Origin of the sequence: Stenotrophomonas sp. NPDC077461 (genome assembly GCF_049545475.1) — a bacterium.
Lineage (GTDB): Bacteria > Pseudomonadota > Gammaproteobacteria > Xanthomonadales > Xanthomonadaceae > Stenotrophomonas > Stenotrophomonas nematodicola.
In genome coordinates, this window is the sequence record NZ_JBMWDO010000007.1 from 1 (window position 1) to 227,834 (window position 227,834).

At 67.3% G+C, this 227,834-nt stretch carries 196 protein-coding genes, 2 pseudogenes and 1 riboswitch (1 of these 199 running past the window's edge); of the genes and pseudogenes, 89 read left to right on the top strand and 109 right to left on the bottom strand.

Annotation, left to right across the window (positions count from 1 at the left end; genetic code table 11):
- Nucleotides 1-682 precede the first annotated feature (682 nt).
- From icmH to tssJ, 3 genes are all read right to left on the bottom strand, one after another.
- Nucleotides 683-1,474: a type IVB secretion system protein IcmH/DotU gene (gene icmH / locus ACPEH8_RS13065; RefSeq protein WP_037591511.1), complete on the bottom strand. Its 792-nt coding sequence runs from the start codon at nt 1,472-1,474 to the stop codon at nt 683-685.
- Nucleotides 1,474-2,808, bottom strand: coding sequence for a type VI secretion system baseplate subunit TssK (gene tssK, locus ACPEH8_RS13070; RefSeq protein ID WP_017356832.1), 1,335 nt, complete (start codon nt 2,806-2,808; stop codon nt 1,474-1,476). The genes icmH and tssK overlap by 1 nt, the downstream gene beginning before the upstream one ends.
- Nucleotides 2,809-2,996: 188 nt before the next feature.
- Nucleotides 2,997-3,623, bottom strand: coding sequence for a type VI secretion system lipoprotein TssJ (gene tssJ / locus ACPEH8_RS13075; protein WP_026070891.1), 627 nt, complete (start codon nt 3,621-3,623; stop codon nt 2,997-2,999).
- Nucleotides 3,624-3,859: 236 nt separating this feature from the next.
- Between tssJ and ACPEH8_RS13080 the strand changes: the two genes are divergently transcribed.
- The 11 genes from ACPEH8_RS13080 to ACPEH8_RS13130 all read left to right on the top strand — a co-directional run bounded on the left by ACPEH8_RS13080 (nt 3,860) and on the right by ACPEH8_RS13130 (nt 19,899).
- Complete coding sequence (locus ACPEH8_RS13080) at nt 3,860-4,489, top strand: tetratricopeptide repeat protein (RefSeq protein ID WP_017356834.1); 630 nt, start codon at nt 3,860-3,862, stop codon at nt 4,487-4,489.
- 36 nt (nt 4,490-4,525) lie between these two features.
- On the top strand, nt 4,526-5,026 hold the full coding sequence (gene tssB / locus ACPEH8_RS13085) for a type VI secretion system contractile sheath small subunit (RefSeq protein ID WP_017356835.1): 501 nt from the start codon (nt 4,526-4,528) through the stop codon (nt 5,024-5,026).
- Nucleotides 5,027-5,029: 3 nt separating this feature from the next.
- Entirely contained in the window at nt 5,030-6,523 is a 1,494-nt protein-coding gene (gene tssC / locus ACPEH8_RS13090) for a type VI secretion system contractile sheath large subunit (protein ID WP_017356836.1), read from the top strand.
- Between the two features lie 140 nt (nt 6,524-6,663).
- Nucleotides 6,664-7,161, top strand: a complete 498-nt coding sequence (locus ACPEH8_RS13095; protein WP_017356837.1) for an Hcp family type VI secretion system effector — start codon at nt 6,664-6,666, stop codon at nt 7,159-7,161.
- A 140-nt stretch (nt 7,162-7,301) separates the two neighbouring features.
- Nucleotides 7,302-7,793, top strand: a complete 492-nt coding sequence (gene tssE, locus ACPEH8_RS13100; RefSeq protein WP_017356838.1) for a type VI secretion system baseplate subunit TssE — start codon at nt 7,302-7,304, stop codon at nt 7,791-7,793.
- Between the two features lies 1 nt (nt 7,794).
- Nucleotides 7,795-9,630, top strand: a complete 1,836-nt coding sequence (gene tssF / locus ACPEH8_RS13105; RefSeq protein WP_166473081.1) for a type VI secretion system baseplate subunit TssF — start codon at nt 7,795-7,797, stop codon at nt 9,628-9,630.
- On the top strand, nt 9,594-10,685 hold the full coding sequence (gene tssG / locus ACPEH8_RS13110; RefSeq protein ID WP_017356840.1) for a type VI secretion system baseplate subunit TssG: 1,092 nt from the start codon (nt 9,594-9,596) through the stop codon (nt 10,683-10,685). Before tssF ends, tssG begins: the two co-directional genes overlap by 37 nt.
- 25 nt (nt 10,686-10,710) lie before the next feature.
- Nucleotides 10,711-13,440 (top strand): type VI secretion system ATPase TssH, encoded by a 2,730-nt coding sequence (tssH, locus tag ACPEH8_RS13115; RefSeq protein ID WP_136007196.1) that lies wholly within the window; start codon nt 10,711-10,713, stop codon nt 13,438-13,440.
- Between the two features lie 24 nt (nt 13,441-13,464).
- Entirely contained in the window at nt 13,465-13,818 is a 354-nt protein-coding gene (locus ACPEH8_RS13120) for a hypothetical protein (RefSeq protein ID WP_136007194.1), read from the top strand.
- A 221-nt stretch (nt 13,819-14,039) separates the two neighbouring features.
- Complete coding sequence (locus ACPEH8_RS13125) at nt 14,040-16,931, top strand: type VI secretion system Vgr family protein (protein ID WP_423667027.1); 2,892 nt, start codon at nt 14,040-14,042, stop codon at nt 16,929-16,931.
- Nucleotides 16,932-16,974: 43 nt separating this feature from the next.
- The gene (locus tag ACPEH8_RS13130; protein ID WP_229296396.1) at nt 16,975-19,899 is read left to right on the top strand and encodes a DNA repair protein; all 2,925 of its coding nucleotides are present in this window, start codon (nt 16,975-16,977) and stop codon (nt 19,897-19,899) included.
- Nucleotides 19,900-19,945: 46 nt separating this feature from the next.
- Here the strand turns inward: ACPEH8_RS13130 and ACPEH8_RS13135 are convergent, their stop codons facing one another.
- From ACPEH8_RS13135 to ACPEH8_RS13145, 3 genes are all read right to left on the bottom strand, one after another.
- Complete coding sequence (locus ACPEH8_RS13135) at nt 19,946-20,914, bottom strand: formylglycine-generating enzyme family protein (protein ID WP_423667030.1); 969 nt, start codon at nt 20,912-20,914, stop codon at nt 19,946-19,948.
- A gap of 97 nt (nt 20,915-21,011) precedes the next feature.
- A complete protein-coding gene (locus tag ACPEH8_RS13140; protein ID WP_017357020.1) occupies nt 21,012-21,515 on the bottom strand; it encodes a DUF3592 domain-containing protein in 504 nt (167 codons plus the stop codon).
- Between the two features lie 17 nt (nt 21,516-21,532).
- Nucleotides 21,533-22,156, bottom strand: coding sequence for a hypothetical protein (locus ACPEH8_RS13145; RefSeq protein ID WP_423667033.1), 624 nt, complete (start codon nt 22,154-22,156; stop codon nt 21,533-21,535).
- Between the two features lie 289 nt (nt 22,157-22,445).
- On the opposite strand from ACPEH8_RS13145, the gene ACPEH8_RS13150 reads away from it, so the two are divergent.
- From ACPEH8_RS13150 to ACPEH8_RS13175, 6 genes are all read left to right on the top strand, one after another.
- Nucleotides 22,446-23,357 (top strand): M15 family metallopeptidase, encoded by a 912-nt coding sequence (locus ACPEH8_RS13150; protein ID WP_229296397.1) that lies wholly within the window; start codon nt 22,446-22,448, stop codon nt 23,355-23,357.
- Nucleotides 23,358-23,462: 105 nt separating this feature from the next.
- Nucleotides 23,463-23,723: a PAAR domain-containing protein gene (locus ACPEH8_RS13155; protein ID WP_026070970.1), complete on the top strand. Its 261-nt coding sequence runs from the start codon at nt 23,463-23,465 to the stop codon at nt 23,721-23,723.
- Between the two features lie 59 nt (nt 23,724-23,782).
- On the top strand, nt 23,783-25,207 hold the full coding sequence (locus ACPEH8_RS13160) for a hypothetical protein (protein WP_153164011.1): 1,425 nt from the start codon (nt 23,783-23,785) through the stop codon (nt 25,205-25,207).
- A 14-nt stretch (nt 25,208-25,221) separates the two neighbouring features.
- Nucleotides 25,222-28,941, top strand: coding sequence for a type VI secretion system membrane subunit TssM (gene tssM / locus ACPEH8_RS13165; RefSeq protein ID WP_287251404.1), 3,720 nt, complete (start codon nt 25,222-25,224; stop codon nt 28,939-28,941).
- A complete protein-coding gene (tagF, locus tag ACPEH8_RS13170; protein ID WP_017357293.1) occupies nt 28,938-29,921 on the top strand; it encodes a type VI secretion system-associated protein TagF in 984 nt (327 codons plus the stop codon). Before tssM ends, tagF begins: the two co-directional genes overlap by 4 nt.
- A 2-nt stretch (nt 29,922-29,923) precedes the next feature.
- Nucleotides 29,924-30,709, top strand: coding sequence for an OmpA family protein (locus tag ACPEH8_RS13175; RefSeq protein ID WP_313160457.1), 786 nt, complete (start codon nt 29,924-29,926; stop codon nt 30,707-30,709).
- Nucleotides 30,710-30,729: 20 nt separating this feature from the next.
- Here the strand turns inward: ACPEH8_RS13175 and tssA are convergent, their stop codons facing one another.
- Complete coding sequence (gene tssA / locus ACPEH8_RS13180) at nt 30,730-31,791, bottom strand: type VI secretion system protein TssA (RefSeq protein WP_017357295.1); 1,062 nt, start codon at nt 31,789-31,791, stop codon at nt 30,730-30,732.
- Between the two features lie 179 nt (nt 31,792-31,970).
- Here tssA and ACPEH8_RS13185 point away from each other — a divergent pair, with 179 nt between their 5' ends.
- From ACPEH8_RS13185 to ACPEH8_RS13205, 5 genes are all read left to right on the top strand, one after another.
- Nucleotides 31,971-32,603, top strand: a complete 633-nt coding sequence (locus ACPEH8_RS13185) for a decarboxylase (RefSeq protein ID WP_229296399.1) — start codon at nt 31,971-31,973, stop codon at nt 32,601-32,603.
- 136 nt (nt 32,604-32,739) lie between these two features.
- The gene (locus tag ACPEH8_RS13190; protein ID WP_423667036.1) at nt 32,740-35,547 is read left to right on the top strand and encodes a type VI secretion system Vgr family protein; all 2,808 of its coding nucleotides are present in this window, start codon (nt 32,740-32,742) and stop codon (nt 35,545-35,547) included.
- Nucleotides 35,548-35,550: 3 nt separating this feature from the next.
- Nucleotides 35,551-36,408: a DUF4123 domain-containing protein gene (locus ACPEH8_RS13195; protein ID WP_423667039.1), complete on the top strand. Its 858-nt coding sequence runs from the start codon at nt 35,551-35,553 to the stop codon at nt 36,406-36,408.
- A gap of 70 nt (nt 36,409-36,478) precedes the next feature.
- On the top strand, nt 36,479-36,994 hold the full coding sequence (locus ACPEH8_RS13200) for a DUF3304 domain-containing protein (protein ID WP_037591195.1): 516 nt from the start codon (nt 36,479-36,481) through the stop codon (nt 36,992-36,994).
- Nucleotides 36,991-38,688, top strand: coding sequence for a T6SS phospholipase effector Tle1-like catalytic domain-containing protein (locus ACPEH8_RS13205; RefSeq protein WP_017355993.1), 1,698 nt, complete (start codon nt 36,991-36,993; stop codon nt 38,686-38,688). Before ACPEH8_RS13200 ends, ACPEH8_RS13205 begins: the two co-directional genes overlap by 4 nt.
- Before the next feature lie 28 nt (nt 38,689-38,716).
- Here ACPEH8_RS13205 and ACPEH8_RS13210 read toward each other — a convergent pair whose 3' ends face one another.
- The gene (locus tag ACPEH8_RS13210; protein WP_313273527.1) at nt 38,717-39,097 is read right to left on the bottom strand and encodes a VOC family protein; all 381 of its coding nucleotides are present in this window, start codon (nt 39,095-39,097) and stop codon (nt 38,717-38,719) included.
- 222 nt (nt 39,098-39,319) lie between these two features.
- Between ACPEH8_RS13210 and ACPEH8_RS13215 the strand changes: the two genes are divergently transcribed.
- On the top strand, nt 39,320-40,234 hold the full coding sequence (locus ACPEH8_RS13215) for a hypothetical protein (RefSeq protein ID WP_423667042.1): 915 nt from the start codon (nt 39,320-39,322) through the stop codon (nt 40,232-40,234).
- 95 nt (nt 40,235-40,329) lie between these two features.
- Nucleotides 40,330-41,097 (top strand): SapC family protein, encoded by a 768-nt coding sequence (locus tag ACPEH8_RS13220; RefSeq protein WP_017355996.1) that lies wholly within the window; start codon nt 40,330-40,332, stop codon nt 41,095-41,097.
- Nucleotides 41,098-41,160: 63 nt separating this feature from the next.
- Here the strand turns inward: ACPEH8_RS13220 and ACPEH8_RS13225 are convergent, their stop codons facing one another.
- Both ACPEH8_RS13225 and ACPEH8_RS13230 read right to left on the bottom strand, forming a co-directional pair.
- Complete coding sequence (locus ACPEH8_RS13225) at nt 41,161-41,877, bottom strand: MgtC/SapB family protein (RefSeq protein ID WP_423667045.1); 717 nt, start codon at nt 41,875-41,877, stop codon at nt 41,161-41,163.
- Between the two features lie 4 nt (nt 41,878-41,881).
- Complete coding sequence (locus tag ACPEH8_RS13230) at nt 41,882-42,202, bottom strand: putative quinol monooxygenase (RefSeq protein WP_166473072.1); 321 nt, start codon at nt 42,200-42,202, stop codon at nt 41,882-41,884.
- Between the two features lie 197 nt (nt 42,203-42,399).
- On the opposite strand from ACPEH8_RS13230, the gene ACPEH8_RS13235 reads away from it, so the two are divergent.
- Both ACPEH8_RS13235 and ACPEH8_RS13240 read left to right on the top strand, forming a co-directional pair.
- On the top strand, nt 42,400-45,129 hold the full coding sequence (locus tag ACPEH8_RS13235; protein ID WP_423667047.1) for a TonB-dependent receptor: 2,730 nt from the start codon (nt 42,400-42,402) through the stop codon (nt 45,127-45,129).
- Between the two features lie 168 nt (nt 45,130-45,297).
- Entirely contained in the window at nt 45,298-45,735 is a 438-nt protein-coding gene (locus tag ACPEH8_RS13240; RefSeq protein WP_423667050.1) for a hypothetical protein, read from the top strand.
- A gap of 32 nt (nt 45,736-45,767) precedes the next feature.
- On the opposite strand, the gene ACPEH8_RS13245 is transcribed toward ACPEH8_RS13240, so the two are convergent.
- The 17 genes from ACPEH8_RS13245 to ACPEH8_RS13325 form a co-directional block, all read right to left on the bottom strand.
- Nucleotides 45,768-46,706 (bottom strand): hypothetical protein, encoded by a 939-nt coding sequence (locus ACPEH8_RS13245; RefSeq protein WP_423667053.1) that lies wholly within the window; start codon nt 46,704-46,706, stop codon nt 45,768-45,770.
- Nucleotides 46,707-46,805: 99 nt separating this feature from the next.
- Entirely contained in the window at nt 46,806-47,447 is a 642-nt protein-coding gene (locus tag ACPEH8_RS13250; RefSeq protein ID WP_153164019.1) for a hydrolase, read from the bottom strand.
- A gap of 90 nt (nt 47,448-47,537) precedes the next feature.
- A complete protein-coding gene (locus ACPEH8_RS13255) occupies nt 47,538-48,413 on the bottom strand; it encodes a pirin family protein (RefSeq protein WP_153164020.1) in 876 nt (291 codons plus the stop codon).
- A 266-nt stretch (nt 48,414-48,679) separates the two neighbouring features.
- Entirely contained in the window at nt 48,680-49,993 is a 1,314-nt protein-coding gene (locus tag ACPEH8_RS13260) for a serine hydrolase domain-containing protein (RefSeq protein WP_229296400.1), read from the bottom strand.
- Between the two features lie 109 nt (nt 49,994-50,102).
- The gene (locus tag ACPEH8_RS13265) at nt 50,103-50,822 is read right to left on the bottom strand and encodes a DUF2968 domain-containing protein (RefSeq protein ID WP_026071028.1); all 720 of its coding nucleotides are present in this window, start codon (nt 50,820-50,822) and stop codon (nt 50,103-50,105) included.
- Nucleotides 50,823-50,929: 107 nt separating this feature from the next.
- A complete protein-coding gene (locus ACPEH8_RS13270; protein ID WP_136005001.1) occupies nt 50,930-53,059 on the bottom strand; it encodes a TadG family pilus assembly protein in 2,130 nt (709 codons plus the stop codon).
- Between the two features lie 58 nt (nt 53,060-53,117).
- Nucleotides 53,118-53,558: a DUF3613 domain-containing protein gene (locus tag ACPEH8_RS13275; RefSeq protein ID WP_313160289.1), complete on the bottom strand. Its 441-nt coding sequence runs from the start codon at nt 53,556-53,558 to the stop codon at nt 53,118-53,120.
- An 11-nt stretch (nt 53,559-53,569) separates the two neighbouring features.
- On the bottom strand, nt 53,570-54,433 hold the full coding sequence (locus tag ACPEH8_RS13280) for a Flp pilus assembly protein TadD (protein WP_153164022.1): 864 nt from the start codon (nt 54,431-54,433) through the stop codon (nt 53,570-53,572).
- Between the two features lie 17 nt (nt 54,434-54,450).
- Nucleotides 54,451-55,398 carry a type II secretion system F family protein gene (locus ACPEH8_RS13285; RefSeq protein WP_166473067.1) on the bottom strand — a complete coding sequence of 316 codons (948 nt, stop codon included), beginning with the start codon at nt 55,396-55,398 and terminating at the stop codon, nt 54,451-54,453.
- Nucleotides 55,399-55,411: 13 nt separating this feature from the next.
- Entirely contained in the window at nt 55,412-56,344 is a 933-nt protein-coding gene (locus ACPEH8_RS13290; protein ID WP_136004905.1) for a type II secretion system F family protein, read from the bottom strand.
- A 2-nt stretch (nt 56,345-56,346) separates the two neighbouring features.
- Nucleotides 56,347-57,699 (bottom strand): CpaF family protein, encoded by a 1,353-nt coding sequence (locus ACPEH8_RS13295; RefSeq protein WP_136004903.1) that lies wholly within the window; start codon nt 57,697-57,699, stop codon nt 56,347-56,349.
- Nucleotides 57,684-58,958: an AAA family ATPase gene (locus ACPEH8_RS13300; RefSeq protein ID WP_243746250.1), complete on the bottom strand. Its 1,275-nt coding sequence runs from the start codon at nt 58,956-58,958 to the stop codon at nt 57,684-57,686. Before ACPEH8_RS13300 ends, ACPEH8_RS13295 begins: the two co-directional genes overlap by 16 nt.
- Before the next feature lie 23 nt (nt 58,959-58,981).
- Nucleotides 58,982-60,337 (bottom strand): type II and III secretion system protein family protein, encoded by a 1,356-nt coding sequence (locus ACPEH8_RS13305; RefSeq protein ID WP_136004901.1) that lies wholly within the window; start codon nt 60,335-60,337, stop codon nt 58,982-58,984.
- A gap of 20 nt (nt 60,338-60,357) precedes the next feature.
- Nucleotides 60,358-61,386, bottom strand: coding sequence for a Flp pilus assembly protein CpaB (gene cpaB, locus ACPEH8_RS13310; RefSeq protein ID WP_262071486.1), 1,029 nt, complete (start codon nt 61,384-61,386; stop codon nt 60,358-60,360).
- 22 nt (nt 61,387-61,408) lie between these two features.
- The gene (locus ACPEH8_RS13315) at nt 61,409-61,825 is read right to left on the bottom strand and encodes a hypothetical protein (RefSeq protein ID WP_051008608.1); all 417 of its coding nucleotides are present in this window, start codon (nt 61,823-61,825) and stop codon (nt 61,409-61,411) included.
- Between the two features lie 68 nt (nt 61,826-61,893).
- A complete protein-coding gene (locus tag ACPEH8_RS13320; protein WP_262071485.1) occupies nt 61,894-62,439 on the bottom strand; it encodes an A24 family peptidase in 546 nt (181 codons plus the stop codon).
- A gap of 104 nt (nt 62,440-62,543) precedes the next feature.
- Nucleotides 62,544-62,723 (bottom strand): Flp family type IVb pilin, encoded by a 180-nt coding sequence (locus tag ACPEH8_RS13325; protein WP_017356197.1) that lies wholly within the window; start codon nt 62,721-62,723, stop codon nt 62,544-62,546.
- 659 nt (nt 62,724-63,382) lie between these two features.
- On the opposite strand from ACPEH8_RS13325, the gene ACPEH8_RS13330 reads away from it, so the two are divergent.
- The 3 genes from ACPEH8_RS13330 to ACPEH8_RS13340 all read left to right on the top strand — a co-directional run bounded on the left by ACPEH8_RS13330 (nt 63,383) and on the right by ACPEH8_RS13340 (nt 70,105).
- Nucleotides 63,383-64,369: an AraC family transcriptional regulator gene (locus ACPEH8_RS13330; protein WP_017356198.1), complete on the top strand. Its 987-nt coding sequence runs from the start codon at nt 63,383-63,385 to the stop codon at nt 64,367-64,369.
- Nucleotides 64,370-64,619: 250 nt separating this feature from the next.
- The gene (locus tag ACPEH8_RS13335) at nt 64,620-69,182 is read left to right on the top strand and encodes a YadA-like family protein (RefSeq protein WP_423667055.1); all 4,563 of its coding nucleotides are present in this window, start codon (nt 64,620-64,622) and stop codon (nt 69,180-69,182) included.
- An 89-nt stretch (nt 69,183-69,271) separates the two neighbouring features.
- The gene (locus tag ACPEH8_RS13340) at nt 69,272-70,105 is read left to right on the top strand and encodes an OmpA family protein (RefSeq protein WP_423667058.1); all 834 of its coding nucleotides are present in this window, start codon (nt 69,272-69,274) and stop codon (nt 70,103-70,105) included.
- Between the two features lie 176 nt (nt 70,106-70,281).
- Here the strand turns inward: ACPEH8_RS13340 and ACPEH8_RS13345 are convergent, their stop codons facing one another.
- Together ACPEH8_RS13345 and ACPEH8_RS13350 are read right to left on the bottom strand one after the other, a co-directional pair.
- A complete protein-coding gene (locus ACPEH8_RS13345; RefSeq protein WP_026070789.1) occupies nt 70,282-70,674 on the bottom strand; it encodes an OsmC family protein in 393 nt (130 codons plus the stop codon).
- Nucleotides 70,675-70,921: 247 nt separating this feature from the next.
- Nucleotides 70,922-72,706, bottom strand: a complete 1,785-nt coding sequence (locus tag ACPEH8_RS13350; RefSeq protein ID WP_423667061.1) for an FAD-binding protein — start codon at nt 72,704-72,706, stop codon at nt 70,922-70,924.
- Between the two features lie 189 nt (nt 72,707-72,895).
- Here ACPEH8_RS13350 and ACPEH8_RS13355 point away from each other — a divergent pair, with 189 nt between their 5' ends.
- From ACPEH8_RS13355 to ACPEH8_RS13365, 3 genes are read left to right on the top strand one after another with little or no spacing between them, the layout of a single operon-like run.
- Complete coding sequence (locus ACPEH8_RS13355) at nt 72,896-75,418, top strand: heavy metal translocating P-type ATPase (protein ID WP_423667064.1); 2,523 nt, start codon at nt 72,896-72,898, stop codon at nt 75,416-75,418.
- Nucleotides 75,419-75,441: 23 nt separating this feature from the next.
- The gene (gene cueR, locus ACPEH8_RS13360; protein ID WP_153164032.1) at nt 75,442-75,936 is read left to right on the top strand and encodes a Cu(I)-responsive transcriptional regulator; all 495 of its coding nucleotides are present in this window, start codon (nt 75,442-75,444) and stop codon (nt 75,934-75,936) included.
- Between the two features lie 59 nt (nt 75,937-75,995).
- Entirely contained in the window at nt 75,996-76,211 is a 216-nt protein-coding gene (locus tag ACPEH8_RS13365; protein ID WP_017356205.1) for a heavy-metal-associated domain-containing protein, read from the top strand.
- A 120-nt stretch (nt 76,212-76,331) separates the two neighbouring features.
- Here ACPEH8_RS13365 and pnuC read toward each other — a convergent pair whose 3' ends face one another.
- From pnuC to ACPEH8_RS13385, 4 genes are all read right to left on the bottom strand, one after another.
- Nucleotides 76,332-76,922 (bottom strand): nicotinamide riboside transporter PnuC, encoded by a 591-nt coding sequence (pnuC, locus tag ACPEH8_RS13370; RefSeq protein ID WP_017356206.1) that lies wholly within the window; start codon nt 76,920-76,922, stop codon nt 76,332-76,334.
- Nucleotides 76,919-79,090 carry a TonB-dependent siderophore receptor gene (locus ACPEH8_RS13375; RefSeq protein ID WP_017356207.1) on the bottom strand — a complete coding sequence of 724 codons (2,172 nt, stop codon included), beginning with the start codon at nt 79,088-79,090 and terminating at the stop codon, nt 76,919-76,921. Before ACPEH8_RS13375 ends, pnuC begins: the two co-directional genes overlap by 4 nt.
- Nucleotides 79,091-79,160: 70 nt before the next feature.
- Nucleotides 79,161-79,257, bottom strand: a riboswitch (TPP riboswitch).
- 39 nt (nt 79,258-79,296) lie between these two features.
- Nucleotides 79,297-80,430: a phosphotransferase enzyme family protein gene (locus ACPEH8_RS13380; RefSeq protein WP_423667066.1), complete on the bottom strand. Its 1,134-nt coding sequence runs from the start codon at nt 80,428-80,430 to the stop codon at nt 79,297-79,299.
- A 91-nt stretch (nt 80,431-80,521) separates the two neighbouring features.
- Nucleotides 80,522-81,904 (bottom strand): PLP-dependent aminotransferase family protein, encoded by a 1,383-nt coding sequence (locus tag ACPEH8_RS13385; protein WP_423667069.1) that lies wholly within the window; start codon nt 81,902-81,904, stop codon nt 80,522-80,524.
- Between the two features lie 191 nt (nt 81,905-82,095).
- Here ACPEH8_RS13385 and cyoA point away from each other — a divergent pair, with 191 nt between their 5' ends.
- From cyoA to ACPEH8_RS13420, 7 genes are read left to right on the top strand one after another with little or no spacing between them, the layout of a single operon-like run.
- Nucleotides 82,096-83,070, top strand: a complete 975-nt coding sequence (cyoA, locus tag ACPEH8_RS13390) for a ubiquinol oxidase subunit II (protein WP_153164037.1) — start codon at nt 82,096-82,098, stop codon at nt 83,068-83,070.
- Nucleotides 83,071-83,072: 2 nt separating this feature from the next.
- The gene (gene cyoB, locus ACPEH8_RS13395) at nt 83,073-85,052 is read left to right on the top strand and encodes a cytochrome o ubiquinol oxidase subunit I (protein ID WP_423667072.1); all 1,980 of its coding nucleotides are present in this window, start codon (nt 83,073-83,075) and stop codon (nt 85,050-85,052) included.
- The gene (gene cyoC / locus ACPEH8_RS13400) at nt 85,049-85,687 is read left to right on the top strand and encodes a cytochrome o ubiquinol oxidase subunit III (RefSeq protein WP_017356212.1); all 639 of its coding nucleotides are present in this window, start codon (nt 85,049-85,051) and stop codon (nt 85,685-85,687) included. The genes cyoB and cyoC overlap by 4 nt, the downstream gene beginning before the upstream one ends.
- Nucleotides 85,684-86,022, top strand: coding sequence for a cytochrome o ubiquinol oxidase subunit IV (cyoD, locus tag ACPEH8_RS13405; RefSeq protein ID WP_017356213.1), 339 nt, complete (start codon nt 85,684-85,686; stop codon nt 86,020-86,022). The genes cyoC and cyoD overlap by 4 nt, the downstream gene beginning before the upstream one ends.
- Complete coding sequence (locus ACPEH8_RS13410) at nt 86,019-86,501, top strand: copper chaperone PCu(A)C (RefSeq protein ID WP_423667075.1); 483 nt, start codon at nt 86,019-86,021, stop codon at nt 86,499-86,501. Before cyoD ends, ACPEH8_RS13410 begins: the two co-directional genes overlap by 4 nt.
- The gene (locus ACPEH8_RS13415) at nt 86,498-87,067 is read left to right on the top strand and encodes an SCO family protein (protein ID WP_229296405.1); all 570 of its coding nucleotides are present in this window, start codon (nt 86,498-86,500) and stop codon (nt 87,065-87,067) included. Before ACPEH8_RS13410 ends, ACPEH8_RS13415 begins: the two co-directional genes overlap by 4 nt.
- On the top strand, nt 87,064-88,590 hold the full coding sequence (locus ACPEH8_RS13420; RefSeq protein ID WP_423667078.1) for an MFS transporter: 1,527 nt from the start codon (nt 87,064-87,066) through the stop codon (nt 88,588-88,590). Before ACPEH8_RS13415 ends, ACPEH8_RS13420 begins: the two co-directional genes overlap by 4 nt.
- Here the strand turns inward: ACPEH8_RS13420 and ACPEH8_RS13425 are convergent.
- On the bottom strand, nt 88,550-89,383 hold the full coding sequence (locus ACPEH8_RS13425; RefSeq protein WP_423667081.1) for a class I SAM-dependent methyltransferase: 834 nt from the start codon (nt 89,381-89,383) through the stop codon (nt 88,550-88,552). The two genes, ACPEH8_RS13420 and ACPEH8_RS13425, sit on opposite strands and share 41 nt — an antisense overlap.
- 76 nt (nt 89,384-89,459) lie before the next feature.
- On the opposite strand from ACPEH8_RS13425, the gene ACPEH8_RS13430 reads away from it, so the two are divergent.
- Complete coding sequence (locus ACPEH8_RS13430; protein ID WP_017356448.1) at nt 89,460-89,855, top strand: MerR family transcriptional regulator; 396 nt, start codon at nt 89,460-89,462, stop codon at nt 89,853-89,855.
- 81 nt (nt 89,856-89,936) lie between these two features.
- On the opposite strand, the gene ACPEH8_RS13435 is transcribed toward ACPEH8_RS13430, so the two are convergent.
- Nucleotides 89,937-91,286 (bottom strand): Nramp family divalent metal transporter, encoded by a 1,350-nt coding sequence (locus ACPEH8_RS13435; protein ID WP_423667084.1) that lies wholly within the window; start codon nt 91,284-91,286, stop codon nt 89,937-89,939.
- A gap of 162 nt (nt 91,287-91,448) precedes the next feature.
- On the opposite strand from ACPEH8_RS13435, the gene ACPEH8_RS13440 reads away from it, so the two are divergent.
- The 3 genes from ACPEH8_RS13440 (at nt 91,449) to ACPEH8_RS13450 (ending at nt 94,369) form a co-directional block, all read left to right on the top strand.
- The gene (locus ACPEH8_RS13440) at nt 91,449-92,222 is read left to right on the top strand and encodes a hypothetical protein (RefSeq protein WP_423667087.1); all 774 of its coding nucleotides are present in this window, start codon (nt 91,449-91,451) and stop codon (nt 92,220-92,222) included.
- 108 nt (nt 92,223-92,330) lie between these two features.
- On the top strand, nt 92,331-93,308 hold the full coding sequence (locus ACPEH8_RS13445; protein WP_017356451.1) for a zinc-binding dehydrogenase: 978 nt from the start codon (nt 92,331-92,333) through the stop codon (nt 93,306-93,308).
- Nucleotides 93,309-93,451: 143 nt separating this feature from the next.
- A complete protein-coding gene (locus tag ACPEH8_RS13450; protein ID WP_136004860.1) occupies nt 93,452-94,369 on the top strand; it encodes a M14 family metallopeptidase in 918 nt (305 codons plus the stop codon).
- Nucleotides 94,370-94,419: 50 nt separating this feature from the next.
- Here the strand turns inward: ACPEH8_RS13450 and ACPEH8_RS13455 are convergent, their stop codons facing one another.
- Nucleotides 94,420-95,286 carry a LysR family transcriptional regulator gene (locus ACPEH8_RS13455; RefSeq protein WP_136004991.1) on the bottom strand — a complete coding sequence of 289 codons (867 nt, stop codon included), beginning with the start codon at nt 95,284-95,286 and terminating at the stop codon, nt 94,420-94,422.
- A 171-nt stretch (nt 95,287-95,457) separates the two neighbouring features.
- Between ACPEH8_RS13455 and ACPEH8_RS13460 the strand changes: the two genes are divergently transcribed.
- On the top strand, nt 95,458-95,829 hold the full coding sequence (locus ACPEH8_RS13460; protein WP_423667090.1) for a DMT family transporter: 372 nt from the start codon (nt 95,458-95,460) through the stop codon (nt 95,827-95,829).
- On the top strand, nt 95,826-96,146 hold the full coding sequence (locus ACPEH8_RS13465) for a DMT family transporter (RefSeq protein ID WP_017356455.1): 321 nt from the start codon (nt 95,826-95,828) through the stop codon (nt 96,144-96,146). Before ACPEH8_RS13460 ends, ACPEH8_RS13465 begins: the two co-directional genes overlap by 4 nt.
- Before the next feature lie 6 nt (nt 96,147-96,152).
- Here ACPEH8_RS13465 and ACPEH8_RS13470 read toward each other — a convergent pair whose 3' ends face one another.
- The gene (locus ACPEH8_RS13470) at nt 96,153-96,977 is read right to left on the bottom strand and encodes an isocitrate lyase/PEP mutase family protein (protein ID WP_153164044.1); all 825 of its coding nucleotides are present in this window, start codon (nt 96,975-96,977) and stop codon (nt 96,153-96,155) included.
- A 136-nt stretch (nt 96,978-97,113) separates the two neighbouring features.
- Nucleotides 97,114-98,040 carry a LysR family transcriptional regulator gene (locus ACPEH8_RS13475; RefSeq protein WP_423667093.1) on the bottom strand — a complete coding sequence of 309 codons (927 nt, stop codon included), beginning with the start codon at nt 98,038-98,040 and terminating at the stop codon, nt 97,114-97,116.
- Nucleotides 98,041-98,139: 99 nt separating this feature from the next.
- Between ACPEH8_RS13475 and ACPEH8_RS13480 the strand changes: the two genes are divergently transcribed.
- Both ACPEH8_RS13480 and ACPEH8_RS13485 read left to right on the top strand, forming a co-directional pair.
- Nucleotides 98,140-98,901 carry an SDR family NAD(P)-dependent oxidoreductase gene (locus ACPEH8_RS13480; RefSeq protein WP_423667096.1) on the top strand — a complete coding sequence of 254 codons (762 nt, stop codon included), beginning with the start codon at nt 98,140-98,142 and terminating at the stop codon, nt 98,899-98,901.
- A 121-nt stretch (nt 98,902-99,022) separates the two neighbouring features.
- Complete coding sequence (locus ACPEH8_RS13485) at nt 99,023-99,334, top strand: DUF3817 domain-containing protein (RefSeq protein ID WP_026070831.1); 312 nt, start codon at nt 99,023-99,025, stop codon at nt 99,332-99,334.
- A 38-nt stretch (nt 99,335-99,372) separates the two neighbouring features.
- Here the strand turns inward: ACPEH8_RS13485 and ACPEH8_RS13490 are convergent, their stop codons facing one another.
- The 5 genes from ACPEH8_RS13490 to atpC all read right to left on the bottom strand — a co-directional run bounded on the left by ACPEH8_RS13490 (nt 99,373) and on the right by atpC (nt 104,461).
- Complete coding sequence (locus ACPEH8_RS13490; protein WP_017356460.1) at nt 99,373-99,708, bottom strand: thioredoxin family protein; 336 nt, start codon at nt 99,706-99,708, stop codon at nt 99,373-99,375.
- Nucleotides 99,677-100,159, bottom strand: a complete 483-nt coding sequence (locus ACPEH8_RS13495; protein WP_017356461.1) for a flavodoxin — start codon at nt 100,157-100,159, stop codon at nt 99,677-99,679. Before ACPEH8_RS13495 ends, ACPEH8_RS13490 begins: the two co-directional genes overlap by 32 nt.
- A 9-nt stretch (nt 100,160-100,168) precedes the next feature.
- The gene (locus ACPEH8_RS13500; RefSeq protein ID WP_017356462.1) at nt 100,169-101,209 is read right to left on the bottom strand and encodes a ribonucleotide-diphosphate reductase subunit beta; all 1,041 of its coding nucleotides are present in this window, start codon (nt 101,207-101,209) and stop codon (nt 100,169-100,171) included.
- A 94-nt stretch (nt 101,210-101,303) separates the two neighbouring features.
- Nucleotides 101,304-103,682, bottom strand: coding sequence for a ribonucleoside-diphosphate reductase subunit alpha (locus ACPEH8_RS13505; RefSeq protein ID WP_423667099.1), 2,379 nt, complete (start codon nt 103,680-103,682; stop codon nt 101,304-101,306).
- 317 nt (nt 103,683-103,999) lie between these two features.
- On the bottom strand, nt 104,000-104,461 hold the full coding sequence (gene atpC / locus ACPEH8_RS13510) for an ATP synthase F1 subunit epsilon (protein ID WP_017356464.1): 462 nt from the start codon (nt 104,459-104,461) through the stop codon (nt 104,000-104,002).
- 214 nt (nt 104,462-104,675) lie between these two features.
- On the opposite strand from atpC, the gene ACPEH8_RS13515 reads away from it, so the two are divergent.
- The 8 genes and pseudogenes from ACPEH8_RS13515 to ACPEH8_RS13550 all read left to right on the top strand — a co-directional run bounded on the left by ACPEH8_RS13515 (nt 104,676) and on the right by ACPEH8_RS13550 (nt 115,415).
- Nucleotides 104,676-105,875 carry an MFS transporter gene (locus ACPEH8_RS13515; protein WP_136004849.1) on the top strand — a complete coding sequence of 400 codons (1,200 nt, stop codon included), beginning with the start codon at nt 104,676-104,678 and terminating at the stop codon, nt 105,873-105,875.
- On the top strand, nt 105,872-107,047 hold the full coding sequence (locus tag ACPEH8_RS13520; protein ID WP_423667102.1) for an isochorismate synthase: 1,176 nt from the start codon (nt 105,872-105,874) through the stop codon (nt 107,045-107,047). Before ACPEH8_RS13515 ends, ACPEH8_RS13520 begins: the two co-directional genes overlap by 4 nt.
- A gap of 17 nt (nt 107,048-107,064) precedes the next feature.
- Nucleotides 107,065-108,717 carry a (2,3-dihydroxybenzoyl)adenylate synthase gene (locus tag ACPEH8_RS13525; protein WP_136004845.1) on the top strand — a complete coding sequence of 551 codons (1,653 nt, stop codon included), beginning with the start codon at nt 107,065-107,067 and terminating at the stop codon, nt 108,715-108,717.
- Nucleotides 108,717-109,352 (top strand): isochorismatase family protein, encoded by a 636-nt coding sequence (locus ACPEH8_RS13530; protein WP_026070973.1) that lies wholly within the window; start codon nt 108,717-108,719, stop codon nt 109,350-109,352. Before ACPEH8_RS13525 ends, ACPEH8_RS13530 begins: the two co-directional genes overlap by 1 nt.
- Nucleotides 109,349-109,603 carry a phosphopantetheine-binding protein gene (locus ACPEH8_RS13535; protein ID WP_017357301.1) on the top strand — a complete coding sequence of 85 codons (255 nt, stop codon included), beginning with the start codon at nt 109,349-109,351 and terminating at the stop codon, nt 109,601-109,603. The genes ACPEH8_RS13530 and ACPEH8_RS13535 overlap by 4 nt, the downstream gene beginning before the upstream one ends.
- Nucleotides 109,600-113,509: pseudogene (locus ACPEH8_RS13540) on the top strand (amino acid adenylation domain-containing protein). The gene ACPEH8_RS13535 and the pseudogene ACPEH8_RS13540 overlap by 4 nt, the downstream one beginning before the upstream one ends.
- Complete coding sequence (locus ACPEH8_RS13545; protein WP_423667105.1) at nt 113,506-114,270, top strand: 2,3-dihydro-2,3-dihydroxybenzoate dehydrogenase; 765 nt, start codon at nt 113,506-113,508, stop codon at nt 114,268-114,270. The pseudogene ACPEH8_RS13540 and the gene ACPEH8_RS13545 overlap by 4 nt, the downstream one beginning before the upstream one ends.
- A 191-nt stretch (nt 114,271-114,461) precedes the next feature.
- Nucleotides 114,462-115,415: a DUF2971 domain-containing protein gene (locus tag ACPEH8_RS13550; RefSeq protein WP_423667107.1), complete on the top strand. Its 954-nt coding sequence runs from the start codon at nt 114,462-114,464 to the stop codon at nt 115,413-115,415.
- Between the two features lie 57 nt (nt 115,416-115,472).
- Here the strand turns inward: ACPEH8_RS13550 and ACPEH8_RS13555 are convergent, their stop codons facing one another.
- The 4 genes from ACPEH8_RS13555 to ACPEH8_RS13570 are packed head-to-tail and all read right to left on the bottom strand — an operon-like array spanning nt 115,473 to nt 119,892.
- Nucleotides 115,473-116,126, bottom strand: a complete 654-nt coding sequence (locus ACPEH8_RS13555) for a DUF2894 domain-containing protein (protein WP_136004840.1) — start codon at nt 116,124-116,126, stop codon at nt 115,473-115,475.
- Nucleotides 116,116-116,757 (bottom strand): OmpA family protein, encoded by a 642-nt coding sequence (locus tag ACPEH8_RS13560; protein WP_153164053.1) that lies wholly within the window; start codon nt 116,755-116,757, stop codon nt 116,116-116,118. Before ACPEH8_RS13560 ends, ACPEH8_RS13555 begins: the two co-directional genes overlap by 11 nt.
- On the bottom strand, nt 116,754-119,189 hold the full coding sequence (locus ACPEH8_RS13565; RefSeq protein ID WP_423667110.1) for a DUF802 domain-containing protein: 2,436 nt from the start codon (nt 119,187-119,189) through the stop codon (nt 116,754-116,756). Before ACPEH8_RS13565 ends, ACPEH8_RS13560 begins: the two co-directional genes overlap by 4 nt.
- A gap of 10 nt (nt 119,190-119,199) precedes the next feature.
- The gene (locus tag ACPEH8_RS13570) at nt 119,200-119,892 is read right to left on the bottom strand and encodes a DUF3348 domain-containing protein (RefSeq protein WP_136004835.1); all 693 of its coding nucleotides are present in this window, start codon (nt 119,890-119,892) and stop codon (nt 119,200-119,202) included.
- Between the two features lie 164 nt (nt 119,893-120,056).
- On the opposite strand from ACPEH8_RS13570, the gene ACPEH8_RS13575 reads away from it, so the two are divergent.
- Nucleotides 120,057-120,803, top strand: coding sequence for a helix-turn-helix domain-containing protein (locus tag ACPEH8_RS13575; RefSeq protein WP_017356491.1), 747 nt, complete (start codon nt 120,057-120,059; stop codon nt 120,801-120,803).
- A 19-nt stretch (nt 120,804-120,822) separates the two neighbouring features.
- Here ACPEH8_RS13575 and ACPEH8_RS13580 read toward each other — a convergent pair whose 3' ends face one another.
- Both ACPEH8_RS13580 and ACPEH8_RS13585 read right to left on the bottom strand, forming a co-directional pair.
- On the bottom strand, nt 120,823-122,352 hold the full coding sequence (locus ACPEH8_RS13580) for a flavodoxin domain-containing protein (RefSeq protein ID WP_423667113.1): 1,530 nt from the start codon (nt 122,350-122,352) through the stop codon (nt 120,823-120,825).
- A gap of 5 nt (nt 122,353-122,357) precedes the next feature.
- Nucleotides 122,358-122,786 carry a PAS domain-containing protein gene (locus ACPEH8_RS13585; protein ID WP_136004830.1) on the bottom strand — a complete coding sequence of 143 codons (429 nt, stop codon included), beginning with the start codon at nt 122,784-122,786 and terminating at the stop codon, nt 122,358-122,360.
- Between the two features lie 281 nt (nt 122,787-123,067).
- Here ACPEH8_RS13585 and ACPEH8_RS13590 point away from each other — a divergent pair, with 281 nt between their 5' ends.
- The gene (locus ACPEH8_RS13590) at nt 123,068-124,534 is read left to right on the top strand and encodes a helix-turn-helix domain-containing protein (RefSeq protein WP_423667116.1); all 1,467 of its coding nucleotides are present in this window, start codon (nt 123,068-123,070) and stop codon (nt 124,532-124,534) included.
- Nucleotides 124,535-124,541: 7 nt separating this feature from the next.
- On the opposite strand, the gene ACPEH8_RS13595 is transcribed toward ACPEH8_RS13590, so the two are convergent.
- The 10 genes from ACPEH8_RS13595 to ACPEH8_RS13640 all read right to left on the bottom strand — a co-directional run bounded on the left by ACPEH8_RS13595 (nt 124,542) and on the right by ACPEH8_RS13640 (nt 130,325).
- Complete coding sequence (locus ACPEH8_RS13595; RefSeq protein ID WP_017356495.1) at nt 124,542-126,299, bottom strand: hypothetical protein; 1,758 nt, start codon at nt 126,297-126,299, stop codon at nt 124,542-124,544.
- On the bottom strand, nt 126,296-126,838 hold the full coding sequence (locus ACPEH8_RS13600) for a hypothetical protein (protein WP_136004825.1): 543 nt from the start codon (nt 126,836-126,838) through the stop codon (nt 126,296-126,298). Before ACPEH8_RS13600 ends, ACPEH8_RS13595 begins: the two co-directional genes overlap by 4 nt.
- Nucleotides 126,835-127,887: a hypothetical protein gene (locus ACPEH8_RS13605; protein WP_153164058.1), complete on the bottom strand. Its 1,053-nt coding sequence runs from the start codon at nt 127,885-127,887 to the stop codon at nt 126,835-126,837. The genes ACPEH8_RS13600 and ACPEH8_RS13605 overlap by 4 nt, the downstream gene beginning before the upstream one ends.
- A gap of 17 nt (nt 127,888-127,904) precedes the next feature.
- Complete coding sequence (locus tag ACPEH8_RS13610) at nt 127,905-128,252, bottom strand: hypothetical protein (protein WP_136004821.1); 348 nt, start codon at nt 128,250-128,252, stop codon at nt 127,905-127,907.
- A gap of 18 nt (nt 128,253-128,270) precedes the next feature.
- Nucleotides 128,271-128,807 carry a RebB family R body protein gene (locus ACPEH8_RS13615; protein WP_166473040.1) on the bottom strand — a complete coding sequence of 179 codons (537 nt, stop codon included), beginning with the start codon at nt 128,805-128,807 and terminating at the stop codon, nt 128,271-128,273.
- Nucleotides 128,804-129,040, bottom strand: a complete 237-nt coding sequence (locus ACPEH8_RS13620) for a RebB family R body protein (RefSeq protein WP_017357379.1) — start codon at nt 129,038-129,040, stop codon at nt 128,804-128,806. The genes ACPEH8_RS13615 and ACPEH8_RS13620 overlap by 4 nt, the downstream gene beginning before the upstream one ends.
- Before the next feature lie 65 nt (nt 129,041-129,105).
- Nucleotides 129,106-129,378, bottom strand: a complete 273-nt coding sequence (locus ACPEH8_RS13625) for a RebB family R body protein (RefSeq protein WP_017357378.1) — start codon at nt 129,376-129,378, stop codon at nt 129,106-129,108.
- Between the two features lie 56 nt (nt 129,379-129,434).
- A complete protein-coding gene (locus ACPEH8_RS13630) occupies nt 129,435-129,701 on the bottom strand; it encodes a RebB family R body protein (protein WP_017357377.1) in 267 nt (88 codons plus the stop codon).
- A gap of 28 nt (nt 129,702-129,729) precedes the next feature.
- Nucleotides 129,730-129,999: a RebB family R body protein gene (locus ACPEH8_RS13635; protein ID WP_017357376.1), complete on the bottom strand. Its 270-nt coding sequence runs from the start codon at nt 129,997-129,999 to the stop codon at nt 129,730-129,732.
- Nucleotides 130,000-130,037: 38 nt separating this feature from the next.
- Entirely contained in the window at nt 130,038-130,325 is a 288-nt protein-coding gene (locus ACPEH8_RS13640) for a RebB family R body protein (protein WP_026070992.1), read from the bottom strand.
- Between the two features lie 332 nt (nt 130,326-130,657).
- Between ACPEH8_RS13640 and ACPEH8_RS13645 the strand changes: the two genes are divergently transcribed.
- From ACPEH8_RS13645 to ACPEH8_RS13690, 10 genes are all read left to right on the top strand, one after another.
- Complete coding sequence (locus ACPEH8_RS13645; protein ID WP_423667119.1) at nt 130,658-131,758, top strand: hypothetical protein; 1,101 nt, start codon at nt 130,658-130,660, stop codon at nt 131,756-131,758.
- Nucleotides 131,759-131,791: 33 nt separating this feature from the next.
- The gene (locus tag ACPEH8_RS13650; RefSeq protein WP_423667122.1) at nt 131,792-132,913 is read left to right on the top strand and encodes an alpha/beta hydrolase fold domain-containing protein; all 1,122 of its coding nucleotides are present in this window, start codon (nt 131,792-131,794) and stop codon (nt 132,911-132,913) included.
- A 123-nt stretch (nt 132,914-133,036) separates the two neighbouring features.
- A complete protein-coding gene (locus tag ACPEH8_RS13655) occupies nt 133,037-133,450 on the top strand; it encodes a host attachment family protein (protein ID WP_017357372.1) in 414 nt (137 codons plus the stop codon).
- 6 nt (nt 133,451-133,456) lie between these two features.
- Nucleotides 133,457-133,783 carry a thioredoxin family protein gene (locus ACPEH8_RS13660; RefSeq protein WP_423667125.1) on the top strand — a complete coding sequence of 109 codons (327 nt, stop codon included), beginning with the start codon at nt 133,457-133,459 and terminating at the stop codon, nt 133,781-133,783.
- Between the two features lie 69 nt (nt 133,784-133,852).
- Nucleotides 133,853-134,194 carry a type II toxin-antitoxin system prevent-host-death family antitoxin gene (locus tag ACPEH8_RS13665; protein WP_017357370.1) on the top strand — a complete coding sequence of 114 codons (342 nt, stop codon included), beginning with the start codon at nt 133,853-133,855 and terminating at the stop codon, nt 134,192-134,194.
- A 3-nt stretch (nt 134,195-134,197) separates the two neighbouring features.
- Complete coding sequence (locus ACPEH8_RS13670; RefSeq protein ID WP_136004814.1) at nt 134,198-134,827, top strand: hypothetical protein; 630 nt, start codon at nt 134,198-134,200, stop codon at nt 134,825-134,827.
- A 220-nt stretch (nt 134,828-135,047) separates the two neighbouring features.
- Nucleotides 135,048-137,402: a GH92 family glycosyl hydrolase gene (locus ACPEH8_RS13675; RefSeq protein WP_153164063.1), complete on the top strand. Its 2,355-nt coding sequence runs from the start codon at nt 135,048-135,050 to the stop codon at nt 137,400-137,402.
- Between the two features lie 69 nt (nt 137,403-137,471).
- On the top strand, nt 137,472-139,781 hold the full coding sequence (locus ACPEH8_RS13680; RefSeq protein ID WP_229296408.1) for a CocE/NonD family hydrolase: 2,310 nt from the start codon (nt 137,472-137,474) through the stop codon (nt 139,779-139,781).
- Between the two features lie 63 nt (nt 139,782-139,844).
- Nucleotides 139,845-141,209, top strand: coding sequence for an XAC2610-related protein (locus ACPEH8_RS13685; protein ID WP_153164065.1), 1,365 nt, complete (start codon nt 139,845-139,847; stop codon nt 141,207-141,209).
- A 68-nt stretch (nt 141,210-141,277) separates the two neighbouring features.
- Nucleotides 141,278-141,814 carry a hypothetical protein gene (locus ACPEH8_RS13690; protein ID WP_153164066.1) on the top strand — a complete coding sequence of 179 codons (537 nt, stop codon included), beginning with the start codon at nt 141,278-141,280 and terminating at the stop codon, nt 141,812-141,814.
- On the opposite strand, the gene pip is transcribed toward ACPEH8_RS13690, so the two are convergent.
- On the bottom strand, nt 141,798-142,775 hold the full coding sequence (gene pip / locus ACPEH8_RS13695; RefSeq protein ID WP_423667128.1) for a prolyl aminopeptidase: 978 nt from the start codon (nt 142,773-142,775) through the stop codon (nt 141,798-141,800). The genes ACPEH8_RS13690 and pip overlap by 17 nt on opposite strands.
- Nucleotides 142,776-143,024: 249 nt before the next feature.
- The gene (locus ACPEH8_RS13700; protein WP_136004809.1) at nt 143,025-143,636 is read right to left on the bottom strand and encodes a TetR/AcrR family transcriptional regulator; all 612 of its coding nucleotides are present in this window, start codon (nt 143,634-143,636) and stop codon (nt 143,025-143,027) included.
- A gap of 133 nt (nt 143,637-143,769) precedes the next feature.
- On the opposite strand from ACPEH8_RS13700, the gene ACPEH8_RS13705 reads away from it, so the two are divergent.
- From ACPEH8_RS13705 to ACPEH8_RS13725, 5 genes are all read left to right on the top strand, one after another.
- Nucleotides 143,770-144,975 (top strand): MFS transporter, encoded by a 1,206-nt coding sequence (locus tag ACPEH8_RS13705; RefSeq protein WP_423667130.1) that lies wholly within the window; start codon nt 143,770-143,772, stop codon nt 144,973-144,975.
- 37 nt (nt 144,976-145,012) lie between these two features.
- Nucleotides 145,013-146,209: an MFS transporter gene (locus ACPEH8_RS13710; RefSeq protein ID WP_153164068.1), complete on the top strand. Its 1,197-nt coding sequence runs from the start codon at nt 145,013-145,015 to the stop codon at nt 146,207-146,209.
- A 182-nt stretch (nt 146,210-146,391) separates the two neighbouring features.
- The gene (locus ACPEH8_RS13715; RefSeq protein ID WP_423667133.1) at nt 146,392-147,711 is read left to right on the top strand and encodes a hypothetical protein; all 1,320 of its coding nucleotides are present in this window, start codon (nt 146,392-146,394) and stop codon (nt 147,709-147,711) included.
- Nucleotides 147,712-147,773: 62 nt separating this feature from the next.
- On the top strand, nt 147,774-149,693 hold the full coding sequence (locus tag ACPEH8_RS13720; RefSeq protein WP_423667136.1) for a hypothetical protein: 1,920 nt from the start codon (nt 147,774-147,776) through the stop codon (nt 149,691-149,693).
- On the top strand, nt 149,690-152,332 hold the full coding sequence (locus ACPEH8_RS13725) for a helicase-related protein (protein WP_423667139.1): 2,643 nt from the start codon (nt 149,690-149,692) through the stop codon (nt 152,330-152,332). The genes ACPEH8_RS13720 and ACPEH8_RS13725 overlap by 4 nt, the downstream gene beginning before the upstream one ends.
- Before the next feature lie 18 nt (nt 152,333-152,350).
- On the opposite strand, the gene ACPEH8_RS13730 is transcribed toward ACPEH8_RS13725, so the two are convergent.
- From ACPEH8_RS13730 to ACPEH8_RS13745, 4 genes are all read right to left on the bottom strand, one after another.
- Nucleotides 152,351-152,599, bottom strand: a complete 249-nt coding sequence (locus tag ACPEH8_RS13730; RefSeq protein ID WP_017356252.1) for a hypothetical protein — start codon at nt 152,597-152,599, stop codon at nt 152,351-152,353.
- Nucleotides 152,596-153,942, bottom strand: a complete 1,347-nt coding sequence (locus ACPEH8_RS13735) for a TFIIB-type zinc ribbon-containing protein (RefSeq protein ID WP_166473030.1) — start codon at nt 153,940-153,942, stop codon at nt 152,596-152,598. The genes ACPEH8_RS13730 and ACPEH8_RS13735 overlap by 4 nt, the downstream gene beginning before the upstream one ends.
- A gap of 21 nt (nt 153,943-153,963) precedes the next feature.
- The gene (locus ACPEH8_RS13740) at nt 153,964-155,103 is read right to left on the bottom strand and encodes an SPFH domain-containing protein (protein WP_136004799.1); all 1,140 of its coding nucleotides are present in this window, start codon (nt 155,101-155,103) and stop codon (nt 153,964-153,966) included.
- A 153-nt stretch (nt 155,104-155,256) separates the two neighbouring features.
- A complete protein-coding gene (locus ACPEH8_RS13745; protein WP_208019993.1) occupies nt 155,257-157,317 on the bottom strand; it encodes a TonB-dependent receptor domain-containing protein in 2,061 nt (686 codons plus the stop codon).
- A 247-nt stretch (nt 157,318-157,564) separates the two neighbouring features.
- On the opposite strand from ACPEH8_RS13745, the gene ACPEH8_RS13750 reads away from it, so the two are divergent.
- Both ACPEH8_RS13750 and ACPEH8_RS13755 read left to right on the top strand, forming a co-directional pair.
- Nucleotides 157,565-158,125, top strand: coding sequence for a M48 family metalloprotease (locus ACPEH8_RS13750; RefSeq protein ID WP_026070795.1), 561 nt, complete (start codon nt 157,565-157,567; stop codon nt 158,123-158,125).
- A 134-nt stretch (nt 158,126-158,259) separates the two neighbouring features.
- Entirely contained in the window at nt 158,260-158,706 is a 447-nt protein-coding gene (locus ACPEH8_RS13755) for a DUF6713 family protein (protein WP_262071451.1), read from the top strand.
- Here ACPEH8_RS13755 and ACPEH8_RS13760 read toward each other — a convergent pair.
- On the bottom strand, nt 158,652-160,208 hold the full coding sequence (locus tag ACPEH8_RS13760; protein WP_166473028.1) for an EAL domain-containing protein: 1,557 nt from the start codon (nt 160,206-160,208) through the stop codon (nt 158,652-158,654). The genes ACPEH8_RS13755 and ACPEH8_RS13760 overlap by 55 nt on opposite strands.
- Before the next feature lie 320 nt (nt 160,209-160,528).
- On the opposite strand from ACPEH8_RS13760, the gene ACPEH8_RS13765 reads away from it, so the two are divergent.
- From ACPEH8_RS13765 to ACPEH8_RS13775, 3 genes are all read left to right on the top strand, one after another.
- Nucleotides 160,529-162,859: a TonB-dependent receptor gene (locus ACPEH8_RS13765; RefSeq protein ID WP_423667142.1), complete on the top strand. Its 2,331-nt coding sequence runs from the start codon at nt 160,529-160,531 to the stop codon at nt 162,857-162,859.
- A gap of 92 nt (nt 162,860-162,951) precedes the next feature.
- A complete protein-coding gene (locus ACPEH8_RS13770; protein WP_423667144.1) occupies nt 162,952-164,607 on the top strand; it encodes an acetolactate synthase large subunit in 1,656 nt (551 codons plus the stop codon).
- A gap of 30 nt (nt 164,608-164,637) precedes the next feature.
- The gene (locus ACPEH8_RS13775) at nt 164,638-166,020 is read left to right on the top strand and encodes an aldehyde dehydrogenase family protein (protein ID WP_136004793.1); all 1,383 of its coding nucleotides are present in this window, start codon (nt 164,638-164,640) and stop codon (nt 166,018-166,020) included.
- 74 nt (nt 166,021-166,094) lie between these two features.
- Here ACPEH8_RS13775 and ACPEH8_RS13780 read toward each other — a convergent pair whose 3' ends face one another.
- Nucleotides 166,095-167,735 carry a fatty acid--CoA ligase gene (locus ACPEH8_RS13780; protein ID WP_423667147.1) on the bottom strand — a complete coding sequence of 547 codons (1,641 nt, stop codon included), beginning with the start codon at nt 167,733-167,735 and terminating at the stop codon, nt 166,095-166,097.
- A 24-nt stretch (nt 167,736-167,759) separates the two neighbouring features.
- Nucleotides 167,760-169,604: a 3-hydroxybutyrate oligomer hydrolase family protein gene (locus ACPEH8_RS13785; RefSeq protein ID WP_423667149.1), complete on the bottom strand. Its 1,845-nt coding sequence runs from the start codon at nt 169,602-169,604 to the stop codon at nt 167,760-167,762.
- Between the two features lie 88 nt (nt 169,605-169,692).
- Here ACPEH8_RS13785 and ACPEH8_RS13790 point away from each other — a divergent pair, with 88 nt between their 5' ends.
- Nucleotides 169,693-170,367 (top strand): response regulator, encoded by a 675-nt coding sequence (locus tag ACPEH8_RS13790; RefSeq protein WP_423667152.1) that lies wholly within the window; start codon nt 169,693-169,695, stop codon nt 170,365-170,367.
- Between the two features lie 24 nt (nt 170,368-170,391).
- On the opposite strand, the gene ACPEH8_RS13795 is transcribed toward ACPEH8_RS13790, so the two are convergent.
- The 4 genes from ACPEH8_RS13795 to ACPEH8_RS13810 all read right to left on the bottom strand — a co-directional run bounded on the left by ACPEH8_RS13795 (nt 170,392) and on the right by ACPEH8_RS13810 (nt 177,370).
- A complete protein-coding gene (locus ACPEH8_RS13795; protein WP_287251185.1) occupies nt 170,392-173,727 on the bottom strand; it encodes a hybrid sensor histidine kinase/response regulator in 3,336 nt (1,111 codons plus the stop codon).
- Nucleotides 173,728-173,799: 72 nt separating this feature from the next.
- Nucleotides 173,800-174,285: a MaoC family dehydratase gene (locus ACPEH8_RS13800; RefSeq protein ID WP_423667154.1), complete on the bottom strand. Its 486-nt coding sequence runs from the start codon at nt 174,283-174,285 to the stop codon at nt 173,800-173,802.
- Entirely contained in the window at nt 174,282-175,160 is an 879-nt protein-coding gene (locus ACPEH8_RS13805; RefSeq protein WP_423667157.1) for an alpha/beta fold hydrolase, read from the bottom strand. The genes ACPEH8_RS13800 and ACPEH8_RS13805 overlap by 4 nt, the downstream gene beginning before the upstream one ends.
- A gap of 11 nt (nt 175,161-175,171) precedes the next feature.
- The gene (locus ACPEH8_RS13810) at nt 175,172-177,370 is read right to left on the bottom strand and encodes a TonB-dependent receptor (protein WP_423667160.1); all 2,199 of its coding nucleotides are present in this window, start codon (nt 177,368-177,370) and stop codon (nt 175,172-175,174) included.
- Between the two features lie 157 nt (nt 177,371-177,527).
- On the opposite strand from ACPEH8_RS13810, the gene ACPEH8_RS13815 reads away from it, so the two are divergent.
- Both ACPEH8_RS13815 and ACPEH8_RS13820 read left to right on the top strand, forming a co-directional pair.
- Nucleotides 177,528-178,931 carry a GntP family permease gene (locus ACPEH8_RS13815; protein WP_026070478.1) on the top strand — a complete coding sequence of 468 codons (1,404 nt, stop codon included), beginning with the start codon at nt 177,528-177,530 and terminating at the stop codon, nt 178,929-178,931.
- A gap of 87 nt (nt 178,932-179,018) precedes the next feature.
- Complete coding sequence (locus ACPEH8_RS13820; protein WP_423667163.1) at nt 179,019-180,023, top strand: alpha/beta hydrolase family esterase; 1,005 nt, start codon at nt 179,019-179,021, stop codon at nt 180,021-180,023.
- Nucleotides 180,024-180,261: 238 nt separating this feature from the next.
- Here ACPEH8_RS13820 and ACPEH8_RS13825 read toward each other — a convergent pair whose 3' ends face one another.
- Nucleotides 180,262-180,540: a hypothetical protein gene (locus ACPEH8_RS13825; protein ID WP_423667165.1), complete on the bottom strand. Its 279-nt coding sequence runs from the start codon at nt 180,538-180,540 to the stop codon at nt 180,262-180,264.
- A 515-nt stretch (nt 180,541-181,055) separates the two neighbouring features.
- On the opposite strand from ACPEH8_RS13825, the gene ACPEH8_RS13830 reads away from it, so the two are divergent.
- Complete coding sequence (locus ACPEH8_RS13830) at nt 181,056-181,349, top strand: hypothetical protein (protein ID WP_017354334.1); 294 nt, start codon at nt 181,056-181,058, stop codon at nt 181,347-181,349.
- Nucleotides 181,350-181,543: 194 nt separating this feature from the next.
- Here the strand turns inward: ACPEH8_RS13830 and ACPEH8_RS13835 are convergent, their stop codons facing one another.
- From ACPEH8_RS13835 to ACPEH8_RS13855, 5 genes are read right to left on the bottom strand one after another with little or no spacing between them, the layout of a single operon-like run.
- Entirely contained in the window at nt 181,544-182,305 is a 762-nt protein-coding gene (locus tag ACPEH8_RS13835; protein ID WP_423667203.1) for a sulfite exporter TauE/SafE family protein, read from the bottom strand.
- 27 nt (nt 182,306-182,332) lie between these two features.
- Nucleotides 182,333-182,770 (bottom strand): TIGR01244 family sulfur transferase, encoded by a 438-nt coding sequence (locus tag ACPEH8_RS13840; RefSeq protein WP_153164079.1) that lies wholly within the window; start codon nt 182,768-182,770, stop codon nt 182,333-182,335.
- Entirely contained in the window at nt 182,767-183,198 is a 432-nt protein-coding gene (locus ACPEH8_RS13845) for a YeeE/YedE family protein (RefSeq protein ID WP_153164080.1), read from the bottom strand. The genes ACPEH8_RS13840 and ACPEH8_RS13845 overlap by 4 nt, the downstream gene beginning before the upstream one ends.
- Complete coding sequence (locus tag ACPEH8_RS13850) at nt 183,195-183,635, bottom strand: YeeE/YedE family protein (RefSeq protein ID WP_287251179.1); 441 nt, start codon at nt 183,633-183,635, stop codon at nt 183,195-183,197. Before ACPEH8_RS13850 ends, ACPEH8_RS13845 begins: the two co-directional genes overlap by 4 nt.
- Nucleotides 183,632-184,543, bottom strand: a complete 912-nt coding sequence (locus tag ACPEH8_RS13855; protein WP_423667206.1) for an MBL fold metallo-hydrolase — start codon at nt 184,541-184,543, stop codon at nt 183,632-183,634. Before ACPEH8_RS13855 ends, ACPEH8_RS13850 begins: the two co-directional genes overlap by 4 nt.
- Before the next feature lie 208 nt (nt 184,544-184,751).
- Between ACPEH8_RS13855 and ACPEH8_RS13860 the strand changes: the two genes are divergently transcribed.
- Nucleotides 184,752-185,051, top strand: a complete 300-nt coding sequence (locus tag ACPEH8_RS13860) for an ArsR/SmtB family transcription factor (RefSeq protein ID WP_026070483.1) — start codon at nt 184,752-184,754, stop codon at nt 185,049-185,051.
- On the opposite strand, the gene ACPEH8_RS13865 is transcribed toward ACPEH8_RS13860, so the two are convergent.
- The 10 genes from ACPEH8_RS13865 to ACPEH8_RS13910 all read right to left on the bottom strand — a co-directional run bounded on the left by ACPEH8_RS13865 (nt 185,030) and on the right by ACPEH8_RS13910 (nt 193,392).
- A complete protein-coding gene (locus tag ACPEH8_RS13865; protein WP_423667168.1) occupies nt 185,030-185,740 on the bottom strand; it encodes a DUF2238 domain-containing protein in 711 nt (236 codons plus the stop codon). The genes ACPEH8_RS13860 and ACPEH8_RS13865 overlap by 22 nt on opposite strands.
- Entirely contained in the window at nt 185,730-186,566 is an 837-nt protein-coding gene (locus ACPEH8_RS13870) for a universal stress protein (RefSeq protein ID WP_423667171.1), read from the bottom strand. Before ACPEH8_RS13870 ends, ACPEH8_RS13865 begins: the two co-directional genes overlap by 11 nt.
- Nucleotides 186,560-186,859, bottom strand: a complete 300-nt coding sequence (locus ACPEH8_RS13875) for a response regulator (RefSeq protein ID WP_037590666.1) — start codon at nt 186,857-186,859, stop codon at nt 186,560-186,562. Before ACPEH8_RS13875 ends, ACPEH8_RS13870 begins: the two co-directional genes overlap by 7 nt.
- A 104-nt stretch (nt 186,860-186,963) precedes the next feature.
- Nucleotides 186,964-188,355 (bottom strand): ATP-binding protein, encoded by a 1,392-nt coding sequence (locus ACPEH8_RS13880; protein WP_051008546.1) that lies wholly within the window; start codon nt 188,353-188,355, stop codon nt 186,964-186,966.
- A 17-nt stretch (nt 188,356-188,372) separates the two neighbouring features.
- The gene (locus ACPEH8_RS13885) at nt 188,373-189,047 is read right to left on the bottom strand and encodes a response regulator transcription factor (RefSeq protein ID WP_017354345.1); all 675 of its coding nucleotides are present in this window, start codon (nt 189,045-189,047) and stop codon (nt 188,373-188,375) included.
- A 24-nt stretch (nt 189,048-189,071) separates the two neighbouring features.
- Nucleotides 189,072-189,740 carry a hypothetical protein gene (locus tag ACPEH8_RS13890; protein ID WP_423667174.1) on the bottom strand — a complete coding sequence of 223 codons (669 nt, stop codon included), beginning with the start codon at nt 189,738-189,740 and terminating at the stop codon, nt 189,072-189,074.
- Nucleotides 189,721-190,557 (bottom strand): SDR family oxidoreductase, encoded by an 837-nt coding sequence (locus ACPEH8_RS13895; protein WP_262071500.1) that lies wholly within the window; start codon nt 190,555-190,557, stop codon nt 189,721-189,723. Before ACPEH8_RS13895 ends, ACPEH8_RS13890 begins: the two co-directional genes overlap by 20 nt.
- The gene (locus ACPEH8_RS13900) at nt 190,557-191,231 is read right to left on the bottom strand and encodes a TenA family transcriptional regulator (protein WP_423667177.1); all 675 of its coding nucleotides are present in this window, start codon (nt 191,229-191,231) and stop codon (nt 190,557-190,559) included. Before ACPEH8_RS13900 ends, ACPEH8_RS13895 begins: the two co-directional genes overlap by 1 nt.
- A complete protein-coding gene (locus ACPEH8_RS13905; protein ID WP_423667179.1) occupies nt 191,228-192,724 on the bottom strand; it encodes an AMP-binding protein in 1,497 nt (498 codons plus the stop codon). Before ACPEH8_RS13905 ends, ACPEH8_RS13900 begins: the two co-directional genes overlap by 4 nt.
- A complete protein-coding gene (locus tag ACPEH8_RS13910; protein WP_423667182.1) occupies nt 192,721-193,392 on the bottom strand; it encodes a thermostable hemolysin in 672 nt (223 codons plus the stop codon). Before ACPEH8_RS13910 ends, ACPEH8_RS13905 begins: the two co-directional genes overlap by 4 nt.
- A 381-nt stretch (nt 193,393-193,773) precedes the next feature.
- Between ACPEH8_RS13910 and ACPEH8_RS13915 the strand changes: the two genes are divergently transcribed.
- The 3 genes from ACPEH8_RS13915 (at nt 193,774) to ACPEH8_RS13925 (ending at nt 198,680) form a co-directional block, all read left to right on the top strand.
- Nucleotides 193,774-195,822, top strand: coding sequence for a TonB-dependent receptor (locus ACPEH8_RS13915; RefSeq protein ID WP_423667185.1), 2,049 nt, complete (start codon nt 193,774-193,776; stop codon nt 195,820-195,822).
- A gap of 288 nt (nt 195,823-196,110) precedes the next feature.
- Complete coding sequence (locus tag ACPEH8_RS13920) at nt 196,111-197,967, top strand: amidohydrolase (protein WP_423667188.1); 1,857 nt, start codon at nt 196,111-196,113, stop codon at nt 197,965-197,967.
- A 554-nt stretch (nt 197,968-198,521) separates the two neighbouring features.
- On the top strand, nt 198,522-198,680 hold the full coding sequence (locus ACPEH8_RS13925; RefSeq protein ID WP_423667191.1) for a hypothetical protein: 159 nt from the start codon (nt 198,522-198,524) through the stop codon (nt 198,678-198,680).
- Nucleotides 198,681-199,233: 553 nt separating this feature from the next.
- Here the strand turns inward: ACPEH8_RS13925 and ACPEH8_RS13930 are convergent.
- From ACPEH8_RS13930 to ACPEH8_RS13960, 7 genes and pseudogenes are all read right to left on the bottom strand, one after another.
- Entirely contained in the window at nt 199,234-201,210 is a 1,977-nt protein-coding gene (locus ACPEH8_RS13930; protein WP_423667194.1) for a DUF3732 domain-containing protein, read from the bottom strand.
- Nucleotides 201,207-201,695, bottom strand: coding sequence for a three component ABC system middle component (locus ACPEH8_RS13935; RefSeq protein WP_111108450.1), 489 nt, complete (start codon nt 201,693-201,695; stop codon nt 201,207-201,209). Before ACPEH8_RS13935 ends, ACPEH8_RS13930 begins: the two co-directional genes overlap by 4 nt.
- Nucleotides 201,692-202,885 carry an ABC-three component system protein gene (locus ACPEH8_RS13940; protein ID WP_423667197.1) on the bottom strand — a complete coding sequence of 398 codons (1,194 nt, stop codon included), beginning with the start codon at nt 202,883-202,885 and terminating at the stop codon, nt 201,692-201,694. The genes ACPEH8_RS13935 and ACPEH8_RS13940 overlap by 4 nt, the downstream gene beginning before the upstream one ends.
- A gap of 421 nt (nt 202,886-203,306) precedes the next feature.
- On the bottom strand, nt 203,307-203,483 hold the full coding sequence (locus tag ACPEH8_RS13945; RefSeq protein WP_423667209.1) for a hypothetical protein: 177 nt from the start codon (nt 203,481-203,483) through the stop codon (nt 203,307-203,309).
- A 12-nt stretch (nt 203,484-203,495) separates the two neighbouring features.
- Nucleotides 203,496-203,891, bottom strand: coding sequence for a hypothetical protein (locus ACPEH8_RS13950; RefSeq protein ID WP_423667200.1), 396 nt, complete (start codon nt 203,889-203,891; stop codon nt 203,496-203,498).
- 39 nt (nt 203,892-203,930) lie between these two features.
- Nucleotides 203,931-204,572, bottom strand: a pseudogene (locus tag ACPEH8_RS13955) (IS3 family transposase); the annotation flags it as partial.
- A gap of 928 nt (nt 204,573-205,500) precedes the next feature.
- Nucleotides 205,501-205,926, bottom strand: coding sequence for a MerR family transcriptional regulator (locus ACPEH8_RS13960; protein WP_017355167.1), 426 nt, complete (start codon nt 205,924-205,926; stop codon nt 205,501-205,503).
- A 41-nt stretch (nt 205,927-205,967) separates the two neighbouring features.
- On the opposite strand from ACPEH8_RS13960, the gene ACPEH8_RS13965 reads away from it, so the two are divergent.
- The 4 genes from ACPEH8_RS13965 (at nt 205,968) to ACPEH8_RS13980 (ending at nt 208,119) form a co-directional block, all read left to right on the top strand.
- Nucleotides 205,968-206,324, top strand: a complete 357-nt coding sequence (locus tag ACPEH8_RS13965; RefSeq protein ID WP_017355168.1) for a mercuric transporter MerT family protein — start codon at nt 205,968-205,970, stop codon at nt 206,322-206,324.
- 8 nt (nt 206,325-206,332) lie between these two features.
- Nucleotides 206,333-206,620: a heavy-metal-associated domain-containing protein gene (locus ACPEH8_RS13970; protein ID WP_017355169.1), complete on the top strand. Its 288-nt coding sequence runs from the start codon at nt 206,333-206,335 to the stop codon at nt 206,618-206,620.
- On the top strand, nt 206,613-206,825 hold the full coding sequence (locus tag ACPEH8_RS13975) for a GDCCVxC domain-containing (seleno)protein (RefSeq protein WP_080354540.1): 213 nt from the start codon (nt 206,613-206,615) through the stop codon (nt 206,823-206,825). Before ACPEH8_RS13970 ends, ACPEH8_RS13975 begins: the two co-directional genes overlap by 8 nt.
- A 94-nt stretch (nt 206,826-206,919) precedes the next feature.
- Nucleotides 206,920-208,119: a hypothetical protein gene (locus ACPEH8_RS13980; RefSeq protein ID WP_017355170.1), complete on the top strand. Its 1,200-nt coding sequence runs from the start codon at nt 206,920-206,922 to the stop codon at nt 208,117-208,119.
- A gap of 36 nt (nt 208,120-208,155) precedes the next feature.
- Here the strand turns inward: ACPEH8_RS13980 and ACPEH8_RS13985 are convergent, their stop codons facing one another.
- The 14 genes from ACPEH8_RS13985 to ACPEH8_RS14050 form a co-directional block, all read right to left on the bottom strand.
- Nucleotides 208,156-209,259: an acetate/propionate family kinase gene (locus tag ACPEH8_RS13985; RefSeq protein ID WP_036196077.1), complete on the bottom strand. Its 1,104-nt coding sequence runs from the start codon at nt 209,257-209,259 to the stop codon at nt 208,156-208,158.
- 19 nt (nt 209,260-209,278) lie between these two features.
- Complete coding sequence (locus tag ACPEH8_RS13990) at nt 209,279-211,354, bottom strand: heavy metal translocating P-type ATPase (protein ID WP_082316348.1); 2,076 nt, start codon at nt 211,352-211,354, stop codon at nt 209,279-209,281.
- Between the two features lie 63 nt (nt 211,355-211,417).
- Nucleotides 211,418-213,010: an ABC1 kinase family protein gene (locus ACPEH8_RS13995; RefSeq protein WP_017355174.1), complete on the bottom strand. Its 1,593-nt coding sequence runs from the start codon at nt 213,008-213,010 to the stop codon at nt 211,418-211,420.
- A 25-nt stretch (nt 213,011-213,035) separates the two neighbouring features.
- Nucleotides 213,036-215,501: a hypothetical protein gene (locus ACPEH8_RS14000; protein ID WP_017355175.1), complete on the bottom strand. Its 2,466-nt coding sequence runs from the start codon at nt 215,499-215,501 to the stop codon at nt 213,036-213,038.
- Nucleotides 215,498-216,412, bottom strand: a complete 915-nt coding sequence (locus tag ACPEH8_RS14005; protein WP_017355176.1) for a ribose-phosphate diphosphokinase — start codon at nt 216,410-216,412, stop codon at nt 215,498-215,500. Before ACPEH8_RS14005 ends, ACPEH8_RS14000 begins: the two co-directional genes overlap by 4 nt.
- Nucleotides 216,409-217,926: a thymidine phosphorylase family protein gene (locus ACPEH8_RS14010; RefSeq protein ID WP_049404647.1), complete on the bottom strand. Its 1,518-nt coding sequence runs from the start codon at nt 217,924-217,926 to the stop codon at nt 216,409-216,411. Before ACPEH8_RS14010 ends, ACPEH8_RS14005 begins: the two co-directional genes overlap by 4 nt.
- A complete protein-coding gene (locus tag ACPEH8_RS14015; RefSeq protein WP_017357192.1) occupies nt 217,923-219,308 on the bottom strand; it encodes an MBL fold metallo-hydrolase RNA specificity domain-containing protein in 1,386 nt (461 codons plus the stop codon). The genes ACPEH8_RS14010 and ACPEH8_RS14015 overlap by 4 nt, the downstream gene beginning before the upstream one ends.
- Nucleotides 219,309-219,390: 82 nt before the next feature.
- The gene (locus ACPEH8_RS14020; protein WP_049436410.1) at nt 219,391-219,798 is read right to left on the bottom strand and encodes a hypothetical protein; all 408 of its coding nucleotides are present in this window, start codon (nt 219,796-219,798) and stop codon (nt 219,391-219,393) included.
- A complete protein-coding gene (locus ACPEH8_RS14025; RefSeq protein WP_049404642.1) occupies nt 219,795-222,182 on the bottom strand; it encodes a heavy metal translocating P-type ATPase in 2,388 nt (795 codons plus the stop codon). The genes ACPEH8_RS14020 and ACPEH8_RS14025 overlap by 4 nt, the downstream gene beginning before the upstream one ends.
- A complete protein-coding gene (locus ACPEH8_RS14030) occupies nt 222,179-222,844 on the bottom strand; it encodes a methyltransferase family protein (RefSeq protein WP_017357195.1) in 666 nt (221 codons plus the stop codon). The genes ACPEH8_RS14025 and ACPEH8_RS14030 overlap by 4 nt, the downstream gene beginning before the upstream one ends.
- 1 nt (nt 222,845) lies before the next feature.
- Nucleotides 222,846-223,160 (bottom strand): DUF2933 domain-containing protein, encoded by a 315-nt coding sequence (locus ACPEH8_RS14035; protein WP_088434186.1) that lies wholly within the window; start codon nt 223,158-223,160, stop codon nt 222,846-222,848.
- On the bottom strand, nt 223,157-223,669 hold the full coding sequence (locus ACPEH8_RS14040) for a MerR family transcriptional regulator (protein ID WP_017357196.1): 513 nt from the start codon (nt 223,667-223,669) through the stop codon (nt 223,157-223,159). The genes ACPEH8_RS14035 and ACPEH8_RS14040 overlap by 4 nt, the downstream gene beginning before the upstream one ends.
- Before the next feature lie 172 nt (nt 223,670-223,841).
- Entirely contained in the window at nt 223,842-226,991 is a 3,150-nt protein-coding gene (locus ACPEH8_RS14045) for an efflux RND transporter permease subunit (RefSeq protein WP_049404640.1), read from the bottom strand.
- 1 nt (nt 226,992) lies between these two features.
- A protein-coding gene (locus ACPEH8_RS14050) for an efflux RND transporter periplasmic adaptor subunit (RefSeq protein ID WP_017357198.1) crosses the window boundary here: on the bottom strand, nt 226,993-227,834 show its 3' portion. It continues 571 nt past the right edge of the window; 842 of the gene's 1,413 nt are visible here — the last part of the coding sequence; the start codon falls outside the window, past its right edge; its stop codon occupies nt 226,993-226,995.

The following is a 227,834-nucleotide window of genomic DNA, read 5'->3' on the forward strand; positions in this document are numbered from 1 at the left end:
GTGGACAGGCAGTCAATCTCGAACCGGGTGCTGCCGCAGACCGCCTCCTGGCCCTCGAAGCGCTCCACCACCAGGCCGGAGGCCGGGCCGAGCAGTTGGATCAGTCGCGCCTGCTGGGAGGGAGCGCCAAGGGTGGCCAACAACGAGGAGCGAGAGACATCCATATCGACAGGCTCTTGTCAGGGAGTGTGATGATGCGTGTGCCAGGCTGCGGCCGCGTGACGCCCGCAGAGCCTGTTTCACGTCCATGTACCCGGCAACAGTAACAAATCCCATTGACGGGCTCTTTCACCGACCGGCTTCGCACGCCCCCTGACGTGTGCCTGCAACGCAGACGGGAAGTGGATCGATTTTGTCGCATTCAGCGCGACACGGGGCCGCTGCGTCAAATTATAGACAGGAAACTGTGATGAATCGCACGATATTGAGTCGGTGTCGGAGGCAAGTTACTGGCGCGACCTGCCAAGGGGCCGGGTAGGGACATCGCATCGAAGGTACGCCGCACACCGATTGGGGAGCAGCAGCGCCGTTTCCACAACGTGTAACGTGGCCGGGTGGAATTCGAGTGCACTGTGCTCAGGTCGACACGCGCCTGAAGCAGTGGCGGGCATGCGCGCGATCCGGCGCGACATCCGCATGACGCCGGTGGTGCGGCGTCATGCGGAAGGGTCGATCACCCGTCTCAGGGCAGGGTGATCGTAATGTGCGCGGTGCGCTGCGGCATCTGGACAACGTCGTTGTAGGCCGCCATGCGCTGCTGGGTTTCGTGACCCAGATAGAAGCGCAGACCGAAAAAGCCGATCACGCCAAAGCCTGCCACCAGTGCGGCGGGCAGCCACAGCGGAACAACGCGACGCAGGCTGTGACGGATGTGGTCCGGCGGCAGCGCATGCGGTGCGAACCCGTGGCGCTTTCCCTTGAGGTAGACGATCTCATCGCCCAGCCGCGCGGTGAGGTAGCCGAGCTTTTCGGTACCTTCCAGGCGGTACTTGCCTTCGAAGCCCATCAGCAGGCAGAAGTGGTACACCTCCAGCGACGGCAGGCGCGGTGCGCCCTGGCGGCGCAGTTCCTCAAGCCGGTCGAAGAAGTGCTCGCCGGCCAGATGCTCGCCGAACAGGCGCAGCTGCAGCGGATTGCGCTCCCAGATCTCATGCAGCGCGGAGGGCTGGGACAGAATCGCTTCATCCACCGCCGCGCAGAACGCGTATTTGGCGGCGTAGACATCCTCGGAGGCGATGCCCATGCGATTGGCATTGCGCTCCACACCGTCGAGGAACTTCTGCACGGTCTGCACGAACGCTTCGGCATCCGACGGCAGCTGCCCACGCTTGAGCAGCAACAGCAGGTAGAAGCCGTCGGCCATCAGGTCCTGCAGGCTCTGCGGATTGGCCGCCTGCGGCGACGGCGCGGCCATGCCGCCATGCGAGCTGAGCGAAGGCATCGGGCCCGGGGTAGGGGGCAGGGGCGAATTCATCATGAGGTCACCGCGACAAGTTCCATTTTGAGATCGGCAACGCCGGCCGGCACGTAGATCATCAGCGACTGTGCCTTGAGCATCCGCTCATACAGCGCGCCGCGCGAATCCAGTTCGAAGTAGTGGCTGCCGGGGCGCACCGGGATCGCGGCGGGCACCTGGTTGGCATGCGCCAGCTTTACGCCGGGCAGTGCCGAAAGAACGCACTTCTCCACGTCGTCGGGCGCGCCCACCTTGAATCGGACCGGCACCATCTGCACCAGTTCCTGGGCGGGGATGTCGGCCGATACCGCCAGGTAGAAAGAGGCGTTGTCGTCGATGCGCTGCGAGTCCAGACGTCCAAGGTGGTAGGACGGCTTGATCTCGTTGAGCGCGATCTTGAAGTAGCGCGCCGAGATCACCGTGTCCAGCAGGTTGCGGATGATGTCGAACAGCTGGCGGAACCCCGCCTCCGGCTGCGTGTGCTGATAGCGCGGCAGATCGTTGAGCGCGTAGGCATTGGAAAACGTCAGCATCGCGCCGGCCATGCGCAGCAGCTCCTGGTGCAGGCGCTCGGGATGCAGCTGCGGATGGTGGTACAGATGCGCCAGCGCACTGAACGAGGAGTTGATCGTGTGCAGCAGCCAGAACGAGGCGATGTCGCCCGAACGGAATTCGATGATGTTCTTGGAGGGCTCGCGGTGCAGTCCGTACAGTGCGTCGACCTTGGCCTGCAACGAGTCCAGGATGCCGCGCAGCTCGCGGTGCAGGGTGGGCGAGGCTTCCAGGTGCGCGCACGGCGGGATGAAGTCCTCATCCAGTTCGAAGCCGCCGGTGGAGGTGCGACGGATGCGCGCCAGCGCCACAGTGGCGTAGGAATCGCGCGGGTGCTCGTCGGTGAGCAGCTTGACCGCCTTGCCGAGGAAGCCGAGTTCGGCCTCCACCGCATCGGTGAACAGGTCGTTGGCGGCCCGGTTGACCTGGCGGTAGCGCGCCAACTGCGCGGCGTCGGCGTCGGCACAGTTGTCGCCATCGTCGCGCAGCAGGGGAAGCCCGAGGTGGATCACGGTGGACTGCACGCCGGGCGGCAGGTCCTTCAGCGACAGCGCATCGGGCAGCGCATCGTGGACGGGCGCGTCGTAGCTCTCGCCATCGGGGAACACCGCCGAGATGTCCAGCGGGCGCAGCGTGCCGCCGTTGAGCGCCTGCGGATCAAAACGCACGCGGCGGCAGCCCCATGCGTACGGATGCAGGGTCAGCGAAAGATCCTGCAGCCGTGCCTCGTGATAGGCGTCCTGACGCTGGAAATGCTGGGGCCGCAGAAACAGACCCTCACCCCAAAGAACCTTCGACATCCTGCTTACATACGCCACATTTCAATCCTTGGAAATTTCAGGCAAACCGCACCCGATGAACGCTAGGTTTCCACACACATTCCCAATACAGGAATGTGAAAGTGAGCTGTGCCTCACATTTTTGATGCGAGGCGAGGCTTGGATACTATCGTATGCTGGAATTCTGACGTCAGAATGAAGTCACCCCCTCAGCGAGGAGAGACGCAGCGCACGGATGCCAGACTGCTCGGATCACCGGAAAGCCGCGTGACCAACGCCGGGCTGTCCGTCGTCAGTGCGCACGCATGGATTCCCACGGTAATACCGTCGGCTGGCAGCGCCTTCTGTTTTCCGTCGAATGTCAGCCGCCAGCGGTTGTCGGCCGGCGCGCGGAACAGGGCAACCACGCCCAGTACGGCAGCGCCTTCGCTCAACTGCTCCTTCAGTTCCTGGCGCGCGCCGGGGGTCAACACGATCTCATTGACCGACAGCAGGTCCGCGCCAAGGGCGGCCTGCTCGCCGTTCTGGTCGAGGAAGGCGTTGAACGGGGCCTGTTCGAAGCGCTGGGCGCTGCGCAGGTGGTAGACCTTCACCACCGCGGCGGTGGGGCGCTTGTCATTGCCGGCATTGAGATTGGTGCCGGCATAGAGCCGCAGTGGAATGGTCGGCGGGGCATCCGGCGCCGCTTCCTTGATGCCAACGGCTTGTAACGTCTTGTCCATAGCCTTGCCAAGACCGCCACTGGCGCACCCTGACAAGGACAATGACATCGCCGTGACAACACATAAGAGAGTGTGACGGCCTAAGCAAAAATTTCGGCTCATGAGAGGCTTCATGCATTCTCGGGCGAAAAAGGACAGGGAGAGTGATTCATGCGCGGAAGTCCGTTGCGCATACAGCAGAACGCGGAAGACGGTGTGAAAATCTGCGGCGTTGCATTGAAGCAATCTATGCGCTTCACTATACCCTTGCGTATTTGCAGTTGTACACTTGCGGCGGTAGGGGACGGAATCCCGTGTGTAGTATCGGCGGGGACCGGTCTTACCTTTAGGAGTTTCTACGAGGGATTGGCATGAAAGTGAAGGAAAAGGGGAAGGCCGTCTATCGGCCGATGCTGGCATTGGTTCTGCTGTCGGGTCTGGCGGCATGCGCATCGACGCCGAAGAAGGCGGTGGTGCCGCCCTTCGACACGTCGATGACGACCGCCGAAGCGCAGGTGACCACGGCGGGTGCCGAAGCGGCGATCACGAGTTTTGAAGCTGCCTCTCGTGCCGATCCGACCCGCAAGGAACCGTGGGTGCGCATCGCGCAGCTGCAGTTCGATCAGGGTAATTACGCGCGTGCCATCGTGGCCGCCGAAGAAGTGCTGCAGCGCGATCCGGACGACCTTGTCGCCGATGGCGTGCTGACCGTTGCCGGTTTCCGCATCGCCAACCAGTCGCTGAAGCGCCTGCAGGGACGCGGCGCACTGGCCTCGGACACGGCCCGCAAGGAAGCGCAGACGCTGGCCACCACGCTGCGCACCACGATGGGTGAAGCCATCCTGGAACCGCCGGCAAAGCCGAAGGCCACCCGTGCCGGTCGTCGCACCGCACCGGCTGCCCGTCGTACGACCACGCCCGCGGCACCGGCAGCGCAACCCGCGCGTCCGGCGTCGTCCGGTGCCGGTGCGGACCCGTTCCAGAACGTCGGCGGCAACTGATCCGCATTTCGTACGGCCCCCAGTCAGGAGACACCGATGGCCAAGAAGGACAGCATTCAAAAGCGGTTGCAGAAGATCCGCCCCCCGCGGGTGCAGCTCACCTATGACGTCGAGAAGGGCGACGCGATCGAGCAGAAGGAGCTGCCGTTCGTGGTCGGCGTGCTCGGCGACCTGAGCGGCAATCCGGAGCAGCCGTTGCCGAAGGTCAAGGACCGCAAGTTCGTCAATGTGGACCTGGACAACTTCGATGAAGTGATGGAAGGCGTGGCACCGCGTGCGGTGTACCGCGTTCCGAACAAGATCAGCGACAGTGGCGGCGAGTTCGGCGTGGAACTGAAGTTCAATTCCATCGACGATTTCCGTCCCGAGTCCGTGGTCGACCAGATCGAGCCGCTGCGCAAGCTGCTCGAATCGCGCACCAAGCTCGCCGACCTGCGCAACAAGCTGGCCGGCAACGAAAAGCTCGAGGATCTGTTGACCGATGTCCTGAACAACACCGAGCAGCTCAAGAAGCTTGGCACGGGGAAGGAGGAGTAAGTCATGGCAGCAGAAGCTACCGGTGTTGCCGAACAGGCGTCCGCTGCGGTCGAGGAGATCGGCCTGCTCGACCAGATCGTCGAGAAGAGCAAGGTCGCCAAGTCCGAAACCGAACACCAGCGTGCCAAGGACATCATTTCCGAGCTTGCCAAGGAGGTGCTGGAAGGCACCGTGGTGGTGTCGGACAACCTCAACCTGACCCTCGATGCGCGCATCGCCGAGATTGACCGGATCATCTCCGAGCAGCTCAGCGCGGTGATGCATGCGCCGCAGTTCCAGCAGCTGGAAAGCACCTGGCGCGGCCTGCACTACCTGTGCCAGCAGACGTCCACCGGCCCGAACATGAAGATCAAGGTCTTCAACGCGCCGAAGAAGGATCTGGTCAAGGACTTCAAGTCGGCGATCGATTTCGACCAGAGCGCGCTGTTCAAGAAGGTCTATGAAGAAGAGTTCGGCACCTTCGGTGGCGCGCCCTTCGGTGCTCTGGTGGGTGACTACTTCGTCGGCCGCCAGCCGGAAGACATGTACTTCATCGAGCAGATGTCGCACGTGGCGGCCGCCGCACACGCGCCCTTCATTTCGGCAGCGTCCGAAAGCATGTTCGGCCTGGAGACCTTCACCGACCTGGGAAAGCCGCGCGATCTGGCCAAGGTGTTCGACACCGTCGAATACGCCAAGTGGAAGTCGTTCCGCGAGAGCGAGGACAGCCGCTATGTGGGCCTGACCATGCCGCGCTTCCTGGGCCGCCTGCCGTACAACCCGAAAGACGGGACCACGGTGGAAGGGTTCAACTTCGTTGAAGACGTCGATGCCAGCGACCACAGCAAGTTCCTGTGGTGCAACACTGCCTACGCGATGGCCGCGCGCCTGACCCACGCGTTCGAGGACTTCGGCTGGTGCGCGGCGATCCGCGGCGTGGAAGGCGGTGGCCTGGTCGAAGACCTGCCGACGCACACCTTCCGTACCGATGACGGCGAAGTCGCGCTGAAGTGCCCGACCGAAGTGGCGATCACCGACCGTCGTGAAAAAGAACTCAGTGACCTCGGCTTCATGCCGCTGGTGCATTGCAAGAACACCGACTACGCCGCGTTCTTCGGCGCCCAGTCGGCACAGAAGCCGAAGAAGTACAACACCGATTCGGCCAATGCCAATGCGATCCTGTCTGCCCAGCTGCAGTACATCTTCGCCGTCTCGCGTATCGCCCATTACCTCAAGGCGATGATGCGCGAGAAAATTGGCAGCTTCGCATCGGCGGGCAACGTCGAGGAATTCCTGAACCGTTGGATCTCCCAGTACGTGCTGCTGGACGACAACGCCTCCCAGGAAGCCAAGGCCCAGTACCCGCTGCGCGAAGCCGCTGTGAACGTTTCGGAAGTGCCGGGCAAGCCCGGTGTCTACCGCGCTGTGGCGTTCATCAGGCCACATTTCCAGCTCGATGAGCTGTCTGTTTCGTTGCGACTGGTTGCCGAACTGCCGGCGACTGCAAAGAAGTCGTAACGCTTTGATGTTGCTGTAGCGTCAAGGGACGGATGTCCCGATTTGCAGTGACGTTTTTCTAAGAGGGCTAAACCCCCTGAACCGCCGGGAGCGATCCCGGCACCCAATCTCACGGAAGACCGGAACTTAGGAGACCAGATATGCAGCACGCTTTTCTTTCCATCGACACCATCAAGGGCGAGTCCCACGACGACAAGCACAAGGATTGGATTGAGATCCAGTCCTTCTCGCAGGATCTCCTGCAGCCGCGCTCGGCCACTGCGTCGACCTCGGGTGGCACCACTGCCGCGCGTGTGAACCTGTCGCCGATCGAAGTCACCAAGTCGATCGACCTCGCCTCCACTGCTCTGAACCAGGCGGCTGCCAACGGCACCACCTTCCCGAAGGCCCGCATCGAGTTCATGCGCGCCGACAAGGACGGCAACGCGATCAATTACTACCTGGTCGAGCTGCTGAACGTGCTGGTTCACCGCGTCACCACCACGGTCGATTCCGATGGTATGCCGCAGGAAGTGATCCAGCTGAGCTTTGGTGCGATCAAGTGGACCTACCAGCAGCAGAAGCCGGAAGGCGGCGTTGGTGGCAAGGCCGTGGCGCAGTGGAGTGCAACCAAGAACATTCCGAACTACGCCGTTTGATGTTGTGTCGCTGCGATGGCGCCTAGCGCGCCATCGCAGTCTGAAACGCCACTGGCAGTACATCGGGCGCGGCCAGGATCGGCCGCAACGCGTGTTGCCCCTCTGCACGATGCAGGGACGCAGACAGACCGGAATGACGAATGAAGGGACTCGAACCCAGCTTGCTCGAAAAATTGTTCGACGATGCCCCCAAATCCAACGGGGGAGGGCATGTGTTCAAGTCCGTATCGCTGGAGCAGTACAAGGAGTCGATCGCGCGCGATCTGGAGGGCCTGCTCAATTCCCGGGCCGCTTTCCAGGAAGACGACATGGCGGCGTTTCCCAACTGCAAGCAATCCCTGTTGACCTACGGGCTGGCCGATTTCTCGGCGATGAGCCTGGCCAACGCCTATGACCGTGCCGCCATCTGCCGTTCGCTGGAGCAGGCCGTGGCGCGCCACGAACGCCGCCTCAAGAACGTGGGGGTAAGCCTGGAAGTGGGCTCCCAGTTCGGGGGTGGGCTGCATTTCACCATCCATGCGCTGCTCGATCTCGAGCCGGCGCGGGAGCCGGTGAGTTTCGATGCGATGCTGCAGCCCTCGACCCTGCAGTACCAGGTCAGCCGCATGCGCCGCCAGCAGGCGACGGTCTGACATGCAGGATCTGCTGCCTTACTACGAACGCGAACTGGCCTACCTGCGGCGCTATGGCCGCGAGTTCGCCGACCGCTACCCCAAGATTGCCGGCCGCCTTCAGCTCAATGCCGACGGCAGCCAGGACCCGCACGTCGAGCGCCTCATCGAGGCATTCGCGCTGCTCAGTGCGCGCGTCTCCAAGCGCATCGAGGACGACTATCCCGAGTTCACCGACGCGCTGCTGGATGTGCTGTACCCGCACTATCTGCGGCCATTCCCGTCGTGCTCGATCGCGCATTTCGACATGGACGGCGTGTCCGCCAAACTCAGCGCGCCGATCACCGTGCCGCGCGGCACGGCGCTGCAGAGCCGCCCGGTCCGCGGTGTGTCGTGCCGCTTCCGCACCGCCTACGACGTGGTGCTGGCACCGGTCGTGGTGCAGTCTGCCGTCTATCGCGGTGTCGCCGAGGCACCGATGGCCACCAGCCTGCCGGCCGGCAGCGGTGCGCAGATCTCGTTGAACGTCCGGCTGGTGTCCGACCAGGCCAGTTTCGACACGCTGGGCACCGACGCCCTGCGCCTGTTCCTGGATGGCGAGCCGTCGTTGCGCGCTGCGCTGCGCGATGCGCTGGCGCTCGGCGTGAAGGTCGCCTATGTCGAGGCCGATGGCGGCGGTCGCTGGCGCCGGCTGGAGAGCGTGCCGCTGCGCCAGGTCGGCTTTGCCGACAACGAGGCACTGGTCGATTTTCCGGCGCGTTCGCATCCGGCCTATCGCCTGCTGACCGAACTGTTCGCCTACCCGGAGAAGTTCGGGTTCGTCGATCTGGACCTCAAGCCGGTCACGGCCGGCGCCAGCCGCAGCTTCACCCTGCACCTGATCCTGCACGCCAGCGCGCCCGAGCGCGGCAACCAGCTGGTGCTCGAAGAGCTGAGCGCGAGCAATGTGCGCCTGGGCTGCACGCCGATCGTCAATCTGTTCACCCAGGCCGGTGAGCCGATCCGGGTGACCCATCGCACCGTCAATTACACCGTGTTGCCGGATGCACGACGCGCGTTCGCCTATGAAGTGCATTCGATCGACTCGGTGCACCGCATCCGACAGACCCCGCAGGGCGAGGTGATCCAGGCGTTCCGGCCGTTCTATTCGCTGCATCACGGCGAGGATCCCGACCGGACCGGCCAGTACTGGGTAGCGCGCCGTGACGAGGACATCGCACGCCAGAGCCCCGGCTTCGAGACGGAGATCAGCTTCGTCGACCTGGCGTTCAATCCGACCGTGCCGCAGACCGACACGGTGAGCCTGGAGCTGACCTGCAGCAACCGCGATCTGCCCAGCCAGCTGGCCCACGGCGTGGCCGGCGGCGACCTCAGTCTGGAGGGTGGCACGCCCGCGCGTGCGATCGGCCTGCTGCGCAAGCCGACCCGCCCGATGCGCTTCCGTCAGGGCAAGAACGCGCAGTGGCGACTGATTTCGCACCTGTCGCTGAACCAGTTGTCGCTGACCGGGAGCGGCCTGACCGCGTTGAAGGAAATGCTGCGCCTGTATGACCTGTCCGGCAGCAGCGTATCGGCGCGCCAGATCGACGGGCTGGTGGCGCTCGAGCAGCATCCGGTGACCAGCTGGATGTCCGGCAAACAGTTTGCCTCGGTGGTGCGGGGCCTGGAGATCCGACTCACCGTCAACGAGAACCATTTCGTGGGGGCCGGTATTGCCGCGTTCGCCCAGGTGATGGATCACTTCTTTGCACTGTATGTGCATGCCAACAGTTTCACCCGGCTGGTGCTGGTCTCCAGCGAGTCGGGGGAGGAGATCGTCCGATGTCCGGCGCGAAGCGGCGAATCGATCCTGGCGTAGCGCAGCAGCTGCTCGCTGAGCCGCATCGCTTCCAGTTCTTCCAGGCGGTGCGGTTGTTGGAGCAGGTGTTCCAGCGCCAGGGCGTGAAGTCCGGTCAGGCTGTGCCCATGCGGGTGCGGTTCCGCAACTCCCTGTCCCTGGGCTTCCCGGCCACCGAGCTGAGCGCTGAAGGCGTGGCGTACTCGTTGCAGGGCGACCGGCTCGAGGATGCGGCCGCGATCGACGAAGCGCTGATCGGTGAGACGCTCGCCGAGGTGCATCTCACCCCGCACTTCATGGGCCTGCTGGGCACGGCGGGTGCGCTGCCGCTGCACTACACCGAGACCCTGCAGTTGCGCGAACTGTACGAGCGCGACCGTACCGCCCGGGCGTTCCTGGACATCTTTTCGACCCGCGCGGTGTCGCTGCACTACGCGGCCTGGAAGAAGCATCGCCTTGCCCTGCAGTACGAGATCGACCGTCGCGAGCGCTTCCTGCCGCTGATCATGTCGCTGTTCGGCATGGGCATGAACGAACTGCGCGACCGGCTGGTGGACGGCCACGGCGATGTGTTCGACCAGGCCTTTGCCTACTATGCCGGCGCCATCCGCCAGCGCCCGGTGTCGGCGGCGTTGATGCAGCGCGTGCTCGCGGACTACTTCCAGGTGCCGCTGGTGCTGGAGCAGTTCGTGGGTGCCTGGTACCGCGTCCCGGCGGGGCAGGCCACGCGGCTGGGCCAGGCCAATGCATCGCTGGGCTCCAGCGCGCTGGCAGGCGACCGTGTATGGCAGCGCGATCTGCGCATGCGGCTGAGCATCGGCCCGCTGCGGCGCGAGCAGTTCGACGACTTCCTGCCTGGCGGCAGCGCCGAGCAGGCCTTGGCGAAGTGGTTGTCGCTGCTCACCGGTGGCACGCTGGAATATGAGGTGCGGCTGGTGCTGCGCCAGCAGGACGTTCGTGGTTCGGGACTGGGCGCCGGCAATGGCGCCCGCCTGGGCTGGGACAGCTACATGTGCTCGCGGTCGGCCGAGGGCCCGCGTTCGGACACCACGTACGGCATCCATACACTGCAATGAACCAGCAAGGAGCGCGTTTCCCCGCATGAGCATCAATCTCAAGACCCTGATCAGCAAGCTGGACGACACCTGCCGTCTGGCCGCCGAGCGAGCTGCCAATCTGTGCATGTCGCGTGGCAACTACGAGGTTGATCTGGAACACCTGTTCCTGGCGCTGCTGGAGCAGCCGCAGAGCGATTTCGTGTTGATCGCGCGCCGCTGCGGGATCGCCCCCGAAGCGCTGGAGCGCGACCTGTCCGACGAGATCAGCCAGTTCAAGACCGGCAACAGCCGCACGCCGGTGTTTTCACAGCACATTCCCAAGCTGTTCGAGCATGCCTGGCTGATCGCCTCGCTGGACTCGGAAACCAGCCGCATCCGGAGTGGCCACCTGCTGCTGGCGCTGATGACCGAGCCGGAGCTGTCGCAGCTGGCCTATCGCGGCTCCAAGCTGTTCGTGCGCTTCAAGGTGGATGCGCTGAAACATGACTTCGCCAAGCTCACCGAGGGCTCGCAGGAAGCCGGCCAGACCGTGCGCAACGCCGATGCAGGGGCGGGTGAGGGCGATCTTGGCGGCGAGACCGCAGCGGCGGTGGATGGGCAGAAGGGCGGCCTGTCCAAGACCCCGGCGCTGGACCAGTTCACCACCAACCTCACCGAGCGCGCGCGCGAAGACCGCATCGACCCGGTGATCGGCCGTGACGCCGAGATCCGCCAGGTGATCGACATCCTGATGCGTCGCCGCCAGAACAATCCGATCCTCACCGGCGAGGCAGGCGTGGGCAAGACCGCCGTCGTCGAAGGCCTGGCCCGGCGGATCGCCGGGAAGGACGTCCCCGACGTGCTGCTGGGCGTGGAGCTGCACACCCTGGACATGGGCCTGCTGCAGGCCGGCGCCAGCGTCAAGGGCGAGTTCGAGAACCGCCTGAAGAACGTGATCGACGAAGTCAAGAAGAGTCCGCATCCGATCATTCTGTTCATCGATGAAGCGCACACCATGATCGGTGCCGGCGGCACCGCTGGCCAGAACGATGCGGCCAACCTGCTCAAGCCGGCATTGGCACGCGGCGAACTGCGTACCATCGCGGCCACCACCTGGAGCGAGTACAAGAAGTACTTCGAAAAGGATGCGGCGCTGGCCCGTCGTTTCCAGGTGGTCAAGGTCGAGGAGCCCACCGAGGCGCTGGCGGCGGCGATGCTGCGCGGCATGGTCGGGCTGATGGAGGCGCACTTCAACATCCGGGTGATGGACGAAGCGGTCACTGAAGCTGTGCGGCTGTCACATCGCTATATCAGTGGTCGCCAGTTGCCGGACAAGGCCGTCAGCGTGCTCGACACCGCCTGCGCCAAGGTGGCGCTGGGCCAGAGCGCGACGCCGGCGATCATTGAAGACACCCGCAAGCACCTGGACCGCCTGGCGGCCGAGCTGTCGGCGCTGGAGCGGGAAACCGCCGGCGGCGCCAGCCACCATGCCGAGCGCCTGGGCGAGCTGCGTCAGCTGCAGGCCGACGCGCAGGCCGTGCTGGCCACCAACGAAGCGCGCCTGACCAGCGAGCGCGCCCTGGCCGATCAGATCCGTGCACTGCGCGCGCAGATGGAGGCGACCGGCCCGGAGGCGGCGACCGATGTGCCTGGCGCGGCCGACAAGCCGGCGCGGGGCAGGAAGGCGGCCGCGAGCGCGTCGCCGCAGCAGACCGAACTGGACCGCCTGCTCGGCGAACTGCGTGCACTGCAGGGCGAGACCCCGATGGTGCCCCTGCAGGTCGATGGTGGCGTGGTGGCCGAGATTGTGTCGGCCTGGACCGGCGTGCCGCTCGGCCGCATGGTGAAGGACGAGATCCGCACCGTGCGCAACCTTGGCGGGCTGCTGGTCGAGCGCGTGATCGGCCAGGACCATGCGCTGGAGGCGATCGCCCAGCGCGTGCGCACCGCGACCGCCAAGCTGGAAGACCCGAACAAGCCGCGCGGCGTGTTCATGTTCGTCGGGCCTTCCGGTGTGGGCAAGACTGAAACCGCGCTGGCGCTGGCCGACATCCTGTATGGCGGCGAGCGCAAGCTGATCACCATCAACATGAGCGAGTACCAGGAGGCGCACAGCGTCTCCGGCCTGAAGGGCTCGCCGCCCGGCTACGTGGGTTATGGCGAGGGCGGCGTGCTGACCGAAGCGGTGCGTCGCAATCCATACAGCGTGGTGCTGCTGGACGAAGTGGAGAAGGCCCATCCGGACGTGCTGGAGATGTTCTTCCAGGTGTTCGACAAAGGCCAGATGGATGACGCCGAAGGACGCGAGATCGATTTCCGCAACACGCTGATCATCCTCACGTCCAACATCGGTTCCTCGCAGATCATGCAGGCGTGCCTGAACAAGCCCGCCGAGGAGATGCCGACCGCCGATGCGCTGGGCGACGCCCTTCGCCCGGTGCTGATGAAGAGCTTCAAGCCCGCCTTCCTGGGCCGCATGAAAGTCGTGCCGTACTTCCCGATCAACGACGACGTGCTGGCCCAGATCATCGCGCTCAAGCTCGGTCGCATCCGCGACCGTGTGGCGGGCAACCACAAGGCCACGTTCTTGTGGGACGACAGCCTGGTCGAGGCCGTGCTGTCGCGTTGCACCGAAGTGGATTCCGGTGCGCGCAACGTTGATCACATCCTCAACGGTACGCTGTTGCCAGAGATCGCGGAAAGCGTCCTGGCAGCGATGGCCGAAGGAAACCGGATCAACGCCATCAAGGTGACCGCAGGGAAGAACGGCGCCTTCAAATACAAGTTGTCCTGAGTTGACTTGATAGGAGACACGAACATGGATTTCTACGGATTCGACCGCGCCAAAGCCGTTGCCAACTGCGACAGCCTGAACCTGGGCCTGGCCCGCGACACCGACAGTGTCCGCGCCTGGAACCGGCTGCGCCCGGAACATATCGTCGAGCTGCTGCACGGTGCCGCCGCGGATGCCCGTCAGGATGCGCGCAACCTGGCGGCGCAGATCAGCCGTGGCAGCTGGCGGATCTACATGCAGGCGCCGGCCCAGGGCAAGGCCAACCAGCTGGTCAGCAATGCACGGGAAGTTGCCGTCAGCGCGGGTGGACGCGACTACCGCCTGCAGCTGAATGAGGGCACCAAGCTGCAGCTTGAGCGCATTACCCAGTCGGCGTGACCGATAGACGATAGGGCGCCCGCCGCAGGCAGACTGCGGCGGCGTCCGGTATCGGAAGTGCGGTGTAAATTGTGATTTAAATCACAATTTAATAGCGATCCACGTGAGAACGCCTGCAAGGATTGACGGGTGAAGATCGCGTGGAGAGTCGTGTTCTATGCTGTCGATCAAAATCAAACCAGACGATAGATGTCGCTGGACAAATGAATGCGGGGAGCACCATGGATTCGGTAACCAAGATAATCGCCGCGCTCGCGGCACCGGCGCAGACGCAGCGCCTGCTGCAACTGCAGACATCGTTGGGGAGCGATGTACTGGTCGCCGAAGCGCTGAGTGGCGTCGAGCAGATCGACGGCACCGGTTTCGTGCTGGACGTCACCGCACTGTCAGTGGACGCCCGGATGTCGCCCGACGATCTGCTGGGGCAGCCGGTGCTGCTGCAGATGCAGGCCACCGGCGCGCCGCGCGATTTCCACGGCCATGTCACCGCGGTGGAACGGCTGGGCAGCAATGGCGGCCTGGCCCGCTATCGCCTGCGTCTGCAGCCGTGGCTGGCGTTCCTGGCCCAGCGTGTGGACAGCTACGTGTTCCATGACCGCAGCGTGGTGGAGATCGTCGAGGACATCTTCGCCGACTATTCCGGCCTGGTGCCGGCCTGGCGCTGGGCGCTGGCCGACCGCAGCCAGTACGCCCGGCGCAGCCTGACCACGCAGTACCAGGAGTCGGACCTGGCCTTCCTGCAGCGGCTGCTCGCCGAGGAAGGCATCTACTACTGGTTCGAGCATGCCGGCGACCCCGGCAACGCCCGGCTGGGCGCCCATACGCTGGTGTTGGCGGACAACCATCAAGGCGCCCGCGATCTCGGGGCGGTGCGCTTCCATCGCAGTGATGTCACCGAGCGCACCGACAGCGTGCAGCAGTGGTCCACCGCTCGTCGGTGGTGCACGACCAAGGTCGCGCGCGCAAGCTGGGACTACCGCACGCTCGAACTGCGCCAGGCCAGCGCCGAGGCCGACACCGCGCACGGCGCTGCTGGCGAAGACATCGACACCAGCGGCCCATACGGCTGGCAGGACAACGCCCGCGGCCAGCGCCGCGCACAGCAGCACCTGGATGCATTGCGCGTGCGCGCGCACACCATCGAGGGGCAGGGCAGCTGGCGCCAGCTGGTGCCGGGCGCGCAGTTCCAGTTGGGCCAGCATCCGGGTGTGGACGCCGGCACGAGCTTCCTGTGCCTGTCGGTGCAGCACCAGGCCCGCAACAATCTCGAGGCGGACATCCTCGATGCGCTCGAGCAGCAGCTCGGCCCGGTCGCGCAGGCGCCGCTGGCGCTGCCGATCGCACTGGCCGGGCTGGCCGCCGCCGCACCCGCGCAGGCGGTGACCTCCACCTTCTACGACAACCGCTTCGTGGTGATTCCGGCTGACGTGGTCTATCGCCCGCAGACCGAGGACGGCCACGGCGTGCGCCTGCATCCGCGCCCGTCGATCACCGGCACGCTCAGCGCCATCGTGGTCAGCGACGGCGAGCCGCTGCAGTCCGACCGCGACCATCGCATCAAGGTGCAGTTCCCGTGGCAGCGCGGCGGTGCGTCCAGCACCGGCCAGGCGCACCCGGGCGGCGACGACAATGCTCCGGCCAACGGCGGTGCCTGGACCTGGGTGCGGGTGATGACCCCGTGGGCCGGCGACAACTGGGGCGGGGTGGTGTTGCCGCGGCGTGGCCAGGAGGTACTGGTGGCGTTCCTGGAGGGGGACATCGACCGTCCGGTGGTGGTCGGTGCGGTCTACAACGGCCGCGGCCAGAACGATGCCTCGCACAACCAGGTTGCCAGCGGCGGCGCGCAGGCCACCGGCAACGCGGCCGCGTGGTTCGAGGGCAACGACCACGGCGCGGTGTTCACCGGCTTCAAGAGCCAGGCCCTGGCCGACAGCCAGGGCGGCGCGGGCGGCTACCAGCAGCTGCGCCTGGACGACACGCCCGGGCAGGGCCGCGCGCAGCTGTCCACCACCCAGCATGCGACCACACTGACCCTGGGGCATCTCAAGGGCGGTGAGGACAACGTGCGCGAGGCCGAGCGTGGCTTCGGCGCGGAGCTGTCCAGCCAGGCGTTCGGCGCGCTGCGCGCGGGCAAGGGCCTGCTGCTCAGCACCGAAGGCGGCGAGCCGCAGCTGGCGGCCAACCAGGCGATGGCGCAGCTGCAGGAAAGCACCGAGCTGGTGGCCACGCTCAACGAATCGGCCCACAACCAGCAGGCGATGCTGCCGCAGGAACCGAGCGAGCTGCCGGCGCACCAGGCGCTGCTGCAGTTGCAGGAAAAGCTGGGCGGCATCCAGAGCGGTGGCCCGGCCGGCAGCATCCAGGGCGGTGACGGCGAAGCGCCGGGTTGGGATGCGCCGACGCTGATGGGCAGCGGCGTGGCCGGGGTGATGAGCCTGACGCCGGCCGACCAGGTGTGGGTCAGCGGCACGCAGACCACGCTGGCCTCAGGCGTGGCGCTGAACTGGCTGAGCCAGGGCTCGCTCACCCTGGCGGTGTCCGGCGGGCTGGTGCTCTACACCGCCGGCAACGAGGCCAAGGCGGACAGTCCCAACACCGAGCGCGGCATCGCGCTGCACGCCGCGCAGGGCAAGGTCAGCGCCCGCGCGCACAAGAACGTGGCGCAGCTGGCGGCCAAGACCGCGGTCAAGATCGCCAGCACCGAAGCGGACGTGCTGGTGTCGGCACCGGCCAAGCACGTGCTGGCCACTGCCGCCGGTGCGTACCTGCGCATCGAGGGCGACAACATCGAACTGGGCGCGCCGGGCAAGGTGGAGTTCAAGGCCAGCCAGCGCGAGTGGACGGGGCCGGCATCGGTGCCGGGCTCCGTGGTGCTGGTCAACACGGCAGAGGCCTTCAAGCTCAAGTACGTACTGCGCGACTACACCGGCAAGATGATGGCCAATGCGCCGTACACCCTGTTGATGCCCGATGGCACGATCAAGGAGGGCACCACCAATGCCCAGGGCGAGACCGAGCAGGTGATGACCGCCGGGCCGGAAACCATCCATCTGATCGTTGGCGAGGACGAGCAGCAGCACGAAGGCTACTACCTCGCTCCCGAAGAAGGTTGAGTGGCCATGAAGGCCCCCGCCGGACACCTCCAGGAAGAATGATATGGCGAATGGAAATTTCAGGCTGACCTACGAAGACGGCAACCGCGGCGTTCACCCCGCCGCCAAGGTGCGCTATCGGATCCTCCAGCTGCCGGGGCGCGAACAGGTCGCGACGGGCGCAACCGACGCCAACGGCTACACAGTCAACGTTGACAGCCAGAAGCAGGGCTACTTTCCGCTGACCAGCGTCAGGCCGATCGCACCGGTCATTCCGATGAAGGCGCCCACGCTGCTGCGCTTCACGCTGCAAGTCTGGGACTACGACCTGCAGCAGTGGGCCGAGCCCGACCTGAAACCGGTCAGCAAGCCGGTGCATGGTGGCAGGAACGAGCTGAGCATCGGCACCAACGCGATCACGATGGCGCCGGTGGTCTGCGAGCTGTCGCTGCAGCCTTACCTGCGCGTGCTGTTCCAGATGCAGGCCAACAATACGCCGATCGCCAGTGCGCCGTATGAAGCGGTAATGCGCAACAAGGACGGCGACGAAGTGGCCGGCCTGGATGCCGCGCGCAAGCCGGTCAAGGGCAGTACCGGCAAGGACGGCATGACCCCGCGGATCACCTGCAACCAGCCGCTGAAGTTCAAGTTCACGCTGCCAGGCAGCAAGTCCGGCCGCAACACCGAGCTGCTCGTGCCGCTGATCAAGGGTCAGCAGGTCACCAAGTACGTGCTTGGGCTGAAGAGCCAGATCGCCTCCACCGAACCCAAGGATGGGCGGACTGCCACCATCCAGGGCAAGGTCAGCGCGCCGGCGGTGCTCAATCCGCAGGCCGAGGAAATGCTGCTGCTGGGGCCGAAGGAATGGGAGGAGTTCGAAGCCCTGAGCGGTACCATCGAGAACACGATGGCCGGGCTGCATCGCGCCCGCGACAAGCTCACCCTGGCGCTCCAGGGGCGCAGCCCGGAGGAAGTCAAGGCGGCCGAGAAGGCGCTGGGCATCGCCGAGGACGACGTGGCCAAGATGTTGAACGACAAGTTCGACAAGCTGACCGAGCTGCAGGAGCTGGTGACGTTCGAGACCTATGACAAGGGCCGCACGACGGGCAACGGTGGGGTCAAGGACCGCATGGGCATGCGCCGCCGCTACATCCCCAAGGCCAAGTACGAGGATCTCAAGCGGCGACGCGTCAAGGGCATCCCGATCAAGGTGGACATGGGGGTGGCGGGCAAGGTCAAGGCCGGCAACACGACCGCATCCAACAAGGCCAAGCATGACCCCTACGGCAAGGAGGACTTCGACCGCGCCAAGTTCATGGAGTCGCTGAAGAAGATCACGACGGCGGCAAAGGTCAGCAAGGAGGTCAAGACCGACCCGTACGTGTTCGACTTCATCGAGGTGGCCGGCAACGAGTTCGCCGAGACGGTCAAGAAGAGTGAGAGTTACGAGGTGCAGAGTTCGGCGCAGTGGCTGCGTTTCGTGGCCGGTGCCGGTGCCAGCGCCGAGGCGAACTGGGACCCAAAGAAAAAGACCGCCAGCGTCAAGGCGCAGGGCAGTGCCTCGGCCAAGCTCGTGCTGCTCGAAGCCAAGTGGGTGCACACCTATTCGGTACCGTCGGCCAAAGGCTGGCAGATGCAGTTCCAGAACATCGACCTGGGCGCGATCGTGTTCGTGGTGGCCTGCGAGCTGTATGGCTTCCTCGGCGCGAAGGCATCGGTGGTCGGCTCGGCCGAACTGACCTACGTTGGTGGGAAGCCGACCGCAACGCCCACACCGCGCGACCGCGGCGATTCGATGTCCGAGAATTTCGATACCGCCCACGGGCTGCCGCGCGCCAACCTCGATCCCGCACGGGTGGTGCCGATGGGGCAGAACGAAGGCGCGCCGAAGGGCAGCAAGGCCGGTGTGGAAATCAACGCTGAGGTCTTCGCCGGCGTCGAAGGTGGCATCATTCCGTCCGGCGATCTGCGCTGGCTGCCGCCGGATCGCCGTGAGCCGGTCAGCTTCGCCAAGCTGTCGGTGGACATCGCCGGCAGTGCCGGTGCGGGTGCCAAGGCGCAGCTGGTGATCTATTACGCCAAGGGCAAGTTCCGCATCAAGGCGGCCGCCCGTCTGTGCTGGGGGCTCGGTGCCAAAGGCGCGGTCGATTTCGCGGTCGATGCCGGCGGCATGGTCGAGTTCGTCAAGTGGGTGTATTACCAACTCGCGCATGCCGGTTTCAAGGCGCTCACCTACATCGCCCAGGACGCGTTCCAGGCGTTGTCGCAGATCCTGTTCATGGTCATCGCCGAAGACAGCAGGGTCGGCCAGTACCTGACGGAGTCGTTCGCGACGGTCAACGTCATGTTCGATTCGCTCCAGGCGCGCCTGGAGCGCGCGGAGGCACGCTCCAAGCTGGTGAACAGCATCAACCAGAAGCCGGAATGGCTGGTCTACGCCACGCCGGAAACCCGCGGCATGCTGCTGTATGCGATCACCCGCCACTACGCCGAGACCCATACCCACAACGCACCGACGATGGACGTGGGCTGGACAGACGTGCAGGTGCATGCGTTGCCGGCCCACAAGCAGGCGATCCTCAACGTGATGCTGCCGATCACCACCCGTCCGGAGTGGGAGAACGTGATGCAGCACATGACGGTGGACGGCCGCCGCCGCGCCGATTCGGGCAAGGCCGAGGGCGACGTGGTGCGGTTCCTGGATTACGGCTGGTCGTTGAACAACGACCTGCCGTCGGTGTTCAAGCAGATGAACGTGCTGTCGCGCGACAAGCCCAAGGATGTCGGCAATACCTACCTGCAGAAGTACATGGAAAAGCGCGTCGCGCTGCTGAAGGAATTCCCGCGCGGTTACGAGGTGGCATACCTCAACGCCATCGACGATCCGGTGCAGCTGGCCGCATTGGACGGCACGGAATCCCCGACCTTCGCGATGATGGACCCGGTGGACGTCTGGTTGAACCGCGACGACACCACCATGATGGCCTGACGCCAGTGCCGGCGGGGAGGTTCAGCCTCCCCTGCCGGTCTGCACCTCAGCGGGGCGCGGTCGCGCAGCGGAAGCCGTTGCCGCCGTTCGGGTTGGGATTGCCTTCCAGCACATTGCCTTCGCCATCGGTCATCGGGCCCGGTTCCGGCACGCGGTGATTGCGGGTGAAGGTCATGGACGTGATCGAAAGCTGATCGGCGGCACGGTCCGTACTGCTGCGCTGCACGCGCTCGGTACCCGAGGCCGGGCCGCGCGGATTGCGGGTCTGGCGGGGATCGTACTCGGGGGCGTACCAGTCGGCGACCCACTCATAGCCGTGGTCAACCATGTCATACAGGCCGAGGGGATTGGGGGGGAACGCGCCCAGCGAACTGGTTCGTGAACGCGTGCCATGCATGTCGGCGAAGGCGTCGTACTGGGCGATGCTGGATACGTTGCGGCCGTCCTCCAGCGTGCCGGTGTCGGTCGCGTAGACCCGCATCTTGCCGCCGGCCCGCGCCGCGTATTCCCACTGGGCTTCGGTGGGCAGGGTCATCGGGGTGCCGACCTGCTTGCCGATCCATTCGCAGTACGCGACGGCCTGGGTCCAGCTCACACCGGCCGCGATATCGGGCAGGGTGCGATAGGGCTGGTCCAGTGTGCTCTGCGCGACCCGAGGTTTGCCCACCGCGTCGGTATACACATCGAAGTCGGCATAGCTCACTTTGTGCGACTGCAGCGCGTAATCGTCCAGCGTCACCCTGCGCAGCACATCATCGTCGGTGGTGCCGGAGTAGGGCAGTTTCTCGTCATTGTGCTGCGGGCCGAAATCGCCCATCAGGAACGTTCCGCCCTTGACCTGCACCAGCTGCGCGCGGGTTTTCGCCTTCAGCGCATCGACCGCCTTGGCCGTATCCGCAGTGGCGGGCGTTGGCGGCGTCGCGGCTGCCTTGCCGTCATCGGCGTGGCACGCAGCCGTCCCCAGGATGAGCGTCATCGGCAGCATTGCGGCCATCAGGGTACGGTTGGAAAACATGCCAGGTTCCTTTGACAGTGATGCTTTGAATAGTAACAAGCAGCCTGTTTGGAATGTGAATGCTGGCGCACAGATGCGCACGTGCGCGGTGCCGGGGTCAGCGGGCGCGCCGGCGCGTTCGGCGCATGCTTCTGCGTGGCCAAAGCAGCACGCCGAGGCCGACGCCAAGCACGGTCAGCAGCAGACCGAGGCCGCCCCAGATCAGCGAGAGACCCCACTCGGCGAAGGTGCTGTCCAGACGCGCTTCGTCGGGCGCATCGGCGCGATAGCGCACCTTCACCGCATCTCCGGTGGCATGGTCCGCAGGGAAGCTGCACTGGCCGCTGACAAACTGATACGGCTGGTCATCGTTGGCGATGAAGCTGATTCGCGGGCAGTAGAACTGGCGACGCTGGCCATCGCTGTCGCGGTCGGTCGACCAGACCTCGACCACGCCGACCACCTCGCCGGTGGCACTCAGCGATGCGGCGCGAAAGCGCAGCGCATCGCGCGCGAACCAGGCGGTGAGGGCCAGCATGCACAGCCCGATCGCCAGCGGCGTGGCCCATAGCCAGTGCACGCTGATGTCGTCGGAGCGTCCGTCTGGGCGCAGTGCAGTCATGCCGCGTGACGCGCCACTTACATCGCCGGGCAGGCCGGATCCTTGCCGAGTACCGCGGCGCAGATCTTGCGGCGGCAGTCGATGCCCTTGAGCGTGTTCGCGCCCGGGCAGCGGCGCAGCTGCGACTGGATGTTGGAGCTGGTGGACGCCGTGGACTTCTTGCCGCCGATGCTGTCGAACGCGGTGTTGGCGTCTGCATCCTGCTGGCGCTCGTCGGCCTGGATCTGGGCGATCAACGCATCCATCGTCTCCGGCTTGGCCTGCGTCTTTGCCTTGGGCTTGGACTTGTCTTCTTCCTTGATGATGCCCAGCAGCGTGCCGAGCAGATTCTCGTCGCCTTTGGGCCTGTCACGCGAGGTGCGCGCGATGGTCGCGGGCGCGGCCGCACGTGCAGCGCCCGCGGTGGCACCGGCCGTGGCGGCCGCCGCCGCGCCGGCCACCGGTGTGGCTGGATCTGTCGCATCGGTGCCCGCGCCGGTTGCCGGCGTCGTTGCGGTGGATGCGGCGTCGGCGGGTGCCGGGGCGGCATCGACGATGGTCGCGCCACCGGCATCAGGTGACGGTGCAGCTGTTGCATCGGCGTTGCTTTCCGGGGGCAGCGAGTAGCCGATCGGTTCCTCGGCGCTGCTGCCCGCGCTCATCCGCCAAGCGGCCAACGCGCCCACGACGACGACGGCCAACGCCATAAGCGACAGCCACAGCCAACGACGTGATCGGGCTCCGGTTGCGGGTGCGGCGCGTGCAGCGCCGGCCACCGGCCGTCCTTCCATGTCAGCCAGGATCCGGCCAGAGCTTGCTGCCGGACTCTTCGTCTGCGCTCCCCCTGAGAGCAGACTTGGTCGATTTATTCCGCCATTATTCAAGTGCATCCAGCCCTTGTTTGGGTCGGCGTCTGCCGAAAGCGAACCGCCCCATTCTAGTGACTGGGGCATGGCCGTCAACAGCGTATCTCAGGGAGCAGCAGTGGTCGTCATTGTCATAGGAGCGGTAGTGCTGTTGGTGGTCATGGCAATGGTGTGCTGGGTACTGATGTTTCCCGACGCCTTTGATCGTGTGCAGGCGCAGCTCGGCCGCTGGTTCGGTCGCGTCGGCCAGGCCGCCAGTGGCGCCGGTCGGCGCGTATCGCAGCGCACCGACCGTCTGCAGGGCGGCGTGCGCGAGGAGCTCGGCGCGGCGCAGGGGGCGCTGCGACGGCATTGGCCGGTCCTTGCGGCGGCCGTTCTGCTGTTGTCGATTCCGCCGCTGGTCATTCTGATCACGCGGCAGAACGTGGTGCTCGATGAATTCCAGGGCGACGACCTGTCCGCGTCGGGCTCGATGGTGGCCCAGTTGCTGCGGGGCGAACGGCTGACCCCGCCGCCGCCGCCGCCGCCGGAGGTCTTCACGACCGAAGAGATTCGCCGCACGCGGCCGGAAATTGTGACGGCCGACAGAAAATGGGGGCAGATTGATCCGGACCTGCAGCAGCGCGTGCTGGCGATCTACGAAGTCATGCGCCGACAATACGGGTATGAAATGGTGCTGGTGGAAGGGTACCGCAGCCCCGAGCGGCAGGCCGAGCTGATGAGCGGCGGCAAGGCGACGCGTGCGGGCGCCTGGCAGAGCTGCCATCAGTATGGGCTTGGCGTGGACAGCGCACCGATCCGTGATGGCAAGCTGCAATGGGACATGGGGGATCCCTGGACCAAGCGCGCCTACTTCCTGTACGGCGAACTGGCCGAACAGGCCGGGCTGGAGTGGGGCGGCAACTGGCGCAGCATCAAGGATTATGTGCACGTGGAAATGTCGCAGCGTTGCCGCGCGGCGCGTGCGGCCAAGAAAGCTGAATTGGCGGGAGGGTGATACTTTCGCCGGTCTACTGGTATCGTTGCGGGACGATCCGGATCGCCAGGGGGTACAGGGGGCGATGGAATGACCGGATGCGCACGCAATCAAGGAGCATGATTGATGTCACGACCATTTGTTGTAGTCGGGGATAAGTTGAGCCACGGTGGCACGGTGGTAAGCGGCGCTGCCGAAACCGACATCGGCGGCAAGCCCGTAGCGCGCATCGGCGACAAGGCGGTGTGCGCGGCGCATGGGCCGACCACCATCGTCAGTGGCGACGCCACGGTGATCATCGACGGCAATCCGGTCGCGCGCGATGGAGACCGCACCGGCTGCGGCGCCACGCTGATCGCATCGCAGGCAACGACAGGCATCAACTGACAGGCAGCGTCGGTTCGACGGAACAGGATGGTTCGATGACTCAGGGAGCGGGACGCTAGATGTCCGGGATACTTGGGAAGGCGTTTTCGGTGATCGCGGTGTTCGCGGTGACCTGGGGAAGCGTGATTTTCTATTGGCGGAACAGTGGCACGGTACCGACCGGCATGGAGATGCTGGCGTACCTGGGCCTGTTGCCGGTGGGCGTGAGCAGCGCCGGCTTCATGCTGCGCAATGCCGGCCGTTCGATGCTGGACAAGGCCGTGGCCGCAGCCGACGCGCCGGACGCGGCGGACACGCCGACGGCCTCGACGGCGACGGACGCCGCGTCGCGCCCGTCCTCGGTGGCCGTGCTGGCCACCGACATGCGGCTGGGCCTGGACATGGACGCGGGCGCCTTGCTCGCGGCTGCGGGCGCATTGCCACGACCGGGCCTGGACGGGCGCTTCCATGATCGCGACGGACTGCCGCTGCTGATGTGCGCGGCCGCCGACCTCGACGACGCCCGCGTGCTGAAAGCGCAGATGGGTGCCTTCGATACGCGCGCCGCCGAGCGCCGTGCGATGGCGCTGCTCGAACCGGTGGCCGACAGCCTGCTGGCGCAGGCGCTGCTCGCCTTGCCCGAACTTGAGGTGGCCGAAGAGCGCGTGGTGGCCGGCCTGCGCCGTCGTGACGAGCAGGTGGTGGACTCGGTGCTGGCCATTGAACTGCTGGTGCCGGTCGATTGGTCGGTGTCGGTGCGCGGCTTCTGCGCCGAGTGGCTGCAGGGTCGGGCCGAGGCCAATGGCCTGGACGCCCGGCGGTTCACGGTTGACGTCGGCATCGCGGCCGACGCCGGTGAGGTGTGGTCGCGCGTGCAGCGCATTGCCGATGCGGTCGGGCAGGGGACGCCGCCGTGGTATCTGCTGCTCTCGTGCAGTTCGGCGATCGACCCGGGCGTAGTGGCGGCGTGGCTGGAAGAAAACCGCATCCTGCACCGGCAGAACAAGGAAGGCATGATTCCGGGCGAAGGCGCCGCAGGCGTGCTGTTCGCCACGCCGTCGGTGGTGACGAAGGAAACGCCCGTGGTATGGCGACCGCAGCGGATTGAACTGGCGCCGCAGGCGGGCGCGGCGGAACGCCGCCGGCAGAGCGAGGCGCTCGGGCGTGGCCTTCTGGGCAGCCTGACGCTGCCGCCCGATCGGGTGCAGATGGTGCTGCACGATGCCGACCAGCGCAGTGAACTGGCGGTGGATGCCTCGGCCGCCGCCACGGCGGTCAATCCGGATCTGGACATCGGCCGGCAGACGTTGGCCCTGCCGGTCTGTGCCGGCGAACTCGGGCCGGTACTGCCGCTGGCGCTGTTGACGCTCGCCCATCACCACGCGGTCGCTGCGCAGAGCGCGGCACTGATTCTCGGCGTATCCGCGCCCGACCAGCGCCTGGCGGCGCTGGTGGATTTCCCTTCTTCGCATGACCCGTCGGCCGACAGCGTGTCGCCGGCCTAACCCTGGACGCCTAGATGATGTTGAGTAATTTCAGGTTCTTCCTCAGCGACTATCGCCTGTGGATGGTGATCGGCTTGATCGGCGCGGGGTCGCTGGCGTATTTCGGCGCGGCCGAGGCCCGGCAGATCGGCATCTGGGTGGCGGTGGTGCTGGCGGCGCTGTTGCTGTTGGCGCTGATCGTGTGGGTCATCAAGCGCATCCTGGCCCGGCGGGCGGCCAAGCGTGTGGAAGCCATGGTGCAGACCCAGGCCGACCAGGCGGTCGCATCGGCGCAACCGGCGCAACGCGCCGACACCGAAGCGCTGCGGTCACGCATGATGGAGGCGGTCAAGCAGATCAAGTCGTCGCGGCTGGGGGCGCTCAAGGGCAAGGCAGCGCTGTACGAACTGCCGTGGTATGTGATCATCGGCAATCCGGCGGCGGGCAAGAGCACCGCGATCCTCAACTCCGGGCTGCAGTTCCCGTTCGAGGACAACCGCAGCAATGTGATCCAGGGCATCGGCGGCACCCGCAACTGCGACTGGTACTTCACCACTACCGGGATCGTGCTGGATACCGCCGGCCGATACTCGGTCAGCGTTGAAGACCGCATGGAGTGGCTGACCTTCCTTGGCCTGCTGAAGAAGAACCGTCCGCGCGCGCCGATCAATGGGGTGATCATCGCGGTCAGCATCGCCGAACTGTCCGGCAGCAAGCCCGAGTTCGCCATCGAACTGGCCAAGAACCTGCGCCAGCGCGTGCAGGAGATCACCGAGCGGCTGGAAGTGTTCGCGCCGGTGTACGTGCTGTTCACCAAGGCCGATCTGATCGCCGGGTTCAGCGAGTTCTTCCGCAACCTGGATCCGTCCGAACGCGAAAGCGTGTGGGGTGCGACGCTGCCGTTCGATGTGCAGGCGCAGAGTGATGCGCTGACCGCCTTCGATGCCCATTTCGATGAGCTGGCCGAAGGCATCAAGGAAATGAGCCTGTCGCACATGGCGATGCAGCGCGGTCGCGAGGTGTCGCCGGGGCTGCTGACGCTGCCGTTGGAGTTCGTCGGCATCAAGCCGGCGCTGCGCACCTTCATCGCGACGCTGTTCGAGGACAATCCGTTCCAGTTCAAGCCGGTGTTCCGTGGGTTCTACTTCAGCAGCGCACTGCAGGAAGGGCATTCGGTGCATCACGCGTCCGAGCGCGTGGGCCGCCAGTTCTCGCTGTCCTCGCGCGGCGCCGATACCGATGCCGCGCCTACCGGGCAGACCGCGTTCTTCCTCAAGGACCTGTTCCGCAAGGTGATCTTCTCGGACAAGGAACTGGTGCGTCAGTATTCCAGCCCGCACCAGAACCGCCTGCGCTACGGCGTCTTCCTCGGTGCGGTGGGCGTGCTGGCCCTCGCGCTGGGCCTGTGGACCTGGTCGTACACCACCAACGTGCAGCTGGTGAACAACGCCACCAAGGACCTGGAGCAGGCTGTCCGCGTGCAGAAGGACCGCGTGGACCTGAAGTCGCGCATCGATGCGCTGCTGTTGCTGCAGGACCGCATGGAGCAGCTGGACCGCTACAAGAAGCAGGGTGGCATCACCACCAGTCTGGGGCTGTACCAGGGCGACAACATCCGCGCCAAGCTGATGAAGGAGTACTACCACGGCATGCAGCAGGTGATGCTGGATCCGACCGTGAGCAGCCTGGAGGGCTACCTCGGCCAGGTGGTGGCCGAGCGTGACAAGCTGGGGCAGGGCACGCAGGCGGCAGCGGAGAGCGAGGTGCTGTACCAGAACGCGTCGCCGACCAGCACCAACGATGCGTACAACGCCCTCAAGACCTACCTGATGCTGGGCAACCGCAAGCAGGTGGAAAGCGCGCATCTGTCCCAGCAGCTGACCCTGTTCTGGCGCAACTGGCTGGATGCCAACCGTGGCCAGATGAGTCGCGAGGACATGGTGCGGGCCGCCGAGAAACTGATGAACTTCTATGTGGCCCAGTCGGCAGATCCGGGTTGGCCTCAGATCCAGAACAAGGTGACGCTGGTCAGCGACAGCCGCCAGGCCCTGACCAAGGTGATGAAGGGGCAGCCGGCGATGCAGCGCGTGTTCGCGCAGATCAAGGCGCGTGCCGGTGCCCGCTTCCCGACGGTGACGGTGGATTCGCTGGTTGGCGAAGAGCGCAACGGCCGTCTGATCACCGGCAGTTACGCCATTTCCGGTGCCTTCTCGCGCAAGGCGTGGGAGGACTATGTCAAGGACGCGATCAACGAAGCGGCCAACACCCAGCTCAGCACCACCGACTGGGTGCTTGATACCACCGAGCAGAGCGATCTGTCGCTGGCGGGCAGCCCGGAACACATTTCGCGCGAACTGGTGACCCTGTACAAGCAGGAGTACGCCAAGGAATGGACCAAGTTCATGCAGGGGTTGAGCATCGCCCAGTTCGACACCTTCGAGCAGGCCACCGCGCGCATCAACACGCTGGGCGACGCCACCAACTCGCCGCTGCGCCTGCTGCTGGAGAAGATCAACGAGCAGACCATCTGGGACAACCCGGCCGCCGAAGCGCGTTCGAAGAAGGCCAAGGGCGGGTTCGTGGCATGGTTCCAGAAGACCATCCTGCGCAAGGACCCGGAGGCGGCGGTCCAGCAACAGCCGGTGGGCCCGATCGGCAAGGCGTTCGAAGGCATTGCCAAACTGACCACCAAGCGCGCGGACCAGCCGGCGGTGATCGACGCGTACTTCGAAACGCTGGGCAAGCTGCGTGCGCGCCTGAACAACATCAAGAGCCAGGGCGAACTGGGCGTGGGCACGCGCAAGCTGATGCAGGACACCTTCAGCAATGAGGGCTCCGAGCTGAGCGTGGCACTGGCCCTGGTCGACGAGCAGGTGTTGACCGGCCTGGATGCGGCCCAGCGCGACGCGCTGCGCCCGCTGCTGCTGCGTCCGCTGACCCAGACCTTCATGGCGCTGGTGGAGCCGACCGAGGGTGAGGTCAACCGCAGCTGGGGCGCGCAGGTGTACGAGCCGTTCAAGGCACGCATCGGCCAGCAGTATCCCTTCAATCTCAATTCGGACGTGGATGCCGCGCCGAGCGACATTGCCGCGATCTTCGGTGCCAGCGGCAGCATCGCCGCGTTCAACAAGGACGCCCTGGGTACGCTGGTGATCCAGCGCGGCAACCTGCTGGAAGCGCGCCGCTGGGCGGGCATGGGCATCACCCTGTCCAACGAGCTGGTGGCCAAGTACGGCAACTGGGTCAGCGGGGGAGCAGCGGGGGCCGCCTCGCAGGACACCACCATCTTCGAGCTGCTGCCGTCGCCGGCCACCGGTGCGATCGAGTACACGATCGAGATCGATGGCCAGACCCTGCGCTACCGCAACACGCCGCCGCAGTGGACCACCATGCAGTACCCGAACCTTGGCCAGGTGCCTGGCGCGAAGGTCACCGCGGTGGCCCCGGATGGCCGCACCGTGGAGGTGTTCAACGCCGCCGGCGCCAATGGCTTCAGCCGACTGATGAAGGAAGGCCAGTACGAGCACCTGGACGGTGGCAGCAGCCGCATCACCTGGAGCGCCGATGGCGTGGCGGTGACGGTGGAGATGCGCGTGGTGCGTCGTGCCGGTGCTGCCGCCGATGGCGGTGACTGGCAGCGCGGCCTGCAGCTGCCGCAGACCGTGGCCGGCAGCGGCCCGGTGGCACCCGCGCCGACCGCGCCCGGTGCCGTTGCGCCGACCGCGCCTGCGCAGTCGACCGGAGGTACGCCATGAGCCGCGCCGTGAGTGCCGGGGTGTCCTACTTCGGCAAGGTGCCGTCGCGGGGCGACTTCGTGCGCGCGGCGGACAACCACCAGCTGCTCGGCTGGCTGGACCGCTGGGCCGGAGAGAGCGTGGAACTGCTGGCGCAGAACCCGGACTGGAAGCGCGTCTATGATGCCTCGCCCGAGATCCACTACGCCTTCCTCGGTTCGCGCAGCAAGCTGGTTCTGTGCGGGCACTTCCTGGCCAGTCGCGATGCCTCGCAGCGGCGGTTCCCGCTGCTGTCGGCGGTGCGCCTGGAGGCGGCCGAGCCGCTGCCGTTCATCGGCCGCAGCCCGCTGGCCATGTCCAACGCGTGGTCGGGACTGTCGCGCATGGCGCGCCAGGCCTTCAGTGACGAAGACGCCGGTCCGGCGTTGAACGAGCTGGCCGATGCGCGCTTCAGCATCAGCACCGATCCCAGCGCCTACAACGCCACATTCCGTGACTTCCTCGACGGCCAGACCATCGGCTCGATGGAACGCCTGCTGCGCGATGCGGGCCATCCGGATGTCGTGCTGAAGCAGGCGCTGCCGGCACTCGGCCTGCTGCTGCAGCCGGTGCTCAGCGGCGGCGATGTCAACGTGGACAGGGCCCTGGTGTTTCCGCTGGTGCGCGATCCGTTGTACCGGCCGCTGGTGGCGGCATTCTGGCTGGACATCGTGTCCTGCTTCGTTGCCCGTGGCGATTTCGAGCTGGCCGTCCTGATCCGCAACGATGCCGCGCCGACGATGGTGGTGGGCTTCAACGGTGCCGACCGGCACGCGCTGCGCGCGGTGCTGGACCCGGCCGAGGCCGGCGACTTCCTGATCCGCGTGCAGCAGGCCGAATGGGTAGACGACTACCTGCACAGCGACTACAACCTCAATCGCTTTGCCAGCTATCTGGATCGCGATGACCTGGCATTGAGCACGGCGCGCAGCCTGTTCGGCGAGACTTTCCTGGGAACCTGACCATGCGCCTTCGTTCTGCTTATGTACTTGTCCTGGCCATACTGACGTCGATCGGCTCGGCCGCTGCTGCCGGCCAGGCCGCGCCGGCGGCGGCTGGCACCGAACGGCCGGTCGTGATCGAGGGCGTGGTCCCCGACCAGGCCACCAAGGCCCGTCTGCTGAAGAACCTGCGTGAGGTCTACGGTGCCGAGCGGGTGGTGGACCGTGTGCAGGTCGAGTCCATCGCCACACCGCCGAACTGGGGCGACTACGTGGCCGGCATGATCAACCCCGGGCTGAAGCGGGTGTCGCCGGGCAAGCTGGAGATCAACGGCCAGTCGGTACGGGTCAGTGGCGAGGTCGGCAATGAGGCGCTGCGCCAGCAGGTGGCCAGTGACCTGAGCCTGGCCAGCAACACCTCCTACACGGTGACCAACGCGCTCAAGGTGGGCTCCCAGCAGAAGCTGCTGGACCAGACCCTGGCCAACCGCATCATCGAGTTCCAGAGCGGCAGCGCCAAGCTGACCCCGCTGGGCATGCGCATTCTCGACGAGATGTCCGAAAAGATGGTGCAGATGGGCGATACCAGCTTCGTGGTCATCGGCCATACCGACAATGTCGGCCAACGCGAGAGCAACCTGGCGCTGAGCCATGCGCGCGCCCAGGCGGTGAAGGCGTACCTGGTGCAGAAGGGCATCGCCGCCAACCACCTGGACGTCGTTGGCAAGGGGCCGGACGAGCCGGTGGCCGACAACGCCAGCCTGGACGGTCGCGCACGCAACCGTCGCATTGAATTCAAGATCCAGTAACGGCGTGACGCTCGACGGGCTTATTGCCCGTCGAGATTCTGGTTGATATCCAGCATTTCCTCCATCTGGTCGAGCACGCTGGAATCCTTGATGACCCGCTTGAGCCACACGTGCAGCGGCATCTCGCCCCAGCGCGCGGCCTTCTCGGCCAGATACGCGACCGGGCTGTGCGGTTCGGTGCGGCGGAAGAACTCGGCCACCTGCCGCAGCTGCTGCAGCGCTTCCTTGCGCGTGGTGGGTGCGCCGCCGGGGCTGCGTGCCGACGGTGCGGCGGCGTCGCCGGGGCCAGGCTGGGCGGTGAACGCGTCTTCGGCATCCAGCGCATCGACCACCTCGCCGTCGAGCAGCACGCCGGCATCGCGCGCGAACCGCATCACCGTACGCTGGATGTGCTCGATCTGTTCGCGGACCGCGCTGAAACTGGGGCCATCCAGGCCGAGCCGGTTGTCCACCGCTGCCTGCAGCGTTGCCAGTGCATCGGCGCATTCGGGCAGGGTTTCCAGCAGCTGCCGATAGAACTCATGCTGGGTATCGCGGCGTGCCGCTTCCAGCTGCTCCAGCCCGGGGCGGTCGTCGTGATAGTCGCCGCCGTTGCTGGCGCGGGCGTGTGCGACTTCGAAATCGGTGAGCGTGAAGCGGCCCTGCGGCGCCGAGACGATCGGCACGTTGCGCAGCCACTGCAGGGAGTTGCTGAGCAGCCAGCTCAGGTTGCCGATGCGCTCTTCCTGGTCGTCGTCGGGTGCCTGCGGGTGCACCTCGTCCCAGTACTGGTCGCACAGACCGGCCACGACCCGGTACCCCACCGCCAGCCCGCGGAAGCCCTCGACCTGGGTGGCCGCTTCGGTCAGCCAGCCTGCCAGGCGCAGGTCCTTGGTGCGGGTCTGCAGCAGGTCGGCGCATTCGCGCGCGACGCTGGACCAGTCGGCGTACTTGATGTCGGTCTGCCACTCGCCCTGGTCCAGGGTCGGGTCGTCGGCGCGCCGGCTTTCCTGGATACGGTCGAACTCGGGCGAGAAGGCAAGGTCCTCGCCGGTGGGGGCGTGGTCGGCGATGGGGGCCAGCAGGGCATCCTGATCCAGCATGGCAAATCTCGTGATTGGGAACGTGCCGATTCTAGCCTGCGTTTGCGTGCGGGGTGACGGCGCGCCGGGGTGTTTGCCTGGTGGCCGGCGCCGGTGCATAGTGCACGCACCGTGAGGGGCCGCGCCCGCGATGGGGCGGGCAATCCATGACTGACTGACACCGGGGAAGGGTCGCCGACATGCAGGGAAGGACGATTTCACAGGCGCTGTTGCTGGCGCTGGGGCTGGTGGCCGGCCTGGATGCCGCCGCGCAGGCCACGACCGATGCCAAGGTCTTCGGAGGATGGCGCAACCTCCATTCCGAGAACGGCGCCGAGCCGGCGCTCGAAGACATTCCGTTTGCGATGCTGCCGGCGGAGACCGCCAAAGGCACACGGTTTGCCGTGCTGGATCGCGAGGGCAAGCGCACCGTGTGCTGCATGGTGGTCACCAGCGACCGGTTGGATGCGGCGGCGCTGGAGCAGCGCTACCGGCTGCCCGGGGTATGGATATCGGACGTGCTCAATGAGGGCACCACCGAGAGTCGTCCGTACGAACCGCGCGTCTATGAAATGAAGCGCGACGGGGCGCTGCAGACATATGCGTTCTTCGACGCCGCCGAGGCGTACAGCGATCTTGGCGGATTGCTGCTGCCGCCGTCGGCCACGCTGGATGCGGCGGGCAATGTGAAGGTCGGCGCGGACAGGTACACGCTGCAGTTCCAGTCCACGGCCTTCGCCGATGACGACGGTGCGCTGGATCGCTTCACCCTGCGGCCGGTCGGCAAGCCCGGCAAGCCGGTGATCGTCGAAGTCCCGTACGGGACGTATTGAGACAGCAGGGATTGACGTCGCTTTAACATACCGCGTCATGCTTGCGTGCGTCTGTCATTGGCATCTGCTACCGTCGTGTCCACAGGGGATGGAAGCGTCGCGGGCTGCGCCCGTTGCGTGCACGACTAGGTGAGCCATGGATGCAATACGGAACCTGATGACGCAGGCGGCCCGGTTGTCGGGTGAGCAGCGTCTGTACCAACTTTCGCTGCCGGCCGCGCCGGATGTGGTGGTGGAGCAGTGGCACGGGCAGGAACAGCTGTCGCAGGGATTTCGCCATGAGGTGACGTTCCTGTCGCTGCAGGCCGATCTCCCGCTGGAGTCCTGGTTGGGCGCGCGCGCGAGCCTGCAGACCCGGTTGGCTGATGGTGCCCTGCACAGCCGTACCGGGGTGGTGACCGAAGCGCATCTGCTGGGAGCCGACGGCGGCGTGGCGCGTTACCGCATCGTCTTCTGCGATGCCAGCTGCTGGCTGGCGCAGACGCGCCACAGCCGCGTCTTCCAGGACCAGACGGTGCAGCAGATCGTGGACAGTGTGTTCGCCGCGCACCAGGGCCACGTGGCCTGGCGCTGGAGCGAGGAGGTTGCCGATTTCCTCAAGGGCGCGCGTCAGCGCAGCTACTGCGTGCAGTACCGCGAAAGCGATCTTGATTTCGTGCAGCGGCTGCTGGCCGAGGAAGGCCTGGGCTGGCGCGTGCAGCCCGATGACGGCGATGGCAACGACGGTGGTCATGCGCTGGTGCTGTTCGCCGACAGTGGCGTGCAGCCACAGGACGCGGTGAGTGCGCGCAGCGGCGGCATCCGTTTTCACCGTGCCGATGGCACCGAGCAGAACGATGCCGTGCAGGCACTGGGCCAGCGGCGCCAGCTGGGCGCGCAGGCGCTCTCGCTGCACAGCGACGATTACCGCACCGTGCGCTCGCTGGGTGCCGGCGTGCCGCTGGAAGGCGGCGGGAGCGGCGGGCGTGAGCTCTACGATCCAAGCGGTGCCTACGCATTCGTGGATCGGCACGAAGCGGACCGCTACGCGGGCTTGATGGCACAGGCCAGCGAGGCCCGCTGGAATGACTGGCAGGGGCGCGGCACGGTGCGCAGCGCCACCGCCGGCCAGTGGCTGCAGCTGCGCGATCTGCCCGGCGATGCGCCCGAGGAGCTGCTGCTGGTGTCGCTGCGCCTGGCAGGCATCAACAACCTGCCGGTCGATGTCCGTGACGCGCTGGAGGCGGCCCTCGGGCCGGCCGTGCAGCCCGATGCCGACGCTGTCTTGCTCTGGGAAGACGCGCGCCGGCATGGCTTTGCAGCCACCTTCGCAGCGGTAGCGCGTGACCAGGTGTGGCGTCCGATCCTGCTCGACGAGACTGGCGCGCGGCTGAATCCACGTCCCCTGGCGCCCGGTTACCAGACCGCCGTGGTGGTTGGTGATGCATCCCGTGGCGAGGGACCGCAGGAGGTCCATGCCGACGCCCTGGGCCGGGTCCGGGTCCGCTTCCACTTCCAGGCCGATCGCCGGGACGCAGGCACCGCTCAGGACAGTACGTGGCTGCGTGTGGCGCAGCGCTATGCGGGTCCGGGCGTGGGCAGCCAGTTCCTGCCGCGCGTCGGCCAGGAAGTTCTGGTGGGCTTCCTGGAGGGCGACATTGATCGGCCCGTGGTGGTGGGCAGCCTCTACAACGGACAGGGTGAGGCGGGCGTCGCCCCGACGCCCGCCGGAAAGACCACCGAGAGCGACACCAGCGCCTATGCACAGGCGACCGACCGGATCGCCAGTGCACAGGGCAATCGCAGTGGCGGCCAGGCGCCCGTGTGGCACGCCGCTGCTGCCGGCGACGACGCACACCGTCATCCAGGCGCGCTGTGGGGCGTGCAGTCGCGCGAGTGGGCCGGCGAGGGGCATTCGCGCCTGCTGTTCGACGACAGCGACGGCCAGTTGCGCGTGCAGCTGGCGACCACGCAGGCAAGCAGCGCGCTGACCCTGGGCCACCTGATCCACCAGGCCGACAACTTCCGCGGCAGCCTGCGTGGCGAAGGCTTCGAACTGCGCAGCGATGCCTGGGGCAGCGTACGCAGCCGCGCCGGCCTGTGGCTGAGCGCGTATGCGGCCGGCCCGGCGTCGCCGGCCGGCACCGTGTCCGCGCCGGTTGCGCTGTTGAACCAGTTGAACACGCTGGGCACCACGTTCGCGCAGGCCGCCGGCACGCACCTGACGGTCAAACTGGCCAGCGCCGAGGGCGTGGGGCGCCCGCAGCATTCCAGGCTGGTCGGCGACGCTGCGCCGCTGGAGGCAGTGCTGCGCAGCGCCCGCGCCACGGTACCTGGCGATGCCTTTGCCGACGCACGGGGCGCCGCGGGCGACCGCGACGGGTCGGCCGGGGAGGGCCGGGTGCCGCATACGGGCGACCCCCTGCTGGGCCTGGCCGCGCCGGGCGGCGTGCTGCATCGCGCCGGCCAGTCCATACACTGGAGTCTGGGCGAGACACTGACGCTGGGCAGCGGCCTGGCCAGCGAAGCCATCGTGCTTGGCCAGTCGCGCTGGCACAGCCGCCAGGCGATCGGCATGCTGGCTGCCGCCCGCACCGGCGAGGGCGCGCAGACGCGCACGCTGAGTGTGGTGGCGGGCCTGGGCGAACTGGACGTGCAGGCGCAGAACGACAGCATCCGCGTGCAGTCCAAGGCCGCGCTGCGCGCGGCAAGCGCGCAGGCCGCGGTGGAACTGGCGGCGGGGCGCACCGTGCATGTGGCCACGGCCGGCGGTGCCAGCGTGACCATCGAGGGCGGCAACATCACCTTCACCGCGCCGGGCACCATCACGGTGCACGCCGCGAAGAAGTCGTTCCTGCCCGGCGGCAGCGGCAACTACCCGTTGCCGGTGTTCCCGCAGTCGGTATGCAAGGAATGCCTGCTGCTGGCCGCGCAGCGCGCCGCTCCCCTGACCCCGAAGGGCTGAGCGATGCTGCCGATTCTGTTTCCCAGTACCTCCGTAGTGTCGCTGGACGCCGCGTTCCGGCGCTATCTGCTCCTGGATGGCGCCCAGTGCGAGCGGCCCCAGACAGTCCTGAAGCGGCTGCCCTATGCGGCATCGCGGCTGTTCGACGGTCTGTTGGCCGACGGCAGTGCCGACACCTCGGTTTTTCTGGTGCCGCTGCCGGAGGCGCTGGATCTGCAGGACGCGCTGCTGCGATTGCAGGACGGTGTGCGGTCGCTTGGCGCCTTGACGCTGCTGGAGTCGCCGCTGGAGAGCGGCGAACTGACCCAGCGGCTGGCGCGCCGCCTGGATGCGCGGTATCCGAATGGCAAGGAATTCATCGCGCGCTTCTACGACGGCCGCGTGCTGCCGTGGTGGGTGCAGGCGCTGAACGATGCCCAGCGGCATGACTTCCTGGCGGTGGGCGAGCGCTGGCATTACGTGACGCACGACCACCAGTGGGACACGCTGGCCCTGCACTGCCCGATGCAGGATCCGCATACCGTGCCGTGGACGCTTGACGCGCCGCAGCGGCATGCGTTGATCGACGCGTCGTATCCCTACACGCTGATCGAGCACTTCCAGCTCACCGACCCGGAGCTGCTGGACCGCCTGCCGTCGGCGAACTGGTATGCGTTCATGCGCAACGCGGTGGCCGTGGCGGCGGCGTTCGGCATCGAGGACAGCCGCCGGGTGGTGATGGTCTGCACGTGGGCGCTGCTGGTCGGCGACGACCTGGGTGAGGATCCGGATTGGCAGCTGCGATTGCGCGACTTCGCGGACGGGCGGCGCAATGCAAAGGAGATCGGCGAGGAGGTGTGGCCGATGGAGGAGAGCTGGTGAACGCACCGGGCATCATTCAATCGTCAACCGGGTGCGCGCATCGCGCCGCCCACTGCGTCGTGGAGCCATCATGCTGAGCAACAAACCGCTGCTGTGGATCGTCGTGGCCGTGATCGTCGTGGCCGCTGCCAGTGCAGGCTGCGCCCGCGCGATGGCCAAACCGACGCCGCGCTCACCGTACCTGACCTTGTTTGCCTTCAACTACAGTGACCGCTACCTGCATGACGTGCGCGTGGACGGCAAGTGGATGGGCGGCGTCTCGGCCTATACCAACGGCGGGTCGGTGATGGGACCGCTGGCGCCGAAGCACGACAAACCGTTGTCGATCCGGGTCGAGTGGGAGCTGTCGGACCGCTACGATCTCACCACCAACACCTACCAGACCGCCGGCCCACGCGAGCCACGTTCGGCGGTGGTGACGGTGCGGCAGCCGTATCCGCCGGACCCGCGCACGCTGCTGCTGCATTTCTACCAGGACGGCCATGTGGAGGCCGAACTGATCGACCGCTCGAAGGATTACTGGGATTCCCGCCGCGAGGTGCTGCCCAAGGGCCACATCGCCAACGACGGAGCAGCGCGCCCATGACGGCCCAAGACCCAACCGCCATTCCCGGCCAGGTCGACCTGGAGCCCGGCTCACCCGAGCCGGTGGCCGACGCCGACCCCACCGCACGCACCGCGCGGCTGGCGCGGGGCACCCGCCCGATGACCGACGCCGAGCGACAGCAGCGCCAGGCGGCGCAAAGCTGCTCTCTGCCCGACAAGGAGGAAGCGACCACCGGCTGCAGCCAGGCGCTGCATTTCACCGTTTTCTTCGACGGTACGGGCAACAACCGCGATGCCGAACTGGCCAAGGGCGAATCCGAACGGGCGTTGTCGAACATCGCGCGACTGTACAGCGCGCGGATCGATGGTCGCCCCAATGTGGTGTCGACCTACATTGCCGGCGTGGGCACCCCCTGCCCGGAAGTGGGCGATACCGGCGGCATGCTTGGCCTGGCGATCGGCAAGGGCGGGCGCGAGCGCATCGATTACGCGCTGGAAGAGCTGGACATGAAGATCCAGCAGCAGCCGGCGTCGATGCGTATCGTGATCCTCAACGTGGCGGTGTTCGGCTTCTCCCGCGGGGCGGCGCAGGCGCGCGGTTTCGTCCGCGACCTGGTTGCGCTGTGCAAGCGGCAGCCGGACGGCACCTGGCTGTATCGCGACAGGACACCGATCCGGATCGGCTTCGTCGGCCTGTACGACACCGTGGTGTCGGTATGGCCGTCGCTGGTCCATGCGGCGGTCAATGCGGGCAACGGCCACAACGGTTGGGGCGAGGGCATGCGCATTCCGCCGATGGTCGTGCAGTCGGTGCACATGACCGCCGCACATGAGCTGCGAGGCCAGTTTCCGCTGGATTCCACCCGCGACGATGCGCGCTATCCCGACAACACCCAGGAGATCTGGTACCCGGGCGTGCACTCGGATGTGGGCGGTGGCTACGATCCGCAGCACCAGGGCCGGCAGAACAGCATTGCCCGCTTTGCGCTCAACGAGATGTACGACATCGCGCTGGCTGGCGGGGTGCTGCTCAATCCGCTGACCCGCCTGCCGTCGCCGGTGCGGGCCGAGTTCGACAAGACAGATCCGGAACTGCAGGCGGTCTACAACGCCTACCTGCAGGCGGTGCGGATCAAGCGCGGGCGCATGGAGGACGTGCAGGCCGCGCACATGGAGCTGCTGCACCGCTGGTTGAAGGTGCGCGTGGCGCGTGGCGACAAGCTGCCGTCGATGCAGCGCCTGGCACAGCGGCAGCAGCAGCTTGAGGAGGAGGTCAAGACATTGCGGCGGGAGAAGATGCGGCTGCGCGATCCGTACGGGAACGACTACGCCGCCTCCAGCATGACCAGCGAGGAGATCGCCGAATGGAACCGGGCGTCCGATGCGCTCAGCGCGCGCAGCGACGCGCTGGGCGAGGTCAAAAAGCAGCGCAAGGGCCTGGCCAGCGAGACCGATACGCTGGTCGGCAAGATGGTGGCGCTACGACGCAAGCGCGAGCGCGGCAAGACGTTGACCCTGGCCGAACGCACCATGCTGGACGCCTGGGACAACAAGACCCTGCTGCCGGAGGCGGTGGAGACGTTCTTCGACGGCTACGGCCACGATTCGATCTCGCACTGGTTCATCGGCAACCTGGCGCAGTGGCGGGTGCTGTATTTCGGCGACACCAAGTACAAGCCCGGCGAAGTGGTGGAAGGCGCAACCGCGCCGCAGGAGCAGACCGAGCCGGCGTGACCGCTGCAGGCCGCGCCGGGGGGCGAGGTCAGTCGCTGTGGCCGCGATGCACCGCTTCGACGCGGTGGCCGTCCGGATCGACCAGGAAGGCCGCATAGTAGGTGTCGCCGTAGTCCGGTCGCAGCCCGGGGCCACCGTTGTCGGTGCCGCCGGCCGCCATCCCGGCAGCATGGAAGGCCTGCACCGCCGGCTCCGATGGCGCCGCGAACGCGAGATGGAAGCCATCGCCGGGCGGCGTCGCGTCGGGCGTCAGGTTGAGCAGCAGCAGGTCCTGATCGTCGACCAGACCGTAACCGATCGATTCCGGGCCGTCGAACACGCGGCGATAGCCGAGCGCGCCGAGCGTAGCGTCGTAGAAGCGGCCGGCACGCGGCAGATCGCGCACGCCAAGGGACAGGTGATGCAGCATGCGCTCGGTTCCGGGCAGGGGGGGCTGAGCATACCGCGACCGCTGCCGCGCCACAGGCGGGACGGTCCACGCGTCGCGCGAGGTCGGCAGCCTGGCGCTCGATTCGCCGCTCAGCCGCACATCCACGTCGATTGCCTGCGCGCGGGCATCCTGGCACCCCACTGTCTATCATTGCTGCCGGCGCCGCCGCGTGCACGGACTGACCAGAGCAAGGACCCCGCCATGACCGATACCTCCGCATACCTGCTGCCGGCGCCGCGCGCCCTCTGCGCCGTTTTCCTGTTGGCCGTGCCGTGGGTGGCCCTTGCGGCCGATACCCATGATGCCGCCGGCAACCGGCTCGAGTCGTTGATCGAGCAGCCCGGCACCGCGCCACCGCCGACGCTGGAAGGGGGCGATCCCGACATGGCGCAGGCGGTATCGCCGCTGTACTGCACCGCCGACCGCGCCTGGTGCGCACGCCTGATCGCCAGCCGCAACAATCCCAGACCCTCTCTGCAGGTGCAGGAGTTCGTGCCGGGCGAGCCCGAGCCGCGCGACCGCCATGTGGGCTACACCGGCCCCGAACGCGACGGCCGGTTCCAGGTCTGGCCCTACCTCCTTCGCCTTGCGCCCGGCCTGGGCGCACCCAGCGCACCCACCGATCCGGCGCAGGCCGCGTTCGAGAACGTGGTGGTGGGCGTCATCGTGGAGCGGACGACCGGCTATTCGGGAGGCGGTGCCTCCAGCAGCACGCTGCTGCTGGAGACGATCTATCACACTGACGAAGGGGCGGAGACCAGCAGCGTGCTGTCGCTTCCGGTGGCGGGGCAGGCCAGCATCCGTGCCTGCTACGGCGAGCAGGATGCCGCCCTGCGCAAGGGCGCCTGCCACGACGAATACCGCTTCAGCGCCACCCTGTCGCTGCTGCCGCAGGGCCGTGGCATGCCACTGCTGCGCTATGCCAGCACCGCCACCCGTTTCCCGGCATTCGCCTCGCGCAGCCGCGATTCGCTGGCCAGGGGCGCGCTGAGTGACCGCGACCTGCGCACCGCGCGCGATCCGGACTGCAGTTTCGAGCGGACCCTGCGCTTCGATTCGGGCCGCTACGTGGCCGAACCGGCCCTGCCGGACTGCAGCGAATTCACCGAACTGTAGGCGGAAATCATCGCAAAGCCACGCTATAGTGGCCGATCAATGCGGTGCCCGCTTTCGCGCCCGGGCCGACTGGCGCGTCGTCAATGACTCATTCCATGACTGCTGAAACGAATACCCCGGCCGCTGCGGCCGCGCCGACCGGTCCGCTGTTCTACCGCCAGACCGTGCCGCTGAGCGCTGAAGCGCATGCCAACTGGCGCCTGCGCACCGAATCGGCCAGCTTCGCCGCCGGCACCAACTCGCTGCCGGTGGTGGTGGGCGAGTTCGGCTCGATCGCCCAGTTCTACCCGATCCTGTTCACCGGCAAGGAAGCCGTGCCCCTGGCAGCCGTTGGCCTGGCCAAGGACAACCTGTTCGTGACCGATGGCTACTGGGCCGCCGATCATTACGTGCCGGCCTACGTGCGCCGCTACCCGTTCGTTTTCATCCAGACCGACGACCCGCAGAACTACGTGCTGGGTCTGGATGCCGAAGCCGAGCAGGTCAACCAGGGCGATTCCGACGAGGGCCAGCCGCTGTTCGAGAATGGCGAGCCGACCGAACTGGTCAACGCGGCAATGCGCTTCTGCGGCGACTTCACCCGTGAGCACGAGCTGACCCGTCAGTTCAGCGCGGCGTTGATCGAGCAGGGCCTGCTGGTGGACCGCAGCATCGACGTGACCCTGTCCAACGGTGCGCAGATGTCGATCAACGGCTTCCGCGTGGTGGATGTGGAGAAGTTCTCCAAGCTGCCGGACGCGCTGGTTGTGGCCTGGCACCGCAACGGCTGGCTGGCGCTGGTGCACCACCACCTGAGCTCGCTGGCGCGCTTCAATGCACTGGTGCAGCGCCAGAGCGCAGTGCCGCTGCCCGCCGCTGCCTGATCGGCGTCGCGCAGTACACCGGACGGCGGCCTGCGGGCCGCCGTCCGCGTTTGGGGGGCGGGGTCAGTCGCGGGTGCTGACTTCCCAGGTGGCATGCAGCACCCCCGGTTCGTGCTGCAGTCGGGCGACGACGGCATCGAGCTCATGGGCCGCCACGGCAGTACTGACCAGGATCGCGACGATCTCCACGGGCGCATCGCCGTGTTCGACCACCTGCACATCGCCCACCGGGTACTGCGCCGCTTCCAGCAGCTCCACCAGGCGCTCGCGGACAACCGGCGTGGCGATCGGATCGGCGCTCAGCCGCACCTCATACGTGGCCTCCGAAGCGGCCTCGTTGATCGGGATGCGGTTGATTGAGTTCACGAGCGGGCGCAGCAGGGTATTGCCGGCAATGACCAGGGCGGTCAGCAGCACCCCCTCGGCGAGCATGTCGGCGCCGGTGCAGCAGCCTACCGCCGCCGAACACCACAACGTGGCCGCAGTGTTGAGCCCGCGCACGTTCATGCCTTCCTTCATGATCACGCCCGCGCCGAGGAAGCCGACGCCGGACACCACGTAGGAGATCACCCGGACCGCTTCGGTGGAGCCGGCAATGCGCATGCCCAGGTCGACGAAGGCGGCCGCGCCGACGGCCACCAGCACATTGGTGCGCAGCCCGGCGGTGCGCTGGCGGTACTGGCGTTCGGCGCCGATCAGGGTGCCCAGCACGAACGCCGCCACCAGGCTGACCACCGTGTCCAGGAACGGGTAGAGCGAGAAGGTCTCGATGAAGCGCATGGGCTCAGTGCCAGCTCTGCAGCAGTTCCAGCACCTGCGGCTCGCGAGGGCGTTGCAGCAGCTCGGGGAGCAGCGCGTCGTAGGCGGCGCGGTAGTCGGTCGACTGGTGCGCCAGGAAGTCCTCCACGGAGGGCTCGTTCCAGCGTTCGTACAGGGTGAACAGGGTGGGGTCCTGGGCATCGCGGTGCAGGTCGCAGGACACGAACGCCGGCTCGTCCGCCATGCGGTCCACCAGCGTGTGCAGCGCGTCGAGCCAGTCCTGCACCCGTTCGGGCTTGACCTGGAGCTTGACGTAGAAGACCAGCGGGGTATCGGGGGCGCTCATGGCAGGCTCCAGCAGGCAATGGCGCGCAGTGTAGCCGCTGGCGATGACCGCGCGTTGCGCTTAGTCGGAAACCCGATATGCATATCCCGGTCGGTCATTTCACCCGCAGGCCCCCATTCAGCAGACTGGCGCCCCTCCTGGCCCGCATCCCTTGCATCGCGCGCGCCGGCGCTCCGTTTCCCCACCCTGGAACCTGCATGTCTCTGCTCCACCGTTCGTTGCGTCCGCATCCCCTGGCCCTGTCGTTGTTGCCCCTGCTCGGACTGGCGCCGCTGGCCGCCGCTGCCCAGGACACGGCACCTACCCAGCTCGACGCCGTCAAAGTCACCGGATCGCGCATCCCCCGTGCCAGTGTGGAGGGGCCGTCGCCGGTGACGGTGATCACCCAGGAGCAGATCGAGGCGCAGGGTTACCGCAGCGCGTTCGAGGCCCTGAGCGCGCTGACCGAGAACACCGGCAACGTGCAGGGTGAGGACTTCGGCAACACCTTCACCCCGGCGGCCAACACCATCAACCTGCGCGGACTTGGCCCGAACCGCACGCTGGTCCTGGTCAACGGGCGGCGGCAGTCGGACTACCCGCTGGCCTACGAGGGATCGGTGAACGTGGTCAACCTGGCCAACATTCCCAGCGCCCTGATCGACCGGATCGAAATCCTCGCCGGCGGTGCCTCGGCGGTGTACGGCTCGGATGCGATCGCCGGCGTGGTCAACATCATCCTCAAACGCCACTACGATGGCGTGGGCATCAACGTGCGCGCCGGCACCACCGAGCAGGGCGGCGGCGACAACCAGCGCGTGCAGGCGGTCGGTGGTGGCTCGGGCGACCAGTGGGACGCGATCTTCGGTCTCGAGCTTGGCAACCGCAAGGCGATCTACGGGTCGCAACGCGACTTCATGGATTCGTTGACCGACGATCCGCGCGGCGTTGCACCGCTGCCGACCGCGGTGGCGTATCGCCGCAATGCGGGCAGCGGCAACTACATCGATCCGGGCCTGGATGGCTGCGATGCGACCAGCGGCCTCTACGGTGGCAGCGTGTTCCGCGCGCAGAATCCACGGCAGGGCGCCTACTGCGGCAGCAACGACGCGGCCGCCACGTTCTGGACCGTGCAGACCGAGAAACGCAACATCGACGCCTACAGCGCGCTGACCTGGCGCCTGAACGACCGCCAGGAACTGTTCGCGGACGCCGCCATCGGTACCGCACGCATTTACAACAATACCCGTGCGCCGACCTGGACGTCCTCGCGCAATTACTTCTACAACCAGAACAGCGGTCAGTTGGAAACCTGGTACCGACGCTTCGCGCCGGAAGAAATCGGCGGCGTGCAGAGCAATGCCAACCGCTTCCTGGAACAGTCGTGGTCATTCAACGTGGGCGCGCGCGGCAGCCTTGGCAGCTCGGACTGGGACTATGAAGCGGCCTACAGCCGCTCGCGCTACGAGAACCGCACGCGCCGCCCGGTACTGCTGGCCGGCATCAACGCCTATCTGCTCGGGCCGAAGCTTGGCACGCGCAACGGCGTGGACGTGTACGCACCGGACCCGACGCGCCTGTACCGCCCGCTGTCGCCCACGGAGTACGACGGGCTGTCGGATACCCAGGAAAGCCGCAATGCGGCCTGGCTGCAGACCGCCAGCGTCAGTGTCAACGGCGAACTGTTCGCCCTGCCCGGTGGCCGGGCCGCGCTGGCGGCGGTGGTCGAAGCAGGCAGCCAGGGCTACCGCAACCGTCCCGATCCGCGCCTGGCGACCGGTGAATTCTGGAACACCAGCGCCGGTATTCCCGCTGGCGGTGAGCGCGACCGTTACGCGGCCGGCGTGGAGCTGCAGCTGCCGCTCCTGGAGCGTCTGACCGCCACTGTGGCCGGCCGGTACGACCAGTACCGCGCCGCTGGCGACCACATCGGCAAGGCCACATGGAGCGCCGGTCTGGAATTCCGCCCGGTCGATACGCTGCTGCTGCGCGCCAGTGCGGCCAGCAGCTTCCGTGCGCCCGACATGAACTACGTGTTCGCCACCGAGACGCGCGGCTACAACCCGGGCATGACCGACTACTGGCGGTGCCGTACTGCGGGACAGGCCTACGACGACTGCGACTACAGCGGGCTGGCGATCGACTACACCAGTGGTGCCAACCCGCAGCTGCAGCCGGAAACGGCACGCTCCTACGGGCTGGGCGCGGTGTGGTCGCCGTCGGCCAACCTGGATGTCACCGTCGACTATTACGACATCCGCATCGAGGACGAAGTCACCAACCTGGATTCGACCCGCATCCTCAAGGACGAGGCCGACTGCCGGCTGGGCCAGACCGTCGGCGGCGACGCCCGCGACATCGCCTCGGCGCAATGCCAGGACGCGTTGCGCCGGGTGATCCGCAACCCGGCCGACGCCGCCGTGCAGCCCAACCAGGTGGTGCGCGTGCTGATCAATCCGATCAATGCGGCCGCCGAATCGGTGCGCGGCGTGGACCTGAAGGCCAACCTGCGCTGGGACGCCGGGCGCTACGGGCGCTTCTCCAGCCGCCTTGCGTACTCACTGGTGATCGACCACGACTACCGGCAGTTCGACGGGGATGCCATCCAGGACCAGCGCAATTCGCTGGATTCCTACCAGTGGCGCAGCCGCATCAACGGCAGCGTGACCTGGGCGATCAACGACTGGACCGCGACGCTGTACGGGATGCGCTACGGCTCGTTGCCGAAGACCGACGGCAGTGGCCGCATCGCGCCGTACATGACCTACAACGCCAGTCTGTACCGCCGGCTCAACGACAACGCCACGCTGGGCTTGATCGTCAACAACCTGCGCGACAGCCGCCCGCCGGCGGACCGCAATGGCGGTGGCTGGCCGTTCTATCCGGTGGGCAACTACGACCCGTACGGCCGCCAGTTGTGGCTGGAGTTCGACTACCGCTTCCTGTAATGCAGCACATCGCGTCATCCCTGGAGGCCCGGCACTGCCGGGCCTTTTTGTGCGCGCTGTGACGTAGGGGAACAGCGCGGCGTTGTACGGTTGCGACGCACGTCGGCACCTTATCAAGCCCCCCTCGGCGATGCTGCCGGCACGATGAAACAGGGGAGCGTGGGGCGAATGAACAGGATGATCTGGAGCGTACTTGTGTGGCTGGCCTGCATGCCCGCGCATCCCCAGACGGTGTACAAATGCGTGTCCGCCGGGCAGGCGCGGTATCAGTCGGCGGCGTGCCCGGAGGGCCGCACCGAGCAGACCTGGAGTGCGGTACAGCACCGCCCGGTGCGTTACTACGCCGCCTATGTGGAAGCGCTGCGACGGGAGCTGAAACGTGACGCTGCCGCGCGACGTGGCCGGCAAGCGATGCCTGCCGCCCGCCGTGGTCGCGCCCCGGAAGCGCCGGGGGTGCGCGGCCATCTGATCTCCGTGCATCGCGATCCGCAGGCCTGCGCTGCGGCCCGGCAGCGGCGCGAAGCGGCGTATCGCGCGGCGGGGCTGACGCGCGACCTGGCGCTGTCCCGGCGCCTGGACGATGCGGTGTTCGAGGCGTGCCGGTGAGGCGGGGTGCGGGGTTGCAGCTGCGAGAACGATCAGGCGCGCGCGCGGGCGCGCGGCTGGGGGCGCGGCGTCCTGCGCGCGAGCAGCAGTGGGCGCGCCAGCCAACGTGCGAGCAGGTACTGCACCAGCAGCGACAGCGCGATGACGGCAGCGGCGGTCACCAGATTCAGCCACGGCCGTTCGGCGGTGGCGGCGACCAGAGCGACGAGTCCGGCCAGCGGCGTGAGCAGGGCGAGCGCGGCCGTGCACGCCAGCAGGGCCGCGGCCGCGCTGCGCGCGGGCGGCACCGGGGACACTAGGCCGGCCAGCCCGTCCCACACGCCGCGCGTGCCGACCACGGCGATAGCCACCAGCAGCATCGGCATCGCGATACGGATCGGCAGCGGCACCTGCGCGGGCACATACGAAATCAGCGGAAGATCCATCAGGCTTGCCAGCAGGAATGTCCAGCCGCTCCACATCGCCAGCAGGCAGGAGGGCCCGAACACCGCCACCACGCCGGTGCGGACATCCGCTGGCCGGGTGGTACGGGCCGGGTGGCCGGCCTGTACCGCGGCAAACATGGCAATGGTCAGCAGGCCGGCCCAGCCAAGCAGTTCGGCGCCGTGTACCAGCACCGGGGCTAGCGGACCCAGCGGCTGCAGCAGCCCGGAGAGGGCCAGGCCGGCGGCATGCCCTGCAATCAGCAGGCCGACGAACACCAGGCCGGCACGCCAGCGGTGATGCAGGTCGTGGAGGCCGAGGGCGTGGGTCAGCACCACGCCGATCAGCCAGGTCAGCAGCAGCGGTTCGGCAGCGCGCTCGACAAACGCCAGGGTGCGGCCTGTCCAGAGCGGTGCCGGCAGGGGGGCCGTATCGGCCGACAGCGGCATCCACGGCGGGTACCACTGCCACAGTGAACCCGCCAGCAGGAACGCAAGCGACAGCAGAGTCGCCTGCAGGGGCAGGCGCAGTACGGGCTCCCCGGGCATCGTCGAATCTGTTCCCTGTGTTCGTCGATGCTCAATCGTGCCGCAGGCGCGGAGTCCTGCCAAGTCCGCGCCTGCACATTCACCTGTTGGGGAACCGGCTTACGGGGTGCGGTCGTAAGCGAACTGGATGCCGGCCGTGCCGCCGGTCCGGATGAACAGATCGATGAAGGCCGGTACCGTGTCGCTGCGGTTCCAGTCGCGCTGAAGCTCGCAGAACAGCTGCGTCACACTGATCAGCACACCACCGGCCTGCTCGATGCGGCGCAACGCGGCATCATGCGCGGCCAGCGAGGTGCCGCCGACGGCATCGACGACCACGTAGACCTCGTAGCCTTCGCGCAGCGCATCCAGCGCAGGGAAGGTCAGGCAGGCTTCGGTCCACAGTGCGGTCATGATCAGCTTGCGCCGGCCGGTGGCTTGGACCGCCTGGCGGAACGCCACGTCTTCCCACGAATTGATGGTGGTACGGTCGTAGGTGGGGTAACCCTCGAGTACCTTGCGCAGTTGCGGGATCGGCGGCTTGTTCAGCCCGGTCTGGACATTGACCGTGGAGTGCACGATCGGCAGTCCGTAGGCCACGGCGGCCGTTGCGGTGCCGACAATGTTGTTGACCAGCAACTGGCGGTCCATCGAGGCGATGGAGTTCACCTGGACCGGTTGGTAGTCGATGATGACGAAGGCGGCATTCTGCGGCGTGAGCAGCGTGTCGCTGGCGGGATCGCGGATCGGTTCACTGGCCATGATGGGGCTCCTGGGGGATGACGCGTTGGCAACGCGGGCGGCAGGCCTGCGCTGAGGGGCGCGGCCATGCAGAGCGCACGGCCGCAGGGGTCAGTGCGGGGTGGCGGCCATGCGGCCGAAGCGCCCGCTGTTGAAGTCGCGCATCGCCTGGGCGATCTCGGCGTCGGTGTTCATCACGAACGGCCCGTGCCCAACGATCGGCTCGTTGATCGGTTCGCCACTGAGTAGCAGCACGGTGGCGTCCGTATCGGCCACGATCGAGACACCTCGACCGTCGCGATCGAGGATGACCAGCTGGGCCTCATGTGCGACCTGCTGGTCGTTGACGGTCACGCTGCCCTTGAGGACCACCAGCGCCAGGGTGCGACCGGCAGCGACCTCCAGCAACGTCTGATGACCCTGCTTGAGGCGCAGGTCCCAGACATCCATCGGCGTGAAGGTCCGGGCGGGGCCGGCGTGGCCCTCGAAGCTGCCGGCGATCACCCGCACGGTGCCGGCCCCGTCGGGCAGGGCAATCCGTGGAATGTCGCGGTCGAGCAGAGTCTGGTAGCCCGGCGTCGCCATCTTGTCGGCCGCCGGCAGATTCACCCACAGCTGCACCATGTCCAGCGTGCCGCCGCTGCGTGCGAACGACGAGGCGTGGTACTCCTCGTGCAGGATGCCTGCGCCTGCGGTCATCCACTGCACATCGCCGGCGCCGATATGGCCACCGGCACCGGTGGAATCGTGGTGCTCCAACTCGCCCTCGTAGACGATGGTGACCGTTTCGAAACCGCGGTGCGGATGCTGCCCCACGCCGCGGCGCTGGTCGGTGGGCTCGAACCGGTACGGGCCGGCGTAATCCAGCAACAGGAAGGGGCTCAGGTGCTGGCCGTGCGTGGTGTAGGAAAACAGCGAGCGGGCCGGGAAGCCATCGCCGACCCAGTGCGGGCGGGGGGCGCTGTAGACGCCAAGAACCTTCTTCATGGGGATCTCCATCCCGGGCGTGCCGGGCGATTTCTGTTGGAGATCACAATATTGGTGGAACGATAGGGGCGGTAGTAGTCAGATTATGGCCTGACCGTCCTATGGCGTGAACGATGGCATTCACCCGGCCGCCAGGCCACCGGCGCGTCGGAAATGCAGGCTGCGGTTCCGTCGCGCAGTGCGGCCGGCACCCACATCGGGCAGACGCCGACACTCCGCATCCGTCGCACGTGATGCGAGGTGGGGAGGGGCGACCGAGTGTCCTGTCAGGGCGTGACCATCAGAGCGCGTGCGATGGCGTCGAACGCGGGCAGGGTGATGGGATCGTTGGCGCTGTTGCTGGCGGTGGGATGCGAGGCGAACCGGGCGATCACCACGCGCGCGGTGGGGTCCACGTACAGCGCCTGGCCGTGCACGCCGCGTGCCATGTAAGCGCCGTGCGGGTTGTGGGTGATCCACCACATGCCGCGGTAGCTCCAGCCGGGCAGCTGGGCATACCCGGCGCGGGCGAAGGCCGCTTTGTCGCCACCGGCGCGGATGCGCGCAATGGCCGCCGCCGGAATCACCTGGCGCCCGTCGATGCGTCCGTCGTCAAGCAGCAGTTGCCCGACCCGGGCGAGGTCGAGCAGACCGGCGTTGAAACCGCCCCCGGCGTACGGCGTGCCGCTGGAGTCCACGGTGAAATAGGCGTCCTGGCTGGCACCCAACGGACGCCACACGCGGGACTCGAGCAGTTGGGCCACCGACTGGCCCGAACGACGGGCGATGATCCAGCCCAGCACGTCGGTATTGACCGTGCGATAGCCGAAGGTCTCGCCATGCGCGCCTTGCGGGCGTACGGTTCGCAGATAATCGTAGTAGCTGGTGGGGCCGCGGTAGCCCGGCGGGTGCGGCAGGGTGCTGCCGGCCGCCGCGTACTGCCACACGTCGGCGTCGGGATCGGCATAGTCCTCGCTGTAGCGCAGGCCAGTGGTCATCTCCAGGATCTGCTTGACCGTGGCATCGCCGAAGCCACTGCCGTGCAGCTCGGGCACGATGGCATCCACGCGGGCGTTCTCGTCCAGGGTGCCGTCGGCGACCAGGATCTCACCGAGCAGGCCGGTCATCGATTTGGTGACGGACATGGCGCCGTGCTGCCCCTCGGCATCCAGGCAGCCGCTGTAGCGCTCATAGACGACGACGCCGTCGTGCAGCACCACGATGCCGTCGGTGTAGGTGGCATCCAGCGCGTCTGCCCAGCGCATCGGCGCGGTGGCCCCCAGCGGGGTGAATGTCACGGCGTCCAGCGCGCTGTCGAGGCGGCGCGTCATCGGGCGTGCGGCGCCTTCGCCGCGGCTGACGCCCACGGTGGGCATCAACTGGCGGAAATGGCAGACCGTCCAGCGCAGCTTGGGGAAGGCGAAGTAGTCCTCGTCCGTGTAGCGGATGCGTTTGTCTTCCGGTGGTGGTGCACCCTGCATCCAGCCGAGCGCGACCGGATCGGACTGCGCGGCCGTCAGTGGCGGCGCAGCCACGGCGGTGACGGTGACGAGCAGGGACAGCACCAGGCCCACTACGGGTCGCAGCGGCGGGAAAGGCATCGGCATTCCTTGCGTACGATCGAACAGTGATCGGAGATCAGCATAGCGCACGGTGCGCACTGTTCGAGCAACGCTCCCTGGCAGGCAGGGAGCGCGCGGCCCGCAGGTGTTACGGGGTGCCCGACTGGCCTGACGGGGCAGGTGCCGGAACCGGTGCTGCCTCCGGCGTGGGCAGCGACAGCTCGGGATTGCCCTGCTGGGCCTGCAGCAGCTGGATGCGCTGGTTCAGCGCGTCCAGCTCGCTGTGCGTGCTGCGCAGATCGGTGCTCAGGCTGACCGCCTGCTGCTTGGCTTCCTGCAGCGATGCGCTGACCTGCAGCGACTGCTGGCGTTGCAGCTCGGCTTCCTGCTGCAGGCTCTGCAGGCGCTGGGCGTTGTAGGCCACCAGATTCTCGGTGTAGCGCTTGCCGGCCTGCAGACGCGTGGTGTCGATATACACCTGGGCCAGCTCTTCGGTCTGCTGCACGAACGTGCGGTAGACCTTCTCTGCGTTGTCCACCGAATCGGTCTTGATCACCCGCCAGAACTCTTTTTCGTGGAACAGCGCCACGTAATAGTTCAGCGTGCTGGTGTTGAACAGCAGGCTCGCGCCGTAGCTGCCGTTGTAAGTGGTGCGCAGCTCGGTCAGCTGGCGCGAGTCCACCAGTTGCCGCAGTTCGTCCACGCTGTTGCGCACCGTGGGTACCGGGCGCTGCGCGGGTTCGACAGGCGCTTCGGCGCGCGGCGCCCGCGCGGCCAGCACCTGCGGTGCAGCCGTGATCAGCAGCAACAGCATCCCACCGGCGAGCGTACGCCTGGTGGCGGAATCAACCCCTTTTCTCTCTCGCATATTCAGGCCATCCACGAATGGATTCAACGGTGATGTGAAGTCCCCGCGGCAGTCTAGCATGCAGCGGGGCGGGGTCCGCACGCCCCCTGCGCGCGGGCGGGAGCGGCTCAGTAGACCAGCTGCGCGGGGCTGCAGTTGATCGACTGCAGGTGCACGTCGGTCCGTCCCAGTTCCAGCCCGAGCACCTGCGCCAGGGTCTGGGTGAGCAGGGTACCGACGCCGTTGAGGATCGGCTTGAGCAGGTCCAGCACCGGTTTCAGGCCCAGGCACAGCAGCCCGCTGCACGCCACCGTGTCGGTGGACGGGTCGACCACGCTGCCGCTGCCCTGGAAACTGTCGAGCACGCCTTCCTCGGCGGTCTGCAGGTAGGACGCGAGGTTGCCTTTGACACAGGCGTTGTAGGCCAGCAGACCGGTGAGCAGGCTGTTGCAGCGGTTGATCACCAGGCCCCCGAGCAGCGTGCCGAGCACGCCACCGAGCAGGCCCTGTCCGTTGCCGGTGACCGCGGCCTCATAGCCTTCCCAGACTGTGCCGTCGCGGAAACATGTGATCAGGCCGCAGGGATACGGCACGCCCTTGGGGATGTTCCAGGTGCCGATCGGCTCGATACCGCGTGCAGGCGCACCGTTCTTCAGCAGGTCGATGGTGGCGTGCACGTCGTACTTTTTTCCCGGATCCGGATTGGCGGCCTTGAGGTACTGCTCGGCCAGACGGTTGGCGGTTTCAGCCGTGCCGAGACCTTTCGGTGCGGGATTGAGCACGTTGCCCAGCACGCGCAGCAGTTCGTTGACCAGTGCGGCGACTGTATCGCCGAGCAGGGCGGCGTTGATGCGGGTCGAGGCGGTTTCGCCGGCGGCGAGGGTGACGCTTTCGGCATGGGTGAGTCCGTTGAGGCGGATCTTGTCGTTGACCAGGGTGGCGCCAAGCAGGGTCAGCATCTGTTCGTTCTCCAGCGTGGTTTCGCACACGTTGCGGGTGGAGAACCGGTTGGCCGGGTCAACCCTGCCCACGCAGGCGCGCAGCACGGAGGACTCGACGTTGATGGTGGCCGTGGGGGGCTGGGCACCGCACTGCAGTGCGGTCAACGTGCCCATTGCGTTGGTGACATCGGCGTAGATCGGCAGATGCAGGCGAACGCCGAGGGTGGACAGGATCGGGCCGAGTCCCACCAGATTATTGCTGTCCACATCGACGTTCAAACGCACCTGCGCGTTGTATGCGCGCGTGCCCACGCCGCCGATGGCGATGGACGGCGGTTCGATGATGGCCGCCTTGGCGTTGACCAGGCCGAGCACGCTGAGGTTGTCCACGTCGACCCCGCGCCCGCCGTTGGCGATGCTGATGCCGGTGGTGAGCAGGTCCATCACATTGACGTCGGCACGCAGTGCACTGGAGGCCGGGCCTTCGGGGGCCACGATGCGTGCGAACAGGCCGCTGCCGGCATCGTTGGAGCCAAGCTGCAGGTTGGCCTGGTCGATGTTGATCTGCGTGGCCAGCGCATCTTTGAGTGCGCGCAGGTCGACGTTGGCCACGCCGCTCTGTGCCAGTACCGTCGCGGTGGCATCCAGCAGCTGGCCCAGCGAGATGCGGTTGGCGGCCAGCAGCCGGTTGAACTCGGCGATGCCGATGTCGGCGGCGACCTCGATGCCGAGCGCCTGCAGCAGGCCGCCGGGGGTGATGTGCGCCTGGGCCAGGCCGTCGTAGCCGAGCAGGGTGGTGCGGTCCAGGTCCACGCCCACCAGCCGCAGCACATTGCCGAGCGGGGTGTTGCCGTTGACCCGCAGCAGCTGCGAGCCGACGCTGAACACGGCGGTGGGCTGGGCGCGCATGGCAACGGCCTGGACCTGCAGCGTGGGCAGGGTGGTGTTCTGGCCGAAGAACGGCAGTACCGAACGCTGCGCCTGTACGCGCACTGCATTCAACGGCGCCTGCGGGCCGAGCGTGGTGGTGAAGTGATCGGCGGCGGGGTTGGCCGGATTCCAGTTGCCGCACTGCACCTGCACCGTGCCGGGGAAGCGATTGGCGGTGATCGCGTTGCCGCGCGCCGCGCTGTTGTCGGCCTGGTTGGCCGCGCACAGTTCCAGCCGCTGCGCCCCGGCGAGCGCGGCCAGGTCGGCCACCTTCTGTGCATCTCGCTTGGCCCAGTACAGGAAGCCGATCTCCACCAGGCCCAGCATCATCACCAGGCCCAGCATCACCAGCATCATCGTCACCGACATGCCGCCGCGCTGCTGCATGCGCAGCACACGGGGGGCCGGGCGGGGCGCCCCGGCAGGGCCAGGTACGTTCATGGCATCAGCCTCCGTCGTTGGACCCGGAAACATCCTTGCGCACGTTGGTCTTCATGTACTCGGGAATCTCGTGCTCGAAGCTTTTGAGGTAGCGCGCGTAGCTGGCGGCCGCCTGGTCGCCGAGGATCGGCAGCCGCGTGCCGGCGCTCGTGCCGGCGGCCTGGAGCTGCAGCAGCGCGCGCGTGGTGTCGCCGATCCGGGTCGGTGCCGGCGCCGCAGATGCCGGCGCACGCGGCGGTTGCCAACCCGCGTCGTTGTCCGGAGCCGGCACCCCAGGCGCAGGTGCGCGCGCGGGCGGCGTCGGCGTCGGCAGGGGCGGCTCGGCGAGCATCCTGCCGGTCAACGGGGGCTGCTGGGCACGGGCGTCCACTGCCAGCAGCAGCGCTGCCGCCACCCCAAGGCCGGTCAACGCGCGCAGCGCGGGTGCGAATGCGATCCGGGTCATGACGTGCTCGTTCATGGTGTGGTCCCCGTGGTGGTATCGGTGGCGCTGAAGCGCTCCAGCATGGAAGGCGCCAGGCGGGCATCACCGCTGGCAGACGGGCGGTTGGCGTCGCCGGCCAGGCGGGTGCTGCGCTCGCGCGCTGGCGCGATCGCGGGCGCGACACGGGCCGGCGCAGCCGCGGCCGCAGTGCGTGATGCCGCGCGCTGGCGCAGCTGCTGGGCCAGGCGCTGGATTTCCTCGCGTGCGCCATCGGGCAGGCGGGCGTCGCGGATGATCCGCTCGGCGGTCCCGTGCTGGCCGCTCAGCAGTGCCCAGACCGCCAGGTTGGCATTGGCCTTGACGTTGCCGGGCGCCAGCTCGGCGGCCATCGCCAACGGCGCCTGCGCCTGGTCCCAGTGCCCGGCACGCAGCCGTGCAAATCCGAGGTCGCCGAGGTAATCGGTATTGAGCGGTTGCAGCTGCACCGCACGGGCCAGCGCGGTCTCGGCACGGGCGTCGTCGTCGCTGCGCGCGGCAATCAGGCCGATGCCGTGCCAGGCGGCTGCGGCCTGCGGGCCCGTGGTCAATCCGGTGTAGGCGGCGAGCGCGGCATCGCGCTGCCCGGTTTCGCGGAGGGCGTCAGCATGCAGCCGCCGCAGCGCCGGGTTGTCGCCGTAGCGTTGCCGGTAGGCATCCACATGCGCCAGCGAGGCGTAGAACGCGCCCTGCTTCTGCATTTTGGCGATCAGGTCCAGGTACAGCACGCGATCCTCCTGCGGCGGCACCTCCGGCGAGGCCTGGGCGATCGGGTCCTGGCGGTACGACGCCGGCCGCGTGGAGGCGCAGGCCGCGCACAGTGTGGCCAGCAGTACGACAGTGCCGAGGCGGGGCAACATGGGGCTTGGCATGGTCTTTACCCGATCCTGGTCAAGGCGGTGGCCAGGGCGATGATGGCCGGACCGGCCAGCACCAGCATCAAGGCCGGCAACAACGTCAGCATCATCACCACGGTCATCTTCACCGAGAGCTTGCCGACTTTTTCCTTCAGTGAACTGCGCCGCTGTTCGCGCAGACGCACGCTGAACTGCCGCAGCGGTTCCTGCACCGCGCCGCCGTGTTCATGCACCTGCATGATCAACTGGACCAGGCTGCGCAGGTCTTCGTCGTCGAACGACTCGCTCAACCGGCGCAGCGACTGCTGGCGGGTGCGGCCGTGCATGTAGGCGATGTTGGCCTGGTGGATCTCGCGGCCCAGCACCGGGATCGCGTTGCGCAGCTTGTCGCCGAGGGTCTGCAGGCTCTGGTCCATGCTGAAGCCCACGCCCTGCAGCAGGCGCAGCAGGTCGATCAGCAGCGGCAGTTCGGCCGATACGCGCCTGCGCAGGCGCGTCGCCCAGGCGCGCAGCGCGAACTTGGGCAGCAGGATGCCGAAGGCCAGTGCGGCCAGCATCAGCATCACGCGGTTGAAACCGGTGCTGTCGCTGAAGGTGAGTGCCACGACCAGCGACACCACAGCCAGGACCAGCCGCAGGCCGAGGAAGATCGCAGTGCCGGTGCTGGTGTGCCAGCCGGCCTGGTCCAGCAGCAGGCGATCCTCCGGCGCCAGCAGTGCCTTCTCGATGCGGCTGCCACTGAAGCGCTGGCCGAACGCGGTCAGCCATGCGAGGCCATGCTGGCGTGCACTCGGCGCTGCGGCCGGCGCGCCGGTGGCGGCGGCGCTGTCGCGCGGACGCAGGGCCGACTGCAGGGCCGCTTCGGTAAGCTGCTGGTGCCCGCCGAGGATGAACCAGCGGATGCCGAGCAGGGCCAGCCCCGCCGCCAGCAGCAACAGGGCCGCAATCCAGTAGCCGGTGCTGGTCATGGATGCCCCCGTGTCATATCGATTTGGCCAGCCGGTACAGCAGGAACCCACCCGCGGCCTCCAGTACCAGTGCACCGAGCAGCAGCTTGTGGCCGAGCGGCTCGTGGATGACGGGCTGGAAGAAGTCGGGGCTGGCGATGGCCATCAGCACCGCGCAGATCGGCGGCAGCAGGCCCAGCACCCACGCCGACATGCGGGTTTCGGAGGTGGTGGCCATCAGTTCCTGCTGTGCCTGGTCCAGATCGCGCATGAAATCGGCCATGCGCTGCAGGATCTGGTCGGCGCGCCCGCCAATGCGCACGCTGACGCCCAGCACCACGGCCAGCACGTTGAGCGGCTCGAGCCGGTAGGGCTGTGAGGCCTGGGCAAGCGCGCGGTCCAGGTCGAGCCCGCTGCGGGTATGCGACAACGTGGTATCGAGCAGACCGCGCAGCGGCATGGGTACCTGCGCCGTGGCCGTCTGGAAGGCCATCTGCAGGCTGTTGCCCAGCCCGGCCAGGCGGACCAGATTGTCCAGGAAGTCCGGCAACTGGCGCAGCAGGCGGCGCTGCAGGTTGGCGATGCGCCGGCTCAGCCAGAACCACACCACCAAGGTGCACAGCACCAGCATGATCGGCACCATCCACCACGTGCCCAGACGCGCAGTGGCGATCCATGTCGCCAGCAGGCTCATTCCCACCACCAGCAGCGGTACCCGCCAACCGGTGGGCAGGGCGGCCCGCCGTAACAGCGCATCCCACGGACGCTCGCCGCGGGCCCGTGCACCGCCGGTGGGCGCGGTGCCCGGTTCCGGCAGGGCGCTGCCTGGCCCGCCACGTGCCAGCCGCTGTTCGGCATGCTGCAGCGACACCTGGCGCTGCTCGCGAGCGCTGGCGCCGCTCCACAGCGCCAGGGCTGCGGCGACCAGCACCAGTGCCACACTGGCCAGGAGCAGGGTGAAGACCATCGTCAGTAGCCTCCATCCAGGGCCTCGCGCAACTGCCGGCGGAACGGTTCGAGCTTGTGCGAGTGCGGCTGGAACCCGAGTCCGATCCAGCGATCGTGCTCCTTGCCGTCGGCATCGAACTGCACTTCGTGACGGAACATTTCCTGGGTGGTGATCAGGTTGTCGCTGACGCCGGTGATTTCCGTGATCGACACCAGAACGCGGCGACCGCTGCCGAGGCGGGAGATCTGCACGATGAAGTCGATGGCGCTGGCGATCTGCCGTCGCAGGCTGTCCTCGCTGCCCTGGAAGCCGGCAAAGCCGGCCAGCATCTCGATGCGGTACAGGCAATCGCGCGGCGAGTTGGCGTGGATGGTGGCCATCGAGCCGTCATGGCCTGTATTCATCGCCTGCAGCATTTCCAGCACTTCGGCGCCGCGTACTTCGCCGACCACGATCCGGTCCGGCCGCATGCGCAGGCTGTTGCGGACCAGATCGCGGATGCTCACGGCGCCGTTGCCATCGGCACCACCGATGCGGCTCTCCAGACGGACCACATGGGGATGGTTGAGCGACAGTTCGGCCGTGTCCTCCACGGTGATCACCCGCTCGGTGGGCGGTATGTAATTGGCCAGCGCATTGAGCAGCGAGGTCTTGCCCGAGCTGGTGCCGCCGGAGACGAGGATGTTGCATCGACCCAGTACCATCGCATGCAGCAGCGCCTGCATGGGGCGGTCGAAGGTGCCCATGCGCAGCAGTTCGTCCGGGGTGAACGGATCCTTGCGGAACTTGCGGATCGATACCATCGGACCGTCGACGGCGAGCGGGGAGATGATCGCGTTGAGGCGGCCGCCGTTGGGCAGGCGCGCATCCACCATCGGGTTGGATTCGTCCAGACGCCGGCCGAGCGGGGCGAGGATGCGGCGCAGAATGCGCAGCAGGTGGCTGTCATCGCTGAAGCGCTGCGGTGCGCGCTTGAGCATGCCGCCCTGGGATACATGGATGTCCTTGTAACCGTTGATCAGGATGTCCTCGATCTCCGGGTTGTGCAGCAGGTCGTCGAGCGGGCCGAAACCGGTCAGCTCCTTGACCAGCGCGGCGGCAACGATGTCCTTCTCGATCTCGTTGATCGGGATGCGCCACTCCTGCACGAACGCGGCGGTCTGGGTGTGCACGTAGCGTGCGACCGTGTCCGGCGCCCAGGCGTCGATGTCGATGCGTTCGTCCTCGATCGCATTGAGCAGGTGTTCGTGCGCCGCGATCAGGACCTTCTGGTACTCCTCGGACTGCTCGAACGGCAGCACCGCCGCGCCCGGATCGGCGGGCGGATCGTGGCGCGCGGCGGGTACCGCGAACGGGGTCACTTTGTCTTCCATTGGCTACCACTCAGACGAAGGGCGAGGTGTTCCCGCCAACTGCGTGCCGCAGGGGCAGCGGCGGGATCCAGTCGGGATAGCAGCGGGGCCAGGGCGCGTAGATACGGATCGCGTGGAGCCTCCTGCAGCAGCAGCCGGCCGTGGCTGGCCGCCGAGCGCAGGCGGGCGCGGTCGGGCAGGGTGGCCAGCAGTGGCAGGCCGAAGCGGGTGGCGATCTGTGCCGGGCTGATGCCACTGGCATCGTCGAAGCGGTTGATCACCAGTTGCAGACGCTTGTCGCGTGCACCGACGCGCTCGAGCTGGGTCAGGGCCTGATCGAGGGAGACCAGGGTGCCGATCGCCTGATCGGCAACCAGCCAGATGTCGTCGGCGCTGTTGAGCAGCGACACCGGAATCTGGCGCACGCAGGCGCCGCCGAGGTCGCACAGCAGGGTGTCGAAGATGCCACGCAGCCGCTGCATCAGTACGGCCGGATCGGCCATCGGCGTGCCGTCGGTGCCGGCCGCCTGACCGAGCAGCGCCAGGCCGGCCGGGTGACGCGTCATGGCCGTGCGGGCAAGCGTGGCATCGATGCGGCTGGCATGGCGCAGGGCATCGTCGTAATGGAAGCTGCTGTCCAGGTTGAGGTACAGCGCCAGGTCGCCGGCCGGTTGCGCGAGGTCGAGCAGCAGCAGATGGTTCGCCACGGGCGGCGGATCCTCCTCCTGTGCCAGCAACGGACTGTGAGCCTGCTGGGCGAGCACGCCCAGATGCGCGGCCAACGTGCTGCAACCGACGCCGGCGCGGACGCCCAGCAGCAGGACCATGCGCGCCTTGTGCGCGACTGCCGCAGGGGCGCGAACCGATGCATCCGTGGCGCTGGCGCGGCGCAGCACCGCCTCGATCTCGTGCGGCGGGGCATCCAGGTCGATCAGATCGCGCAGCCCGGCGCGCAGGGCTGCCACCACCCCGGCGAGCTGGTCGCTTGCCGTGGAGCCCACCGCCACCAGGGGCAGCTCCGGTGCCTGTGCCTGCACCTGGCGCACCAGTGCGGCGGAGAAGGCGGCCTGCTCGTGGCGGAAGTCCAGCAGCAGCACACAACCGGTATCACGCAGGGGTTCAAGCGCGGCGGCAGGCGCGCCACTGTCCTGCCACTGCACGTCGGCGGCGGCGGGCAGCAGCGGCGTCAGCCGCGACACCAGGTCACGATCCGGCGCGTACAGCACCAGCTTCATGGCCGACTCCCGGGGGTGAACCAGATGCATGGTGGCGGTGGACATGGCGGGGGGCGTCCTGGCATGGCTCAGCGTGAGAAGCCGGGGAGCTGGTCCGACGACGCCGGCCCCAGAAGCCACGCGCCCCAGACCGGCTGGTTCGGCGCCGCTTCACGCTGGCCGGGCAGGGGCAGCTCGGTGCCCTTGGCCAGTGGCTGGACCAGCCGCGGCGTGACGATGATGACCAGTTCCTTCTCCTCACGTTTGTAATTGAGGTTGCGGAAGAACGACCCGATGATCGGAAGATCGCCGAGCAGAGGCACTTTGTCCACGTTTGAGCTGACCGCATTGCTCACCAGACCGCCGATGACGAACGACTCCCCGTCGCCGAGTTCCACCGTGGTGTCGGCGCGACGGGTGGTGATGGAGGGAATCAGCACGCCGTTATAGGCGATGCCGGTGCTGTAGTTGAGGTCGCTGGCTTCCGGCGCGACCTTCAGCGCGATGCGATCGGCGCTCAGCACGGTTGGCGTGACGGTCAGGCCGATGCCGAACGGTTTGAAGGTGACCGTGGTGGTGCCCAGCCCCTGCGGTTCGAGAATCGGCAGTTCGCCGCCGGCCAGGAAGCTGGCGCTCTGCCCGGACAATGCCACCAGCGTGGGTTCGGCCAGCACGCGCGCCATGCCGTTGCTCTGCAGCAGGTCCAGGTTGGCCAACCAGCCGTGGGTGAGTGAACTGGCGACCAGGTTGAATGCCGACGACAGCGGATTGAGCGTCACCGTGGTCTCGCCGCCGTTGCCGGAGCCGCCGTCGTCAGTGGTGGGCGGAATGCCGCCGGGGCGGGTGAGCCCGTAGGTGAAACCACCATTGCTGTTGTAGAAGCTCACACCGACCTGGCGCAGTGTGGTGCGGTTGAACTCCACGACCTTGACCTCGACCTGCACCACACCGCCGCTGGCGATGGTGGCGACATCGGCGAGCTGTCCTTCCTTGCCGATGGCCATTGCGGCGGCCTTGCGGCTCTGTGCGTGGTCCAGCATCGACGGGCTCACCCCCTGCAGCAGGCCCTGGTCGTCCTGTACGGTCAACCGGGTGCCGGCGCCGTCACCCAGCGCGCCCTGCACGGCGCTGCGCACGTCGATCTGCATGCGCTGCGGCTCGCTGTTGTCGCGTCGCCACAGCAGCAGCGTGGTCGTTCCCGGGGCCTTGCCGACCAGCAGCGCCTGACGCGGGCCGCGCAGCATCACGATATCGGCCACGCCGGGATCGGCGATGGCCACGCGTTCCAGGTCGGTCGGCAGTGTCCACGGCCGCTGCTCGCGGGTCTGCAGCACCAGGTCGGCGTTGGCGTGAGCGGAGGGTGCCAGCATCAGCGCCAGCAGCAGCCACCCGCCCGGGATTCGGGCGTGGAACAGACGGCACGCAGGGGTGGGGCGTTGGGTCATGGGCTGTCTCGGCAGGTGGCTCATGGCAAGCCGCTGGGGGAGGCGGCGTCGCCGCGGATGATCTCCACGCCACGGTCCAGGCGCGGTGCGCTGCGGCGGGGCGCGCTGCCCGTCGATGCCACCGGCACCGGGCGGGCGCTGCTACGGCCGGCCAGCGCGGCGCTGTCGATACCGGCGTAGGCGTCGTTCTCGGGCGACTGCAGTGCGAGCCGCTGCTCGGGGGTCAGCTCGCGGCGTGGGGCGAGCACCCCTGCAGGTTGCGCGAACAGCGCCAGGTCCGGCTGGCCGACGTCCGCCGGATTGCGCAGGGCCAGGAACAGTTTGCCCTGCTGCGCGCCCAGCAGCAGGCGGCTGGCATCCGCCACCGGCACCGCCAGCACCGCGCTGCGCGCCGCCGCGGTGCTTGAGGCGTCGTTGGCACGGCTGCTGGACGGGCGCTGGGTGATGTCCTGCGCGCGGCTGTCGGCAGGCGAGGGTGTGTCGGTGGTAGCAGACGCGGGGGCGGGCGTGCCGAGATCGTCCGCACCATAGCTGAGCACGCGCAGGCGCGAGAGCAGCAGGCGTGCCTGTGCATCGCCGTCGTCGCGGACACCGGGCGTCGAGCGGAGATTGAGGAAGACATCGACAAAGTCGCCTGGCTGGATGCGGTTGCCCGCAGCCACCAGTTCGTCCACTGGTACTGCCAGCGCGCGCTCGCCCGGATTGAGCCGCAGCGCGTAGCCCTGTGCGATGACCAGGCCATCGAGAGCGGTGCCGGCGGCGATGTCGCGGGTCGGCACGGCGCCAACGACGTCGGCCACGGTAGTGAACCCGCCGGCTACCGGCTGCGCGCGGCCGGCCACGCGCAGGTCCTTGGCCGCGATCGGCAGGCCGGCGGGCAGGGCGTTGACGGCCTCCACCACCGGCCAGGTCTGCGCCTCGGCGGCACGTGTCTGCACGGGTGCGGCCGGCGCCTCGCCCGCACGCCGGCTGACGCTGAAGGCGACCACCGCCAGGATTGCCGCCAACGCGATCAGCAACACGGCGGCAATGCGGGTCAACTTGAGCATGCGGCGTCTCCTGGAAGTGACATCAGTTGCTGCCCTGGTCCAGCTGGGCCACGGCGGTACTGGTGATGGGCCGGGATACGACCCAGCCATAGACAGTGCCGGTACCCGGCAGGAACGGATTGGCGCGGTAGTCGTAACTGACCCGTACCTGGATGCATTGCGCGCTGGGCAGGTCGGCGCATGGCGCCGGGGCGGACACGATGATCGGCGGCGCGGCGCTGGTGGCGCAGTCCGGGTTCTGACCGGCGTAGGCCAGCAGCCACTGCATGGAGCGGCGAGCGGCCACACAGGCAGCCAGTCGGCGCTGGTCCGGCGCGGCGTAGCGCAGCGACGCGCGCGCGCCCTCGGCCGATGCCATCGACAGGGTCTGCTGCACGGCCATCAGCATCACTCCGGAGTAGGTGATCAGCAGCAGCGGCAACAGCCCGAACATCAGCATCAGCGCGAACTCGAGCGTGGCGATCCCGCCTTGGCGGCGCCGGCTGCCGGGCGGAATGCGCGCGGTCGTCACGGCGACACCGCATAGGTGTTCCGGACAACCCAGAGCAGGGCGCCCAGCGACAGATAGGCTGCAAACGGGATTCCCACGCGGCCCTGCCGGGCGCGGCGGATCTGGTCGGCGGCGGGGTGATGCTCTAGGTGCTGCAGGGTGGTGTCGCGCAGAAACTGCAGGCGCAGCGGGATCATCGGGCGCACACGGCGAACGGCATAGATGCACAGCGCGTGTCCGCCCGCGCACAGGCTGGCGATGATCCAGACCGGCAGCAGCGCGGTCCAGCCGAGCAGGAGGCCGAGCACCGCGAAGTACTTGACGTCGCCGGCGCCCATCCAGCCGATGGCGTAGAACGGCAACAGCGCGACCAGACCTGCCACAGCGCCCAGTACATGGGCAGCGGGCGCGCCGGTCCGCGTGACGGCCCACTGCACGCACAGCCAGGCCACCGCGGCGGCCGCAGCGAGCAGCAGGGCGCGGTTGGAGACGCGCCGGGCGTACAGGTCGCTGATGGCGACCTGTACGCCGAGCAGCAGCGCCAGTAGGGGAAGAAACGACATGGGCACAATCCCCCTGTGCGGTATCAACATGGACCGCGGGCCAGACGCCACCGTTGCCGCCGGGAAAACGGCAGTCAGGGCAGACCGACGCGCGCTGTTACCGGTCAGGCCGCAGCGGAATCGACCAGTGCGGTCAGGCGGGTGAACAGATTGGTGAAGAAGGCGGTGATCTGGGCGCGGCCGGTAACAACGAGTACGCCGGCGATGACCGCGGCGAGCAGGCCGTATTCCAGTGCGGTGACGCCGTCTTCCTCGACCAGGAACTTGCGGATGGATGCGTTCATGACGGTTATCTCCATTTACCTATCAGGGCCCGGATGGGCAGCAGCTGCCTTGCGATGTAGAAGGTCGTTCCGACTCCGCGGAGGGCCTTCCGCTGGCCTGCGCACGTCCTGGCGCAGGGGAGCGACCCATGCGGGTCGCCGATGCCGGCCGGACTATCCCGGCTGCAACCGTGCCTGGCGGAACGCAAGCGCCTGCAAGGCGCAGCCCGGATGCCGCAGCCGCTGCTGGCTGCCGGCGGAAGCAACGACTACGGTTGCCTGCCTGTCCATGACGTTCCCCCGTGATGCGATGGCGCCGCGTGTGGCGTCATCGAAATTCAACGAAATGCTCGGCGAATGCGAAGGGCTGTGATGCACAAAATCGGCATGGATATTCCGAACTTTAGCCCCGTGTTGCCGGTGACTGAACCGTTCTGCGTTGGCTCCCATTTAATATCCGGAAGGTGAATGAATTGTCGAGATAATGTGATGGCCGGGTGAAACCGACGTAATCTGCGGAATTTCCGGCCATCGATTTTGTCTTCGTGTGTGGGGATTGATGCATACTCATCGAAAATGCGCAGCAGCATTTTGCAGTATGCGAGGAGCGCGGGCAGTTCTTGGAGACGGGAAACCGGTGATGCGCGATGCACACCGGGCCAACGGGGGGCATCACTGTCATGGTCGATGGTGTAGTGGACGACATGGGCGACAACCTCAGGGCGTTCGACCTGGCCACGCTGGGCGGTGTGCTGCGGGTGTGCGACGTCGAGATGGTGCTGCTCGATGGCAATGGTCCCCGCGCCAGCGTCGATGCGGTGGTGCATGACGAGGCACTGTTCTGCACGCTGGCCTGCGGCTTTCACTTTCGTGGGCGTTTCATGTTGCCGCCCGACTGGTGTCTGCTTGGGTATGTCCACGACACCGATGAAGGGGTGAGCTGGTGCCACGGTGTTCCGTTGGCGTCCGGGATGGCGCTGACCGTGTTGCCGGAGGGCATCAGCGAGTTCACGTTCAGTGCCGGCACGCGCCTGACGTTGCTGCTGGCGCCGATGCAGCGGGTGCAGCGAAAACTGACCCAGCTGAGCCTTCTCAGCACGCCACCGGCAGGCCAGGCATTGTCGCTGTTCCATCCAGCCGGCGGGGTCGGTGTGCACCGGCTGGTGCAGCAGTACCGGCACCTGGAGGAATCGCTGGGTGGGCAGGGCGTGGCACTGGCCGATGACGCAGTGGAAACGCTGCTGCACGCGCATGTGCAGGCGTTGCTGGCCGCCGGCCCGGGCGATCGGCCCACCTGCAGCCGGGCGCGGCGCACGCATTATCTGATCGCGCAGCGCGCCGAGCATTTCATGCGTCTCAATCTGCGCCGCTATATCTACATGAATGAAATCTGCGACGCGGCCGGCGTCAGCGAACGCGCACTGCGCTATGCATTTGAAGACCTGTTTGGTACCTCGCCGAACCGGTATCTGTCGATGCTGCGTCTTTGCGCGGCGTGCCGTGGCCTGTCGATGGCCGATTCCAGTCGCAAGTCGGTCAAGGCGATCGCGCTGAGCTGCGGACTGTGGGATCTGTCCCGTTTTGCCGACAATTATCGTCGTGTCTTCGGTGAGCTGCCCCGCGACACCCTGATGCGGGCCCCGGCGCAGATCGGCAGCCCGGCCTGAGTCATCGGCGGGCCGCCGGCCGCCGTCCCCCGCTCACCCACGCAAGCCGCCGCCCTGCAAGGGATTCCGGTGGCTTTCTGCCGTATTTGCGCATTCGCCTGCCGGTTTTCCCCGTTGCTTTGCCGGAACCCGCTGTTGGCGTGCCGGAATGAAGTGCGCGGCGCTCGACGCGGCGACTGTAATGGGTCCCACGTGCCCAGAGGCATGGACGCCGCAGTCCGCATCGATCGTCAAACGGGGGAATACCGTCATGAATCGCATCTTTCGTCTGGTCTGGAACCATCAACTGAAGGCCCTGGTGGTCGTCTCGGAAATCGCCACCTCGCGTGGCAGTCTGGCGGCGGGCCCGGTCCGCGTGCACCTTCGCGTGCCGCTGTCGGCCCTGTCGATCGGCCTGGCGCTTGCGCTGTGCAGCGGCGGCGCATGGGCCGGCGAAAGCCAGACACTCAACGATCTCCAGGCACTGGCCGCCAAGTACGCGCCACTGCCGGTCAAGATCGACGCCGAGGCCGCGCTGGCAGCCGTCACGCATACCCGCGACACCTCGCCTGCGCTCAGCGCCCAGGCCAATGTGAATCTCGCCCTCGGCACCCGCAACGTCACCGCACCGGCTGCTGCCAAGGTGGAGCTGTCCCTGCCCAGGCGCATCGCGCTGCCTGGCAGCGGCGACACGCTGGCCGGGTTGGGCGTGGATGTACGCGTTGACACGCCGGTGGCGAAGGCCACGCTTGGCGTCGCGCCGACGGTCCCGGTGCCGCACCAGGGGCTGGGGGTGCAGGTTGATGCCGCCGCGGGCGTGCAGGCGGCAGGCGTAACGGCGGCTCCCCAGGCGCAGGTCGATGTACAGGCCACGGCCGCCGCAGGCCTGGCACCGCGCGCTGGCGCGGCGGCTGTGACCGCGGCGGTCAACAGCGCTGCCACTGTGAAGGCGTCAACGCCGGTGGCCACTGTCGATGCCGACGTCACGGTGGAGGTGGATGCCCTGGCGCAGGCGGACGCCCCCCCTGCGCATGACACGGTGGCCGCCTCGCTGGCCGCCACCGCCGCGGGCGGCGTCAAGGTGGCTGCACTGGGCCACGGGGTGGATGCGGCCGACCGCAATCCCAAGCTCGTGGACGTCTCGGCCGCCGCGCGACAGACCAGCTCGATGACGCTTGCCCCGACCGGCCTGCTCGGCGGGGTGGGCGATCTGCTCAACGGTGTGGGCACCACCGTCGGCGGCGTCCTCGATGGTGTCGGTGGCACCGTGGGTGACCTGCTGGGCGGCGTGGGTAACACGGTGGGCGGGATTCTCCAGCCGGTGGTGGGCACCGTGCTGCCGGCCCCGACCGCGCTCCCGCCGGGCAGCCCGAAGGGACCGGCGCCCGCCGACCCCAATGCCGGCCTGGTCATCGGTACCGGCGGGCTGGTCGGTTCGCTGTCGCAGCTGGTGGGGCCGACCGCGCAGGGCCTGCTCGGTGGCGATGGCTACGTGCGCAACGGCAACCTGGCGGTCAGCAGCGCCAACGTCATGCAGACGTACTCGGTGACCAACGTGCTGGGCATTCCGACGGTCAATCTGACCCCGGTCGGCACGCTGCTCGACGGACTGGGCAACGCCTCCACCGGCGGTGCCTCGCACCTGACGCTGATCGGCGGTGTCACCTCCGACAGCTACATTTTCAATATCAACAACGGCAAGCCCAACGGTCTGCTCGGACTCCTGCTGCCGGACGGCTCGCCGGCGTGGTCCAACACCTGCGTCAACCTGCTGGTGGCGACCGTGGACTGCTGGGCGGTCAACGCGGCGCAGGACTACCAGGTGCTGGTGGGTGATGGCGCCTACGCCAACGGCTCCAAGGAAGTGGTGATCGGCGCCAACGCGCGACATGAGCTGCCGCGCCAGGACGCCAATATTGCTTTCCCGGGGAACGGGGTGAACGACCCGACCGATCCGACCGGCGTACCCACGGCGGACTACGCCGCCCGCATGGGCCATTCGGTGGTGGTGGGCGACAGTGCCCGCGGCACGGCCAACGGCCAGACCATCCTGGGCGCGGAGGCCACCTCCAGCCAGGCCAACAGTGTGGCGCTGGGCTATCGCTCGGCCGCCAACCGTGGCGCGCAGGCCAGTTACAGCGCCTACGGGCTGACCACTGCCCAGGTCTCGGCCGGTGAAGTATCGGTGGGCTTTGCCGGTGGCGAACGGCAGATCACCAACGTGGCCGCCGGCAGCGCGGCCAACGATGCGGTCAACGTGGCCCAGCTGCAGGGCGCGATCTCGCAGATCGATGCGGTCAGTGCGTTTGCGGTCACCTACGACGACGACGGCGCCGGCAATGCCAACTATCGCCGGATCACGCTGGGCGAGGGTACCGGCACCACCACGCTCGGCAACCTGGCCAATGGTGCGGTGGCGGCGGGCAGCACCGAAGCGGTCACGGGCGACCAGCTGTTCGGCACCAACACGGCGATCGTGGACTACTTCGGCGGCCTCACCGCCTATGATCCGGCGACCGGTGCATGGACGGCGCCGAGTTTCCAGATCAGCACCATTTCCAGCACCGGGGCGGTCGCGCAGGGCGTGTATGACAACGCCACCGACGCATTCTCGGCGGTGGACGGTTCGCTGGTGAATCTCAGTACGCAGATCACCGATATCCGCAACGGCGCAGGCAGCCGCTACCTGAAGGTCAATTCCACCGGCATCGACGCCAGCGCCGCCGGTCTGGACAGCATCGCGGTGGGCACGGGCGCCACGGCAACGGCGGCCAACGCGATCGCAGTGGGCGCAGGGGCGGTGGCCGACCGCAGCGGTACGGTCTCGGTGGGTGCGGTGGGCAGCGAGCGTCAGGTGGTGAATGTCGCGGCCGGCACGCAGGCCACCGATGCGGTGAACCTGGGGCAGCTGCAGGCGTCCGAGCAGGGGGCCCTGCGCTATGACGAGAATCCGGACGGCAGCCTCAACTTCGCCAGCGCCACGCTCGGCAACGGGACCGGGCCGACCACGCTGCGCAACATCGGCGCCGGTGTGGTGGGTGCCCTCAGCACCGAAGCGATCAATGGCGCCCAGCTGTTCGCGGCCAACCAGGCCGTGGCCACCCACCTGGGCGGCGGTGCCGCGGTGGATGCCAGCGGGGTGCTCACCGCGCCGAGCTATACGATCAACCAGGTCGCCACCAACGGGCAGGTCACCCCGGGCACGTACGACAACGTCGGCAGTGCATTCGATGCGGTCAGCCAGTCGCTGGCCAACGTGGCCGACCAGACCGACACCATCGACAAGCTGGCGGTCAAGTACGACGTGGATGCCTCGGGCAATGCCACCAACCAGATCACCCTGACCGGTGACGGCACCGGTGCGGCGGTGGGCCTGGACAACCTCGCCGACGGCAGCGTGCTGGCCGGCAGCCGCGCGGCGGTGACCGGCAACCAGCTGTTCCAGACCAACAACGCGCTGGTCGGCTACTTCGGCGGCACCACGAGCTTTGACGGCAACACGGGCATCTGGACTGCGCCGACCTTCCGCATCTCCACGATTTCCACCGACGGCAGCGTGGTCGGCAACGATTACAGCAACGTCACAACGGCCTTCGCAGCGGTGGATGCGTCGCTGACCACGCTCAACACGCGCATCGACCAGATCCAGCCGGGTGCCGGCAGCCCGTATGTGCAGGTCAACTCGCTCAAGCGGGGCGCCGCCGCCAGCGGCGCCAACAGCGTGGCGATCGGACCGCTGGCCAGCGCCGGCGGTGCGGGCAGCGTGGCCGTGGGCGATGGCGCCAGCGCTTCGGCAGACAACAGCATCGCTCTGGGCAGCGGCTCGGTGGCAAGCGTGGGGGCGCAGAGCGGCTATACCGGCGCCTACGGTGCCGCCGGCGCCAGCAGCTCGGTGGGTGAAGTGGCGGTGGGCAGCAGCGGCGCGGAGCGCAAGGTCACCCACGTGGCCGATGGCTCCGAGCGCTATGACGCGGTCAACGTCGGCCAGCTGCAGAACGGCGTGAACTACGCCATCGACCAGTCCAAGGCCTACACCGACACGCAGATCACCAACATCAACAATGGCACGTCGGGCATGTTCCAGGTCAACAACACCCAAGGGCTGGCACAGCCGTCGGCCACCGGCGCCAATGCCGCCGCCGGCGGTGCTGGGGCCACGGCAGCAGGCAGCAGCGCTACCGCACTGGGCAACGGGGCCAGCGCGCAGGCGGACAACTCGGTGGCGCTGGGCGCAGGCTCGGTGGCCAACCGGGCCAATACCGTGTCGGTGGGCAGCGTGGGTGCGGAACGGCAGATTGCCAACGTCGCCGATGGCAGCCAGGCCACCGACGCGGTCAACGTGCGCCAGCTGCAGGCCTCGCAGCAGGGCACGCTGCGCTACGACACCAACGTCAACGGCACCACCAACCTCAACAGCGTGACCCTGGGCAGCACCGCTACCGGCCCGACCACCGTGCGCAACGTCGCCGCCGGCACTGCCGGTACCGATGCGGTCAATGTGGACCAGCTGCGCTCGGGGCTGAGCCAGACGCTCGACTGGTCCAAGGCGTATACCGATCAGCGCATGGATTCGTTCGACCGCAACCTGCAGAAGACCGACAACCGTGCCTCGGCCGGCGTCGCCTCGGCGATGGCGGTGGCGGCGCTGCCGCAGCCCTACGAGGCCGGTCGCAGCATGGCTTCGCTGGCCGCCGGCAGCTTCAACGGCGAATCCGGGGTGGCCGTGGGCATCTCGGGCGTCTCCGAAGGCGGCCGCTGGATCTACAAGTTCAGCGGGTCGACCAACAGTCGCGGCGACGGCGGTGTCGCCGTGGGCGCCGGCATCCAGTGGTGATCGCCGTGGGCGCCGGCACCCGCCGGCGCTCCAGCGGCTGGCTACCTGCACCTATCCAGGGGGATCGCATGTCCACATCATCCACATCCATGTCACCGCTGCTGCGCTCGCTGTCGCTGGGGCTGGCGGTCCTGCTGTTCAGTGCCTGCGCCAGCCACGGGCGCAAGGCCGACGGTCCGGGCATGCAGGAGGCCGGCAGCGCAGCGCCCGATGCCCCCGCGTTCCCGGACCCGCGAAAGGCCACGTTGAAGGAAGGGCTGTTCGTGGACATCGACAGCCTGCGCCTGTTCGCGCGCGGCATGAGCAAGCGTCAGCTCTACAGCGTGCTCGGCACGCCGCATTTCGGCGAGGGCATGTGGGGGGTGCGCGAATGGAATTACCTGTTCAATTTCCGCAGCACGCCCGGCGGTGACTACTTCACCTGCCAGTTCATGGTCACCTTCGACAACAAGGGCATCGCCCAGGACAGCCACTGGAAACCGGCTGCCTGCGCGACGGTCCTGCAGCCGCCGGCCCCGCCGCCGCCGCCGGCCCCGGTCGTGATGCCCGCCGAGCCACTGCGGTTGTCGGCCGATGCGCTGTTCGCTTTCGACAGCGCGGTGCTCACCGCCGAAGGGCGCCGCAGCATCGAGGGCCTGCTGGCGCAGGTGCGCAGCGCCAGCCAGGTGCAGACCATCCAGGTGCTGGGATACACCGACCGCATCGGCACCGATGCCTACAACCTTGATCTCTCGCAGCGCCGGGCGCAGGCCGTCCGCGATGCACTGGTGCAGGGGGGCGTGCCGGCGGCGGCGATCATCGCCGAAGGCCGTGGCAAGGCCAACCCGCTGGTGCAGTGCGATTCGGCAGGACGCAAGGCCCTGATCGCCTGCCTGGCGCCGAACCGCCGTGTGGAACTGTCGGGGATGGCCACACCGCGCTGATCGCGCTGGCCCAGCGCAGAGACACGTTCCGGTCCCCTTCCTTCCGCGTACCGGCCTGCCTGTGCACGCCGTGCGCACCCCCTTGTCCCGGCCCGCCGCTTTCACAGCGAGATGTCTCCCCCGTCATCGATCTGGGAGCGGCGTGCCGGGCCATTCTTCTCCGCCAAGGCGCGGCGTCAGACGCCGCGTTCGCTGGTGATGGTGGCGCCTTCGCGCATCACTTTCGTGACCGGCGTCTTTTCGACCACCTCCAGCAGCCGCGCCCATTGCGCATCGGTGAGCGGCGCGCTGGCGTGCAGTACCCGGTGCACCACCAGCCGGTCGGCGGCGTCGCGACGCGAGCTCAGTTCGGCACGGAACTCGCCCAGCTCCCAGCCCTTCTTCTCGGCATACATGCGCAGGGTGATCGCGGTGCAGGCCGACAGCGCGGCCAGATACAGGTCGAACGGGGCAAAGCCGGCGCCCTGGCCGCCCAGACTGGCGGGTTCGTCGGCAACCAGTGCATGCGCTCCGCTGTGGATCTGGTGACGGTAGTTGGGGCCGTCTGAAACGATCTGGACTTGGGCCATGATGCGCGACACCTTCCGGTTGGGATGAGGTGCCGAGCATGGCACGTGCCGTTGCGGGGCAGGCCGGCGTATCTGGAATGCACCGGTGCAGGACTGCTCATTGGAGACCGGCAATGCCCACCTTCAGCGCGGCAGCGGCGGCATCGCACAAAACCCGGGGGCACACTGCAGCGGCGGACGGGAGCGTTGCGAACAAGCGGGCGGCCGGGAACGCTGCAGCGAACGGACCCACCGCGTCCCGCACACGCTACCCCTGCGGGATGAAGCCATCCGGGCTCCAGTCCTCGCTGCCCACACCGTGATGGATCACGAACAGGCCTTCCGGGTCGTAGCGGCGCTTGGCGGCCAGCAACCGTGGGTAGTGCGGCCCCCAGAACGCCTGCTGCCACTGCGGCTGGAAGTAGTCGCACTCGGAGACATAGGTGGCCGGGTCGGGCGCCACGTCGCGCAGGGCGGCGTAGGCACGGCCCACCCGCACGGCGCCCGAGCGCGCGCGGTCTTCGTCCACCTGGCCGCCGCAACCGGGATACACCGGCCCGCCCGCATTGCCGATCAGCGCCAGGGCGAAGGCATCCAGAACGCCCGGATGGGTGGCGGTATTGCGCGCGGCGGCCAGCGCCCCGGCGGGCGCGCCGAACAGCCCCTTGTTGCAGTGCAGTTCCACGTCCATGTGCGCGGCAGCGGCACAGATCGCGGTGGCCGCTGCCGTACGCCGGGCGTCTGACAGCAGGTCCGAGGGCAGCCAGACCGAGGCGTAGCCGTGCAGGAACCAGCCTACCTGGCCCTGGTCGCCCTTCCACAGCATGTGCTGTGCCGGCGAGTCGGCGCGGGTGTCCTCTGCGATGAACTGCGGGGCGTGCGCGCGGAAGAACGCCGCGTCCCACATGTGGCGGGCCGGCAGTGACAGCGCCTGCAGGGGCTCGACGATGCGATAGGCCGGACGCGCCTGGAGCCACGCCAGGAACGGCGCCCAGACCGCCTCCGCATCGTCCTTGGCCAGCCCCTGGACCACCATCGAGACGCGCAGCGTGCGTTCGCCGCGGAACGCGATCTGCTCGCCCCAGTGCGGATTGCACAGGGCGTCGCGGTAGAAGCGCAGCATCTCCACGACCAGGTCGTGCCAGGCGCCATCGCTGTCGGCCCGTACCGCCAGCGAAACGCCCCCGAAGGTGTCCGGCAGCGCGTGGGTGCGGAGGGTCAGGCGGGTGACGACGCCGAAGCTCGCGCCGCAGCCCCCCTTCAGTGCCCAGAACAGCTCGGCGTCATTGTCGGCGTTGACCACCCGCACACGGCCGTCGGCGGTCACCACCTCAGCCTCCAGCAGGTGCGAGGCCGCGCTGCCGTACGCCTTGGAGAAACTGCCGAAGCCACCGCCGGTAACCAGACCGGCCACGCCCACCGAGGTGCAGCCACCGCCCTGCACGTAGCGACCGCGCCGGGTGGTGACCGCATCGTAGGCATCGATCCACATCGCGCCGGCGCCCAGGCTCACGGCAGGCTCGGCGGCAGTTCCCGCCCGCGCGTTGTGCGGGATGAACGCGTCGTGCACCTCCACCTGGTTCATCGCCCGGGTCCACACCAGCAGCGAATCGGGGGCGCAGGAGGTACCGTGGTAACTGTGTCCGCCGCCTTTGATCGCCAACCGGAGCCGGTGCCGGCGGGCGAAATTGACCGCTGCGGCAACATCTTCGCTGCTGGTCGCGGCTATCGCCCGGGCACTGGGCACCGAACGCCAGGCGCCGTAGTAGCCGCTGGTCTGGGTCAGTGCCGGCTGGTCGCCGATGTAGAACGGGTTGTGGATCTGGGCCAGGGCCTCGGCGCGCGCGGTTGCGTCCCCAAGGAAGGGCGACTGCGGAAGGGAGAGACGACCGCCGACGGCCCGTGACAGTCGCGCCCACTCGGCATCGCACGGCCAGCCCGCGCTGCCCGGACGCACCCTCGGCAGGCGGGGTGGAAGGGGGGCGGTGGTCTTGGACAACAGGGGGAGCAGCGGCAGTACCAGTCCGGCCTTCAGGCAGTCGCGTCGTTTCATGGCGGTGTGTCCTCGGCCTCCGGGCCATCTGTTCAGGGGCCAGTGTCCGCCCGGCGAGGCCCGCCGTCATTGGGCCGGGGCCGAATGCAGGCCCCTGTGGGACGAGTGGCGGCCGGGCAGGGACGGGCTTGACCTTCCCATGATGGGAATCTTTACCCTTGATCTCCCGAATCCCGTTCCGAGGCCGCCATGTCGCCCAGCGCCACTCCTGCTCCCCCTGTCGACCCGTCTGCGAGCGTGCGCATCAGCGTGCCCGTCGACGGCATGACCTGTGCGTCCTGCGTTGGCCGGGTCGAGCGCGCGCTGGGCGCGGTCGCGGGCGTCCGTCAGGCGTCGGTCAACCTGGCCACCGAACGCGCGGACATCACCTTTGAGGGTGTGCCCGATGCACCGGCGGTTGCGGCGGCGATCGAGCATGCCGGCTACAAGGTGCGCGCCGCCACCACTGAACTGGTGATCCAGGCGATGACCTGCGCGTCGTGCGTGGGTCGCGTCGAGCGTGCGCTGACGGCGGTGCCCGGAGTGCTGGAGGCAAGCGTCAACCTCGCCACCGAGCGTGCGCGGGTGCGCCACCTGGACGGCGCGGTGGCCCTTGCCGACCTGATCGCGGCAGTCGAGCGGGCGGGCTATGTCGCCCAGGCGGTGTCGGCCGGCACCACGCAGTCGGCCGACGAGGACGCCGAACGCCGCGAAGCGGAGGACCGCTCGCTGCGGCGTGCGCTGACAGTGGCAGCGGCATTGACCCTGCCGGTGTTCGTGCTGGAGATGGGCGCCCATCTGATTCCAGCGCTGCACCACTGGGTGCAGCACACCCTGGGCGGACAGACCAACGCGTATGTGCAGTTCGTGCTGACCACGCTGGTGCTGTTCGGGCCGGGTCTGCGCTTCTTCCGCAAGGGCATCCCGGCACTGCTGCGGGGCGCGCCGGACATGAATTCGCTGGTGTCGGTCGGTACGGCGGCCGCGTATGGCTATTCCCTGGTGGCGACATTCGCACCGCAGGTGCTGCCGGCCGGCACCGCGAACATCTATTACGAGGCCGCGGCCGTGATTGTCACGCTGATCCTGCTCGGTCGCGTACTGGAAGCACGCGCGAAAGGGCGTACCTCGCAGGCGATCAAGCGCCTGGTCGGGCTGCAGGCCCGGACCGCACGGGTGGAACGCGATGGCCAGGTGCAGGAGATCGCGCTCGACCAGGTGGTGACCGGCGATGTCGTGCTGGTCCGGCCGGGCGAGAAGGTGCCGGTGGACGGTACGGTGGTCGACGGCAGCTCCTACGTGGATGAGAGCATGATCACCGGCGAACCGGTTCCGGTGGCCAAGCAGGCCGGGGCGAGCGTGGTTGGCGGCACGATCAACACCACCGGTGCGTTCCGCTTCGAGGTCACCCAGGTGGGCGCTGACACCGTGCTGGCGCAGATCATCCGCCTGGTCGAGCAGGCGCAGGGCAGCAAGCTGCCGATCCAGGCGCTGGTGGACAAGGTGACGTTGTGGTTCGTGCCGGCGGTGATGGCCGCCGCCGTGGTGACGTTCGTGGTGTGGCTGCTGTTCGGGCCCGCACCGGCGCTGAGTTTCGCGCTGGTCAACGCGGTGGCGTTGCTGATCATCGCCTGCCCCTGCGCGATGGGGCTGGCCACGCCGACCTCGATCATGGTCGGCACCGGCCGCGCGGCCGAGCTGGGCGTGCTGTTCCGCAAGGGCGAGGCGCTGCAGGCCCTGCGCGATGTGGGCGTGGTCGCGTTGGACAAAACCGGTACGCTGACCAAGGGGCGTCCGGAACTGACCGATCTGGAGATCGCCGACGGCTTCGCCTCCGACGAGGTGCTGGCCCTGGTGGCAGCGGTGGAGACGCAGTCCGAGCATCCGATCGGCGCGGCGATCGTGGCCGCCGCACGGCAGCGCAATCTGGCGCTGGCCGCTGTCGGGAACTTCGATGCGGTGCCGGGCTTTGGTGTCTCGGCCACGGTGGCCGGCCGCAGCGTCGCGGTGGGCGCGGACCGCTACATGACCCGGCTGGGACTGGATGTCACGGCGTTCGTCGCCACCGCCGGGCGCCTGGGCGCGCAGGGCCGCAGTCCGCTGTACGCGGCCATCGACGGCCGCCTCGCGGCGGTGATCGCGGTTGCCGATCCGATCCGTGAGACCACGCCCGAGGCGATCCGCGCGCTGCATGCGATCGGACTCAAGGTCGCGATGATCACCGGTGACAATGCCGCAACCGCTGCCGCCATCGCCGGCCAGCTCGGCATCGACGACGTGGTGGCCGAGGTGCTGCCCGACGGCAAAGTCGCCGCGCTGCAGCAGCTGCGTGCTACCGGCATGCGCGTTGCGTTCGTGGGCGACGGCATCAACGACGCCCCGGCGCTGGCCGCGGCCGATGTCGGGCTGGCGATTGGGTCGGGTACCGACGTGGCGATCGAGGCGGCGGATGTGGTGCTGATCTCCGGCGACCTGCGCGGCGTGGCCAATGCCATCGCGATCAGCAAGGCGACCATCCGCAACATCAAACAGAACCTGTTCTGGGCGTTCGCCTACAACGCGCTGTTGATTCCGGTGGCCGCCGGTGCGCTGTATCCGATCAGTGGCACCTTGCTCTCGCCGATCTTCGCGGCGGCCGCGATGGCGCTGTCCAGCGTGTTCGTGCTGGGCAACGCGTTGCGTCTCAAGCGCTTCCAGGCGCCCCATGTACCGGCGCGAGCCGGTACCCTCTGAACGGTCCACGAGAGGGTGAAGCCATGAACATCGGTGAAGCGGCGCAGTTTTCCGGCGTCTCGGCGAAGATGATCCGCTATTACGAACAGATCGGCCTGATTCCGAAGGCGCTGCGCTCGGAGGCCGGCTATCGCCACTACAGTCCCCAGGACGCGCACAGCCTGCGCTTCATCCGGCGTGCGCGCGACCTCGGCTTCTCGGTGGAACAGATCGCCGACCTGCTGGTGCTGTGGCGCGACCGCACCCGCGCCAGCGCCGATGTAAAGGCGATGGCACTCTCGCATGTGGCCGGATTGAAGGCGCGGATTGACGAACTGCAGGCGATGGTCGGCACTCTCGAACACCTCGCCGAGCACTGCCACGGCAATGACCGGCCCGATTGCCCGATCATCGCCGACCTGGCCGAACCGGCCGTCGACGCGGTGGCGCAGACGCCGCCGGCGGCGCGCAGAGCGCCGTTGTTCGGCGTCGATGCGCCGGTGCCGTCACGCCGCACCGGCACACGGAAAAACCGTTGACATTGCCATGCTGTCAGGCCGGAGAGTGATCGGACACCTTCACTCAACAGGTAGACACGATGTTCCAGTTCCACATTCCCAACATGACCTGCGGCGGCTGCGCCCATTCCGTGACCCGCGCGCTGCTCGATGCCGATCCTCGGGCCCGCATCGAAACCGATCCGTCCGCGCGCTCGGTGGAGGTCCAGTCGGAACGCGATGAAAGCGTCCTGCTGGCCGCCCTGCTCGCGGCAGGGTACCCGCACACCGCGCGGCCCGATGCCGCGCGCAGCTGACCGGGGGACCGCAATGCATGCCCGGCATCACCTCCTGGTGATCCTGCCCTCGCTCGCGGCGGAGGCGTCCCTGTGGGGACGCCTGGCCGGGCCGGCCGGCACGGCGCCGCCGGCCCCTGCTCAGCGGTGTCGGGCTGCCAGGGGCGCCGGCGGAACAGCGGCGGCGGACCAGGCCCGCAGGCCCATCACCGCAAGGCCGACGAAGACCAGGTAGAGCACGGCGGTCACGTGCAGCGACTTGACCAGGTACATGCCCACGTACACGACATCGACCAGGATCCACAGCCACCACGCCGCCACGTGCCGGCGCGCCTGCCACCACTGGGCCACCAGGCTCAGTGCGGCCAGCAGCGCATCCAGCCAGGGCAGGGCGGCATCGGTGAAGGTGTGCATTGCCGCACCCAGCGCGATGCCGGACACCACGCCGATGCCCAGGTCGCGCCACGCATGGCGAGCCGACAGCGGCGCAATGACGATCGCACCGTCTTCCACCGCATGCCGGCGCCAGCTGAGCCAGCCGTAGACCAGGAACGCGCCGAAGGCCACCTGCAGCAGCGTGTCCGAGTACAGGCGGGCCTCGATGAAGACCAGCGCATACAGGGCCACCGACAGCAGGCCGACCGGCCAGGCGATCATCCAGCGGCGCCCCATCATGGCGACGCCCGCCATGCTGACGATCGCCGCCGTCCACTCGAGCACGGCGGCGTTCACAGCCCGAACGTCACCGACAGGCGCGCCTGGCGCGGTGCGCCGGCGAACAGGTAGTAGTCGCCGGCGCTGCTGCCGGTATCGCGCCAATAGAAGCGATCGGTGACGTTGTCGACCGTGAGGTTCCAGGTCACCGGCCGCTCGCGCAGCAGATGGCGATAGCGCACGCCCACGTCGAACACGTGGTAGGCCGGTGCACGCACCGCTCCGTCGACCGTGGCCACGTTCGCGCCTGCATAGCGCCAGCCGCCGGTCACGCCCAGGCCCGGCACGGACGGCACCTGGTAATCGGCATGCACCGTGGCGCGCACCTTGGGCACGTTGACCAGTTGATGGCCCTCGTGGGCCGCAGTGCCGGTATCGTGCGCGCGCGCCTGCAGCACACTGGCACTGGCGTTCAGTTCAAGCCGCTCGGTCAGGTGGCCCTGTGCGGTGAGTTCCAGTCCGGTGTGGACCTGCTGTCCTGCCTGGACGAACGTGAAGCCGGCGTCGCTCTGGTCCGGCATGGCGTACTGGTAGGGCTGGGTAGTGCGGAACAGGGCCGCGCCGAGGGTCAGCGCATCGGCGGAGGCAAATTTGACGCCCACCTCGACCTGGCGCGACAGCATCGGTGCAAGGAAGGTGCCGTCATTGCTGGTCCAGAAGGGGGCCTCCTGGCCCAGCGCGATGCCACGGACGTAGCTGGCGTACGCACTGACCTCGTCGGTAGCCTTCCACACCAGCGCGGTCTGCGGCAGGAAGCGCGACAGCCGGCTGTGGCGTTCGGGGACGCCGGCCTTGCTGTAGGCGCGCTCGTTGAGACGTACGAAGCGGCCACCCGCCAGCCATTCCCAGTCGTCGCCAAGGCGCATCCGGTCCAGCGCGAACACCGCATTCTGCCGGCTGTCCAGGCGGCGCGCCGAGGCGCCCGGCTGCCGGGGCGACGGCGCGAACTGCGGCACCTGCGCGTCGTTGACGTTGGCCGTGCCCACGTATTCGTTGACGTTGCGGCGTTTATCCACCGTGCGCCGGAAGGTCTCCGCGCCGAAGGTCAGTGCGTGTTCGACGCGGCCGGTCCGCAGGGTGCCGCGCAGCTCGGCGCGTGCGGCCTGGTTGCGACGGGTGTCGTCCGGGCTGCGGTAGTCGTAGATGTCGTAGGCGCCATCCGGACCAAAGTAGTTGCCCGGCACGCTGCCATCGGCGCAGGACGCGGCGTAGTAGCAGCCGTAGGCGAAGGCGACGTTGTCGTCGATGACCGTGCGGCTGTGGCTGACCGAGACGCGCGACTGCCAGTCCGGGCTGAAGTCATAGGTGTGCAGCGCGGTGATGTTGGTGCTGTCGATGCCCACCGGCTGCTGCCAGGCCTGGTGGCCCAGCATGCGCGACCGGTCCACGCCGCGCGGCAGCACCGTGGCGCCAAGCAGCTGGTAACCGGAGGCCGAACGCTGCGCGCTGGTCTGGTAGTTGGCGTCCACCTCGAGCTTGCCGCGCTCGCCGATCAGCCAGTCGGCCGCCACCGAATAGAAATTGCGGCGACCGTCGGCATGGTCGATGTAGGAGGCGGTGTCCTCCCAGGCGGCGTTGACCCGCACGCCGAAACGCGGCGTCAGCCACTGGCCCACGTCCACAGCGGCATAGCGCGAGCCTTCGGCATCGGTGCCGAGGGTTGCCGTGCGCACGTCTGCGGCACGCTTGCCGACGTAGTTGATGATGCCGCCGGGCGACATCACGCCGGCGGCGAGGCCGGCTTCGCCCTTGAGTATCTCCACCGTCTGCACGTTCTCCAGCGCCAGCCGCTGCTCGCCGGCAATGGGCAGGCCGTTGAACCGGTACCCGGTGGCGGTATCCAGCGCGAAACCGCGGATGGCGATGTTCTGGTAGTAGCCGACCGGGGCATAGCTGTCGCCCAGCGACGCGTCCTGGGTCGCGATCTCGGACAGGGTGCGCAGGTGGCGGCGTTCGATCTGCGTCCGATCCAGCCGCGTCACCGAGGCCGGGGTGCTCTTCCAGTCGCCGGCGCCGAAACTGGTGGACTGCGCGGTATCGGCGGCCGGCTGGCGGGCCTGCACGCGCACCGCAGCCAGCTCGGTCGGCGAGCGGTCGGCGGAATCCGGGGCAGGTTCGGCCGCGTACAGCGGCAGGGCGGCGCACAATGCGACGGTGAGCAACGCAGGGGAATAGCAGCGGTTCATTCGATTCGTCATCAGCCAGCAAAAGGAGACGAAGCGACGGCGCGCGCGCATCGACCGTCAACGGTCCCTGCGCCCACTGCTCAAAGCTCCCTACGCCGGTGCAAACCGGATCAGGTTCCAAGGGACTCTCTCAGCCTGGTTTTTGCCAGGCACCCCCGCTTCAGCGGCTATTTCACACCAATTGGCGCGCGTTTGCGAGCACGGGTTCAGGCAGCGGCATGCAACCCCGCCAGCAGCGCGGTGCCGCGGGGCGTGCCGAACCACTGCGCATGGCCCAGCAGGAAGGTCCGGTAGGCCACATGTGCGTTGGGCGTGGACCGCGTCACGCCGTGGAAGTACTCCACCTCGGACAGGGCGAAATCCAGGTGCACCAGCGGCAGCAGGTCCGCCAGCAGATGAACGCGTGCCGCCGACAGCGGCAGTACGGCCCGGTACCCGTCGACCAGCGCCAGCGCGATATCGGGCCGGACCGGCATCGTGCCGTCCAGGTCCAGCCAGGCGATCGCATTGCGCTCGATCGCGGTGGCGAGGTCGAACAGGGCGCTGGTCGGCGAGGCCAGGCCGAAGTCGAGCACCGTGCCGACCCGGTCGCCGGTGACGTCCTGGTGCCAGAGCAGGTTGGACACGTGCCAGTCGTTGTGTGCCCACAATCGCGGTTCCTGGTCCAGGCGCACGCCCACGCGCGCATGCCAGGGCAGCAGATCGCGCTGCAGATCGTCCTGCCAGGCGGTGCCGGCCAGGTAGTCGGCGAGGGCGGGGCGCTCGTCCAGCTGCGCGGCGAGCGCCGCGAGCGGGTCGCGGGCACGGATCAGGTCGTCGCGGGCCACCAGCAGATGGGTGCCGCGCTGGGCGGCGGTGTAACCGGCAGCGGCCTGGTGCAGTTCTGCGAGGGCGCGGCCGGCTTCACGGGCGTGGCCCACGTCGGTCAGCGGTGTCCAGGACGGTGCGTCGCGATACAGGTCGACGCCGTGGCCCACACGATGCAGTTCGTACGTCCAGCCGGCATGCTCGACCGCTGTTGCGCCATCCCGGTCACGCAGCAGTGAAGCCACCGGAACGCCCCGTGTGGCGAGGTGGTCGATGAACCCGTGCTCTTCCTGCAGGGTGGCGGCGCTGCGCACGGTGGCGTGGTGCCGCTTGACGAACACCGCATCCGCGCCGTGGCCGACGATGGCCGCCGCGGACAGCGGGCGGGGACTGTGCCACTGCAGCGCTGCATCCCCCTGCAACGCAGGGAAGCGCGTGCGCAGCCAGGCGATCTCGGTCGCATCGATGGCGGGCCAGTCGGGGGCCACCTCGTCGTTGTCGAGGCCCTGGACGCGGTGGTTGGGAAGGGTCATGGCGTGGCGGTCGGAGACGGTGCTGCGGGGACAGGCCGACGGGCCTGCCGTCGCAGCGGGGGTGCACATGCTACTCCGCCCGGCGCGGTGCTCACACCGTCCATGTCGCTTCCTGGCCCGCAGGCAGGTGCATCAGCTGGTCGAGCTGGCGCAGCGCCCGATGCAGCGCCTGGCGGTCGGCGGCTGCCCCCAGCGAGATCCGTACGGCATCGCTGATTGCCACGCCTTCCGGCGTGAAGGCCGACGACGGCGCGATGCCGAGGCCCTGCAGGCGGGCGGCGTGGGTCAGGCTGACATCGGTCCAGTGCGCGGGCAACCGGCACCAGGCGTGCACGCCGGCGCAGGCCTGCAGGAACCGGGGCGACAGCGCGGAGCGCGCCAGGTAGCGTCGCTCGGCGGCCTCGTCCTGAACCAGCCTGAGCATTGCCTGCGCCGAGCCGTCCAGGATCAACTGGGTGACCAGTGCGTTCATCAGGGGCGGTGCCATCAGGTTGACGGCACGCAGCGCATCCAGCACCGCCTGCCGGGCGACGCCGTCGGGCAGGTGCACGAATGCGGTGTGCAGCCCCGGGCTGAGGCATTTGGACAGGGTGGAGATGTAACAGGTGTGCGCGGGCGCGAGCAGCGCGAGCGGGGCAGGCGCATCCTCGGCAAGCAGCCAGTACGGGTCGTCCTCGATCAGATGCAGGTCCTGCGCGCGCAGCACCTCGGCCAACGCGCGCCGACGGGCGTCGGGCAGCGTGTGTGCGGTGGGATTCTGCGCGGTCGGGTTGAGGTAGACCACGCGCGCGCCGGTGGTGCGGGCAAGCCGGCGCAGCGCGTCCGGGCGCATGCCGTGCTCGTCGCTGTCCACCACCTGCAGACGCCGCTGCAGCACCCGTGCGGCGTGCAGCAGGCCGGGGTACACCAGCGGCTCGCACAGCACCGTATCGCCTGCGTCGGTCAGGGCCAGCAGCAACGCCGACAACGCTGCCTGCGCGCCTTCGGTGACCACCAGCCGTGCCGGCTCGCATCGACCCAGGATGGGTTTCAGCCACTGGGCGGCCGCCAACTGGTCGGCCGCGCTGCCGCCGCCGACGTGGTAGGTCATCAGGTTGCCGGCATCGCTGCGGGTCAGTACCGACGACAGCCCGCGCCGCAGCACCTCGGCCACCTGGCTGCCGCCGGGGCTCGGCGGCAGGTTCATGCTCAGGTCGACCAGCTGCGCCAGCTCGACCTGCGGCGGTGCCACGAACGAACCCAACGGCCCGCGCGCGTCGATCAGCCCGCGCTTGCGTGCCTCGTTGAAGGCGCGGGTGATCGTGGTCAGGTCCACGCCAAGCTCGCTGGCCAGGCTGCGCTGCGCCGGCAGGCGTTGGCCGGGGCGCAGCGTGCCGGACCAGACCGCGCGCTCCAGCGCCTGCACGATGCGCAGGCACACCGGCCCGTGGCCGTCGGCGATGAGGCGCTGCCACTCGGCGGTCGTTGCGTTCATTGCCGCATCTTACCCGCCGCCGCACAGGCGCCGGCGACAGTGTGTCGCATCATGTATGGATCATGTCGTTGCCTAACGTACGCGGCTGCGGCGGGCACCCCCCATGCATATCGGTCATGCAGGGGGGCGTCCGCCACTTTCCTGTTACGGGCCGCCCCGGCCCGGGTACCGCGTTGGAAGGGCCGTCACGCATGAACCCAGCTATACACACCGCTCGCCGGACGCCATCGTCCGGCCGCCGCAACGCCGGACGATGGTTCGGCCTCGCCGCCCTGCTGCCGCTGCTTTCAGGGTGCAGCAACCTGGAGCTGTTCAATCCCAAGGGCAGTATCGCCGAGCAGGAGATGCAGCTGATCCTGGTCTGTACCGGACTGATGCTGCTGGTGGTAGTGCCGGTGATCCTGCTCACGCTGTACTTCGCGTGGCGCTACCGCGAATCCAACACCCGGGCGACCTACGCACCGGACTGGTCGCACTCCACCGCGATCGAAGTGGTCGTGTGGACCATTCCGTGCCTGATCGTGGTGGTGCTGGGCGTGCTGATCTGGCGCAGCACGCACGCGCTGGACCCGTACCGGCCGATTGCCTCGGACAAGGCGCCGCTGCGCGTGGAAGTGGTGGCACTCAATTGGAAGTGGCTGTTCATCTACCCCGACCACAACGTGGCCACGGTGAACGAGCTGGTGATGCCGGTCGATACGCCGGTGGCGTTCAAGCTGACCTCCGAGTCGATGATGAACGCCTTCTTCGTGCCGCAGCTTGGCAGCATGGTGTACACAATGGCCGGCATGCAGACCCGCCTGCACCTGATCGGTCACACGCCAGGCACCTACGCCGGCATGTCCTCGGCCTACAGCGGCTCGGGCTTCTCGGACATGAAGTTCGATGCACGCGTGGTCACCGAGGCGGACTTCCAACAGTGGCTGGTGCAGGCCCGCGGTACCGGGGAGCACCTGGGCGCGACGCGCCTGGAGGTCCTGGAAACGCCGACCCACGGCGCACCGATGCAGCGCTTCGCCAGCGTCGATGCCGGCCTGTTCTCCAGCGTGGTGCGTCGCTACGGCGGCATGCCCGACGACGAAATCTGCCTGCCGGGCGAGGAGCCTGGCGCCACATCCCAACTGGTGAGCCTGGCCGCGCCTGCCAGCCGTACCGCGGAGAACTGATTGTGCTTGGAAAGTTGAACCTGGAAGCGATTCCCTACCACGACCCGATCATCATGTCGGCACTGGCGGGCTCGGTGCTGCTGGGCGCGGCGATCATCGCGGCCATCACGTACTACAGGAAGTGGGGCTATCTGTGGACCGAGTGGATCACCTCGGTGGACCACAAGAAGATCGGTGTGATGTACATCATCCTGGCGCTGGTCATGCTGGTGCGAGGCTTTGCAGACGCTCTGATGATGCGCGCCCAGCAGGCGATCGCCGCCAACGATGCGGCCGGTTACCTGCCGCCGGAGCATTACGACCAGATCTTCACCGCGCACGGCGTGATCATGATCTTCTTCGTGGCGACCCCGCTCATCGTGGGCCTGATGAACGTGGTGGTGCCGCTGCAGATCGGCGCGCGCGACGTCGCGTTCCCGTTCGTGAACGCGCTCAGTTTCTGGCTGTCGGCGGTGGGCGCGGTGCTGGTGATGGCGTCGATGTTCGTCGGCGACTTCGCCGCCACCGGCTGGGTGGCCTATCCGCCGCTGTCGGGGATCGAGTACAGCCCCACAGTGGGCGTGGACTACTACATCTGGTCGCTGCAGGTATCGGGTATCGGCACCACGCTGACCGGCCTGAACTTCATCGTGACCATCCTCAAGATGCGTGCGCCGGGCATGGACCTGATGAAGATGCCGGTGTTCACCTGGACCGCGCTGATCACCAACATCCTGATCGTGGCGATCTTCCCGGTGCTGACCGCGACGTTGGCGCTGCTGACGATGGATCGCTACTTCGGCATGCACTTCTTCACCAATGATGCCGGCGGCAACGCCATGATGTACGTCAATCTGATCTGGATCTGGGGCCATCCGGAAGTCTACGTGCTGATCCTGCCGTGCTTCGGCGCGTTCTCCGAGATCATCGCCACCTTCTCCGGCAAGCCGCTGTTCGGCTACCGTTCGATGGTCTACGCGACCTCGTCCATCGGCATCCTGTCGTTCTTTGTGTGGCTGCACCACTTCTTCACGATGGGCTCGGGCGCGAACGTCAATGCGTTCTTCGGCATCATGACCTCGATCATCTCCATTCCTACCGGGGTGAAGCTGTTCAATTGGCTGTTCACCATGTACCGGGGGCGCATCCGCTACCACTCCTCGACGATGTGGACGATCGGCTTCATGGTCACCTTCGCACTGGGTGGCATGACCGGCGTGATGCTCGCCATTCCGGGCGCGGACTTCGTTCTGCACAACAGCCTGTTCCTGATCGCGCACTTCCATAACGTGATCATCGGTGGCGTGGTGTTCGGCTGCCTGGCCGGCATCAGCTTCTGGTTCCCGAAAGCGTTCGGTTTCACCCTCAACGAGCGCTGGGGCAAGATCTCCTTCTGGTGCTGGCTGATCGGCTTCTACCTGGCCTTCATGCCGCTGTACGTGCTTGGCTTCAAGGGCATGACCCGGCGCATGAACCACTACGCGATCGACGGCTACCAGCCGTGGCTGATCGTGGCGGCCATCGGTGCACTGGTGATCGCTGCCGGTATCGCGGCGATGTTCATCCAGTTCTACGTCAGCGTGCGCGACCGCAAGGCCAACCAGGACCTGACCGGCGACCCGTGGAATGCGCGCAGCCTGGAATGGGCGACGTCCTCGCCGCCGCCGTTCTACAACTTCGCCAGGCTGCCGGTGATCACGTCGCTGGAACAGCATTGGGACGACAAGCAGCATGGCCGCGCCTGGCAGCGGCAGGACCACTACGAGGACATCCATATGCCACGCAACACCGCCTCCGGCGTGGTGATCTCGGCGTTCAGTCTGGTGCTGTGCTTCGCGCTGGTCTGGCATATGTGGGTGCTGGCCGGCATCGGTCTGGTCGGTGTGATCGCCACGTTCGTGCTGCGTTCCTATGACCGCGACGTGGACTACTACGTGCCCGCGGCCGAGGTGAAACGCATCGAAGAGGCGCACCTTGCGCAGATGGAAGGAGCCAGGGCATGAGCGGCGATACCCGGAGTGCAGCGCCGCTGCACGAGACACGCGACGTCGGCCGGCACCACGCCGCGCACGAGCACCATGACGACGGCAGCAAGACCGTCGTCGGATTCTGGATGTACCTGATGGGCGACTGCCTGATCTTCGCGGTGCTGTTCGCGACGTTCGGGGTGCTGCTCAACGGGACCGCCGACGGCCCCAGCGGCAAGGAGCTGTTCAAGCTGGGGTTCGTGCTGTCCGAGACGGTGGTGCTGCTGCTCAGCAGCTTCACCTTCGGCCTGGCGATGCTTGGCATGCAGGCCGGGCGACGCAACCAGGTGGTCGGCTGGCTCGCCGTAACGGGTGTGCTGGGTGCAGTGTTCATCGGCATGGAACTGTACGAGTTCGCCGAACTGATCCATGAGGGCGCAACCCCGGATGTGAGCGCCTACCTGTCGGCGTACTTCACCCTGGTGGCCACGCACGGCCTGCACGTCACGTTCGGCCTGCTGTGGCTGGCCATCATGATCCACCAGGTCCTGACGTTCGGCCTGGATGGCATCGTGCGCCGCCGCCTGGCCTGCCTGAGCCTGTTCTGGCACTTCCTGGATCTGATCTGGATCTGTGTGTTCACCTTCGTCTACCTGCGGGAGTTCGTATGAGCCACTCTGCTGCCGATGCCGATCACGGCGGTGGCCACGCCACCCTGAAGGGCTACATCGCCGGTCTGGTGCTGTGCCTGGTGCTGACCGGCGCGTCGTTTGGCGTGGTCATGACCGAACTGGTGCCCCAGCCGCTGCGGCTCACCTCCATCGTGGTGCTGTGCGTGGTGCAGCTGGTGGCCCAGCTGGTGCTGTTCCTGCATATCGGGGCTGGCCGCAGCCAGCGGGAGAACACCGGCATCTTCCTGTGCACGGCGTTCCTGATCGCCATCGTGGTGGCCGGCTCGCTATGGGTGATGCACAACGCCATGCTCAACATGATGCCGATGCAATGACGCACGTGTCTGGCGTCCTGCTCGCGGCCATCCTGACCGGTGCCGGCGCGGTGTGCTCGCCCGGGGATGCGGTTGCCGCACCTGCTGCGGCCCCGGGGATCACCTACGATGCAGCGTGGATCCGGCTGCCGCCGCCGGCGGCGCAGGTCGCGGCGGGCTACATCCAGCTGCACAATGCCGGCGCTGACGACCGCCTGGTGGGCGCAACCTGCAAGGACGTCGCGCAGGTGCAGATCCACGCGATGCGCATGGACGGGGATGTGATGCGCATGCACGCATTGCCGGATGGCCTGCCGTTGGCTGCCCGGGCCTCGGAAGCGCTGCAGCCCGGCGGTTACCACCTCATGTTGATGACCCCCAAGCGGCCATTGCAGGAGGGTCAGGTGGTCCGCGTGCTGCTGCAGTTCGAACGCGCGGGAACGCTGCCGGTGGACTTCGTGGTGCGCAACGCTGACGCGATGTCGGGGGGTGCCCGGTGAGCGCGTTGCGGACAGTGGTGCTGGCGGCGTGCGGGGTGCTGGCGGCCTGCCAGGCGGCCGATGCGCCGGTGATGGGGCAGGCCGCGCTGCAGTCGGTGGCATTGCAGAGCAGCGACGGCCGGCGCCTGTCCATCGCCGGGCTGCGGGGCCAGCCGACGCTGTTGTTCTTCGGCTTCACCCACTGCCCCGAGGTGTGCCCGCTGAGCCTGTACAAGGCGGTGCAGTTCAAGCGCCGGCTGGGTCCACTTGGCGACCGCCTGCAGGTGGTATTCGTGACGGTCGATCCGGCACGCGATACGCCGGCGCACCTGCGCGAGTACCTGGCCGCGTTTGATCCCGGCTTCATCGGCCTGTCCGGCGACGAGGCCGGCACCCGTGCCGTGGCTGAAAGCCTGGGCGTGACGTACCGCCGCGTGGGCGAGGGTGACGCGGCGACCTTCGAACACACCGCGTCCTGGTTCCTGCTGGGTGCCGATGGCGCGCTCCAGGACGTGTACGGCTACGCGCTGGACGACCGCGAAATCGAAGCGAGGCTGCGCGCGCGCCTGGCCGTGCCGGGCGAATGAACCCGGCAGCGCCGGCACGCGTGGGCGGACCGGATGCGGTGCTGCTGCTGGCATCCGCGGGCTGCGCACTGACCGTGCTGGACACCAACGTGGTGGGCGTGGTGCTGCCGACCATCGCAAGGGATCTGTCGGCCAGCTTCGCCGATATCGAGTGGGTGGTGAGCGCCTACGTCCTGTGCTTCGCCTCGCTGCTGCTGCCGGCCGGAACGCTGGCCGACCGGATCGGTCGCCGGCGGCTGTACGTCATCGGGCTCCTGTTGTTTGCGGCGACCTCGGTGGCCTGCGGGGCGGCCGCGAGCGCGCCGGTGCTGTACCTGGCACGGGGCGGGCAGGGCGCGGCGGCGGCATTCATGCTGGCGCCAGCGCTGTCGCTGATCGGCCATGCGCACCAGGGCGCTGCGTCGCGTGCGCGGGCGTGGGCGGTCTGGGGCGCGATCATGGGCCTGACGATGGTGCTGGCACCGCTGATCGGGGGTGTGATCGCAACCTGGCTGGGCTGGCGTTGGGCCTTCCACCTGAACCTGCCGCTGTGCCTGCTGCTGGCCGCGATGAGCGCGCGCCGCATCGCCGACTCCTGCGATCCGCAGCGACGACCGCTCGATGTGCCGGGCGTGCTGCTGTTCGCCGGCGCGATGCTGGCATGGACGTGGGGATTGATCCGAGGCCCTGTGGCGGGTTGGTCGAGCGTGACGGTGCTGCCCTGGCTGTTCGCCGCCGCCGCGCTGGCCGGCGCCTTTGTGGTGGTCGAGCGCCTCCTTGCGCAGCCGATGCTCGACCTGGGCCTGTTCCGGTACCCGGCGGTGGTCGGTGCGGTGGTCGCGATGTTCGCCTATGCCGCAGCGGTGCAGGTAATGGCCTCGCTGCTGCCGCTGTTGCTGCAGAACGTACGCGGCGACAGTGTGCTGGAGGCCGCGCTGCACATGCTGCCGTTTGCGCTGGCCATGCTGTTGATGCCCTTCGCTGGGCGTCGTCTCGGCCGCCGCTGGCCGACCGGCAGGCTGCTGGCGCTCGGCCTTGGTGTGGCGGTGCTTGGCAACCTCGGCATCGCACTGGCGCTGTGGCGGCACAGTGACCTGGGCCTGCTGCTGTCAATGGCGGTGCTGGGCAGCGGGGGCGGGCTGCTCAATGGCGAAACGCAGAAGGCGATCATGAGCGTGATGCCGCCCGAGCGCGCGGGCATGGCCTCCGGGATCAGTACGACCGCGCGGTTCTCGGGCATTCTGCTCGGCTTCGCCACGCTGGGCGCGGTGCTGTCGAGCCAGGTACGCGCCACGGCGGCACAGTCCTTTGCCGAGGCCGGTCACGCCGTGTCGCCGGCCCTGCTGGAGCGCGTGGTGGTGGGCGAGCTGTCGATGGCCGCCGATGGCATGGGGCACCTGGCACGCCAGGCGTATGCAGGCGGCGCGGTGTATGCGTTCCTGACGGCGGCGGGCATCGCACTGGCCGCACTGGCGCTGACCGGGGTATTGATGCGACCACCGGTCAGGGCGCGCGGGCGTGCAGCGCCCAGCAGGCGGCGGTGAAGGCCACTGTGTCGCCATCGATGAAGGGCGCGAACGCCGCGTCCATCGCCGCCAGCACGCGGGTGCGGCGCGCGGCATCGACGTCCGGGTCACGCAGCGCCTGGCCCACCGGACCCAGCAGGGCCACGTAGCGCGTCAGCTCCGCACGCGTGATGCGGCAGACCACGTCCAGCGGTTCAATCCGGATATCGGTCCAGCCGCTCGCTGCCAGCAGGTCCGCGACCGCGTCGCGGTCGGCGAACGCGAACTGCCCCGGGCCGCCCGTGGGGCGCGGCGGCAGCGGGAGCAGCGGTGCCGCCGCGCGTTCGGCGGTGGTCATGAACGGGTTCTCGGCCGCCGCGCGCCAGACGATGGCGTGCAGGGCGCCGCCGGTGCGGGTGGCATCGCGCAGTCCGGCAAAGGCACGCTGCGGATCGTCAAAGAACATCACCCCGAAGCGTGACACCACGCGGTCAAGGCGGGCGGCTGGAAAGGCATGGCGCTGTGCGTCGGCGACCAGGAAGGTTGCCGCCACGGCATCGTCGCGCGCCCTTGCGCGTGCGGTGTCGATCATCGGTGCGGAGATGTCGACGCCCGTACAGTGGCCATCGGTGCCCAGCCGGCCGGCAATTGCCAGGCTCACCGCGCCGGTGCCGCAGCCGACATCGAGCACCTGCCAATCCGCGCCCGGCGGGACCGCATCGGCGAGCACCCGCGCCAGGGGCGCGAACATGGCGTCGAGCAGGCACTGCGCCTGCACCCACGCCTGGCCGGCCGGGCCATTCCACAGCGCGTGTTGGGGGGTGTCGGTCATCGCGGACTCGCTTCGGACTTGCCAGCAGGGGAGGGAGCCCGCACTGTGCCACTTCAAGTGCACATGAGGTCAAGCCATGCAGGAAATGGATATCGCCGAGGTCGCTCGCCGCTCGGGACTGGCGGCCTCGGCACTCCGCCACTACGAGAGCGTGGGACTGATCCGCGCGATCGGGCGGCGCGGGCTGCGCCGGGTGTTCGATGCCGGCGTGCTGGAGCAGTTGGCGTTGATCGCACTGGGGCGCGCGGCGGGCATGACCCTGCAGGACATCGGTGCGCTGCTCGGCACGGCAGGGGCGGGCGGCTTCGACCGCGCGCAGCTGAGCGCCAGGGCTGATGCACTCGACCGCAGCATCCAGACCATGATCCGCGTGCGCGATGGTCTGCGCCACGCGGCCGCGTGCCGCGCATCCAGCCATCTGGCGTGTCCGCGCTTCCGCGCCTTGATGCGGCGCGCGGCGGGACCACGCTGACGCTCTGCTGGCGGATCGGTGTACTCACCGCCCGGATCGACAGCGGCGTGCATTGGCGGCACGGGTACGACCGCACGCTGGTCAGCCTGCCAGCGTATCCACCAGCAGCTTCACGTTGAGCACCACAATCACCGCTGCGATCACCCAGGACAGTGCGATCAGCCAGCGCGGGGCGACCAGCACCCCCATTCGGGTCCTGTCGGATACGAAGCGGACCAGCGGAATCACCGCAAACGGCAGCTGCATGGACAGCAGTACCTGGCTGAGCACCAGCAGCCGCGCGGTGCCCTGGTCGCCGTAGAGGGCGGTCACGACCACCACCGGGACGATGGCGATGCCGCGGGTGATCAAACGGCGCGCCCACGGCGCGATGCGCAGCCGCAGAAAGCCCTCCATCACGATCTGGCCCGCCAGCGTCGCGGTCACCGTGGAGTTGATGCCCGAGGCGAGCAGGGCAACGGCGAACAGCGTAGAAGCCAGTCCCACGCCCAGCATGGGTGCCAGCAGCTCATGGGCCTGCTCGATGTCCTGCACGTCGGTGCGGCCGTGTGCATGGAACACGGCCGCCGCCAGGATCAGGATCGAGGCATTGATGAACAAGGCCAGCATCAGCGCCAGGGTGCTGTCGGCCACCGCCCAGCGCAGCGCACTGCGGCGGCCGGGGTCGGTGCGTGGATACGCGCGGGTCTGCACGATCGAGGAATGCAGATACAGGTTGTGCGGCATCACCGTGGCGCCGATGATGCCGATGGCCAGGTACAGCGCCTGCGGGTTGGTCACCACCTCGGCATGCGGGATGAAGCCGGCCAGCACGGCCTGCAGCGGCGGCGCGGCCAGCACGATCTGGACCGCGAAGCAGCCGAAAATCACCAGCAGCAGCGCGATGACGAACGCTTCCAGTGCGCGGAAACCGCGATGCATCAGCAGCAGCACCAGCACGACGTCCACGGCCGTGATGACCGCGCCGGCAAGGAGCGGAATGCCGAACAGCAGCTTCAGTGCAATGGCGGTACCGATGACTTCGGCCAGGTCACAGGCGATGATCGCCATCTCGCACAGCAGCCACAGGCCCAGGTTCACCGGCCGACTGAAATGGTCGCGGCAGGCTTGGGCGAGGTCGCGGCCGGTGGCGATGCCCAGCCGCGCTGACAGGCCCTGCAACACGATCGCCATCAGGTTGGACAGCAGGATCACCGACAGCAGCAGGTAGCCGAACTGCGCGCCACCGGCGATGTCGGTCGCCCAGTTGCCCGGATCCATGTAGCCCACCGACACCATGTAGCCCGGGCCGAGGAAGGCCAGCAGGCGGAACCACCAATGGCCCCCACTCGGCACGGCCACGCTGGCGTTCATCTCACCCAGGCTCGGGCCGTGTCCGGCCGCCGCCGGCCAGGCGGGGTCTGCAGGAGCGGGGAGGCGAGGGCGGTCCATGCCTCAATATAGCAAAGGCTATATTAGTAAGTAATTGCAATATCAGGCCGTATCGCCTCGTGAACCGGCCACGCCGGAGAGGGGGTGGGCTCTGGCGGGCAATGCCACCGTCTTAACCGCAGACCGCGTATCGTCATCGCTCTTTCGTTGAGCAGGTGATGCATGCGCTGGATTGTGTTGTTGGCCGCAATGGCCATGCCGGTCGTCTCGTGGTTTTCGCAGTCCGGCATGTTCGGTCCGACCAATGGCGCCATCTCCGACCGCTATCCCACCCTGCTGGTGGCGGCCGGTTACGCCTTTGCGATCTGGGGCCTGATCTTCCTGTGGGACGTGGTGTTCGGGCTGTGGCAGATGCGTCGGCGCAAGCCCGATCTCGATGGCGTGCGCGGCTGGGCGGCCGCCGGTTTCGCGCTGACCGCCGCGTGGATGCCGGTGTTCTCCAACCAGTGGTTCCTGCCGGCGCTGGCCATCATCTGGGCTGCCTTGATCTGCCTGCTGGTGGCTGCGTTCCGCGCGTCGCCGCTCAACGCCAGCGGCGCCCAGCGCGCCTGGGCTGCCTACCCCCTGGCGCTGCATGCGGGTTGGTTGAGCATGGCCGCCTTCCTCAACACCGCGCAGGTCATCGTGGCCTACCAGTGGTTGCCCACCCAGAACATGTTCGGCTGGAGCGTGGTGCTGCTGGTGATGGCCACGCTGCTGGCGTGGTGGGCCAACCATCGCCTGCGCGGTCATTTCGCCTATCCGGCCGCCGTGGTCTGGGCGCTGGTGGGCGTACACATCAAGCAGTCCGGCTGGACCCTGCCGGGTGCGGACAGCATCGCCGTGCTTGCGTTGGCAGCCGGTGCGCTGCTGGTCCTGCAGACCCTGCTGCTGCGGGCACGCGCCTGGCGCCATCCGGTGCCGGCGGTCGTCGCAGCGCACCGTCACCGGCGCTGAGCGCAGCGCCGTCTTCCATCCTTTCAGGAGATCCCCCATGACGATCCCGCTCCGTGTTGCACCGTTCCCCACCCCGCGCGACGCCGCCTGCCGCGTCGGGAGCCGCTGATGCGGGCGGCCCTGCATGACCGTTTCGGCGAGCCGGCCGATGTGCTGCGCTGCGACCAGGCCCGCCTGCCCGAGCCGGACACGGGCGAGGTACGCATCCGCACCGTCCTGGCCCCCATCCACAACCACGACCTGTGGACCGTGCGCGGGCGCTACGGCTACAAGCCGCCGCTGCCCGCCATTGGCGGCAGCGAGGCAACCGGCGTCATTGATGCCCTCGGCGCCGGCGTGGAAGGACTGCAGGTTGGGCAGCGGGTCAGCGCGGCTTCGGTGCACGGCACCTGGGCCGAGGCCTTCATCGCTCCGGCACGCATGGTCATTCCGATGCCCGACGCGATCGGGGACGAGGTGGCCGCGCAATTGATCGCCATGCCGCTGAGCGCGCTGATGCTGCTGGAGTTCCTGCAGGTGCGGCCGGGTCAATGGATCCTGCAGAACGCGGCCAACGGCGCGGTGGGCAAGGCGCTGGCGATGCTGGCCAAGGCGCGCGGGGTGCACTGCGTGAACCTGGTGCGTCGCGATGACGGCGTGGCCGACATGGCGGCGCTGGGCATCGAGCACACCGTCTCCACCGCACGCTCGGACTGGATGGCCCAGCTGCAGACACTGGTGGGCGAGCAGTCCATCGCCGCGGCGGTCGACTCGGTCGGCGGCCGGGCCAGCAGCGAGCTGATGACCCTGCTCGGCGACGGCGGCACGCTGGTGTCGTTCGGGTCGATGAGCGGCGAGCCCATGCAGCTCAATTCGGGCGACGTGATCTTCAAGCAGGCCACGGTCAAGGGCTTCTGGGGCAGCAAAGTCAGCCAGGCGATGGCACCGGACGACAAACGGCGTCTGGTCGGCGAGCTGCTGCAGCTGGCGGCCAACGGCGGCCTGAGCCTGCCCGTGGAAGGGGTGTACGGTCTGGAGGACGTGGCCGCCGCGGCGCGTGCCAGCCTCGAAGCGGGTCGCAGCGGCAAGGTGCTGCTGCGGCCCTGAGTCGGGCCGCGGACGGGGGTGAGGAAAGCGTTCGTTACCGCACGCGCGTTGGGGTTCCGTGGCTGGCTCGCCCGCGCCTGTGCCGGCCGCTGCGGTGACGATGATAAAATCGGCGTTTTCCCGCCACCCGACGCGAGCACGCCATGAACGACGCCACCTTCTACCCGATCGGCACCCCCGGCCAGCCGTGGGGGGCCGCGGAGAAGGCGCAGTGGCGTGCGCGCCAGCTGCCGCAGCGGCGCTATGCCGATGACGTGCTGCCGGCGGTGGAGGCCCTGCGCGATACGTTCGATGTCAGCCAGTACGGCACGCTCGAGTACGCGCCGGACCAGTACCCGCTGTTCGCCGTGCGCAGCCGCGACTGGAACCCGTCGTTGCCCACCATGCTGGTCACCGGGGGCATTCATGGGTACGAAACCAGCGGCGTGCAGGGCGCGCTGCAGTTCCTGCAGACGCGTGCTGCCGGGTACGCAGGCCGTGCCAATCTGCTGGTGGTGCCGTGTGTGAGCCCGTGGGGCTATGAGCGCATCCAGCGCTGGAACGCCGATGCGATCGATCCGAACCGCTCCTTCGTGCCCAACAGCCCGGCCGCCGAATCGGCGGCGTTGACCGCTCTGGTCGCGCCGTTGCGCGGCAGTATCGTGATGCACATCGATCTGCACGAGACCACCGACACCGATGAAACCGAGTTCCGCCCGGCGCTGGCCGCGCGCGACGGCAAACCGTTCGAGCCGGGCCTGATCCCGGACGGCTTCTATCTGGTCGATGACACCGAAAACCCGCAGCCGGCCTTCCAGACTGCGGTGAATGCAGCGGTGGAGCAGGTGACCCATATCGCACCGGCCGACGACAAGGGCGAGATCATCGGCTCGCCGGTGGTGGCGCCGGGGGTGATCGAGTACCCCCTGAAGAAGCTGGGCCTGTGCGCCAGCGTGAGCGGCGCCCGCTACACCACCACGACCGAGGTGTACCCGGACAGCCCGCGTGCCACCCCGCAGCAGTGCAACGATGCGCAGGTGGCGGCGATCTGCGCGGCGATCGACTACGCGCTGACGCACTGAAGGCACCGCTGCGTCGCCGTGGGTGCGATCCAGTCGCCTTTGCGACCCGGTCACGCCTCGCGCGTGGCCCGGAACTGGTCCAGCAGCCACAGGGCTGCCGGCCCCAGCGGCGCATCCCTGGACCACACGGCATCGCAGGCGACCAGCCGCGGCCAGCCGGGCAGGGCGAGTTCGCGAAGCTGGCCGCGCCCGTAGCGGGCCACCAGCGCACGCGGCAGTTCGGCCCAGCCGAAGCCGTCTTCGGCCATCTCCAGCACCATCAGATAGTCCGAGGCGGCCCATGTCCGGCCGCGTGGCTGGCCGTTGCGTCGTTCATTGCCGCTCAGGCAGATCTGCCGGTGGCCGGCCAGATCTGCCTCATCGATGGCAGGGCGCTGCGCCAGAGCATGGCCGTGGGCAACGAACACGGCCATCTCGGCGCGCAGCGGCACCGCGCGTACCGCCAGACCGGCGGGATAGGCGGCCTGCTGCGGCAGCAACCCCAGATGGGCGCGGCCGCGCTGCACCGCGTCCAGCACATCCTCGCCCTCGGCATCCAGCCACTCCAGCTCGATGTCCGGAAAGCGCTGCTCGAAGCGCCGCAACAGGTGATGGGCGGGGTCGATCTGGTAAATGTCGGAGAACACCAGGCTCAAGCGCGGCTCCACCACATCGGCGAGGCGGATGCTGAGCTGCTCCAGGCGGTCGGCCGCGGCCAGCACGTCCTGCACATGGCCGAGTACCTTGCAACCGTCGTTGGTCAGTACGGGGTAGCGGCCACTGCGATCGAACAGGGTCAGCCCGAGGTCGGCTTCCAGCGTGGCGATCGCGGTGCTGATGGTGGACTGGGTCTTCTTCAGGCGGCGTGCTGCGGCGGAGAACGAGCCCAGCGCGGCGGCTTCGACGAACGCATGCAGGGATTCCGGGCTGTAGCGCATTGACGTATCGCCTTTTACGATGGAATCCATCTTTGATGTGATGGAATTGACGATGATAATAGGCGCCTCACCCGGGCGCCATCGCCCGTTCCGCGCATCCGCCGTTCCGGCCGATGCCCCGGTACCCCCGCGTCAGCAGGGCGCGCGCCGGCTGACATCAAGGAGCTCTCCATGCACACACAGGTGCATTCCCCGTCCCGTGCCCGTGGCGGCCTGACCGCCTGGTCCTGTCTGGTCGTGGCGATCATCGCCGAAGTGGTCGGCACCTCGTTCATGGCCCATGCCGCCCGTCATGGCGGCTACCTCGGCTATGCCGTGATGGCGGCCGCACTGGCCGTGTCGTACTACTTTCTGGCGCTGTCGGTGCGCGGCATCGCGGTCGGTGTGGCCTATGCAGTGTGGGAGGGCCTTGGCCTGACCCTGCTGACCCTGGTGGGCATCCTGGTGTTCAAGGACAGTCTGTCGCTGCAGCAGGCGCTCGGCCTGGCAATGGCGGCCGTCGGCATCGTCTGCGTCACGCTGGTCGAGGAGCACGGGCCATGAACCTCACCGCATTCCTGTTCGTGCTGTGCTCGGCACTGATCGATATCGCCGCCAACATGATGGTCGCCAAGTCCGATGGCTTCCGCAGGCCGGGATGGGGCATCGGCGCCATCGTGCTGGTCTGGGTCGCGTTTGCGCTGCTCGGCCAGGCGGTCAGAACGCTCGACCTGGCCACGGCCTATGCGATGTGGGGCGCCATCGGCGTGATCGGCACCGCCGTGTGCGGCCGGGTGCTGTTCGGCAATCGCCTGCGCCCGATCGGCTGGGTGGGCATCGCTCTGGTCACCGGTGCCGTCGTGGTGCTGTCCAGCCACTGATCGGGGTCAGCGGAACAGCTGGTTCAATACAGCGCCGGAGGCCGCATCGGCGAACCCGTCGAAGCGGCCTTCGTCCCTCAGCAGCTGCGAGGCCCGCATCATCCCGCCCCACGCGGTCCGTGCCATCGCACCGCCCACGCTGACCCGGCGTACGCCCATGTCGGCGATGTCCTGCAGGGTGTAGGGTACCGCGCTGCCCACCAGCAGGTTGACCGGTCGCGGTGCCACCGCGGCGACCACGGCCTGGATCTGCCCGGCGGTGGTGATGCCGGGGGCATACAGGCAGTCCGCACCGGCGGCCGCGTAGGCGCGCAGGCGGGTGATGGCATCGTCCAGGTCGGGGCGGCCTACGAAGAAGTTCTCCGCGCGGCCGACCAGAATCACGTCTTCACCGGACGCGTCGATCGCATCGCGCGCTGCGCGTACCCGTGCCACCGCCTCATCCAGCGTGCGCAGCGGGTGTGCCGGGTCCGGTCCGGCATCCTCGATGGAAATGCCGGCCACGCCGGTGGCGATGGCGCGCGCCACGTTGTGGCCCACCGCCTCGAGACTGCCGAAGCCGTCGCCGAAGTCCGCGTTCACCGGCAGCGGCGTGGCCGCTGCCAGCGCGTGCAGGTGCTCCAACGTAGCCTCCAGTGACAGCTCGCCGTCCGCGTTGCCCTGGCTCCACGCGACCCCCGAACTGGTGCTGGCCAGCGCCGGGAAGCCGAGGCTGTGCAGGTAGCGCGCGCTTCCCACGTCCCACGGGTTGGGCAGCACGAAGCAGCCGTGGTCGTGCAACGTGCGGAAGGCCGCGCGGCGCGGGCGCGGATCGAAGGAAAGTGCCGTCATCGTGCGCATCCGGTAAGCAGGGGGCCGATGGTAGCGCCAGCGCGGGCCGTTCAGAACGCGAGCGTGCCACCTTTGTTGTCGGAGGAGCGCGTGCAGCCGCCGCGGTCGAGCACATTCTCGACGCCGATCCCCAGCATCAGGTCGTGCCGTCCGGGCCCGACGTCGCAGCCAGCTCGGGCTGCAGCAGCGCTGCCATCCAGTCCATGAACGCCGCCGCCCGACGCGGCAGGTGGCGCCGCTGGGCGTAGAGCAGGCTCACCGGCATGGGTTCGGCCACGCACTGCGGAAGGATCTCCACCAGCGCGCCACTGGCCAGCGCCTGTCGGGCACCCAGACGGGGTACCTGGATGATGCCGAGCCCGGCCAGCGCCGCGGCGGTATAGCTCTCGCCACTGTTGACCGTTACCGCGCCGTGCATCGGCAGGGTCCGGTAGCGCTGCCCGTCGTGGTACTCGAAGCCGGGCGGGCGCTGGCCCAGCGTGCCTACATAGTGGACCAGCGCGTGAGCGGACAGATCGGCCAGCGCATGCGGCACGCCTCTCGCCGCGAGGTAGGCCGGGCTGGCGCAGTTGACGATGTGCATCCAGCGCAGCGGCCGTGCGACCAGGGTGTTGTCGTCGAGCGGTCCGACCCGGACCACGCAGTCGAAGCCTTCGCGGATCAGATCGACGCGGCGGTCGGTGCCGCTCAGTTCGATCTCGATCCCCGGGTGCCGGGCCAGGAAGTCAGGCAGGTGCGGGATCACCAGGTGCCGGGCCAGGCCGCTGGACATGTCCACCCGCAGCCGGCCCGTCAGTTGGCCGGTATCGCGGCGGAACATGCCCTGCAGCTCTTCGATGTCATCGAGCAGGTCGCGGGCGCGCTGCTGGAACCGGGCGCCGTCGGCGGTGAGTTGGACCCGGCGCGTGGTCCGGTGCAGCAGCTGCACACCGACCTCGGCCTCCAGACGCTGGACCGCCAGCGACACCGAGGCCTTGGGCAGGCCGAGCGTATCGGCGGCGCCGGTGAACGAGCCCAGTTCGGCGACACGCAGGAAGCTGCGGAGCTGGTCGAGGCGATCCACGGATTGTTCGCTCTGGTTGGACAGTAAAATCAGGATCGCGCGATTTATCCAGCCCGGCAACACCAATACGCTGCACCTCTACCCACGCAGGAGAGTGAGATGAGCGTTCAGAACCGTATCGTGCTGGTGACTGGCGGGAGCCGTGGCCTCGGGCGCAATGCCGCATTGGCCCTGGCCGCCGACGGCGCCGATGTGATCCTGACCTACCGCAGCCGGGCCGATGCCGCCCACCAGGTGGTGGCGGATGTCCAGGCGCTGGGTCGCCGCGCGGCGGCCCTGCCGCTGGACATGGCCAGCAGCGCCAGCTTCGGCGACTTCGCCGGACGCGTGCGTGACACGCTGCAGGGCTGGGGCGCGTCCCACCTGCAGGGCCTGCTCAACAACGCAGGCGAAGGTCTCTACGCGCCCATCGCCGAGACCACGCCGGACCAGTTCGATCATCTGGTGGCCGTGCATCTGAAAGGGCCGTACTTCCTGACCCAGGCGCTGTTGCCGTTGATTGCCGATGGCGGTCGCATCCTCAATGTCTCCAGTGGCCTGGCCCGCTTCTCGCTGCCAGGCAGCTCAGCCTACGCCATGATGAAGGGCGGGGTGGAGGTGTTCACCCGTTACCTGGCCAAGGAGCTGGGCGAACGTGGCATCAGCGCCAACACGCTGGCACCGGGCGCGATCGAGACCGATTTCGGTGGCGGCCGCGTGCGTGACAACGCGCAGACCAATGCGATGGTCGCCTCGATCACCGCACTTGGCCGCGCCGGGCAGCCCGATGACATCGGGCCTGTCGCGGCAATGCTGTTGTCGCCCGGTACCGGCTGGATCAATGCACAGCGGGTGGAAGCGTCCGGCGGCATGTTCGTGTGAGCGCGGCGGACGTGCGGCCGCCGGTCGCACGTCCGCAAACGGGTCGTATTCTCAGCAAGCCGCTATCATGGTGGGTTCCGATGACTGCGACGCCGAGTGTGACGTGAACGCAAAACCTCCGATGCACCCGATGGGCCGTGTGTTCGCCACCGTCGCCTTCATCGAAGCCCTGACCTGGGCCGGCCTGCTGATCGGCATGTACTTCAAGTACCAGGCCGCCGATCCGAGCCCGGTCGGCGTGCGCCTGTTCGGGCCGCTGCACGGGATCGCCTTCCTGGCGTATGTCGTGGTTACCGTGCTGGCTGCAGTGAAACTGCGCTGGCCGTGGTGGGCCGCGTTGGTGGCGTTGGCCGCCGCCATCCCGCCGCTGGTCACCCTGCCGCTGGAGGGGTGGTTCAAGCGCCGCGGCCTGCTGGCCGCCCGCGCCCGGTAACCAGGTCGGCGCGCCGGGGGAGCGGCTGGAAACCGCCGCTACATCCCGGTGCCGCCCGCCGCCACCGCAGCGCGGATCTGCTGCGGTGTCTGGAAGCCAGGCAGCCGGGACACTTCGTGCCCGTCACGCACCAGTTGCAGCGTCGGGGTCTGGCGCAGCCCAAGGCTGCGGAAGAATGCCTCGCCGAGCGTTTCCAGCTTCACGTTGAGCAGTACCACGCCCTCGGCCTGTGGGGTGGCGGCGAACGCGGCCAGCGACAGCGCCAGCATCCGGCAGCCGGGGCAGTTGTCCTTGTGGAAATCGACCAGCACGGTCGGGTGCGCGCGCAGCGCGGCGTGGTAATCATCCGGCGTGGTGGCGTGCAGGGTCAGCATGGCGCAGGGCCTCGATGGCGGCCGATACGTGATCGGCCCAGTGGTGAATGGTGCGGGTGTCGGCATCGCCGTGCGGCATCTGCTCGATCTCCAGAACCGGGTGCGGGGAACCGAAGAACCGCGCCAGCCGATGCGCCGCACCGCAGTAATACTCCTGGCCCCATTGGGTCTCGCCGGTACCAAACACCGCCACGCGCGCTGCCGGCGGCATTCCGGGGCCGTCGCGCAGCGTGGCGACGAACTGCTTCATCTCGGCCGGCGTGCGGCCGGCATTGTCGGTCCAGCAGCCCAGCAGCAGCGCATCGCGCGGCTGTCCAATGTCCGCTGCGTGCGCGCCGTCCACCTCCACGCACCGCACCACATGCCCGTGCATGCGCAGCCGTGCCGTCACGATGCGCGCGACCTCGCGGGTGTTGCCACTCAGGGAGGCATAGGCGAGCAGTACATGCATCGGCGTGGCCTACAGATCGTCGAAACCGTTGTCCGAACTGGTCTTCTTGTAGCTGGCATTGCGCATCTCGAAGAAGTCCGTCTTGGTCTCGGTGAAATTGTCGGCGTAGGCCTTGATCCACGGCATCACGTTGACAGTGGTATCGCTGTACAGCTTTTCGATGCCGAGCATGCCGGCCATTTTGTTGGCGCGGTACTTCACGTAGCGGATCATCTCGTCCACGTCGATGCCGTCGATACCGTCCAGCACTTCGCCGGTCCAGCGTGTTTCCAGCGCGATGGCGTGCTCGAACGCGTCGTGTACGTAGGCGGTGAGCTGTTCGCCCTGCAGTTGCTGGTTCTCGCCGACGATGGCGCGGATCAGCTCGCTGATGAACTTGGTGTGCGCCAGTTCGTCGCGGTTGATGAAGCTGATGATCTTGCCGGTACCGGTCATGCGGTTCTGCCGCACCAGGTTGTAGAAGAACGCGAACCCGGAATAGAAATTGATGCCCTCCAGGATCGACGACTGGATCAGCGCGCGGATCAGCGTCTCGGCGGTCTTCCCGCGCATGAAGTCGTCGTAGGACTGCATGATCGGCGCGTTGCGCGCCAGGATCGTCGGATGGGTCCGCGCCAGCTCGAACACCCGGTTCTGATCGGCCAACCCGGCAATGGAGGCCAGTACATAGCTGTAGCTCTCGTTGTGGATCACCTCCTGCTGGCCGATGATCGCCGCGTTGGCGTGGGCGGCCGGGTCGGTGATGTACTCGGCCACGTTGTAGATGAAGCGGGTCTGCGGCGAATCCAGCGTGGCCAGCAGACCGATGATCGAGTCGTACGCATTCTTTTCGCGGGCCGACAGCTCGCCGTACTGGCGGGCGTCGCCCTTCATGTCCACTTCGTCGGGAATCCAGAAGTTGGTCGACAGCTCCTTGTACGCCCGGTAGAAGGACGGGTAGGGGATGTCGTTCCAGTTGAGGATGCCACTGGTGCGGCCGTTGATGATCCCGGTGGAGCGGTTGGGATGGCGCGGTTCGAGGATCCTGATGCGTTCGAGCGGCGTTGCCATGAGGTGTCCGGAGTTGATCCCCCTGCGGCAGGGGGGGGGGCCGCGAAGCGGCGGGGTGTGGGTACCGGTGGGGAGGCGGTGCGGAGGCGCCGTGCTAGCTCCCGCACCATTCGCATTCGTCGATATCGATATCGTTCGAGCGCACGTAGTACGTCGTCTTGAGGCCTTCGCGCCACGCGCTCATGTGCAGCGCGAGCAGGGTGCTGGCGCGGATGGTGCTGGGCACATACAGGTTGAAGCTGATCGACTGGTCCACGTGGCGCTGGCGGCGCGCGTTCTGCCGGATGCTGGCGAACTGGTCCAGCCGGTAGGCCCCTTTTTCGTAGTAAGGGTAGGTGTCCAGCGACAGGCCCGGCGCGGCCACCGGGCGCCGGAAGTCCTTCTTTTCCTCGTAGTAGAACGCCCCGTACACCGGGTCGATCGAGGCGCTGGAGCCGGCGATCTGCGCGGTGCTCATATTGGGGGCCACAGCCATCAGCCAGCCGTTGCGCAGCCCGTGCACGCCGACCTGCGCGGCCAGCTCCTGCCAGGCCGGGCTGTCGTAACCACGGGCGCGGAAGTACTCGCCGTTGTGCCAGTCGCTGCCGAGGAAGGCGCTGTAGCGTCCCTTTTCCTCGGCCAGGCGCATGCTGGCCTGGATGGCCAGGTAATTGATGCGCTCGTACAGCGTGTCGGCGTAGTCCTCGGCCTCGCGCGCGTCCCACGCGATGTGCTGCTGGGCCAGCAGATGGTGCCAGCCGAAGGTCCCCAGCCCGATCGCACGGTACTTGCGGTTGGTGATGGTGGCCTGCGGCACCGGCAACTGGTTGAGGTCGATGACGTTGTCGAGCATGCGCACCTGGATCGGTACCAGCCGCTCCAGGACATCGCTGGACAACAGGTCCGGCGCCGCAGTCACCGCGCGGCCGAGGTTGATCGAAGACAGGTTGCACACCACGAAATCGCCGGCCTGGCGCGTGGTGACGATCTGGTCGCCGCTGATCATTTCCTGGATCAGCCGCGTCGGGCTCATATTCTGCAGAATCTCGGTGCACAGGTTGCTGGAGTACACCTTGCCGGCATGCTTGTTGGGGTTCATCCGGTTCACTTCGTCCCGGTAGAACATGAAGGGGTTGCCGGTCTCCAGCTGGCTGACCATGATCCGCTTGAACAGATCGATCGCCTTGATCGTGCGCCGCCCGATGCGCTCGTCGGCCACCACCTCGGCGTAGCGGTCGCGGAAACTGCCTTGGCCGCGCTGTTCGTCGTGGAAGTCCTGCAGGTACCAGCCCTTGATCCGCTTGACCTCGTGCGGATCGAACAGATACCAGTCGCCGCGCCGCTCGACGGCCTCCATGAACAGATCCGGCAGGCATACCGAGGTGAACACATCGTGCGCGCGCAGGCGCTGATCGCCGTTGTTCAGGCGCAGGTCGAGGAAGTTCTCGATATCGCGGTGCCACACATCCAGGTACACCGCGATGGCGCCCTTGCGCTGGCCAAGCTGATCCACGCTGACGGCCGTGTTGTTGAGCTGTTTGATCCACGGCACCACGCCGCCGGAGGAATTGGCGACGCCGCGGATCGATGCGCCGGCCGAGCGCACATAGCCCAGGTACGCGCCCACGCCGCCGCCGTGCTTGGAGACCCGCGCCACGTCGGTATTGGAGTCGTAGATGCCCTGCAGGCTGTCGTCGACAGTATCGATGAAGCACGACGACAACTGGCCAGCCACCTTGCCGGCATTGGCCAGGGTCGGGGTGGCCACTGTCATGTACAGGTGCGACAGTGCCCAGTACGCTTCGCGCACCAGCAGCATGCGCCGGCGCCGGCTGCGGTCGCCACTGCGGTGCTCGTGCTGCATCAGGTACAGCGCGATGGTCAGCCAACGCTCCTGCGGCAGCTCGTACACGGCGCGCGAGTGATCGGTGGCCAGGTAGCGGGTGGCCAGCAGATACAGCCCGTTGTAGGCGAACAGCAGGTCGCGGTCCGGCTCGATCATCCGGCCGGCTTCCTCCAGTTCTTCCTTGGAATATGCCTTGAGGATGTCGATGGAATACACATTGCGGTCGGCCAGGCTCTCCTGGAGACCCACGTAGGAGCCGTATCTGAGAGCCGCATCGTAGAACCGGTTCTTGCTGGCGCGCTTGTACAGTCGGCGCAGGTACAGGCGTGCGGCGAAGTGCTCCCATTCCGGCGCGGTGAGATCCACGCGCGATTCCGCTTCGCGGATCAGCAGGTCCACCATCTCATCGGCGCTCAGCTGCTGCCGGCGCGCGAGCAGGGCCAACACGCCGTCCCGATAGCCGGCCAGGTCCAGCTGCGGGAACTCGGCGTGTACGGTCTGCAGCGTCCGCTCCAGGCGCTGCCGGTCGAACGGCATGCGGCGGTTGCCGCCTTCCTTGGTAATCCACAGGGCCGTATCGGCCGCAGGCAGGGCCGGGTCCGGCAGCGTGCAGCTGTCGGCGGCGGCGGAGGTGTCTTCGTTGCTCATCGGAATTCCATGCAGGACGCGGTTGTCGTGGCGCGATGCGCGCATCGCGGCGGCCGGTCGGGCGTCATGGAGGCGGTGTCCTGCGGGGGCAGGTGGTCGGAACCGGTGCGGACCGGCGACCTCGGGTGTGCTTCCAGACGTCGTTCGCGGGGTCACGCCGTGCGGGGTGCAGGGACGTGACGGAACACCGGGCCTGGCGGAAGCGGGGAGCCGATGAACACAACATAGTGTGGGTCTGCCTCATCGTCAACATCATATGTTGGGCTGTCGCCCAACAAGAGGTGACCAAATGCCGCAGTCCAACGCTGCGGCGGCGCCTACCGCCAGCGGCGCCTTTCCAGGATCACGGTGCGGTCGTGAACCAGTTGGGCGTGCAGCCGTGCGTAGGCCATGTCGGTGAACGCGGCGGCCATCGGCGAGGCCGCCGCATCGCGTGCGGTCTGCGCCCGTGCGGCATCCAGGTTGTCGCTGCGCAGTGCGAGGTCGGCCAGCACGATCACCCGGCCCGGCTGCACCTCCACATAGCCACCCGATACGTAGATGTGCATCGGATGCGCCTCGGCGACCGGATGGATCGTGAGCATGCCTTCGCGCAGCGTGCTGAGCAGGGGCGTGTGCTGTGCCATGACACCGAACTCGCCCTGGCTGCCGGGCAGTCGCACCTCGCGCACGTCGCCGGACCACAGTTCGCCGGTCAGGCTGATCACCTGCAGCGCGACAGGGTGCGTCGTCGTCGCGATGAACGCCGGCAGCGCCGTGGTCGGGCGGGGGGTAGCCATGATGGTGCACCAGGTCGAGGTGCACCGAGCTTAGCCGCGTGCCTGTGTGCGCGAATTGATGACTGAACGTCCGCCATCGTCATCGCCATTTCGCGAATGCGAACTGTTATCATTTGATCCGATAGCCACATTGATCACCGATCAGTGAAGCCGATCAATCAACGCGCGTGGGCGGATCCGCGCGCGCCATCCATTCTGATTGGCAGTGGTCCTCATGCACGCACGCTCCACGGTTTCTGGACTTCCCGCGCTGGTATTCGCCGCGCTCGTCGGCACGATGGCGATGATGTCCTTCGTCGCGGTGATCGGTCCGGTGGTGCGCCTGCTTGGCCTCGCCGAATGGCACGCCGGTCTTTCCGTGACGGCTGCGGGAGTGCTGTGGATGCTGTCGGCACGACGCTGGGGCATGCTCAGCGACCGGATCGGCCGGAAGCGGGTGCTGTTGATCGCGCTGGCCGCCTACGCGGCGATCTACGTGTTGATGGCGGTCTTTGTCGACAACGCGTTGCAGTCCCCGCCCGCGTTGTGGGTGTCGGTGCTTGCGCTGGTCGGCACACGGGCACTGGTGGGCCTGTTCTACGCCGCTGTGCCGCCGACCGCGGCCGCGCTGGTTGCTGACGAGGCCGCGCCCGGCCAGCGGGCGGGGGCGATGGCCAAACTGGGGTCGGCCAATGCACTGGGCATGGTGGTCGGCCCTGCCGTCGCAGGCTGGATCGCATTCCAGCATCTGTCGCTGACGCTGTACATCGCCGCACTGCTGCCGGTGCTCGCGTTTGCGGTGATCGCGTGGCGGTTGCCTGCCCACGGGCCCGCAGCACCCCGCCAGGACGGGCCGCGACCACGCCTGGCCTGGGGCGATGCGCGCCTGCGACTGCCCGTGCTGGCGGTCTTCGCTGCAATGATCTCGGTCACCATCGCGCAGGTCACAGTGGGCTTCTTTGCGATCGACCGGCTGCAGCTGTCGCCGGCCGATGGCGCCCGTGTGGCGGGGTTGGCGCTGACGGCCGTGGGCGTGGGCCTGATCCTCGCGCAGGTGCTGGTGATGAAGCTGTCGCATATTCCGCCGCGACGCTGGATTGCGGTGGGCGCATTGATCGCCGCGATCGGTTTCGCATCGGTCGCGGCGGTGGCAACGTCGTGGCAGCTGCTGCTGGCCTACGCTGTCGCCGCGTTCGGCATGGGCTTCGTGTTCCCCAATTTCCAGGCGCTTGCCGCCGACTCGGTCGAGGCCGGCGAGCAGGGCGCAGCGGCCGGCACAGTGGCCGCCGTGCAGGGCCTGGGCATGGTGATCGGACCGATGGTGGGTACCCTGATGTATCAGTGGTCGCCCAGCGCGCCGTATCTGCTGGTCGGCGTCCTGCTCCTGCTGCTGGCGACGGCGGCAGCCCTGCACGGCCGCGGCGGTGCCGCATGAGCGGGACGCTCGCCGCCGGGGCACTCCGGGATGACGTGGCCGAGGCGGTCGGCCCGGCGCAGGACGCACCACTGTTCCTGCTGCGCGCTCCCCGGCGCAGCCTCGCCGCGCACGGCTGCCGCGCCCGGCTGCCGGCCGGCACCACTGCGACGCTGGCAGAACGCGTCGCCCGGTTCTTCGCCAGCGCCAGGCCTGGCCCTGCGCTGCTGGTGGGTGCGCTGCCGTTCGACCCGGACGGGGACGACGCACTGTTCCAGCCCGACAGCATGACGGACACGCTGCCGCCCGCGCCGCCCGCTGCGCCGGCCACGGTTGCCGACCTGCGGGCCGAGCCCGGCGGGGCCGCGTATGCGCAGGCGGTAGCAGACGCCGTCACGGTACTGCGCAGCCCCGGTGCCATGCTGCAGAAGGTGGTGCTGGCGCGCAGCCTGCGCGTGGCCAGCATCCAGCCGGTCGTGCCGACCGCGCTGGCCGCGCGACTGGGCCGTGACCCGAGCGTGGCGACGTACGTGGTGCCGCTGCCCGATCCCGGGGACGCGCCGGCCTGGCTGGTCGGCGCCACGCCCGAGCTGCTGGTGTCCCGCCGCGGGCCGCTGGTGTACTCGCATCCGCTGGCCGGCTCCGCGCGCCGCTGCGCCGATCCCGACGAGGACGCGCGCGCGGCCGAGGCGCTGCTGGCATCGACCAAGGACCATGACGAGCACCGCCATGTGGTCGAGGCGATCGTGGCCGCGCTGGCGCCGGTGTGCGAACACGTCGAGGCAACCGCGCAGCCATCGTTGCATGCCACGGCCAGCATGTGGCACCTCGGCACGCGCATCCAGGCCCGGTTGAAGGACCCGTCCACGACGGTTGCCTCGCTGGTCGCGCGCCTGCACCCCACGCCGGCGGTCTGTGGCACGCCGCAGCGCCTGGCACTGGACACGATCCGTTCGCTGGAGCCGGTGCCCCGCGGGTTCTACGCGGGCGCGGTTGGCTGGACCGATGCGCAGGGCGATGGCGACTGGTATGTCGCCATCCGCTGCGCGCGGGTGCAGGGCCGCCAGGTGCGGCTGTATGCCGGCGCCGGCGTGGTGGCCGGTTCGGACCCCGCTGACGAGCTGGCCGAGACCGCTGCCAAGTTCACCGCACTGCTGACCGCGCTCGGTGTCAGCGATGCCCCAACGACATGAAGCACCCGGAGCCTGCGATGACCGCCGCCCCCCCTTCTGGCAGACCCCCGCTGCGGCAGACCTGGCCGCCGGCCTTGGTGGCCCGCTACCGCGCTGCCGGCTACTGGCGCGGCGAGACCTTTCCAGGTTTTCTGCGCGAGCGGGCGCAGCAGCATCCCGACCGCATTGCGGTAGTGGGCGGTGACCTCCGTCTGACCTATGCGCAGCTGTGGCAGGAGGCAGGGCGCATCGGTGCCGGCCTCCTCGCGCTCGGCCTGCAGCCGGGTGACCGCGTGCTGGTGCAGCTCGGCAACGAGCCGGCATTCATCAGCGTCGTGTGCGCCCTGTTCCGCGCCGGCCTGGTGCCGGTGTATGCCCTGCCGGCACACCGCATCGGCGAAGTGGCGCACCTGGCCGCCAAGGCCGACGCAGGTGCATTCATCACCTCGGCCGTGCGCGATGGTTTTGACCACCGCAGCCTCGCGCGCGACGTGCAGGCGCAGGTGCCGTCGGTCCGCCATGTGGTCATCGCCGGAGAGGCCGAAGACTATTCTGCGCTGGATGACCTGGCCGGTGACCCGGCGCAATTGCCCGGCGATCCGGACCCGCAGTCCGTGGCGTTCCTGCAGATCTCCGGCGGCAGTACCGGCCTGCCCAAGCTGATCCCGCGCACCCACGACGACTACATCTATTCGTTCCGGGCCAGCAACGGCATCTGCGGCATCAACCAGGACAGCGTGTACCTGGTGGCACTGCCGGCCGCGCACAACTTCCCGATGAGTTCGCCCGGCTTCTTCGGCGCGCTGTATGCCGGTGCGCGGGTGGTGCTCAGCGCCGGTGCCGGGCCGGACGTGGCGTTTCCGCTGATCGCCCGCGAGGGAGTCACCTGCGTTGGGCTGGTGCCGCCGCTGGCACTGCTGTGGGCGCAGGCCGCGCAGACCACCGTGCATGACCTGTCCAGCCTGCAGGTGGTGCAGGTGGGCGGTGCCAAGCTGGTGCCGGAGGCGGCGCGGCGCGTGGTTGCAGGCCTCGGCTGCCAGCTGCAGCAGGTGTTCGGCATGGCCGAAGGACTGGTCAACTACACCCGCCTGCACGATCCCGAGGACCGTGTGCTCACCACCCAGGGTCGGCCGATCAGCCCTGACGACGAGGTGCTGGTGGTGGACGGGGAGGGCCGTCCGGTTGCCGACGGCGAGACCGGCGATCTGCTGACCCGCGGCCCCTACACGATCCGTGCGTACCACAACGATCCGGTCGCCAATGCGCGCAGCTTCACCGAGGACGGCTTCTACCGCACCGGCGACCGTGTGCAGCGCGTCGACGGCGGGTACCTGGTGGTACAGGGCAGGGCCAGCGACCATATCAACCGGGCCGGCGAGAAGGTGTCTGCCGAAGAGATCGAGGACCACCTTCTCGCCCATGCGGGCGTCTTCGATGCGGCGGTGGTGTCCCTGCCGGACCCTCACCTTGGCGAGCGCAGCTGCGCATTCGTGATCGCGCGTGGCGCGCCGTTGACCGGGCCGGCGCTGAAAGCGTGGGTGCGGGGGCGCGGACTGGCGGCGTTCAAGGTGCCGGACCAGATCGTGTTCGTCGACGCATTCGATACCACAGCGGTGGGCAAGGTCAGCCGCCGCGAACTGCGCGCTCACCTGCGCGCGCGTTTCCTGCAACCCGATGGAGTTTCGCCCTGATGGCACTGCCGACAATTCACGCGTATCCCTTGCCGCAGGCCGACGAGCTGCCGGCAGCTCGAGGCCCCTGGCGGCCAGACGCCGCGCGCGTGGCACTGCTGGTGCACGACATGCAGCAGTATTTCCTGGCCGCGTTCGCGCCGGACGCATCGCCGTTGGCACCGGCGGTGGCCAATATCGAGCGCCTGCTGGTGCAGTGCCGTGCACGCGGCATCCCGGTCTTCTACACGGCACAGCGCGGGCAGCAGGATCGACGCGACCGGGGCCTGCAGGCCGATCTCTGGGGGCCGGGCATGTCCGCCACCGCCGCGCACGAGACCATTCTCGACGCGGTCGCGCCCGCCGCCGGGGACCACGTGCTGGTCAAGCACCGCTACAGCGCCTTCCAGCGCAGCAATCTGCAGACGCTGATGCGTGCACGCGGCCGCGACCAGCTGCTGGTCACCGGGGTGTATGCACACATCGGCTGTACCGCTACCGTGCTGGAGGCGTTCCAGCACGACATCGAGGCCTTCATTGCCGCCGACGCGGTCGCTGACTTCTCGCGCGATGACCACGACATGGCGATGCGCTGGATCGCGCGCACCTGCGGCGTGCCGATGACCACCGCGCAGCTGCTGGAGGCATTGGCATGAGCGTGCCGTCGCCGTTGACGCTGGAACGGATGCGTGCGGATATCGCGGGCATGCTGCATGAAGCCCCCGACGCCGTGGGCGACGACGACCACCTGATCGACCTCGGGCTGGATTCGATGCGCGTGCTTGGCCTGGTGCTGGCCTGGAGCAACACCGGCATCGCGCTGGAGTTCAGCCACCTCGCCGAACACACCACGCTGCGCGCATGGTGGGCCGTGGTGCAGCGCCTGCAGGGCGCCGCCACGGCATGAACGCTCCGCACGCACCGGAGCGCCACGCGCTGACCGAGGCGCAGACCGGACTGTGGTATGCCCAGGCAGTAGCGGCCGAAGCGGCGGCGTTCAACACCGCCCACGTAGTGTGGATTGACGGTGCGCTGGACGAGCCGGCCTTCGCCGCCGCTGTGGCCGTGGCCGTCGCCGAGACCGATGCGCTGGCGCTGAGATTCGCCGAGACCGACGATGGCGTGCCGGTGCAATGGGTGGACCCCGCCCAGCGTCCGCGCCTGGAATACGTGGATGTGTCGGCGCACGAAGAACCCGAGCAGGCCGCGCGCCAGGGCATGGACGACGACCGTCTGCGCGGTGGACCCGCGGCGCGACCGCCTGGCCGTGCAACGCCTGTATCGACTCGGGCCGGCACGCTTCGCCTGGTACCTGCGGGTTCATCACCTGGCGACCGATGGCTATGGCATGGCGCTGTTCTGCGAACGGGTCAGCGCGCTGTATGCCGCCAGCAGGACGGCAGCGTCGGCGCCGGTGCCGCTCGCACCGCTGCGGCCGGTGCTGGACGAGGATATCGACTACCGCGACAGCCAGCGACGGGGCGACGACGCGGCGTATTGGCATGCCTACCTGCAGGCGGCTCCGCCGGTGGATGGCCCGGGCGGTCGGACTGCCGCAGCGTGCGCGGACGCGCTGCGGATCGAGCGCGAGGTCGAGCCGGCATGGTTGGTACGGGTGCAGGCCGCGTCCACCCGGACCGGCGTGCCGTGGCCGGACCTGCTGACCGCGCTTGTGGCGGCGTATTGCCAGCGCATGGCCGGTGCGGATGAAACCGTCGTGGGCGTGCCCTATATGGGACGGCTGGGCAGCGCCTCGGCGCGCGTTCCGGCGATGGTGATGAACGTGCTGCCCCTGCGCGTTGCCGGGGGCGCCGAGCCGGTGGCGACCTTCATCGCCGGCGTTGCCCGCGACCTGACCCGCGCACGTCGGCATGGCCGCTATCGCGGTGAGCAGCTGCGCCGTGATCTCGGGCGTGTGGGTGCACAGCGCCGCCTGCATGGACCGCTGGTGAACCTGCAGCCGTTCTATCGCCCGCTGCCACTCGCGGGCGTGGCTACCCGGCTGCAGGTGCTGGGGACCGGGCCGGTGGACGATCTCACCCTCGGGTTCCGCGGCGATGGTGGTAGCCGGCTGACGCTGGAAGTCGAGGCAAATCCCGCGTTGTACAGCCCGCTCCAGGCGCAGGCGCATGCCACGCGCCTGCTGCATTTCGTGACCCGCGCTCTGGATGCCCTGGACGCCCACGGTGCAATGGACGATATCGCCCTGGCCACGCCGGCGGAAGCACACTGGGGCGTGGTGGAGACCAACGCCACCGCCCATCCGCTGCCCGACACCCCCTTGGCAGCGCTGCTGGACGCTGGCATGGCGCTCCAGCCCGACGCCCCCGCCGTTGTCTTCGGCGCAACCAGGCTCAGCCATGCCGTGCTTGAGCAGCGCAGCCGCGCACTGGCGCTGCAGTTGCGTGCCCTCGGGGCCGGCCCTGGTACCCACGTGGCGATCGCCTTGCCGCGTTCGCTGGATCTGGTGGTGGCGCTGGTGGCCGTCGTGCGGGCCGGCGCTGCGTACCTGCCGTTGGACCTGGACCACCCGCCGGAGCGTCTCGCGCGCATCCTGCGCTCGGCCGCGCCGATCTGTGTGCTCGCCGAGGCCGAGGCGGCCATTCGCCTCGACGGCGCGGCCGTGGTTTCGCCCGCGCAATGGGCACGGGAGCCAGGCGCCGCTCTTGCGCCGCTGGCCGGACCGGCAGATGCGGCCTACGTGATCTATACCTCCGGCTCCACCGGCGAGCCCAAGGGCGTGGTGATCGAACACCGCGCCATCGTCAATCGCCTGCTGTGGATGCGTGACCACTACGGCATCAGCGCCGACGACCGCATTCTGCAGAAGACCCCTGCCACCTTTGACGTGTCGGTCTGGGAGTTCTTCCTGCCGGTGCTTTGCGGTGCGGTGCTGGTCGTGGCGCCGCCCGACGCGCACCGCGATCCGATACTGCTCGCCGACCTCGTGCGCACCCACGCCATCACTACGCTGCATTTCGTGCCGTCGATGCTGGCGGCATGGCTGGCTACCCCGGCCGTACATGGGCTGGCGCTTCGCCGCGTGTTCACCAGTGGCGAAGCGCTCGATGCCGAGCTGCGCGACCGCTTCCACGCCACGCTCAACGCCGAGCTGCACAACCTTTACGGGCCCACGGAGGCCGCAGTGGATGTGAGCTGGTGGCCCGCCGGGCCAACCGATGCCGCGCGCCCCGTGCCGATCGGTTTCCCGGTCTGGAACACCCGCCTGTACGTGTTGGACGCGCGCCTGCGTCCGCTGCCACCGGGCGTGACCGGCGAGCTGTACCTGGGCGGCGTGCAACTCGCCCGCGGCTACCTCGGCCGTGACGACCTCACCAACGAACGCTTTCTTGCCGACCCGTTCCTGCCGGGCGAGCGCATCTACCGCACCGGCGATCTCGCGCGCCGGCGCGAGGATGGCGCGGTGGACTATCTCGGCCGCACCGACAACCAGATCAAACTGCGCGGGCTGCGCATCGAACTGGGCGAGATCCAGTCCGCGTTGTGCAGCGCGCCGGGCGTCGAGCGGGCCGAAGTCCTGCTGCGCGAAGACCGTCCGGGCGAACGGCGACTGGTTGCCTACGTGGGCGGTGCGCCGCTGGACGTCACGGCGCTGCGCGCCCACGTGGCCGGTCTGGTACCGGACTACATGCTGCCCGCCGCGTTCGTACACATGGCCCAATGGCCGGTGACCGCCAACGGCAAGCTCGATCGCGCGGCGCTGCCGGCGCCGGCCGGCCCCGACAGCCACGGTTGTCCGTCGCGCACCCCGACGGAGCACGCGCTGGTGGCGCTGTTCGCGCAGGTGCTGCGCCACGACGCGCCGATCGGGATCGACGCCGACTTCTTCGCGCTGGGGGGGGATTCGCTCAGCGCGGTCCACCTGCTGCTGGCGATCCAGGCGCGTTGGCGCTGCGACCTGGGCCTGGGCGCAGTGTTCGCCACACCGACCGTGGCCGGGCTGGCGGCCCGGATCGACGCGCCGCCACAGACGGCCGATCACGGCCTTGCACCGTTGATCCGCTTGGCCACGGGCACCGACGCGCGCGCACCGCTGTTCGTGGTCCATCCTGCAGGCGGCATTGCCTGGAACTACCGCGACCTGGCGCGCAGCCTGGACCCGACCCGCGATGTATTCGGCCTGCAATCGCCGGCGCTGGACCCGGCGCGGGACCTTCCGGACAGCATCGAGGCGCTGGCGGACGCGTACGTGGCGCGGGTGCAGGCGCAGGCTCCGGAAGGCCCGGTGCACCTGCTGGGCTGGTCGGTGGGCGGCATCGTCGCCCAGGCGATGGCCGTCGCACTGCAGGCGCAGGGCAGGGCGGTGGGCATGCTGGCCCTGCTGGATGCCTATCCCAGCGACTGCTGGCGCGCGGAGCCCGAACCCGACCCGGTGGCAGCGCTGCGTGCGCTGCTGGCCATCGCCGGTCATGACCCGGACGCGCATCCCGAGCTGGACAGTCGCGAGCGCATTCTCGCCTTCCTGCGCCGCAGCGACAGCGCGCTCGGCAACCTGCCGGGCGTGGTGCTCGATGGCGTGGTGCGTGCGGTGACCGGCACCAACCAGCTGATCCGCGCCCATCACCATGCCCGCTATGATGGCCCGCTGCTGCACGTGCGCGCAGGGCTGGACCACGCCCATCGGCCGCATCTGCTGTCCAGCCTGTGGGCGCCGCATGCGGCCGTCGTCGAAACGATCGAGCTGCCGTTCCTGCATGCCGAGCTGACCGGTCGCGATGCGGTGGCACAGTTGGCCCCCGCGCTGTCGGCACGTCTGCAGCAGTGGGACGCCACACAGGAGGCATCCAGGTGAAACTGACCGGATTTGAAGGGACTGTGGCCGTGGTTACCGGCGCCGCAGGCGGCATCGGCGCAGCACTGGTGAGGCTGCTGCTGGACAGCGGCTGCATCGTGGTGGCCACCGACCGCGACGCGACGATGCTGCCAGCGTCGACGCGCACGCTGCACACGCGGACGCTGGACGTGGCCGATGCCCGCGCTGTCGACGCGCTGGTCGCGTGGACCGAGACCACGCTCGGGCCGATCGGGTTCGGCGTCAACGTGGCCGGTGTGCTCCAGGTGGGAACCGTTGCCGACACCGACGATGCACAGTGGCGGCACGTATTCGCGGTCAACAGCGACGGCGTATTCCATCTGGGCCGGGCGCTGGCGCGGGTGATGACGCCGCGTCGACGCGGCGCCATTGTCACCGTCAGTTCCAATGCGGCCGGCGTACCGCGTCACGGTATGGCGGCCTACGCCGCATCGAAGGCTGCCGCTACCATGTTCACCCGCTGCCTGGGTCTGGAGCTGGCGCCGCTCGGCATCCGCTGCAACATCGTCGCGCCCGGCTCGACCCTGACGCCGATGCAGACCGGCATGTGGGCCGACGAAAGTGGCGCCCAGGCCGTGATCGATGGCAATCCCGGTGCGTACAAGGCCGGCATCCCGCTGCGCAAGCTGGCCACGCCGGACGACATCGCGCAGGCCGTGATGTTCCTGTTGTCCGACCAGGCCGGCCACATTGCCATGAGCGATCTGTACGTGGACGGCGGCGCTACCCTGCGCGGCTGAGGGTTTGACAATGAGCAGGGATCTGGAAGCGGACGCGCTACCGCGGTGCCACACCGTGGCTGTTTGCACGGGTGACACTTGCCGCCTGCAGCTTTCATCTCCTCCCAGTGCGTAACAGAGATCGTGAAGCACGTCGGATGACACCGTAGAATTGGCGTCCAGACGCAATTGCGAAGGACTCGAGCTGAGGAATGGATTGGATTACCGAACAGTTGGAGTTTTCACCGAAGGCCGGTGACGTGATTCATCACTATTGCAGTGCTGAAACCTTCCTTTCCATCCTCACTCACCGCACCATTCGCTTGTCCGACATTCAGTGCATGAATGATCGTGGTGAGCGGATCTGGGGAAGGGAGATCATCGGGCAGGTGGCGCTGGCGGTGTCCGCCGGCAAGGCCTACGCGGCCGATTTCGTCCGAGGTCTCGCAGCTGCGATCGATTTCTGGCAGATCAATTCCATTGCCGCCGCCGCCTGCTTCTCTCTACATCCGGATTCACTCGGTCAGTGGCGAGGTTACGCGGAGGATGGAAGCGGATTCTCGATTGGATTCGACGCATGCGCAATGACGGCTGTTGACCGTCTAAGTTCAGTGCATTGCGTCTACGATCCCGAGGATATCCGGAAGAAGATCGAGTTCAGTGTCAACGCGATCTATCAGCGCTTTGCAGGCAACCTTGCAAGGAGTGGCTGCCAATGGGCTGACGGGACGGAGGTTCTTGATCTCGGTGCTGAGGTGAAGGAATCCGCCGGAGCTTACGCAACGCCGTGGCACGATAGAGACACGATGTTTCTATGCGTAAGCCTGACCCGAGCATTGGAATCCTTCAAACATCCGGCTTTCGAGCAGGAGGGCGAAATCCGACTTACCCACATCGTACATCGCGTTGAATCGGGAGCGGCGTTCCGCCTGGAGTCTGCCAACAAGAAGATGACCGAGCCAAGAATTCAGTTCCGGCTCCGGAACGGGGTGCCTGCGCCATTCCTTGATTTTCCGCTACCCGGCAATGACGAGCGTGGGCACCCGATAAGAGACGTCATTCTCGGCCCAAAGAACCCTGCCTCGCCTGAGCAGATTTCGGTCATGCTGGAAACAATGCGCTTCCCGGACGTCCGGGTACGTCGATCCAGTGCGCCGTACTGCTAGGTCGAACGGTGGCGTGCCGGTAGAGCGCGCCGGTGCGGGCGCGCGCTTAGGAAAACATCACCCGGGCTTGCGTGCACGCGGCCGGCGCGGCTTGCCAGCTGAGGGCCTGGGGCCCTCCTTGCCGCCCAGCAGGCCGCCCTGCTGCAGGTGTTCCATCCAGGCCAGCGCGTCGACGTAGGCCATGAAGTGGCGCAGATAGCCGGGGGCCAATTCGCCCATGCGGGTCATGGCGCGGTGAATGAGCACGGCCGAGTTCAGCGGTCCGCCGTCGCCCGGTCCCTGCGCCAGCGACTGCCGGACCTGGCTGCGCGTGCGCACCGCCGTCCACAGGGCCTGGAACTCGGCAACGGCCGGCATCGCCGGAAAGGCCGAGGGTGTTGGTGAGGGAGCTGCGGACAGCCGATCGGCGCCCGGGGCGTCGGCGGTCTGCGCCCGCAGCGCCCCGCGCAGGGCGTGCAGCGCGGCCTGGCCAGGCCGTGTGCCGGGGGGCGTAGCAGGGGCGGCGGGTACTGGGATGGTCAGCGCCTGCGCATACGCGGCAACGCGGGTGGCCAGCGTCTGCTCCAGCTGCGCGCGCGCCGCGCCGTCATGGTCCTGCGCACGCTCTGCCAGCGACTGCATCGCCTGCAGCCGCCACGGCGTGTGGCCGGCGGCGGGCTGCGCCAGCCACTCGGCCAGTTGCGCGCGTGGATCGGTCCGATCAGTGCGCATCGCGCGGTGCCGACGGGCGGGGCATCGGGGCGATCTCCACCCGGCGATTGCGCGCGCGGCCTTCCTCGTCGGCGTTGGAGCCCACCGGCTGCTCCGCGCCGAATGCCGCCGCGAAGACCGCATTGGCCGGCACGCCCTCGGCAATCAACGCGCGTGTCACGGTCAACGCACGTTCGGCCGACAGCGCCCAGTTGTCGGCGAACTGGCGGTTGCCTTCGCGCACCTGGCGGTCGTCGGTGAAGCCGCTCACCATCAGGATCTCCTCGCGCGAGGCGAGGTAGCCGGCCAGCGGCGCCGCCAGGCTGTGCAGCAGTTCGCGGCCTTCAGGCTGCAACTGGTCGGAGTTCAACGCGAACAGCACGCTGCCGCGGATGCCGATGCGACCATCCACCAGCGTGACGCGGCCAGCCGCCAACGGCACCGCCAGTGCCTGTTCCAGGCTCTGGCGACGCTGGGCCTCGGCCTGGCGTTGTTTGACCTCCTGGTCCAGCCGGTCGGACAGCTCCACCTGCAGCACCACCACGCCGACCAGAATCAGCACGAATGCGCCCAGCAGCACCGACATCAGGTCGCCGAAGGCGGCCCAGATCGGCGCACCGGACTCGCCGTCGGACTCGATCTCTCCGCTCATGCGGTTTCCGTTTCCGCGGCGGTGCCGCGACCGGCGAGGGCCTGCAGCTCCTCGATGATCTGCTTCTGGGAAAGCACGCTGAGATCGATCACTTCACGCGCCTGCGCCACGTAGTAGGCCAACTGGTCGTCGCTACGCGCCAGCGTGGTCTCCAGCGCGCCGGCGATCTGCTCCAGGCGTTCGCCCAGGCCCTGGCTGGAACTGCCGAAGGTGTGCATCGCCGCACCGAACGCATCGGCGAGGCTGGCCACGTCCACGGCACTGCCGGCGACCTGTGCCGCCACCGCGTCGAGCTTGCCGGTTTCGGCGGCGATGTGGTCGGTGAAACGGCTGCCCACGCGTTCCATCAGCTCGGCGGAGGTGCTGACCAGCGCATCGACCGCGCCACGCTGCTCTGTGGACGCGTGGTTGACGGCATCGAGCAGCGTCCCCAGCGTGGCCAGCAGATGGCTGCGTTCCTCCAGCATCGCGGTGTCGTGGACCATGCTGTCGGAGAGCTTCTGGCGCAGTTCGGCCACCACGTCGGCCGCCGCCTTCGGCGCTTCCGACGCGGCCTGCACGAGGCGCGAGATTTCGCTGATGGTGTCGCTGGCGTGCGCCTGGGCCTGCGCGGTGATGCGCTCGGCGGTGACGGCCAGGGTGTCGCAGATCGCCTGCTGGCGCTGCGCGATCTGATCCCCGGTACGCTCCCAGCGGTCGCCCAGGCGGGCCGACAGCGTGTCGAAGGCGGCAGTCCAGGTGGTCAGGCGCAGCGCGTCGCGCGACTCCAGCGCTGCCTGCAGGCCGGCGTGGGACTGCTGCATCGCCTCGATCAACGACAGGCTGCGCGCCTCCAGCGCGTCCGCAGCGGCGGCCAGCGCCTGCTGGTTGCGCTCCACCAGTGCCGCGTTGACGCTGTCCTGGCGCGCCAGTGCGTCCTGCCAGGCAGTGGCGGCGCCGGCAGCACCCGCGTCCAGTCGCAGTGCAAGCGCATCCAGCAGGTCGGTCGCACGTTGATCGTGGCGCTCGCCGAACCGGGCCAGTGCCGTGGCGAGCTGGGAGAGCAACGCGGTCTGGGTCTGCGACTGTGCGTCCAGACCGGCCTGCCAGGTGTCGGCCGAGGCCTGCAGGCGCGTGGACACCGCATCGAGCAGCGCGACGGTGCGGGCGTCGTCACGCGTTGCCGCTGCGGCGAGGTCGGCGCGCAGGGCGCTGGCCAGTGCCGCGCCGGCGTCCTGCTGTTCGCTGGCAAGCGCGTGCTGCGCTGCCTGCTGGGCGGCTACGCCGCGTTCCCACTGCTGCACCGTGTCCTGCAGGCGGGCGGACACCGACTCCACCAGCGTGCCGATCCGGCCATCGTGGTGCTCGGCGAAGGCGCCCAAGGCGTCACGCAGATCGCTGGCCAACGCCGACTGGGCGTCACGTTGCGCGCCGAGCGCAGTGCGCCACTGGTCCGCCGCCTCTGTGCGGCTGGCCTCGAAACCTGCGGTGAGGCCATCCAGTTGACGTTGCACGGCGTCGCGCACCGCTGTCTGCAGCGCCGTGTTCTCGCGGACGATGCCGGTGAGCGTGCCTTCCAGCAGCGGCTGCAGCACATCGCCGATGGCCCGGGCGCTGTCGGCGACGCCGGTCTGCAGCGTGGCCTGTACCGCGTCGGCGAAGCGGGCGTGGTCGGCGTCCATGCGGGCATGGAAGGCCTCCTGGCTGGCGAGCAGCCGCTCGCTCGCCGCCGTACTGCTCTGTTCAATGGCCTGCGTCATCGCCTGCAGGCGCTCGACCAGGGTGGGCAGCACGCCGGCCTGCTGCTCCAGCAGGCGCAGGGTTTCGCTGCGCTGGTGCGCCTGCGAATGCACGTGCAGCGTAGTCGCGATCTGGCCATCCAGCCCCTGCACGGCGAGCAGACGCTCGCGTCGGCACAGCGCGGACAGCAGGCCGAGCATGGCCGAGGTGGTCACGCCGGCGATCGACGTGCCGAATGCAACGGCCAGCCCCTCCACCGGTGCGCCAACCGACCCGCGGATGGCCTGCAGGTCGGTGGCGTGGGCCAGCGCCAGGCCGGTGCCACGCAGGGTGGCCATCATGCCCAGCAGCGTGCCGAGCATGCCGAGCAGCACCAGCAGGCCGACCAGGTACGGGGTGAGCGTGGGTGCCGGCAGCGCGATGCGCTCGCCTTCCACCCGCAGACGGACCGCATGGCGCAGGGCCGGCGGCACGCGCTGCAGCCAGCCGGCCAGGCCCTCGTTGGCCGCCGACACGTCACGCACGGCCGCCTCCAGCGCCCGCGTGCCCTGCCGGTAGCGGTACAGTTCCACACCGCCGGCGAGATAACACGCGCCGATCAACAGGGCGACCGCCGCACCGACCGGGTTGGAACCGACATAGCCGGCGCCGATCCAGCAGACCGCAGTCAGGCCGAGGAGGAAGACAACAACGTAGAGGCTGTTCTTGAACATGGGGTCCCAGTTATCGGGGCCGAAGCGCTGCAAGCAGGCCTTCGATCGGTTGGAAACGAACGTCCAGCTCGGCCATCGCGACGTTCTGCATATCGATGCGGAACGCGGTGCGCCAGGTGGAAACGAGGGGTGGGGCAGTGGCCGGTTCCGCCGTCGGCGCAGGCTCGGCCGCGTCCTGCAGACGCTGGAAGTGCGCAGCGAGCAGGTCGGGGATGCCGGCCAGCAGGGCGTTCTCGCGCGGGCTCAGGGTCTGTTCCATGACCGCGTCGATCTCCGCCAGCCGCGCCAGCGCCGGCGACCGTGCCGCAAGCATGTCGCGCAGGCGGCCACGCAGCCGCCCGGTCGCGGCCATCATCGCCCGCTGCTGGGCCTGGTAGCGCCGGCTGAACACGGCCGCGTCCGCGCCTTCGGCCACCGCGCGCTCCGTCTCGGCGTCCTGCTGCAGCGAGGCCATCAACGTCGCGCGGACACGGACGCACGCCGCGTCCTCGGCGGCGTCGAACACCGAGGCAGGCGCGGGGGCAGGGGGCAGGCGGCCGTCGAGCGCGCGCGACAACGCCACCGCCCGGGTCCAGTCCACCCATTGGCTCAGGCGGTCGGACAGGTCGGGGCTGGACAGCGCGATCCCGCCGTCCATGAGCCCGGACAGCAGGCGGATGAAGGCCGGGCCCGCTACAGGCGTCCGGTGCGGCGTAATGGGCATGATCCCGCGTAAAAACGGCGAATTTTACACGTGATCGGCAGGGGGCGCCGGTTTCGGGCGTTCAGCCGGCAGCGCTGGGTGCGGCCTTGCGCCGCAGGGGCCGGCGGCGCATCGCGTATCATCGGCCCTCGTTTTTCCTGTGCCTCCGGTCGCCGCTCCTGGCCATGTCGTCTTCACCGTCCACCCCGAACCCGGCCGCCGCCGATGATGGCGATGCGCTGCGGTTCTGCAGCACCTGCGCCTTCTCCGACGCCTGTGCGTCGCAGGGCTACGACAAGAGCGCGCTCTCCGAGCTGCATGTGCTGGTGGACCATGTGGGCCCGTTCCATGCCGGTGAGCCGGTGTTCCGCGCAGGGGAACCGTTCGACGCCATCGCCGCGGTCCGTGCCGGCATGGTCAAGACCACCGTCATTGACAGCCAGGGCCACGAGCAGGTGCTGGGGTTCAGCCTGCCGGGCGAGGTGATCGGCCTCAATGCCATTCATGACGGGCGCTATCCCTGCGATGCGGTAGCACTGGACACCGTCTACCTGTGCCGGTTCTCGTTTCCGCGCATGAGCCTGCTGGCGACCCGCATGCCCGGCCTGCAGGCGCGGCTGTTCAGCCTGCTCAGCGCCGAAATCGGCAAGGTGGCGATGCTGGCGGCCAATCACCGCACCGACGCGCGGGTGGCGGCGTTCCTGCTGGACCTGTCCGGCCGCTATGCGCGTCGGGGTTTCTCGGCCACCCGCTTCACGCTGATGATGGCGCGTACCGACATCGCCAACTACCTGCGCATGGCGCCGGAGACCACCACACGTGTGCTGCGGCGCCTGCAGGACGATGGTCTGATCGAAATCCAGCAGCGCGACGTGCTGCTGCGGCGGCCGGATCGACTTGCCGCGCTGGTGGCGTCGGCCGACGCCGGATGAGCCTGGGTTACCGCCGGGGTCAGTACAGCTCGCAGTGCAGCCGCCCCTGCGCGGCCAGCGCCTCCCAGCCGTGCGGCGACCCGGTAGCCGCCACGACGCCGTCGATGGCGCCGCGTACTGCTGCCTCAAGGTGCCGGCGGTTGCCGCACAGATACAGGTGGGCGCCCCGGTCGAGCCATGCAGCGACGGGCGCAGCGTGGTCGCCGATCGCATCCTGCACGTAGTACTTGGCCTGCCCGTCACGGGAGAACGCGGTCAACAGCGCCGTCAGGTGTCCGGCCTGCTGCCAGGCCAGCAACTGCGCGCGGTACAGGAAATCATCCGCGCGGCGCTTCTCGCCGAACACCAGGCAGATCTCGCGCCGCCGGTCGCCGGCCGCCATCTCCTGGACCAGGCCCATCAACGGCGCGATGCCCGTACCGGTACCGATCAGCAGCAGCGGGCACTCCGGGTCATCGGGCAGGCGGAAACCGGGATTGGCGCGGCAGTAGACCCGAACCGACCCGGTGCCCTGCAGCAGCGTTCCGGTGCCGGCCCCGCGCCGTTCGCGGCCACGCCGGGTGTAGCGGACCTCGCGTACACACAGCGCGACCTGTGCCTGCCCACCGGCCGAAGCGATGGAGTACGCGCGGGGCAGACAGGGCGACAGCAGGGCCGCAAGCCGGTGCAGCGGAACGGTGTCCGGATGGGCGTGGTCCTGCAGGATATCCAGCAGGTCATGTCCGTGCAGGTAGGCCTCCAGCGCGGCACGCTGGCTGCTCTTGAGCAGCTGCCTGAGCGGCTCGCTGCCGCCCAGGCGGGCGATCTCGCGCAGCACGGCGCGTCCGGGCAACCGCAGTTCACGGTCGGCCAGGACGACAGCCGCCCGGGAGTCGCCGTACCACGCCGCCAGCGCCTGCAACAGCGCCGGGTCGTTGTCGGGGATCACATGCAGCGTGTCGCCCGCCTGATGGACGATGCCGCTGCCGGTGAGGTCCAGGGTGATGTGCCACGCCGCGGGATCGGAGCGGCTCAGGCGTTCGCGCGCCACGATCGGGGCGTTGAACGCATGGTCCTGTCCGTACGCCGTCACCTGCAGGCAGAGATCCTGCGCCGCCGTGCCGTTGCCGGCCAGCACCTCCCCCAGTGCCGGGGCCCAGCGGTCAAAAAACGCCGGATAGCATGCATCGGCGTCCACCCGCTGCAGCAGCGGAAGGGCGTTGCGCTCGCCCAGCAACGCATCGAGCGCCTTGCTGAAACCGCAGAAGCGCGGGTAGCCGGTGTCGCCCAGCCCGAACACGGCATAGCGCAGACCCTGCAGGCTGTGCGCCTGGCGCAATGCCGCGACGAAGCGCTCGCCGTTGGCCGGCGGCTCTCCATCGCCGAATGAACTGGCTACAGCCACCAGCACATCGCCGTGGCCAAGCTGCGCCACGTCGATATCATTCAGCGCCAGCACCTCGGGCGAGTGGCCGTGCAGTGCAGGGTGGTCCGCCAGGCGCCGGGCCAAAGCACGCGCCGTCCCCGACTCGGAGCCGTAGCCGAGCAGAAAGCGCTGGATCGGCGCCATCGCGTTCATGCAGCGGCGTAAGCGTCGTCGAACTTCTCCTTGCTGAACTCGACGGCGTCGAAATCAGCCATGAGATCGTTCACCACGCGCCGGATGCTGATATAGGCGGTGATGTTCCCTTCCGGGTCGAACAGCGGCTGCACGGTCGTATCAACGACATAGAGGACGCCGCCCTTGCCCAGATTCGGCACGATGCCGGTCCAGATGCCGCCGGCCTTGATGGTGTCCCACATGTCCTTGTAGACGGCCTTGGGCACGTCGGGGTGGCGCACGATGCTGTGCGGCTGCCCGATCAGTTCTTCGCGCCGGAAGCCGGTGAGCGTGCAGAACAGGTCGTTGGCGTAGGTGATGGTGCCCTGCAGGTCGGTGGTGGAGATCACCATGACATTGTCGAGGGCCTGCAGCAGCTGGGTGGAGTCGGGACGGTAGTGCATGACGGGTTCCTGTTGCGGGTGTCGTTGGGGCCGCGCGGCCGGCGATCGGTGCGGCGACGTCGTGTCCTGCATAGAAATACGGCAGCGCCAGGACGCCCGCGTTGACATTGGTCAAGCGACTGCCGCATGGGTGTGCGACATGGCGTCGCAGGGCGGCGGAACGGCAGTGTCCAGCCGCGCTGGATGGCTGCACCGCAGGTTGCAACACACGGTCGTACGCACTGTCTGCCGCTCGCGTACATCTTCGTCTGCACCGCCGCCTGCGGCCTGGAGGAGACGACATGGAGGACGAGGTCACCGCGGCCGTGCATCGCGCGTATCGCGCCGGACTGCCGCTCGAGGAGCAGATGCGGGCATTGGTCGGCGAGCTGGCGCTGCACGTGCGGGCGGTGGAGGCAACCGTGATTGTTCCGGCCGCGCACCCGGTGCATCTGCGTGCCGCGTCGCCTCGCCTGCGGGCGGGCGCGACCGTGCAGCGCTGCTTCCCGCTCGCCTATGCGGGTGTCCCGCTGGGCGAGTTTCGGCTGGGCTGGACGGGCGCGGCGCCTGGCCCCGACGTCCTGCGCTTCTGCGTGCTGTTCGCCCATCGCTGCGCGCTGCTGGTCAAACGCCATGAGCTGCAGGCGTGGGCCGTGTCGCGGTTGTCGCGACCGTTGCTGCTGGTCGGCGTCTGCGCGGCGCGCACCCGTCTTGATGCCTTCGTGGAGAAGGCCGCCTGCAGCCGCCTGCCGGTGATCCTGCACGGTGAATTCGGCACTGACACTGCCGAACTGGCCGCGGCGATCCATGCAGCCGGGCCCTGCCACCATGCGCCTTTCGTGGAGATCCAGTGCGCCGATCCGTCAGGCGTGCCGGCGCAGTGGTTCGAACAGGCACAGGACGGCAGCCTGTTCCTCAACGGTGTCGACGCGCTGCCGCTGGCCGTGCAGGTGCAGTTGCCGCACCGCATCCATTGCTTGCAGAGCCAGCGCCTGCAGGGACCTGCCGGCAGGCGGTGCCGGGTTATCGCCTCGTGCAGCAGCGACCTGTCGCAGCGCGTGCGGGAGGGAAGGTTCTCGCAGACCCTGTTGGCCGAACTGAACTTTCTGGTGGCTGACGTGCCGCCCCTGCGCGAGCGACTGGGCGAACTGGATGGCCTGGTGCACATGCTGCTCGCCCGGCATGGCTTCGATCCTGCGGCGCTGGTCACCGACGCACTGCTCGCCACGCTGCGCGGGCACACCTGGCCGGAAAACCTCTTCGAGCTGGAACGGGTGGTGGTTCGCCGGGCCGCGCTGGGCGAGGGGGAGCCGCTGCGCGGCAGTGGGCCGCCCGCACCCGCTGCTGATGCCGTCGCCGGTTTCGTGACGCCGCGCCTGGGGCGCCCGGCCGCCCATTGGGCCGGCATCGCACTGCAGGGCGATGCGGCGGCGTTGTACCCGCTGCACGATGCCGTGCGGCGTGCCGTGCTGTTTCTCGGCGAACACCATGCCGAGCCGCTGTCGTTGGGGCTGCTCGCCCGCGAGGTGCACGTCAGTCCGTCGCACCTGGGCTACCTGCTGCGCACCGAGCTGGGCACCTCGTTCAAACCGCTGCTGCAATGCCTGCGCATCGAGCAGGCCAAGCGACTGCTGTGCGAGCAGCCGCGTCTGCGCATCACCGAGATCGCACAGCGTGTGGGCTTTGGCGACCTCAGCCACTTCGAGCGCAGCTTCCGCCGCCAGGTCGGCGCCTGCCCCCGCGCGTACCGGCGCGGTGGGCAGGCGTGACGGTGAATCAGTCGACGACGAGAAGACTGCGGATCGCGTCGTGCTGACGGCTCAACGCGGTTCGCACCAGATAGTCTTCGATCAGCGCTGCAGCGGCTTTGCGCTGCGCGTCCATGTCAAGCAACGAGGCATATTCAATGCCAGCGTGATCAGGATCCCGCTGGAACGGCGCCTGCAACGCGGAGGCACTGGTCAGCGTAAGGAACGTGGTCGCTTTGTGCCCGTCGAACACCACGAAGGTGCACTCATAGCTGGGTCCACCCGGTCGCGGCGTGTTGTGGGATTGCCACTCAACCTTGATTCCCTTTCCCGGCACGTCATCCTGGCTCGACTTGCGCTTGGATGCGCCCAACGCCCGTGCGAACTCCGCGGTATCGAATCCAATGATGTCCTCGTAACTGGCCCGAATCACGGCGGCAGCATCGATTCCGCAAAAACCGATTCGATCGATGGCCAGATACGGATTCTCAGCCAATGCCCTGAACATCGCCAGGTCGTCACTGTATGCAACGGAGAGCAGTACAGTGTCACCAAATGTCCGCCTCATCGTTTCCAGCGTCCTCCGCAGGCGTTGCCGGCCCTGGGTGATGCGCTCGGCCGACGCCGTGCTGACATGTCCCTTCCAGAAGTTCCCGTCGCTCGCGGCGGTACGCTGGGCGATGGAATCCATCAGCGCCTTGCACATGTCTTCAGCGCTGTCGCCTTCGGCGGCAACGGTATCACCTGCCATCGCGTTCACCGTGTCGCGGAAGCCAGCCTGGCGCTCAGGCGTTGTATAGCTCTGGTATATCTGCCCGATGCGCTGGAGGCGTTTTGGCAGCTTGTCCGCATGGTGTGAGGATTTGTCTGCCACCTCACAGATCATGGTCAGGTTCTCGCGCAGGTGGTAGTCCAGGTCCGGCAGGGGCAACGTGACGCCCATATCGGTGCCCGGGACGATCCTGAGTCGATTGCGCTCCAGGTCGGACCAGGTGGCCACCGCTTCGATGGTGTCCCGGCGGGGCAGGGTGACGTCGATCAGCTCCATCAGGATGGGACGCGAGCTCAGGTTCGGGTCCGGCCCTGCGCCTGCGCCGTTCTGACGCTCGCCGTGCCAGGTGTATCCCAGGCGGTGAAGCGCAAACGGTTTGATTCCGTCGTTGAGAAGGATGCCGGGCAGGAGCGTGGGCGAAGGGATCGTTTCGTCGCTGAGCTGGCGCCGGTCATCGGTCCACAGCCCGAGACGATCGCGATCGAAGACCCGTCTCAACGTTTGCGGTGAATCACAGGCAAGCGTGTAGTTGACGGTCGCGTCGGCGGGCAGGGCTTCAGTGACGGGACGCAGTGGCGATACATCCTGTGGCCGCGCATTGATCGCGGTTGCAACCTTGAGCCCTGCAGTCCGCAGTGCATCGATCAGGATGTCTTCGATGTCACCGTACAGGCTGTTCTGGATTGTCGCAGGCAACCACGGATCGATGATGGCCTGGGTGTCCCAGTCCGACTTTCCCACGCCGAAAAGATCATGGTCACCGCGCGATATCGCCATGATCGCATCGAACGCATTGCCGCCCTTGATGTAGAACCGTACGGCGCGGGGCGCTTTCCGCAGGGGGAACTTTTCGCGCACGGATGCGTCGAGCTGATCGATCCTGTCGGCGATCTCGGCGAGCGATTCCACCAGTGCTTTGCGGATGCCGGGATGGTTGGCCGCGTTGTTGATCAGTGCGGTGAGGCGACGACTGAACTCGCGACGCACCTCGCGCTGGGCGCTTGTCTCTTTCATTGGGGATCCTCCTTGCCCGACGCCGCGCCCATCGCCTGGTCGGCCTCGCGGATGGCGGCCTCCATCGCGGCGTCGGCGGCGCTGTCGGCCTGCTGCATCGCGCGGGTGGCGGCGTCCATCGCCTGCGCCATTGCATCCGTCGCGCCAGGCAGGCCCTGCATCGCCCTCTGCACAGCGGCATCGCTCTCGGCCATCGCCTTGTCCACCAGGGTCTGGGCCATCAGCAGGGTGTCCTGCATCAGCGCAGGGCCGCTGGGGGGCGCAGGTGTGGTTGGCGCACCTGGCGCCGGGGTAGGGGTGTCGTCGACCATGTTCGGTTCTCCTTGGCGGCGGGATGCGGAGCGAAAGGAACGGGCAGGTGATGCCGGCGTGGCGGCCTGCAGGGTGGCCAACGCGTCGCGCAGCGCCTGTTCGGCATCGGCCAGCGCACGGCTGGCGCCATCCACTGCAGCGCGCCGTCCCTGTTGCACGGCCTGCTGGGCGGCGGCCGTTGCGGTGGCCAGCCGCTCGGCCTGTGCGTCGCGCGCGACGGCGCTCATGCGGGGGGTGCCTCGGGCGCGACACCTGCGGTGGGCGCGGGGCCGAAGAACTGCAGCGAAACCACACCGTGGTCCACCTGCAGCACGGCGCGCACGCCATCGGCATCGATCTGGAACGTGCCGCGGCGTCCGTCCTGCGCGAGGCGGCCCTGGGTGGGGCGATGCGCGGTGAGGAAGGCCCGCGCGCGGTCCAGGTACGCGGTGGCTGCAGCCGCAGCCACCGGGGGATCGGCAAGGTCGCCGGACGTGTTCGCCGCCACCTGCTGTGCGGCCAGGGAAATGCGGTCGAAGCCCACGGGGCGATCCTGCAGCCAGGTGGCCAGGCTGGCCGCCACCTCGGCCGGAGACGGCAGGCCATCCACCTGCGGGCAGTCCAGCGCGCCGAGCAGCGCCGGCAGCAGCGCCTGCATCGTCGCCGTGGCGGCCTGTTCGCGCCCCTCCGGCGTGGAGGCCGACGATGCGCAGCGCGCATACAGGCGCAGGTAATCGCCGAATTCCACCGGCGTGCGTGCCTGCGCCGCCGCAAAGGCGCCGGCCTCCTTGATCACATCCAGCGGGATCCCCAGCGTCGGGCAGGCGATGACGGTCTCCGCCAGCGCCAGCGATTCACCGAAGTCCATGCACTGGAACAGCGGCGATGTCTCCAGCTGGAACTCGCGCAGCCCCAGCGTGCCGGTCATCAGATAGGCCATGTCGGCCAGGTAGTGATCGGTGCGGATACGATGGATCTGCGCGTCCAGCACGTCGTCGTGCTCCCCGGCCTCATAGCGCGCCAACAGGTCCAGATCGTTTGGCCCCAGGGTCATCAGCTTGACCGGGCTGATCCGGGTCATCAGCCGCGGCAACAGGGTGAGCGGCGAGGCGTGCAGGCCGCTCTGGACGGTCTCCAGCAACAGCGTTTCATCGGCGAACGCATAGCGGCGGCTGGTCGATGCAAGCGCCCACGCCAGCCATTCGGGCCCGCCGTCGATGAAGCGCAGCACCTGCTGGCAGCGTGGCGAGAGCTGTGCGGGGTCGGTAATGGTGCGGCCTGCCAGTGTCACGGTCATGGCGGTTCTCCTGGGACTCAGCCGGCCGGGAAATCTTTGAGCACGGTCGCGGCGGCGGTGCCGACGCGCGCGAAGTCGTCGGTGGCGCCCTGCATCAGCGACTGGGCCTGGGTCAGCGCCTTGGCGTACTTGTCTTCCCCGGTGGCCAGGTACTGCGCCATTGCGACGCCGGCCGCCGTGGTGGCGATGGTGGAGACATTGCGCAGCGCATCGGCTGCATCCTGCACGGCGATGGCCGCCGACTGCGCCACCGACTGGTACGCCTTGCCAGCGCCACTGGTGAGCACCACCTGTGGACTCATGGTGGCGAGCTGCACCTGGTTGATGACATCGATGACCTGGGCATTGACCTTGGTCGGGTCCATGAGAGTTCCTTGCTGGCGTCAGGAGGACGGGGTGTCGTTCGGATCGGACGCCGGCGCGGCAGGTGCCGGCGGAGGCGACGGCGGCGGCGAAGGCGGAGTGGCTGCGGCCGAGAGGTCGTGCAGGGTCTGCAGGTCTGCCTGCGCGGCGCTCGCGTTGGCGCTGCTCCCGGTGGCCTGCGCCTTGAGTGCGCCGATGGCGGCCTTGCCTTCCGCCGTGGCGGCGGCGATCACGGCGGCCGGCGGTGGCGGGATCGGCGGCGGGCCCGGCAGCGCAGCCACATTCGGCGGCGGCGGCGGTACGGGCGGCGGCGGTGGCGGCGGCACCGGGAACGGCGCGGAGATCATCTTGGCGCAGGCGGCGGTGATCGCCGCCGCGCTGATCATGCTCGCGCTCTGCTGGCGGTTGACCGCGTTGTGCATCGCATTGCCAAGTGTTTCCAGCAGTACGATGTCGAGCATCGCATGCGCCTGGCCGGGCGCCTGGCCGGCCGCGAGCGTCACAATGCCATTGACCGTATCGACGATCTGGCTGTTCATGGTTCCTGGGTCGCTCATGTCGACGTCGCTCCTTTCTGGATGATCATGGCAAGGGTCTGTGCGAGTGCGGCACCGGCCATGACCTGTCCGCGTTGCTGGTTGGCGATGGCGTTCTGCATGGCCAGGCCGAGCGAATCGGCCATCGTCAGGTAGGTCGCCACCATCGCGAAGGCGGGCGCCTGGCCAAGGGCCATCGCCGACCCTGCGTCGGTGATATCGACCAGGGCGGCGATGGCGGGGACGTCGGCCATGCCGTACGTTCCAGACCGGGATGGTCCGGCACGTCAGGCGCGATCCCCCGCGCCTGCGGGCCGGATCAGCCCAGGCCCAGGATTTCCCGCGTGGCCACGCCGTTGGACGCGGTGTCGATCGCATACAGGGTGGACACCCCCTGCGTGGTCGACGCCTGCATGGTCACGTAGGACTGCTGCTGGTTGTTGGTCGCGTTGTGCGCGGCGTTGGACAACGCCTGGCTGGTGGCGACGAACAGGTTGCCCATCGCGATCGCCGGCGAATCGCCGAGGACCTTGGTGTTCACCTGCGAAACCGAATCGGTGATCTGGTTGTTGACGGCAGTGGGAAATGCCATGGTGGTTGCTCCTTGTGGGACGACTGCGGAATGGAAGGGTCCAGCGGCGGGTCACATCAGCCGAGGATCTTCCGGGTGGCGGCGCCGGTAGCGCCGGTATCGAGCGAGTAGAGCAGCGACACGCCCATCGTGGTCGCCGCCTGCGCGGTGACGTACATCTGCTGCTGCGCCAGCGTGGCGTTGTGCGCGGCGTTGGCCAGCGCCTGCGCGGTGGCCTGGTACAGGTTGCCCATCGCAGTGGCCGGGGCAGTGCCCAGCACCTGCAGGTTGGCCTGGGAGACCGAATCGGTGATCTGGTCGTTGACGGCGGTCGGGAATGCCATGTGCGCGACTCCTTGGCGTCAGGCGGGATTACGCGCCCAGGATCTGCTTGGTGGCCACGCCGGTGCTGGCGGTGTCCACGGCATACAGGGTGGCAACACCCATCGTGGTGGCGGCCTGGGCGGTCACATAGCTCTGCTGCTGCGCGTTGGTGGCGTTGTGCGCGGCATTGGCCAGCGCCTGGGCGGTTGCCTGGTACAGATTGCCCATCGCGATGGCCGGGGCGTCGCCCAGCACCTTGGTGTTGACCTGGGTCACCGAGTCGGTGATCTGGTTGTTGACGGCGGTCGGAAATGCCATGTAATGCTCCTTGTTATGCAGCGGTCAGTGATGCGCGATCAGCCCAGGCCACGAACGCCGGTGCTGAGGATTTCCTTGGTGGCCACGGCGGTGGAGGCGGTATCGATGGAGTACAGCGTGGCCACCCCCATCGTGGTGGCCGACTGCGCGGTCACGTAGCTCTGCTGCTGGGCGTTGGTGGCGTTGTGGGCAGCGTTGGCCAGCGCCTGCGCGGTGGCCTGGTACAGGTTGCCCATCGCGATCGCCGGCGCATCGCCGAGGACCTTGGTGTTGGCCTGGGTGACGGAATCGGTGATCTGGTCGTTGACGGCGGTCGGGAATGCCATGTGAATCTCCTGCGGTTGTGGGTAGGCAAGACGGCGGAACTTCACGGCGTCCGGGTCCTGCCGATCATTGGCCACCGGTCTGTCGCTGTGCCGGGGAGCGTCACGTGGCGGAAGGTCGTTGCACCGTGGGGTCACAGTAGGCCGACGACCGAAACGCCGATACGCGCCAATGACGGAAAATGCGGCGCCGATGACGGCAAAGCAGGGCGGTGCTGTCGGGAGAATCCCGACACTGATGCGCGATTGCGCTGTATTCACGCGATTGCGTGCCGCCACAGTGGTGCGGCAGGAGCGGATATGGAAGGATTGGGGCCACTACCCAGGGAACGGAGATGGCTGTGAAGCAGGAGAGTCTGGTGCAGGCGGCCATCATGGCGTCGCTGGAGGTCTACGGCGACCGCAATGCCGTGCATACCGATGTCTTTGCGCCCTACGCCAATCAGCAGGGCTACACGGGCGGCAAGTATCCGGGGGACATCATTGGCCTGCTCGACGGTGCGCGGATCCTGCTGCTGGAGGTCAAAGAGCTGGACTATAAGGCGGCCGTCCCCGTTCTGAAGCAGTTTGATCTCCTCCAGCACCTTCACTACTGCTGGCTGGAGCAGTGTGGGGTTGATGTGCAGTACGCCTACGCCGCCCGCGCAACGATGGCGTACTTCGCGCCTTTGCGGCGCCGCGAGTGGCCGTATTCCACGCTACATGTCACGCATGTCGCGCCGCCGGGAAAGTTGATGGATTCGATGGCAGGCATCAGTGCGAAGCGACCTGCGATTGAAGCGCACAAGAATCTACTTGACTGGCTGCTTTCCCCTTCATCTGTATCGACGGCGTCTGCAGCCGCGCACGTGATGCTTCTTGCATCAAGCGCGGCGGATCTGACCGCGTCCGTACTGATCGTTCATACCCGGGCTGGCGCGTTGATTGCGATGCCGGCGGTTGGAGTACGTGCTGCGCTGAAGAAGGTGTTGAAGAAGCCGTTGGAGGACAAAGATCTCCAGCGCAGGGTTGAAGCTGTACGGGATGAAATCCGGGCCCAGAAAGAAGAATATGAGGAGAAGCAGAAGCATCTGGATCAGCGGATCGATGCGTTGGCGCACGAACTCGAGCGGAAGAGCGGAGGCCCCTCGGGCCCCAAGCCCACCAAAAAGGCGCGGAAGGAGTTCAGGAAGCAGGCTCGCGAGCAGATCCTGAGGGGAATATTGAGTGACATGTTCCCTGAGGCAGTCAGTGATCCGGACAGCGATCCGAGCAATGATCCGAGCAATGATCCGAGCAATGATCCGAGCAGTGATCCGAGCAATGATCCGAGCAATGATCCGAGCAGTGATCCGAGCAGTGATCCGAGTAGTGATCCGAGTAGTGATCCGGACAATCCGAGTGGCACTGCGGGCCGCGCTTTCCCTGGCACTACGCGCCGGAAGCCAGGACCTTAAGGCCACGCTGCTTCTGCAACGAGAGGGAACGAAATGCACCAACCATCGTTGAAACGCGCCTTCTTCCTGGCGGCGGGGCTGCTATGCACAGGTCTTTCAGTGGCCGCCGAGCCACCACCGCCTGCCACGCCCACCACTGGCATCCGCCACGTGCAGGCGTTCGATCTGCCGGTGTCGCCGTATCTGAGTGCCGAGGCCACGGCCAGCGTCATCAACGCCATCAGTCGCGGCGATCCCACCGCGAAGATGGACAACCCAACCCTGCTCAAGGCGCTGCCGGAGCTTCGGCGGGGCACGGAAGCGTGGGCGGCAGCCGAAGTAGCCGCATTGCAGGAACGGTATCCGGTCACCCTGCACCCGGAAACCTGGAACGGCGTGCGCGTGGTGCGCGTGCAACCGCGCAGCGCGCCGACCTCGCCGGCGCGGCAACGCCTGCTGATCGAGCTGCACGGCGGCGCATTCGTGTTCGGCAGCGCCAACGGCCTGGGCCTGATGGAGGCGATCCCACTGGCCGCGATGACCGGTGCCACGGTGGTGGCGGTGGAGTATCGGATGGGGCCGGAACATCGGTTCCCCGCCGCCAGCGAAGACGTGGCGGCGGTGTACCGCGCCGCGCTGGAACGGTTCCCGGCACGCCATATCGGCCTGTTCGGCTGCTCGGCGGGCGGTGTGCTGACCGGCGAATCGCTGGCCTGGTTTGCCAGGGAGACGCTGCCGATGCCGGGGGCGGCGGGGCTGTTCTGCGCCGGCGGCGACGCGCGCTACGGCGGTGATACCCGCTATGTGGCGGCTGCGCTCAACGATGCGCTGCTGCCGCACGCCGACGGCACCTTGCCGATTGCGGAAGACCTGTACTACGGCGAGGTGGATTTCCATGACCCGCTGGTGTCGCCGGTGTTCTCCGATGCGGTGCTCGCACAGTTCCCGCCAACGTTGTTCATCACCGCCACGCGCGCGGCCGAGCTCAGCAACGTGGCCTACACCCATTCGCGCCTGGTCGATCTGGGGCGCACCTCGGATCTGCATGTCTGGGACGGGCTGGGGCACGCCTTCCACCTGGACGCCCGGCTGCCCGAGAGCCAGCAGGCCTATCGGGTGATGGCGCGCTTTTTTGCGCGCCACCTGGATATGACGCTGCCGGAGCCGGAGCCGTAGCCGCCCGCTACCGACCGCCGTGCATACGGAGTGCACACAGTCGTATGCACGGCGCTTACATGGCATTGCCTACGGTGGGACACGGGCGCTACGGCAGCCCGTTTCCCGCAGAAGGAGTCAACCATGAACCCCAACATCCCCGAAGGCACCCTGATCATCGTCGCTGACGGCGGCTCTGCCCGCGTGTTCACTAACGTGGGCACCCGCCACGCGCCGGTACTCAAGCAGCAGGACGAACTGAAGGTGCAGGACATCAGTGAACACGGGGTATCGGGGCAGGGCCCGTCCGGCTCGATGCCGCAGGACATGAGCATTGCCCAGCTCAACGAGGCCACGTTCGCCAAGCAGCTGGCCGCGCAGTTGAACGAGGATGCGCTGAAGAACCGCTATGCGCACCTGATTCTGATCGCCGACCCGCAGACGCTGGGCCGGATCCGCCCGCAGCTGCACAAGGAGACCCAGGCGCGGCTGCTTCAGGACATCGCCAAGGACCTCACCAATGCGCCGCTGGAAGACATCCAGCGCGCACTCGGGTAATCACTGATGGCTTTCGCGCGCGACGCCGTCGCCGTCGAGCCCGAGGCGGCCAGCATTGCGGCCAGCGAAGGCTGGCTGCTGCTGGAGTTCGGGGCGCCGTGGTGTGGGCACTGCATCGCTGCGCAACCGGCGCTGCAGGCGTTGGCTGATGGCCAGGCGCTTGCCCACGTGAAGGTCGAAGACGGCAAGGGGCGTCCGCTGGGGCGCGCCTTCCGGGTAGCGCTCTGGCCCACGGTGGTTCTGCTCCACGATGGGCAGGAGCGGGCGCGGGTGGTGCGGCCTCGCGACAGCGACGATCTGGGCCCGCTGCTGGCGGCACTGGCCCGGGGGTGAATTGGCATTTATCCCCAATTTGGCCAAAAGGGGTATAGTGACCCCAAGACCCGCCTGCTGGAGCCTGCCATGACCCTTCCCCTGGATGTCCCTGGCCTGGAAAAGGCCACCGCCTCGTCGGTCAAAACCCGTGGCTGGCCGAGCCTGATGCGTACCGTCCGCGAGAAGCAGGCGCTGGTGATCACCAACCACAACCACCCCGAAGCGGTGATCGTGGACATCAAGGCATACCAGGAGCTGCTGGCGAAGGCGGCCGGTGCCGATGGTGATGAACGTCCGGGAGAGCTGGAACGGTTGCGGGCCGAATTTGACACCCGCCTGGCCAGCCTGGGCCGCGACGGGGGCCTGGGCAAGGTGATGGGCCAGCCGATCCGCCGCGGCCGCAAGGTCACGCTCGGCCCGTCTCTCTGACCCGTGGGGCGGATCCTGGTGCTGGCCGGCGTCAATGGCGCCGGCAAGAGCTCGCTGCTGGGCACGTGGCTTGAGGAAGACGGGTTGTCCTGGTTCAACCCGGACACCTTCACCCGCTGCCTGGTCGACCAGGGCTGGGCGCTCGACGCGGCCAATGCGGCGGCCTGGAACGAAGGCGCGCGCCGCCTGCGCGAGGCGATGGCGGACGGCAGCGACTTCGCCTTCGAGACCACCCTCGGCGGCAATACCATTCCGCGCCTGCTGCGCGACGCCTGCACCACCCACGAGGTGGAAATCTGGTTCTGCGGGCTGGACAGCGTGGCGCTGCACATCGAGCGGGTGGCGGCACGGGTCAGCGCAGGGGGGCACGATATCCCGCACGACAAGATCCGTGCGCGGTTCGATTCCGCGCGCGAGAACCTGCTGGACCTGCTGCCCCACCTGGCCACGCTGCACGTGTACGACAACAGTGCACCCCCCGATGCGCAGGGCAGGGTGGAGCCACTTCCGTTGCTGGAGATGGACCGCAGCGGGCTGCACTACCCGGTCTCGGTGATCGAACTGCTGCAGACGCCGGACTGGGCCAAGCCGATCGTGATGCGCGCAATGGAACTGCACGCCGCACGCGATTGATGCGCTGAGAGAACCGTGAGAAACCGCTGAAAATCCAGCGGTTTTCTGTAATGCATGCCCGTCACTCGATCACCCTTCCTGCCGTGACCTCGGATGCTTCCCGGCCGCACACACGGCCGGCGTGAGTCCCGCACAGGCGGCGCCCCATGCACTGCAGCATGCGGGCGTCGCCAGCCGGTGCTAGGATCGGATCAACTTGAATCGATCTAAATTCAACACCATGACAAAGACGGGGACGGTGCGGTGGTGGGGGCTCGCGGTCGGAGCGATGCTGGTGGCCGGAGCGGCAGGGGCAGCACCGTCGACGGTGGGCGAACGCGCCTACGCGGCGGTCGATCCCTTCATCGGCACGGGCGGAGAAGGGCACACGTATCCCGGCGCCACGGTGCCGTTCGGCATGGTCCAGCTCAGCCCGGATACGCGCATCCAGCCGCGTGAGAAGGCCTATGGCTGGGCCGCAGGGTACCGCTACGACGACACCAGCATCGTCGGCTTCTCGCACACGCACTTTTCCGGCAGCGGCCACTCCGACCTGGGCGATGTCCTGGTGATGCCGTTCACGGGTGACCCCGGTCTCGAGCGCGGCGACCCGGACAAACCCCGCAGCGGCTACGCCTCGCGCTTCCATCACGACAACGAAAAGGCCGAGCCCGGCTACTACGCGGTCACCCTGGACGACTACGGGGTGCGAGCCGAGCTGACCGCCAGTGCGCGCACCGGCGTGCACCGTTACACCTACCCGCGCGGTGCGCAGGCGCGCGTGCTGCTCGACCTGCGTACCAGCCTCTACGACTACCCGGGCAAGATCCTGTGGTCGCGCCTGCGTCTGCGCGCCGATGGCACCCTGACCGGCTTCCGTGAAACCCGCGGCTGGGCACCCGGGCGGCAGCTGTACTTCGCGATGCGCTTCTCGCGGCCGCTGACCGGCCATGCGCTGCACAACACCGAGACCGACATCGCCTACAAGGGCTTCCCGCCGCCGGGTCACACCGATCCCACCCAGCGCCCGCAGATCGAAGGCCGCCAGCTGGTCGGCACTTTCGATTTCGGCAGACTCGATGCGCCGCTGGTGGTCAGCGTGGCGATCTCGTCGGTGAGCGAGGACGGCGCCATCGCCAATCTCGATAGCGAAGCAGGCGACCAGAATTTCGACCGTGTCCGTGCCGAGGCGAAACAGCAGTGGACCCAGGCACTGTCGGCCATCGAGATAGACGCCCCGGAACATGACCGGCGCAGCGCCTACACCGCGCTGTATCACAGCCTGCTCGGCCCGACCCTGTTCATGGACGTGGATGGCCAGTACCGCGGTGCCGACAATGCGGTGCACCGCGCCGAAGGGTATACGAACTACTCGACCTTCTCGCTGTGGGATACCTACCGGGCGCTGCACCCGCTGCTCACGCTGGTGCAGCCGGAGAAGCGCAACAGCGACGTCGTCAACTCGCTGCTGGCGCACCAGCAGCACAGCCCGTATGGCATGTTGCCGGTGTGGGCGTTCCACGGCCAGGAAACGTGGTGCATGATCGGCTACCACGCTGTACCGGTGATCGCCGACGCCTACATTAAGGGCATCCGCGGCTTTGACGCCGACAAGGCGCTCGCCGCGATGGTGGCCACCGCCAACTACGGCCCCTACGACGGCATCGCGCAGTACCGCGAGCTGGGCTGGGTGCCGATCGACGAGGAGGGCGAGGCCGCCAGCAAGACCCTCGAGTACGCCTTCGACGACTGGACCATCGCACGCATGGCGCAGGCAATGGGCCGCAAGGATGTGCAGACCACCTTCGATGCACGCGCCGGCAACTGGCGGCACGCCTTCGATCCGGACACCGGCTTCATGCGCGCCCGCAAGCGCGACGGCAGTTTCCGTACCCCGTTCGATCCCAGCGCCAGCGGCTATGGCACCGACTACACCGAAGGCAACGCCTGGCAGTATTCCTGGTACGTACCGCAGGACGTCGCCGGACTGGCCGCTGCGCATGGCGGCAGCGAAAAGCTGCTTGCCCGGCTGGACCAGGTGTTCGACGCCAAGGTGGACCCGTCCATCTTCGAGCACATGGAAGACATCACCGGGTTGATCGGCTGGTACGCGCACGGCAACGAACCCAGCCATCACGTCGCCTATCTCTACGCGTATGCCGGCCAGCCGTGGCGTACCCAGGCCCGCCTGAAGCAGATCATGGACACCCAGTACGCCGACCGCCCGGATGGGCTGGCCGGCAACGACGATCTCGGCCAGATGTCGGCGTGGTACGTGTTCACTGCGCTGGGCTTCTACCCGGTGGCACCCGGCAGTGGCGAGTACATCATCGGCCGCCCGTTCCTGCCGAAGGCGGCACTTCACCTGCCCAACGGCCGTACCTTCACCGTCATTGCCGATGGATTGGACCCGGCGCACGGCTACGTGGGCGCGGTGACCCTGAATGGTGCACCGCTGCAGCGCACCTTCCTGCGCCACGACGAGATCATGGCGGGCGGGGAACTGCGCTTCACCCTGCAGGCCGCGCCGAACACCGCGTGGCCGGCACAGGGCAGCGAGCAGCCGTACTCGATGTCCACCACCCGGGCGCAGTGAACCGCGCGGCCGTATGATCGGAGGATGGCGGCAGCGCAGCGCCATCCTCCCGATCAGCAAGGACGCCCCGTGGCCATCGCCCGTCGTAGTTCCGCCTGGCTGTGCGCGCTGCTGCTCGCGCTGCCCGCCCTTTCTGCCGCCGCTCACGCAGATCCGCTGGCATGGCCGGTCGCGGCCGACACCCCGGCCAACCCCGAGGACGGCCTGGCGCCACTCGCGCAGGCACTGCTCGATCCATCTGACCCGGCAGCGACCCTCACGCCCGCGCAGCGGATCCACCTGCTGATCGTCGCCGGCCGGCCGGCGCAGGCGGTCACGGAAATCGACGCGTTGCTGGCCACGCTCGACGCCCCCGAGCGTGCGGCACGCGCCCCGCGCTGGGCGCCGTTCCTGCTGTATGCCCACGCCCGTGCGCAGGCGCCGGCCGGCGGCGACGCCGTGGCTGGGGCCGCGTACGCGGCGGCGTTCCAAGCGCGGGTGGCGACGTTGGACGACCTGGCTGCGGTGCAGACCCATCCTTGGCTCAGCGCCGATCTGGCGGCCGCCAATACGCGCCTGCGCGAGGCGCGGGCGATGCACGCGGGTGCCGCCACGATCGGCCGCGACGACGCGCTGGAACTGGTCCGCCAAGCCGCGTTCGTGCAGGCCTACCGCGCTGCGGATGCCCACGCCCCAGCGCTGGTCCGTGCGGACGAGAGGCGGCGTTTCGTAATCGACGATGCCGTGTTGATTCCGGTCGGGGAGGGCGTAACGCTGTCGGCGCATCTGGCCCGGCGCCGTGGGGCCGAACCGCGCCTGCCGACCGCCATGCTGTTCACCATCTACACCCAGCCCGCGCGCAACCGCAGCCAGGCATTGCAGGCGGCGGCGCGCGGTTATGCCGGGATCGTGGTGGATGCCCGTGGCAAGCGCCTCGGTACCGGCACTGCGGCGCCGTACGAAACCGAAGGCCGCGACGCGCATGCCGTGATCGACTGGATCAGCCGGCAGCCCTGGAGCGATGGCCGGGTCGGCATGTACGGCGGCAGCTACTCCGGCTTCGCGGCTTGGGCCGCAGCAGGCCATCGGCACCCGGCACTGAAGACCATCGTGCCGTATGTGGCGGCCATCCCCGGCCTTGGCCTGCCGATGGAGAACAACGTGTTTCTCAGCGCCAACTACGCCTGGCCGTTCTATGTCGCCAACACACGCCTGCTGGATGACGCCACTTACGACCAGCACGAGCGCTGGTCGCACCTGGCCGATGCCTGGTATACCTCCGGCCGGCCCTACCGGGACATCGACCAGATCGACGGCACGCCCAACCCGTGGCTGCAGCGCTGGCTGCGCCACCCCGACTACGACGCTTACTGGCAGGACATGGTCCCGTACGGCGCACAGTTCGCCGAGATCGCCATCCCCGTGCTGAGCATCACCGGCTATTACGACGATGGGCAGATCTCCGCGCTGCAGTACCTCAAGGAGCACTACCGCCACCGGCCGAACGCGGACCACACGCTGTTGATCGGCCCGTACGACCATTTCGGTGCGCAGTCCGCGACCAAGGCACTGGAGCTGCGCGGGTACACGGTGGACCCTGTGGCGCAGTTCGATACCCCGGCGATCACCTTCCAATGGCTGGACCACGTGCTGCGCGGGGCGCCGCGGCCCGCGCTGCTGGCCGACCGCATCAACTACCAGCTGATGGGTGCCAACCAGTGGGGGCATGCGCCGTCGCTGGACGCTGCCGCCGACGCGCCGATGACGCTGTACCTGTCCACATCAACCGACGGTGACGGCACCCGGCACCGGCTCAGCCAGACGCTCCCAGCCGCCGGCACCTTCCTCAGCCAGCAGGTGGATCTTGCCGACCGCAGCACACGCCAGGGTGCGTACTACCCCAGCCCGATCGTGCGCGATGCGCTTGAACCTGGGCCCGGCCTGGTGTTCGCCAGCGCGCCCTTCGCGCAGCCGGTCGATATCGTCGGCACGTTCTCCGGCGTGCTGAGCCTGCGCATCAACAAGCGCGACGTCGATCTGAGCGTGGTGCTGCATGAGCAGTTGGCGGATGGCCGCCTGATGCAGTTGTCCTACTTCGTGGGCCGAGCCAGCCATGCCCGCGACATGACCACCCGCACGCTGCTGGTGCCGGGCGACTGGACCGAGGTCCCGTTCGAACGGACCCGCATGACCGCGCGGCGCACCGCACCCGGCAGCCGCCTTGTCGTGGTCGTGGACGTGCTCAAGGACCCGATGCACCAGGTCAACCACGGTACCGGCCGCGACGTCAGCGACGAGTCGGTGGCCGATGCCGGCGAGCCGCTGCGGATCGACTGGCGGTCGGACAGCCTGATCCGCATACCGGTGCACAGCACCGGTGAAGGCCCGGCAATGCCCTGACGGGGCTGCATCGCAGGCGGGTACAATCCGCGCCTGGACAGGCGATGCGGAACGGATCATTCGATGAAGTCAGGCAAGGGAGCAGCCATTGCAGCCGCCGTCATTGCACTGTTGGGGGTCAACCACGTCGCTGCCGCCGACCTGCTCCCGCCGGGCCTGTACCGGCTCGTCGAGGGCGCTTATCGCGAGGCGGAACCGCTGCCGCCGGTGCAGGGCGAGTCCCATCAGGACCGCTTCGAGCACGCCGTCCCTGACGCCGCCCGGGTACGCTACGCGCTGGTCGCGCGCGACGATGCCGCAGGCCTGAACACGCTGGTGTTCCTCTCCGATGCGGCAGGCGCTTACGGCGATACGCCGGGCCGCCGTACCTGCCAGGCCTACGCGTTCCCGGACTGGAACGACTACACCACCGCGCGGCCATTCTGCCGCATCGCCATCGGCGCGGACGACGCCCGCGTCGCATCGACGGACGACGGGTTCACGATCAGCTACGAGAACGTCAAGCGCCATGTCGGCGCCACCCGGGTGCCTGCGGTGCGCGCACCGACGGCGGAAGAGGCGGGCATCTGCGCCATCGCCGATGTCTGCGCGCGCGAGGCCTATGGCAGCACGATCAACCAGTACGAGGTGACCCACTATCATGATCGGTTCGTGCTCCTCGCGCCGCACGCCTACCGTGACCTTCTGTTCGTGCCGCGCCCGGTGCCGATGCTCGCGTCTGCGCGATCGGTCACCGCGATCGCTGAGATCGACGCCGGCAGCTTCGTCGCGGTGATCGACCGCGATGGCGAGGGGTATGCCATCGAACGCATCGCAGCGGACGGCACGCGCGCGGGCGGCTGGCTGGATCGCGACGTGCTCGAGCCGCTGCAGTGGATCGAACAATCGGTGACACTGCCGGGCATGCGCTTCCGGGTGGGTGTGCTTCCCGGTGAGGACGAGGAGGGCGCGGTGCTGCCGACAGCCCTGGAGGTGCTGGACGCCACCACGGGCGCGCGCCGCCAGGTGCTGCGTGACCTCGACGCAGACGCAACCCGGGCGTCGCCGGACCTGCTGCAGGTGGTGGATGCGAACTTCGATGGCGCCCCCGACCTGCAACTGCCTGGGCTGTCCGGCGGCGCCGGCCCGAATGCCACCAGCAACATCATCCTGTTCGACCGGGCGCAGCAGCGATTCGTACTGGACCCGGAATTGTCCGCGCTGCCGCAGCTGGAGATCGACCCGGCCAGCAGATCCATCCTGTCATTCCAGCGCGGCGGCTGCTGCGCGCATTCGGTGGAGACCTACCGCTACATCGACGGCCACCTGGTGCTCGCCGAACAGACCACCACCAGCCTGTCGGCCGATGGACGCCATGAAGAAACGTCGACCGGCCGGTTGATAAACGGGAAGATGGTCTACCGGACCCATCGCGCGCGCGCGCGATAGGCAGCCGCAGGCGCATGCCGGGCCTGTGCGGTAGCATCGGCCCACCATTGGAAGGTGCAGGGCAGGTCATGGACAGTCGTCATCTGTTTCCGAATCATCTCCGCCGGGCATGGCTGACCGGGGCCGTTGCCGCCGCGATGAGCTTCGGCGCCGCGGCCGCACCCCCGGCGTCGGTCGAAACCATCGCCGACGGGCTGCTGCGCGACAACGCGTTGCCCGACATCCCGACACTGGAAGCGGCCTACGGCGCCTTCGCCGCCACCGATCCGGCGTGGCAACGCACCTTCCGCAGTGCGGCCTTCGGCTCGGCCGACGGCTACCGGGTTGCATTCGTCGAGTACCAGATGCACCCGAGTACGGCCGGTGCCACACGGCTGATCGTGCTGCAGATGGCGCCCGGGAGCTGCTATCCGGTGCAGCGCCTGGAGGCTGCGCATGGCCCCCTCACGTCACTGACCTTCATGCCGGCGGGTGGCAAGCGGCCGCCCAAGGGCTGGAAACCGGCAACCTCGCTGCAGAAGGACGTCGGCGACTACACGGTGTTCATCGAGGGCAGCAGGGACCAGCCCGACTGCCTCGACACCCTCATCAAACGCCAGCGCTGACCCGGCCGTCGAGGCGATCGGCAAACGCATCGGTCGCCCGCACCAGCGCATCGGCGGTGGCCGGCTCGGTAGCGCTGTGGCCGGACAGCACCATCTCCAGGCGCGCCTCGGGCCACGCACAGGCCAGGTCCCAGGCGCTGCGTGGCGGGCAGATCACATCGTAACGTCCCTGTACGATCACGCCCGGCAGGTGCCGGATGCGGTCGATGTCGCGCAGCAGCTGGCCGTGCGCGAGGAAGGCGTTGTTGCGGAAGTAGTGCGCCTCGATGCGCGCCTTGGCCAGCGTGTGCAGCGGGTCGTCGGTGGATACGGCATCGACGTCGTGCACCAGCGTGGCCGCGTTGTCTTCCCAGCCCAGCCACGCCTGTGCGGCGGCGATGCGGGTAGCCATGTCATCGGCATCCAGGCGTTGCCAGTAGGCCTCGATCAGATGGCCGCGCTCGGCTTGCGGAATATGCGCTTCGTAGCGCGCCCAGCGTTCCGGGAACAGCCAGCGTGCGCCGCCGTCGGCTTCATTGAACCAGCGGTTCTCCTCTCTGCGCCCGAGGTAAACACCGCGCACGATGAGGCCGGTGGCCCGCTCTGGATGCGCCTGCGCGTAGGCGAGCGCCAGCGTTGACCCCCACGAACCGCCGAACACCAGCCAGCGGTCGATCCCCAGCAGGGTGCGGATACGCTCGATGTCGGCGACCAGGTGCGGTGTGGTGTTGTCCTGCAGCGCACCGAACGGCGTGGAGCGTCCGCTGCCGCGCTGGTCCAGCAGCACGATGCGATAGCGCGCAGGATCGAAGAACCGCCGATGCGTCGGCGACGCGCCCGCGCCCGCGCCCGGGCCGCCATGCAGGAACACCACGGGAATGCCCTCGGGATCGCCGCACTCTTCAACGAACAGGGTATGCAGGTCGTCCACTGCAACCTGGTGCGTGCGGTACGGGGTGATCTCCGGGTAGAGCGTGCGCATGGGCGTGTCTCGTCTAAGCAGGCTGCGAGCATACGCCTTGGCCCTTCATCCATACAGCGAAGCAGGCGACGCCAACACAATTTCGCCATATCTCGCCCGCATCTTGAAATCGCCCTGCAACGAGTGCGGTTGGTATGCGTGCAGACTGGAGCGAAAATCTGTCGCACCGATAGGATGGTTTCCCTTCTTTCGATGCCGCAATCCAGCTACGTTCAAATGCAGGCTCAGGGGTTGAACCCGTGCGCTGTTCTATGCGGGCTGTGCAGTACCCGCGTGTGTATCGGCGCGCAGCCCACGCAGCAGCAGGTCGAGCGCAGTGCCGGCCTGCAGCAGCCGCGCCGCCGGCGCTTCGCCGTCCGCGATCCAGAACGCGGCCTCTTCCAGACTGCCGTAGATCAGTGCGGCCAGCGCCTGCGGGTCAGCGTGTGCAACCACGCCGTCGCGCATCAGCCTGTCCAGGAGCCCTTCCATCGAGGCGATGCAGTGGTGCTGTGCATCCGGTGACGCGCCCCCGAGCACCGCGCGGGCATCACGCAGGACGATGCGTTGGATCTCGGGTTCCAGTGCCATCTCCAGGTAGGCGCGGCAGCGTGACCGGAACCCGTCCCACGGATCGGCTGCGGAATCACTGATCGCCTGGAGACGTGCGTCCATCTCCGCGTCCAATTGCGCCACCACGGCGGCGAGCAGGCCTGTCTTGTCGCCGAAGTGGTGGTAAAGCGCGCCGCGGGTCAGTCCCGCGTGGGCAGTCAGGTCATCCATCGACGTCTCGGCGTAGCCGCGCTCGCTGAAGGCCGCGCGGGCGGAAGCCAGCAGGGCGGCACGGGTCTGTTCCATCTCGATGCGGGTACGACGGGCCATCACGGTTCCTCGGGTGGCAGCGGCAGGGCATTTACATACGTCGCGTATGTATCTATCCTTTTATACATACGCAATGTATGTATTGTCTGCCGCGGCCTCCTGGGAGGCAAGCGGCCTGATCTCGGAGACGGACATGTCCACCTCTTACCGGGCGCTGTTCAGCGCCCGCGGCACCCGCGCATTCGCCCTGGCGGGGCTGCTGGCGCGGCTGCCGCTCCCCATGACCGGCATCGGCATCATCACGCTGCTGTCCCGGACGCACGGCAGTTATGCGCTCGCCGGCGCCGTCTCCGCCACCTTCGTGCTGGCCTACGCGCTGCTGTCCCCGCCTATCTCCGCGCGGGTGGACCGGTATGGCCAGGCACGGGTGCTGCCTGCGGCGGCCGCGTTGAGTGCACTCGGCATGCTGGCGCTGGTTGCGAGCACCCACTGGCACGCGCCGGACTGGAGTCTGTTCGTCTGGGCCGCGCTGGCGGGCACCATGCCGAGCATGTCGGCGATGGTGCGGGCGCGCTGGACGGCGATGTTCCGTGGGCAGCCGCACCTGCAGACCGCGTACTCGCTGGAAACCGTACTGGATGAATTGACCTTCATTGGCGGTCCGCCCGTGTCGGTAGGGCTGTCGGTGGTGGCGTTTCCCCAGGCAGGGCTGCTGCTGGCGGCGCTGCTGCTGATACTGGGCGTGTTCGCCCTGGTGGTGCAGCGGTCTACCGAGCCTCCGCCGTCATCGGATGCACGTTCCCACGGCAACGGCAGTGTGCTGCGTTCCTCCCGTGTGCGGCTGCTTGCCGGCCTGATGGTGGCGATGGGCGTCATCGTCGGCACGGTGGACATCGCCAGCGTGGCCCTCGCTGCGCACCTGGGCAGGCCGGCAGCGGCCAGCCTGGCGCTGTCGGCCTACGCGGCCGGTTCGTGTGCGGCCGGCCTGCTGTTCGGGGCGGTTGCGTGGCGCATCCCGCTGCACCGTCTGCTGCTGTTCGGCGGCATCGCAACTGCGGCCACCACCTCGCCGCTGCTGCTGGCGGGGAGCATCCCGGCGTTGTCTGCCGCTCTCCTGCTGGCTGGTGCGTTCTTCGCGCCGACCATGATCGTGGCGATGTCGCTGGTCGAGCGCCTCGTCCCGGCGGCGCGCCTGACCGAAGGCATGACCTGGCTGCTGGCAGGGCTGAACATCGGTGTGGCGATGGGCGCGGCGATCGCCGGGCAGGTGGTGGACGGGCAGGGCGCGCGGGCGGGATTCGCGGTGGCGCTCGCCGGCGGTGCGGCCGTGTTGCTGCTGGCCGGTATCGCGCATCACCGCCTGCGCGCCAGTTCAGTCAACACCGACGCGGCTGCATGACACCGCCCTTCGTTCCTCCCACGTACGGACCCTCCGCATGAACGATGCTTCCTCCCTCAACGCGCCGGCCGTGCGCCATCCGTGGGCTGCGGTCATGGCCGTCGGCCTGGCCACGTTCTCCGTGGTCACCACCGAGATGCTGCCGGTCGGCCTGCTCACGCCGATCGCCACTGCCCTCGACAGCAGCCCCGGCACCGCTGCGCTGATGATCTCGGTGCCGGCGCTGCTGGCGGCCGTGCTCGCGCCGGTGGTGGTGCTCGGCGCGGGGCGCGTGGATCGGCGCCACATCCTGTGCGCGTTGCTTGGCTTGCTGGCGCTGGCCAACGTGGCGTGCGCGCTGGCGCCCGACATGGCCTGGATGCTCGCGGCACGTGCATTGGTCGGGTTCTGCATGGGCGGCATCTGGGCCATCGCCGGCGGACTGGCGGCGCGCCTGGTACCGGCTGCGTCCATCGGGCTGGCGACCTCGCTCATCTTCGGCGGGGTGGCGGCGGCATCGGTACTCGGGGTTCCGCTGGGCGCGCTGATCGGCGGGATGGCGGGGTGGCGCTGGGCCTTCGGCGGCATGGCCATCGTGAGTGCGCTGGTGCTGGCCCTGCATATGATCGTCCTGCCTGCATTGCCGGTCAGCCACTCCACCTCGCTGCGTCACGTTGCCGCGCAGTTGCGCAACCGCCCCCTGCAGATCGGCCTGCTGCTGACGTTGCTGCTGGTGGGAGGACACTTCGCTGCCTTCACCTTCGTGCGCCCGCTGCTGGTGAGCGGGTCCGGCGTCGCGGCCGAATGGGTCGGTGCGCTGCTGTTCGGTTATGGCCTGGCGGGCATTGCCGGCAACTTCCTGGCCGGCACGGTCGCAGCGCGGCACACCACGCGCACCATCATTGCGATCGCACTCGGTCTGCTGCTCACGCCTGTGCTGTTCCTGACCCTTGGCGGCACGCCGGCCGGCGGTGGCGCGGCCTTGATCGCCTGGGGTCTGGCGTATGGCGGCGTATCGGTGGGGCTGATGACCTGGATGATGCGCGCGACCCCGCACGCGATGGAGATTGCGGCGGCGTTCTATGTGTCTGTCTTCAACGTCGGCATTGCACTCGGCGCTTGGACGGGCGGGCAGCTCGTGGACCGCCACGGCATCACCGCGGTGCTGTGGGCCGTGGGGACATGCGCTGCACTGGCGGTTGTGGTGGCGCTTGCCTGTCGCCTGACGGAGACACGCGCACGCGTCGTATCGTGACGCACGCAATGCGCTGCGACGCAGTCTGTCGCACCGCGCGACCACGCGCCTCCCGCGGCCCAGGATCCGGCGTCCCAGCGCGTTTAGTTTGTGTGACGTAATGCTCATAATGCTGGGATGCGCCTGTGACGCTGCGTTACGTACTGGAACGGACGCCGGCAGGCCATTGCCAAGGAGCGCGCGTGACGGAACGTCTGTGGGGATTGTTGGGACCGGAGAAGCTGGCAACGACGCGTCGTACGCGCACGCTGGACCTGGGCAGGGTGGTGCGGCGGTTCAACGAACGCGCTGTTCCCGGTACCGGTGGTCTGTGGTTTGGCCGGCAGGCCTACCTGACCGCGCTCAGCGTGGTGGTGGCCGAACGCGTGACCGTCCGTGGCCAGCGCTGCAGCAACATCGAAATGGCCAATGCCATCGAGGCCGTCGCCTGCATGATCGGCTATGCGTCCAACGGACGGGCGGCGGACCCGCGCCTGCGCGGCCGCAACAAGCTGCCGGCCGGTGGGGCGCCCTCCTTCGCCGTCTCGCGGCAACGCGGCTTCCATGTCGCCCAGCCCATGCGCATGTCCACTGCACAGGCGCTGCCCTCGCTGGGCCTGGCGCATGCGGCGGGATCGCGCTTCAACGCGTTCAGCAGCAGCGATGCCGCCGTGGCCTTCATCGACGCCTGCGCCGATGGCGCGAAGGTGGGCAGGAACAATAGTGTGGTCGAGCACCTGGAGTACTGGGTCGACGGGAGTGGGCTGAGTCTGGGCAGCGGGGGGCTGCGGGCTGCGCTCGATCCCACCCGGCCGCTGCCGGTCAGCGCCTGCAAGCTGCTGCAGCGTGCGTTGGAGGAGGGCGGCAGCCTGGACCCCGCCGACCGCGCCCGCCGCCAGAACGCCTGGCGCTGGGTGGCGCGCCTGCAGCAGTCGGTGTCCGCCGCCGACCGCATCGACCATCACGCCGGGCCGGCCGAGCTCGACGCCGATCACTGGCATGACGTGCGCGCGGGTGCATACCTGTTCCGCGTGCGCGACGCCGCCAATGCCGTCCTCGACTGTGTCGAAGGCATCCTGGCAACACGCCAGGGCAAGGCGCGTCTGCCGTTGGAAGGCCCGTTGCACCAGGACGTCGCCGTGCACCTCGCCCAGCTTGCCGGCCATGCCCGCGCCTTCCTGGCACTCGGCCACGGCGATGATGAGGCGAACCGCTTCAGCCGCGAATGCGAGGCCGGAGATGCGGACACGCTGCGGGCCCTGCTGCGCCGCGACGACCACGTGCTGCGCCTGCTCGATGACGGCGCGCAGCCGGGCCCGGCCTACACGGGCCACCCGCCGACGCTGTCGCAGGACAACGGCGACCCGCAGGAAGAGACCGGCCTGGGTGCATACGTGACCTCACTCCCCGACGGTTGTTCGTACCGCCTGCGCAATCTGTATCTGCTGCATATGGACGTGCACGGCCTGCTGGGCCCGAAGATCGATGCCAGCCGCGTCGCCGGTGCAGGAGCGTCGGCATGAGCCGCGCGCCTGGACTGCAGCTGCCCTCGCTGCTCGATCACTTCACCGCGCCCGAAGGCTTTGTGGGTGAGTTCGGCTGGATCTGTGGCTTCTCGGCCGATGCCGGTTTCATCAATCAGGCCGCAGAACGCTTCACCACGTACGCTGCCGCGCAGCGCGCTGCCGCCGGACAGATCCGCCTCGCACTGATGCTGGACCCCAGCCAGCCAGTGCTGCTTCCCACCGTGGTCCCCGGTGTCGCGCATCTGCCGCTGCAAGACCTGTCGCGCAAGCCGTTCCGCCTGCTGCACGCCAAGGTGGCCCTGCTGGGGTTCCGGGATGCTGCGACGGCAGGCCGACATCATCTGCGGCTGGTCGTCTCCACCGGCAACTGGACGCGGCAGACTCTCGAGGAAAGCCTGGACCTGGCATGGCGCGTCGATCTGGAGGTGGCGCCCGACGTCGCGGACGACGCGGTCAGTCGTGCGGACATGATGGCCGCGCAGGGCTTGTTCGCGTGGCTGCTGGACCTGCACGACACCCGACTGCTGGAAGCGGACACGCCGCTGTCGGGCCGGGACGCTGCCGATCATGTCGATCAGTGGATTGCCCGCTGCAACCGCGCTCCCCGGGCGCGGCCGCGGTTGTTGGACACGCGCAGCCGATCGCTGCTCGACCAGATCATCGCCGGGCTCAAGCGCGAAGGCGGTGTGGCACGCAGCCACCTGTGCATGGGCTCGGGCTTCTATGAAGCAGCGACCGTGCGCAAGGGCGGCACTGGGACGCCCGTGCTGCCGCACAAGATCGTCAAACGCCTGAAGGCAAGCCAGGCGCTGTCCCCGCGCGCGCGCGTCGATCTGTATGTGAATCCGCAGGCCTGCCAGGCCATCGCCGGGGCGGTGGATCACCTGCGGCTGGATGCGGATCACCCCATCCATGTCAGGGCGGCGGCAGCGCCTGCAGCGGTGTTTGGTGCAGGACATGAGCGTACGCTGCATGCCAAGTTCCTCTTCTCGTCCAACCGCAGCACGACCACCGGCGCGTGCAACAGCGCCTGGCTCTATCTGGGCTCGGGCAACCTGACCACCGCCGGCCTGCTCAATGCGGCCTCGCAGGCGGGAGGCAATCTCGAAGCCGGCATCCTGGAGTTCCCCGAAGGCCTGTCCTGGAAAAAGAGCGCCGACCCGTCGCGGTGGATCGAAAATCTGCTGCCGATCGGCGGAAACACCCTGGACGATCTGCCTTCACTACAGCCCGGCGATCCGTGGGCGCCACCCCCGCCGCAGCATGTGGCCGCGCCCGTCGCCTACCTGGTCTGGACGGCCGACGGCCGGCTGACCCGTCCCGACCCGACGGCAGGAGACGTGGAGGTACTCGACGAGGCAGGTACTGCCTGCGCGATCACGGCGGACGGCTACACCTGGTCCGGTCCTGCGCCGCGCCTGGTGCGCGTGCGCTGGGTGGCGGGCGCGGAAGCCCGGCTGGCCTGGGTGCCGGTGATCGACGCGCACGGGCGCGTGGCCGCCACGCCGCTACCGGCCATCGATCTCGATCACGCCTGGACGCAGCTTGCCGCGTTCCCGGGCCTGCCCGACGAGGAGGAGGGCGAAGGGGAGGGGGATCCGGGGATTTTCCCGGACGACCGACACACGGGTCCGAAGCGGCGCACGCCGCGAAACCTGACGCCGGGCACGGCGATCCGCCAGATGATGATGCTCATTGAACAGATTGCCGCGCAGCAGACCGCTGTCGACGCCGAGGACTGGACAGCCTGGTGCAACCGGCTCGAGCAGTCCCTGTTCCAGGCGCGGCAGTGTCCTGCCGTGACCTGCTTCGTGCAGATGCAGCTCAACCCGCTCAGCCCGCTGCGCGCGCCTGCGTTCCGCCCGGACTTCGCCGAAGACGCCGGCACCGCGGCTGGGCGGCACTACGAGCAGACCCTGCGCCGGATCGAGCTGGCGTGGGAAACACACGACTACGCGCCCCTGGAGGGCAGGCAATGAGCACCCGGTTCCGTGGATGGCAGGACGTGGACACGCACGCGCACGACGTCGTCCGCGACAAGCGGATCGAACTCAACCCCGGCCAGGCCGCGAGCCTGTTGCAGTTGACCACGCGCCTGAAAGAGCACGGTGCGATCCTGGCCGACGAAGTCGGCATGGGCAAGACGCGCATTGCCGTGGCGTTGGCCCATTGCGTCGTACAGGCCGGCGGGCGCGTGGCGATCGTGGCGCCGCCGGGCCTGGATGACCAGTGGCGACGCGAACTCCAGCGTGGCGGTCTTCCGGCGCGACCGCTGCTGCGCAGCGTCTACCAGTACCTGCAGGCATGGGAGCACCCGCATGCGCCGGCCCCCTGGTTCGACGAGCCGGTCGTCCTGCTCTCGCACTACTTCGCCCGCTGGCGGCTCGGCGGCGCATCGCACGCCTGGCGCTGGGCGCTGCTGCCGGAGTTGATCGCCTGCTGGCGCAAGCACGAGACGGGCGCTGCACCGTGGGGCTACAAGGACCACCCGCTGCTGACCGACCCGTGGGTCAACCACGCCGCCGCGTCCATCGTGGAGCGCCTCGCCGCCCCGGGGCATCGGGCGGAACGAGCCGCCCTGCGCAGACTGGCGGACATCCACGACCCGTGGGTACACGCCCTTGCACCGGACGGCTACGGCAACGACACGCCGCTGCGCCAGTCCCTGCAGCGCGCCACCGGTCTTGGGCTGGGCAGCGTCGATCTGATCATCATCGATGAGGCGCACAAGAGCCGCAGCGACAGCAGTCTGCTCAACCAGCTGTTGAACGACGTACTGCTTGCGCCGGGGGGCAGCAGCCGGCGCCTGGCCATGAGCGCCACGCCGGTCGAGCTGGACGCCTCGCAATGGACGCAGACGCTGCAGCGCATCGGCCTTCCCGACGAGGACGCAAAACGCATCCAGAAGGCCATCGACGGCTACGTCGCTGCGGTGGCCAACGTACGCCGCTTCCCGTTCAAGGAAGGCATGGTCGAGGCCTTCACCACGGCATCGCAGACCTACCAGACCGCGCTGGCACCCTACGTCCTGCGCCGCGACAAACGCGAAGATGCCGCCGTACAGTCGTTCAGGCAACACGCCGGAGGCGACATCAGCGCCTATCGCCGCATCGAAGACATCCGTGTCACCCTCGACACCCTGCCCAGCGAATGGAAGCGGGCGGTATGCGCCGCCGAAGCCCTTTCGCTCGCCAGCCGGCAACGCGAGGACGCCCACGCCAAGCGGCAGCGCCTGACCATTGGGAACGGGCATGGCATCGCCGAGATGATCGATCGGGCCGTCGATCCGGCTGAATGCGCTGCCGCTGCGGACGCGGTGGAAGACGACACGTCTGCATCGCCCGCCCACACCAAGCGCATCGCGCGCACCGCGTGGTGGACCACCGCGCTGCGCAACGCGGTGCGCCCGCCGCGCGATGCCGGCGGCGCGTTGTACCAGCACCCGGCGATCCTCGCGGCGGCGCAGGCCATCGAAGCCATCTGCGACCAGGGCGAGAAGGTGCTGGTGTTCGCACGCTACCGGGCGCCGATGGACGCGCTGGCACACCTGCTCAATGCGCGCCGCCTGCTGCGTGCGCTCGACGCCGGCCTGCCGTGGCCGCAACAACGCATTCACCAGGACGAATGGCCGGCGGTCCAGGCGGTCCACGCGACCCTCCATCCAGACCGGCCGCTCGACCGCACGGCGCTCGACGCGCAGCTGGCGGCCAACTACCAGCAGCTGGAGAACAGCCGCCAGCGTTTCCGCACCGCATTGGTGGCCACGATCGGGGAGGGCATGCGTCTGCTCGACGCACCGCTGCGCAGGCGTTTCATGCCCACGTTCCACGCGTTCCAGGAGGCGCAGCACGCCCAGCACGTGGACACCGACGGCGCCGCAGTCAGTGTGCTCGCCGCCGTTGCGCGCGCGCTTGCCGACCACCTCGGCGAACAGCTCGATGCCGTGCCGCCCGAGGAGGTGGCACGGGCATTCATCGAACTGGTGCAGGCTGCCACGAACCTGGACCCCGGCAGCGATGACGAAGACGAGCGCGCCGACAAGGCCGACGACGAAGGGGTGGGTGCCGACACATGGTCAGTCACCGCGCAGCGCGTCACGGAAGACTACGCGCACAATCGCGGCGGCTTCGCCCGGCTGATGCACGGTGGTACCGGAGCGGGCACCCGGCGGCTGCTGCAGTTGGCGTTCAACCGCGAACATGCATTCCCGCGCGTGCTGATTGCCCAGTCGATGGTGGGCCGCGAAGGGCTGAACCTGCATCTGGCGTGCCGGACCGTGGTGCTGCTGCACTCGGAATGGAACCCGGCCGTGGTGGAACAGCAGATCGGCCGCGTGGACCGGCTGGGCAGCCTGTGGGAGCGCAAGCTCGCCGACGCGATCCGTGACAATGTTGCGCCCGACCAGCTGCCGCGGATCGAGATCCGGCCCGTAGTGTTCGAGGGGACCTACGACGAAACACACTGGGCCGTGCTGACCCGGCGCTGGGACAACCTGCGGGCGCAGCTGCACGGCGACATCCTGCCGCCGTGCGCGGCCGGGGACGAGGAAGGCATTGCACTGCGCAGACGCATCGCCGAGGCCGCGCCACAGTTCTCGCCGTCGAAGGCGGCGCGGTGAGCGACGCGGGAGACCGGCTCAGGTCTCCCGTTTCACCCGCGCCCGGTAGGCCCCGACGTTGTTGCCGGGGATCTGCCGTTCCTGCGTCCCCGTCACGGTATCCACCAGCCGGTCCGAGCCGGTCACCGGCTTGGCCTCGACCGTGGTTTCGCGCTCGAACGCGTGTGACTTGTCGGTATTGCGGTAGTACCGGTACAAGGCCCAGTACAGCGCCGTGGCGCCGGCGGGGCCGGCGGCCAGCAACCAGAGACCACTGTCATCGCTCATGAGGAGGCCACCAGGAAGAAGAGGACGAGGGCTTCGATGATCGTGCCGGTGGTGAGCGCTGCCAGCAGCAGCTTCCACTGCTGGACCGGCACGCTGCCCATCGTCTCACCGGTACGGCCGTTCACCGCGATGTAGTGCAGCATGCCACCGTTGCGGCCGGGCTGGTGGTACGAGTACAGCCACACCGGCAGATACATGGACACCCAGCGCGACCCGTGCACGTCCAGCCGCTCCTGTTCCCAGCGCACGCCACGGTCGTAGCGACGCACCGATCCTTCGACCTGCGCGCGGGCGATCGACAGCAGCTGATCCTCCAGGCGCGGACGCAGCTGCTCCACATCGACGTTGCGCTTTTCCGAGGTGAAGCCGTTCAGATACGAGGCGTTCCACTTGAGCGCGTTCTTGGTGTCGAACGGCAGGATCGTGTTGATGATGTTGTTGGTATTGGCGCGGGTATCGAGGTTGCCGCGCTCGGTGGACGACTCCAGCGGCAGATCGTCCACGGTGAAGTCCACGTGCCGCTCGACCTGGTACACATCGGCGTCGTAGTAGGTCTGCTTGTTCTTCTCGGTGCCGCGGGTGTACTCGCGGGTCTTGATTTCGCCCTTGCCGGCCACGCTGGCGCTGACATTGCTGTCCACGATCATGTAGGGCAGGTACACGCCCACCACGTTCTCCGGCGTGAACTGCTCCTTGAACGCCTTCAGCGCGAACAGGCGGCGCTTGTCCACGAACTGGCGGATGCGCGCCACCGCGTCGTCCTTGGTGATGTGGAACGGGAGCACCGCATCCGGCACCGCACCGTTGGCCACCTGCTCATTGACGCCGAACACATGGCGGCACCAGTGGCAGCGTGCCGTCATCGTGCTCTCGGTATTGATCGTCACCTCGGCACCGCAGCCGGTGCACTTGAAGCTCATCAGGCTGGCGGCATCGGCCGCGATGTCGCGCGCGCCCGAGGCGATGATCGTGCCGCGAAGCTGGTCCAGGCCCTCGCCGAGCCCGAACGCATCCTCCACCGTGGTGCCATGCCACTCGTTGCGGCAGAACTGGCAGACCAGGATATCGGTACCGAGCTTGGGCCGGATGTCGGTCGAGCCGCACTTCGGGCAGCGGTTGAGGCCGTCCTTCAGCTCGGCGGCCGAGGTATCGATGGCCACCGGATCGGGCGCCTGGATTTCTTCGCGGATCGGATCGGGCAGCGTGGCAGGATCGACCGGGAAGCTGCCGGGCAACGGCGGAACGTCCCGGGGCGAACCGGGACCGGTCACCGGTGCCGCCGGCGAGGGCGGCAACGGAGGAGGGGCTGCCGGCAGCGGCGGCGGAGTGCGGGAGTCGGACATGGTCGCAGCGTATCCCCGGCCTTACAGGCCCAGCGCCTTGGCCTTGAGTGCGTCGTAGTCGTCCTGGGTGATCAGGCCCAGATCGAGCATCTCCTTGGCCTTCTTCAGCTTGGCGACCGGATCATCGGCGGCCGGTGCGACCGGCTGCTGCATCCCGCCGACACCGAACATCCCCGATGCCATGCCCACGCCGACCAGGCCCGCCGCACCGCCGTTCTCGCCGGCGGACTGGATGCCCTGGGCAACGCTGGCCTGCAGGTTCGAGTTGCCGCGGGCGCCGGCCAATGCGTCGGCGCGCTGCACGGTCTTGAGCAGCTCGCGGGTGTTGGCGTCGTACTCGATCGACACGATGGCCGTCTTGACGATGGCCAGACCACGATCGGACTTCCACTGGTAACCCTGTTCGACCGCATCGGACAGGCTCCTGGCGAAGCCCAGCGAATCCTGCTGCAGCTTGGTGATGCGGTTGCCCTTGGCCGGATCGTTCGTGTACAGGCTGAACGCCGGTGCAAGCGAGCCCACCACCTCGTTGAAGAGCTGGCTGGCCGCGGCATTGTCCAGGTCGGTGAAGTCGAACACCTGGCCCGGCTGCAGGTAGCTGGCCGGGACGAAGTTCTTCACGAACAGGATCGGATCGACGATTTTCAGCGTGTACGAGCCGCGCGTGATCGCGCCAACCTGGGTGCCCAGGAAGCCGTCGTCCCAGTAGATCTCGGATTGCGTGCCGAAGCGGTTGTCGGGCAGTTCCTTCAGCGACACGAAGAAGGCCGCCTGCTGGGCACCCGGCTGGCCGCCGAACTTGAAACGCTCCCAGCTCTGCTTGATCAGCGGGCCGACGAGGCCGTCGCCGGCGAAGATCGACTGCGAGTTGGTGTCGTCCGAACGCCATTCATAGCCGCCGGGCTCGGCGACGAAACCGGTGATCGCGCCATCCTGGAACAGCAGCAGGCCGTAGCCTTCAGGCACGACGATCTTCGAGCCGTTGGTGATGATGTTCGACGATGCGCTGGTATTCGACCCGCGCCCGGCATTGGTGCCGCGCGGGACGGCGGCGAACAGCGCGGCCGTCGACGGCAGGCCGGCCGGCACGGTGAAAAAGTCTTTCCACTGGTCGGCCAACACGCCGCCCACTGCACCCTTCACTGCCTGTACAAGACCCATGTTGCGCTCCCTGTGATCGACGGACGGGCACCGCGCCCGTCATTGAATCGCACTATATCAGCAGGTGAGGGCGGTCCATCGATGCCCGCGTGGCCCGGAAGTTGCCGGCCGGCAACTTCCGGGAATGCCAGCCGCTCGCCGGCACCGCGCAGCTCAGAACCGCGCGGTTGCTCCGACGAAGAAGGTGCGCGCACCGCCGTCGTAATTGTTGCCCTCGTCCACGGTGGAGACGTCGCCCAGGTTGAGCACGCCTGCACGCAGGGTCAGGCTCTCATTGACGTCGTAGCCGGTGACCAGATCCCAGGTGGTGTACGCCTTGGCGAAGGTGGGGCTGGTGCTGGACACCAGCTGCTTGCCGATATGCTGCGCACTCAGGTTGAGCGACCACGCGTCGGTCACCTGCCAGTCCAGCGAGGTGTTGGCGGTCAGCTTGGGCACCACCAGCAGGTTGGCGCCGGTGGTGCGGTTCTTCGATTCAAGCATGCGGGTGGCGTTGGTGGTCCAGCGCAGCCGCTCGTGCAGGGGAACCGTCACGCTCGCCTCCACGCCGCGGGTGCGCGCCTTCTGGATGTTCTGCGCCACCGTCCACCAGAACCCGTTGACGAAGCTGGAGCTGTAGCCCGGGATGTCACGCAGCGGCACCTGTTCGATCTTGTCGTCGAAGTCGGTCAGGAAGTAGGTCGCCGACGCGGACCAGCCGTCGCGGTCGAAGCCGGCACCCAGCTCGTAGTTGGTGCTGGTTTCCGGCTCCAGGTTCGGGTTGCCCGCCATGTAGCAGCCGGTGGTGCCGTCGGCGCTGACCGAACGGCTGGTCCAGCCTTCCACGGTCAGGCTGCGGCAGCCGTTGCCGCCCGACTGCGTGGCCGCGCCGGCACTGCCCTGCTTGAGGTTGGGCGCGCGGAAGCCCTGCGACACGCCGCCCCGGATCGTCCACGCATCCGACGGGTGCCACACGCCGTAGATGCGCGGGCTCAGGTTGTCGTCGTAGTTCTCGGTGTTGTCCCAACGCAGGCCCACGGTGAGGGTGAAGCGCTCGTGCAGGGCAATATGGTCTTCAGCGAACAGGGCCCAGGCATCGGCTTCGTTGGTTGGGCTGATGCGGCCACTGCCGCTCCACGTCACCGGCACCGTGCCGATGGTGTCGCTGTTCGTCAGCGCCTCGCGCTTCCACTGGCCGCCCACGTTCAGACGATGCTCGACGCCCCACTCGAAGCCGGTCGAGAACGCCGTGTCGAACACGGTTTCCCTGGAGTGGTTGCCCACCTGGCTGCCCTTGTCCTTGTAGTCGTTCCAGGTCAAGGTGCTTTTGGACGTGCTGGCATCGCCGTAGCGGCCATCATGGGTGGCCGCATAGCCGGTGTGCACCAGCTTGGACAGGCCCCAGGCGCCGAGCGTGCCGGCGCCCTTGTTGCGCTGCACGCCGCGCGATGCCTCCACGCCCACGGTGTGGTCGCCATTGATCGCCCAGTTGAGCAGCGCGTTGGCGTTCTCGGCCTTGTTGCCCGGCGTCTGCCCACGGACCCGATCGGACGCGCGATCGGTCACGTTGGCACCCACGCGCAGGCCCAGGCTCTCGGTCAACGGCCCGCTGAAGAGCGCGCCCGCCTGTACGGTATCGCCTCGGGTGGACGAATCCGGCGCGCTGTAGTTGTAGGTCACCGAACCGCCCCATTCGGGGGCGATCTTGCGGGTGATGATGTTGATCACCCCGCCCATCGCATCGGAGCCATACAGCGAGGACATCGGACCGCGGACCACCTCGATGCGCTCGATCATGTCCGGCGACAGCCAGTTCAGATCCTGCGGACCGAGATCGTCGCGGTAGTTCACGCCGGAGGAATTGCCCTGGCGACGCCCGTCGATGAGGATCAGCGTGTATTGCTCGGGCAGTCCGCGCAGGCGGATTTTGGACTGGGCACCGGACAGCGCGTAGCCGCCGGTCACGCCGGGCACCGTGCTCAACAGCTGGCCGATGCTGGAGACCGGCTTGCGCTCGATCTCCTCGCGGGAGATGACGGTGATGCTGGCCGGGGCATCTTTGATCCACTGCTGGGCACCGGTCGCGGTGACTACGACGGTATCCATGTCCTTGGCAGCGGCTGACGCGGACGCATCGCCGTTGACGGCCGCCTGCGCCGGGCTGCACAGGGCAAGGGCAATCGCGGTGGCAAGCGTGGCGGCGGTGTGGGCAAGCGTGGGGGAAGCAACGCGCATCGGGCAAACTCCTGAAAAATAAGGGTCCGCTGGCGATGGCTGGGACGTCCGTGTAACGAGGGCTTTAGATAACGTTAACAATGGTATCACGACGCATTCGCATTTGACACGCGACGACACACGGCGCGCTGCGGATGCGTGCGGCAAACATCCTGCAACGACACGCCAAACCGCCGCCGCCACCACGACGTAGAAAGAACGCTCCGCAGTCCCGCACGCGCAGGGCTGCATCACCCGGGAGCATTCCATGTCCATGACCACCGACCAGGCGGGCGCCTTCGTCACCGCCGCGCTGTCGAAGATCTCCGAACTGTTCTATGCCGGCGCCACCCCAACTGCCTTCGATATGCCGATGGTGGGCAAGGTCATCACCGAGGAGGGTGAGCAGCCCAATGGCAACCTGACCCCGATCGACGAAGAGATGGGTCTGGTGGTCAGCAAGGGCCTGCTGGCGCTGCACGACGATCTCACCATCAAGTTCGCCCTCGGCCATGAGCTCGGGCATGGCACTAGCCTGCATATCCTCAGCCAGGTGGGATTGGAAGGCATCAGCGGGCAGGCCACCGAGGTGATCGCCGATCTGAGCGCGGCCTATATCCTCGTGCAGCTCGGCAGCACCTGGGACGCGGTGATCGGATCGATCAGCACCTGGCGCGACACGGATATATTCGATGCCCATGCCAGCGGCCACCATCCGCCGGGCGACGAGCGCGTCGCCCATGTGCGGGCGCTGCAGGGTCTGATCGGGAAGAAAGTGGCGTTCAAGGATGCCGCTTACCAGATCTGCAACCCGCTGCCGCGTTCCTGAGAACAGCGCGGTGCGCAGGGAGAACAGGACACCGATGCGCTGAAGCCAGGTCGCAGGGATCGCGATCCGTATCGCGCATGGCGGGTCGCCGCTATCATTCCCCCTCGCAAGGAATGCTCCGGGGGAATGATGTAGTGGACACCAAGGCACCACCACGCGCTGCAATGGAACACCTGTACTTCGGCACCGCCCTCGCACTCGTGCTGCATCAGATCGATGCCGCGTTCTGGCACGAATGGGACATGTTCGCCGTCCCCGGCGGCATCCAGGGCTTTCTGGTGTTCAATCTCGTCGCGGTCGGTGCCGTGCTGTGGGGCTACCGCAGCGTGACACTCGGCCTGCGCTCCGCGCGACGGTGGTCAATGGGCTGCGGTGCGCTTGGCATTGGCACGGCGGCACTGCACACCGCGTTTGCCGTGGCCGGGCATCCGGCGTTCGGCCTGCCGCTGTCGATGCTGACATTGCTGCTGTGTTTTGCGCTGGGGGTGGCGCTGGTGGCCGTGGCGTACCGCCGCACGGGTCGTGATCACTCCAGTGGCAGGCGGTCCGACGCCACCGGCCGCCCAAGCAGCCAACCCTGACCGATCCCACCCGGCACCAGCGACAGCATGTGCGATGCCTGCTCCTCGGTCTCGACTCCTTCAACGATCAGGTCCAGATCCAGGGCGGCGGCCATCGCCGCGATGGACTGCACCACCTGGGTCACCGCCGAGGCCGTGCCGATCGCCCGGGTGAAGCGGCGGTCCATCTTGATGGCGGTGATCGGCAGTTCGGTCAGATACGCGAAGTTGGAGTAGCCGGTGCCGAAGTCATCCACGTAGAAGCGATACCCGAGTGACTTGAGCTCAAGCATGCAGGCGGCAAGGTCGTGATGGTCGGCCGTCGCCCGTTCGGTCAGCTCCAGCACGATCTGATGCGGGCGCAGGCCCAGCCGGCGCACCTCATCGTGCACATAGCGCCGGAAGTTACGGTCCAGGAGGTCCTGCGAGGTAAGGTTGATGCTCAGGTAGAAGGCGGCGTTGCCGCGCAGCCGCCCGGCCATCTCGCCCAGTGCGATGCGCACCAGCCGCTTGGCCATGCAGGTGCCAAGGCCGTCGCGTTCGGCCAGCGGAACGAACCGGTCAGGCGGAATCTCGCGCCCATCCTCGGTTCGCCACCGCGCCAGTGCCTCCACGCCCAGCAGCTGCCGGTCCGACAGTGCGCGGATCGGCTGATACACCATCGACAGCCCCTGGCCATCGATCGCGCGCCGGAGCTGGGCGAGCAGGGAGCGACGACGCTCCCGATACTCGTGGACCGCCAGCGCGATGCCTGCACCCGCCAGGGCGCCCAGCACTGCAAGCGACAGGGAGAACCACCACGGTTCCACCAGCACGCTCGATCCGGATTTGCGGGCCGACACGCAGATATCGAACGCGGTACTGCAGCGCCACGCCAGACGCGTTGCCCCGACGTCCAGCGCGGACGCCGCCTCACCGACGGTCACGCCCTGCGAGTCGCCAAAGCGCTGGAACAGGTGCTTGCCGTCGCGCGTGGCAACCACCACGCCCATGCCAGCCGGCGCACGGCTGACCCGATCGAATGCAATGGGTGATGTTGTCACCACCACGCCGTCGCGGGCGGCCATATCAGCGGCGATATCGGCACCGAAGACCCCCGGCAACGCGTGCCAGAGGGCGAAACCGCGTACGCGCCGGTCTGGCGGGGGCAACGGCGAGGGCACGGCAAAGACGCCCCAGGAGGCCGTGCAGCGAACCGCGCCGTCCGCCACGCGTCCGACATCGCGCACGTAGTGCGACTGGATCGCCAGTTGCCGGAGATCCGACAGATCCTCCTCGGTGCACGCCGGGCCCGGCAGTGCCGCAGCACGGTCCAGTGCCTTCACCGATGCCGATGCGACCAGCTCTGCATGGTCCAGCACGAGGTCCGCATAGGCATTGAGCGCGCGATCATCGCGCTGCACCACCACCACCTGCGCGCCCACCAGGGTCACCGCCGCCCCGAGCGCGGCGGCACACAGAATGCGACCGATACCGGCACCTGGCGCCAAGCTGCCCCACCGCGAACGCACTGTCTGGCGCATCTGTACTTCCCTGTCTGGATGCCAATCTGCCTCGGATGAGACCGTATCAGTAACCGGTGTCATCTGCGTCGTTCTTATCGGCGACGGCGCCGCTCGCCTTGAGCCCTGCGGGGCATGGCCGCGTGCAGGCTGGACGCGGGAACTCTTCCTGCCTGCGGTGCCGGTCATGCGCCCCGTGGCAAGTCGGTTGTCGGCGGACGGACCGCCGACCGAGCGGCCCCCGCAACGCGCCGGCCATCCGCGTCTTGCGACGCTGCACACGCCAATTGCCGCCGTGAATGTGATGTTATAACATCCCGCCTCTTTCAAAAGGGGGATGTATGCGTCGTCCGGTACTTGCAGTCGCCATTCTTTTATCCATCCACAGCGCCTACGCGGCGGAGGACATCACGCTAGCCACGGTCCGCGTCAACGCCGATGGCCCGTCACGCATCGACAGCATCGTGGTGGTCCAGAACCGCCAGGCGCAGAACCGGACGCTCGGCACTCTGCTTGAGCATGTGTCCGGGGTGCAGAGCAGCGCCTTCGGACCGAACGCGGGCGCTCCGGTAATCCGCAGCCTGAGCGGCAACCGGGTGCAGATACTGGAGGATGGCCAGTCCATCCTCGGCCTGAACGCATTGAGCGGCGACATCAACATTCCCTTCGACCCGCTGTTTGTCCGCAGCGTCACGGTCAACAAGTCATCGGACACCGTCCGTTATGGCGGCAACGCGCTGGGCGGCAGCGTCAACATCGATTCCGGCCTGATCTCCCGGACGATGGAAGACCAGGACCAGGCGATGGAACTGGTACTGCGAAAAGGGTTCAACGCCGCCGACGCCCAGGGCTTCCGCATGAATTTCAACAACCGGCGCAACCTGTCCACGAACCTGCAGATGTCGGTCCAGCGGATCTCGCGCTACGACATTCCGGGCAACAGCAAGGCCGCGGTGTGCGACAGCCAGCTTTTCCCGGCCACAGGCGGGGTCAACAGCGCGCTCGCCGACGCGTGCCAGAAAGAGGCGAGGGTCCAGCAGATCTACAACAAAGCTTCGCAGCCCTACATCGATCAGTTCATGACGGAAAATCCGGACTGGGCCGACGGCGACTTCTCCTTCTACACCAACGCACCCCGTTCGGTGTGGATGGGCAAGACCTATGTCAATCCGGTGAACCCTGCGTATCAGAAGGGCACGCCGTCGTATGTGACAAGCAGGATCAACCGCGATGTGACGCCCAACTACCACGGCACGCTCGGCAACAGCTACGCAAAGAACACGCATCTCGGCGTGGGCTCCACGTACTTCTTCGACCGTGGCCATGTGGGCGTCAGCCTGGATGCCACGGACAGCACCTACGGCGTGCCCGGCTTCTCGATGGAGAACCAGTCCTTCGGGGCGGACGCCACCCGCGACCGTCCGGTAGGCGTCAAGCTCACGCAGGACAAAGTGGCGATCGAAGGCCGGCTGCTGGACCCGCTGCCCTTCCTCGACAGCGCCGAGCTGCGGGCCTCCCGGTTAAGCAATACGTCGGGCGAGTACCTGGGCACCTCCAAGGCCAATGCGTACCGATTCGACACCACCCAGTCCGAACTGCTGCTGGCGCAGCGGCCACGTGGGCCGCTCAGCGGTGTGCTCGGCCTGAGTCATCGCACCCGCGACGTGGACGGCGAGGGCAAAGATCGCTACCTGCCAGACGTCATCACCGACAGCAGCGCGGTATTCGTCAAACAGACCCTGGCGTTCGATCGCGCCACCTTCGATGCCGGATACCGGCACGAACGTGTGGCGCACGACATCAGGGAAAGCCGCTTCACCCCCTCACGCAATTCCCCCAACATGCGACTGGCGGGCCGGTCCTACGCGCTCAACAGCTACAACGTCGGCAGCTATGTGAGGCTTGGCCCTCTCTTCGGTGCCAAGGTCCGCTACGCGTCCTCGCAACGGGCACCCGACATCAACGAGCTGTACGCCAGCAACCGCCACTACTCGATCATGACCCAGGAGGAGGGCAACCAGAACCTCCTGCCGGAACGTGCCCGGACCACCGAACTGACCCTGCTGTTCAACAGCGGTGGGCTGCAGGCCACGGCGACCGCGTATCGGATGAAGGTCGACGACTTCCTCTACCAGGGCTACGCGGGCCTGCAGACCGCCAACCGCTTGCCGCTGAAGTACTGGAAGCAGACCGATACCACCGTCAAAGGGTTCGAAGTGGACCTGGCGCAGTCGCTGGCGCTTGGACGCGCCGGCACGCTCACGCTGGCTGCCTTTGCCGACCTGGTGAAGAACCGGGCCGACCATCCCGACCGTCTGCGCGCACACAACGACGGTGCGTACCTGCCCAACATGCCCACCAACCGCTACGGTGCGAACCTGGCGTGGGAGCGCGAGGGCTGGACCGCGCGGCTGTCCAGTACCTACTACGACACGCAGCGCTACCTGGGCAAGAACGTCAGCCAGGAAGTGCCGCTGGATGCGTTCAACCTGGTGGACCTGCAGCTCAGCCGTGCATTCGCCGTGCGCAACGCGTTCGCGTCATCCGTCGAGGTATTCCTCAATGGCTCCAATCTCCTCAATGAGGATGCGCGTCCACACAATTCACCGCTGAAGTACATCGCCCCGTTGCCCGGCCGTGGGTTCCAGGTCGGGGTAACGGTACGGATGTAGCCTGGATTGCGCCCCCCTGGGGGGGCGCAGCCACGGCGTCTTCGCATCGCCAGGGGTATAGTCGGAGCATCCTCAGCACAGGGATCGACGCGATGCAGAAGGGCTCGGATCTACTGGTCAAGGCGCTCGAGAACGAAGGCGTGGACCGCATCTTTGGCGTGCCGGGTGAGGAGAACCTGGACTTCCTGGAATCGCTGCGCGGCTCGCGCATCGAACTGGTTCTCACACGCCACGAACAGGCGGCCGCGTTCATGGCCGCCACGCATGGCAGGCTCACCGGCCGGCCCGGCGTCTGCCTCGCGACGCTGGGTCCCGGCGCGCTGAACTTCTCGACCGGCGCGGCCTACGCCCACCTCGGCGCGTGGCCTATGATCCTCATCACCGGGCAGAAGGCAGTGATGAGCGCCAAACAGGCGCGGTTCCAGATCGTCGATATCGTGGCGTCGATGAAGCCGCTCACGAAAATGACACGTCAGATCGTCAGCCCGGCCTCCATTCCGGCCACGGTGCGCGATGCGTTCCGCGTGGCGATGGAAGACCGCCCCGGGCCCGTCCACCTGGAACTGCCGGAGGACATCGCCGGTGAGGAAGTGGAGGATGTCGCGGTCATACCGGTGCACCCGCTGGAGCGTCCCATCGCGCCGCCGGCCGCACTCGACCGTGCCGAAGCGGCCATTCTTGCAGCCAGGCGGCCACTGGTGATGATCGGCGCGGCGTGCAGCCGGCCGTGGCTGGCCGAGGCGTTGTCCGCGTTTGTGGCGCGCACGCGCCTGCCGTTCTTCAACACGCAGATGGGCAAGGGCGCCGTCACCGGCGGCTCCAACCTGTACGTGGGAACGGCCGCCCTCTCGGAGGGTGACTATGTGCACGAGGCCATCGCCCGGGCCGACCTGATCATCGCCATCGGCCACGACACCGTCGAAAAGCCGCCGTTCCTGATGAAGAGCAGCGGTGGGCCCAAGGTCATCCATATCAGCTTCCAGTCCGCCACGGTCGAACAGGTCTACCACCCGGATATCGAGGTGCTGGGCGACATCGGCGCCTCGGTCGACGCACTGGCCGGCCGGCTGGAAGGACGCCTGCCCACCGATGAAGGCATGGTCGACCTGCGACAGAAGATCCTCGCCCGTCTCAACGACCGCGCCGAGGAAGATCGCTTCCCGGTCACCCCGCAACGTCTGGTGCATGACGTGCGCCAGTCCATGCCGGACGACGGCATCGTCTGCCTCGACAACGGCATGTACAAGATCTGGTTCGCCCGCAATTACCGCACGCATGTGGCCAACACACTGCTGCTCGACAACGCGCTGGCCACGATGGGCGCCGGCCTGCCGTCGGCCATGATGGCGGCGATGCTGTACCCGCAGCGTCGCGTCATGGCGGTGTGCGGAGACGGCGGGTTCATGATGAATTCGCAGGAGATGGAAACCGCCGTGCGGCTGGGGCTCAACCTGGTGGTGGTGATCCTCAATGACAGCGCTTACGGCATGATCCGCTGGAAGCAGGCGGTGGATGGTTTCGAGGACTTCGGCATGCGGTTTGGCAATCCGGATTTCGTAAAGTACGCCGAAGCCTACGGCGCCAAGGGCTCCCGGGTGACAGCCGTCGACCAGCTGGTGCCGATGATCGAGGCCGCCTTCGTCGGTGGCGGCGTTCACGTGGTGGATTTGCCGATCGACTATTCCGAGAACACCCGCGTACTGGTGGATGAGCTGCGCAATCGCACGCCGGTGGTCGGCTGCGCGTAGGCACGCTCTCCCTTTGGCAAGGAATTCAACATGCTGACCGTCGTACAGGCTTTCGACCGGGCGCCCATCGCAGAGATCGGCGTTGACAGTGCCGCCGCGCTGGAACGCAAGCTCAGCGCCGCCGAGCGGGTGTTCAAGGACCGCGACGGCTGGCTCCACCCTCATCAGCGCGTCGCGATCCTGCGCAGGCTCGCCGCCCTGATGGACGCAAGGCGCGAGCACCTGGCCCTGCAGATCGCCCGCGAGGGTGGCAAGCCGCTGCCGGATGCCATCGTCGAGACCACCCGTGCCATCGACGGCGTTCACAACGCCGCCGACGAACTGCGCAACTTTGCCGGCCGCGAGATCCCGATGGGCCTGTCGGCGGCCGCCGAGAATCGCTGGGCGTTCACCACCCGGGAACCCATCGGCATCGTGGCGGCCATCTCGGCGTTCAATCATCCGCTGAACCTGATCGTCCACCAGGTCGCCCCGGCCATCGCCGTTGGTTGCCCGGTCATCATCAAGCCGGCCTCCTCAACCCCGCTGTCATGCCTGGAGTTCGTGGCGATGGTGCACGAGGCGGGGCTGCCCGAACCGTGGTGCCAGAGTTTTCTGCCGGAAGGCAACGACCTGGCCGAGGCGCTTGCCACAGACAGACGCATTGCCTTCCTGAGCTTCATCGGCTCGGCGAGGGTAGGGTGGTCGCTGCATGCCAAGCTCGCCCACGGCGCACGCGCGGCGCTGGAGCACGGCGGGGTCGCGCCGGCCATTGTCGACCGCAGTGCCGACCTGCCCGGCATCATCGAGCCGATCGTCAAGGGCGGCTACTACCACGCCGGCCAGGTGTGCGTGTCCACGCAGCGCATCTTCGTTCACGACGCCATCGCCGAGGACTTCACCCAGGCCCTGATCGCCCGGGTGGAGCGCCTCCGCACCGGCGACCCGACGCTGCAGACCACCGAGGTGGGCCCGCTGATCCAGCCACGCGAGGCCGACCGCGTGGCTGAATGGATCGACGAAGCGGTGCGCGGCGGCGCGCAGTTGGTTGCTGGCGGGAGGCGGCTCTCCGACACCACACTGCAGCCCACCGTGCTGCTCAATCCGCCCGGCGACGCGCGGATCACCACGCAGGAGGTGTTCGGACCGGTGGTGGCGGTATACCGCTACGCCGGGCTCGACGAGGCGATAGCGCGCGCCAACGCGCTGCCCACCGCGTTCCAGGCCAGCGTGTTCGCGCAGGATATCGATATCGCCCTGCGCGCCGCGAACCGGCTGGACGCCTCGGCCGTGATGATCAACGACCCCACCGCATTCCGCACCGACTGGATGCCCTTCGCGGGCCGCCGCGAGTCGGGCTACGGCACCGGTGGCATTCCGTACACCATGCGGGACATGTCGCAGGAGAAGATGATCCTGATGCGGCGGCGCTGAGCGCTGCCAGTCGCCAACGCTTGCCCGCCTCTCGTCAGTTCCTATGCTCGGTGTGGATACCTGCGGCGTCGACCTCAGCCGGCGTCCGTGGCCGTGCCCACGTCATGCAGGCTGCGCAGCTTCTTCTTGTTGATCTTGCCCACGCTGGTGCGCTCGATGGCGTCAACGAAGCGGACCCGGTCCGGGATCGCGTAGCGGGAGATGTCGCCCGAGCGGCTGCGTGCGGCGACCAGCTCGATGATCTCCGCTTCGCTGACCTCGCTGCCGGCACGCCGGACCACCAGCGGCAAGGGGCGTTCGCCCCATTTCGTGTCGCTGATGCCGATGACGGCCACCTCGCTCACTGCCGGGTGCAGCGCAATGATGTCTTCCAGCGCAAGCGAGGAGATCCACTCGCCACCGGTTTTGATCACATCCTTGATGCGGTCGGCCACGCGCAGGTAGCCGCCCGGATCGATATTGCCGATGTCCCCGGTATGGAGGTAACCGCCTGCCCATAGCGCTGCCGAGGCGTCCGGATTGTGCAGATAGCCCTGCGTGAGCCAGGGCGCACGTACCACCACCTCGCCGGTCGCAATGCCATCGTGGGCAACGTCATGCATGTCTTCGTCGACGATGCGCAGGTCCACCAGCGGCACCGGGATGCCCGCCTTGGTCCGCAGCGAAAGCGCCTCGTCCGCATCGGTCAGGGCATCGACATCGATCTGGGCGAGGGTGAGCAGGGGGCAGGTCTCGGACATGCCGTAGCCGCCGAAAATGTCGATGCCAGCGGCCAGCGCCTGCTGCGCCAGCGCCCGCGGCAGTGCGGCGCCGCCGATGACCACTTTCCAGCGTCGAAGATCGGTCGTCGCGGCAGCGGGGTGGCCCAGCAGCATGTGCAGAATGGTCGGCACACAATGCGAGAACGTGACCTTTTCGCGGGCGATCAATCCCAGCAACCGCTCGGGCAGATAGCGTCCGGGGTACACCTGCTTGATGCCCATCAGCGTGGCCACATAGGGCAGGCCCCATGCGTGGACATGGAACATCGGCGTGATCGGCATGTACACGTCATCGCGGTGCAGGCGCCCCTGGCTGGCGGCACTGCCCAGCGCGGCCATCGCCGCCAGGGAATGCAGCACCAGTTGCCGGTGAGTGAAGTACACGCCTTTGGGCAGGCCGGTGGTGCCGGTCGTATAGAACGTGGTGGCGCGGGTGTTTTCATCGAAGTCCGGGAAGGCGGTGACCGCTGTGGCCTCCCGCAGACCGGCTTCATACTCGGTCACGAAACCCGTTGGCAGCGGGCCATCGCCATCGTCCAGCAGAATCCGCGTGCGCAGGTCCGGCAGCTGTTCCTCGATGCTCTCCAGCATCGGCAGGAACTCACGGTTGACCAGCAGCGCCCGCGCGCCGCTGTGATTGAGCGTATAGGCGATCTGCTCGGGGGCCAGACGGATGTTCACCATCATCAGCACCGCACCGATCATCGGCACGGCGAAGTAGCTTTCCAGATAGCGGTTGCTGTCCCAGTCCATCACCGCCACGGTATCGCCGTGCTTGACTCCCAGCGATGTCAGCAGCCCGGCCAGTTGGCCGATGCGTGCCTGCAGGGTGCGGTAGTCGAAGCGCACCGTGTCGCCGTAGACGATCTCCTGTGCCGGATGGACCGCCAGTGGCGTGTGCAGCAGCTGCCTGATCAGCAGCGGGTAGGCATGGGCGTCGGGGGCATGGGACATGGGATTTTCCTGGAGGGCAACGCGTCAGCGGCTGACGGCCGTGGGGATGGACAGGTGGTCATGCCGCAGTGGCGCTTCGGCCCGAGGCGTCGGTTGGATGAGCGCATCCTGCGGCAGGGCGAGGGCGGCATCTTCAAGGTGATTCCACACCTGGTCCAGCGCGGCGAAGACGTAGGGCAGCAGGGGCACATAGCGCTTCCGGTAGTCCGGGAAGGCCAGCAACGAGTCGAAATGCTGTGCGTGATTCACCCGCCAATAGGCGATCCGGGCCCCGGCGCTGCGGGCAAGCGGAACATAGCGGTCACTGGTCAGGTCGATGGGCACCAGTCCGTCGTCAACGCCGTGGATGACCACGATCGGCAGCCCGCGACGCGGTGCCTTCGCGGCGGCCTCGGCAATGCCGGCACGCACCCGGCGGGCATCGGGGCTGTCGCCCCTGCCAAGCCCGCGCAGACACTCAAGGCCGCGCAACGGCTGCTCTGCCGACGATGCCGCGCTGCCATCCACCAGCACCACGCCGTTGCCCGGCGGGATGCCGCTGCCCTCGCTCCACCAGGTGGCACGCAGGCCGGCGGTTGCCGGGCCGGGCCTGCCGTCCGCGCCGGCAGCCGAGAAGCCGTAGCCGCAGGGATGCGCGCCCACGCTGTAGCGTCCATAGGATGAGGAATAGGTTGCCGCGATGGCACGCCACAGATCGAACCCTGCTGCGAACGCGCCGGCACGCAGGGCGCCGTCGCTCAGGCCCGCCTCGGCAAGCTGCTGCCGCGCCGACCGTGCCTGTGCCGCCGTGTCGTCGCCCTGAACCTCCCCGGCGGCGCGCAACTGTGCGCAGCGCATCGTGCCGGCCTGCGTTGCCTGTGCCTGCGGCGGCGGTTGTGGCAGATCCTCAAGGGCGAGCAGCGCGCACGGCATCAGCAGCGCGGACTGGGTCACGACCTCGTACAGCGGCGGGGCGCCGGCCACCGAGACATTGGGCTCACCGGCCACCATCGCATCAAACGCATCTACGTCGAGCTCCGCTGCCCGCAGCACGGCGCCGCCGCCATTGGACACGCCCACGCCCAGCGTGCGGGTGTTGGCGTTGGTGAAGGGCGCGGCGCGGGGGTAGGCGCGGTCCAGCGCCTGCTGGCCAAACTGCAGCGCCTGCAGCAGATGCCGGCCCCAATCCGCTTCCGGGTTGTCGCCCGAATGCGCGTGCTTGACGGCGATGCCGCGCGTGGCCATTGCATCGGCGGGGACGAATGCCAATGCGCCCTCGGTGGCGGGGGTGCCGTCCGCCTGGACGCCGGCGCGGGCGTCCAGATCGTAGTAGTCGCTGCCGGCACCCTTGTCGGTGTAGGCGACCGCGCACCCGCGCGCCAGTCCCCAGCTCCCGGCCACCGCAACGGCCCCATAGATGCCTCGCGAACCGGAGGAGGCGGCCACCACCAGGCAGCGCCGCGCACCATCGAAGGTGTCGGGCACCTGCACCAGCACGCGATGCGGGTGTCGCGCGCCGGGCACCCGCGCATACGCCGAGAACTCGCGGCCCGGCACCCCCTGCAATGACCCATACACCTCGCCAAAGCCACCGCCGGGGGTGAGGTCGGCGATGCCTCGCCAGCTGCTCCAGATCGCGCGGCGACGGACCTCGTCCGCCGTCGGCTGGGCCGCGGCGGCGAACGGCGGCGCGTTGTTGGAACGCAGGGCGTCGATCCCCAGTCCTGCGGTCAGCAGATCATCACTGCCGCGGTGCAGCGTTTCCCGCCACTGCTCGAACACGGGCGATGCCGCGAGGGGGCGGGGCGGGGCCGCATCGGCAACGGACGCGCAGGCCGACAGCAGCGGCAGCGCGGCGCACAACAGGGACGCAGGACGGAGGTGGCTCATCGCACTACCGTAGCAAGCCCGGCCGGTTCCGCCAGCGTACCTAGGTACCAGTGCCGCGCAGCGGACGATTTGCTAACCTCGGACGGACATGCCGACCCTCCTGATCGCCGATGACCACCCCCTGTTCCGCGCGGCGCTGCACCGCGCGGCAGAGGAGGCGGTGGCCGATCTGCAGATCAGCGAGGCCGATTCACTGCACGGCGTGCTCGAAACGATCGAGGCGCAGCCGATCGACCTGATGCTGCTGGACCTGCACATGCCTGGCAATCACGGCCTCGCCGGATTGGCCACCATCCGTGCACTGCAGCCTGGCCTGGCGATCATCATCGTCTCGGCCAATGAGGAGCCGCACGTGATCCGACGCGCCATCGACCTCGGTGCAGCAGGCTATCTCCCCAAGAGTTCCGGGCTGACCGACCTGCAGGCCGCGTTGCAGACGGTGCTCGATGGCGAGCGCTGGATACCGGCGTTGCTGCGCGAGCCGGTGGCGCGGGTAGCGCCCTTCAGCAGGGACATCGACCTGGCTGCGCGCCTGTCCAGCCTGTCCGCGCATCAGTACAAGGTGTTGAGCCTGGTGGCCGAAGGGCTGCTCAACAAGCAGATCGCCGATCGGCTGGGTGTGCAGTTGCGCACGGTCAAGGCGCATATGACCCGCATCATGGGCCGGCTCGGTGTGCGCAATCGTGCGCAGGCCATCCGCGTTCTGCACGAAATGGGCCTGGCCGATCCGTCCCGGCAGATCGACGAGGCGCAGGACGCCTGATCCACCGCGCGGCAGGTTGCCCGCTCAGGCCTTGGCCGTGGCGGGCGCTGCCAGCAGATGGTTGATCGCCCAGCGCAGCGCCAGAGGCTTGAACGGCTTGTTCAGCAGCGACAGGCCCGCCTCGCGTACGGCATCACGCGTGTCGCTGCCGGTATCGGCACTGAGGATCACCGTCGGCCGCGGCCCATGCACGGCGACCAGCCGCTTCCAGAGCGCGACACCGGTATCGCCCTCGTCTAGGTGGTAGTCGAACAGCCACAGAGCGGCTTCATGTGCCGAGGCATCCAGCGCCCCGGCATCGCGTACCGCGACGACATCGCAGCCCCACGCAAGCAGCATCTGCCGCATCGCGTCCAGCGCGTCGGGATCATTGTCCACCACCAGTACACGGGCGCCCTTGAGCGTGCCGGTGCCACCGGTGGCAACCTCGGCGCGGGGGGCTGCCGGCGGTGCCGCCCGCGCCACGGCAATGGAGAAGGCCGCGCCGCGGTCGAGCACGCTGTGCAGTTCCAGCGGCGCGTGCAGCAGGTCGGCAATCCGGTGCGCGATGGTCAGCCCCAACCCCAGCCCCTGGCCATTGCTGCGGTCGCCACGGTGGAACTCCTCGAACACTACCGCCTGATGCTCCGGCGCGATGCCCGGACCGCTGTCATGCACGCCGATCAGCAGCGTCCGGCCCTGGCGGCGCACGCCCAGCAGCACGCCGCCACGACGGGTGTAGCGGATGGCGTTGGCCAGGAAGTTCTGCAGCACCCGGCGCAGCAGCAGCGGATCGCTGTGCACCCAGGCGCGGGTGCGCACGTAGCGGAACTGCAGGCCGCGCGCGGCGGCCAGCACCGCAAACTCCTGTGCAAGCGGATCCAGGACCGACGACAGCGCGAACGGGCGTGGATCGGCTACCAGCCCGCCCGCTTCCAGCCGCGAAATATCCAGCAGGCCCGACAGCAGATCGTCGGTGGAATCCAGCGCACCCCGGATCTGGCGCAGGAAGCTGTCGAGAAACTCGGAGTGGATGTGCTGGGACATCGCATCGGTCAGCAGCTGCGCCGCATGCAGCGGCTGGATCAGGTCGTGGCCCACCGCCGTCAGGAAGCGGGTTTTGGCCACGTTGGCCCGTTCCGCTTCATGCACGGCTTCCTCCAACCGGGCGGTGCGGTCCTGCACGCGGCGCTCCAGCGTTTCGTTGCTGCGCTTGAGGGCATCTTCGGCGCGGCGGAACGCGGTGACATCGGTGAAGGTAGCCACGTAGCCGCCGCCCGGCATCGGGTTGCCGCGGATTTCGACGATCGTGTTGTCCGGGAAGATGCGCTCGGCCAGGTGCGGGGTGCCGCGTCGCATGTGCGCGACGCGGCGCAGCAGGGCCTTGTCGGGCGTGTCGCCGGGACCCTCACCGATCTTCAGTTGCCCCAGCGCCCATGCCGTGAGGCTGGCCACCGGCTGGCCCACCTGCAGCAGTTCCGGTGGGAACTTGAACAGCGCGGCATAGCGGCTGTTCCAGGCGACCAGCTGGAGCTGGGCATCGACCACGCTGATGCCCTGGCTCATGTTCTCCAACGCGGCTTCCAGCAGGCGCTGGTTGAAGCGCAGCGCCTGGGTGGCTTCGCCTACCGCACGGGTGACAACATCCAGCGGGGCCGCGCCGCCATCGCGTGCCGCCTCCACCAGCAGCCGCGCCATGCCCGCGCCGACCACGGCGGTCAGTTCGCGCTCGATCGCCGTGACGCGGTCGTCATCGAGCATCTGCCCCGCATGCCCGTCCATCAGCTGTCGTGCGCGTTCCTGGCCCAGAAAGCGACCGGCGGTCCTGCGCATCGCGGCCGCCGCCACCGCGTCACGCTGCAGGGGCATCGACGGGCGCACCGCGCGCGACACCAGCACCACCGTCGCCAGATTCACCGCCAGGCTCGCCCCCATGCTGATGGCGATATGGCCCGGCTGCATGCGCAGGGAGAACATCGCCAGCCAGTGCAGCCCGTCGGGGCCGGCTGACGGCGGCGGGGCAGGGATCACCATCGGCAGCAGCACCAGCCACAGCCAGACGACCGAGCCCAGCACGATGCCGGCGATGATGGCCGGGGAGGGCGTGCGCGGGCGGTACACCGCCAGCAGCACCGCCGGTGCCAGCTGCGACAAGGCGGTGAAGGACATCAACCCGAAATCGCTGAGGGCCTCGGTGCCGCTCATCGCGCGGCTGTACAGCCACGACATCAGGAACACCGCCAGGATGCCGGCGCGACGGAACGCCAGCACCCGCGGCCGCAGGTCGGCACCGGTGTCGCCGCGTTCGATACCGCCCAGCAGGCGCGAGCCCACACCGTGGTTGCCCAGCATGATCGACAGCGTCAGGCCGGACAGGATCATCATGCCGGTAGCCGCGCTCAGGCTGCCCAGGTACGCCAGCAGCGCCAGCAGGTGATGGCCGCGCTGCTGCGGGAGGGCCAGCACATACAGGTCCGGCGACATCGTCGCCGGCAGCTGCGCCGCACCGGACAGCGCCATCGGCACCGACGGCAACCCGATCAGCAGCAGGTACAGCGGAAAGAGCCAGCGCGCTGTCTTCAGGTGCGACGACTGGCGCAGTTCCACCACCCCCACATGAAACTGATGCGGCAGGGTGAACGCCGCCATTGCACCAAGCGCCACCATCGTGAGGAAGTCCGGGATGATCGCCGGCGGCGGCAGATGCACCATTCTTTCCAGCAGTGGTGTGCCCGCCTGGTGCACCGAGACAGCGGCATAGAGGCCGATGGCCAGCAGCGCCGCCAGCTTCAGCACCGATTCCAGGCCCAGCGCGACCACGATGCCGCGGTTGTGCTCGGTGGCCGACGCCTTGCGTGCACCAAACAGCATGGTGAACGCCGCCATCGTGAGCGCAAACCAGAACGACATGTCCAGCTGCCAGCCACTCGCCGCGAAATCATCGCCGAGCAGGGCACCGAGACCCTGGCTGACGGCCTTGAGCTGCAGCGCGATGTACGGAATGATGCCGAACAGCGCGACCAGGGTGATGGTGACGCCCAGCCCTTGGTCGGTGCGCAGCCGCGCCACCACCAGGTCGGCGATGGTGGCGCTGTTGTGCTGCTTGGCCAGCCGCCCGAGCCGTGCCAGGAACGGCAGGCCGAAGCCGAAGATCAGCGCCATGCCGATCAGCGTGGGCGGGATCGGAAAGCCCCACTGCACGCCCTGAGACGCCGCGCCGTAGTAGGTCCATGCGGTGCAGTGCACGCCCAGCGACAATGCATAGATGGCCGGCCACACCTTCGTGAGCCGATGCCCCTGGCGCTCTCCCCACAGGGCGACGCCAAACAGCAGCACGGTCCACGCAATGCAGGCGAACAGGACGATGGAGGGCGTCAACATCACTCCAGTGTAGAGAGAACCCCGGCCGGCGTGCAGTAGGCCGGCACCGCGTTGCGGGAGAGGGCGTCGCCGCTAGGGAGCGGCGACGATCAGCGACAGCTGCTCGGCCACCAGGGCCACCGCGCCGCCGGGCATCACCTCCACCGCCTTGTGCTGCGTCAGCAGCCACTGCCCGGGGTGGCGCGCCTCCAGCGACACCAGCCGCGACCGTACCCGCACCTCTGCGCCACTCGGCACCGGCGCAAGGAAGCGCACCGTGTTCAAGCCGTAGTTGAGTACGTGGGCAATGCCGGGGAAGCCCGTCAGCGCCGCCACATCGTCTTCAACGGTCAGCGAAAGCAGCAGGAACCCATGCGCGATCGTCTTGCCCCCCGGCAACCCGGTCTGCGCCCGGGCCGGATCAACATGGATCCAGTTGTGGTCGCCGGTGGCGTCGGCAAACGCGTCGATGCGCGACTGCGCAATGCGCGTAACCCGGCCCAGCCGCTCGCGCTCCGCCCAGTCCCGTAGCGCCTGCAGCGCCACGGGCAATGCCTCGATCGGCGCAGTCGAACTCATCGCACGCGCTCCAGCAGGGCGAGGATCGCGTCGCGCGCCTCCGGTTCGGAGAGGGTGGGCGCGTGCCCTACGTCCCGTACTTCGACCAGCCGGGCAGTTGGCGAGGTTGCCGCCATCTGACGTGCCACCTCGGCGGGCAGAACGTCCGACAACGCCCCGCGTACCACCAGCACCGGCACCCGCGCCGTCAGCCTGCGCACCGCGCGCCACAGCACCGGGCGCAGCAGCCACAGCACCCACGGCCGGGTGGTGCGGATCACCGCCGGGTCGTAGTCCAGTTCCAGCAGACCATCGTCGCGCGGCCGGAAGGTGCGTGTGGCCATCGCCTGCCAGTCATCGGCGGTGAAGCGCGGGAACGCGGCTTTGCCGATGGAGGTCACATAGGCGGTGGCCTGGTCCAGATCCATCGGCGGCACGGGCTTGCCGGCATACGTTCCGATCCGTGCGAGGGCCTCGCGCGGCACCTTGGGGCCTGCATCGTTGAGCACCGCCGCAGCGACCAGACCCGGTGCGCGCGACGCGAGGGTGAGGGTGACCAGCACGCCCAGCGAGGTGCCGACGAACACCGCCTTGTCGATGTGCTGCGCTCGCAGCAGCGCCACCATGTCGTCGGCATAGGCACGCGGGTTGTAGCTGGACGGGTCGGGCGCCCGCGCCGACCCGGCACGCCCGCGCAGGTCAACGGCAAGCACGCGCCACCCGGCGGCAGCCAGTGTTCCGGCAAGGGCATCGAAGTCGGCGGCATTGCGGGTCAACCCGGGAATGCAGACCACCGTGCCACAGGGCGGCTGTCCTGCGGCCGGTGCATGGTCGCGCGCGTGCAGGCGCAGGCCATCGTCGCTGTTCCAGTACAGATCATCATGGGACTGCGTCATGCGGGTGCCTTCTAGAAATCGTAACGGACGCTGAGACTGTACTGGCGCGGCGGGCCATAGAAGCCAATCAGCGTGCCGGCCGCCGGAATGTTGTAGCCGGTGGTGCGGTACGCCTTGTCGGCCAGGTTGTCGCCCTGCAGCGAGAAGGTCCACGCGTCGTCGAGCCGCCAGATCACCCCGGCATTGACCAGGCCGTAGCCCTGCTGACGGATCACCGGACTCAGATCCGTGGTCGGCCATACCTCGCTCTGGTAGCTGTAGCCCACCCGTGCGGACAGGTTGCCTCCCCTGGCCAGGTCGGTGCGGTACTCCACATTCAAGGCACCGGAAACCTTTGGCGCGTTGGTGAACTTCATCTGGTCGGCAACGTTGAGGCCGCGGTCCATGTACTCGTCGTAGCGGGTGTGCAGCCAGGCCAGGTTGCCGGTGACGAGCCAATGCCGGGTCGGCAGGTACTGGTACTCCACTTCCAGGCCGTTGATGGTGCCGGCGCCGGCATTGGTGAAGTCGCCGAAGAAGGCATCGTCCACGCCGTCGCCATTGGTATCGATACCCGTGAACACCGACAGCTGGATGTCCTTGTACTTGTTGTGGAAGGCCGACAGGTTGAGGAACAGGCGCTGGTCGAGGAAGGCCATCTTGCTGCCGACCTCGAGACTGTCCACGGTTTCGTCATCGAATGGCTCGGCGGAGCGGGGCACCGCCACGGCATTGGCGCGGATGTTGTACCCGCCCGACTTGAACCCACGGGTGGCCAGGCCGTACACCATGATGTCCGGGGTGATCTGGTAGTCCAGCGACACCTTGGGCGAGACGTTCCTGAAGCTGGTGGTCTTGTCGAAATCGGCTGCCACCGCCACAGGCCGGGTGAACGTCGCATCGGCATAGAAGCGGTTCAGCACGATCGCGCGCTTGTCCTCGTCGGTGTAGCGCGCGCCGAGGTCGAGCTTGAGCGTACTAGTCAGGTCGAATGTCCAATCGGCATAGAGCGCGATGCTGTCCGTGATCACCTTGCCCCGGGTGTCGGCGAACTGCAGATTGAAGAAGTTGTTGCGGATCTGCCCGCCAGCTTCGCCGCTGAACTGGTACAGACCCACCACGCCGCGCACACGGCCGCCCGCATCGTAGTTGAGCTGCAGCTCGTTGCTGACCTGGTTGTCGGTATAGGTACCGCCGACATCGGCCACCTTGACCGGCGTGCTGTCGAAGTCGATGTTGGCCTCGCTGTCGGATTCGCGCTTGGCCGCCACGTACTTCACCGCCACATCTTCACTGGGCCGCCAGTTCACCGTGGCCGAGGCGCCCTTGGTTTCCACGCTGTTGAGATTGCGCATGCCCGAGCGGATGTCGTAGCGGTCGTCCATCGGCGGATACGCCGGGGTGAACGGGTTGGGCGCCAGCATCTTTGAGCCCCGCATACCGGATTGGTCGTCGATCCAGTCCAGCGCGAACTGCACATCCACATCATCGCCCGCATACGCCCCCAGGTTCAGGCGCGCCGCATTGATCTGCTTGTCGCTGACCGGCTGGCCGTTGAACCTGTTCTCGCCGAAACCATCGTGGTTCAGGCTGGCCACCGCCACGCGCGCGCGCAGGCCGCTGTCGGCACCGCCCAGCGGGCCGCCGATGGCGGCCTTGGCATCGAGCTGGCTGTAGTTGCCCACGGTGATCTGGGCAAACCCTTCGGTCTGGGTAGGCAGGCCGCGCGAGATGTACTTGATCGCACCGCCGATGGTGTTCTTGCCGTACAACGTACCCTGCGGTCCGCGCAGCACCTCGATGCGCGACACGTCGAAGACGTCCAGCAGGGCCCCCTGCGGGCGGGCGATGTAGACGTCGTCCAGATAGATGCCCACACCCGGATCGGCCCCCCAGGTGGGATCGGACTGGCCAACGCCACGGATGTACGCGGTGACCGTGCTGCTCGCGCCGCGCGCCGCGTAGATGGTCAGGTTGGGCACCAGCGCATCCAGATCGCCGATGTCCTGCACGTTCATCCTGTCCAGCGCTTCGGAGGTAAAGGCGGTCACTGCCACCGGCACTTCCTGCAGGGTTTCCTCGCGCTTGCGGGCGGTGACCGTGATGCTGTCCAGATTGGTGGGCGCAACAGACTTGCCTGCCGTCGGTGCGGCCTGTGGCGCCTCCTGGGCCAGTACCGGCCCGGAGGCCAGCAGCGCGCCGATCATAAGACTCAGACAATTCCGTTTCATTCGGTCCTCCCCCAAGGCATGTGCGTCGCAGGTGGCCCTATGCCACCCATGACGCCTAGGCTAAGGGTGCCGCGCTGCGGCCGCGAGTGGACCTAGGTCCAGTCGGCAGCGGCCGTCAGATCCGGATACTGGGCGCCTCTTCATCTGGAAGCGCCGCATGTCGTTACTGATCGTACTTGCAGCGCTGGCCTTCCTCATGCTGGTGGCCTACCGCGGCTACAGCGTGATCCTGTTCGCGCCCATCGCCGCGCTCGGTGCGGTGCTGCTGACCGATCCCTCGCTGGTGGCACCGATGTTCACCGGCTTGTTCATGGACAGGATGGTCGGCTTCCTGAAGCTCTATTTCCCGGTATTCCTGCTGGGCGCAGTGTTCGGAAAGCTGATCGAACTGTCCGGCTTCTCGCGTTCCATCGTCGGTGCGGCGATCCGGCTGTTCGGCCCGCAGCGGGCGATGCTGTCGATCGTGCTGGTGTCGGGCCTGCTCACCTACGGCGGTGTGTCGCTGTTCGTGGTGGTGTTTGCGGTGTATCCCTTCGCTGCCGAAATGTTCCGCCAGAGCAACATCCCCAAACGCCTGATTCCGGCCACGTTGGGCGTCGGCGGCTTCAGCTTCACGATGGACGCGCTGCCGGGTACGCCGCAGATCCAGAACATCATTCCGACCGCGTTCTTCGGCACCGATACCTGGGCCGCACCGGTGCTCGGCATTCTCGGCAGCGTGTTCGTGCTTGCGGTGGGCATGGCGTACCTGGAGTGGCGCCGCCGCGCGGCACTGCGCACGGGCGAGGGCTACGGCGACCCGGCCACGCTGGTGAACGAACCGACCCCCTTCGCCGGCACCCAACTGGCCCATGCCGGCATCGCCATCCTGCCGCTGGTGCTGGTATTCGTGTCCAACAAGCTGTTCACCCTGGGCATACCGCAGTGGTATGGCGGCGAACACAGCTTCATCCCCGCGATCCTGGGCAGCGCCGCACCCGTCGTGCAGGACGTACAGAAGATCGGCGCCATCTGGGCGGTGGTGGGCGCGCTGCTGGTGGGCATCCTGTCGGTGCTGGCACTGGCCTGGCGCCCCGTGGTCACCCGGTTCGCCGACGGCACGCGCACCGCGATCAGCGGGGCGGTGCTGGCTGCCATGAACACCGCCTCGGAATACGGCTTCGGTGCGGTGATCGCCGCATTGCCGGGTTTCATGGTGGTGGCCAACGCATTGGGGTCGATCCGGGACCCGCTGCTGCATGAAGCGGTCACGGTCACCGGTCTGGCCGGCGTGACCGGCTCGGCCTCCGGCGGCCTGAGCATCGCGCTGGCGGCGATGTCGGAGACCTTCATCGCCAACGCGCAGGCCGCCGGCATCCCAATGGAGGTGCTGCATCGCGTCGCCTCGATGGCGTCCGGCGGCATGGACAGCCTGCCGCACAACGGCGCCGTCATCACGCTGTTGATGGTGACCGGGCTGACCCATCGCCAGGCCTACAAAGACATCTTTGCGGTGACCCTCATCAAGACCCTCGCGGTGTTCGTGGTGATCGGCATCCATTACGCCACCGGCTGGGTTTGATCGCGGCGTCGCTGCACCCTCTGGAAGGCTGGTCCACGAGGTTTCCCGGTATTCCTTCATCCACGACTCACCTGAGAGGAGCTGGTCATGACATCTGGAATCGGTTCAATCAAGGCAGCCATGCGCGTGCTGTGCGCCTGGCTTGCCACGGCAGGCAGTGCCGTTGCGGCTGGGCCCGCCGGCCATTGGGACATCGGTCTATACGGCAACCTGTTCGGCAGTCGCGAGTACCAGGTATGGGTGCCCGCAGACTATCAGGCCACCCGGCCGCTGCCCCTGCTGCTGGTGCTGCATGGCTGCGTTACCGGCCCCAACCTCATGGGTGAGGCCTCCGGCTTCAACGACGTCGCCGATACCGAAGGTTTCATCGTGGTCTACCCGCGCCAGAACGTCACCGCCAACCCGGCGCGCTGCTGGAACTGGCAGTTGCCGATCAACCAGGCGCGCGGCAGCGGCGAGGCGTCGATCCTGGCCGGCATCGTGGACGCGGTGAAGGCCGGCTACAGCGTGGACCCGCGCCGGGTCTACGTCACCGGCATCTCGGCGGGCGGCGCGATGACCTCGATCATGCTGGCCTGCTACTCGGATGTCTTCGCCGCAGGCGCGATCCATTCCGGGGGCATGTACAAGGGCGCTACCACGGTGACCGGCAGCGCCTACGCGCTGTTGGCGGGCAGCATCTACCCGCCGGACAGCAACGGCCGGCTTGCCTGGCAGTGCGCCGGCTCGCCGTCGCCTCGACCGATTCCGGTACTGGTGTTCCACGGCACCGCCGATGCCACGGTGAACCCGGTGAACGGACAGCAGGCCGTCCGCCAGTTCCTGCAGACCAATGATCTGGCCGACGATGGCGTTGACAACGATTCGGTGAAGTACGTGCCAACCAGCACCTTCACCGGACAGGTGCCGGGTGGGCGCACCTATACGCTGGATACCTACACCTACGGTGGCCGGACGCTGGCGCAGCACTATGTCGTGCAGGGGATGGGGCATGCCTGGAGCGGCAGCCAATCCGGCTTGCCATTCACCGACCCGCAGGGGCCGGACGCCACCCTGATCACCTGGCTGTTCCTGAAGGATCACCTGCGCTGAGCAGCGCGCCAGATCCGTCACGCATAACTGCCCGAGATCCTCTGCCAACGCGGGAAGACCAGCGCGAACAGATGGGCGGTACGCTGCAGGCGACATATCGGGAAGGTGAAAGGTGCTACGACTCCCTCGCCATCCTGGCGGGGGAGATCGCCCACAGGAGGCCCACCATTCGAGCCCCCCCGCGCAGCGTGGCGGCCTCAATGGAGGTCTACCGGGAACACGGGAGAGAAACGTCCGCTCAGCCGGGCAACGTACATTTCATCTTGCCGTCCACATAGTACGGCTTGGGCACGTTCGGGCTGTCGCTGGTCTTTTCGAAGACCACCTCGAACGACGCCACATCGGGCGAGCCGTTCCGCTCGGTGCATGCGTCCTGGAGCTTCTTCTTTACCGCCGTGATGCCGGCATCGCGGTTGACGCCGTCGGCACTGTTGGTGAGATTCACGGTTTCAGCCGACGCAGCGGCACTGAACCCAATCAGGCAGCCGGTGATCAACAGGGTGTGGAGCTTGGTCATGGTGCACGTCCTTGCAGAACGGAATGGCATTCCAGCATAAGGCGGGCGGGTGAAGACGTCGTCGTCCAATGCGGAGGAGCGGCAGGCGCAGGCGTGCGCTCCAGTGGCGCTGCCAACGGGCGCAGGGGTTCGTCGATCATCGCCTGTACCCGATGGCAGGCAGGGTGGAAGAAGGGTCATTCCGGGTGGCTGTGGCGGTGTTGATGCACGCGACGCATGTCGGGAGCCAGGTCGCTGCGACCTGCACCGATGGCGCTGGATGGGTCACCTCAAAACGCTTTTGACCGCTCAGGGACCGGTGCGCTTCAGCGGCAGGAGCAGGCCGTGCAACGCCGCGCACACTTTTTGAGCGTTCCGGAACAGAGCGCGTACCCGCCGCTGGCTAGAGTGCAATCGCCGCTGACAGACAGGAGCCCAAGCCGACAGGAGGGATCGCAGCGCGCCAGTACCGGCAGGTCAACACGCTACGGCGTTGCCGGAAGACAGACTACTCACACGAACCGAGGGGAAACACCATGAAATCGATCATCCTGGTCGCGGTACTGCTGTGGGCATCCATCGCGACTGCCCACGCGAAGCAATGCTATGAGGCCCAGGCAACGGTGAAGCAGGCGGCGCCGTCGGACAAGTGTACGCAGACCGAAAAGGGCTATGCGAACACCGGCAAAGGGGTGCTTACGCACGAAGGCTGCACCGCGGCAAAGAGCCAGGCAGCAACCAAACTGCGGGCCCGGCTGCAGGAGTCGTGCCGGGCCTATGTCCAGACCTATGACAAGTGCAGTGTCATCGACGTCACGTCCTGCAGCTGAAGCGCGGACCATTGCCAGGCTTCCCGGGCCTCAGGGCCTGGGAAGCCTGCGCTTGCCCTGGCAGGGCAGGCCCTCCGGCTGCCGGAACGGGGCTGCGGCCAGCGTGGCGACGCGTGCCGTTATTGGCAACCACGCGTCGCCTGGTGGAGCATGATGATGGCGGTGGACACGATTCCCCGATCACCCGGGACACGTTAGAGGACCCGAAAGAGCGTGTAGGCGGCCGTAAGGAGGATGAGCGACGCCAGTACAATGTTCAGCATGCCGCGATGCTGCGCCAGCGAGGTGGATGTGCGCGCGCCGATGATGCCGCCCACGCTGCCGGCAACGACGAAGACGGCGGCGAGCGGCCAGTTCACCAGTCCGGATGATGCATAGTTGATGGCGGTCGCCAGGCCAAAAGCGGAAACAGCAACGAGAGAGCTGCCAACCGCGGCGAGCACGGGCATTCCGGTGGCCGCCACCAACCCGGGGACAACCAGGAAGCCGCCACCAATGCCGAAGAAGCCGGAGAGTGCTCCAGAAGACGCCCCCAACCCGAGCAGTGCCGGTGCGTTTCCTTTGCTGAGCCGGACGCTTGCATCACCTGCCGCATTGCGTTTGCGCAGCATGAGCATGCCAACCGCGATCATGAGCAGGGCAAAGAGCAGCAGCAGCCGCTGTCCGTCGATGGCCTTGCCCAGCGTTGAGCCGAGATACGCACCCGCGACACCCGCCAACGCGAAGACGGATGCGCATGGCCATCTCACGTTTCCCTTGCGGGCGTGCACGAAGAGATTTGAAAGTGCATTGGCAGCAACCGCGAGCGCGCTCGTGCCAATGGCGACGTGAGGGTCGTCGATACCCACCAGGTAGAGCATCAGCGGGACAGCCAGGATCGAGCCACCTCCCCCGACCAGTCCGAGTATGAAACCAACGAGAATGCCGGAGAGTCCACCCAGCGCGAGCTGCAGCAGGGAGAGGGTTTGCATGTCGGTTGGCCGTCAGGCAGGGGAGGAGGGGGCATCCCGCAGGCGCGAAGCGAGAGAGGAGAGGTCGTAGCCAGCCTCACCGGCAACGGACAGCACCTGTTCGGGCGTCGCTCGGCCGGTACGAACCTGGGATAGGGCCCATAGCGACGTCGAGCGGGTGCCGGTCCTGCAGTAGGCGGCGATGGGCGCAGGCAGTTGCTCCAGCAGCACGGCAAACTGCTGCACTTGTCCATCGGCAATGCTGCCAGGCACGACGGGAAGATAGGCAAAGCGCAGCCCCGCCCTGGAGCAGGCAGCCTGCAGTGCAAGGTGATCGGGCTGGTCCGGCTGCTCGCCGTCGGGTCTATTGCAGATGACACTCGAGATGCCCGCCTCTTTCAGCGCGGGGATGTCTGTGGGAGCCAGCTGGTCGGTCACACGCAGGCAAGGTGAAAGCGATCGGAGATTCATGGCGAACCCTCTGTTGTGCGGAAGTGGTAGATAAGCCAGTGGAGGAGCATGCCGACGACCATTGCGGCCGCGAACACGAGCGCAAACGTTTGACCTGTCGCCAACAGTGCAACTGCAGGGCCTGGACACACGCCTGCGAGTCCCCAGCCGATACCGAACACGGCCGCGCCGATGACCAGGTGTCGATCGATCTGGCGCTGACGGGGGATGTGCAGCGCGGCAGCGAGCACAGGCACATTGCGTGCGCGGACCCACCGATAGGCGATCGCTGACGGAATCAGGGCGCCGGCCATGACGAGGGCCAGTGACGGATCCCACTTGCCTGCGACGTCGAGGAAGGCAAGCACGCGCGCGGGATTGGCCATGTCCGAGACGACCAGACCCAACCCGAACAGGGCACCAGACAGAAATGCCGCCAACCGGATCACGCTCCGCCTCCCATGATCATGCGCGCAACCGCCACGGTGGCCATGCCCATGAGCATGAACATGCCGGTGGCGACCAGGGAGCGCGGTGACAGCCTGGCCAGGCCGCAAACGCCGTGACCACTCGTACAGCCAGATCCGAGCCGCGTCCCGAAGCCGACCAGCAACCCGGCCAGGATGAGCAGCACCGGTGGGGAGCCTGCGGGAGAGGGCAGCGAAATGGGCTTGACGGCCAGCGCCACGCCCGACGACACCAGCAGCCCCGCCAGGAAAAGAGCCGACAACGCGCGGTCGCCCCCTCGCGACAGGCCAAGGGTGTTGGCAAGCAAACCGGAAACACCGGCAATGCGACCGGTCAGCGCCAGAAACCCACCCGCTGCCGTCCCGATCATCAGGCCGCCGATGAGTGGCCAGTACCACGCCAAGGAGGGCAGGGTCATAGCAGGTCCACCGGCAGCTTCAGGTAGCGCACCCCGTTTTCATCAGGCTCGGGCAGATGGCCCGCGCGCATGTTGACCTGCACGGAAGGCAGGATCAGGCGCGGCATGGGGAGCGTCGCATCGCGGCTCTCACGCATCTCCACGTACGTCGCCTCCGTCACGCCCTCATGCACATGGACATTTGCGGTTCGTTCCGCGCCTATGGTGGTTTCCCATGCGAAGCGATCCCGGCCCGTGGCTTTGTAATCGTGGCAGAGGAACACCCGGGTTTCATCCGGTAGAGCCAGTAGACGTTGGATCGAGCGATAGAGCTGGCGGGCCGAGCCTCCGGGGAAGTCGCAGCGGGCCGTGCCGTAGTCCGGCATGAACAGTGTGTCGCCAGCAAACACCGCATCCCCGATGACGTAGGCCATGCATGCAGGGGTGTGACCGGGCACGTGCAACGCCGTGGCCTGCAGGTTTCCAACGGTGAACTCCGCGCCATCGGTAAACAGATGGTCGAACTGGCTTCCGTCGCGCTTGAACTCCGTACCTGCGTTGAACACCTTGCCGAAGGTGTCCTGGACGATGGTGATGTGCTCGCCAATGGCAAGCTTTCCACCGACCTGCTGCTGCAGCCAGGGTGCGGCGGAAAGATGATCGGCGTGCGCATGCGTCTCCAGCAGCCATTGCACCTGGAGGCCTTCGTCACGAATGTACTGGACCAGCGCTGCGGCCGAGCCGGTCGAGGTGCGTCCAGAGGCCATATCGAAATCAAGAACCGAGTCGATGATGGCGCACGCTGAAGAACGGGGATCACGAACCACATGACTGGCCGTGAACGTGGCGGGATCGAAGAACGTCTTGATGCAGGGGGAAGGCGTGTCGCCTTCTCGCGCCCTGCGTACGATGTCCTGAGCCCTCTCCAATGCAGAATCGATGATGACAGGCGTATTCACGGCATGCTCCCGGCGGTCGGATTGTGGATATTACTTCATAGTTACCGCAACTATGCAACTATTGGCGTGTACCCGTGGTACGGTTCAGCTGCCGTGCGGATTAACAGGTACGCTCTAGCTCTCCTGTCCGGTGCCTCCGCTCTTGAACGACCGTCTTACCGCAACCAACCTGGCCGACATGAAGGAACGGGTGCCTGACGTGGCAGAGTTGCTGCGCTTCATGGCCACGCCGTCGCGTCTGCTCTTGCTCTGCCAACTGTCTCAAGGGGAATCGACCGTGGGTGCCCTCGAGGAGGCGACCGGCATCCGACAGCCGGCCCTTTCCCAGCAGCTTGCCGAGCTGCGCCAGCGGCGTCTGGTTACGACCCGGCGAGAGTCACGTTCAGTTTTCTATCGCATCGATGACAGCCGCGTTGAGGCGATGCTGGTTGCCCTGCATGGAATCTTCTGCGTGGATCAGCCCGACGAGCGGCCATGAGCACGTCTGCCCCGCCGTACGCTGACAGCCACCACGCTGATGATCGCCCCAACTGACGCCAGCAGCACATCCTTGTGTGCATCCCATACGTCGCCCTGGATGCCGAGATACGCCATCCCAAGATCCTGGTCGACCACCAGTGCCGCGCCCCATTCGATGAGTTCGTAGGCAGCGGACGTGGCGATGATGAACTGAACGGAAATCAGGTTCAGCGTCAACTCACCGGCAACCATGTGCCTCGCATAGAGCTCCTTTGCCGCAGGCACGACCAATGCGCCGTAGGCAAAGTGGACGAGCCTGTCGAAATGGTTGCGATTCCAGTGAAACACATCGGAAATTGTCCCGCCAACCAGCTTCTGCGCCCAAGCGTCATAGGGAACTTCCGCATAGGTAAAATGCGCACCCACAGCATGAAGGCACAGAAAGATGAGAAGCAGCGCGTTGGTGCCAGGCCTGAACGGGCGCCGCCACTGCTGGACGACGAGGTAGGGAACAGCAGCGAACGCCAGTAGATTCTCCAGCAACCAATCGCGTCGATGGTACGGTTCCACGGCGGCCAGCAGCCAGCAGCCCGCATAGATCGCAAGGCACAACATTGCAAAGCGACCCGGCTCCAACAGCGTGGCACGGAACCTGCGTTCTGGCCTTGCCGGGCTGAGCGTCGCCAGTGCGGGATCGTCAGTGGGCATACAGCACCGGGATTGCCGCCCCCAGCAGCAGCGCACTCGTCATTCCGCCGACTGCCCACTCGCGGAGGCGGGAATGACCGTAACCGCCGACCACGACCAGCGATGCCTTGACCGCGTTGGCATGGTCGACAAGGACCTCGCTGGAGCGACGGTGCTGACCAGCCAGCTTGATGGCGGATGCGGCGATGCCCCAGCGGTGGAGGTGTTCGATGAGAGAGGGCATCACAGTGTCAGCCACATCCATCTCGTCCCGGTACCTGCATATTTCCACCAGTTGCACAGACTGCACCTGCTGCAGCAACGGAATGGCAGCATGCAGGGCGCGGCACGCATTCGGGGTGTCTTTCCAGCCCACGACTGCGCACGCATTCCCACTTGGCCGCCAGTGTGGCGGAACCACCACAACAGGCCTTCCCGCGTCAAAAAGCAACGCGTTGAACAGGGCCAGACCTATCGGATCGGGCGTCGAGAAGCCTGACCAGCCGCCCAGAATGACCATGTCCGCAGAGAAGGCCAGTCGCGCGGCAAGCTCCGCGGGCGATTCCGTTACGGCTTCATGAACTTCCACAGAGACTCCGGGATGTTCTGTGATTCTGGCTCTGATCCTTGCCGCTCTCCCGGAGGCTTCCTTACGCTGCGCGTCCTGCGCCGCCAGGAACGATGGCCTGGGCGTCGGATCAGGCGTTCCTATCGCAGGTGGCGGCAGGTAGACGGTTTCAATGATGCGCACTCGCGCATCCTGCGATCTGCCGATCTCGATGGCGAAGCGTATGGCCGCGTCATCCGTTGACGAATCCGCCAGCGGCACAAGAATGTCTTTCAGCATGGTCCCGCCCTCCCACCGGTCACCACGATGACGGGAATCTGGGAGGACTGACGTCGCAGCATCGTCAACCCATCCCCATCGGGCAGGCCGAGGTCGAGCAGGATCAGATCCACCACCTCGCGGGACAGGCATTGCTCCGCCGCCGCAACGCCCGCGGCCATGTGGCACTCAATGCCGTGATTCTGCAGGAAGCGGGCCGTGAGGCCGGCAACGGCAGCATCGTCTTCGACCAGGAGGATGCGTGGCCGGGCGATCAGGGGTCGTTCGAGCACCGCCATCGACGCGCCCTTCAAGCTTGGTTTCAATGATCATACCCTCGGCTGACGGCGGCACACGGCACGCCCCTCATTCATCTTTGCGAAGACTCAAGGGTAGTCCGGCACGGTTGAAACACCCCTCATGACGTGTCCCGGGCGTGTGGCGAGGCGCTGGCATGCAGTCTCACAGTCACCTTCAACCCGTTGAGGCATTGCGACGTGCCAAGGCTGATCTCCCCGCCATGCGCGTCCAATGTCTCCTGGACGATGGACAGGCCCAATCCGCTGCCCTCCGCGCCACTTCCGATCACCCGGTAGAAGCGGTCGAAGACGCGGTCCTGCAGATCGTTGGGAATGCCAGGTCCAGAGTCTTCCACCGTGAGTACGCAGTGTTCCCCCGTCTGTTCGGTAGACACCACCACGACGCCATGCTCGGGTGTGTAGCGGATGGCGTTCTCCACGAGGTTGCGAACCAGCAAGCCCAGCGAGAACTCGTCACCGAAGACGTTGGCGTTGTCGAGAACGAGATTCATGACCTGACGCTTGGACGCGGCCAAGCCCCGGAGCTCTTCAACCTCGCTGCTCACCAGGGCGTCCAGACTCAGCTTGCGAAACGCGTCCTTGCCGATACCGCGCTCGGTCCGGCTCAGCGACAGCAGTTGCGATACCAGTCGTTCGACACGCTCTACTCCTCGCGCAAGCAACCGCTGTGACTCCTGGCGCTCTTCATCCAGCGTGGCGAGGCGTGCATTGTCTGCGTGAACCTTGACCGCACTGATGGGCGTGCGCAGCTCATGCGCAGCGTCTGCGATGAAGCGGCGCTCGCGCGCCAACGCGAGATCGAGTCGCTGCAGCAGCTCGTTGACCGCGCGAACCAGGCCGTGGACCTCCTCCGGGAGCTGGGTGTCATCCAAGGGCGTCATGCGGTCGGGATCGCGCTCACCGATGTCCGTGGAGACTTTCCGCAACGAGCGCGTCGCCCAGGCGACCGTCAGCCAGATCACCACGGCCATCACCGGAAGCGCAAACAACAGCGGCAGCAGCGTGCCGATGGCAATGTCCTCGGCCAGTTCCTGGCGGATGTCCGAACGCTCGGCGGACTGAAACCATCGACCCTGTGGCGAGCGCAGCGTGAACGTGCGCCACTGCGCCCCGTCAATATCGACATCCGCGTAGCCCGGCGACAGGCTCGCCATTGGGGCAGTGGGCGCACTGTCCGATCGAAGGAGCAGGCGACCCTCCGGCGTCCATATCTGAAAAGCCAGCTTGTTCTCGTAGGCATGCCCGTCTTTGAAGGCCAGTGCCTCGCCCACGCCCTCGGCGCGCCCGTGCCAACCACGCAGGACGATGGGGTCGCCAGGGAACGCGCTCAGATCGCTGAGCGGCTCGTCCACCAGGCTCAACAGCACCCGTGAGGACTGCACCAGCCGGGCGTCGAACATCTCCCCGGCCTCCTGCAACCCGGCCCGGTAGCTCAGGCCGGCCGCCAGCAGCATGAGCAGGGAGAGCACGCCCAGCAACACGACCAGCAGGCGGCGACGGATGGACGTCATGCAGCCGCATCCGAGGGGTCACCCAAGGCGTAGCCGATTCCCCGCACGGTGCGGATGATGCCGGGATCCAGTTTCCTGCGCAGTTGGTGGACATGCACATCGACGGCATTGCTCGCCACGTCCTCATCCCAGCCATACAGGTGCTGCTGGATGGTCTCGCGCCCAAGCGGCCTGCCGTGTTGTTCCATGAGCAGTCTCAACAGAGCGAACTCCCTGCGGGTCAGGTCCAGCGCGTGCCCCTTCCAGACAGCGGTCAGGCGGGCCGGGTCCAGGCACAGCGCACCGGCCTCCAGAGTCGGTGCTGCACGCCCCACGCTGCGGCGGAGCAGGGCGCGGACGCGGGCAAGCAGTTCGGGGGTGTCAAACGGCTTGCCCAGATAGTCGTCCGCACCCACGTCCAGCCCCAGGGTGCGGTCAGCCGCCCGCTCGCGGGCGCTGAGGACCAGGATGGGGACGTTGCCGCCCGCTGCGCGCACCTTCCGGATGACCTCGATCCCGTCCAGCCGTGGCAAGCCCAGGTCGAGGATGACCAGGTCGATGTCGCCGTCGCCGATGGCGGTCAGCGCGGCGGCACCATCCTGCACCCAGTCCACGGCATAGGCAGCGCGGCGCAGAGCAGTCCGGATGCCTTCACCCAGTGATGCGTCGTCTTCGGCAAGCAGAATGCGCATGCAGGCAGTCTCGTCGTCCCGGATTCACTTGGCAAGGTGGGCCCGGACCTCCTTGAGTTTGGCGGACGCTTCGGCCCGGCGTCCGGCATCGGCGATGTCACGGCCGGGGCGGGCAGGTGCCGCAAGCGCCTTCTCGAAGGCTGCCTGGGCGCCGTGCCAGTCCTTCTGGTCGCGCAGGAAGTCGCCGTAGAAGTAGTTGGCATCGATGCCGGTCGGGTCGACGACCAACCCCTTCTTCAGCATGGCCGCCGCGGTTTCGTCATTGCCGAACCCCAGTGGCCACCCGGGAACCTGGTAGTAGAGGGCGCCCAGGCTGGTATAGGCCGCCCCCTGCAGTGCGTTGGGGTCCATCTTCAGGGCAGCCTCGAAGTCCGCGCGTGCCTGCTTGACCAGACTGAGCGCCCCCATGCCCCCCTTCTCGCCGGCGAGACTGGAAAGGACGATACCTTCCCAGATCAGTGCGCTGGCATTCCGTGGCTCGGTCTGCCGGGTCTTCGCCGCCTGACTGGCCAGCGCCTCGAACGCGGCCTGTCGTTGCGGCTTGCTGGTCTGGTAGTTGATCTGGGCCCAGCGGTCCCGCAACTGGGCAACCGTCATGGGCGTTCCTTGCTCGGCGGCACAGGCAATGCCGACCAACATGACCAACGCGCTGATGAGCAGGATGAACATGGCTTTACCGTGACGTTGCTTCATGGGAGGAGTCCTCGTGGATGGGCTGCGCCTGCGAGGCGTGGCGCCTGATGATGGGAAGCTGGGCGCGCAGGCTGCGGTCGACCAGCGCGGGGAACATGCCGTTGATGCGGGCGAAGAGCTTTTCCGGCCATCCGAGCTGGCGGCGCCGATCGCCTTGGCCGATGGCGTGGACAAGCGCACGGGCCACCGCCTCCGGAGCATCGCTGCCCACCTTGAGCTCTGCGTTGAGGGCATCGACGGCAGGCGTATTGAAGGCGGTGCGCGTGGCGCGCGGAGAGAGATACTGGAAGCTCAGGCCGGTGCCGTCGTGTTCACGGGCAAGCGCCTCCATGAGGCCGCGAAGGCCGAATTTGCTGGCGCTGTAGGTGGCGAATCCGGCGAAGCCGATGCTGCCGAAGGTGGAGCCGATGGCCACGACGCTGGCCTGCTCGTGGCGGCGCAGTACGGGAAGAAGGGCGTGGATCAGCAGGGCGGAGCCGACCAGGTTGGTCTGCAACAGATGTTCCAGCGCATCGGGATGCTGGTCTTCGAACAGCCCGAACGCGCTCTGGGCGTGGCCGAGCACCAGGACGGACGGGGACGCATCGGCCTGTCGGATCGCAGCAAGCAGGTGCGAACGGCCCAGTGACGTGGACAGGTCGGCGACCACGGTGTGCACGCGCCCCATCGGCAGCCCTGCGGCAAGGGCGGTGAGGCGACTGCGGCTGCGCCCGACGGCCAGGATCGAGGCGCCCGCGTGGACCAGCGCCTGACACAGCGCCACGCCGATGCCGCCGCTGGCGCCGGTGACGATGACGGTCCTGCCGGCAAGGTTCATCACGCGGCCTCCGCCCGGCGCACGCCGTTCGGGCGAAGCGTGCGGAAGATGTCCCCGTACAGCACGTAGAAGCGCCGGGCGGCGTGGATGACGGCCTGTTGATCAGACGGATCGTCCAGTCGGTCCATCAGCCCTTCGAAGAAACCGACATGCTCGATGTCCAGATCACCGTGGGACAGCAGGTAGCTGAAGGCGTTGCGCGGCAGGTCGAGCGAGGTCTGGATCTTGTTGGCGGCGCGGGTTGCCAGCGCCACACTGGTTCCCTCCAGCACCAGGACCATGCCGAAGAAGCCGACCGGGTTGCCGCGGTGGATGGTGTCGTACGCATAGCTGACCATCAGCTCGGTCGCCAGTGAGGGACGGCTGGCGGCGGCTTCGGCGCGGTCGGCACCGCAGGCCGCCAGGTCGTCCAGCACCCACTCCTGGTGGCCCATCTCTTCTTCGATGTACTCACCAATGGCCGTGCGCAGCCATTCCAGCCGGGCCGGCAGGCGCGCCCCGCAGGCCATCAGCAACGGGACGGTGTGCCGCACGTGGTGGTAAGCCTGTCCGAGAAAAGCGACGTAATCTTCGCGGGCGATCTGCCCCCCCAGCGCGGACTGGATGATAGGCACGGAGATCAGGGTGGCCCGTTCCTCCTGGGTCTGGGCGAGCAGTTCGGAATGGAAACTCATGCGGATACTCCCGTGGAAGGAACGGCGGCGGGACGGCGATAGCTCGCATCGACCTCGGCCTGGAAATGGGACAGGATGGCGTCGCGGCGTGGGCGTCCGTTGGAGGTAAGCAGCCCGGCGCTGGCAGAGAACGGCGCCGGTGCCCGCACGATGCGCGAGACGCGCGCGTAGTCGGGCAGACCTGCGTTGACCTGGGCCACGGCGCGGGCGAGGGCGGCATCGTCAAGGTCGGCACGACGCGCCACCAGCACGGCGACGTTGTCGGCCTGTGCTTCGCCCCATACCACCGCCTGGGCCAGGTCCGGATGGGAGAGCAGCTCGCTCTCCACCCATTCGGGTGAGACATTGCGGCCAAACGCGGTAATGAAGACATTCTTGCGGCGGCCCGTGACGTGGACGAATCCGTCAGCGTCCACGTGGCCAAGATCACCTGTACGGATCGGCCCGTCCGGGAGCGGTTCCGACCCCAGGTAGCCCAGCGCACGTGCCCCCTCGACCTGGAGTTCACCGTCGACAACGGCGACGCGGGCGTGTGGCAGCGCTTTGCCGACACTGCCGTCCCGGCTGGCGTCGGGTCGGTTGAGGCAGACCACCGAGGCACACTCGGTCAGCCCGTAGCCTTCAAACACCGGCAGACCGAGCGCCCGTGCGCGTGCCAGCAGTCCCGGCCCCACGCGCCCACCTCCGACGGCGATATAGCGCAGCGAGGCGGGCAGGGGAGCACCACTTTCGGCGGCCATCACCACCGCAAGCAACAGCTGGGGCACCAGGATGACGCTCTCCGGCTGGTAGCGGTGCAGACACCGCAGCAGCGTCGGTACATCCAGGCCCGAGGCGCCGGTGTAGCCGATCTCCGCCAGCGACGGGAGCGCGATCTGCGCGTCCGACAGCAGCGTTGCATACAGCCCGGCAACGTTCTCCAGCAGCGTGGAGAGCGGCATCAGGCAGAGGTGGCGGCGCGGTGCAATCGACGACGAGGCCTGCACCAGTGAACTGGCGACTGTAAGCAGCGTGTCGCCTGACAGGCACACGCCCTTGGGGCGGCCGGTCGTGCCGGAGGTGTAGGTCACGCATGCCGTGCCGGCGGGAAGGCCGACCGGAGCCGCCGCCTCAGTCCGCCACTGGGCGAGCATCCCGCCATCCAAGGTCCCCAGTGCGCCCATGCTGCCGGGTGGCGCTGGCGCACCGCCGGCGGTGACAACACAGTGGGCACCGCTGGACGCCAGCGCATGAGCAACCTGCTCAGGAGAGAAGAACGTAGGCAACGGCACATGCACGCCGCCGAGCTCGCGCACGGCAAGATCCAGAACCAGCCAGTGAATGCCGTTGTCCAGCCGGCTTGCGACGCGGTCGATGCCCTGCAGGTCCAGTCGATCAGCCAATCGCACTGCGCGCTGCCGGATCTGCTCATCTCCAACCTCCGCACCGGAGATGAGCACGCGCGCCTTGCGTCCGCCGAGACCGGCGATCAGGGGAGAGGTCGACGCGGTCATTGCGCACCCACCATGACCTGCAGAGACGGATCCGAATCCGTCCTGGGGCGTGCATCCTGTTTCAGTGCTTGATGCAGGAACGCGCGTCCGGCAGCGACATTCCCGCAGACCACCTTCGGCCGGGCCTGGTAGTAGCTGCCCCACTGGGATGCATCGCCGGTGAGTCGCCCCGGGCTTGCTTCGCCAAGGTCCACCGTGACCAGATGCAGCCGGTCGAGGGTGTTCCGCAGCTGTTGGGTGGCCGCGAACAGCACCCAGCGCACGCGTGCGGCATGCAGCATGTCGGTCAAACGGACAATCAGCTCACGCGCTACGCCGGGGGTGGTGGCGGCAAAGTTGCCGATCTCGGCGATGCGGTCGCGACCCACGCAGGCGATTTCCCGGTGGGACAGCAGTGCCTGTGCCGGCTCATCGAGATACTGCTCGACGAACAAGGGACCCTCGCTGCCAACACGCATGCCGACGGCTGCCACCATCTGCCCCTGTCCATCCCGGAACGCAAGCAGATGGGGCAGGAACGCGTGCAGCGAGGCACCGTAGCGTTTGCGGTACACATCGGCGATGAACTGCTCCACCTGGTGGCGGCGCGGGTCCTGCGGGCCCACCACCTGCGACTGCGGCAGGATCGATGGGAACGTGACAGCGAGGGAAGTGGGGATCCAGGACATGGCGAGCATGCTGGCCGGCCCGGATTAAGGCTGAATTAGGGCGTAGTTAAGCAGCCATTAGCATTCTGGAATGCTTTCGTTGTCGGGAGCACCTGCATCAAGCGTGGTAAGCGCACGCGCAGTACGCTCATGCGGTAGGCGATGGAGTGCATGCAGCGGGACAGGTAGAACCCGTTGCGGTCGTCCTGGCGCGTTCCAGCGCACCGCTTCAGGAAGCACAGCGGGGGAGGGCGACGGTCCGCCGTCGAACGGGCGGAAGGCAGGCGTGCCCGAACGGCGTCTGGTCGGCAACCGGCCTTGACGCCAATGTTATATCATCACATTTGCGTCGTCAGCCAACAGGCGGCGATAGGCCCCTTTCAATCTCCTCTTCGAATACCCATGAAAATCCATATCCTGGTGGTCGCCGTTGCCGCCGCCTGCCTGTCCATGCAGGCCAACGCCCAATCGGTCGACTCCGCCCTGACCTTGGGCAAGGTCGATGTCCACTCGCATTCCGAAGGCCAGCTCACGGCGCACCAGGTCCTGACCTCGGTCGATGTACTGGGTGCCGACCAGATTGAAGACAAGAACGTGTCGCAGAGCTGGGAACTGCTCGGTCAGATGCCCGGCATCCAGCTCACCGAAACCCGCCAGGGCGCCGAGTCCGGCAAGGTCAGCTTCCGTGCCTTCAACGGCGAGGGCTACCTCAATGCGATCAAGACGTTGATCGACGGCGTGCCCAGCAACGTCAACAGCGGCAACCAGCGTTTCATCGACATGCTGTTCCCACTGGAAATCAGCTACATCGAAGTCGTGCGCGGCACCAACGATCCGCGCTACGGCCTGCACAACATCGGTGGCAATGTGAACTTCGGCACCCGTCAGGGCGGCACCTACACCGACGCGCGCCTGGGCTACGGCAGCTACAACACGCGCAGTGCCCAGCTGGCGGTCGGTCGCGAAAGCGATGGAGTCGCCCGGAACTACTTCCTGGGCTACCAGGACGCCGACGGCTACCGCGACAATGATGCATCGAAGAAGTACAGCATCGGCGGCAAGTGGTTCTACGGCAACCTGGAAGACGATGGACTGCGTGCAGGCCTGACCGCCCGCGCGTATCACAACGAAGCCGACGAGCCGGGCTTCATGACGGCAGAGGAACTGCGCACCCACCGCCGCGGATCGGACCTGCGAAACCGCAACGATGGCGACGACCGTGACATGCGCCAGGTCGCCGCCCATGTCGACCTGAAGCTGGCCGATGCTCTGTACTTCGGCACCAGGCTCTACTACAACAGCTACGAAGACGATCGCCGCATCACCTTCAGTGACCTGCCCACCGGCAATGCGCCGCGCCAGCGCCGCATCTGGGATGAAAGCCAGTTCGGCATGCTCAACACCCTGACCTGGAATGCGAGCAGCGTGCTGACCCTGGAAGGTGGGTTCAATTACGAGCAGCAGGACAACCGTTACCAGCGCATGCGATTCAGCTACGCCGAGCCGACCGACTTCTGGGCCACGCCGGCACGCATCCAGAATGACGAACGACACAGCTTCGACAACTGGGGCGCATACGTGCAAGCCATTTACCAACCGATCGAGGCGTTGAAGATCGTTCCCGCGTACCGTGTTGACCGCTACAGCGGCCGCACGCGCCTGGTGGATGGCACGACCGGCAGGCTGCAGCGCTACGGCAACATCAACCAGCCCAAGTTGAGCCTGGTCTATGCGCTGACCCCCAGCGCCAATATCTACGCCAACTGGGGGCGCACAGCGCAGGTGCTGACCGGCGGCACGGCCCCGGCTTATCTGACCCCGGGCCAGGCGGCGATGAGCCCTTCCACCAACACCGGCATGGAACTGGGAATGAAGTTCAGCCCGTTCCGCGGTGCGCAGGCACGCGTGGCGGTCTGGCAGCAGGATGCGGAAAACGAAATCTCCAACATGCCGGCCACCGGGACCACCGTGCAGCTGGGCAAGACCCGCCGGCGTGGCGTGGATGCGCAGATTTCCGCACCGCTGGGGGAGCGCTGGACCGTGTGGGCGTCCCATGCGTACCAGGAGGCCAGGATCGAACGCGACGGCCGGGCAGGCGTGGAATCGCTGGAGGGCAATGAAGTGGCTGCCGTGCCGCGCCACATCAGCAACGTGGGTGTTGATTTCCGTGCCACCGACGCCCTGAAGTTCGGGCTGCAGGGCCGCGCGCAGGGTGACTACTACCTGGAAGAGCGTAATGTGGCCGGCAAGTACGGAAACTTCGCCGTGCTGGATCTCAGTGCCGGTTATCAGATCAATCCAACCTGGAGCGTCGATCTGCAGGTGAAGAATGCCACCGGCCGTGAGTACGCCTACGTATGGTATGACAGCTTCTTCCAGAGCCAGACACAACCCATGTTCTCGCCTTCGGCTGGTCGGCAGGTGTATATCGGGCTGACTATGAAGCTGTGAAGGACGGGGGGGGGCGCAGCTACGCACCACTGGCGTCACCAGGATGGAAGCCTCTGGGAAGGCGCTGCGCCGGCGCCTGGTCGACACCGGGCATCACGTCGTGGCAATCAGAAGTAATTACCGCAGGTAGGGTGCGCCCGCCCGTTTGCAAGGCCCCCGACATAGGCACATGATTGCCGCTGCAAGTGATGTCCTTCCGGTCGGCACCGTCAGAAGGCAGAGCCAGCTCGGCGATCGCCTGCCGTCTACATCCGACAGTACTCCATAACCCTGCGCAGGAGAGTGAGGATGAAAGAGCGGATACGGAAGCGTCAGTCCACGGGTGCTCACGGAAGACTCGTCTGTCTGATTGCAGCGAGCATCCTCGCCTGCGCCTGTTCCCCCACGGAAGCTGCAGCCCTCGACCAGACTCCACCGATGGGCCACGTCGACAACGAAGCCGCTGCAGACGCCATTTTCGAGGGCGGACCCATCCTGACGATGGCGGGGGACCAACCGGCTTATGCCGAGGCGCTGGCTGTCAAGGACGGCAGGATCGTCTTCGTCGGCACCAAGGCGGGCGCGATGAAACACAAGGCCCCTGCCACGCGTTCTGTCGACCTGTCCGGGAAAACCCTGATGCCCGGCTTCATCGACGGCCATGCCCATCTCCTCCAGTTTGGCTCCCAGGCCGTTGGAGCCACGCTGCTCGCGCCGCCCGACGGGTTGGTCAATACGATGGATGACGTGGTTGCGCAACTGAAAGCATTCGGTGCGGGTCCCGATGTCGCGCGAACTGGTTGGATTTTCGGCATGGGCTATGACGATGCGTTGCTGGGTCGCCATCCCACACGCCAGGATCTCGACAAGGTGTCAATGGATATTCCGGTGCTGGCGGTGCACATCTCCGGCCACTTCAGTGCGATGAATACCGCAGGGCTGAAGGCGGTTGGCATCACCCCTGAAACGCCGGATCCCGAGGGCGGCAAGATCAGGCGCGAAGGCGACGGAAAGACTCCCAATGGCGTACTGGAGGAACTCGCCAGCATTCCCTACGCCGTCGCCATCCTTAATCCAACCAGGCAGGACGACAAGGACTATTTCCTGACGCGTGGCCTGGAACTGGCCAAGCGTTACGGCTACACCACCGCGGTGGAAGGCCGATTGATGGGCACTGCCAACGCTGACCTGATGTCTGCTGCAAAGAATGGGCTGCTCGACATCGACGTGATCGGCTGGCAGGACTACACCGGCATTGATCAGCTGGACAAGTTCTACAGCAAGCGCTACAGGGACCACTATCGCTTGGGCGGTTTGAAAATCACACTCGATGGCTCGCCACAGGGACGCACAGCCTGGCGCACTACGCCTTATCTGATTCCGCCGGATGGGCAGAACCCCGGATACAAAGGCTACCCCGCCATTCCCGATACCCGTCAGGTGCAAGCCTATATGGATAAGGCTTACGCGAACGAGTGGCCGGTCAAGGTCCATGCCAACGGCGATGCGGCGATCGATCAGATGCTGGCGGCATTGCGCCCCGTCGTGCAGAAACACGGCGTGAGACCGGGTGAGGCGATCCTGGTCCACGGTCAGTTCATCAGGCCTGACCAGATCCCCCAACTCAAGGAGCTGGGGATCTTCCCCTCGATGTTCCCGATGCATACGTTCTATTGGGGGGACTGGTACGGCAAGATCATCGGCAGCGACAAGGCAGCGCAGATATCTCCCATGCGGTCCATCATGAACAGCGGGTTGCATGTGACCACTCACACCGACGCACCGGTGGCGCTACCCAACCTGATGCAGGTGGTATGGGCGACGGTCAATCGCGTCTCGCGGTCTGGAAACGTGATCGGCGGTGGCGAGCGGGTTACGGCCTATGAAGCCCTGAAGATGGTCACATTATGGAGCGCCGAACAGTTTGGTGAAGCAGACCAGAAGGGATCGATCGAGGTGGGCAAGCAAGCAGACTTTGTGGTGCTGTCCAACAATCCCGTTGCCATCGAGCCCATGCAGATCAATAAGATCGTCGTCGTTGTAACGATCAAGAACGGAAAGACCGTCTACGTCAGAAAGGAGACCCCTGACGCCAACGGGCTGGAAGCGCCGCTGATGTCGTGCCGAAGCGAGTGTAGCGGCTCTGCGCGAATCGACGAGTCGTAACGGTCCTGGCGATCGGGTCAACGCGCTGCTGTGGCGTGCTGTACCAGGCGGCACGCGGGTGTGGGAAAGTTCGGCCAGGGTGATCAGCAGTCTCGTCCTTGGCATGCTCTATCAACCGGTTGAGCAGGATGCCGATGTAATACGCGACGGACTTTCCAGATTACGCAACAGAATCCGCCTGCTCTTGCGCGAAGACAGAATGATCTGCCGGCCTCCCTCTGCTGCAACCGTCCAAGCCAGCCCCGGCGCGGCACACGCGCAGGCCCCGAGCGCGGAGACCAAGCAGGCAGGGCGATTAGGGATGTTTATCGGGGGTAGCGCGGATGTCCGCTTCTGGCCGAAAGCGGACATTGCCGAAGCACGCGTCACCCAATTCGCTTTGAATCTGACCTGCAAGGATCGCCGCTTGCTCAGGACTGGTAGCGGGATCATAGTCATTTGGTCAAGTTGGATAGCCGGGGCTTCTAGTGACCACTCCATCGGAACGGAATCGCCTTTGGTCTGCGGCAACGCAATCGGCAACGGATGCGAAGTTGGGCCGGGAGCTCACCAGCGTGGAAAGCGACAAGATCTGGAATACAGGCTCATTTCACGGACTTGAGGTGATCGATATGGCGATTCATCACTCGCAGTCTGTTGATGCTCTTGAAGCGTATCTCGCTGCATTGCCGGAATGCGAACCATTGCCCGAGAGATATACAAGACGCTTTTGATCGGAACCAACATATGAAAGACGACAGCCCGCAATCATATTTCGCAATCTTGGTAATTACAGGTACTGTTGCGAATGGTTAAACCTATGATTTATTGGGCAATTCGCAGAATTTTCGCTGTCAGCCCGTTGCTTCACACTTAAACCCCGAGGTGTTGCGCCATTAGGCAAAGGCAGCACAACAGCCATCGCTTCTCCGCGAAATCCTTTGTCCTGCAGGTGTTGCGTTACAACTGGAGCTGTAGCCCGGATGCGCTAGGAGGCAAGGAAATCGTCGCATTCGGCGACGAACTTCTCAAGATCTGGACCCTTGACACCTGGTCGAGTGGTAATCCGGCATAGAGGCTAGAATCTGGCACAAGCGCGTCGACAACACTACGCCTTCGTGTCCGCGTGGCTGTGCCGAGCGTCGCAGCCAACGCCAGTAGGTTGCGCTTGAAGCTTTCAGCGTCGGCAGCGGCGTTGTTTACGCTGGTCCATCCGCGGCTTTGCAGAGCTGCCCGCTTGGCGCGTGGAAGAACTTTTTCCATCGGACCAGTTCTAGCATCGTCATCTCATTTTTCCCAACTGGGCCAGTCTTGCGGCACCAGCGCCGGCGGATTCATCCACGGCTCTTCGACCAAGGCGTCCTGAAACCAATCTTCCGCGAAGTTGGCATGTTCGGTGACGATGAGCTGGAAACCCGGGACCAACGCTTTCGTGTAGTTCAGCAGCGTCTCAAACAGCTTCTTGGCGGCCTCCAGGTCCGCGTCCACGCGCTTGACCTTCTCCGTATCCCCCGCCACCGATTCATAGATGGTCTGCGAGGGGAAATAGACCTGCGTCGGCTGGTCCAGCATCAGGAAGCGAGGAATAGGGATGTGGTTTTCCGATGCGTAGTGATGCAGGGCCAGCAGAGCCGATATGTGATACGCCAGCCAGTTCGCGCCACCGCCGGTGCGAATCATCGGAACTGGATTGCCGGGACGCTGCACCACCACGGTCAGGTTGCGCATATCCAGCCGGAACGGAAACTCAGAGAAGAACGCCTTGAACTCCTTCACCAACGAGGTCATGGTGCTAGAGATGTGGGTAATGACCGATTCCATGCGCGCGTCTGCATCGTCGTCGGCGCCCGCGCTCTGGTTAATCTGGTCGAGCTTCGCCTGCAGCCGCTCGACTTTGAGCTTCAGCACGCTAATGGCATTGCTTGGATTCAAGCTGTCCAGGTAGAAGCTGACTCGGCCTTGAACCTTCAGAGCGCTCGCGTTGGCGTCCTCTTGCACTGCTGCCTTCTCATCGCTCAGGACCGCAGCGTTGAGCTCGACTTCAACCTCACGGATGGCGTCCTTCAGTCGGCTGGAACGGTCGGTGAGCGCCGCGAGGTGCTCATCCAGGCGAGGGCGCGCGCCGCCAACGTGCTCAAGCTCGCCGTCCAGGACCGATAGCTCGGCCATCAGCGATTGGGCGAAGCCATCCATGCGGGCGTCTTCCTCTTTCAGGAACGGCCATTGCCACGCGCCGGTCGACGAACGCGGCAGCGCATTGATGGACTCAAGGCGGGAGCGCTGCTCCTGGGCCTCGGTCTGGAAGTCGGACGCGCCTTTGACGTACCTCTGCGCCGATGCAATCTGGTCCAGGATCTGGCGGCGCTCTGTCCGCAGATTTGAACGGCGTGCCTGGAGCTTCGCCATTTCATTCTCGGCCATGAGTGCTACCTGTCCCGGCCGCCAACTAAGGACTTCACGAAGGGACGCGACCAAGTCGCTCTCGACTCCGTCCGTGCTCGGCCCGACACGGACTGGCGAGTTGTTGAAGGGAATACCCACAGTCCGCGCCTCAGCCAGTAGGCTCAAGCCGCGCGTGTCCAGCGCATCCTCAGTCTCCTGTGCCAGCTTCAGTTCTTTCTGAGCAATCTTCAGCTCGCGCTGCGTCGCACGTCGGTTCGCCTCAGTCTCCATGTCGCCGACGTTGGAGATGCCGAAGAGGACGGCAAAGGTGTCACGGATGGTCTGGGGAAGGTGTTCCTCTGCCTGTCGGTAGAACAGTAGCTCCTTGCTGGCCACCAAGCCCTGCTTCTGGAAGAGATAGAACGCTGTGTGCTTGACGTTCACGGAGTAGCCTGTGCGACTGCTGCGTTCAGGAACAGGCGTCTTGGTCTCCGGGATGCCCAGCAAAGATGAAAGCAGTTCGTGGACTAGCTCATCGCCACCGTTGTGCTTTAGGGCGTTGAAATCCGGCGTCTGAATCTGCTTGCCACGCATGATCATTGCAAGCGAGCACTGAACCTGACCCGGCTTGGGGTTGGGCTTGGCGACGAACACCTGCTCGTGTGGAAACTGGAAGGTGACCGCGAACCAAGACACCTTCTCGCGGATGAAGCCTTCCGCAATCTTGCATACGTCCTCACCCATGCAGTACTCGACGATGTCCGAGAGGGACGACTTACCCGTCGAGGCAAGGCCGGTGATGATGTTCAGCCCATCGGGATTGAGGGTGACGTCGCGTCTACGACCGTCGTGGCTGTAGATATGAATCGAAGCAATTTTCATGGGCGGATGGACAAACTGGTGTAGACCGTCACGCGGTCGTTAATCTGGGCGAAATCGCGACCGAGGACGATTGCGGCGGCGCGGCACCTCTCGGCGTCGTCGGTGTTCAACGGCTGAGGTGACACCCGTCTGGGAATGAGGCTGATGCAGCCGTCATCACCTACCTTGATGCAGCCCTTGCTTGCGAGCAGTGCGAAGGCCTCTGTGGCGTACTGGACCAGCGACCGTGCCCGCTCAGCGAAGTTGACCAGCAAGTCCGGGCGAAGCGCGAACACACGCAAGACGGATAGCCTCTTGTTCTCCAGAATCTCCTCTCGCGAGGCCTGGTGCAGGCACATCGGCAGAACAAGCAGCGTCAAGGAGTAGGGCATGGGCTTCCTCGCAACGCGTTCGTACTCGCGGATGGCGGCAACCAAGACTACCGCACAGAAAGCCGGGTTGAAGAGGTTACGCTCCTCAAAAGGGCGAGATGACCAGTCCCTCATGCAGGCACCTTGGCCGTGGCAGCCTTCAGGCGCTCAAGGAACTGGGGATGCCAGTGCACACGAGGCAGTGGCTTCTCGTCTGCAAGGATGTGAAAGCTGCCGCGGCGAACGAAATCCTCCGTGACGTCTTTGCGGATTTGCAAGCCCTTGGACTGGTTCTCAGCCCAGTCATATAGCTGGCGACCTGCAGCCTGGAAATCGGCCTCGTTCTGAGGCGCCTTCACCATAGCCCAACCTCTGGCGCGCTTCCATTCTTCGATTAGGCGCAGCTCAAACTTCCGAATCTCGCCGCCCACAAGGGCGTTAACTCGGGTCCAGTGTGCGCGTTGGGAGAACGCGCGGTAGAAGTCCAGAATGGCCATCTCTAAGCTGTCGCTGGACATGCCAATCGCTCGCAGCTGCTCGACGAACTGACGCGTGTCTTTCATCGCGTCGATTTCCTGGTCTGGGTACGCGTCGTCGAAGGTGATTGGCAGACGCTCGTCGTAGTACTCGCTGTTGACCTGCGCGAACTTCGCCCAGACCTCGGCGCCGGTGATGGGCTTGCGCTCACCCTGAATCAGCTCAATGGCCTCCCTGAGCCACCAACCTTCAATGCGTTCGCGGACATCGACGCGGAATTTCTCCGCCACCGATCGCAGCAGAGGGGCAAAGGCGGCGTCGAGCTCCATGATCCGCAGCGAACTGTCGGCAATCACGATACGGGCCAGGAAGTCGTCCTGTTGGGCAGAGGTCAACGAGCTGAACGAGGTGTCAATCTGCGCACTCAGCGCCGCCTTCGAGCCCTTGAGCTCAGCGATAAGCTGCTTTGCAAAGTCCGCTGGCTTAGCATCGGCGCGGGCTAGGAAATACCGAAGCAGTGAGGTTGGACCTACGCGCGCCGTCGTTGCCATGCAATATGAGTGGTCGCAGGCGAGGTTGCCGTCGCGGATGTACCGGTCGAGCCAGATACGGACGGATTTCCAAAAATCGGTCGACAGCGTGCCGACGGTCTCGCCGACCTGCTTGTGCTTCAGCGAAATCAGCGTCTTTTTACCCTCTACGTCTCTCAGTTCGACGTCGTCGTCGGCCTCGATTAGCAGTGCTTGGCTCTCGTCCTGCTTCATTAGGTGCGCGAGCGCGAAGCGAATCTGATAGACGTAGCCGAGCCCCTGCTCGCCGGCAGCATACTTGTCTGTTTGCGTTGCCACTTGCCCTCCCTTGCTTGCCCACAACCAGCCACGGGCACCTGATGCCCATGTCGTAGGTCTTCAGGTCCTGCCGATGCCGGCGCCATAGTCATTGACGCACGTATAGCTCCGTGGAATATACAGAGAGAGGAGCCAGAGGTGTGCCGAGGCGACGCGCGAGCACGATCGCCGTGTTTTTACCGTACGTTGAATTGAATGTCTAGGAGGAAGCGGCGCTATGCTGAGTCTGCCAATTCCGGCAGCGGTAGCCGCGCTCGGGAACGGACCAAGGGTATTTGACAGATGTCTGCCGGCGCGACAGCCTGCTCCGTAGCGGACATTCATGAACTGCCGCTTCCAGCCTGAACCCGACATTTTCGAGTCGCCGGCCAACGTCCGCTCTTGGCCGAAAGCGGACATGGGGGCAGGGGATTAGGAGGATTTATCGGGGGTAGGGGAGGGTAGCTTCCGAGCAAAAGATGTCAGCCAAACGGACGGTTCCGTTCAGATCCGGACGCCGAGGTTCGTCAGTCGGACGACCACTTCTCCGCCGCTCCTCCTCCACTTCGCAAAGCAGCGTCTTAGCCGCGTCCGAGAGTCGGCTCCTCGAAGCAGCAATTGAGAAAACGAGTCAACGAAGCCGGTTCGACGCAATGGGCAATACCCTGTAAGCGGGGCCATTAAGTTGCTGCTTTCGGAAAAACAGTCGTTGGAACTCCAGGACGCCCTCCGCCTCAAGCGCAGAGTTCTCGTCACCTAACACGCGTGTCGCGAATTCGAAGGCTGCCCGGTCACTGGCGTGCATCTGCTCCAGCAACAAGCAGCCCAGGCTGACGCCGCCTCGACTGCCGTTGCGTGCACATGCGTCGAGAATGGCTACCACCGCTTCTAGGCGATGGCCGACTGTCGCATGTACAGTTTTGGCGACATCGACTAGGTACCACAAGTGTGACTGAGGTCCGAAAAAAGTGCCGTCTGCAACCATCTCAGCAAACTGCGCCCATTTTTCTGAAGAGAGCGTCGACACGATGCTATAAGCAGTCCGTTCACGACGTTGCGAAGGGTTCTACCCCGATATCACGGACGGTTCTAAAAGAGCCGCAATCCTCTGATCCTGCCTGGCGACCCTTCGCCGCATCCTTGGGTTATGGCGTCGCTCGATGTAGTCAAACACATCCGCTCGTGCTGCATCCAGTGTCGGGTAGTTCGTTCGATAGACTCGCTCACGCTTGAGTAGCCCAAAGAAGCCTTCGCAGGCCGCATTGTCGCCGCAATGTCCCACAGCGCTCATCGAGCAGATCAGCCCGTTAGCCGCGAGATATGCCTGGTAGTCACCGCTGCGGAACTTACTGCCACGATCCGAATGCAGGATGACTGCGTGGCTGCCTTGACGCTGCCAGACCGCCATCTGCACCGCCCGGGTCACCATCTGTCGATCCTCTCGATCCTGTCGATCCTGTCGATCGTGCATTGACCAGCCCACAATGCGCTGGTCGTACAGATCCAGCACGATGCACAGATACAGCTTGCCCTGACGGGTCTTGATCTCGGTGATATCGGTCACCCACTTGGTTTCCGGCTCCAGCGCGAGAAATTCGTGTTCAAGCAGGTTGACCACGCCCGGCGGTGTCATGGCCGGACTTGCGCGCTGCCCGCGACGCTTGCGCCGGGGCCAGCCCTGCAGGCCGTCGGCAGCCATCAGGCGCGCTGCAGAACACGCGTGTGGTTGTGCGCGACGACGTGTGCCGGGATATTGCCCGACGGGGGGAACCCTACAACCCCTTCAAGCCGCCAGCGGCCACGCAGGCGCAGCAGCGCCCGCCTGATCAGACATCCGAGTCGAGTAGGGCGAACGCGTCAACTTCCGTGCAGCAGTCCGAAGCAACGGTGCAGGGCGGGGTTGTGCAGAAGCAGGAGCGGGTAATTGGCACCTTTCCGGAATCAGTTCAGAACCGCTACGGCGGCAGATAGTCTGTGACGTGTCACGCTGCTTAGCATGGTTCGTTTGGTCGATCACGCCATCCGCCGTTTATCCGCTGGAAGCGGCGGCCTTGTATACAGCGCTCATCCATTTGGAGTGGGCGAACGGGAGTAGGCTTCGGAGTGCCCGTCCACAACGTTCTCTGCAGTTCTGCGAGTTCCGCAGCGGTCTGCGCAGCCATTTCTCGTTCCCGCTTGGCGAGCTCACGCTTGAAGTGCGCCTCTTCCTGAGCGGTCATTGGTCTCGTAAGCTCTCGCGTTATGGCTACCGCTTGCCTTCGCGCGTTCCATTCGATCAGCCCGATGGCAACTACGATGGCCAGGACTACACCTCCCGCGATAAATACCCACTGGGGCGTCGGTTGTGGTCGTGGCACATACCGCGCCCGGTCGCTGCGGAAACGTAGCTCCGTCATGTCAGGCGTGCCGAGTGTCGGCTCGTGGCGTTCGCGGTCCATGTGATCCCCCTGGTTCCGTTCCTGCGCGCATTCTAGCCGGAGTGTAGGGGCCGCGCCCCTACGGGCAACGCCTTATCCGCGCTTGGGGCGTCGTGGCCCTCGGGACATGTGGACCACATTTGACACCCCGGCGGCGGGATCGGGATCGCCCATGTCGAGGGTCGGCAGGGATTCGTGTAAAAACGGGCCGAAAGTGAGCTAACTGCCTGTCGCAGCTGGCTTTATTGGCCGCTCCAGAAAATCGAGGGTTGGGCAGCACTCTCCCGCCGGCACTTGGGCGCACCGCGCTATTTTCTGTTCGAGATCCCTCTCCAGCTGTCGCAGCTCGCGGATTCGTAGACGGACATCGACGAGCTTTCGCTCGGTCAGCTGACGGGTCTGCTCGCAAGAACCTTCGCCTGTGATCTCTAGCAGGCCAGCGATCTCGTCGAGGCTGAATCCCATCATCTGAGCGCGCCGGATGAACTGAAGCCGATTGACATCGTTTTCGTCGTAACGACGCACGCCTCCTATGGGTCGCTCGGGTTGACGCAGCAGCCTACGCCGCTGGTAGTAGCGCACGGTTTCGACGTGCACATCGGCCGCCGCCGCCAGCCGGCTGATCGTAAACGTGTTCGGACGCACGGCTTGACTCCGTACCTAGGTACAGAGGCTAGTATGCTCTGATGCAAACAACCCCGGCCAAATCGTCTGTTCCAGCCATCGTTGGCGCGAGCATCGCCGCCATTGGCGCATCGGTCTGCTGCGTCGTGCCGCTGGTGCTGGTCCTGCTGGGCATCAGTGGCGCCTGGATCGGCACCCTGACAGCTCTCGATCCCTTGAGGCCCTGGTTCAGCGCCGCCGCCGTACTGTCCTTGGCCGTGGCGTTTTGGATGCTGTATCGACCGGCGGCACGGTGCGGTGTGGATGGCAGTTGCATCGCCCCGGACGCTCTGCGACGCAGGCGACGTTGGCTCTGGTTGGCGACAGCCCTCATCGTCCTGTTGCTGCTGTTTCCCTATTACATCGTCTGGATTCTGTAGGAGGCGCGATGCACAAGTGGATACTGGCCCTGGTGGCTGCTCTGTCGGTCGGTGCCGCTCTTGCGACGCCCGCAACCGTAGTGATGCTCGATGCTGAGAACATGACCTGTCCCGCCTGCGGCATCACCATCAGGAAGGCGCTGGAGAAGGTGCCGGGCGTGGCCGATGTGAAGGTGGACACCCGGGCTGAAACAGTCACGGTGACGTTCGAATCGAGCCAGACGGATGCAGCCGGAATCGCGCGTGCAGTCACGGAAGCAGGCTTCCCGGCCAAGGTGCGGACTGGCGGTGAGTGACGTCAAGCTGGAAAGCATCTTGACCTGCCCGGAGTGCGGCCATCGGGCGACCGAGACAATGCCCATCACAGCGTGTCAATTCTTCTATGAGTGCACGGGCTGTGGAGCGGTTTTGCGTCCGCATCAAGGCGACTGCTGTGTGTTCTGCTCGTTCGGAACAGTGCCATGTCCACCGATCCAACAGAACAATCCCTGTTGTGGTTGAACCGCGGACTCCGATAATAGTTGGACAGACAGGCTGCGAGATCGACTGTGCCACCCTGGAAAGCGCGCCGCTCAACCAGCGGTGTGCATGCGAAGTGGTCGACATCCTCCGTCTGCACGAGTCGATCCGGGGTGCCTTTCCGGAGTTCACGACTGATCCCGCCGTACACGCGCACTTATTTTCACCCTATGCCTTGTTCGTTGATCGGCCCGCGTTGGAGGCCATGGGACGAGTCGCGGCGGCGGTCTTCGACGTCGCAGGAAACCCGGGATATAGCCAACGGGTCCTGCAATGGGCCCCTGACATTGCAACCCATGATCCGGGTTCGGCGGGGGGCGTCCTGGGTCTGGACTTTCACCTGACGGTCGATGGCCCGCGGCTGATCGAGGTCAACACCAATCCAGGCGGTCTGCTCCTCAATGCCTTGTTGCTCGATGCCGTGCGGTCTTGCGCGCCGCCAGCATGGGCCACCTGGACCAACGCGGCCCAAGCGCGTGATGCGGCCGTCACGGCCTGGATGGAGGATGCTCGGCAGCAATCCGGGCGCACGCCGTCGCGCCTGGCCATCGTGGACAGCACTCCGCGAGCGCAGTTCCTTTACCCCGAGTTTGTGCTGTACGCGAACGCGTTTCGGGACCATGGCGTGGACTGCGTGATCAGCGCTCCCGAGGATTTGTCGTTTGGTTCGGACGGGCTTGAGGATGCCCACGGTCGAATCGACACTGTCTACAACCGGTTGACCGATTTCGCGCTCGAGGATGCCTCGCATGCAGACATTCGTGAGGCTTACCTGGCAGGGGACGTCGCGCTGATGCCGCATCCCCGAGCACACGCGCTGTTTGCCGACAAGCGCAACCTTGCGGTGCTCGGGGACCCGGCTCTGCTCGGCGGGTTCGGGGTCGATGCGGGTTCGACGGCACTGCTGGGCCAGGTGATCCCGCCCACGGTCGAACTCGTGCCCGCGAACCGGGATGCGTTGTGGGCAGTGCGCAACGGATATTTCTTCAAGCCTGCAGCAGGGTTTGGCAGCCGTGGGAGTTATCGGGGCGACAAGTTGACCCGGCGGACTTGGGCGTCTATGGCGTCGGCGACCTACATCGCACAGGCCTTCGCGCCACCGAGCATGCGGATCGTGCATGGGGGCCAGTCCCTCAAGGCGGATGTGCGCTGCTTCGCGTCCGAGGCGGGTGTCCTGTTGTTCGCGGCCAGGCTGTACCAGGGCCAGACCACGAACATGCGCACCCCCGGTGGTGGATTCGCAGCGGTGCTCACGTCGTCACGGATCGAGGAGTGATTCCCCACCGGAGCCGACCCTTGGGGCGTGTCGTGGCTACAGCCAGGCGAGTGCCGATTCAGCCAGTTCGCGCTCCTCATCGATCGCGACGTTCCATATGCTCGGCCCGCCCCCGCGGTCGATCCGCGTGGCTCCAGCATCGTTGACGTCAGGTGCCAGCGCCAGGCCGAGCCAGGCCAGTCGCGCGACGATGCGAGCCCGCAAAACCGGCGCGCGATGGCCGATGCCGCCGGAAAAGACGACATGGTCGAGACCGCCAATTGCCGTGGCCATGGCCGCGATGGACTGCGCAATCCGGACTGCAAAGAGCTCCACGGCAAGCTGGGCCTGCGGGCCGGGATCCGTCAGCAACACGCGCATGTCGCCATGGCCGGCGATTCCGGCAAGGCCTGCACTGCGGTACAGGCCGTTTTCAAGCGCCTGCGCATCCAGGCGTTCATGCCTCAGCAGATACAGCAACGCGCCGGGATCGAGATCTCCGGAGCGGGTAGGGCTCGGGATTCCACCCAGCGGAGTGAGCGCCATGGTGGTGTCGCGGCTGCGGCCGCCCTCGACGGCGCAGACGCTGCAGCCACCCCCCAGATGCGCGAAGACAGCGCGGCCCTTCAGGATTCCAGCGTCGTGGCTGGCCACTATGCGGAGCGCGGAGGCAAAGGCGAGTCCATGGAAACCGTAGCGGCGGATGCCCAGCGCATCCCATGCTTCAGGGACAGGCAAGCGCCGGCTCCAGGGCGCGAGCGACGCGTGGAAGTCGGTGTCGAAGGCCACGCCTTGGCGCGCGTGCGGCCAACGCATGCGCGCGGCACGCGCGAAAGCGAGGGCTACCGGCTGGTGCAAGGGTGCGAACGGCACCAATGCATCCAGTTTCGCGAGCACGGTTTCGTCGAGCTCGCGGGCGTCGTGCAGGTCACCGCCATGTACGATTCGGTGCACCACCACGTCGGGGCTGGGCCACGGCTCCGACAATGCCTCGAGCAGGGTGGCAAGGCGCTCCTGCGCATCCACGCCGACTGGAATTTCGGCCCGGGAGCGCTCGAGCAGACGAGACTGCGCGCCGTGTCCCTCAGTGTTGAACAGATAGGACGCGCCCTTGAGGGTGGACGAGCCAACGTTGAGTGCAAGAAGCCGGCGCGTGGTCACAGGTGTCCCCGAATCATGTTCATGGGGACCGCACCGCCCGGCGCAACAACTGCGCATTGATTGCCACAACGACGGTGCTCAGCGACATGAGCACTGCCCCAAGCGCAGGTTGCAGCAGGATCCCCCATGCGGCGAGAACGCCAGCGGCGAGAGGGATGGCGACGATGTTGTAGCCGGCGGCCCACCACAGGTTCTGGATCATCTTGCGATAGGTGGCCTTGCTCAATTCGATGATCGCTGGCACGTCGCGCGGGTCGCTGCGCACGAGTACGACGTCGCCGGCCTCGACCGCGACGTCCGTCCCTGTGCCGATGGCGATGCCGACGTCGGACGTGAGCAGCGCCGGAGCGTCATTGACACCGTCACCCACCATCGCGACGCGCTTGCCCTGGGCCTGCAGCTCCTCGATCTTTGCCACCTTGTCCTCGGGCAATACCTCGGCGAAGACGGTGTCGATGTTGAGTTCCTTCGCGACCGCGTTTGCGACCGCCGTGGAATCACCCGTCAGCAGGACAACCTCCAGTCCTTCGTCGTGCAGCCGCTTGACCGCGTCGAACGATTCGGGACGGATGGCATCCGCGATCGCAAATACGGCGAGCACCCGGTCGCCTTCCACCAGGTAGGTTGCAGATTGACCATCGGCTGCCGCTGATTCGGCAGCCCGCCGAAGCGTCTCCGGCGGTTCGACCGCGAGCATTCTCAACAGACCCGGCCCGCCAACGTGAAGCGAGCGCTCCTCGACGACTGCGCGCACGCCGCGTCCCGGCATGGACTCGAAGTCCTGCGACATCGGAACGTCGATGCCATGTTCCTTGGCGCTGGTCATCAGCGCCTGCGCGATCGGATGTTCAGCGTCGCGCTGGACCGACGCGGCCACGCGAAGCACCTCGTCGTCGGTGAGTCCATCGGCGGCAGTGGTCTTCACGACGCGGTGCGAACCGAGCGTGAGCGTGCCTGTCTTGTCGAACACGACCGTGTTCAGCAAACGGGCCTCTTCCAGGCCGCGTCGATCGCGCACGAGCAGGCCGTTCCGTGCGCCAATCGTGGTCGAGATGGCGGTCACCAGCGGGATGGCCAAACCCAGCGCATGGGGACAGGCGATCACGAGCACGGTCACTACGCGCTCGATCGTGAAGCTCCACGGTCGACCGAGGAGTGGCCAGACAATGGCGGTAACCGCGGCGGAGACGATGGCGATGATCGTGAGGTAGAACGCCGCCCGGTCCGCCAGGGCCTGGGCGCGCGAGCGCGACGTCTGGGCCTGCTCGACGAGCCGCATGATACCCGCGAGCGCGGTCTCGTCGCCGGTTCCCGTCACCTCGACACGCAACGAGCCCTGTCCGTTGACGGTGCCGGCGATCACCCGGTCGCCCGTCGACTTGTCCATCGGCTTGGACTCGCCGGTGATCATCGCTTCGTTGACGGCGCTGGTCCCTTCCTTCACGACGCCGTCGGCGGGAATGCTCGCGCCGGGCCTGATGAGCAGCAGGTCGCCGCGCTTCAGTTCCGCGACAGGGACTTCCTTCGCGGTACCGGCCTCATCCAACCGCACCGCCATATCAGGCAGCAGCTTCGCGAGTTCCTTGAGAGCGCCCTGTGCCTGGTTGATCGAACGCATCTCGATCCAGTGGCCGAGCAACATGATCGCCACCAGCGTCGCCAGCTCCCACCACAGGTCCAAGCCCTCGACAACGCCGAGCGTGACCAACGCGCTGTAAAGGAAGGCGACGGTGATCGCAAGCGAGATCAGCGTCATCATGCCCGGCAGGCGATTTCTCAGCTCGTGGTATCCGCCGCGGAGGAACGGCGAGCCGCCGTAGAAGTACACGATCGTGCCGAACACCGCCGGGATGTACGCCGACCCCGGGAACTGTGGTGCGGTGTAGTCGAACCAATGCTGGATCATCCCGCTCCAGATCAGAGTGGGGATGGTCAGCAGCAGCGTGAGCCAGAACTTGTCGCGGAAGCTCGCCACGCTGTGGCCGGCATGCTTGTCGTGCCCGGCATGGACGTCACCTTCAGCACCCGTGCGGGGATGCGGCGGTTGCTCGCCGTGCGCCTGATGATCTTGATGATGATGATTGTGTTGCGTCATGGGTCTGCCTTCCTGGATGCACTGATGCGCCGGGCACCAGCGGGGAGATAGATCAGTGTTCTGTTACAAGTGTCCCGATCTGGCGATGGCCATCACCAGCCGCAGTGAGAGCAATCCCGCAGCAGCGAAAGCCACCATAGCCAGGAAAGGCATGTGACCGAACACTTGCGGGCCGTCGGAATGCAGGCTCAACAGCGCACCGCTTACGTACAGGCCCAAGGTGACCAGGGCCAACGCCAGCCGGTTGCCCGTGCGCGCGATTGCCTCCTGCGTGGAACTCAGGCCATGGTGGTGTACGGAGAAGGCGGGTCGTCCGTCGCTCAGTTGCGCCTGCCGCAACAGGTCGGTGGCGATCTGTGGCAGTTGGCGCGCAGTGCGGGCCAGCCGCATGGCAAGCGGCCTGTTGCCGCTGGGGCGGCTGGCTTCGGCAATGTCGGCGATCGCGGCCGCCTGCGCGGACAGCGTCCCCAGCAGGTCCAGATTCGGATCCAGCGCCCGCAGCGTGTTCTCGACCAGGAACAGCGTCCGGATCAGGGACAGCAGGTGGGCCGGAAGCCGGAAGCCAGCGCCCTGCCCAATGCGTGCCACGCGCCAGATTGCCTCGGCAATGGACCACTGCGCCAGCGGACGGCTGGCCATCTCGGCCAGGATCAGGTGGATCTCGCGCACATGCGAGCGGCGGTCGACCTGCGACGGGAAGAAGCCCATGGCGATCGCTGCATCCAGCACGCCCTCGGCGTCGTCGGCCGCAATGGCCTCGACCATGCCGCCGAGCGCGAGCCGGGATGCAGGGTCGAGCACGCCGATCGATCCAAAGTCATGCAGGCACAGGCGACCGTCGTCAAAGAAGAACAGATTCCCCGGGTGCGGGTCGGCATGGAAGACGCCGGCGCCGAAGAGCTGATGCACGTAGGCACCGAGCAGCGCCCTTGCCAGTGCGGGAGCGGCCGCTGTGCCGTACGCGGCCTCCAGACGGGTCCCGTGGCTTCGATCCTGCACAAGCACGTTGCGGGTGGCATACGGCTCGACGACGTGCGGCTGGGTGATGCCGGGCAGGGCATCCAGCACCTTGGCCATGCGCCGCATGTTCTGCGCCTCGTGACGCATGTCGATCTCGTCACGCAGGAATGCGCCTAGTTCGTCCACCAGTTCGAGCGGCCGGTGGCGTTTCAGTGGCGGCCAGATCCACTGGGCGACGCGCATCGTGCGCCGCAGGAGCAGCAGATCCGCCTGCACCTGGGCATGGATCCCGGGGCGGGTGATCTTGACGACCACATCGCGACCATCATGCATGCGCGCTGGATGGATCTGGGCCACTGAAGCCGCGGCCAGGGGCTTGTCATCGAAGCTGGCGAAAAGTTCGCCGACCGGCGCGCCAAACGCCTGTTCGACGATACGCATGGCCTCCTCCGCCGGGAAGGGGGGCACATCGCTGTGCAATCGCGACAGCGCCTCGCGATAGGGCGCCGGCAGCAGGTCCCAGCGCAGGCTCAAGCCCTGGCCCAGCTTGACGAAGGTGGTGCCCAACCCCACCAGTGTGGTGCTGACGTATGCCGGAAGCAGGTCGGGTGCACGTCGGCGCAGGCGCAGCACGGCGACGCCGAGCTTGAGTCCCGCCCAGGCAATCTGGCCTCCGCGCCGCACCGTGCCCGCCATCAACGCGCGCTCCCGGTTGGACAACTCATGGCGTCGACCCACTTGCAGGACGCAGGATCGTGGCCGGATCGCCCCGACCATCCACTGCCGCCAGCTCCGCTTCCGACAACAGGCCGCCCCGGGACTGGCCGAGGACGCCCGCGGCCGCATCGACCACGTGCGCCCAGGTGCTGCGGTTGGCGAACAGCAGTCCCGGCACGTCCAGCGTGCCGCCGCGGTTGACGAAGCCGAGCGCCGCGGTCGTGGCCGGGCCAGTGTCGAGCCGGCGCAGCGCGCCCAGGAAGGGCTCGGGCCGCGTATGCGTGACGAATATGCGCGGCCGTTCCGCCGGGAACAGTGCATGGACCTCGCTGTCGGAGTGCACGTACCGCGCCTCGTCCGGATCGCGCGGCGTGCGGAACCGGCCGGGCTCGCCGAGATAGACGATCGCGGCCGACACGCCACGTTCAACGAGGCGCACCTGCGCGTGGCGCACTTCCTGCAATTGGTAAGCACCGGTGGCGACCAGCAGGATCGCCGCTGTCGCCGGGTTGCCGGCCAGGCACAGCGCACCTTGGGTGGCCAGCGCCTGCGCCTGCGTCGGTGTCAGCTCGTGCGGCACCGGTCGCTTGGGGACGACCAGGGTGGTGACCGTGCCGCGTTGCGCGTAGGCGTGGGCGAGGGCCGCGGCGGCGCCGTTGGCGTCCGGGGGAAACACCACGCGCGATATGTCGGCCATTTCGCCCAGGAGCGCCTCGGCCATGGTCGGATCCTGATGGGACTGCTCGTTCTTCGCGTTCTCCCACGTGTGCGAGGTCAGCACGAGAGGCACGCCCAGCCAGCCGGGCGGTCGCCCCGCCTGTGCCTGGTGACGCGCGAAGATCAATTCCTGGCGCACGGCGCCAAGCATCTTCGGTGCGAACGCCTCGTAGGTGACCACCAGGTTCAGCCCGCCCTTGTTGCCGAGCGCGGCGCATACCACGGCTTCCTCATTAAGCGCGGTGATGACCGCGCCAGTGGTCGATTCCGCGACACCGGGCTCGGGCTCGTGCACCCGGTGCTTCATTGCGTCCAGGGTGCGATCGAGCTTGTTGCTGCGCAGCTCGTCAGGATTGCCCACGCGCACGCGCAGCCCCGGGTTCGCTTCGGCGATGGCGACGAACTGCTCGTCGAGCGCGGTCATCGGCGAGCTCTCGCCGCCGGCGCCGCGGTCGGCGATCGCCGGGACGCGGGGCGGTTCCACCTGGCGATCGGCCAGCGCATGGTCGCGCTCGCGCACGCGCTGCTGGAGGTCGTGGCTGTTGAGTGCGGCAACAGCCTCCTCGAGCTCGGACGCGGCCACGAACAGCGCCGCGGCGCCTTGATTGAAGAGCGCGCGTGCCTCGGCCTCCTTCGACGGATTCCCGGGCAGGGGCAGGTTGTGCGAGGCGTTGGTCCCGGCGCCGGGGAATCCGAAGCCCTTCACGGTTTCGGCAATGCCATAGGGCAGCCGCACGTCGGCATCGGGAACGGCGGCGCCCGCTTGCAGGCGCGACTCCATCACATGGATACCCCACGCGATGCTGGCCGGATCGCGCCCGTCCAGCGCGATCGGATCAAAGCCGTTCAATCGCAGGTGCCGGTCCAGCCACCGCTCGCCGCCCTGCTGGGCGATCTGGCTGCGCTGTTCGATGCGCCGCCCGTTGAGGATGATGATCGGGCTGACCAGCCCGCTGTCCTCGGCACGCCACCAGCGCGGCGCCCAGTCGCTGCCGCGCTGTTCCTCGAACGCACCGTCGCTGAGGAACGCCACCAGGCGTTCGTCCTTGAGCGGTGCATGCACGTACTGCAGTTCGGCAAAGCCGAGATAGCCGCCTTCCATCACGCCCCCGGCGGTGTGCGCATTGACGTGGGAGCCCAGGGGCGACGCCGGTGTTCCGTCCGGATTGAGGGTGTAGGCATAGAAGTCGCCGACGAACCGGCTCAGCCCCGCGTCGGAGCGGTCGTAACGTTCGGCGTGCCGGGCGGTCATGTTGCCAACCAGCACGTTCAGCGCGTCGATGGCGGCCACGCAGTGCCCCTGGCCCATCATCCATGCGCGGGTGACGCCATCCAGGGCGTCCATCAGCAGGTAGCCGGCGTAGGCCGGCACCATGTTGAGGGACCCGCCAGTGTGGCCTTCGGGCGTGGCCTTGAAGTCATCGGCCTCGAGGGCCGCGCCGTCGGTGCGGACCCGCTGGCTGTAGGTCATGTGGGCCACCAGCCACATGCCGGCGCTGGTGACGCGATCGGCCGCGGCGAGCCGCTGCCAGGCGGTGCCGGCATCGGGCGTGCGGCCCAAGGCCACCAGCTCGTGCACCATCTGGCGGACCCGGAGCTGGGTGAGCGGGTCATGTCGGATCACGCCGTAGCCGGCCGCCCAATGGTCAAACGCGGGATCGGCCCGCCGGTGGGCGTCGGCGAGTTCAAGGGTCCGCTGGCGCTCGGCGGCCGACAGCTGGTCGGCGGTGCAGCAGTTGAGATGCAGGTTCATGGGTCCTCCGGGGAGTCGGCCGAAGCGGACATCAGGGTCGATGCCGCGTCAGCGAGGTCCGCGCCGAGCGCGATCGCGTTCGACGGGTGGGCAATGGTGTCGGTACTGACGATGCGGGCCAGACCTGCTTCCTGCAGGCGGGCATAGGCATCGCCGGCGAACACCGGATGGATGGCGACCAGCAGTGGCGGCGGCAACGACAACCGGCGCAGGTGTGCGAGGGTCTCCAGGATGGTGTGGCCGGACGACACGATGTCGTCGATCAGGACCGGGGTCCGGCCCGCCACGGCCTGCGGGTCGGGCAGGCTGACGCGCACGTCGTAGTCGCCGTGCCGCTCCTTGGCCAGCACCTGGTAGGGCATGCCGGACAGGGCGGCGATGTCCGCTACCCACTGCTCGCTCTCGCTGTCAGGGCCGATCAGCACAGCGTCGGGGACGGTCTCAGCGATCCAGCGGGCCACGGCCGGCGTCGCCGATACGTGGACCGTCGGAATGCGGTAGAGCGACTGCAGGCGCTCGACGCGGTGCAGGTGCGGGTCCACGGTCACCAGCCAGTCGAAAGCCTCTTCGAGGAATTGCGCAAACAGCGGTGTACTGACCGCCTCGCCGCGATGGAAGCGGGTGTCCTGGCGCATATACCCCAGGTAGGGTGCGATGAGGCCGACCGAACGAGCCCCGAACTCGCGCGCGGTCCGGGCGGCGAAGCGCAGCGGGAGGGCCAGGGCATCGGCGTTGCGCAGGCTGGCCAGGATCGCCACATCGGCGCCGTCCAGTGCGTCGTCCAGGGTGACCAGCGACTCGCCATCGGGGAAGTGCCGCCAGGCCACGGGTGCAATGCGCGCCTGCAGGGGCTGGTTGATGGTGCCGGCCAACACTGCATCGGCCGGGAAGGGCATCAGCACACGGGTCATGGAACCTCTCCAAGCACAAAGGGTTGCAGCGTCGCGGCGTGCTCCAGGGCGTAGGCCAGTTCTCCCGGCGACTCCGCATGCAGGGTCATCATGGGCTGTCCGCGCTCGACCGTATCGCCGATCCGCAGACCGGTTTCGAGGCCGGCGGTGGGGGATGTCGGGGCGCCGGCCAGCTTGGCCAGTTTGGCCAGCCTGCGGTTGTCGATCGCCGCGATGCGGCCCGATGCAGGCGCCGGGACGTCGGCGGTGAACGCCGCCCGTGGCGGTTCGCGGAAGCCTCCCTGGGCCTCGCAGATCGCCAGGAACTTGGCCAGCGCCGCCCCGGAATCCAGCACGCCGCGCGCGCGCTCCAGTCCGGTGCCGGCGTTGCTGCCCGCTGCCATGTCCAGCAGCGCCGCGGACAGCGCAAGTGCGCGTTCGCGAAGGTCGGCGGGTGCATCGGCCGCGTTGCGCAGCACCTTGAGCACGTCGTGCGCCTCGAGCGCCGGGCCGATTCCCCGACCCACCGGCTGGGTGCCGTCGGAGCGATGGATGCCCAACTGCAATCCCAGCGCGCCCGCGGTGTGGGCAAGCCGCGTGCCGAGGCTGTGGGCCGCGGCCTCACCTCGCACCTTGGCCGTCGGACCCACCGGCATGTCGATCAGGACGTGGGTGGAGCCCGCGGCTATCTTCTTCGACAGCACGCTGGCGACCAGTTGGCCGTCGCTGTCGAAATCCAGCGGGCGCTGGACCCGGATCAGGATGTCGTCGGCCGGGCTCAGGCGCACGTTGCCACCCCACACGATGCAGCCGCCCTCGCGCTCCACCACCCGGCGCATCGCCGCCAGGTCGAGCGCCACCGGCGCCATCACTTCCATGGTGTCGGCGGTGCCCGCGGGCGACGTGATCGCGCGCGACGAGGTCTTCGGGATGCGGTAGCCCAGCGCAGCCACGATGGCCACCACGATCGGGGTGGTGCGATTGCCCGGCAGGCCACCTACGCAGTGTTTGTCCAGCACCGGCCCTTCGCCCCAGTCCAGGCGCTGGCCCACGGAGATCATGGCTCGCGTCAGCGCGGTCGTCTCCGCATGGTCCAGGCGGTCACCCGCGCTGGCAGTGACGAAAGCTGCAAGCTCCAGGTCCGACAACCTGCTTTCCATCACGTCCTGCACCAGGGCGAAGTACTGCGCGTCGTCCAACCGGGCGCCGAACACCTTGGCACGGAGCGCGCCCGCCGACGCCGCGGGTTCCGCGTGCCTGACGCCGGCGAGGGCGTCGGGCGCGGGATCGAGGAGCGTCCACGCGGCCTCCGACAACGCCACCTCGTCCAGGCCGAGCCGATCGTCGATGACCACGTTCAGCGTCGCCACCAGCGTGCGGGCGTCCACGTCCAGCCTGACGCGCGTCATCGCGGCAAAGCCTTCCGAGCGACAGACCTCGCAGTCGCGGTGCATATAGACCACCGGCTGCTGGTAGGTGTCGATGCCGGCACGGGTGACGCGCAGGCGGGTGTGGCCCGGGGCCTGCGTGGTCATCTCGCATCCTCCAATCCGACTTGCTCCAGGTGCCCCGGCACGCGCGCACGCCAGCCCAGTTCACGCTGCACGCGCCCGCGCAGCGTGTCTGCAGCGTCGGGCTCGCCGTGGGTGAGGTAGACCATGCGCGGCGCGGACGGCGCGGTGCGCATCCAGTCCAGCAGCTCCCCGGCGTCGGCGTGGCCGGAGAAGCCCTCCAGCTGCACCACCTCGGCGCGGATGGGGACCTCGCGGCCGAACATGCGCAACGTGCGCTTGCCTGCCGCCAGCGCGGCACCGCGTGTTCCTCCGGCCTGGTAGCCCGCGAGCAGGATCGCGTTGCGGTCATCGGGGCCGAACGCCTCGATGTGGTGCAGCACGCGCCCGCCGGTGATCATGCCGCTGGCCGAGATGATGATCATCGGCCCGCGCTGGCGGTTGAGTGCCTTCGACTCTTCTACAGTGTTGACGAAGGTGGCCACGTCGAACATCCGCTGGCAGTCCTCGTCGGACACGTGGTGCTCGGAGTGGTGGTCGTGGTAGTGCCGGGTCGCGTTGATCGCCATCGGGCTGTTGAGGTAGACCGGCACGCGAGGGATGTCCTTGCGCTCACGCAGCCGGGCGATATGCAGCATGAGCGCCTGGGCGCGGCCGATGGCAAAGGCGGGAATGACGATCACGCCCCCGCGGGCGGCAACGCGGCGGATGATCGGTGCCAGCTCGGCTTCTTGGTCGATCGGAATGTGTTCCCGATTGCCATATGTGGATTCGCAGACCAGGACGTCACAGGCGGGCAGGGGCGTCGGCGGATTCATCAGCGACTCCTGCTGCCGTCCCAGGTCGCCACTGAAGTGCAGGCGCTGGCCCTGGACGTCAAGGCTGACATGGGCAGCGCCCAGGATGTGGCCGGCAGGATGGAAGCGGATCGTGACGCCTGATGCGACCTCGATGTCGCGACCATAGTCATGCCCCTTGAGCTGCTTCAGGCTGCGGCGGGCGTCATCCTCGGTATAAAGCGGCCGTGGTTCCTTGTGCTTGGAGTACCCCTTGCGGGCCGCGTACTTGGCCTCCTCTTCGAGCAGGTGTCCGCTGTCGGGAAGCAGCAGGCCGCACAGGGCCACGCTGCCATGGGTGCAGTGGATCCGGCCGCGGAACCCTTGTTTGACCAGTGCGGGCAAGTAGCCCGAATGGTCCAGGTGGGCGTGGGTCAGGACCACCGCGTCGATTGATGACGCCTCGACGGGAAACGGAGCCCAGTTGCGCTCGCGCAATTGCTTGTAGCCCTGGAACAGGCCGCAGTCCACGAGCACGCGCTGACCGTTGGCCTCGACCAGGTAGCGCGAGCCGGTCACGGTGCCCGCGGCACCGAGGAATTGCAGGGTGGGGTTGGAAGACGCTGTCATGGTGTGGCTCCTGTCCTGGAAGGGAAGTGATTGCGGAGGGCATGGCGAGGGCCGAGGCGCATCTGCATCGCCCGCGCGCCTGTCAGGGGCGGATCAGCTCCACTGTGTCGTTGACCTTGGGGCTCCCGGAGATCACTTCAGCCTCCGCGTAGTGGCTGTCGAACAGTTCGACGATGCGCACTTGGCCAACGTTCTCGCGGCGGTAGCGTGGACCGCCGGCCCGCGAATGCCGGATACGGCGCTTGTGCCGGATCACGTCCAGCACCTGCCCGACCTGGGCACCGTCGGCCTGCCCGACACAGACCACAAGCGTTCCGTCCTGCTTTTCCAGCACCTGGCCGCGCATCAACACGTTGTGGCGGAACCCACCCTCGTTCGCGGAGACGACCCCCGGCAATGCGAACGCGAGCGCGAGGGCCAGTGCGGCGACCCAATGGCTGCGATTGGTACCTCGGGGTCTGGAATGGGCGACGTGTGTGACCGTATTCATGGTGTGGACTCCTTAGATGGGCTGCGAGGGGTGGCGGCATCCGCCAGTGGAAGGCGTTTGAGCAGCAACGCGTTGAGGGCGACGATCACCGAACTGCCCGACATCGACAGCGCGGCGATTTCTGGCGACAGCACGAACGGATAGAGCACACCGGCCGCCAGCGGAAAGGCCAGCACGTTGTAGCCCACGGCCCAGCCCAGATTCTGATGCATCTTGCGCAGAGTGGCGTGGGCGATGGTGGTCGCGCGAACGACGTCATAAGGGTCGCTGTGCATGAGCACGATGTCGGCACTCTCGATGGCGACGTCGGTGCCGGCGCCGATCGCGAACCCAACGTCGGCTTGGGTGAGCGCCGGTGCGTCGTTGATGCCGTCGCCCACCATGCCGACCTTGAGGCCCTGCGACTGCAGCTTGATGACCTCATCGGCCTTGCCGCCCGGCAGCACGTCGGCCAGCACGATGTCGATTCCCAGGTCCTGTGCCACGCGCTCGGCCGTGGGGCGGTTGTCGCCGGTGATCATCGCCACCTTGATGTTGCGCCGGTGCAATTCGTCGATGGCCGCGCGCGAGGTCTCCCGGATCGCGTCGGCAATCGCGAAGAAGCCTGCGAGCCGGTCACCCACCCCGGCATAGATCACCGTGCGACCGGCACCGGTGAGGCGCGCAGCCTCCGCTTCCAATACCGAGAGGTCGATGCCGTGCTCGACCATCAGGATCCGGTTGCCCAGCACCACCTGCACCCCGTCAACCACGCCGGTAGCGCCCTGGCCATCGATGTTGGTGAACGCGGTAGCGCGCTCGGCTACCGGACCGGCACGCTTCAGGATGGCCTGCGCCAGCGGGTGCTCGGAGTGCGCCTCGACCGCGGCGGCCGCGGCCAGCAACCGCTCCTGCGTCCAGCCCGGCGCGACCGCCATGTCGACCACCTCGGGGGCGCCGACCGTCAGGGTGCCGGTCTTGTCGAAGATCACCACGTCCAGGCGTGCGCTCTTCTCAATCGATTCGGCATGCTTGAAGAGGATGCCGTGTCGTGCCCCCAGGCCAGTGCCGATCATGATCGCCATCGGCGTGGCCAAACCGAGTGCATCGGGGCAGGCGATGACGAAGACGGTGATCGTCAGCGTGAGCGCGAACAGCAGCGGCTGTCCCAGCCACCAGAACCAGACCGCGAAGGTCAGCAGCCCGATCACGATCGCAGCCAGCACCAGCCATTGCGAGGCGCGGTCGGCGAGCAGCTGCGCGGGCGCCTTGGAGTTCTGCGCGGTCTGGACCAGCTTGATGATCTGCGCCAGTGCCGTGTCGCTGCCGATCTTGGTGGCGGTGTAGGCGAATGCGCCGCTCTTGTTGATCGATCCGCCGACGACGGACTCTCCGGGATCCTTGCGCACCGGCATCGACTCGCCGGTCAGCATGGATTCGTCGACCTGAGAGCTGCCTTCCGTCACGATGCCATCGACCGGGATCTTCGCCCCGGGCCGCACGATCACGGTCTCGCCGACCAGCACTTCAGCGGTGGGAATGTCGAGCTCCTGCCCCTCGCGCCGGACGACCGCGCGGGGTGGGGACAGCTTCAGCAGCGCTTTCATGGCGTCCGAGGCGCCGGCGCGAGCCCGCATCTCGAGCCAGTGGCCAAGCAGGACGAAGGTCAGCAGGACGGCCGAGGCCTCGTAGAAGTTCGGCCCGTCGAAGAAGAACGTCGACGCGATGCTGAAACCGTAACCTGTGCCCACGCTCAGGAGCACCAGGACCGCCATGTCCAGCACACCCCGTCGCAGGGACCGGATCGCGGCGCTGAAGAATGGCCAGCCCGGATACAGCACGGCGCCGGTCGCCAGCAGGAACAACCAGACGTTCTCGCGCAGTCCGAACGGCACCGGCGGCGGCTCTATCAGCCCGCCCATGGGCGACCACACGAATACCGGGATCGCGAAGGCGAGGGCGACCAGGAAGCGGCGGCCCATGTCGCGCGCCGCGGCGTGCAGATCGCTGCCGTGGTTCATGCCCGCATGGGCGTCGTGGCCCCCGGCATCCGTGGCGTCATCGCCGTGGCCGGCGTGGGCGTCAGCGGGGCGCTCTGCGGCCAATTCCTGTCCGTGCCCGGCATGCGCAGCATGGGCGTGCGCGCCTGCGGCGGGGTCGGCATCGGGCATCGGCGCGTTGCATTGGAAGCCGCAGTCGCGGATCGCGGTGGCGACCGCGCCCGCCGACAGGCGGGCCGGGTCGTAGGACACCTGCAGGGTCGCGGTAGCGAAATTCGCGCTGGTGGCGTTGACTCCAGGCAGCGCGGCCACGGCCTTCTCCAGCGTGCGCGCGCAGCCGGCACTCACCATGTCGCCGATGGGCCAGGTGCGCGTGCGCACAGTGGGTTTGTGGACGTGCGTCATCGGGTTTCTCCTTGGGATGGAGCGGGGCCGCGCCGGCGTCGCGGGATGAAGGCCGGCACTTCCTGCATGTAGCGGACGTAGTCGTCGCCGAAGCGGCTCAAGCAGTCTTTTTCCTCACGACGCGCCAGGCGGGCATAGGCCCACACGAGCACTGGATAGCTGGCGAGCGTGAGCAGCGTGGGCCACTGCAGCAGGAAACCGGTCAGCACGAGCAGGAAGGCGACGTACTGCGGGTGACGCATGCGCGCATACACGCCCTCGCGGGCGAGCCGGCCTTCACGCTGTGCCCGATACAGCACCGGCCAGGCGGCCGACAGCAGCCAGAAGCCGCCGCCGATCAGGACGAAGCTTGCGATGTGGAATGGGCCGAAATGCGGGTTGGCGCGCCAGCCGAACCACATCTCGAGCAGATGGCCCGCGTCATGGCTCAGCCAGTCCACCTGCGGATAGTTGGCGCTGAGCCAGCCGCCCAGGACGTACAGCGTCAGCGGGAAGCCATACATTTCCGCGAACAGGGCCACGACGAAGGCGGAGAACATACCGAACCCACGCCAGTCCCAACGGGTCAGCGGTTTGTAGAAGCTCCAGGCGAAGAAGATGAAGAACGCGGCGTTGATGGCGGCGAGGAGCCAAAGACCGTAGCCGGAGTCGGGTGCCTGCATGTCAGTGCCCTCCGTTCGAGGTGTCGGACGTTTCGTCGTTCAGTGCCCGCTTGCTACGGCTCTCATGCTGGCCATGGGGTGTGTCGTCGGCATTGCCGTCGCGCCCATGACTTCCGGAACCTCCATGACCGCCATGCCCCTTGTGCATGAACACATGCATCAAGGGACATAGCAGCAGGATGGCCAGGGGCAACCAGCGAAGCGTCCCCCCAAGGTGGGCGCCGTGCTCGACGGCGAGATAGAACACGGCCAGCGCCAGGAAGATCCAGAAGACCCAGCGTCGGGAGCCTGAGGGGGCAGGACTGGAGGCTGTCATGGCAAATTCTCCTCTGTGGGGCGGCGTCCAAGAAGTCGCCGGGGGGTGGACTTGACGAACCCGCCGCCTTCAGCAGCGGCAACAGATTCGATCAATGCGCAGACGTCATCGCCAGTCGGAATGGAGTCCGGAAGCTCCGCCCAGGCGTGGATGGCACGCTCCATTCGTCCGTGCATGGCGAGCAGCCTGTCCAGTTGTTGGCGGGTGTCGTCGAGCCTGCGCCGAATGATGTCCCGCACAAGCGGACAGGGACTATGTCGCAGCAGGCTGTGGTGGATGATTTCCTCGATTTCCCCCAGCGTGAAGCCAAGGTGTTGCGCCGTGCGAATGAAGTGCAGGCGAAGGAGCTCCGAGGTGGAGAACAACTGGTAGCCGCCCTCGGTATGCGTGGCCGCTTGCAACAGACCGCGCCGCAGGTAGTTGCGCACCACATGCACCGTGACATCGCCCTGCCGTGCCAGCTGGCGGACCGTCATCAGCGGCAGCGTCACTTCTTCCTTGGTCGTCATCGGCTTGCTCCCGGCGAGGTGTTGATCAGGCTAGACCTGTGTCTCGCACACAGGTCAACCGGCCTTGCGGTGGGCGAAGCCAGTAACGCGCGAATTGGCCGTGGACGGACGGATGTTCGCGGCCACAGTTGCATGAGCCGTCGGTCCCTGCCTGCGTTGAACGGCCCCATCACTACTTCTCCTTGGGTAGTGCGGAGGAGGGGTGCGGCTTCCTGGCCAGCTGCCGCTGCTTGATCAGCGAGTACAGCGCCGGGATCACGACCAGGGTGAGGATGGTCGAAGACACCATGCCACCTACCATCGGCGCAGCGATTCGGCGCATGACTTCCGAGCCAGTACCGCTGCTCCACATGATGGGCAGCAGGCCCGCCATGATCGCGACCACGGTCATCATCTTCGGGCGCACGCGGTCGACCGCGCCTTCGATGATGGCCTCGCGCAGGTCCCGTGAATCCAGTGCCCGGCCTTCGGCCTGCCTCTGCGCGGCACGCGCTTCAAGTGCGTGGTCGAGGTAGATCAGCATCACCACGCCGGTTTCCGCGGCGACGCCGGCCAGCGCGATGAAGCCCACGATCACCGCGACGCTGGTGTTGTAGTCGAGCATCCACATCAGCCAGATGCCACCGACCAGTGCGAAGGGCACCGACAGCATCACGATCAGCGACTCGGTGACACGGCGGAAGTTGAGGTACAGCAGCAGGAAAATCAGCGCCAGCGTCACCGGAACGACGACACGCATCTTCTCCGCGGCACGTTGCATGTATTCGTACTGTCCACTCCAGGTCACGTAGTAGCCAGGCGGGAACTGCACCTGCTCGGTGACCGCTTCCTGCGCAGCCTTCACGTAGCGGCCGAGATCGCTCTCTCGGGTGTCGACGTAGATGTACGCCGCCAGCATCGCGTTCTCGGTGCGGATGCTCGGCGCACCCTTCCTGACCTCAATCCGCGCCAGTTCGCCCAGCGGCACCTGGGCGCCGCCGGGCACCGGCACAAGGACTTGGCTGCCTATCCGGTGCGGATCGTCGCGGAGTTCGCGGGGATAGCGCACGATCGCGCTGAAGCGTTCGCGGCCCTGGAGGATGGTGGTGACGATCTCGCCGCCCAGCGCGGCGGCCACCACGTTCTGCACCTCGCCCAGGGTGACGCCGTACTGGGCCAGGCTGCCAAGGTCGGGGGTGATGTCGAGGTAGTAGGCGCCGGTCAGGCGTTCGGCGAACGCGCTGGTCGTGCCCGGCACTTCGCGCACCACGGCTTCGATCTCGGTGGCCAGCGCGTCGAGTTGCTCAAGGTCCGTGCCGAAGAGTTTGATGCCCACGGGCGTGCGGATGCCGGTGGCCAGCATGTCGGTGCGCGCCTTGATCGGCATCGTCCAGGAGTTGGCGACGCCCGGGAACTTCAGCGCCGCGTCCATCTCGGCGATGAGCTTGTCGGTGGTCATGCCGTCCCGCCATTCGTCCTCGGGCTTGAGGTTGATGACGGTCTCGAACATCTCCAGCGGTGCGGGATCGGTGGCCGTCAGGGCACGGCCCGCCTTGCCGAACACCGACTCCACTTCCGGGAAGCCCTTGATGATCCGGTCCTGCTGCTGCAGCAGCTCCGAGGCCTTGGTCACCGACATGCCCGGAAGCGACGCGGGCATGTACAGCAGCGTGCCTTCGTTGAGGGTTGGCATGAACTCGCTGCCCAGCCGCGATGCAGGCCACAGGCTTGCAAACAGGGCGGCCAACGCAAACATGATTGTGGCCATGCGATGCCGCAGAACGACGTTGATCACCGGCCGATAGGCCGCAACCAGGAACCGGTTCACCGGATTCTTGTGCTCGGGCACGATCTTGCCGCGCACGAACAGCAGCATGAGTACCGGTACCAGCGTGATCGACAACAGCGCGCCACCGGCCATCGCGAAGGTCTTGGTGAAGGCCAGCGGCTTGAACAGGCGACCTTCCTGAGCCTCCAGGGCGAACACGGGCAGGAACGAGACGGTGATGATCATCAGGCTGAAGAACAGCGCCGGCCCGACCTCGCGACAGGCATCGATGATCAGCTGGGTCCGGCTGCGGGAGCCGTCGGAGCGCTCGATGTGCTTGTGCGCGTTCTCGATCATCACGATCGCCGCGTCGACCATCACGCCAATCGAGATCGCGATGCCGCCCAGGCTCATGATGTTGGAGTTCATGCCCAGCATGCGCATCGCGATCACCGCGATCAGCACGCCGACGGGCAGCATGACGATCGCGACCAGCGCGCTGCGCGCATGGAACAGGAATACCAGGCACACCAGTGCGACGATCAGGCTCTCCTCGAGCAGCGTCGTGCGTAGCGTCTTGATCGCGCGCACGATGAGATCGGAGCGGTCGTAGACCGCCTGGACGCTGACGCCCTCGGGGAGTCCACTCGCAAGCTGGGCGATCTTGTCCTTCACCCCCCCGATCACGGCCAGGGCGTTTTCGCCGAAGCGCGCAATGACGATCCCGCCCACAACGTCGCCTTCGCCGTCCAGGTCGACGATGCCACGGCGCTCATCGGGTACCAGTTCGACCCGGGCGACGTCGCCGATCAGCACCGGTGCGCCCCCTTCGGCGCGCAGAACCAGGCTCTCGATATCCTCGATACCGCGCAGGTAGCCGCGGCCCCGCACCATGTACTCGGTCTCGGCCATCTCGATCACGCGGCCGCCGACGTCGCGGTTGCTCTCGGCGATCACCTCGGACACGCGTGAAATCGGGATGTCGAACTCGCGCAGCCGGACCGGATCGACGGTGATCGAGTACTGGCGCACGAAGCCGCCGACGCTGGCGACCTCGGCCACGCCGGGCGCGGTGGTGAGCTGGTAACGCAGGTACCAGTCCTGCATCGCGCGCAGCTCGTCCAGCGAGTGGCGGTCGCTCTGCAGCACGTACTGGTAGACCCAGCCCACGCCGGACGCGTCGGGTCCCAGTGCCGGTGCCACGCCAGCCGGCAGGTTTTTCGACGCGACGTTGAGGTTCTCGAGCACGCGCGAGCGCGCCCAGTACAGGTCCGTGCCTTCTTCGAAGATGACGTAGATGAAGGAGGCGCCGAAGAACGAGAAGCCGCGGACGTCCTTCGACTTCGGCGTCGCGAGCAGGGCGCTGGTCAGCGGATAGGTGACCTGGTCCTCGACCACCTGGGGCGCCTGCCCCGGGTACTCCGTGAACACGATCACCTGCACGTCCGACAGATCCGGTTGTGCGTCCAGCGGCGTGTTCATCAGTGCGTAGATGCCACCGGCGACAATCGCCAGCGCCATCAGCAGCACCAGGAAGACGTTGCGCACCGACCATTCAACGAGACGGCCAAGCATGTCAGTGCCCCTCGTGGCCGGTGGGGGCGGGCGGAGTCTCTTCCGGGGTAGCCGGCATGGAATGACCGGCGTGCGGATCAGAGGCCTCGTCACCATGACCTGCGTGCGGGTCGGCGGCGTCCTCGCCGTGCCCGGCGTGTGGATCCTCAGCGGTGCCCGAAGGCGCGCCGTGTCCTGTGTGACCCTCAAGACCCTGGAGTGCCGACTGCAGGTTGCTTTCGGCGTCGATCAGGAAGTTGGCGGAGACCACGACCTGCTCGCCCTCGGTCAGGCCGTCGAGGATCTCGATGCGATCGCCGCCGCGCCGCCCCAGGCTGACATCGCGCGGTGCGAAGCGGCCAGGGCCGGTCTCGACCAGCACCACCTGGCGCGTGCCGCTGTCGAGCACGGCCGAGCGCGGAACGGTCAGGACCGGTCCAGCCCCCGGCTCCTCCAGCACCACCGTCCCATACAGCCCGGGCCGCAGGTCGCCAGCGGGGTTGGGCAGGGCGATGCGCACATCCACGGTGCGCGTCATCGCATCGATGACGGGCTGCACGAAGGTGACCTCGCCCTCGGCCACCTGGCCCGGCAGGGCCACGGTTTCAAAGCGGGCCGTTTGGCCGGGCTGGATACCCGCGGCCTGCGCCGCCGGCACCTTGGCGATCACCCACACCTTCGACAGGTCCGCCAGGCGCAGGATGGTTTCGCCGGGCTCGAAACGCGCGCCCTGGACCACCGGCTTCTCGATCACGACCGCGTCCGCGGGCGCGGTGAGCACCAGGCCCGTCTTGCCCATCTGCGCGTCACTGATTTCCCAGTTGCGCAGGCGGGTGCGGGCGGCATCGCGCAGGCGGACCATCG

What these genes read in the sequence shown, in the direction of transcription:
- icmH (WP_037591511.1), bottom strand. Translation starts at nt 1,474, where the DNA reads ATGAATTCGCCCCTGCCCCCTACCCCGGGCCCGATGCCTTCGCTCAGC.
- tssK (WP_017356832.1), bottom strand. Translation starts at nt 2,808, where the DNA reads ATGTCGAAGGTTCTTTGGGGTGAGGGTCTGTTTCTGCGGCCCCAGCAT.
- tssJ (WP_026070891.1), bottom strand. Translation starts at nt 3,623, where the DNA reads ATGAAGCCTCTCATGAGCCGAAATTTTTGCTTAGGCCGTCACACTCTC.
- ACPEH8_RS13080 (WP_017356834.1), top strand. Translation starts at nt 3,860, where the DNA reads ATGAAAGTGAAGGAAAAGGGGAAGGCCGTCTATCGGCCGATGCTGGCA.
- tssB (WP_017356835.1), top strand. Translation starts at nt 4,526, where the DNA reads ATGGCCAAGAAGGACAGCATTCAAAAGCGGTTGCAGAAGATCCGCCCC.
- tssC (WP_017356836.1), top strand. Translation starts at nt 5,030, where the DNA reads ATGGCAGCAGAAGCTACCGGTGTTGCCGAACAGGCGTCCGCTGCGGTC.
- ACPEH8_RS13095 (WP_017356837.1), top strand. Translation starts at nt 6,664, where the DNA reads ATGCAGCACGCTTTTCTTTCCATCGACACCATCAAGGGCGAGTCCCAC.
- tssE (WP_017356838.1), top strand. Translation starts at nt 7,302, where the DNA reads ATGAAGGGACTCGAACCCAGCTTGCTCGAAAAATTGTTCGACGATGCC.
- tssF (WP_166473081.1), top strand. Translation starts at nt 7,795, where the DNA reads ATGCAGGATCTGCTGCCTTACTACGAACGCGAACTGGCCTACCTGCGG.
- tssG (WP_017356840.1), top strand. Translation starts at nt 9,594, where the DNA reads ATGTCCGGCGCGAAGCGGCGAATCGATCCTGGCGTAGCGCAGCAGCTG.
- tssH (WP_136007196.1), top strand. Translation starts at nt 10,711, where the DNA reads ATGAGCATCAATCTCAAGACCCTGATCAGCAAGCTGGACGACACCTGC.
- ACPEH8_RS13120 (WP_136007194.1), top strand. Translation starts at nt 13,465, where the DNA reads ATGGATTTCTACGGATTCGACCGCGCCAAAGCCGTTGCCAACTGCGAC.
- ACPEH8_RS13125 (WP_423667027.1), top strand. Translation starts at nt 14,040, where the DNA reads ATGGATTCGGTAACCAAGATAATCGCCGCGCTCGCGGCACCGGCGCAG.
- ACPEH8_RS13130 (WP_229296396.1), top strand. Translation starts at nt 16,975, where the DNA reads ATGGCGAATGGAAATTTCAGGCTGACCTACGAAGACGGCAACCGCGGC.
- ACPEH8_RS13135 (WP_423667030.1), bottom strand. Translation starts at nt 20,914, where the DNA reads ATGTTTTCCAACCGTACCCTGATGGCCGCAATGCTGCCGATGACGCTC.
- ACPEH8_RS13140 (WP_017357020.1), bottom strand. Translation starts at nt 21,515, where the DNA reads ATGACTGCACTGCGCCCAGACGGACGCTCCGACGACATCAGCGTGCAC.
- ACPEH8_RS13145 (WP_423667033.1), bottom strand. Translation starts at nt 22,156, where the DNA reads ATGAGCGCGGGCAGCAGCGCCGAGGAACCGATCGGCTACTCGCTGCCC.
- ACPEH8_RS13150 (WP_229296397.1), top strand. Translation starts at nt 22,446, where the DNA reads ATGGCCGTCAACAGCGTATCTCAGGGAGCAGCAGTGGTCGTCATTGTC.
- ACPEH8_RS13155 (WP_026070970.1), top strand. Translation starts at nt 23,463, where the DNA reads ATGTCACGACCATTTGTTGTAGTCGGGGATAAGTTGAGCCACGGTGGC.
- ACPEH8_RS13160 (WP_153164011.1), top strand. Translation starts at nt 23,783, where the DNA reads ATGTCCGGGATACTTGGGAAGGCGTTTTCGGTGATCGCGGTGTTCGCG.
- tssM (WP_287251404.1), top strand. Translation starts at nt 25,222, where the DNA reads ATGATGTTGAGTAATTTCAGGTTCTTCCTCAGCGACTATCGCCTGTGG.
- tagF (WP_017357293.1), top strand. Translation starts at nt 28,938, where the DNA reads ATGAGCCGCGCCGTGAGTGCCGGGGTGTCCTACTTCGGCAAGGTGCCG.
- ACPEH8_RS13175 (WP_313160457.1), top strand. Translation starts at nt 29,924, where the DNA reads ATGCGCCTTCGTTCTGCTTATGTACTTGTCCTGGCCATACTGACGTCG.
- tssA (WP_017357295.1), bottom strand. Translation starts at nt 31,791, where the DNA reads ATGCTGGATCAGGATGCCCTGCTGGCCCCCATCGCCGACCACGCCCCC.
- ACPEH8_RS13185 (WP_229296399.1), top strand. Translation starts at nt 31,971, where the DNA reads ATGCAGGGAAGGACGATTTCACAGGCGCTGTTGCTGGCGCTGGGGCTG.
- ACPEH8_RS13190 (WP_423667036.1), top strand. Translation starts at nt 32,740, where the DNA reads ATGGATGCAATACGGAACCTGATGACGCAGGCGGCCCGGTTGTCGGGT.
- ACPEH8_RS13195 (WP_423667039.1), top strand. Translation starts at nt 35,551, where the DNA reads ATGCTGCCGATTCTGTTTCCCAGTACCTCCGTAGTGTCGCTGGACGCC.
- ACPEH8_RS13200 (WP_037591195.1), top strand. Translation starts at nt 36,479, where the DNA reads ATGCTGAGCAACAAACCGCTGCTGTGGATCGTCGTGGCCGTGATCGTC.
- ACPEH8_RS13205 (WP_017355993.1), top strand. Translation starts at nt 36,991, where the DNA reads ATGACGGCCCAAGACCCAACCGCCATTCCCGGCCAGGTCGACCTGGAG.
- ACPEH8_RS13210 (WP_313273527.1), bottom strand. Translation starts at nt 39,097, where the DNA reads ATGCTGCATCACCTGTCCCTTGGCGTGCGCGATCTGCCGCGTGCCGGC.
- ACPEH8_RS13215 (WP_423667042.1), top strand. Translation starts at nt 39,320, where the DNA reads ATGACCGATACCTCCGCATACCTGCTGCCGGCGCCGCGCGCCCTCTGC.
- ACPEH8_RS13220 (WP_017355996.1), top strand. Translation starts at nt 40,330, where the DNA reads ATGACTGCTGAAACGAATACCCCGGCCGCTGCGGCCGCGCCGACCGGT.
- ACPEH8_RS13225 (WP_423667045.1), bottom strand. Translation starts at nt 41,877, where the DNA reads ATGCGCTTCATCGAGACCTTCTCGCTCTACCCGTTCCTGGACACGGTG.
- ACPEH8_RS13230 (WP_166473072.1), bottom strand. Translation starts at nt 42,202, where the DNA reads ATGAGCGCCCCCGATACCCCGCTGGTCTTCTACGTCAAGCTCCAGGTC.
- ACPEH8_RS13235 (WP_423667047.1), top strand. Translation starts at nt 42,400, where the DNA reads ATGTCTCTGCTCCACCGTTCGTTGCGTCCGCATCCCCTGGCCCTGTCG.
- ACPEH8_RS13240 (WP_423667050.1), top strand. Translation starts at nt 45,298, where the DNA reads ATGAACAGGATGATCTGGAGCGTACTTGTGTGGCTGGCCTGCATGCCC.
- ACPEH8_RS13245 (WP_423667053.1), bottom strand. Translation starts at nt 46,706, where the DNA reads ATGCCCGGGGAGCCCGTACTGCGCCTGCCCCTGCAGGCGACTCTGCTG.
- ACPEH8_RS13250 (WP_153164019.1), bottom strand. Translation starts at nt 47,447, where the DNA reads ATGGCCAGTGAACCGATCCGCGATCCCGCCAGCGACACGCTGCTCACG.
- ACPEH8_RS13255 (WP_153164020.1), bottom strand. Translation starts at nt 48,413, where the DNA reads ATGAAGAAGGTTCTTGGCGTCTACAGCGCCCCCCGCCCGCACTGGGTC.
- ACPEH8_RS13260 (WP_229296400.1), bottom strand. Translation starts at nt 49,993, where the DNA reads ATGCCTTTCCCGCCGCTGCGACCCGTAGTGGGCCTGGTGCTGTCCCTG.
- ACPEH8_RS13265 (WP_026071028.1), bottom strand. Translation starts at nt 50,822, where the DNA reads ATGCGAGAGAGAAAAGGGGTTGATTCCGCCACCAGGCGTACGCTCGCC.
- ACPEH8_RS13270 (WP_136005001.1), bottom strand. Translation starts at nt 53,059, where the DNA reads ATGCAGCAGCGCGGCGGCATGTCGGTGACGATGATGCTGGTGATGCTG.
- ACPEH8_RS13275 (WP_313160289.1), bottom strand. Translation starts at nt 53,558, where the DNA reads ATGACCCGGATCGCATTCGCACCCGCGCTGCGCGCGTTGACCGGCCTT.
- ACPEH8_RS13280 (WP_153164022.1), bottom strand. Translation starts at nt 54,433, where the DNA reads ATGTTGCCCCGCCTCGGCACTGTCGTACTGCTGGCCACACTGTGCGCG.
- ACPEH8_RS13285 (WP_166473067.1), bottom strand. Translation starts at nt 55,398, where the DNA reads ATGACCAGCACCGGCTACTGGATTGCGGCCCTGTTGCTGCTGGCGGCG.
- ACPEH8_RS13290 (WP_136004905.1), bottom strand. Translation starts at nt 56,344, where the DNA reads ATGGTCTTCACCCTGCTCCTGGCCAGTGTGGCACTGGTGCTGGTCGCC.
- ACPEH8_RS13295 (WP_136004903.1), bottom strand. Translation starts at nt 57,699, where the DNA reads ATGGAAGACAAAGTGACCCCGTTCGCGGTACCCGCCGCGCGCCACGAT.
- ACPEH8_RS13300 (WP_243746250.1), bottom strand. Translation starts at nt 58,958, where the DNA reads ATGTCCACCGCCACCATGCATCTGGTTCACCCCCGGGAGTCGGCCATG.
- ACPEH8_RS13305 (WP_136004901.1), bottom strand. Translation starts at nt 60,337, where the DNA reads ATGACCCAACGCCCCACCCCTGCGTGCCGTCTGTTCCACGCCCGAATC.
- cpaB (WP_262071486.1), bottom strand. Translation starts at nt 61,386, where the DNA reads ATGCTCAAGTTGACCCGCATTGCCGCCGTGTTGCTGATCGCGTTGGCG.
- ACPEH8_RS13315 (WP_051008608.1), bottom strand. Translation starts at nt 61,825, where the DNA reads ATGCTGATGTTCGGGCTGTTGCCGCTGCTGCTGATCACCTACTCCGGA.
- ACPEH8_RS13320 (WP_262071485.1), bottom strand. Translation starts at nt 62,439, where the DNA reads ATGTCGTTTCTTCCCCTACTGGCGCTGCTGCTCGGCGTACAGGTCGCC.
- ACPEH8_RS13325 (WP_017356197.1), bottom strand. Translation starts at nt 62,723, where the DNA reads ATGAACGCATCCATCCGCAAGTTCCTGGTCGAGGAAGACGGCGTCACC.
- ACPEH8_RS13330 (WP_017356198.1), top strand. Translation starts at nt 63,383, where the DNA reads ATGGTCGATGGTGTAGTGGACGACATGGGCGACAACCTCAGGGCGTTC.
- ACPEH8_RS13335 (WP_423667055.1), top strand. Translation starts at nt 64,620, where the DNA reads ATGAATCGCATCTTTCGTCTGGTCTGGAACCATCAACTGAAGGCCCTG.
- ACPEH8_RS13340 (WP_423667058.1), top strand. Translation starts at nt 69,272, where the DNA reads ATGTCACCGCTGCTGCGCTCGCTGTCGCTGGGGCTGGCGGTCCTGCTG.
- ACPEH8_RS13345 (WP_026070789.1), bottom strand. Translation starts at nt 70,674, where the DNA reads ATGGCCCAAGTCCAGATCGTTTCAGACGGCCCCAACTACCGTCACCAG.
- ACPEH8_RS13350 (WP_423667061.1), bottom strand. Translation starts at nt 72,706, where the DNA reads ATGAAACGACGCGACTGCCTGAAGGCCGGACTGGTACTGCCGCTGCTC.
- ACPEH8_RS13355 (WP_423667064.1), top strand. Translation starts at nt 72,896, where the DNA reads ATGTCGCCCAGCGCCACTCCTGCTCCCCCTGTCGACCCGTCTGCGAGC.
- cueR (WP_153164032.1), top strand. Translation starts at nt 75,442, where the DNA reads ATGAACATCGGTGAAGCGGCGCAGTTTTCCGGCGTCTCGGCGAAGATG.
- ACPEH8_RS13365 (WP_017356205.1), top strand. Translation starts at nt 75,996, where the DNA reads ATGTTCCAGTTCCACATTCCCAACATGACCTGCGGCGGCTGCGCCCAT.
- ACPEH8_RS13375 (WP_017356207.1), bottom strand. Translation starts at nt 79,090, where the DNA reads ATGAACCGCTGCTATTCCCCTGCGTTGCTCACCGTCGCATTGTGCGCC.
- ACPEH8_RS13380 (WP_423667066.1), bottom strand. Translation starts at nt 80,430, where the DNA reads ATGACCCTTCCCAACCACCGCGTCCAGGGCCTCGACAACGACGAGGTG.
- ACPEH8_RS13385 (WP_423667069.1), bottom strand. Translation starts at nt 81,904, where the DNA reads ATGAACGCAACGACCGCCGAGTGGCAGCGCCTCATCGCCGACGGCCAC.
- cyoA (WP_153164037.1), top strand. Translation starts at nt 82,096, where the DNA reads ATGAACCCAGCTATACACACCGCTCGCCGGACGCCATCGTCCGGCCGC.
- cyoC (WP_017356212.1), top strand. Translation starts at nt 85,049, where the DNA reads ATGAGCGGCGATACCCGGAGTGCAGCGCCGCTGCACGAGACACGCGAC.
- cyoD (WP_017356213.1), top strand. Translation starts at nt 85,684, where the DNA reads ATGAGCCACTCTGCTGCCGATGCCGATCACGGCGGTGGCCACGCCACC.
- ACPEH8_RS13410 (WP_423667075.1), top strand. Translation starts at nt 86,019, where the DNA reads ATGACGCACGTGTCTGGCGTCCTGCTCGCGGCCATCCTGACCGGTGCC.
- ACPEH8_RS13420 (WP_423667078.1), top strand. Translation starts at nt 87,064, where the DNA reads ATGAACCCGGCAGCGCCGGCACGCGTGGGCGGACCGGATGCGGTGCTG.
- ACPEH8_RS13425 (WP_423667081.1), bottom strand. Translation starts at nt 89,383, where the DNA reads ATGACCGACACCCCCCAACACGCGCTGTGGAATGGCCCGGCCGGCCAG.
- ACPEH8_RS13430 (WP_017356448.1), top strand. Translation starts at nt 89,460, where the DNA reads ATGCAGGAAATGGATATCGCCGAGGTCGCTCGCCGCTCGGGACTGGCG.
- ACPEH8_RS13435 (WP_423667084.1), bottom strand. Translation starts at nt 91,286, where the DNA reads ATGGACCGCCCTCGCCTCCCCGCTCCTGCAGACCCCGCCTGGCCGGCG.
- ACPEH8_RS13440 (WP_423667087.1), top strand. Translation starts at nt 91,449, where the DNA reads ATGCGCTGGATTGTGTTGTTGGCCGCAATGGCCATGCCGGTCGTCTCG.
- ACPEH8_RS13445 (WP_017356451.1), top strand. Translation starts at nt 92,331, where the DNA reads ATGCGGGCGGCCCTGCATGACCGTTTCGGCGAGCCGGCCGATGTGCTG.
- ACPEH8_RS13450 (WP_136004860.1), top strand. Translation starts at nt 93,452, where the DNA reads ATGAACGACGCCACCTTCTACCCGATCGGCACCCCCGGCCAGCCGTGG.
- ACPEH8_RS13455 (WP_136004991.1), bottom strand. Translation starts at nt 95,286, where the DNA reads ATGCGCTACAGCCCGGAATCCCTGCATGCGTTCGTCGAAGCCGCCGCG.
- ACPEH8_RS13460 (WP_423667090.1), top strand. Translation starts at nt 95,458, where the DNA reads ATGCACACACAGGTGCATTCCCCGTCCCGTGCCCGTGGCGGCCTGACC.
- ACPEH8_RS13465 (WP_017356455.1), top strand. Translation starts at nt 95,826, where the DNA reads ATGAACCTCACCGCATTCCTGTTCGTGCTGTGCTCGGCACTGATCGAT.
- ACPEH8_RS13470 (WP_153164044.1), bottom strand. Translation starts at nt 96,977, where the DNA reads ATGACGGCACTTTCCTTCGATCCGCGCCCGCGCCGCGCGGCCTTCCGC.
- ACPEH8_RS13480 (WP_423667096.1), top strand. Translation starts at nt 98,140, where the DNA reads ATGAGCGTTCAGAACCGTATCGTGCTGGTGACTGGCGGGAGCCGTGGC.
- ACPEH8_RS13485 (WP_026070831.1), top strand. Translation starts at nt 99,023, where the DNA reads ATGCACCCGATGGGCCGTGTGTTCGCCACCGTCGCCTTCATCGAAGCC.
- ACPEH8_RS13490 (WP_017356460.1), bottom strand. Translation starts at nt 99,708, where the DNA reads ATGCTGACCCTGCACGCCACCACGCCGGATGATTACCACGCCGCGCTG.
- ACPEH8_RS13495 (WP_017356461.1), bottom strand. Translation starts at nt 100,159, where the DNA reads ATGCATGTACTGCTCGCCTATGCCTCCCTGAGTGGCAACACCCGCGAG.
- ACPEH8_RS13500 (WP_017356462.1), bottom strand. Translation starts at nt 101,209, where the DNA reads ATGGCAACGCCGCTCGAACGCATCAGGATCCTCGAACCGCGCCATCCC.
- ACPEH8_RS13505 (WP_423667099.1), bottom strand. Translation starts at nt 103,682, where the DNA reads ATGAGCAACGAAGACACCTCCGCCGCCGCCGACAGCTGCACGCTGCCG.
- atpC (WP_017356464.1), bottom strand. Translation starts at nt 104,461, where the DNA reads ATGGCTACCCCCCGCCCGACCACGGCGCTGCCGGCGTTCATCGCGACG.
- ACPEH8_RS13515 (WP_136004849.1), top strand. Translation starts at nt 104,676, where the DNA reads ATGCACGCACGCTCCACGGTTTCTGGACTTCCCGCGCTGGTATTCGCC.
- ACPEH8_RS13520 (WP_423667102.1), top strand. Translation starts at nt 105,872, where the DNA reads ATGAGCGGGACGCTCGCCGCCGGGGCACTCCGGGATGACGTGGCCGAG.
- ACPEH8_RS13525 (WP_136004845.1), top strand. Translation starts at nt 107,065, where the DNA reads ATGACCGCCGCCCCCCCTTCTGGCAGACCCCCGCTGCGGCAGACCTGG.
- ACPEH8_RS13530 (WP_026070973.1), top strand. Translation starts at nt 108,717, where the DNA reads ATGGCACTGCCGACAATTCACGCGTATCCCTTGCCGCAGGCCGACGAG.
- ACPEH8_RS13535 (WP_017357301.1), top strand. Translation starts at nt 109,349, where the DNA reads ATGAGCGTGCCGTCGCCGTTGACGCTGGAACGGATGCGTGCGGATATC.
- ACPEH8_RS13550 (WP_423667107.1), top strand. Translation starts at nt 114,462, where the DNA reads ATGGATTGGATTACCGAACAGTTGGAGTTTTCACCGAAGGCCGGTGAC.
- ACPEH8_RS13555 (WP_136004840.1), bottom strand. Translation starts at nt 116,126, where the DNA reads ATGCGCACTGATCGGACCGATCCACGCGCGCAACTGGCCGAGTGGCTG.
- ACPEH8_RS13560 (WP_153164053.1), bottom strand. Translation starts at nt 116,757, where the DNA reads ATGAGCGGAGAGATCGAGTCCGACGGCGAGTCCGGTGCGCCGATCTGG.
- ACPEH8_RS13565 (WP_423667110.1), bottom strand. Translation starts at nt 119,189, where the DNA reads ATGTTCAAGAACAGCCTCTACGTTGTTGTCTTCCTCCTCGGCCTGACT.
- ACPEH8_RS13570 (WP_136004835.1), bottom strand. Translation starts at nt 119,892, where the DNA reads ATGCCCATTACGCCGCACCGGACGCCTGTAGCGGGCCCGGCCTTCATC.
- ACPEH8_RS13575 (WP_017356491.1), top strand. Translation starts at nt 120,057, where the DNA reads ATGTCGTCTTCACCGTCCACCCCGAACCCGGCCGCCGCCGATGATGGC.
- ACPEH8_RS13580 (WP_423667113.1), bottom strand. Translation starts at nt 122,352, where the DNA reads ATGGCGCCGATCCAGCGCTTTCTGCTCGGCTACGGCTCCGAGTCGGGG.
- ACPEH8_RS13585 (WP_136004830.1), bottom strand. Translation starts at nt 122,786, where the DNA reads ATGCACTACCGTCCCGACTCCACCCAGCTGCTGCAGGCCCTCGACAAT.
- ACPEH8_RS13590 (WP_423667116.1), top strand. Translation starts at nt 123,068, where the DNA reads ATGGAGGACGAGGTCACCGCGGCCGTGCATCGCGCGTATCGCGCCGGA.
- ACPEH8_RS13595 (WP_017356495.1), bottom strand. Translation starts at nt 126,299, where the DNA reads ATGAAAGAGACAAGCGCCCAGCGCGAGGTGCGTCGCGAGTTCAGTCGT.
- ACPEH8_RS13600 (WP_136004825.1), bottom strand. Translation starts at nt 126,838, where the DNA reads ATGAGCGCCGTCGCGCGCGACGCACAGGCCGAGCGGCTGGCCACCGCA.
- ACPEH8_RS13605 (WP_153164058.1), bottom strand. Translation starts at nt 127,887, where the DNA reads ATGACCGTGACACTGGCAGGCCGCACCATTACCGACCCCGCACAGCTC.
- ACPEH8_RS13610 (WP_136004821.1), bottom strand. Translation starts at nt 128,252, where the DNA reads ATGGACCCGACCAAGGTCAATGCCCAGGTCATCGATGTCATCAACCAG.
- ACPEH8_RS13615 (WP_166473040.1), bottom strand. Translation starts at nt 128,807, where the DNA reads ATGAGCGACCCAGGAACCATGAACAGCCAGATCGTCGATACGGTCAAT.
- ACPEH8_RS13620 (WP_017357379.1), bottom strand. Translation starts at nt 129,040, where the DNA reads ATGGCCGACGTCCCCGCCATCGCCGCCCTGGTCGATATCACCGACGCA.
- ACPEH8_RS13625 (WP_017357378.1), bottom strand. Translation starts at nt 129,378, where the DNA reads ATGGCATTTCCCACTGCCGTCAACAACCAGATCACCGATTCGGTTTCG.
- ACPEH8_RS13630 (WP_017357377.1), bottom strand. Translation starts at nt 129,701, where the DNA reads ATGGCATTCCCGACCGCCGTCAACGACCAGATCACCGATTCGGTCTCC.
- ACPEH8_RS13635 (WP_017357376.1), bottom strand. Translation starts at nt 129,999, where the DNA reads ATGGCATTTCCGACCGCCGTCAACAACCAGATCACCGACTCGGTGACC.
- ACPEH8_RS13640 (WP_026070992.1), bottom strand. Translation starts at nt 130,325, where the DNA reads ATGGCATTCCCGACCGCCGTCAACGACCAGATCACCGATTCCGTCACC.
- ACPEH8_RS13645 (WP_423667119.1), top strand. Translation starts at nt 130,658, where the DNA reads ATGGCTGTGAAGCAGGAGAGTCTGGTGCAGGCGGCCATCATGGCGTCG.
- ACPEH8_RS13650 (WP_423667122.1), top strand. Translation starts at nt 131,792, where the DNA reads ATGCACCAACCATCGTTGAAACGCGCCTTCTTCCTGGCGGCGGGGCTG.
- ACPEH8_RS13655 (WP_017357372.1), top strand. Translation starts at nt 133,037, where the DNA reads ATGAACCCCAACATCCCCGAAGGCACCCTGATCATCGTCGCTGACGGC.
- ACPEH8_RS13660 (WP_423667125.1), top strand. Translation starts at nt 133,457, where the DNA reads ATGGCTTTCGCGCGCGACGCCGTCGCCGTCGAGCCCGAGGCGGCCAGC.
- ACPEH8_RS13665 (WP_017357370.1), top strand. Translation starts at nt 133,853, where the DNA reads ATGACCCTTCCCCTGGATGTCCCTGGCCTGGAAAAGGCCACCGCCTCG.
- ACPEH8_RS13675 (WP_153164063.1), top strand. Translation starts at nt 135,048, where the DNA reads ATGACAAAGACGGGGACGGTGCGGTGGTGGGGGCTCGCGGTCGGAGCG.
- ACPEH8_RS13685 (WP_153164065.1), top strand. Translation starts at nt 139,845, where the DNA reads ATGAAGTCAGGCAAGGGAGCAGCCATTGCAGCCGCCGTCATTGCACTG.
- ACPEH8_RS13690 (WP_153164066.1), top strand. Translation starts at nt 141,278, where the DNA reads ATGGACAGTCGTCATCTGTTTCCGAATCATCTCCGCCGGGCATGGCTG.
- pip (WP_423667128.1), bottom strand. Translation starts at nt 142,775, where the DNA reads ATGCGCACGCTCTACCCGGAGATCACCCCGTACCGCACGCACCAGGTT.
- ACPEH8_RS13700 (WP_136004809.1), bottom strand. Translation starts at nt 143,636, where the DNA reads ATGGCCCGTCGTACCCGCATCGAGATGGAACAGACCCGTGCCGCCCTG.
- ACPEH8_RS13705 (WP_423667130.1), top strand. Translation starts at nt 143,770, where the DNA reads ATGTCCACCTCTTACCGGGCGCTGTTCAGCGCCCGCGGCACCCGCGCA.
- ACPEH8_RS13710 (WP_153164068.1), top strand. Translation starts at nt 145,013, where the DNA reads ATGAACGATGCTTCCTCCCTCAACGCGCCGGCCGTGCGCCATCCGTGG.
- ACPEH8_RS13725 (WP_423667139.1), top strand. Translation starts at nt 149,690, where the DNA reads ATGAGCACCCGGTTCCGTGGATGGCAGGACGTGGACACGCACGCGCAC.
- ACPEH8_RS13730 (WP_017356252.1), bottom strand. Translation starts at nt 152,599, where the DNA reads ATGAGCGATGACAGTGGTCTCTGGTTGCTGGCCGCCGGCCCCGCCGGC.
- ACPEH8_RS13735 (WP_166473030.1), bottom strand. Translation starts at nt 153,942, where the DNA reads ATGTCCGACTCCCGCACTCCGCCGCCGCTGCCGGCAGCCCCTCCTCCG.
- ACPEH8_RS13740 (WP_136004799.1), bottom strand. Translation starts at nt 155,103, where the DNA reads ATGGGTCTTGTACAGGCAGTGAAGGGTGCAGTGGGCGGCGTGTTGGCC.
- ACPEH8_RS13745 (WP_208019993.1), bottom strand. Translation starts at nt 157,317, where the DNA reads ATGCGCGTTGCTTCCCCCACGCTTGCCCACACCGCCGCCACGCTTGCC.
- ACPEH8_RS13750 (WP_026070795.1), top strand. Translation starts at nt 157,565, where the DNA reads ATGTCCATGACCACCGACCAGGCGGGCGCCTTCGTCACCGCCGCGCTG.
- ACPEH8_RS13760 (WP_166473028.1), bottom strand. Translation starts at nt 160,208, where the DNA reads ATGCGCCAGACAGTGCGTTCGCGGTGGGGCAGCTTGGCGCCAGGTGCC.
- ACPEH8_RS13765 (WP_423667142.1), top strand. Translation starts at nt 160,529, where the DNA reads ATGCGTCGTCCGGTACTTGCAGTCGCCATTCTTTTATCCATCCACAGC.
- ACPEH8_RS13770 (WP_423667144.1), top strand. Translation starts at nt 162,952, where the DNA reads ATGCAGAAGGGCTCGGATCTACTGGTCAAGGCGCTCGAGAACGAAGGC.
- ACPEH8_RS13775 (WP_136004793.1), top strand. Translation starts at nt 164,638, where the DNA reads ATGCTGACCGTCGTACAGGCTTTCGACCGGGCGCCCATCGCAGAGATC.
- ACPEH8_RS13780 (WP_423667147.1), bottom strand. Translation starts at nt 167,735, where the DNA reads ATGTCCCATGCCCCCGACGCCCATGCCTACCCGCTGCTGATCAGGCAG.
- ACPEH8_RS13785 (WP_423667149.1), bottom strand. Translation starts at nt 169,604, where the DNA reads ATGAGCCACCTCCGTCCTGCGTCCCTGTTGTGCGCCGCGCTGCCGCTG.
- ACPEH8_RS13790 (WP_423667152.1), top strand. Translation starts at nt 169,693, where the DNA reads ATGCCGACCCTCCTGATCGCCGATGACCACCCCCTGTTCCGCGCGGCG.
- ACPEH8_RS13795 (WP_287251185.1), bottom strand. Translation starts at nt 173,727, where the DNA reads ATGTTGACGCCCTCCATCGTCCTGTTCGCCTGCATTGCGTGGACCGTG.
- ACPEH8_RS13800 (WP_423667154.1), bottom strand. Translation starts at nt 174,285, where the DNA reads ATGAGTTCGACTGCGCCGATCGAGGCATTGCCCGTGGCGCTGCAGGCG.
- ACPEH8_RS13805 (WP_423667157.1), bottom strand. Translation starts at nt 175,160, where the DNA reads ATGACGCAGTCCCATGATGATCTGTACTGGAACAGCGACGATGGCCTG.
- ACPEH8_RS13810 (WP_423667160.1), bottom strand. Translation starts at nt 177,370, where the DNA reads ATGAAACGGAATTGTCTGAGTCTTATGATCGGCGCGCTGCTGGCCTCC.
- ACPEH8_RS13815 (WP_026070478.1), top strand. Translation starts at nt 177,528, where the DNA reads ATGTCGTTACTGATCGTACTTGCAGCGCTGGCCTTCCTCATGCTGGTG.
- ACPEH8_RS13820 (WP_423667163.1), top strand. Translation starts at nt 179,019, where the DNA reads ATGACATCTGGAATCGGTTCAATCAAGGCAGCCATGCGCGTGCTGTGC.
- ACPEH8_RS13825 (WP_423667165.1), bottom strand. Translation starts at nt 180,540, where the DNA reads ATGACCAAGCTCCACACCCTGTTGATCACCGGCTGCCTGATTGGGTTC.
- ACPEH8_RS13830 (WP_017354334.1), top strand. Translation starts at nt 181,056, where the DNA reads ATGAAATCGATCATCCTGGTCGCGGTACTGCTGTGGGCATCCATCGCG.
- ACPEH8_RS13840 (WP_153164079.1), bottom strand. Translation starts at nt 182,770, where the DNA reads ATGAATCTCCGATCGCTTTCACCTTGCCTGCGTGTGACCGACCAGCTG.
- ACPEH8_RS13850 (WP_287251179.1), bottom strand. Translation starts at nt 183,635, where the DNA reads ATGACCCTGCCCTCCTTGGCGTGGTACTGGCCACTCATCGGCGGCCTG.
- ACPEH8_RS13860 (WP_026070483.1), top strand. Translation starts at nt 184,752, where the DNA reads ATGAAGGAACGGGTGCCTGACGTGGCAGAGTTGCTGCGCTTCATGGCC.
- ACPEH8_RS13865 (WP_423667168.1), bottom strand. Translation starts at nt 185,740, where the DNA reads ATGCCCACTGACGATCCCGCACTGGCGACGCTCAGCCCGGCAAGGCCA.
- ACPEH8_RS13870 (WP_423667171.1), bottom strand. Translation starts at nt 186,566, where the DNA reads ATGCTGAAAGACATTCTTGTGCCGCTGGCGGATTCGTCAACGGATGAC.
- ACPEH8_RS13885 (WP_017354345.1), bottom strand. Translation starts at nt 189,047, where the DNA reads ATGCGCATTCTGCTTGCCGAAGACGACGCATCACTGGGTGAAGGCATC.
- ACPEH8_RS13890 (WP_423667174.1), bottom strand. Translation starts at nt 189,740, where the DNA reads ATGAAGCAACGTCACGGTAAAGCCATGTTCATCCTGCTCATCAGCGCG.
- ACPEH8_RS13895 (WP_262071500.1), bottom strand. Translation starts at nt 190,557, where the DNA reads ATGAACCTTGCCGGCAGGACCGTCATCGTCACCGGCGCCAGCGGCGGC.
- ACPEH8_RS13900 (WP_423667177.1), bottom strand. Translation starts at nt 191,231, where the DNA reads ATGAGTTTCCATTCCGAACTGCTCGCCCAGACCCAGGAGGAACGGGCC.
- ACPEH8_RS13905 (WP_423667179.1), bottom strand. Translation starts at nt 192,724, where the DNA reads ATGACCGCGTCGACCTCTCCCCTGATCGCCGGTCTCGGCGGACGCAAG.
- ACPEH8_RS13910 (WP_423667182.1), bottom strand. Translation starts at nt 193,392, where the DNA reads ATGTCCTGGATCCCCACTTCCCTCGCTGTCACGTTCCCATCGATCCTG.
- ACPEH8_RS13915 (WP_423667185.1), top strand. Translation starts at nt 193,774, where the DNA reads ATGAAAATCCATATCCTGGTGGTCGCCGTTGCCGCCGCCTGCCTGTCC.
- ACPEH8_RS13920 (WP_423667188.1), top strand. Translation starts at nt 196,111, where the DNA reads ATGAAAGAGCGGATACGGAAGCGTCAGTCCACGGGTGCTCACGGAAGA.
- ACPEH8_RS13930 (WP_423667194.1), bottom strand. Translation starts at nt 201,210, where the DNA reads ATGAAAATTGCTTCGATTCATATCTACAGCCACGACGGTCGTAGACGC.
- ACPEH8_RS13935 (WP_111108450.1), bottom strand. Translation starts at nt 201,695, where the DNA reads ATGAGGGACTGGTCATCTCGCCCTTTTGAGGAGCGTAACCTCTTCAAC.
- ACPEH8_RS13965 (WP_017355168.1), top strand. Translation starts at nt 205,968, where the DNA reads ATGCAAACAACCCCGGCCAAATCGTCTGTTCCAGCCATCGTTGGCGCG.
- ACPEH8_RS13970 (WP_017355169.1), top strand. Translation starts at nt 206,333, where the DNA reads ATGCACAAGTGGATACTGGCCCTGGTGGCTGCTCTGTCGGTCGGTGCC.
- ACPEH8_RS13990 (WP_082316348.1), bottom strand. Translation starts at nt 211,354, where the DNA reads ATGACGCAACACAATCATCATCATCAAGATCATCAGGCGCACGGCGAG.
- ACPEH8_RS13995 (WP_017355174.1), bottom strand. Translation starts at nt 213,010, where the DNA reads ATGGCGGGCACGGTGCGGCGCGGAGGCCAGATTGCCTGGGCGGGACTC.
- ACPEH8_RS14000 (WP_017355175.1), bottom strand. Translation starts at nt 215,501, where the DNA reads ATGAACCTGCATCTCAACTGCTGCACCGCCGACCAGCTGTCGGCCGCC.
- ACPEH8_RS14005 (WP_017355176.1), bottom strand. Translation starts at nt 216,412, where the DNA reads ATGACCCGTGTGCTGATGCCCTTCCCGGCCGATGCAGTGTTGGCCGGC.
- ACPEH8_RS14010 (WP_049404647.1), bottom strand. Translation starts at nt 217,926, where the DNA reads ATGACCACGCAGGCCCCGGGCCACACCCGCCTGCGCGTCACCCGTGCC.
- ACPEH8_RS14015 (WP_017357192.1), bottom strand. Translation starts at nt 219,308, where the DNA reads ATGACAGCGTCTTCCAACCCCACCCTGCAATTCCTCGGTGCCGCGGGC.
- ACPEH8_RS14020 (WP_049436410.1), bottom strand. Translation starts at nt 219,798, where the DNA reads ATGAATACGGTCACACACGTCGCCCATTCCAGACCCCGAGGTACCAAT.
- ACPEH8_RS14025 (WP_049404642.1), bottom strand. Translation starts at nt 222,182, where the DNA reads ATGACGCACGTCCACAAACCCACTGTGCGCACGCGCACCTGGCCCATC.
- ACPEH8_RS14030 (WP_017357195.1), bottom strand. Translation starts at nt 222,844, where the DNA reads ATGCAGGCACCCGACTCCGGCTACGGTCTTTGGCTCCTCGCCGCCATC.
- ACPEH8_RS14035 (WP_088434186.1), bottom strand. Translation starts at nt 223,160, where the DNA reads ATGACAGCCTCCAGTCCTGCCCCCTCAGGCTCCCGACGCTGGGTCTTC.
- ACPEH8_RS14040 (WP_017357196.1), bottom strand. Translation starts at nt 223,669, where the DNA reads ATGACGACCAAGGAAGAAGTGACGCTGCCGCTGATGACGGTCCGCCAG.
- ACPEH8_RS14045 (WP_049404640.1), bottom strand. Translation starts at nt 226,991, where the DNA reads ATGCTTGGCCGTCTCGTTGAATGGTCGGTGCGCAACGTCTTCCTGGTG.